Origin of the sequence: Micromonospora sp. CPCC 205739 (assembly GCF_036906795.1) — a bacterium.
Lineage (GTDB): Bacteria > Actinomycetota > Actinomycetes > Mycobacteriales > Micromonosporaceae > Micromonospora.
This window is the reverse complement of the sequence record NZ_JBAKHS010000001.1, coordinates 225960-452950: the sequence shown is the minus strand read 5'-3', so window position 1 is coordinate 452950 and position 226991 is coordinate 225960. Positions and strand designations below refer to the sequence as shown.

At 73.3% G+C, this 226991-nt stretch carries 210 protein-coding genes, 2 tRNA genes and 3 pseudogenes (2 of these 215 cut by a window edge); 116 read left to right on the top strand and 99 right to left on the bottom strand.

All coding sequences use genetic code 11. The features are described 5' to 3' along the window. The 6 genes from V6U88_RS02115 to V6U88_RS02090 all read left to right on the top strand — a co-directional run. Positions 1 to 1147, top strand: the 3' portion of a protein-coding gene (locus tag V6U88_RS02115) for an NAD(P)H-hydrate dehydratase (RefSeq protein WP_334449377.1). 326 nt of this gene lie to the left of the window's left edge; only the last 1147 of its 1473 coding nucleotides appear in the window; its start codon lies off the left edge, out of view; the stop codon is at positions 1145 to 1147. Between the two features lie 84 nt (positions 1148 to 1231). Beyond that, entirely contained in the window at positions 1232 to 1585 is a 354-nt protein-coding gene (locus V6U88_RS02110) for a PepSY domain-containing protein (protein ID WP_334449376.1), read from the top strand. A 45-nt stretch (positions 1586 to 1630) separates the two neighbouring features. Further along, complete coding sequence (alr, locus tag V6U88_RS02105; RefSeq protein ID WP_334449373.1) at positions 1631 to 2749, top strand: alanine racemase; 1119 nt, start codon at positions 1631 to 1633, stop codon at positions 2747 to 2749. Beyond that, complete coding sequence (locus tag V6U88_RS02100) at positions 2746 to 3837, top strand: alpha/beta fold hydrolase (protein ID WP_334449371.1); 1092 nt, start codon at positions 2746 to 2748, stop codon at positions 3835 to 3837. The genes alr and V6U88_RS02100 overlap by 4 nt, the downstream gene beginning before the upstream one ends. Before the next feature lie 11 nt (positions 3838 to 3848). Beyond that, entirely contained in the window at positions 3849 to 4316 is a 468-nt protein-coding gene (gene tsaE, locus V6U88_RS02095) for a tRNA (adenosine(37)-N6)-threonylcarbamoyltransferase complex ATPase subunit type 1 TsaE (protein ID WP_334449884.1), read from the top strand. Between the two features lie 54 nt (positions 4317 to 4370). Then, positions 4371 to 5072, top strand: coding sequence for a uracil-DNA glycosylase (locus V6U88_RS02090; RefSeq protein WP_334449368.1), 702 nt, complete (start codon positions 4371 to 4373; stop codon positions 5070 to 5072). Here V6U88_RS02090 and V6U88_RS02085 read toward each other — a convergent pair. Further along, entirely contained in the window at positions 5061 to 5789 is a 729-nt protein-coding gene (locus V6U88_RS02085; protein WP_334449367.1) for a helix-turn-helix domain-containing protein, read from the bottom strand. The two genes, V6U88_RS02090 and V6U88_RS02085, sit on opposite strands and share 12 nt — an antisense overlap. A gap of 277 nt (positions 5790 to 6066) precedes the next feature. Here V6U88_RS02085 and tsaB point away from each other — a divergent pair, with 277 nt between their 5' ends. Genes tsaB through V6U88_RS02065 form a run of 4 tightly spaced genes read left to right on the top strand, consistent with a single transcriptional unit; the run spans position 6067 to position 8540 of the window. Next, the gene (gene tsaB, locus V6U88_RS02080) at positions 6067 to 6744 is read left to right on the top strand and encodes a tRNA (adenosine(37)-N6)-threonylcarbamoyltransferase complex dimerization subunit type 1 TsaB (RefSeq protein ID WP_334449365.1); all 678 of its coding nucleotides are present in this window, start codon (positions 6067 to 6069) and stop codon (positions 6742 to 6744) included. Further along, positions 6741 to 7217 carry a ribosomal protein S18-alanine N-acetyltransferase gene (gene rimI, locus V6U88_RS02075; RefSeq protein WP_334449363.1) on the top strand — a complete coding sequence of 159 codons (477 nt, stop codon included), beginning with the start codon at positions 6741 to 6743 and terminating at the stop codon, positions 7215 to 7217. The genes tsaB and rimI overlap by 4 nt, the downstream gene beginning before the upstream one ends. Then, entirely contained in the window at positions 7217 to 8263 is a 1047-nt protein-coding gene (gene tsaD / locus V6U88_RS02070; protein ID WP_334449361.1) for a tRNA (adenosine(37)-N6)-threonylcarbamoyltransferase complex transferase subunit TsaD, read from the top strand. The genes rimI and tsaD overlap by 1 nt, the downstream gene beginning before the upstream one ends. Before the next feature lie 22 nt (positions 8264 to 8285). Beyond that, a complete protein-coding gene (locus V6U88_RS02065) occupies positions 8286 to 8540 on the top strand; it encodes a hypothetical protein (protein ID WP_088964398.1) in 255 nt (84 codons plus the stop codon). A gap of 57 nt (positions 8541 to 8597) precedes the next feature. Here V6U88_RS02065 and V6U88_RS02060 read toward each other — a convergent pair whose 3' ends face one another. From V6U88_RS02060 to V6U88_RS02025, 8 genes are all read right to left on the bottom strand, one after another. Next, positions 8598 to 9335: a DUF4142 domain-containing protein gene (locus V6U88_RS02060; protein ID WP_334449359.1), complete on the bottom strand. Its 738-nt coding sequence runs from the start codon at positions 9333 to 9335 to the stop codon at positions 8598 to 8600. A 137-nt stretch (positions 9336 to 9472) separates the two neighbouring features. Then, entirely contained in the window at positions 9473 to 9769 is a 297-nt protein-coding gene (locus V6U88_RS02055; protein ID WP_334449358.1) for a DUF1707 SHOCT-like domain-containing protein, read from the bottom strand. A 44-nt stretch (positions 9770 to 9813) separates the two neighbouring features. Beyond that, complete coding sequence (locus V6U88_RS02050; protein WP_334449356.1) at positions 9814 to 10995, bottom strand: ROK family protein; 1182 nt, start codon at positions 10993 to 10995, stop codon at positions 9814 to 9816. Positions 10996 to 11014: 19 nt separating this feature from the next. Further along, positions 11015 to 12274, bottom strand: a complete 1260-nt coding sequence (locus V6U88_RS02045; protein ID WP_334449355.1) for a sugar ABC transporter permease — start codon at positions 12272 to 12274, stop codon at positions 11015 to 11017. After that, on the bottom strand, positions 12271 to 13095 hold the full coding sequence (locus V6U88_RS02040) for an ATP-binding cassette domain-containing protein (RefSeq protein WP_334449353.1): 825 nt from the start codon (positions 13093 to 13095) through the stop codon (positions 12271 to 12273). The genes V6U88_RS02045 and V6U88_RS02040 overlap by 4 nt, the downstream gene beginning before the upstream one ends. A 32-nt stretch (positions 13096 to 13127) precedes the next feature. Further along, positions 13128 to 14225, bottom strand: a complete 1098-nt coding sequence (locus V6U88_RS02035) for a sugar ABC transporter substrate-binding protein (RefSeq protein WP_334449351.1) — start codon at positions 14223 to 14225, stop codon at positions 13128 to 13130. A 235-nt stretch (positions 14226 to 14460) separates the two neighbouring features. Next, the gene (ybaK, locus tag V6U88_RS02030) at positions 14461 to 14940 is read right to left on the bottom strand and encodes a Cys-tRNA(Pro) deacylase (protein WP_334449350.1); all 480 of its coding nucleotides are present in this window, start codon (positions 14938 to 14940) and stop codon (positions 14461 to 14463) included. 28 nt (positions 14941 to 14968) lie between these two features. Beyond that, entirely contained in the window at positions 14969 to 16156 is a 1188-nt protein-coding gene (locus tag V6U88_RS02025) for a THUMP-like domain-containing protein (RefSeq protein ID WP_334449349.1), read from the bottom strand. Between the two features lie 286 nt (positions 16157 to 16442). Here V6U88_RS02025 and groES point away from each other — a divergent pair, with 286 nt between their 5' ends. From groES to V6U88_RS02010, 3 genes are all read left to right on the top strand, one after another. Next, positions 16443 to 16757 carry a co-chaperone GroES gene (groES, locus tag V6U88_RS02020; RefSeq protein ID WP_018222648.1) on the top strand — a complete coding sequence of 105 codons (315 nt, stop codon included), beginning with the start codon at positions 16443 to 16445 and terminating at the stop codon, positions 16755 to 16757. A gap of 70 nt (positions 16758 to 16827) precedes the next feature. Further along, entirely contained in the window at positions 16828 to 18474 is a 1647-nt protein-coding gene (gene groL / locus V6U88_RS02015) for a chaperonin GroEL (protein WP_334449348.1), read from the top strand. Positions 18475 to 18602: 128 nt separating this feature from the next. Beyond that, the gene (locus tag V6U88_RS02010; protein WP_334449347.1) at positions 18603 to 20243 is read left to right on the top strand and encodes a molybdopterin-dependent oxidoreductase; all 1641 of its coding nucleotides are present in this window, start codon (positions 18603 to 18605) and stop codon (positions 20241 to 20243) included. A gap of 95 nt (positions 20244 to 20338) precedes the next feature. On the opposite strand, the gene V6U88_RS02005 is transcribed toward V6U88_RS02010, so the two are convergent. Next, on the bottom strand, positions 20339 to 20722 hold the full coding sequence (locus V6U88_RS02005) for a WhiB family transcriptional regulator (RefSeq protein ID WP_091290851.1): 384 nt from the start codon (positions 20720 to 20722) through the stop codon (positions 20339 to 20341). 254 nt (positions 20723 to 20976) lie between these two features. Between V6U88_RS02005 and V6U88_RS02000 the strand changes: the two genes are divergently transcribed. Further along, positions 20977 to 21801 carry a helix-turn-helix transcriptional regulator gene (locus V6U88_RS02000; RefSeq protein WP_334449345.1) on the top strand — a complete coding sequence of 275 codons (825 nt, stop codon included), beginning with the start codon at positions 20977 to 20979 and terminating at the stop codon, positions 21799 to 21801. A 21-nt stretch (positions 21802 to 21822) separates the two neighbouring features. Here the strand turns inward: V6U88_RS02000 and V6U88_RS01995 are convergent, their stop codons facing one another. Further along, positions 21823 to 22233: a DUF5319 domain-containing protein gene (locus V6U88_RS01995; RefSeq protein ID WP_334449344.1), complete on the bottom strand. Its 411-nt coding sequence runs from the start codon at positions 22231 to 22233 to the stop codon at positions 21823 to 21825. A 198-nt stretch (positions 22234 to 22431) separates the two neighbouring features. Here V6U88_RS01995 and guaB point away from each other — a divergent pair, with 198 nt between their 5' ends. Genes guaB through V6U88_RS01975 form a run of 4 tightly spaced genes read left to right on the top strand, consistent with a single transcriptional unit; the run spans position 22432 to position 28116 of the window. Then, positions 22432 to 23994 (top strand): IMP dehydrogenase, encoded by a 1563-nt coding sequence (gene guaB / locus V6U88_RS01990; protein ID WP_334449342.1) that lies wholly within the window; start codon positions 22432 to 22434, stop codon positions 23992 to 23994. 29 nt (positions 23995 to 24023) lie between these two features. Next, positions 24024 to 25142, top strand: coding sequence for a GuaB3 family IMP dehydrogenase-related protein (locus V6U88_RS01985; protein ID WP_334449340.1), 1119 nt, complete (start codon positions 24024 to 24026; stop codon positions 25140 to 25142). 49 nt (positions 25143 to 25191) lie between these two features. Continuing rightward, entirely contained in the window at positions 25192 to 26601 is a 1410-nt protein-coding gene (locus tag V6U88_RS01980; RefSeq protein ID WP_334449339.1) for a M1 family metallopeptidase, read from the top strand. A 60-nt stretch (positions 26602 to 26661) separates the two neighbouring features. After that, entirely contained in the window at positions 26662 to 28116 is a 1455-nt protein-coding gene (locus V6U88_RS01975; protein ID WP_334449338.1) for a M1 family metallopeptidase, read from the top strand. Here the strand turns inward: V6U88_RS01975 and V6U88_RS01970 are convergent. Continuing rightward, on the bottom strand, positions 28113 to 29237 hold the full coding sequence (locus V6U88_RS01970) for an LCP family protein (protein ID WP_334449336.1): 1125 nt from the start codon (positions 29235 to 29237) through the stop codon (positions 28113 to 28115). The genes V6U88_RS01975 and V6U88_RS01970 overlap by 4 nt on opposite strands. A gap of 137 nt (positions 29238 to 29374) precedes the next feature. Between V6U88_RS01970 and V6U88_RS01965 the strand changes: the two genes are divergently transcribed. Together V6U88_RS01965 and guaA are read left to right on the top strand one after the other, a co-directional pair. Further along, positions 29375 to 31072 (top strand): GMC family oxidoreductase, encoded by a 1698-nt coding sequence (locus tag V6U88_RS01965; RefSeq protein WP_334449335.1) that lies wholly within the window; start codon positions 29375 to 29377, stop codon positions 31070 to 31072. A gap of 121 nt (positions 31073 to 31193) precedes the next feature. Then, a complete protein-coding gene (gene guaA / locus V6U88_RS01960) occupies positions 31194 to 32750 on the top strand; it encodes a glutamine-hydrolyzing GMP synthase (protein ID WP_334449332.1) in 1557 nt (518 codons plus the stop codon). Between the two features lie 10 nt (positions 32751 to 32760). Here guaA and V6U88_RS01955 read toward each other — a convergent pair whose 3' ends face one another. Beyond that, on the bottom strand, positions 32761 to 33129 hold the full coding sequence (locus V6U88_RS01955) for a PspC domain-containing protein (RefSeq protein WP_334449331.1): 369 nt from the start codon (positions 33127 to 33129) through the stop codon (positions 32761 to 32763). Positions 33130 to 33273: 144 nt separating this feature from the next. Between V6U88_RS01955 and V6U88_RS01950 the strand changes: the two genes are divergently transcribed. From V6U88_RS01950 to V6U88_RS01940, 3 genes are all read left to right on the top strand, one after another. Further along, on the top strand, positions 33274 to 34221 hold the full coding sequence (locus V6U88_RS01950; protein WP_334449330.1) for an NUDIX hydrolase: 948 nt from the start codon (positions 33274 to 33276) through the stop codon (positions 34219 to 34221). A 134-nt stretch (positions 34222 to 34355) separates the two neighbouring features. After that, positions 34356 to 35267 (top strand): NUDIX hydrolase, encoded by a 912-nt coding sequence (locus tag V6U88_RS01945; protein WP_334449882.1) that lies wholly within the window; start codon positions 34356 to 34358, stop codon positions 35265 to 35267. A gap of 346 nt (positions 35268 to 35613) precedes the next feature. Continuing rightward, positions 35614 to 36531 carry a CDP-alcohol phosphatidyltransferase family protein gene (locus V6U88_RS01940; protein ID WP_334449329.1) on the top strand — a complete coding sequence of 306 codons (918 nt, stop codon included), beginning with the start codon at positions 35614 to 35616 and terminating at the stop codon, positions 36529 to 36531. A 57-nt stretch (positions 36532 to 36588) separates the two neighbouring features. Here the strand turns inward: V6U88_RS01940 and V6U88_RS01935 are convergent, their stop codons facing one another. From V6U88_RS01935 to V6U88_RS01925, 3 genes and pseudogenes are all read right to left on the bottom strand, one after another. Continuing rightward, entirely contained in the window at positions 36589 to 37836 is a 1248-nt protein-coding gene (locus V6U88_RS01935) for a phosphatidylserine decarboxylase (RefSeq protein ID WP_334449328.1), read from the bottom strand. Between the two features lie 859 nt (positions 37837 to 38695). Next, positions 38696 to 38956, bottom strand: a pseudogene (locus V6U88_RS30215) (hypothetical protein); the annotation flags it as partial. Beyond that, a complete protein-coding gene (locus V6U88_RS01925) occupies positions 38953 to 40566 on the bottom strand; it encodes a PspC domain-containing protein (protein ID WP_334449327.1) in 1614 nt (537 codons plus the stop codon). The gene V6U88_RS01925 and the pseudogene V6U88_RS30215, both read right to left, overlap by 4 nt. A 197-nt stretch (positions 40567 to 40763) precedes the next feature. Here V6U88_RS01925 and V6U88_RS01920 point away from each other — a divergent pair, with 197 nt between their 5' ends. The 8 genes from V6U88_RS01920 (at position 40764) to V6U88_RS01880 (ending at position 50559) form a co-directional block, all read left to right on the top strand. Next, a complete protein-coding gene (locus tag V6U88_RS01920; protein WP_334449325.1) occupies positions 40764 to 42005 on the top strand; it encodes a PspC domain-containing protein in 1242 nt (413 codons plus the stop codon). A 2-nt stretch (positions 42006 to 42007) separates the two neighbouring features. Beyond that, a complete protein-coding gene (locus tag V6U88_RS01915; RefSeq protein ID WP_334449880.1) occupies positions 42008 to 42694 on the top strand; it encodes a response regulator transcription factor in 687 nt (228 codons plus the stop codon). Positions 42695 to 42875: 181 nt separating this feature from the next. Next, complete coding sequence (locus V6U88_RS01910) at positions 42876 to 44048, top strand: thioester domain-containing protein (RefSeq protein WP_334449324.1); 1173 nt, start codon at positions 42876 to 42878, stop codon at positions 44046 to 44048. Between the two features lie 688 nt (positions 44049 to 44736). Beyond that, a complete protein-coding gene (locus V6U88_RS01900; RefSeq protein ID WP_334449322.1) occupies positions 44737 to 46377 on the top strand; it encodes a peptide ABC transporter substrate-binding protein in 1641 nt (546 codons plus the stop codon). 144 nt (positions 46378 to 46521) lie between these two features. Then, positions 46522 to 47448, top strand: coding sequence for an ABC transporter permease (locus tag V6U88_RS01895; protein WP_334449321.1), 927 nt, complete (start codon positions 46522 to 46524; stop codon positions 47446 to 47448). A gap of 72 nt (positions 47449 to 47520) precedes the next feature. Beyond that, on the top strand, positions 47521 to 48498 hold the full coding sequence (locus V6U88_RS01890) for an ABC transporter permease (RefSeq protein WP_334449320.1): 978 nt from the start codon (positions 47521 to 47523) through the stop codon (positions 48496 to 48498). A gap of 26 nt (positions 48499 to 48524) precedes the next feature. Continuing rightward, a complete protein-coding gene (locus V6U88_RS01885) occupies positions 48525 to 49553 on the top strand; it encodes an ABC transporter ATP-binding protein (RefSeq protein ID WP_334449878.1) in 1029 nt (342 codons plus the stop codon). Next, positions 49546 to 50559: an ABC transporter ATP-binding protein gene (locus tag V6U88_RS01880; RefSeq protein WP_334449319.1), complete on the top strand. Its 1014-nt coding sequence runs from the start codon at positions 49546 to 49548 to the stop codon at positions 50557 to 50559. The genes V6U88_RS01885 and V6U88_RS01880 overlap by 8 nt, the downstream gene beginning before the upstream one ends. A gap of 147 nt (positions 50560 to 50706) precedes the next feature. Here the strand turns inward: V6U88_RS01880 and V6U88_RS01875 are convergent, their stop codons facing one another. Continuing rightward, positions 50707 to 51048 (bottom strand): chorismate mutase, encoded by a 342-nt coding sequence (locus V6U88_RS01875; RefSeq protein WP_334449318.1) that lies wholly within the window; start codon positions 51046 to 51048, stop codon positions 50707 to 50709. A gap of 262 nt (positions 51049 to 51310) precedes the next feature. Then, complete coding sequence (locus V6U88_RS01870) at positions 51311 to 53164, bottom strand: bifunctional metallophosphatase/5'-nucleotidase (RefSeq protein ID WP_334449317.1); 1854 nt, start codon at positions 53162 to 53164, stop codon at positions 51311 to 51313. Positions 53165 to 53365: 201 nt separating this feature from the next. Here V6U88_RS01870 and pcrA point away from each other — a divergent pair, with 201 nt between their 5' ends. Next, the gene (gene pcrA, locus V6U88_RS01865) at positions 53366 to 55771 is read left to right on the top strand and encodes a DNA helicase PcrA (RefSeq protein ID WP_334449315.1); all 2406 of its coding nucleotides are present in this window, start codon (positions 53366 to 53368) and stop codon (positions 55769 to 55771) included. Positions 55772 to 55826: 55 nt separating this feature from the next. Here pcrA and V6U88_RS01860 read toward each other — a convergent pair whose 3' ends face one another. Together V6U88_RS01860 and V6U88_RS01855 are read right to left on the bottom strand one after the other, a co-directional pair. Then, positions 55827 to 56606: a M23 family metallopeptidase gene (locus tag V6U88_RS01860; RefSeq protein ID WP_442934551.1), complete on the bottom strand. Its 780-nt coding sequence runs from the start codon at positions 56604 to 56606 to the stop codon at positions 55827 to 55829. 262 nt (positions 56607 to 56868) lie between these two features. Beyond that, entirely contained in the window at positions 56869 to 57585 is a 717-nt protein-coding gene (locus V6U88_RS01855; RefSeq protein WP_334449314.1) for a M23 family metallopeptidase, read from the bottom strand. A 387-nt stretch (positions 57586 to 57972) separates the two neighbouring features. Here V6U88_RS01855 and V6U88_RS01850 point away from each other — a divergent pair, with 387 nt between their 5' ends. The 3 genes from V6U88_RS01850 to sucD all read left to right on the top strand — a co-directional run bounded on the left by V6U88_RS01850 (position 57973) and on the right by sucD (position 60952). Continuing rightward, positions 57973 to 58377, top strand: coding sequence for a cobalamin B12-binding domain-containing protein (locus tag V6U88_RS01850; RefSeq protein WP_154941907.1), 405 nt, complete (start codon positions 57973 to 57975; stop codon positions 58375 to 58377). A 506-nt stretch (positions 58378 to 58883) separates the two neighbouring features. Beyond that, positions 58884 to 60062 carry an ADP-forming succinate--CoA ligase subunit beta gene (gene sucC, locus V6U88_RS01845; protein ID WP_334449310.1) on the top strand — a complete coding sequence of 393 codons (1179 nt, stop codon included), beginning with the start codon at positions 58884 to 58886 and terminating at the stop codon, positions 60060 to 60062. A gap of 2 nt (positions 60063 to 60064) precedes the next feature. After that, positions 60065 to 60952, top strand: a complete 888-nt coding sequence (gene sucD, locus V6U88_RS01840) for a succinate--CoA ligase subunit alpha (protein WP_334449308.1) — start codon at positions 60065 to 60067, stop codon at positions 60950 to 60952. A gap of 78 nt (positions 60953 to 61030) precedes the next feature. Here the strand turns inward: sucD and V6U88_RS01835 are convergent, their stop codons facing one another. Further along, complete coding sequence (locus tag V6U88_RS01835) at positions 61031 to 61297, bottom strand: DUF4190 domain-containing protein (protein WP_334449307.1); 267 nt, start codon at positions 61295 to 61297, stop codon at positions 61031 to 61033. A gap of 156 nt (positions 61298 to 61453) precedes the next feature. Between V6U88_RS01835 and V6U88_RS01830 the strand changes: the two genes are divergently transcribed. Continuing rightward, complete coding sequence (locus V6U88_RS01830) at positions 61454 to 62851, top strand: cell division protein PerM (protein ID WP_334449305.1); 1398 nt, start codon at positions 61454 to 61456, stop codon at positions 62849 to 62851. A 183-nt stretch (positions 62852 to 63034) separates the two neighbouring features. Here V6U88_RS01830 and V6U88_RS01825 read toward each other — a convergent pair whose 3' ends face one another. Together V6U88_RS01825 and V6U88_RS01820 are read right to left on the bottom strand one after the other, a co-directional pair. Next, a complete protein-coding gene (locus tag V6U88_RS01825) occupies positions 63035 to 63661 on the bottom strand; it encodes a DUF4190 domain-containing protein (protein ID WP_334449303.1) in 627 nt (208 codons plus the stop codon). Between the two features lie 26 nt (positions 63662 to 63687). Further along, entirely contained in the window at positions 63688 to 63993 is a 306-nt protein-coding gene (locus V6U88_RS01820; protein WP_334449301.1) for a CD225/dispanin family protein, read from the bottom strand. A 176-nt stretch (positions 63994 to 64169) separates the two neighbouring features. On the opposite strand from V6U88_RS01820, the gene purN reads away from it, so the two are divergent. After that, the gene (gene purN, locus V6U88_RS01815) at positions 64170 to 64790 is read left to right on the top strand and encodes a phosphoribosylglycinamide formyltransferase (protein WP_334449299.1); all 621 of its coding nucleotides are present in this window, start codon (positions 64170 to 64172) and stop codon (positions 64788 to 64790) included. After that, entirely contained in the window at positions 64787 to 66358 is a 1572-nt protein-coding gene (gene purH / locus V6U88_RS01810; protein WP_334449297.1) for a bifunctional phosphoribosylaminoimidazolecarboxamide formyltransferase/IMP cyclohydrolase, read from the top strand. The genes purN and purH overlap by 4 nt, the downstream gene beginning before the upstream one ends. A 138-nt stretch (positions 66359 to 66496) precedes the next feature. On the opposite strand, the gene V6U88_RS01805 is transcribed toward purH, so the two are convergent. The 7 genes from V6U88_RS01805 to V6U88_RS01775 all read right to left on the bottom strand — a co-directional run bounded on the left by V6U88_RS01805 (position 66497) and on the right by V6U88_RS01775 (position 75742). Next, the gene (locus tag V6U88_RS01805) at positions 66497 to 69229 is read right to left on the bottom strand and encodes an FtsX-like permease family protein (protein ID WP_334449294.1); all 2733 of its coding nucleotides are present in this window, start codon (positions 69227 to 69229) and stop codon (positions 66497 to 66499) included. Continuing rightward, on the bottom strand, positions 69226 to 69945 hold the full coding sequence (locus V6U88_RS01800; protein WP_334449292.1) for an ABC transporter ATP-binding protein: 720 nt from the start codon (positions 69943 to 69945) through the stop codon (positions 69226 to 69228). The genes V6U88_RS01805 and V6U88_RS01800 overlap by 4 nt, the downstream gene beginning before the upstream one ends. Positions 69946 to 70160: 215 nt before the next feature. After that, positions 70161 to 71192, bottom strand: a complete 1032-nt coding sequence (locus tag V6U88_RS01795; RefSeq protein WP_334449290.1) for an ABC transporter ATP-binding protein — start codon at positions 71190 to 71192, stop codon at positions 70161 to 70163. Continuing rightward, positions 71176 to 72213: an ABC transporter ATP-binding protein gene (locus V6U88_RS01790; RefSeq protein WP_334449287.1), complete on the bottom strand. Its 1038-nt coding sequence runs from the start codon at positions 72211 to 72213 to the stop codon at positions 71176 to 71178. Before V6U88_RS01790 ends, V6U88_RS01795 begins: the two co-directional genes overlap by 17 nt. 5 nt (positions 72214 to 72218) lie before the next feature. Then, positions 72219 to 73127: an ABC transporter permease gene (locus V6U88_RS01785; RefSeq protein WP_334449286.1), complete on the bottom strand. Its 909-nt coding sequence runs from the start codon at positions 73125 to 73127 to the stop codon at positions 72219 to 72221. Then, on the bottom strand, positions 73120 to 74058 hold the full coding sequence (locus V6U88_RS01780; RefSeq protein ID WP_334449285.1) for an ABC transporter permease: 939 nt from the start codon (positions 74056 to 74058) through the stop codon (positions 73120 to 73122). The genes V6U88_RS01785 and V6U88_RS01780 overlap by 8 nt, the downstream gene beginning before the upstream one ends. 79 nt (positions 74059 to 74137) lie before the next feature. After that, entirely contained in the window at positions 74138 to 75742 is a 1605-nt protein-coding gene (locus V6U88_RS01775; protein WP_334449284.1) for a peptide ABC transporter substrate-binding protein, read from the bottom strand. A gap of 413 nt (positions 75743 to 76155) precedes the next feature. Between V6U88_RS01775 and V6U88_RS01770 the strand changes: the two genes are divergently transcribed. Together V6U88_RS01770 and mdh are read left to right on the top strand one after the other, a co-directional pair. Continuing rightward, positions 76156 to 77016: a bifunctional methylenetetrahydrofolate dehydrogenase/methenyltetrahydrofolate cyclohydrolase gene (locus tag V6U88_RS01770; RefSeq protein WP_334449282.1), complete on the top strand. Its 861-nt coding sequence runs from the start codon at positions 76156 to 76158 to the stop codon at positions 77014 to 77016. A 101-nt stretch (positions 77017 to 77117) separates the two neighbouring features. Next, on the top strand, positions 77118 to 78068 hold the full coding sequence (gene mdh, locus V6U88_RS01765) for a malate dehydrogenase (protein ID WP_334449281.1): 951 nt from the start codon (positions 77118 to 77120) through the stop codon (positions 78066 to 78068). Between the two features lie 186 nt (positions 78069 to 78254). Here mdh and V6U88_RS01760 read toward each other — a convergent pair whose 3' ends face one another. Further along, on the bottom strand, positions 78255 to 79061 hold the full coding sequence (locus tag V6U88_RS01760) for an MBL fold metallo-hydrolase (RefSeq protein WP_334449280.1): 807 nt from the start codon (positions 79059 to 79061) through the stop codon (positions 78255 to 78257). Positions 79062 to 79195: 134 nt separating this feature from the next. Here V6U88_RS01760 and V6U88_RS01755 point away from each other — a divergent pair, with 134 nt between their 5' ends. After that, positions 79196 to 80413: an NADP-dependent isocitrate dehydrogenase gene (locus V6U88_RS01755; protein WP_334449279.1), complete on the top strand. Its 1218-nt coding sequence runs from the start codon at positions 79196 to 79198 to the stop codon at positions 80411 to 80413. 303 nt (positions 80414 to 80716) lie between these two features. Here the strand turns inward: V6U88_RS01755 and galT are convergent, their stop codons facing one another. The 4 genes from galT to V6U88_RS01735 all read right to left on the bottom strand — a co-directional run bounded on the left by galT (position 80717) and on the right by V6U88_RS01735 (position 84908). Next, positions 80717 to 81793, bottom strand: coding sequence for a galactose-1-phosphate uridylyltransferase (galT, locus tag V6U88_RS01750; RefSeq protein ID WP_334449278.1), 1077 nt, complete (start codon positions 81791 to 81793; stop codon positions 80717 to 80719). Further along, positions 81790 to 82596: a DeoR/GlpR family DNA-binding transcription regulator gene (locus tag V6U88_RS01745; RefSeq protein ID WP_334449277.1), complete on the bottom strand. Its 807-nt coding sequence runs from the start codon at positions 82594 to 82596 to the stop codon at positions 81790 to 81792. The genes galT and V6U88_RS01745 overlap by 4 nt, the downstream gene beginning before the upstream one ends. 106 nt (positions 82597 to 82702) lie before the next feature. Further along, complete coding sequence (gene cysC / locus V6U88_RS01740) at positions 82703 to 84232, bottom strand: adenylyl-sulfate kinase (RefSeq protein WP_334449276.1); 1530 nt, start codon at positions 84230 to 84232, stop codon at positions 82703 to 82705. A gap of 97 nt (positions 84233 to 84329) precedes the next feature. Beyond that, positions 84330 to 84908, bottom strand: a complete 579-nt coding sequence (locus tag V6U88_RS01735; protein ID WP_334449275.1) for a DM13 domain-containing protein — start codon at positions 84906 to 84908, stop codon at positions 84330 to 84332. A 180-nt stretch (positions 84909 to 85088) separates the two neighbouring features. Here V6U88_RS01735 and V6U88_RS01730 point away from each other — a divergent pair, with 180 nt between their 5' ends. The 4 genes from V6U88_RS01730 to V6U88_RS01715 are packed head-to-tail and all read left to right on the top strand — an operon-like array spanning position 85089 to position 88543. Further along, positions 85089 to 86003, top strand: a complete 915-nt coding sequence (locus tag V6U88_RS01730; RefSeq protein ID WP_334449274.1) for an ABC transporter ATP-binding protein — start codon at positions 85089 to 85091, stop codon at positions 86001 to 86003. Further along, positions 85996 to 86877 carry an ABC transporter permease gene (locus V6U88_RS01725; protein WP_334449272.1) on the top strand — a complete coding sequence of 294 codons (882 nt, stop codon included), beginning with the start codon at positions 85996 to 85998 and terminating at the stop codon, positions 86875 to 86877. Before V6U88_RS01730 ends, V6U88_RS01725 begins: the two co-directional genes overlap by 8 nt. After that, positions 86874 to 87833, top strand: coding sequence for an ABC transporter ATP-binding protein (locus V6U88_RS01720; RefSeq protein WP_334449269.1), 960 nt, complete (start codon positions 86874 to 86876; stop codon positions 87831 to 87833). Before V6U88_RS01725 ends, V6U88_RS01720 begins: the two co-directional genes overlap by 4 nt. Further along, positions 87833 to 88543 carry an ABC transporter permease gene (locus V6U88_RS01715; RefSeq protein ID WP_334449267.1) on the top strand — a complete coding sequence of 237 codons (711 nt, stop codon included), beginning with the start codon at positions 87833 to 87835 and terminating at the stop codon, positions 88541 to 88543. The genes V6U88_RS01720 and V6U88_RS01715 overlap by 1 nt, the downstream gene beginning before the upstream one ends. Positions 88544 to 88591: 48 nt before the next feature. Here V6U88_RS01715 and valS read toward each other — a convergent pair whose 3' ends face one another. The 8 genes and pseudogenes from valS to V6U88_RS01675 form a co-directional block, all read right to left on the bottom strand. Continuing rightward, positions 88592 to 91156 carry a valine--tRNA ligase gene (gene valS, locus V6U88_RS01710; RefSeq protein ID WP_334449266.1) on the bottom strand — a complete coding sequence of 855 codons (2565 nt, stop codon included), beginning with the start codon at positions 91154 to 91156 and terminating at the stop codon, positions 88592 to 88594. 56 nt (positions 91157 to 91212) lie between these two features. Continuing rightward, the gene (locus V6U88_RS01705; RefSeq protein ID WP_334449265.1) at positions 91213 to 92781 is read right to left on the bottom strand and encodes a trypsin-like serine protease; all 1569 of its coding nucleotides are present in this window, start codon (positions 92779 to 92781) and stop codon (positions 91213 to 91215) included. A gap of 210 nt (positions 92782 to 92991) precedes the next feature. Beyond that, positions 92992 to 94866, bottom strand: coding sequence for an ABC transporter ATP-binding protein (locus V6U88_RS01700; protein WP_334449264.1), 1875 nt, complete (start codon positions 94864 to 94866; stop codon positions 92992 to 92994). Continuing rightward, a pseudogene (locus V6U88_RS01695) lies at positions 94863 to 96667 on the bottom strand (ABC transporter ATP-binding protein). The gene V6U88_RS01700 and the pseudogene V6U88_RS01695 overlap by 4 nt, the downstream one beginning before the upstream one ends. 37 nt (positions 96668 to 96704) lie before the next feature. Then, positions 96705 to 97214: a methylated-DNA--[protein]-cysteine S-methyltransferase gene (locus tag V6U88_RS01690; protein WP_334449263.1), complete on the bottom strand. Its 510-nt coding sequence runs from the start codon at positions 97212 to 97214 to the stop codon at positions 96705 to 96707. Next, positions 97211 to 98707, bottom strand: a complete 1497-nt coding sequence (locus V6U88_RS01685) for a DNA-3-methyladenine glycosylase 2 family protein (protein WP_334449261.1) — start codon at positions 98705 to 98707, stop codon at positions 97211 to 97213. Before V6U88_RS01685 ends, V6U88_RS01690 begins: the two co-directional genes overlap by 4 nt. A gap of 113 nt (positions 98708 to 98820) precedes the next feature. After that, on the bottom strand, positions 98821 to 99294 hold the full coding sequence (locus V6U88_RS01680) for a hypothetical protein (protein ID WP_334449260.1): 474 nt from the start codon (positions 99292 to 99294) through the stop codon (positions 98821 to 98823). Next, positions 99291 to 99800, bottom strand: coding sequence for a SigE family RNA polymerase sigma factor (locus V6U88_RS01675; protein ID WP_334449257.1), 510 nt, complete (start codon positions 99798 to 99800; stop codon positions 99291 to 99293). Before V6U88_RS01675 ends, V6U88_RS01680 begins: the two co-directional genes overlap by 4 nt. 174 nt (positions 99801 to 99974) lie before the next feature. Between V6U88_RS01675 and V6U88_RS01670 the strand changes: the two genes are divergently transcribed. After that, positions 99975 to 100424 (top strand): hypothetical protein, encoded by a 450-nt coding sequence (locus tag V6U88_RS01670; protein WP_334449255.1) that lies wholly within the window; start codon positions 99975 to 99977, stop codon positions 100422 to 100424. 44 nt (positions 100425 to 100468) lie between these two features. On the opposite strand, the pseudogene V6U88_RS01665 reads toward V6U88_RS01670, so the two are convergent. Next, positions 100469 to 101287, bottom strand: a pseudogene (locus tag V6U88_RS01665) (EamA family transporter); the annotation flags it as partial. 94 nt (positions 101288 to 101381) lie between these two features. Here V6U88_RS01665 and V6U88_RS01660 point away from each other — a divergent pair. The 3 genes from V6U88_RS01660 to ychF all read left to right on the top strand — a co-directional run bounded on the left by V6U88_RS01660 (position 101382) and on the right by ychF (position 103933). Beyond that, entirely contained in the window at positions 101382 to 101879 is a 498-nt protein-coding gene (locus V6U88_RS01660; RefSeq protein WP_334449254.1) for a MarR family winged helix-turn-helix transcriptional regulator, read from the top strand. 70 nt (positions 101880 to 101949) lie between these two features. Then, positions 101950 to 102684: a peptidase E gene (locus tag V6U88_RS01655; RefSeq protein WP_334449252.1), complete on the top strand. Its 735-nt coding sequence runs from the start codon at positions 101950 to 101952 to the stop codon at positions 102682 to 102684. 163 nt (positions 102685 to 102847) lie between these two features. Beyond that, positions 102848 to 103933 (top strand): redox-regulated ATPase YchF, encoded by a 1086-nt coding sequence (gene ychF, locus V6U88_RS01650; protein ID WP_334449251.1) that lies wholly within the window; start codon positions 102848 to 102850, stop codon positions 103931 to 103933. Between the two features lie 20 nt (positions 103934 to 103953). Here the strand turns inward: ychF and V6U88_RS01645 are convergent, their stop codons facing one another. Then, complete coding sequence (locus tag V6U88_RS01645; RefSeq protein ID WP_334449249.1) at positions 103954 to 104568, bottom strand: tyrosine-type recombinase/integrase; 615 nt, start codon at positions 104566 to 104568, stop codon at positions 103954 to 103956. 246 nt (positions 104569 to 104814) lie between these two features. Here V6U88_RS01645 and V6U88_RS01640 point away from each other — a divergent pair, with 246 nt between their 5' ends. Both V6U88_RS01640 and V6U88_RS01635 read left to right on the top strand, forming a co-directional pair. After that, the gene (locus V6U88_RS01640; protein WP_334449248.1) at positions 104815 to 106191 is read left to right on the top strand and encodes a CoA transferase; all 1377 of its coding nucleotides are present in this window, start codon (positions 104815 to 104817) and stop codon (positions 106189 to 106191) included. Positions 106192 to 106533: 342 nt separating this feature from the next. Next, a complete protein-coding gene (locus tag V6U88_RS01635; protein WP_334449247.1) occupies positions 106534 to 107040 on the top strand; it encodes a hypothetical protein in 507 nt (168 codons plus the stop codon). 277 nt (positions 107041 to 107317) lie between these two features. On the opposite strand, the gene V6U88_RS01630 is transcribed toward V6U88_RS01635, so the two are convergent. Next, a complete protein-coding gene (locus tag V6U88_RS01630) occupies positions 107318 to 107911 on the bottom strand; it encodes a hypothetical protein (protein WP_334449246.1) in 594 nt (197 codons plus the stop codon). 277 nt (positions 107912 to 108188) lie between these two features. Here V6U88_RS01630 and V6U88_RS01625 point away from each other — a divergent pair, with 277 nt between their 5' ends. Then, positions 108189 to 108314: a hypothetical protein gene (locus tag V6U88_RS01625; RefSeq protein WP_334449245.1), complete on the top strand. Its 126-nt coding sequence runs from the start codon at positions 108189 to 108191 to the stop codon at positions 108312 to 108314. A gap of 78 nt (positions 108315 to 108392) precedes the next feature. On the opposite strand, the gene V6U88_RS01620 is transcribed toward V6U88_RS01625, so the two are convergent. From V6U88_RS01620 to V6U88_RS01600, 5 genes are all read right to left on the bottom strand, one after another. After that, a complete protein-coding gene (locus V6U88_RS01620; RefSeq protein ID WP_334449244.1) occupies positions 108393 to 108917 on the bottom strand; it encodes an SMI1/KNR4 family protein in 525 nt (174 codons plus the stop codon). Beyond that, complete coding sequence (locus V6U88_RS01615) at positions 108914 to 109633, bottom strand: class I SAM-dependent methyltransferase (RefSeq protein ID WP_334449243.1); 720 nt, start codon at positions 109631 to 109633, stop codon at positions 108914 to 108916. The genes V6U88_RS01620 and V6U88_RS01615 overlap by 4 nt, the downstream gene beginning before the upstream one ends. Before the next feature lie 44 nt (positions 109634 to 109677). Further along, positions 109678 to 110202 (bottom strand): hypothetical protein, encoded by a 525-nt coding sequence (locus V6U88_RS01610; protein ID WP_334449241.1) that lies wholly within the window; start codon positions 110200 to 110202, stop codon positions 109678 to 109680. A gap of 219 nt (positions 110203 to 110421) precedes the next feature. Next, on the bottom strand, positions 110422 to 111093 hold the full coding sequence (locus V6U88_RS01605; protein WP_334449240.1) for a hypothetical protein: 672 nt from the start codon (positions 111091 to 111093) through the stop codon (positions 110422 to 110424). 163 nt (positions 111094 to 111256) lie between these two features. After that, complete coding sequence (locus V6U88_RS01600; RefSeq protein ID WP_334449238.1) at positions 111257 to 111619, bottom strand: PH domain-containing protein; 363 nt, start codon at positions 111617 to 111619, stop codon at positions 111257 to 111259. A gap of 84 nt (positions 111620 to 111703) precedes the next feature. Between V6U88_RS01600 and V6U88_RS01595 the strand changes: the two genes are divergently transcribed. Then, positions 111704 to 112768: a DUF4190 domain-containing protein gene (locus tag V6U88_RS01595; protein ID WP_334449237.1), complete on the top strand. Its 1065-nt coding sequence runs from the start codon at positions 111704 to 111706 to the stop codon at positions 112766 to 112768. Positions 112769 to 112824: 56 nt separating this feature from the next. Here V6U88_RS01595 and V6U88_RS01590 read toward each other — a convergent pair whose 3' ends face one another. Together V6U88_RS01590 and V6U88_RS01585 are read right to left on the bottom strand one after the other, a co-directional pair. Then, a complete protein-coding gene (locus V6U88_RS01590; RefSeq protein ID WP_334449235.1) occupies positions 112825 to 113163 on the bottom strand; it encodes a hypothetical protein in 339 nt (112 codons plus the stop codon). A gap of 285 nt (positions 113164 to 113448) precedes the next feature. Continuing rightward, positions 113449 to 113757, bottom strand: coding sequence for a 4a-hydroxytetrahydrobiopterin dehydratase (locus tag V6U88_RS01585; RefSeq protein WP_334449234.1), 309 nt, complete (start codon positions 113755 to 113757; stop codon positions 113449 to 113451). Positions 113758 to 113994: 237 nt separating this feature from the next. On the opposite strand from V6U88_RS01585, the gene V6U88_RS01580 reads away from it, so the two are divergent. Then, a complete protein-coding gene (locus tag V6U88_RS01580; RefSeq protein ID WP_442934557.1) occupies positions 113995 to 114384 on the top strand; it encodes a (deoxy)nucleoside triphosphate pyrophosphohydrolase in 390 nt (129 codons plus the stop codon). Between the two features lie 145 nt (positions 114385 to 114529). Here the strand turns inward: V6U88_RS01580 and V6U88_RS01575 are convergent, their stop codons facing one another. From V6U88_RS01575 to V6U88_RS01550, 6 genes are all read right to left on the bottom strand, one after another. Then, positions 114530 to 115600 carry a succinate dehydrogenase/fumarate reductase iron-sulfur subunit gene (locus tag V6U88_RS01575; RefSeq protein WP_334449230.1) on the bottom strand — a complete coding sequence of 357 codons (1071 nt, stop codon included), beginning with the start codon at positions 115598 to 115600 and terminating at the stop codon, positions 114530 to 114532. Further along, the gene (locus V6U88_RS01570; protein WP_334449228.1) at positions 115600 to 117513 is read right to left on the bottom strand and encodes a fumarate reductase/succinate dehydrogenase flavoprotein subunit; all 1914 of its coding nucleotides are present in this window, start codon (positions 117511 to 117513) and stop codon (positions 115600 to 115602) included. The genes V6U88_RS01575 and V6U88_RS01570 overlap by 1 nt, the downstream gene beginning before the upstream one ends. Positions 117514 to 117525: 12 nt before the next feature. Beyond that, the gene (locus V6U88_RS01565) at positions 117526 to 118329 is read right to left on the bottom strand and encodes a hypothetical protein (protein WP_334449226.1); all 804 of its coding nucleotides are present in this window, start codon (positions 118327 to 118329) and stop codon (positions 117526 to 117528) included. Positions 118330 to 118595: 266 nt separating this feature from the next. Beyond that, complete coding sequence (locus tag V6U88_RS01560) at positions 118596 to 119987, bottom strand: TldD/PmbA family protein (RefSeq protein WP_334449224.1); 1392 nt, start codon at positions 119985 to 119987, stop codon at positions 118596 to 118598. Further along, entirely contained in the window at positions 119984 to 121420 is a 1437-nt protein-coding gene (locus tag V6U88_RS01555) for a TldD/PmbA family protein (RefSeq protein ID WP_334449222.1), read from the bottom strand. The genes V6U88_RS01560 and V6U88_RS01555 overlap by 4 nt, the downstream gene beginning before the upstream one ends. Positions 121421 to 121453: 33 nt before the next feature. Continuing rightward, complete coding sequence (locus V6U88_RS01550; RefSeq protein ID WP_334449220.1) at positions 121454 to 122002, bottom strand: Uma2 family endonuclease; 549 nt, start codon at positions 122000 to 122002, stop codon at positions 121454 to 121456. Between the two features lie 287 nt (positions 122003 to 122289). On the opposite strand from V6U88_RS01550, the gene V6U88_RS01545 reads away from it, so the two are divergent. From V6U88_RS01545 to V6U88_RS01525, 5 genes are all read left to right on the top strand, one after another. Further along, on the top strand, positions 122290 to 123345 hold the full coding sequence (locus V6U88_RS01545; RefSeq protein ID WP_334449875.1) for an ABC transporter ATP-binding protein: 1056 nt from the start codon (positions 122290 to 122292) through the stop codon (positions 123343 to 123345). Next, positions 123342 to 124451: an ABC transporter ATP-binding protein gene (locus tag V6U88_RS01540; protein ID WP_334449217.1), complete on the top strand. Its 1110-nt coding sequence runs from the start codon at positions 123342 to 123344 to the stop codon at positions 124449 to 124451. Before V6U88_RS01545 ends, V6U88_RS01540 begins: the two co-directional genes overlap by 4 nt. Continuing rightward, a complete protein-coding gene (locus V6U88_RS01535; protein WP_334449215.1) occupies positions 124448 to 125458 on the top strand; it encodes an ABC transporter permease in 1011 nt (336 codons plus the stop codon). The genes V6U88_RS01540 and V6U88_RS01535 overlap by 4 nt, the downstream gene beginning before the upstream one ends. A 10-nt stretch (positions 125459 to 125468) precedes the next feature. Then, complete coding sequence (locus V6U88_RS01530) at positions 125469 to 126455, top strand: ABC transporter permease (RefSeq protein WP_334449214.1); 987 nt, start codon at positions 125469 to 125471, stop codon at positions 126453 to 126455. 150 nt (positions 126456 to 126605) lie between these two features. Beyond that, positions 126606 to 128348 (top strand): ABC transporter substrate-binding protein, encoded by a 1743-nt coding sequence (locus V6U88_RS01525; RefSeq protein ID WP_334449212.1) that lies wholly within the window; start codon positions 126606 to 126608, stop codon positions 128346 to 128348. A gap of 56 nt (positions 128349 to 128404) precedes the next feature. On the opposite strand, the gene V6U88_RS01520 is transcribed toward V6U88_RS01525, so the two are convergent. After that, positions 128405 to 130546, bottom strand: coding sequence for a S9 family peptidase (locus V6U88_RS01520; RefSeq protein ID WP_334449210.1), 2142 nt, complete (start codon positions 130544 to 130546; stop codon positions 128405 to 128407). Positions 130547 to 130632: 86 nt separating this feature from the next. Between V6U88_RS01520 and mshB the strand changes: the two genes are divergently transcribed. The 3 genes from mshB to V6U88_RS01505 all read left to right on the top strand — a co-directional run bounded on the left by mshB (position 130633) and on the right by V6U88_RS01505 (position 132560). Further along, entirely contained in the window at positions 130633 to 131556 is a 924-nt protein-coding gene (gene mshB, locus V6U88_RS01515) for an N-acetyl-1-D-myo-inositol-2-amino-2-deoxy-alpha-D-glucopyranoside deacetylase (protein WP_334449208.1), read from the top strand. Positions 131557 to 131573: 17 nt separating this feature from the next. Beyond that, on the top strand, positions 131574 to 132014 hold the full coding sequence (locus tag V6U88_RS01510; protein ID WP_334449873.1) for a hypothetical protein: 441 nt from the start codon (positions 131574 to 131576) through the stop codon (positions 132012 to 132014). Between the two features lie 81 nt (positions 132015 to 132095). After that, positions 132096 to 132560, top strand: a complete 465-nt coding sequence (locus V6U88_RS01505) for a hypothetical protein (RefSeq protein ID WP_334449206.1) — start codon at positions 132096 to 132098, stop codon at positions 132558 to 132560. Positions 132561 to 132837: 277 nt separating this feature from the next. Here the strand turns inward: V6U88_RS01505 and V6U88_RS01500 are convergent, their stop codons facing one another. Next, positions 132838 to 133947: a hypothetical protein gene (locus V6U88_RS01500; RefSeq protein ID WP_334449204.1), complete on the bottom strand. Its 1110-nt coding sequence runs from the start codon at positions 133945 to 133947 to the stop codon at positions 132838 to 132840. A gap of 104 nt (positions 133948 to 134051) precedes the next feature. Continuing rightward, on the bottom strand, positions 134052 to 135011 hold the full coding sequence (locus V6U88_RS01495) for a GNAT family N-acetyltransferase (RefSeq protein WP_334449202.1): 960 nt from the start codon (positions 135009 to 135011) through the stop codon (positions 134052 to 134054). Between the two features lie 78 nt (positions 135012 to 135089). Here V6U88_RS01495 and fdxA point away from each other — a divergent pair, with 78 nt between their 5' ends. The 5 genes from fdxA to V6U88_RS01470 are packed head-to-tail and all read left to right on the top strand — an operon-like array spanning position 135090 to position 138875. Beyond that, complete coding sequence (fdxA, locus tag V6U88_RS01490; RefSeq protein WP_007464872.1) at positions 135090 to 135416, top strand: ferredoxin; 327 nt, start codon at positions 135090 to 135092, stop codon at positions 135414 to 135416. Continuing rightward, the gene (gene dapC, locus V6U88_RS01485; RefSeq protein WP_334449872.1) at positions 135413 to 136528 is read left to right on the top strand and encodes a succinyldiaminopimelate transaminase; all 1116 of its coding nucleotides are present in this window, start codon (positions 135413 to 135415) and stop codon (positions 136526 to 136528) included. The genes fdxA and dapC overlap by 4 nt, the downstream gene beginning before the upstream one ends. Before the next feature lie 7 nt (positions 136529 to 136535). Next, positions 136536 to 137582, top strand: a complete 1047-nt coding sequence (locus tag V6U88_RS01480) for a prephenate dehydrogenase (RefSeq protein ID WP_334449185.1) — start codon at positions 136536 to 136538, stop codon at positions 137580 to 137582. Between the two features lie 4 nt (positions 137583 to 137586). Then, a complete protein-coding gene (locus tag V6U88_RS01475; protein WP_334449184.1) occupies positions 137587 to 138228 on the top strand; it encodes an SIMPL domain-containing protein in 642 nt (213 codons plus the stop codon). After that, a complete protein-coding gene (locus tag V6U88_RS01470) occupies positions 138228 to 138875 on the top strand; it encodes a nucleoside/nucleotide kinase family protein (RefSeq protein ID WP_334449183.1) in 648 nt (215 codons plus the stop codon). Before V6U88_RS01475 ends, V6U88_RS01470 begins: the two co-directional genes overlap by 1 nt. 89 nt (positions 138876 to 138964) lie before the next feature. On the opposite strand, the gene V6U88_RS01465 is transcribed toward V6U88_RS01470, so the two are convergent. Next, complete coding sequence (locus V6U88_RS01465) at positions 138965 to 139522, bottom strand: sugar O-acetyltransferase (RefSeq protein WP_334449181.1); 558 nt, start codon at positions 139520 to 139522, stop codon at positions 138965 to 138967. Between the two features lie 111 nt (positions 139523 to 139633). On the opposite strand from V6U88_RS01465, the gene V6U88_RS01460 reads away from it, so the two are divergent. Continuing rightward, on the top strand, positions 139634 to 143020 hold the full coding sequence (locus V6U88_RS01460) for a S8 family serine peptidase (RefSeq protein WP_442934550.1): 3387 nt from the start codon (positions 139634 to 139636) through the stop codon (positions 143018 to 143020). 81 nt (positions 143021 to 143101) lie between these two features. On the opposite strand, the gene dapD is transcribed toward V6U88_RS01460, so the two are convergent. Beyond that, a complete protein-coding gene (dapD, locus tag V6U88_RS01455; RefSeq protein ID WP_334449177.1) occupies positions 143102 to 144061 on the bottom strand; it encodes a 2,3,4,5-tetrahydropyridine-2,6-dicarboxylate N-succinyltransferase in 960 nt (319 codons plus the stop codon). 80 nt (positions 144062 to 144141) lie between these two features. Here dapD and dapE point away from each other — a divergent pair, with 80 nt between their 5' ends. Next, positions 144142 to 145212: a succinyl-diaminopimelate desuccinylase gene (gene dapE, locus V6U88_RS01450; protein ID WP_334449176.1), complete on the top strand. Its 1071-nt coding sequence runs from the start codon at positions 144142 to 144144 to the stop codon at positions 145210 to 145212. Positions 145213 to 145384: 172 nt separating this feature from the next. Here the strand turns inward: dapE and V6U88_RS01445 are convergent, their stop codons facing one another. Continuing rightward, positions 145385 to 145543, bottom strand: coding sequence for a hypothetical protein (locus V6U88_RS01445; protein WP_334449175.1), 159 nt, complete (start codon positions 145541 to 145543; stop codon positions 145385 to 145387). A gap of 155 nt (positions 145544 to 145698) precedes the next feature. On the opposite strand from V6U88_RS01445, the gene V6U88_RS01440 reads away from it, so the two are divergent. The 7 genes from V6U88_RS01440 to V6U88_RS01410 all read left to right on the top strand — a co-directional run bounded on the left by V6U88_RS01440 (position 145699) and on the right by V6U88_RS01410 (position 156799). Then, positions 145699 to 146586, top strand: a complete 888-nt coding sequence (locus tag V6U88_RS01440; protein WP_334449174.1) for a TIGR00730 family Rossman fold protein — start codon at positions 145699 to 145701, stop codon at positions 146584 to 146586. Positions 146587 to 146589: 3 nt separating this feature from the next. Then, positions 146590 to 147135 carry a TIGR00730 family Rossman fold protein gene (locus V6U88_RS01435; RefSeq protein WP_334449173.1) on the top strand — a complete coding sequence of 182 codons (546 nt, stop codon included), beginning with the start codon at positions 146590 to 146592 and terminating at the stop codon, positions 147133 to 147135. 111 nt (positions 147136 to 147246) lie between these two features. Beyond that, on the top strand, positions 147247 to 150897 hold the full coding sequence (locus V6U88_RS01430) for an ATP-dependent helicase (RefSeq protein WP_334449171.1): 3651 nt from the start codon (positions 147247 to 147249) through the stop codon (positions 150895 to 150897). 31 nt (positions 150898 to 150928) lie between these two features. Next, entirely contained in the window at positions 150929 to 154384 is a 3456-nt protein-coding gene (locus V6U88_RS01425) for an ATP-dependent helicase (protein WP_334449170.1), read from the top strand. 205 nt (positions 154385 to 154589) lie between these two features. Continuing rightward, a complete protein-coding gene (gene cspE / locus V6U88_RS01420; RefSeq protein WP_007464836.1) occupies positions 154590 to 154793 on the top strand; it encodes a transcription antiterminator/RNA stability regulator CspE in 204 nt (67 codons plus the stop codon). A 224-nt stretch (positions 154794 to 155017) separates the two neighbouring features. Next, positions 155018 to 156322, top strand: coding sequence for a DEAD/DEAH box helicase (locus V6U88_RS01415; RefSeq protein WP_334449169.1), 1305 nt, complete (start codon positions 155018 to 155020; stop codon positions 156320 to 156322). A 276-nt stretch (positions 156323 to 156598) separates the two neighbouring features. Then, entirely contained in the window at positions 156599 to 156799 is a 201-nt protein-coding gene (locus V6U88_RS01410; RefSeq protein WP_334449168.1) for a hypothetical protein, read from the top strand. 91 nt (positions 156800 to 156890) lie between these two features. Here the strand turns inward: V6U88_RS01410 and V6U88_RS01405 are convergent, their stop codons facing one another. From V6U88_RS01405 to V6U88_RS01390, 4 genes are read right to left on the bottom strand one after another with little or no spacing between them, the layout of a single operon-like run. Beyond that, entirely contained in the window at positions 156891 to 157421 is a 531-nt protein-coding gene (locus V6U88_RS01405) for an RrF2 family transcriptional regulator (protein ID WP_334449166.1), read from the bottom strand. 1 nt (position 157422) lies between these two features. After that, positions 157423 to 158307, bottom strand: a complete 885-nt coding sequence (locus tag V6U88_RS01400; RefSeq protein ID WP_334449165.1) for an ABC transporter permease — start codon at positions 158305 to 158307, stop codon at positions 157423 to 157425. Next, positions 158297 to 159076, bottom strand: coding sequence for an ABC transporter ATP-binding protein (locus V6U88_RS01395; protein WP_334449164.1), 780 nt, complete (start codon positions 159074 to 159076; stop codon positions 158297 to 158299). The genes V6U88_RS01400 and V6U88_RS01395 overlap by 11 nt, the downstream gene beginning before the upstream one ends. Continuing rightward, on the bottom strand, positions 159073 to 160131 hold the full coding sequence (locus V6U88_RS01390; protein ID WP_334449162.1) for an ABC transporter substrate-binding protein: 1059 nt from the start codon (positions 160129 to 160131) through the stop codon (positions 159073 to 159075). The genes V6U88_RS01395 and V6U88_RS01390 overlap by 4 nt, the downstream gene beginning before the upstream one ends. A 285-nt stretch (positions 160132 to 160416) precedes the next feature. On the opposite strand from V6U88_RS01390, the gene V6U88_RS01385 reads away from it, so the two are divergent. Genes V6U88_RS01385 through nudC form a run of 3 tightly spaced genes read left to right on the top strand, consistent with a single transcriptional unit; the run spans position 160417 to position 164005 of the window. Next, entirely contained in the window at positions 160417 to 161727 is a 1311-nt protein-coding gene (locus V6U88_RS01385; protein ID WP_334449160.1) for a M16 family metallopeptidase, read from the top strand. Positions 161728 to 161729: 2 nt separating this feature from the next. Beyond that, entirely contained in the window at positions 161730 to 163061 is a 1332-nt protein-coding gene (locus V6U88_RS01380) for a M16 family metallopeptidase (RefSeq protein WP_334449870.1), read from the top strand. Beyond that, positions 163058 to 164005, top strand: coding sequence for an NAD(+) diphosphatase (nudC, locus tag V6U88_RS01375; RefSeq protein WP_334449159.1), 948 nt, complete (start codon positions 163058 to 163060; stop codon positions 164003 to 164005). Before V6U88_RS01380 ends, nudC begins: the two co-directional genes overlap by 4 nt. A 141-nt stretch (positions 164006 to 164146) precedes the next feature. Here the strand turns inward: nudC and V6U88_RS01370 are convergent, their stop codons facing one another. The 3 genes from V6U88_RS01370 to V6U88_RS01360 all read right to left on the bottom strand — a co-directional run bounded on the left by V6U88_RS01370 (position 164147) and on the right by V6U88_RS01360 (position 165922). Beyond that, on the bottom strand, positions 164147 to 164422 hold the full coding sequence (locus V6U88_RS01370; protein ID WP_334449157.1) for a hypothetical protein: 276 nt from the start codon (positions 164420 to 164422) through the stop codon (positions 164147 to 164149). A gap of 215 nt (positions 164423 to 164637) precedes the next feature. Further along, complete coding sequence (locus V6U88_RS01365; RefSeq protein ID WP_334449155.1) at positions 164638 to 164871, bottom strand: DUF397 domain-containing protein; 234 nt, start codon at positions 164869 to 164871, stop codon at positions 164638 to 164640. A gap of 73 nt (positions 164872 to 164944) precedes the next feature. Next, positions 164945 to 165922, bottom strand: coding sequence for a helix-turn-helix domain-containing protein (locus tag V6U88_RS01360; RefSeq protein ID WP_334449153.1), 978 nt, complete (start codon positions 165920 to 165922; stop codon positions 164945 to 164947). 231 nt (positions 165923 to 166153) lie between these two features. Between V6U88_RS01360 and V6U88_RS01355 the strand changes: the two genes are divergently transcribed. Beyond that, entirely contained in the window at positions 166154 to 167413 is a 1260-nt protein-coding gene (locus tag V6U88_RS01355; RefSeq protein WP_334449152.1) for an MFS transporter, read from the top strand. 87 nt (positions 167414 to 167500) lie between these two features. Here V6U88_RS01355 and V6U88_RS01350 read toward each other — a convergent pair whose 3' ends face one another. After that, entirely contained in the window at positions 167501 to 167743 is a 243-nt protein-coding gene (locus V6U88_RS01350) for a mycoredoxin (RefSeq protein ID WP_334449150.1), read from the bottom strand. Between the two features lie 94 nt (positions 167744 to 167837). Between V6U88_RS01350 and V6U88_RS01345 the strand changes: the two genes are divergently transcribed. The 3 genes from V6U88_RS01345 to V6U88_RS01335 all read left to right on the top strand — a co-directional run bounded on the left by V6U88_RS01345 (position 167838) and on the right by V6U88_RS01335 (position 170874). Then, positions 167838 to 170003, top strand: coding sequence for an ATP-dependent DNA helicase UvrD2 (locus V6U88_RS01345; protein WP_334449149.1), 2166 nt, complete (start codon positions 167838 to 167840; stop codon positions 170001 to 170003). Between the two features lie 123 nt (positions 170004 to 170126). Beyond that, positions 170127 to 170381, top strand: a complete 255-nt coding sequence (locus V6U88_RS01340; RefSeq protein ID WP_334449148.1) for a hypothetical protein — start codon at positions 170127 to 170129, stop codon at positions 170379 to 170381. Positions 170382 to 170508: 127 nt separating this feature from the next. After that, complete coding sequence (locus tag V6U88_RS01335) at positions 170509 to 170874, top strand: WhiB family transcriptional regulator (RefSeq protein WP_334449147.1); 366 nt, start codon at positions 170509 to 170511, stop codon at positions 170872 to 170874. A 310-nt stretch (positions 170875 to 171184) separates the two neighbouring features. Here V6U88_RS01335 and V6U88_RS01330 read toward each other — a convergent pair whose 3' ends face one another. The 3 genes from V6U88_RS01330 to V6U88_RS01320 all read right to left on the bottom strand — a co-directional run bounded on the left by V6U88_RS01330 (position 171185) and on the right by V6U88_RS01320 (position 174170). Beyond that, entirely contained in the window at positions 171185 to 172516 is a 1332-nt protein-coding gene (locus tag V6U88_RS01330; RefSeq protein WP_334449145.1) for an ABC1 kinase family protein, read from the bottom strand. Between the two features lie 200 nt (positions 172517 to 172716). Continuing rightward, positions 172717 to 173796, bottom strand: coding sequence for a hypothetical protein (locus V6U88_RS01325; RefSeq protein ID WP_334449144.1), 1080 nt, complete (start codon positions 173794 to 173796; stop codon positions 172717 to 172719). A 206-nt stretch (positions 173797 to 174002) separates the two neighbouring features. Further along, on the bottom strand, positions 174003 to 174170 hold the full coding sequence (locus tag V6U88_RS01320) for a DUF5679 domain-containing protein (RefSeq protein ID WP_165945332.1): 168 nt from the start codon (positions 174168 to 174170) through the stop codon (positions 174003 to 174005). Positions 174171 to 174672: 502 nt separating this feature from the next. Here V6U88_RS01320 and V6U88_RS01315 point away from each other — a divergent pair. After that, positions 174673 to 175203 carry a M48 metallopeptidase family protein gene (locus V6U88_RS01315; protein ID WP_334449143.1) on the top strand — a complete coding sequence of 177 codons (531 nt, stop codon included), beginning with the start codon at positions 174673 to 174675 and terminating at the stop codon, positions 175201 to 175203. A gap of 19 nt (positions 175204 to 175222) precedes the next feature. Beyond that, a complete protein-coding gene (locus tag V6U88_RS01310; RefSeq protein WP_334449142.1) occupies positions 175223 to 175825 on the top strand; it encodes a hypothetical protein in 603 nt (200 codons plus the stop codon). A 54-nt stretch (positions 175826 to 175879) separates the two neighbouring features. Here the strand turns inward: V6U88_RS01310 and V6U88_RS01305 are convergent, their stop codons facing one another. Next, positions 175880 to 177115, bottom strand: coding sequence for a zinc-dependent metalloprotease (locus V6U88_RS01305; protein WP_334449868.1), 1236 nt, complete (start codon positions 177113 to 177115; stop codon positions 175880 to 175882). A gap of 182 nt (positions 177116 to 177297) precedes the next feature. Here V6U88_RS01305 and V6U88_RS01300 point away from each other — a divergent pair, with 182 nt between their 5' ends. The 7 genes from V6U88_RS01300 to V6U88_RS01270 all read left to right on the top strand — a co-directional run bounded on the left by V6U88_RS01300 (position 177298) and on the right by V6U88_RS01270 (position 183674). After that, positions 177298 to 178311 carry a YlbL family protein gene (locus tag V6U88_RS01300; protein WP_334449141.1) on the top strand — a complete coding sequence of 338 codons (1014 nt, stop codon included), beginning with the start codon at positions 177298 to 177300 and terminating at the stop codon, positions 178309 to 178311. 115 nt (positions 178312 to 178426) lie between these two features. Next, positions 178427 to 181393, top strand: coding sequence for a UPF0182 family membrane protein (locus V6U88_RS01295; protein ID WP_334449140.1), 2967 nt, complete (start codon positions 178427 to 178429; stop codon positions 181391 to 181393). 157 nt (positions 181394 to 181550) lie between these two features. After that, positions 181551 to 182060, top strand: coding sequence for a SigE family RNA polymerase sigma factor (locus tag V6U88_RS01290; RefSeq protein WP_334449139.1), 510 nt, complete (start codon positions 181551 to 181553; stop codon positions 182058 to 182060). After that, positions 182050 to 182973, top strand: coding sequence for a hypothetical protein (locus tag V6U88_RS01285; protein WP_334449138.1), 924 nt, complete (start codon positions 182050 to 182052; stop codon positions 182971 to 182973). The genes V6U88_RS01290 and V6U88_RS01285 overlap by 11 nt, the downstream gene beginning before the upstream one ends. 59 nt (positions 182974 to 183032) lie before the next feature. Then, positions 183033 to 183109 (top strand) — tRNA-Met (locus V6U88_RS01280). A 128-nt stretch (positions 183110 to 183237) separates the two neighbouring features. Beyond that, a tRNA-Met gene (locus V6U88_RS01275) sits at positions 183238 to 183314 on the top strand. Between the two features lie 111 nt (positions 183315 to 183425). After that, positions 183426 to 183674, top strand: a complete 249-nt coding sequence (locus V6U88_RS01270) for a hypothetical protein (protein ID WP_334449136.1) — start codon at positions 183426 to 183428, stop codon at positions 183672 to 183674. Between the two features lie 43 nt (positions 183675 to 183717). On the opposite strand, the gene V6U88_RS01265 is transcribed toward V6U88_RS01270, so the two are convergent. Then, a complete protein-coding gene (locus V6U88_RS01265; protein WP_334449135.1) occupies positions 183718 to 185049 on the bottom strand; it encodes an ABC transporter substrate-binding protein in 1332 nt (443 codons plus the stop codon). 187 nt (positions 185050 to 185236) lie between these two features. Here V6U88_RS01265 and V6U88_RS01260 point away from each other — a divergent pair, with 187 nt between their 5' ends. Next, on the top strand, positions 185237 to 186070 hold the full coding sequence (locus V6U88_RS01260; RefSeq protein ID WP_334449134.1) for a phosphoribosylaminoimidazolesuccinocarboxamide synthase: 834 nt from the start codon (positions 185237 to 185239) through the stop codon (positions 186068 to 186070). Here the strand turns inward: V6U88_RS01260 and glpK are convergent, their stop codons facing one another. Continuing rightward, a complete protein-coding gene (gene glpK, locus V6U88_RS01255) occupies positions 186071 to 187555 on the bottom strand; it encodes a glycerol kinase GlpK (protein WP_334449133.1) in 1485 nt (494 codons plus the stop codon). A 78-nt stretch (positions 187556 to 187633) separates the two neighbouring features. Here glpK and V6U88_RS01250 point away from each other — a divergent pair, with 78 nt between their 5' ends. After that, the gene (locus V6U88_RS01250) at positions 187634 to 188572 is read left to right on the top strand and encodes a ribose-phosphate diphosphokinase (RefSeq protein WP_334449131.1); all 939 of its coding nucleotides are present in this window, start codon (positions 187634 to 187636) and stop codon (positions 188570 to 188572) included. An 11-nt stretch (positions 188573 to 188583) separates the two neighbouring features. On the opposite strand, the gene V6U88_RS01245 is transcribed toward V6U88_RS01250, so the two are convergent. Further along, positions 188584 to 189051, bottom strand: coding sequence for an ATP-binding protein (locus V6U88_RS01245; protein WP_334449130.1), 468 nt, complete (start codon positions 189049 to 189051; stop codon positions 188584 to 188586). 120 nt (positions 189052 to 189171) lie between these two features. On the opposite strand from V6U88_RS01245, the gene macS reads away from it, so the two are divergent. Continuing rightward, on the top strand, positions 189172 to 190302 hold the full coding sequence (gene macS / locus V6U88_RS01240; RefSeq protein WP_334449129.1) for a MacS family sensor histidine kinase: 1131 nt from the start codon (positions 189172 to 189174) through the stop codon (positions 190300 to 190302). A 14-nt stretch (positions 190303 to 190316) separates the two neighbouring features. Further along, positions 190317 to 190964: a response regulator transcription factor gene (locus V6U88_RS01235; RefSeq protein ID WP_334449866.1), complete on the top strand. Its 648-nt coding sequence runs from the start codon at positions 190317 to 190319 to the stop codon at positions 190962 to 190964. A 13-nt stretch (positions 190965 to 190977) separates the two neighbouring features. Here V6U88_RS01235 and V6U88_RS01230 read toward each other — a convergent pair whose 3' ends face one another. From V6U88_RS01230 to V6U88_RS01220, 3 genes are all read right to left on the bottom strand, one after another. Continuing rightward, positions 190978 to 191550 (bottom strand): DUF5709 domain-containing protein, encoded by a 573-nt coding sequence (locus tag V6U88_RS01230; RefSeq protein WP_334449127.1) that lies wholly within the window; start codon positions 191548 to 191550, stop codon positions 190978 to 190980. Positions 191551 to 191623: 73 nt separating this feature from the next. Continuing rightward, on the bottom strand, positions 191624 to 192364 hold the full coding sequence (locus tag V6U88_RS01225; RefSeq protein ID WP_334449126.1) for an ATP-binding protein: 741 nt from the start codon (positions 192362 to 192364) through the stop codon (positions 191624 to 191626). Positions 192365 to 192420: 56 nt separating this feature from the next. Beyond that, positions 192421 to 193422, bottom strand: coding sequence for an SDR family oxidoreductase (locus tag V6U88_RS01220; protein ID WP_334449124.1), 1002 nt, complete (start codon positions 193420 to 193422; stop codon positions 192421 to 192423). Between the two features lie 383 nt (positions 193423 to 193805). Between V6U88_RS01220 and V6U88_RS01215 the strand changes: the two genes are divergently transcribed. Beyond that, positions 193806 to 195005 carry a glycosyltransferase gene (locus V6U88_RS01215; protein ID WP_334449122.1) on the top strand — a complete coding sequence of 400 codons (1200 nt, stop codon included), beginning with the start codon at positions 193806 to 193808 and terminating at the stop codon, positions 195003 to 195005. Positions 195006 to 195014: 9 nt separating this feature from the next. On the opposite strand, the gene V6U88_RS01210 is transcribed toward V6U88_RS01215, so the two are convergent. Genes V6U88_RS01210 through aroA form a run of 4 tightly spaced genes read right to left on the bottom strand, consistent with a single transcriptional unit; the run spans position 195015 to position 199188 of the window. Beyond that, positions 195015 to 195911, bottom strand: coding sequence for a hypothetical protein (locus V6U88_RS01210; protein WP_334449121.1), 897 nt, complete (start codon positions 195909 to 195911; stop codon positions 195015 to 195017). A gap of 27 nt (positions 195912 to 195938) precedes the next feature. Continuing rightward, complete coding sequence (gene hisN, locus V6U88_RS01205) at positions 195939 to 196757, bottom strand: histidinol-phosphatase (protein ID WP_334449119.1); 819 nt, start codon at positions 196755 to 196757, stop codon at positions 195939 to 195941. 25 nt (positions 196758 to 196782) lie between these two features. Beyond that, complete coding sequence (gene rsgA / locus V6U88_RS01200; RefSeq protein ID WP_334449864.1) at positions 196783 to 197868, bottom strand: ribosome small subunit-dependent GTPase A; 1086 nt, start codon at positions 197866 to 197868, stop codon at positions 196783 to 196785. A gap of 18 nt (positions 197869 to 197886) precedes the next feature. Then, positions 197887 to 199188, bottom strand: coding sequence for a 3-phosphoshikimate 1-carboxyvinyltransferase (gene aroA, locus V6U88_RS01195; RefSeq protein WP_334449116.1), 1302 nt, complete (start codon positions 199186 to 199188; stop codon positions 197887 to 197889). 102 nt (positions 199189 to 199290) lie between these two features. On the opposite strand from aroA, the gene V6U88_RS01190 reads away from it, so the two are divergent. The 5 genes from V6U88_RS01190 to rsrA all read left to right on the top strand — a co-directional run bounded on the left by V6U88_RS01190 (position 199291) and on the right by rsrA (position 202781). Beyond that, entirely contained in the window at positions 199291 to 199992 is a 702-nt protein-coding gene (locus V6U88_RS01190; protein ID WP_334449115.1) for an SOS response-associated peptidase, read from the top strand. Between the two features lie 200 nt (positions 199993 to 200192). Beyond that, positions 200193 to 200585 (top strand): WhiB family transcriptional regulator, encoded by a 393-nt coding sequence (locus tag V6U88_RS01185; RefSeq protein WP_088979381.1) that lies wholly within the window; start codon positions 200193 to 200195, stop codon positions 200583 to 200585. A 74-nt stretch (positions 200586 to 200659) separates the two neighbouring features. Continuing rightward, positions 200660 to 201274: an alpha/beta hydrolase family protein gene (locus V6U88_RS01180; RefSeq protein WP_334449113.1), complete on the top strand. Its 615-nt coding sequence runs from the start codon at positions 200660 to 200662 to the stop codon at positions 201272 to 201274. Positions 201275 to 201673: 399 nt separating this feature from the next. Then, positions 201674 to 202492, top strand: coding sequence for a sigma-70 family RNA polymerase sigma factor (locus V6U88_RS01175; protein ID WP_334449111.1), 819 nt, complete (start codon positions 201674 to 201676; stop codon positions 202490 to 202492). Position 202493: 1 nt separating this feature from the next. Beyond that, positions 202494 to 202781, top strand: a complete 288-nt coding sequence (gene rsrA / locus V6U88_RS01170) for a mycothiol system anti-sigma-R factor (protein WP_334449109.1) — start codon at positions 202494 to 202496, stop codon at positions 202779 to 202781. A 112-nt stretch (positions 202782 to 202893) separates the two neighbouring features. Here rsrA and V6U88_RS30210 read toward each other — a convergent pair whose 3' ends face one another. Then, a complete protein-coding gene (locus tag V6U88_RS30210) occupies positions 202894 to 202968 on the bottom strand; it encodes a 50S ribosomal protein bL37 (protein ID WP_369700219.1) in 75 nt (24 codons plus the stop codon). Positions 202969 to 203215: 247 nt separating this feature from the next. On the opposite strand from V6U88_RS30210, the gene V6U88_RS01160 reads away from it, so the two are divergent. Then, positions 203216 to 203431, top strand: a complete 216-nt coding sequence (locus tag V6U88_RS01160; RefSeq protein ID WP_088973021.1) for a biotin/lipoyl-binding carrier protein — start codon at positions 203216 to 203218, stop codon at positions 203429 to 203431. Continuing rightward, positions 203428 to 203940 carry a GNAT family N-acetyltransferase gene (locus tag V6U88_RS01155; RefSeq protein WP_334449104.1) on the top strand — a complete coding sequence of 171 codons (513 nt, stop codon included), beginning with the start codon at positions 203428 to 203430 and terminating at the stop codon, positions 203938 to 203940. The genes V6U88_RS01160 and V6U88_RS01155 overlap by 4 nt, the downstream gene beginning before the upstream one ends. Here the strand turns inward: V6U88_RS01155 and V6U88_RS01150 are convergent. Then, positions 203931 to 204518, bottom strand: a complete 588-nt coding sequence (locus tag V6U88_RS01150) for a TetR/AcrR family transcriptional regulator (RefSeq protein ID WP_334449103.1) — start codon at positions 204516 to 204518, stop codon at positions 203931 to 203933. The genes V6U88_RS01155 and V6U88_RS01150 overlap by 10 nt on opposite strands. Before the next feature lie 112 nt (positions 204519 to 204630). Between V6U88_RS01150 and V6U88_RS01145 the strand changes: the two genes are divergently transcribed. Further along, positions 204631 to 206220: an MDR family MFS transporter gene (locus V6U88_RS01145; protein ID WP_334449101.1), complete on the top strand. Its 1590-nt coding sequence runs from the start codon at positions 204631 to 204633 to the stop codon at positions 206218 to 206220. A gap of 234 nt (positions 206221 to 206454) precedes the next feature. Here the strand turns inward: V6U88_RS01145 and V6U88_RS01140 are convergent, their stop codons facing one another. Next, positions 206455 to 208287 carry a tetratricopeptide repeat protein gene (locus tag V6U88_RS01140; protein WP_334449100.1) on the bottom strand — a complete coding sequence of 611 codons (1833 nt, stop codon included), beginning with the start codon at positions 208285 to 208287 and terminating at the stop codon, positions 206455 to 206457. A gap of 184 nt (positions 208288 to 208471) precedes the next feature. On the opposite strand from V6U88_RS01140, the gene V6U88_RS01135 reads away from it, so the two are divergent. Beyond that, on the top strand, positions 208472 to 209503 hold the full coding sequence (locus V6U88_RS01135) for an SIS domain-containing protein (protein ID WP_334449863.1): 1032 nt from the start codon (positions 208472 to 208474) through the stop codon (positions 209501 to 209503). A 25-nt stretch (positions 209504 to 209528) separates the two neighbouring features. After that, a complete protein-coding gene (locus tag V6U88_RS01130; RefSeq protein WP_334449099.1) occupies positions 209529 to 211064 on the top strand; it encodes a sensor histidine kinase in 1536 nt (511 codons plus the stop codon). A 57-nt stretch (positions 211065 to 211121) separates the two neighbouring features. On the opposite strand, the gene V6U88_RS01125 is transcribed toward V6U88_RS01130, so the two are convergent. Further along, complete coding sequence (locus V6U88_RS01125) at positions 211122 to 212906, bottom strand: glycosyltransferase family 39 protein (RefSeq protein ID WP_334449862.1); 1785 nt, start codon at positions 212904 to 212906, stop codon at positions 211122 to 211124. Positions 212907 to 214076: 1170 nt separating this feature from the next. On the opposite strand from V6U88_RS01125, the gene V6U88_RS01120 reads away from it, so the two are divergent. The 4 genes from V6U88_RS01120 to V6U88_RS01105 all read left to right on the top strand — a co-directional run bounded on the left by V6U88_RS01120 (position 214077) and on the right by V6U88_RS01105 (position 217547). Continuing rightward, on the top strand, positions 214077 to 215786 hold the full coding sequence (locus V6U88_RS01120) for a nitrite/sulfite reductase (protein ID WP_334449098.1): 1710 nt from the start codon (positions 214077 to 214079) through the stop codon (positions 215784 to 215786). Beyond that, entirely contained in the window at positions 215783 to 215944 is a 162-nt protein-coding gene (locus V6U88_RS01115; protein ID WP_280835909.1) for a hypothetical protein, read from the top strand. The genes V6U88_RS01120 and V6U88_RS01115 overlap by 4 nt, the downstream gene beginning before the upstream one ends. After that, complete coding sequence (locus V6U88_RS01110) at positions 215941 to 216702, top strand: phosphoadenylyl-sulfate reductase (RefSeq protein WP_334449096.1); 762 nt, start codon at positions 215941 to 215943, stop codon at positions 216700 to 216702. The genes V6U88_RS01115 and V6U88_RS01110 overlap by 4 nt, the downstream gene beginning before the upstream one ends. A 104-nt stretch (positions 216703 to 216806) precedes the next feature. Then, on the top strand, positions 216807 to 217547 hold the full coding sequence (locus tag V6U88_RS01105; RefSeq protein ID WP_334449860.1) for a sirohydrochlorin chelatase: 741 nt from the start codon (positions 216807 to 216809) through the stop codon (positions 217545 to 217547). Positions 217548 to 217673: 126 nt separating this feature from the next. Here the strand turns inward: V6U88_RS01105 and V6U88_RS01100 are convergent, their stop codons facing one another. Further along, the gene (locus V6U88_RS01100; protein ID WP_088960482.1) at positions 217674 to 217931 is read right to left on the bottom strand and encodes a WhiB family transcriptional regulator; all 258 of its coding nucleotides are present in this window, start codon (positions 217929 to 217931) and stop codon (positions 217674 to 217676) included. 445 nt (positions 217932 to 218376) lie between these two features. Then, positions 218377 to 219327, bottom strand: a complete 951-nt coding sequence (locus tag V6U88_RS01095) for a diacylglycerol/lipid kinase family protein (protein ID WP_334449094.1) — start codon at positions 219325 to 219327, stop codon at positions 218377 to 218379. A gap of 43 nt (positions 219328 to 219370) precedes the next feature. On the opposite strand from V6U88_RS01095, the gene V6U88_RS01090 reads away from it, so the two are divergent. Continuing rightward, positions 219371 to 219760: a hypothetical protein gene (locus V6U88_RS01090; protein WP_334449093.1), complete on the top strand. Its 390-nt coding sequence runs from the start codon at positions 219371 to 219373 to the stop codon at positions 219758 to 219760. A gap of 22 nt (positions 219761 to 219782) precedes the next feature. On the opposite strand, the gene V6U88_RS01085 is transcribed toward V6U88_RS01090, so the two are convergent. The 3 genes from V6U88_RS01085 to sodN form a co-directional block, all read right to left on the bottom strand. Beyond that, entirely contained in the window at positions 219783 to 220190 is a 408-nt protein-coding gene (locus V6U88_RS01085; RefSeq protein ID WP_334449091.1) for an ATP-binding protein, read from the bottom strand. A gap of 32 nt (positions 220191 to 220222) precedes the next feature. After that, positions 220223 to 220678 (bottom strand): GNAT family N-acetyltransferase, encoded by a 456-nt coding sequence (locus tag V6U88_RS01080; protein ID WP_334449859.1) that lies wholly within the window; start codon positions 220676 to 220678, stop codon positions 220223 to 220225. A gap of 65 nt (positions 220679 to 220743) precedes the next feature. Further along, the gene (sodN, locus tag V6U88_RS01075) at positions 220744 to 221148 is read right to left on the bottom strand and encodes a superoxide dismutase, Ni (protein WP_334449090.1); all 405 of its coding nucleotides are present in this window, start codon (positions 221146 to 221148) and stop codon (positions 220744 to 220746) included. 81 nt (positions 221149 to 221229) lie between these two features. Here sodN and V6U88_RS01070 point away from each other — a divergent pair, with 81 nt between their 5' ends. The 3 genes from V6U88_RS01070 to V6U88_RS01060 all read left to right on the top strand — a co-directional run bounded on the left by V6U88_RS01070 (position 221230) and on the right by V6U88_RS01060 (position 223982). Next, positions 221230 to 221583: a S24/S26 family peptidase gene (locus V6U88_RS01070; protein WP_442934549.1), complete on the top strand. Its 354-nt coding sequence runs from the start codon at positions 221230 to 221232 to the stop codon at positions 221581 to 221583. A gap of 141 nt (positions 221584 to 221724) precedes the next feature. Then, on the top strand, positions 221725 to 222903 hold the full coding sequence (locus V6U88_RS01065) for an NAD(P)-dependent malic enzyme (protein WP_334449088.1): 1179 nt from the start codon (positions 221725 to 221727) through the stop codon (positions 222901 to 222903). Between the two features lie 116 nt (positions 222904 to 223019). Continuing rightward, the gene (locus V6U88_RS01060; protein ID WP_334449087.1) at positions 223020 to 223982 is read left to right on the top strand and encodes a zinc-binding dehydrogenase; all 963 of its coding nucleotides are present in this window, start codon (positions 223020 to 223022) and stop codon (positions 223980 to 223982) included. A 90-nt stretch (positions 223983 to 224072) separates the two neighbouring features. Here V6U88_RS01060 and V6U88_RS01055 read toward each other — a convergent pair whose 3' ends face one another. Together V6U88_RS01055 and V6U88_RS01050 are read right to left on the bottom strand one after the other, a co-directional pair. Then, positions 224073 to 225041 carry an alpha/beta hydrolase family protein gene (locus tag V6U88_RS01055; protein ID WP_334449085.1) on the bottom strand — a complete coding sequence of 323 codons (969 nt, stop codon included), beginning with the start codon at positions 225039 to 225041 and terminating at the stop codon, positions 224073 to 224075. Positions 225042 to 225100: 59 nt separating this feature from the next. Continuing rightward, positions 225101 to 226000 (bottom strand): alpha/beta hydrolase family protein, encoded by a 900-nt coding sequence (locus V6U88_RS01050; RefSeq protein WP_334449083.1) that lies wholly within the window; start codon positions 225998 to 226000, stop codon positions 225101 to 225103. Between the two features lie 158 nt (positions 226001 to 226158). On the opposite strand from V6U88_RS01050, the gene V6U88_RS01045 reads away from it, so the two are divergent. Beyond that, positions 226159 to 226329 (top strand): hypothetical protein, encoded by a 171-nt coding sequence (locus tag V6U88_RS01045; protein WP_334449081.1) that lies wholly within the window; start codon positions 226159 to 226161, stop codon positions 226327 to 226329. A 144-nt stretch (positions 226330 to 226473) separates the two neighbouring features. Here V6U88_RS01045 and V6U88_RS01040 read toward each other — a convergent pair whose 3' ends face one another. Continuing rightward, positions 226474 to 226991, bottom strand: partial view of an acetate/propionate family kinase gene (locus V6U88_RS01040; protein ID WP_334449080.1) — the final stretch only. Its footprint extends 607 nt past the window's final position; the window shows 518 of its 1125 coding nt (coding positions 608-1125); its start codon lies beyond the right edge, outside the window; it ends in the stop codon at positions 226474 to 226476.

Below are 226991 nucleotides of genomic sequence, written 5' to 3'. Positions count from 1 at the left end.
CCCGGCCATGGTCGACCTGGTGCTCGACGGGATCGTCGGGATCGGCGGCACCGGCGGGCTGCGGGAGACCGCCGAGCAGCTTGCGGCCAGCCTGGTCCAGTACTGCGGGCGGGACGGCACGCGGGCCACCGTGGTGGCGGTGGACGTGCCGAGCGGGGTGGCGGTGGACACCGGGCACGTGCCGCTGACCGCCTCCGGCCGGCACAGCGCGGTGCGCGCCGACGTGACGGTCGCCTTCGGGGCGCTCAAGCCGGCCCTGGTGGTCGGGCCGGCCGCCGCCCTCGCCGGGCAGGTGGAGCTGGTCGACATCGGGCTGGAACCGTGGCTGCGCGGGTCACCGGCACTGCGGATGACCGAGTGGTCGGACGTCGTCGACTGGTGGCCGCGGCTCGGCCCGGCGTCGGAGAAGTACGCCCGGGGCGTGGTCGGGGTGGCGACCGGGTCGGCGACGTACCCGGGGGCGGCGGTGCTCTCGGTGGGCGGCGCCCTGGCCGGCCCGACCGGCATGGTCCGGTACGCCGGCGGGGCCCGCGCGGAGGTGCTGCACCAGCACCCGTCGGTGATCGCCACCGGACGGGTCGCCGACGCCGGCCGGGTGCAGGCCTGGGTCTGCGGTTCCGGGCTGGGCACCGGCGAGGACGCCGCCGCCGAGCTGCGCGCGGTGCTCTCCGCGCCGGTGCCGGCGGTGCTCGACGCCGACGCGCTCACCCTGCTGGTGGACGGCTCGCTCGCCGATCGGCTGCGCCACCGGGACGCGCCGATCGTGGTCACCCCGCACGACCGCGAGTTCACCCGGCTCTGCGGGGAGGAGCCCGGCGCGGACCGGGTCTCCGCCGCCCTGCGGCTGGCCGCCTGGATGAACGCGACGGTCCTGCTCAAGGGGGACCGCACGATCATCGGCACGCCGGACGGCCGGGCGTACGTCAACCCGACCGGCACCTCCGCGCTGGCCACCGGAGGCACCGGGGACGTGCTGGCCGGGCTGCTGGGCTCGCTGCTCGCCGCCGGCCTGGCCCCGGAGCGGGCGGCGGCGACGGCCGCGTACCTGCACGGGCTGGCCGGACGGGAGGCGGCCCGGGGCGGGCCGGTGACCGCGTCCGACGTGGCGGCCGCCCTGCGCCCGGTGCTGGCCCCGCTGCTGGGTTGAACCGGGACCGGGTCTCCGGCCGTGCCTCCGGGCGTGTGGGGCGTCGCCGACGCTGCCGGCCGCACGCGTCTTCGAGGAGGAACCATGCGCAGAGCGCTGCTGCTGACCGTCGCCGCCGGCGGCATGCTGCTGGCCGGCACCGCCGTCGCCGCGGCCAAGGACGGCCGGGACCGGGTGGCCACCCCGCCCGGCGGGCCCGCCTTCGAGCTGCGGATCGACCCGGAGCTGGACGCCCGGTTCGGGCCCCGGCCGGTGAACGCGGTGCAGGCGGCGGAGATCGTCACCGCCCGGTTCGGCGGGCAGGTGACCCGGGCCGAGCTGGACGAGGCGAACGGCCGCCCGATCTGGGAGATCGACCTGAGCGGGGCGCGGGTCGGTGAGGTCGACGTCGACGCGATCGACGGCACGGTGCTCGGTGGTGAGGCGGGCGACGACTGAGACCGGCGCGCCGCCGGAGATCACCGGCGCAAGTAGGCTGGGCGTATGTGGCAGGCCGAGGTGCGCGTCGATCTCGATGCGATCCGTGACAACGTGGCCCGGCTCCGGTCGGGCACGAGCGCCGAGCTGATGGCGGTGGTGAAGGGCGACGGGTACGGCCACGGCATGGTCCCGTCCGCCCGGGCCGCGCTCGACGCCGGGGCGGACTGGCTCGGGGTCTGCACGCTCGACGAGGCGCTGACCCTGCGCCGGGCCGGGATCACCGCGCCGGTGCTGGCCTGGCTGCTCGCCCCCGGGCTGCCGCTGCACGAGGGGGTCGCGGCCGGGGTCGACCTGGGCGCCGCCAGCCTGCCGCAGCTGGACGAGATGATCGAGGCGAGCCGCCGGGCGGACCGCCCGGCCCGCCTGCACCTCAAGATCGACACCGGGTTGTCCCGGGGCGGGGCGACCGTCGCCGACTGGCCGACCCTGCTGGAGGCCGCCGCGAAGGCCCAGGCCGACGGCCTGGTCGAGGTGGTCGGCGTGTGGAGCCACTTCGTGTACGCGGACCTGCCCGGCCACCCCACCACGGACCGCCAGCTCGCGGTCTTCCACGAGGGGCTGGCCATGGTCGAGCGTGCCGGGCTGCGCCCGCGCTACCGGCACCTGGCCAACTCCGCCGCCACGCTGACCCGTCCGGACACCCACTTCGACCTGGTCCGCCCCGGGATCGCCGTTTACGGGCTGTCGCCGGTGGCGGGGGAGCGCTTCGGGCTGCGTCCGGCGATGACCGGCCGGGCCCGGGTGATGTTGACCAAGCGGGTGCCCGAGGGCACCGGCGTCTCGTACGGCCACACCTACACCACCGAGCGGGAGGCGAACCTGGCCGTGGTGCCGCTCGGCTACGCCGACGGGGTGCCCCGGCACGCTTCCAGCGTCGGGCCGGTGCAGCTCGGCGGGAAGCGACGCACCATCTCCGGCCGGGTCTGCATGGACCAGTTCGTGCTCGACTGCGGCGAGGACACGGTGACCGCCGGGGACGTGGCCACCCTCTTCGGCAGCGGCGCGGACGGCGAGCCCACCGCCGACGACTGGGCCGAGGCGGTCGGCACCATCAACTACGAGATCGTCACCCGGTTCGGCAGCAGCCGGGTGCCCCGGGTCTACGACGGCGAGCGGCCGTGAGTCAGCGCTTCCGCATCCCCCGGCCGCGGACCGCCGCCGGCAAGGTCGCCGGCGTGGTCGGGGCCGCGGTCGGTGTCGCCGCCGCGGGGCTCGCCGCGGGCGTGGTGAGCGAGCGGGCCCTGGTCCGCCGCCTCAAGGCCGACCCCACCGACCGGTACGCGGACGAGGTCTTCGGCGAGCAGCGGTACGACGACGCGTTCCGGCTGGAACTGCCGGACGGCACCGACATCCACGTCGAGGTGGTGGAGCCGACCCGCCCGGCGCCGGGCCGGCCGACCGTGGTGCTGGTGCACGGCTTCTGCCTGGACATGGGGACGTTCCACTTCCAGCGCAAGATGCTCGCCGAGCGGGGTGAGCACCGGATCGTCGCGTACGACCAGCCCGGCCACGGCCGCTCCGGGCGGCTGGAGAGCGGCGAGTACGACCTGGCCGCGCTGGGCCGCACCCTGCGCCGGGTGATCGACCGGACCACCCCGGAGGGGCCGCTGGTGCTGGTCGGCCACTCGATGGGCGGGATGACCATCATGGCCTTCGCCGAGCTGTATCCGGAGCTGTTCGGCGACCGGGTGGTCGGCACCGTGCTGATGGCCACCTCGGGCGGCCTGCTCGCGGAGACCAAGCTGGTCGCCCCGGCGCTGATCGGCCGGGTCGGCGCGCCGGTGCTCTACATGATGAGCAACGCCGCCCGGTACGGCGGCACGGTGATCGACCGGGCCCGGAAGTCCACCTCCAACGTCGCCTGGCTGCTGACCCGCAAGTACGGCTTCGGCACCCGCAAGCCCAGCCCGGCCCTGGTCTCGTACGTGGAGGAGATGAACTCCCGGACCTCCGCCGACACGGTCACCCGCTACCTGCGGACCCTCGCCACGCACTCGCGCTTCCCGGCGCTGGCCGCGCTCAGCGGCACGCCCGTGCTGGTCGTGGTCGGGGACAAGGACATGATCACGCCGGTGACCCACTCGGAGGAGATCGTGCGCCGGCTGCCGCACGCCGAGTACATGAAGATCAACGACAGCGGGCACGTGGTGATGCTGGAACACGCCGACGAGGTCAACAAGGCGCTCTGGGACTTCCTGGAGGGGCTGTGACGCTGACCGTCATGCTGCCGACGGTCGAGGACACCCACGCGTTCGGCCGCCGGCTGGCCGGGGTGCTGCGCGCCGGCGACCTGCTGCTGCTCACCGGGCCGCTGGGCGCCGGCAAGACCGCGCTGACCCAGGGCATCGGTGCCGGGCTCGGGGTGCTCGGCGACATCACCTCGCCGACCTTCGTGATTGCCCGGGTGCACCGGCCGGACCCGGCCCGGGGCGGCACGGTGGCGCTGGTGCACGCCGACGCGTACCGGCTGGGAGACGCGGGCGACCCCCGGGCCGAGATCGACGACCTGGACCTGGACGCCTCGGTGGACGACTCGGTGACCGTGGTCGAGTGGGGCGAGGGGCTGGTCGAGCAGCTGGTCGACGCCCACCTGCGGGTACGCCTGGACCGCCGGGAGGACGACACCCGGCTGGTCGAGCTGGAGCCGGTCGGGGGCGACTGGGCGCGGCGCCTGGACGGCCTGCGCTGAGCGCTGTCGTACCAGCTGCCTAGAGTGCCCGGGACCGACTGCGAAAGGTTGCCGATGCCCGACGAGACCCCCACCCTCGACCTGCTGGCGCTGCTGCCCGAGGAGTGGCGTGCCGTGCTCACCCCGCACCTCGACCCGGCCCGCACCGCGGCGCTGGCCGAGTTCGTCGCCCGGGAGTACGCCACCCAGACCGTCTTCCCGCCGGTGGAGGACCTTTTCTCGGCGTACCGGCTGTGCGCGCCGGACCGGACGCGGGTGCTGATCCTCGGGCAGGACCCGTACCACCGGGCCGGGCAGGCGCACGGGCTCAGCTTCAGCGTGCGCGACGGGGTGGCGGTGCCGCCCTCGCTGCGCAACGTCTTCAAGGAGCTGGGCGAGGACCTGGGCGTGCCGAAGCCGCGCAGCGGCAATCTCGACGGCTGGGCGGCGCAGGGCGTGCTGCTGCTCAACGCGGTGCTGACCGTCCGCCAGGCCACCCCCGGCTCGCACGGCAACAAGGGCTGGGAGGAGTTCACCGACGCCACCATTCGGGCGCTCGACGCGATGGAGCAGCGGGTGGTCTTCCTGCTCTGGGGCGGCTACGCCCGCAAGAAGGCGGCCCTGGTGACCAACCCGCAGCACGTGGTGCTGGAGGCCGGCCACCCCAGCCCGATGAACCCGCGCGGCTTCCTCGGCAGCCGCCCGTTCAGTGCCGCCAACAAGGCGCTCGCCGACGCCGGCCTGCCCACCGTCGACTGGGAGCGCTCAGCGGGCTGACCCCGCGCTGGCCGGCCCGTCGGCGGCGTGCCGTCGGCGGTGGCGGCGCAGCAGTTCGGCGGCGCGGGGGTCGGTGAGTTCCACCGCGACCAGCGGTACCACCTGGTAGCTCCGGTCCCCGTGCCGCACCTCGATCGCCTCCGGCAACTCGTCGCACATCTGCGCGCGGAGCTGGCCGTACCGGGTCTGCCAGCGGTGCTCGCCGGGCTCCTCGGGTTCCAGGCGGAGCCCGCCGAACTCGCTCCACCGGGCGTTCCACCGTTGTCCGTAGGCCGCGTCCAGCCAGGCGGTGAAGCGGGCCGAGTCGCGCCAGCGAACGGCGATTTCCACCGCGTCGGTGGGCACCGGGGCACCTTGCAGCAGCGCGGCGGTACTGCCGGTCAGCAGGTGGGGCAGGTCGCCGAGCCGGTCCAGGACCCGGTCCAGACCCAGATCGTCGACTCGCTCGGCCAGTGACCGCGCGGCCAGGGCGTCCATCCGGGCGTCGAGGTGGCAGTCCAGTGGCTCCACGGCGACGGCGAGTTGGAGGTCCAGCGCGGCGAGGAGTCGCTCGATCAGCGCGATGGTGGGCACCCGGTCGCCGCGTTCGACGCGCGCCACCGCGCCCTGGCTCACCCCGGCCAGGTCGGCCAGTTCCTGCTGCGTCAGCGACCGTGCTCCCCGCTCCCGACGCAGGATGGCGGCGATCTGGGTGGCGAGGCGACTACTCTCAGGCATCCCCGGATGATGGCCTAACGGGAGTGAGCGACATGCCTGTCAGTCATATTTATGCCTCACAGACATGTCGCTCATCGGGGTGTGGGGAGGTCCGGCGTTACGGTCGGTAACCGCAGCCAGCTTCGCGGCTCGTCCGGTTGACCCAACCGGGCCCCAGTGGGTGCCACCGGGGCGGCTGCCGGTCGCGCCCGGCCCGGCCCGCCCGCACCGCCCCGCGCCGCACGTGCCGACGGGGTGTGACCGGGGGTGACCGGGGAGGCGACTAGGCTGGCATACCGTGCTCGTACTGGTGGTGGACTCCTCGACCCCCGCGGTGACCGCGGCGCTGGTGGAGGTCTCGGCGGACGGGGTCGTGCCGCGCGCGCACCGGTGCACGGTCGACGCCAGGGCCCACGGCGAACTGCTCGCTCCGCAGGTCGACGCGGTGCTCGCCGACGCCGGCGCCCGGCCGCGCGACCTGGCGGCGATCGTCGCCGGTCTCGGGCCCGGCCCGTTCACCGGGCTACGCGTCGGTTTGGTCACCGCCGCCACCATGGGCCAGGTGCTCGGCGTCCCCACGTACGGCGTCTGCTCGCTGGACGCCATCGGGTACCCGGCGGCGCTCGGTGAACCGGTCCTGGCGGCCAGCGACGCCCGCCGCCGGGAGGTCTACTGGGCCGTCTACGACGGCGCCGGCCAGCGGATCGCCGGGCCGAACGTCGACGCGCCCGCGGTCGCCGCCCAGCGGGCCCGCGACCTGGCCGTCACCGCCGCCGTGGGCGACGGCGCCCACCGGTACGCCGACGTGCTCGGCCTGCCGCTGCGGGTCGAGCCGCGCTACCCGGACGCCACCGCGCTGGCCACCCTGGCCGCCGAGCGGATCCGGGCCGGTGCGCCGACGGAGGCGCTCACCCCGCTCTACCTGCGCCGGCCGGACGCCGTGGCGGCGACCGCCCGCAAGTCGGTCCTGCCGTGAGCCACCTCGTACAGCTCAGCCGGTTCCGCTGGTGGCACATCGACGAGGTGCTGCCGATCGAGGCGGATCTCTTCGGCGCCGAGCAGTGGTCGCCGGCGATGTTCTGGAACGAACTGGCCAACGGACACTGGTACCGGGTCGCCACCGAACCCGACGGCGCGGTGCTCGGCTACGCGGGGCTGACCGTCCAGCCGGACGAGGCCTGGGTGCAGAACATCGCCGTCCGGCGGGACGCCCAGCGGCGCGGCGTCGGCCGGATGCTGCTGGAGGATCTGCTCGCCGAGGCGGCCCGGTGGGGCGCCCGCACCGTCCTGCTGGAGGTCGCGGCGGACAACGCCCCCGCCCAGAAGCTCTACGCCACGTACGGCTTCGAGCCGATCGGCGTCCGCCGTGGCTACTACCAACCGAGCAACACCGATGCGCTGGTCATGCGGCGCGTCGCGGCCCCGACCGAGGACGGGACGGACGACTGATGGCTGACGAGCCCCTGGTGCTGGGAATCGAGACCTCCTGCGACGAGACCGGCGTCGGCATCGTGCGCGGGCACACCCTGCTCGCCGACGCGCTCGCCTCCAGCGTCGAGCAGCACGCCCGGTTCGGCGGCGTGGTGCCCGAGGTGGCCAGCCGCGCCCACCTGGAGGCGATCGTGCCCACCATGGACCGGGCCCTGAAGGAGGCGGGCGTGACGCTCGCCGACATCGACGCGATCGCGGTCACCTCCGGTCCGGGCCTGGCCGGCGCGTTGCTGGTCGGCGTGGCCGCCGCCAAGGGCTACGCGCTGGCCGCCGAGAAGCCGGTGTACGGGGTGAACCACCTCGCCGCGCACGTCGCCGTGGACACCCTGGAACACGGCCCGCTGCCCGAGCCGGCGGTCGCCATGCTGGTCTCCGGCGGGCACTCCTCGCTGCTGCTCGTCGACGACCTCGCCCGGGGGGTCACCCCGCTCGGTGCGACCATCGACGACGCCGCGGGGGAGGCCTTCGACAAGGTGGCCCGCCTGCTCGGACTGCCCTTCCCCGGCGGCCCGTACATCGACCGGGAGGCCCGGGCCGGCGATCCGGCGGCGATCGGCTTCCCGCGCGGTCTCACCGCGGCCAAGGATCTCGCCGCCCACCGGTACGACTTCTCCTTCTCCGGCCTGAAGACCGCGGTCGCCCGCTGGGTGGAGGCCCGCCAGCGGGCCGGGGAGTCGGTGCCGGTCGCCGACGTGGCGGCCTCCTTCCAGGAGGCGGTCTGCGACGTGCTGACCGCCAAGGCGCTCGACGCCTGCCGGGCCAACGGCATCGACACGCTGGTGATCGGCGGGGGAGTGGCCGCCAACTCGCGGCTGCGGGCGATGGCCGAGCACCGCGCCGCGAAGCACGGCATCCGGGTCCGCGTACCCCGGCCGAAGCTCTGCACCGACAACGGCGCGATGGTCGCGGCGCTCGGCTCGCACCTGGTCGCGGCGGGGGTGACGCCGAGCCGGCTCGACCTGCCGGCGGACTCGGCCCTGCCGCTGACCACGGTCAGCGTGTGACGGCACGAAGGGGAGGGCCGACATGATCGTGCGGATGTGGGAGGCGCGGGCGGAGCCGTACGGCTTCGCCGACCTGATCACCTGGGTGTGCGACACCGCCCTGCCCGAGCTGGAACACGACCCGCTGCACCTGTCCAGTGAGGTCTTCTCCTCCACCGACCACCGGGTGGTGGTCATCTCCAAGTGGCGGAGCAACCCCCAACCGCTGCCCGAGCCGCCGGCCATGCTGGTCGCCCGGCCCCCGCACTCCTGGGACTTCACCCAGGTCGACCGCTGACCAACGCCGACGGCGGCCGGGTCCCGACGGAACCCGGCCGCCGTCGGCGGTCCGCTGTCAGCTGCGGCGCAGGATGCGCCAGGTGGAGACGCCGCCGACGCCGAGGGCGAGCAGGAAGACCGCCCAGACGATGGTGGTGCTGACCCCGACCGACGGGGCGGGGGCGCCGGCCTTGGCGGCGGCGATCAGCGAGTCGCTCTGGGCGGGCGGCAGCGCGGCCGGCGGCATCTGCTGCCAGCGGACCAGCCCGGTGCTCTCCAGCATCGACATGTGGTCGGTGACGAACTTGTTGGCCTCGTCGGCGAGCTTGCGGACGGTGGCGTCCCGGGTGCTGGCCCGGACCGCGCCGATCACCGGGAAGATCTTGCCGTGCGCCACCCGCAGCCGGGTGACGAAGATCTGGTCGAACTGGTTGCCGTTCGCCTCCTGCATCTCGGTCAGCCACCCCTTCTGCTCGGAGGTGGGATCCGTCGGCAGGGTGGTGCCCAGCCTGTTGGCGGCGTCGACCACCAGCTGGTCGAGCACCCCGTGCTGGCGGGCGATCTCGGCGCCGATCTCGCGGACCCGGGGGGACACGCCCTTCTCGGCGGCCATCTGCCCGGCCGGCATCTCCCAGAGACCGGCCAGCCGTACCCCGTTGAGCAGTGTCATGTCGGCGGCGTTGATCTGGTTGCCCGGTGCGGCCACGGCCGCACCGGGCAGCAGGCCGAGCCCCGCCACCAGCGCGATGAGCAGCACCGCCACCCGGTGGGTCCGGTGCCCTGGCCGACGACGTGCGGATTCCAGCGGTGCCATCCTGCGGTGCCTCCTCGGTCCGGGCCGTACGTGTCACGCCGGGCAGCGCACCCACCGGCTGCCCGTGCGTCCACTGGTACGGATCACCGACCCGATAAGTTCATCGCTGCTGAGCGACAACTCAGCGCCGGTGCCCGTCAGCGGGACAGTGCCATGAAGACCCCGAGCAGCAGCAGGGTGGCCGCGGCGACCGCGAAGAGCACCAGCAGCTCCCGCCGTCCGTGCCCCGGGGTGTCGTCCGCCGGAGCCGGCGCGGGCGACGCGGGCAGGTCACGGGTCAGGCCCGCCAGCTCACCCAGCGTGCGCGCCGTCCACACAGCGGCGACCCGGTCGGAGAACTCGTCCAGGGTGAGCCGCCCCGCGGCGGTGTGCCGTTGCAGGTCGGCGACCACCCGGTGCCGGTCGTCGTCGGAGGCGCGCAGCTGGACGTCCACGTGCGACAGGGTACGCAGGGCGGGGCGCCGGCGGGAGCCGCCGGTCAGCCGGCGTCGAGCGGGTCGGCGAGGAGCCGTTCGAAGGCCAGCTCCGCCGCGCCGATCAGCGCCGCGTCCTCGCCGAGCTTGGGGGTGCGCAGCCGGACGTGCTCCAGGCAGGCGGGCAGCCCCATCGAGTTGAGCCGGCTGCGGACCTGGGCGGCGGCGGCCAGGTAGAGGTCGCGCATGGTGCCGCCGAAGATGACCATCTCCGGGTTGAAGATGTTGACCAGGTTCGCCACCCCGAAGCCGAGCCAGTCACCGGCCCGGCGGACCGCCGTCTGGGCCCGGGCGTCACCGCGGGCGGCGGCGTCGAAGACGGCCAGCAGCGCGTCCCGGCCCCGGGCGTCGGAGCGGCCGGCCGCCCGGAGCAGCCCGTGCTCGCCGATCTCGGTCTCCCAGCAGCCCCGGGATCCGCACTCGCAGGGGGCGCCGTCGCGGACCACCACCATGTGTCCGACCTCGCCGCCGTACCCGCCGTGGCCGGTGAGCCGCCGACCGCCGGCGATGATGCCGGCACCGACGCCGACGTCTCCGTACAGGTAGATGACGTTGTCGCAGTTGGCGGCGACACCCCGGGCATGCTCGGCGAAGGCGGCCATGTCCGCCACGTTGCCCACCGTGACGGGTACGTCGATGCCCAGGTCGGCGGCGAGCGCCGCGCCGATCGGTTCGTCCACCCAGCCGGTGGCGGGGCCGAGCCGGACCAGCCCGTCGTCCCGGCGGACCATGCCGCAGACCGCCACCCCGGCGCCGACGCAGTGCGAGCCGGGCGGCACGTGCTGGTGCATCTCCTTGAGCGCACCGGCCAGCAGCGGCGCGGTCTCCCCGGCGTCCAGGCCGCGCGGCCGGTCCAGGTCCCGGCGGTCGAGCACCGCACCGCCGAGACCGACCCGCGCGGCCCGCAGCCGGTCCACCTCGATGCTGTACGCGTACGCGTAGACCCGGGCCGACTCGGGCCGGACGACCAGGGAGGGGCGGCCGGCGCGGCCGGTCTCCTTCGGCGTGCCCTCGCTGACCAGCCCGGCGCCGGCCAGGTCGGCGGTGAGCGCGCCGATGGTGCTGCGGTTGAGCCCGAGGGTGGTGGTGAGTTCCGCGCGGGAGGTCGCACCGTGGACGTGCACGTGCCGCAGCAGCGCCCCGAGGTTCTGCCGCCGGATCTCGTCCTGGCTCGGTCCTACCCGCATCGTTCCTGGTACTCCGTGGTCAGCGCGTACCGGTGGTGACGGAACGGCGACGCGACAGTGCGTCGACGCCCGCGGCCAGCAGCAGCACCAGTCCGGTCGAGGTGTACTTCAGGCCGGAGCTGAGGTCCAGCAGGCCCATGCCATTGATGATGACAGCCACCACCGCGCCGCCGAGTACCGCGTGGATCATCCGCCCCTTGCCGCCGAAGAGGCTGGTGCCGCCGATGACCGCCGCGCCGACGGCGTAGAGCAGGACGTTGCTGCCGCCGGTGTTCGGGTCGACCGACCGGTCCTTGCTGGCGGCGATGATGCCGCCGATGGCCGCCATGCTGGAGCAGATGACGAAGGCGGAGATCTTCAGCCGGTCCACGTTGATGCCCGCCCGCCGGGCGGCCTCCGCGTTGCCGCCCACCGCGTAGAGGTGCCGGCCGTACGCGGTGCGGTTGAGCACGAACGTCCAGAAGACCAGCAGGGCCCCGATCAGCGGCACGACGATGGGCATCCCCCGGGTGGAGCTGATCGCCGTGTTGATGCTGCGTTCCTGGTTGAGGACGTGGACGGCGGAGCCGAGCAGCAGGGCCAGCCCGGCGACGCGGGCGGCCACCACGGCGACCGGTTCGGTGACCAGCCCCCGGCTGGCCCGGTTGCGGTGCCGGAGGAACTGCACCACGCCGTACCCGGTGACGGCGACGGCGGCCAGCAGCCACCCGATCGCGGGCGGCACGAAGTTGTTCTCGATCGCGATGATCACCTTGTCGTCGATCGAGATGTTGGTGCCCTCCTTCATCAGGAGCAGCACGATGCCCTGGAAGGCGAGGAAGCCGGCCAGGCTGACCAGGAAGGACGGGATGCCGACCTTGGCCACCAGGACGCCTATGGTCAGACCGATGAGGACCCCGGTGGCGATCGCGGCGAGGACCGCCACGTACCAGGGGTAGCCGAGCACGCTGACCACGTTGGCCAGCACGGTGGCGCAGACGCCGCTGGCGAAACCGGCGGAGAGGTCGATCTCGCCGAGCAGCAGGACGAAGATCAGGCCCATCGCGATCACGGTGACCGCGGCGCCCTGGGTGAACAGGTTGGCGAAGTTCGCTGCCGAGAAGAAGACCGGCCGGACGGTCGCGAAGGCCAGGCAGAGCACGGTGAGGCCGAGGACGGCCGGCAGGGAACCGAGGTCGCCCCCGCGTACCCGGGCGAGGTAGTCGCGGACGTGGTCGCCGACGGTCGGCGTCCGAGTGCCGGTGGTGAGCCCGTCCCGCGGCAGGAGGGTGGTGGTCATCGGACTGCTCCCGGGGTCAGGTGGGCCGATTCGCTGCCGTCGCGCGTGCCGGCCGCGTCCGGCTCGGCGCCCAGGCCGAGGTGGCGGGAGCGGCCGGTGGTGATCAGCTCGACGACCTGCGAGTGGGTGATGTCGGTGGTCTTCACCTGGGCGACCATCTGGCCGAGGTAGAGCGCGGCGATCCGGTCGGAGATGGCGAAGACGTCGTTCATGTTGTGCGAGATGAGCACCACGGCCAGGCCGTTGTCCGCCAGCCGGCGGACTATCTCGAGGACCTGGGCGGTCTGCGCGAGGCCGAGCGCGGCGGTCGGCTCGTCGAGGATGACCAGCCGGCTGTTCCAGAGCACCGCCTTGGCGATGGCGACGGTCTGCCGCTGGCCGCCGGAGAGGCTGGAGATGTGCTGGCGCAGCGACTTGAGGTTGCGTACGCCCAGCCCGGCGAGCGTCTCGGCGGCCATCTGCTCCATGGTGGGTTCGTCGAGCGCGATCCCGCGGCGCTTCTCGCGCCCCAGGAACATGTTCTGCACGATGTCGAGGTTGTCGCAGAGCGCGAGGTCCTGGTAGACGACGTCGATGCCGAGCGCGGCGGCGTCCCGGGGACTGCTGATGGTGACCGGGCGGCCCTCGAAGAGGAACTCGCCGGCGTCCGTCGGGTGGATGCCGCTGATGCACTTGACCAGGGTGGACTTTCCGGCGCCGTTGTCGCCGACCAGTGCGGTCACCTCGCCCGGGTACACGGAGAGGGCGACGTCGCGCAGGACCTGCACGGGACCGAAGCTCTTGTCGATCCCGCTCACTTCCAGCAGGGGGGTCGTGGACACGGGGTTCTCCTTTGCGCGTCGGCAGGGTGCCGTCAGTTGACGCCGGCGGCGGCGCAGAGCTTGGCGTATCCCCCGGAGCAGACCTCGTCCTTGGTAACGAAGCCGTCGGCGATCACATCCTTGACGTCGTCGGCGTAGATGGCCTTGGGGGTGAGCAGGATGGCGTCCACGGCCCGGCCGCTCTCCGGGTCCCGGACCGTCTGGCCGGTCTCCTTGCGTTCCCCGTTGGCGAGCGCGATGGCCAGGTCGGAGGCGGCCTTCGCCTCCTCCTTGATCGCCTTGTAGACCGTCATGCACTGGTCGCCGGCGAGGATGTTCCGCAGTCCCTGGGCGGTGGCGTCCTGGCCGGTCACCGGGATCCTGCCGTTGAGCTTGTTCTTCTTGAGCACCGAGATGGCCGCGTTGCCGAGGCCGTCGTTGGCCGCGAGGACGCCGTCGATCCGGCCCTCGGTCTGGGTGAGCATCTGTTCGAAGATGACTCCGGCCTGGGCGTTGTTCCAGTCCGGCACCCACTGGTCCGGGCCCTTGGTGAACTCCCCGGCGTCGAACCGGGGCTTGAGGACCGAGTCTGCGCCGCTCTTGAACAGGGTGGCGTTGTTGTCGGTCGGTGAACCGTTGAGGAAGGCGACGACCGGCTTCCTGCGGCCCTGCTCGGCCAGGCACTTGGCCAGGCCCTGGCCCTGGAGCTTGCCCACCGCCTCGTTGTCGAAGCTGACGTAGTACTCCGCGGAGCCGCCGAGGGTGAGCCGGTCGTAGTCGATGGTGGCGATGCCCTGGGACCGCGCCTTCTCCAGCACCGCCTTGCCGGTGCCGGAATCGAGATTGACGATCATCAGAACCGTTGCGCCATTGGTGATCATCTGTTCCGCGATGTTGGAGAACTGGGACTTGTCCCCCTGCGCGTTCTGGATGTCGGAGTCGATTCCCGCGGCATCGAACGCCTCCTCCAGGAACCTGCGGTCCGCGCCCTCCCAGCGGGCGGAGGTCCTGCTGTCGGGCAGGATCACGCCGATCTTCGGCTTCCTGGCACCACCGGACGCGCTGTCGCTGGTGAGCTGGTCGCCGCAGCCGGTCACGCCGCTGCCGGCCAGCAGGCCGACGACGGTGAGTGCGAGGAGGCCCTTGCGCATCTGCACGGGTCCTTTCGGGGGTGGGGGATGACCGCTGGTTTGTTGTGAGCGGCAACGTATTGCCACCCTGGCGGCGGCGCAAGACTGCCGAGCTCACGAGTGTGTCGGACGGCCGTAACGATCCCGTAACGCGGGAAAATGGGGAAATCGCCCCCGGTCGGATCCGCTCCGCGGACCGCTCGGTCCGGCGGCGGGAAACTGTTTCCTGCGGTCGCGCTGTGTCGGCTGAAACTGATCAGTGCGCGGCGAGGGGAGCGGTGGTGGCGTCGGTCAGCGCGACCAGATCGGCCGGGGCCAGCTGGAGCTGGAGGCCACGACGGCCGGCCGAGACGTAGACGGTGTCGTACGCCAGCGCCGAGGAGTCCAGCACCGTCGGCAGCCGCTTGCGCTGGCCGAGCGGGCTGATGCCACCCCGGACGTAACCGGTGGCCCGCTCGGCGGCCGCCCGATCGGCCATCGTCGCGCGCTTGCCGCCGACGGCCGCGGCGAGCGCCTTGAGGTCCAGTTCGCCGGTGACCGGGACGACGGCCACCGTCAGCGCCCCGTCCACCTCGGTGACCAGCGACTTGAACACCCGCTGCGGCGGCACCCCGAGCGCCTCGGCGACCAGGGCACCGTAGTTCGGCGCGTCGGGGGAGACCTCGTACGGATGGGTGCTGTGCCGGATCTTCCGCTTGGTCAGCAGCGCCGTCGCCGGAGTGCCCTGTCCCGCCATGCCGGTCACGCTAACCCGGCGGACGGCGTCAGTTCGCGACGGGCCGGCAGAGGAGCACCGTCGGCGCCGCCGCGACCCGGGTGAGCACCAGGCTCGCCGCCGCGTCGCCGGCCAGCCTCAGGTCGCGGCGTAGCTTCTCCGGCTCCAGCGCCGAGCCGCGCTTGAGGATCTCGACCCGGCCGACCCGGCGCTCCCGCAGCAGCGCGCGCAGCCGCTTGAGCGAGAACGGCAGCACGTCGGTGACCTCCAGGCAGCGGGCGAACGGGGTGGCGGTCGGGGTGTCCGCGTACAGGTAGGCGATGCTCGGGTCGGCGATCGTGGCGCCGAGCGCGTCGGCCAGTTCGGCGACCAGGTGCGCGCGGACCACGGCCGGGTCCGGGTCGTACAGGAAGCGGCGGGTCGGGCCGACCACCGCCTCGGCCGCGCCCGACCCGGTGAGCCGGTGCGCGACGTCGCCGCGCAGCACGGTGGCCCGGCGGGGCACCTCGGCGAGCCGGCCGCACCAGAGCGCCGCCTCGACCAGGTCCCCGTCCGCGCTCACCCACTCCGCCTCGGCCCCGGCCGGGATCAGCGCGTGGTCGATGCCGGGGGCCACCTTCACCACCGTGTACGGCACCCGCTCGGCCAGCCGGGTGACGAAGTCCCAGGGCGGGGAGTAGGAGTTCGGGTCGAAGATCCGCCGGCCGGTGCCCGCCCGGCGTCGCGCCGGGTCGCAGAACACCCCGTCGACCCGGGTCACGTCGAACGCCGTCGCGTCGCCGCACTCCACCGTGAACTGCCCGGCCAGCCCGGCCGCCTCGGCGTTCGCGGCGGCCATCGCGGCGGTCACCGGGTCGGCCTCCACCCCGTACACCCGGATGCCGGCCCGGGCGGCGGCCAGCGCGTCGGCGCCGAGGCCGCACCCGAGGTCGGCGAGGGTGCGCACGCCGGCGGCGCGCAGCCGCGCGGCGCGCCGGTCCGCGACGGGCCGGCGGGTGGCCTGCTCCAGCCCGGCCCGGGTGAAGAACATCCCGGCGGCCTCCGGCCCGAACTTGCCCACCGCCCGGCGGCGCAGCTCGGCCTGGGTCAGCGCGGCGGCGGCCAGCCCGGCCGGCACCCCGGCGGCGCGCAGCGCGGCGGCCGAGGCCAGCGGGTCGCCGCCGGCCAGCTCGGCCGCCGCGGCGAGCGCGGCCGACCCCTCGGGGGTACGCAGCGCGGCGAGCTGGTCGATGTCCACGCGCCCATTCTCCCGACCCGCCCCGCGCCGTCCGCCCTGCCCCTCCCGTGTCGATCGGGGCCGTCCGGACGCGCCGCGCTGGCACTCTCCTTGACGGAGTGCTAGCCGAGGAATAACCTGCGATTAGCACTCTCACCCCGAGGGTGCCAGCTCCCGGGCCACCCGGCGTGGGCGCTGAACGCCAGGCGGACCGGCACCCGCGACGACGGCCCCGCCCGGTGGCATGTGGCAGATTGACGCTGGTCGGCTCGACCGACCGGCAACGAAACCAGTACCCCAGGAGGGTATGCCCGTGACTACCGCGACCAAGGTTGCGATCAAGCCGCTCGAGGACCGCATCGTGGTCCAGGCGAACGAGGCTGAGACCACCACGGCGTCGGGCATCGTGATTCCCGACACCGCCAAGGAGAAGCCGCAGGAGGGCACCGTCCTCGCTGTCGGCCCGGGCCGGATCGACGACAAGGGCAACCGCGTGCCGATCGACGTCAAGGTCGGCGACACCGTCCTCTACTCGAAGTACGGCGGCACCGAGGTCAAGTACGCCGGCGAGGAGTACCTGGTGCTCTCCGCCCGCGACGTCCTCGCGGTCATCGAGAAGTAAGCAACCGATCAGTGTCGTTGCCCCGGTCCGGCTCGCCGGGCCGGGGCAGCGGCGCTTCGAAGGGACATTCATGGCGAAGATCCTGAGCTTCTCGGACGACGCCCGGCACCTGCTGGAGCACGGTGTCAACGCCCTCGCGGACGCGGTCAAGGTCACCCTCGGCCCGCGCGGGCGCAACGTCGTCCTGGACAAGAAATTCGGTGCGCCCACGATCACCAACGACGGCGTGACCATCGCCAAGGAGATCGAGCTCACCAACCCCTACGAGAACCTCGGCGCGCAGCTGGTCAAGGAGGTGGCGACCAAGACCAACGACGTCGCCGGCGACGGGACCACCACCGCGACCGTGCTGGCCCAGGCCATGGTCCGCGAGGGCCTGCGCAACGTGACCGCCGGGGCCAACCCGTCCGGTCTCAAGCGGGGCATCGACGCGGCGGCCGCCAAGGTCTCCGAGGCGCTGCTCGACCGGGCCGTCGAGGTCTCCAGCAAGGAGTCGGTCGCGAACGTCGCGACGATCTCCGCGCAGGACGCCACCATCGGCGAGCTGATCGCCGAGGCGATGGAGAGGGTCGGCCGCGACGGTGTCATCACCGTCGAGGAGGGCTCCGCGCTCACCACCGAGCTGGAGGTGACCGAGGGCCTGCAGTTCGACAAGGGCTTCATCTCGCCGAACTTCGTCACCGACGTGGAGTCGCAGGAGTCGGTCCTGGAGGACCCGTACATCCTCATCACCACGCAGAAGATCTCGGCGATCGAGGAGCTGCTGCCGCTGCTGGAGAAGGTCCTCCAGAACAGCAAGCCGCTGCTGATCATCGCCGAGGACGTCGAGGGCCAGGCGCTGTCGACCCTGGTGGTCAACTCGATCCGCAAGACCCTCAAGGTCTGCGCGGTGAAGGCCCCCGGCTTCGGCGACCGTCGCAAGGCGATGCTCCAGGACATGGCGATCCTGACCGGCGCCGAGCTGGTCGCCCCGGAGCTGGGCTACAAGCTCGACCAGGTCGGCCTGGAGGTGCTCGGCACCGCCCGGCGCGTCGTGGTCGACAAGGAGAACACCACCGTCGTCGACGGTGGCGGGCAGTCCTCCGAGGTCGCCGACCGGGTCGCGCAGATCCGCAAGGAGATCGAGGCCTCGGACTCCGAGTGGGACCGGGAGAAGCTGGCCGAGCGGCTGGCGAAGCTCTCCGGTGGCATCGCGGTCATCAAGGTGGGCGCGGCGACCGAGGTCGAGATGAAGGAGCGCAAGCACCGCATCGAGGACGCCATCGCCGCGACCAAGGCCGCCGTCGAGGAGGGCACGGTGCCCGGCGGTGGCGCCGCGCTGGCGCAGATCCTGCCGGTGCTCGCCGACGACCTGGGCCTGACCGGCGACGAGAAGACCGGTGTCTCGATCGTCCGCAAGGCGCTGGTCGAGCCGCTGCGCTGGATCGCCCAGAACGCGGGCCACGACGGCTACGTCGTGGTGCAGAAGGTCGCCGGCAAGGAGTGGGGCAACGGCCTCGACGCCGCCACCGGCCAGTACGTCGACCTGGTGAAGTCCGGCATCATCGACCCGGTGAAGGTGACCCGCAACGCGGTCACCAACGCCGCGTCGATCGCCGGCCTGCTGCTCACCACCGAGAGCCTCGTGGTGGAGAAGCCGGAGAAGGCCGAGCCGGCCGCCGCCGGTGGGCACGGCCACGGCCACGGTCACGGCCACCAGCACGGCCCGGGTTTCTGACCCACGGCATACGCCGAATCAGGGCGCACCGTCTCCGGAGACGGTGCGCCCTGACGCGTTCTGCGGCGGGCATTACGGAACGCTGACGTGGTTGGCGGTCGGTCCGGTCGGTCGACAACACTGGGCCGATGAGCAGCACGCCCCGCGGCCTCGCCGCGCTCGCCGGGATCACGGCCGCCGCCGTGGCCATCGGCGCCGCCGAGCCGGTCGCGGTCCTCACCGGCTCCCGGTCCGCCCCGCTGATCGCGGTCGGTGGGCTGGTCGTGGACGTCGCACCCGAGCCGTTGACGCAGTTCGCGATCGACCTGTTCGGCACGTACGACAAGATCGCCCTGCTGATCGGGACGGCGCTGCTGCTCGCCGCGTTCGCCGCGCTGCTCGGGCTGTGGTCGATCCGCCGGCTGTGGATCGGCCTGACCGGCATCGCGGCCTTCGCCGCCCTCGGCGTGGCCGCCGCCCTGACCCGGGCCGGCGCGGACGCCGCCGACGCGCTGCCCTCGCTGGTCGGCGCGGGGCTGGGCGGGCTGGTGCTCTGGGCCTTCCTGGCCGGCCCGTTGCAGGTCGAGCCGTGGCCCTGGACCCCGCCGACGCCCCTGCCCGGCCCGACACCGCCGGCCGCGCCCGCGCCCGGCCCGGAGAGCGCCGGCCCGGCGTCGGTGACCGGTCCGCCGGCCGGATGGGAGCCGTTGGAGAGCAGCGACCCGGAGTCGCGGCGTCGGTTCCTGCGCGGGGTGGGTGCGCTGGCCGGTGCGGCCGCCGTGGCCGGGCTGGGCGGGCACTGGCTCGCCGGCCGCCGGGGCGTTTCGGCGGCCCGGGAGGCGGTCACGCTGCCCGCCCCGTCGGCGGCGGCGCCCGCGGTACCGGCCGGTGCCGATCTGTCGCTGGCGCAGCTCGCCCCCTACGTCACCCCGACCAGCGGGTTCTACCGGATCGACACCGCGCTGGTGGTGCCGCAGGTGGACCCGGAGACGTGGCGGCTGCGCATCCACGGGCGGGTGCGCAACCCGATCGAGCTGAGCCACGCCGACCTGCTCGCCCGGCCGATGGTGGAGCGGTACGTGACCCTGGCCTGCGTCTCCAACGAGGTGGGCGGGGACCTGATCGGCAACGCCCGGTGGCTCGGCGTACCCATCCGGGAGCTGCTGGACGAGGCGGACCCGGAGGAGGGTGCCGACCAGGTGGTGGGCCGCTCGGTCGACGGCTGGACCTGCGGCACCCCGACGGCCGTGCTGCGGGACGGGCGGGACGCGCTGCTGGCGGTCGGGATGAACGGCGAGCCGCTGCCGGTGGAGCACGGCTTCCCGGCCCGGATGGTGGTGCCGGGCCTCTACGGCTACGTCTCCGCCTGCAAGTGGGTGACCGAGCTGGAGCTGACCAGCTTCGCCGACTTCGACGCGTACTGGGTGCCGCGGGGCTGGTCGGCGCAGGGACCGGTGAAGACGCAGTCCCGCATCGACACGCCCCGCCCGCGTAACCGGCTCACCGCCGGACCGGTGATGGTGGCCGGGGTCGCCTGGGCCCAGCACCGGGGGATCAGCCGGGTGGAGGTACGCGTCGACGGTGGCCCGTGGCGGGAGGCGACGCTCGCCCCGACGGTGTCGGTGGACACCTGGGTGCAGTGGTCCTGGCGCTGGGACGCCACCCCGGGCGAGCACACCCTCCAGGTACGGGCGACCGACGCCACGGGCGAGCCGCAGACCGGGCGGGAGCAGCCGGTCGAGCCCGACGGCGCGACCGGCTGGCACACGGTGCGCGTCACCGTCCGCTGACCGCGAGGCCGCGCGGCCAGGCCCGCAGGCCGGAACGCGCCGACGCCGCGCTCCAGGTCGCGGAGCGCGGCGTCGGTCGGGGTCTCTCGGCCGGGTCAGGCGATCTTGCGCTGGTCCGGTACGGCGGACTTGTGGGGGCGGCCCAGGCGGGCCTCCAGCCGGGCGATGTCCACCCGGGTCTGCCTGCGGTCGGCCAGGTCCTCCCAGCCGAGGGCCAGCAGGCGCAGTCGCTCGGACTCGCTGAAGCCGCCCCAGACGCCGTACGGCTCCCGGACGGACAGGGCGTGCGCGGCGCACTCGGCCCGGACCGGGCAGGCCCGGCAGACGGCCTTGGCGCCGGACTCCCGGCGCAGCCGGGAGGAGCCGCGCTCGCCGTCCGGGTGGAAGAACTGTGCACTGTCCCGCCCTCGGCAGGCACCGAGCCGCTGCCAGTCCCACAGGTCGACGATGGGTCCGGGCAGTCTACGTACGTTCGACATCAGCACCCCTCCTCCCGCGCGGCACCGCGGAGGTCTCGTTCGCATCCGGCGTCCGGGCGGCGGTCCGCGCAGGCGCACCGTTTCCGGCCTGGCGTCTCGGTACCCGACCTTTCCCCGACTCACACTTCTGTGATCGAAAACCTCGGACAACTGGCGGCATATGCCCTAGATGTCGGAAAAGTTAGGAGGATTGCGGGGAACCCCCACCCCGGCCCAGCCCGCCATGGTCTGCTCTCTGCGGAGAGGAGACCACCGTGCGTACCGTTCTCGTCTGCGTCCGGACACCACTCGCCGCGCAGCAGTTGACCTCGGCGGCCGCCCGGCTCGGCCTGGCCGCGGTCGTGCGGACCGCCGTCTCCGATCCCGAGGTGATGCTGCGGCTCGCCGAGCGCCCGGTCGACGTCGTGCTGGCCGACACCGCGCTCACCCGGCCGGACAGCGCCGGCTTCGTCCGCCGGGTGCTGGCCCGCGCGCCGCAGGCCGCCGTGCTGCTGCTCGGCGCCGAGGAGTCCGAGGCCGCCGCGGCGACGATCAACGCCGGCGCCCGGGGGCTGATCCAGGGCACCGACCACGACCTGACCAGCGCGGTGGCCAAGGCGCTGCTGCTGCTCTCCGCCCCCGGCCGGACGACCCGGCACCGGGTCACCGACCCGGCCCGGGACACCGCCGCGGTCGGCGCGCCGCCCCGGCCCTCGGCCGGACGTACCCCGGGCAAGTCGGGCCCGGCCTGGTCCGCCGGACCGGCCGAGGGGCCCGGCGGCCCGCCGTCGGTGGTGCCGGTGCAGCGCGGCGACGACGAGGCCGAGGCGGACGCCGCGGAGCCGGAGGCACCCGCGCAGCCGGGCCGACGCGGCGCGGCCGGCGCCCGGGGCGGGCGCGGCGCCGTCGGGCTGACCGAGCGGGAGCTGCAGGTGCTGCTCGGGATGGCCGAGGGGAAGAGCAACGCCGAGATCGGGCGGGAGCTGTTCGTCTCGGAGGACACCGTCAAGACGCACGCCCGCCGGCTGTTCCGCAAGCTCGGCGCCCGGGACCGGGCGCACGCGGTGGCCGCCGGCTTCCGCGCCGGCCTGGTCGCCTGAGCCGGCCGCTCCCGGTCGGGCTCAGTCGTCGGAGGGGGACTCCTCCTCGGCGGCCTCGGTCAGGGTGTCGTGCACCCCGTCGGCGTAGCCGCGCGCGTAGTCCCAGGTGACGTAGTGGTCCGGGTCGGGGTCGTAGGCCGGCTCGTGCACCCGCGGGCGGCCGGAGCTGAGCAGGTGGCGCAGGTTGCCCCGGAGCAGGTCCCAGTCGAAGTAGTGCGGCTCCCGGCAGTCCTCGCACTCGATCACCAGCCCGCGCACCCCGATCGGCGCCAGCAGGGCCTGGTAGATCTCCAGGTCGGCCAGGTCCTCCAGCACGTCCTGGCGCTCGACCTCGGTCAGCGGGTCGAGCGGATCGTCCTCACGCGGATCGTGCAGGCCAGCAGCCGGATCGGCCGGGTCGCCGTTGAACGGGTCGATGGGCTCGTCGTGCACCCCCTCACCGTAGTCCCAACGCCCGCCGGACGCGTCCCCCCGGGGAGCCCCTGTGGCGCCGCCGACCCGCGGCGGCACCACCGGGGGCGGCCCAGCTCAATGGGTACGATGAAACGACGCGCCGTCACTCCGGCGTGCGCCGGTGCCCGCGCGCGCCACCCTCGCTGAAGCCCGTCCGAGCAGCTCAGGAGAGCAATCGTGGAGAATTCGCCCAGCACTGATCTTCCTGGCGGCGCCGACAGCGGCGAGCGGGGTGGTCACCTGCCGGAGCTGCCGGCCGGCTCGGCGCGGGTCGTGCCGCTCGGCCTGACCTTCGACGACGTGCTGCTCCAGCCGGGCGAGTCGGACGTGGTGCCCAGCCGGGTCAACACCCGCACCCGGCTCACCCGCAACGTCGAGCTGACCGTGCCGCTGCTCTCCAGCGCGATGGACACGGTCACCGAGGCGCGGATGGCGATCGCGATGGCCCGCCAGGGCGGCATCGGCGTGCTGCACCGCAACCTCTCCCTGGAGGACCAGGCGCTCCAGGTCGACCTGGTGAAGCGCTCCGAGTCCGGCATGATCACCAACCCCGTCACGGCCAGCCCCGACGACACCCTCCGCGAGGTCGACGAGCTCTGCGGCCGTTACCGCATCTCCGGCGTGCCGGTGGTCGACGGCGACGGGCAGCTGGTCGGCATCGTCACCAACCGGGACATGCGGTTCGTCTCCGCCCCGGAGACCCCGGTCCACGAGATCATGACCCGCACCCCGCTGATCACCGCGCCGGTCGGGGTGAGCAAGGACGAGGCCCTCGACCTGCTCCGCCGGCACAAGGTGGAGAAGCTGCCGATCGTCGACGGGTCCGGCCGGCTGCGCGGGCTGATCACGGTCAAGGACTTCACCAAGAGCGAGCAGTACCCGAACGCCACCAAGGACGACGCCGGCCGGCTCCGGGTCGCCGCGGCCGTTGGCGTGGGCGACGACGCGTACAAGCGGGCCCGCACGCTGGTGGACGCCGGCGTCGACGTGATCATCGTGGACACCGCGCACGGCCACCAGCGGGCCGTGCTGGACATGGTGCGTCAGCTCAAGAAGGACGTCACCATCGACATCGTCGGCGGCAACGTCGCCACGTACGCCGGGGCGAAGGCGCTGGTCGACGCGGGCGCCGACGGCGTCAAGGTGGGGGTCGGCCCGGGCGCGATCTGCACCACCCGGATCGTCGCCGGAGTGGGCGTACCGCAGATCACCGCGATCATGGAGGCCGCGCGGGCCGCGCGGCCGGCGGGCGTCCCGGTGATCGGCGACGGCGGCATCCAGTACTCCGGCGACATCGCCAAGGCCCTGGTCGCCGGCGCCGACACGGTGATGCTCGGCAGCCTGCTGGCCGGCTGCGAGGAGAGCCCCGGCGAGCTGATCTTCATCAACGGCAAGCAGTACAAGGCGTACCGGGGGATGGGCTCGCTCGGCGCGATGCAGTCCCGCGGCCAGGGCAAGTCCTACTCCAAGGACCGCTACTTCCAGCAGGACGTGCTTGCCGAGGACAAGCTCGTCCCCGAGGGCGTCGAGGGCCAGGTGCCCTACCGGGGGCCGCTCTCCGCGGTCGCCCACCAGCTCATCGGTGGGCTGCGCGCCGCGATGGGGTACGTCGGCGCGGAGAGCATCCCCGAGCTGCACCGCCGCGGCCAGCTCATCCGGATCACGGCGGCGGGGCTCAAGGAGAGCCACCCGCACGACATCCAGATGACCGTCGAGGCGCCCAACTACCACTCCCGCTGACCATCACCCCCAACCACCTGGAGTCCCCCATGCGTGACGTGGTCGAGATCGGGCTGGGCAAGACCGCGCAGCGCGGCTACCACCTGGACGACATCGCCATCGTGCCGAGCCGCCGGACCCGGGACGTCGACGACGTCTCCACCGGCTGGCAGCTCGACGCGTACCAGTTCGGCATCCCCTGCGTCGGGCACCCGTCGGACGCCACGATGAGCCCGGCCACCGCGGTGCGGCTCGGCCAGCTCGGCGGGCTCGGCGTACTCAACGTCGAGGGCCTCTGGACCCGGTACGAGAACCCGACCAAGGTCCTGGAGGAGCTGGCCGGTCTCGGCGAGGACGCCCGGGCGACCAAGCGGCTCCAGGAGGTCTACGCCGAGCCGATCCGCCCCGACCTGATCGCCGAGCGGGTGCGCGAGCTGCGCGCCGGCGGCGGCACGGTGGCCGTCCGGGTCTCCCCGCAGCACACCCTGGCGCTGGCCCCGGTGATCCTCGACGCCGGCGTCGACATCCTGGTCATCCAGGGCACCATCGTCTCGGCCGAGCACGTCTCGACCACCGACGAGCCGCTGAACCTCAAGGAGTTCATCGCCGACCTCGACCTGCCGGTCGTGGTGGGCGGCTGCACCGACTACAAGACGGCGCTGCACCTGATGCGCACCGGCGCGGCCGGCGTGATCGTCGGCATCGGCGGCGACGACTGGTCCACCACCGAGTCGGTGCTGGGCATCCGGGTGCCGATGGCCACCGCGATCGCCGACGCCGCCGCGGCCCGCCGCGACTACCTGGACGAGACCGGTGGCCGGTACGTGCACCTGATCGCCGACGGCGACATCCAGACCTCCGGCGACATCGCCAAGGCGCTGGGGTGCGGTGCGGACGCGGTGATGCTGGGCGAGGCGCTGTCGCTCTGCGAGGAGGCGCCGGCCGGTGGCGCCTGGTGGCACTCGGCCGCCAGCCACCCGTCGCTGCCGCGCGGCGCGTTCGAGGTCGCCGGGGAGCCGCTGGGCTCGATGGAGCAGCTGCTCTTCGGCCCGGCCGACGAGCCGGACGGCCAGCTCAACCTCTTCGGCGGGCTGCGCCGCGCCATGGCCAAGTGCGGCTACCGCGACCTCAAGGAGTTCCAGAAGGTCGGCCTGGTCCTGGACCGCTGACCCGGACAAATCGCCCCGACGCACCGGTCGCGCCGTTTAGGCTCGGCCGGTGCGTCGTATCCGGCTCAGGTCCGCTCTCGCCGTCGTCCTGGCGGCGACGACCCTCGCGACCTCCGGCTGCCCGTCCCAGCGCGACGACCGCAGCCCCTTCCGGCCCGGTGCCGCCGACGCCGGCGACCCGTACGTCCCCGGTCGCGGCAACGGCGGGTACGACGTCTCCGGCTACCGGCTGCGGGTGCGCTACGACCCGGCGGCCGACCGGTTGACCGGCCGGGCCACCGTCACCGCCACCGCCACCGCCGCGCTGTCCCGGTTCAACCTGGACCTGGTCGGGTTGGACGTCTCCCAGGTGACCGTCTCCGGGGCGGCGGCCAGGTACCGCCGCGACGGTGCCGAGCTGATGGTCACGCCGCCGCGCGGGCTGCCGCGCGGCACCGGGTTCACGGTCGAGGTCGAGTACGCCGGCGTGCCGACCGCCCTGCCCGACGGCGAGCTGGGCAGCGGCGGCTTCCTGCACACCGCCGACGGCGCGATCGCGCTGGGCCAGCCGGAGTCGGCGGCCACCTGGTTCCCGGTCAACGACCACCCGTCCGACAAGGCCACCTACGACATCGAGGTGACGGTTCCCGACGGGCTGGCCGCGCTGAGCAACGGGGTGCCGGGGGAACGGACCAGCGCCGACGGCTGGACCACCTGGCGGTGGGCCGAGCGCGCGCCGATGGCCAGCTACCTGACCACGCTGGTGATCGGCGACTACCGGGTCGAGACCGGCACCCACGCCGGCAAGCCGATGGTCACGGCGGTGCCGGCCGGCCTGCCGCGGACCGGGCCGGAGGCGTCCTCGCTGGCCCGCACCGGTGAGCTGGCGGACTTCCTGGCCAGCCGGTTCGGGCCGTACCCGTTCGACTCCTACGGCGGCATCGTGGTCACCGACAGCCGGATCGGGTACGCGCTGGAGACCCAGTCCCGCCCGGTCTACGGTCCGGGCTTCTTCCGGGGCGGCCGGCCGAACCTGTCGGTGGTGGTCCACGAGCTGGCCCACCAGTGGTTCGGCAACAGCGTCTCGCTGGCGAGGTGGCAGGACATCTGGCTCAACGAGGGCTTCGCCACGTACGCCGAATGGCTCTGGGCGGAGCACGACGGCGGCCCGACCGCGCAGCGGGCCTTCGAGCGGCGGTACGCCGCCACCGACTGGTCCCACCCGGCGGTCGACCCCGGCCGGGCCGCGATGTTCGGCGACGGGGTCTACCAGCGGGGCGCCCTGGCGGTGCACGCGCTGCGCCGGACCGTCGGCGACGAGACGTTCTTCGGCCTGCTGCGCGGCTGGACCGGGCAGCGGCGCGACGCCGTCGCCACCACCGCCGACTTCGTCACGTACGCCGAGCAGGTCGCCGGCCGCCCGCTGCGCCCGCTCCTGGACGCCTGGCTGGCCGGCGGCGTCGCCCCCGCCCTGCCGTGACCCGCAGGTGACCGCCGGTCGGTAGGCTGCCGCCGACGGCACGGGGAGGTGGCGGAGGCCATGGCGTGGATGCGGCGGGGCGTCGGTCTGGTGACGGTGGCGGCCCTCGGGCTCGCCGGCTGCGGCGCCGACCCGGAGCCGGAGCCGCAGCGGACGCCGGCCGGGGCGCCGTCCCCGACGGCCGGGCGGCAGTTCACCCCGGGCGCCGCCGGCGTCGGCGACGCCTACTTCCCCAGCTACGGCAACGGCGGGTACGACGTCGGGCGGTACGCGGTCAAGGTCCGCTACGACCCGGCGACCGACCGGCTCACCGGCACCGCCACCGTGCAGGCCACGGCCACCGCCGACCTGTCCGCGTTCCACCTGGACCTGGCCGGGCTGACCGTGCGGAAGGTGACGGTGGACGGTGCGCCGGCCCGCCACGCGCGCGAGGCCGACGAGCTGGTGGTCACCCCGGCCGCCGGGCTCACCGCCGGCAACGGCTTCACCGCCGAGATCAGCTACGAGGGCAAGCCGGAGCCGCTGCGCACCGAGGTGCTCGGCGAGGGCGGCTGGCTGCACACCACGGACGGCGCGATCGCCCTGGGCCAGCCGGAGTCGGCGAGCACCTGGTTCCCGGTCAATGACCACCCCTTGGACAAGGCGACCTACGACATCGAGATCACCGTCCCGAAGGGGCTGACCGCGGTCAGCAACGGGGTGCCGAAGGGGCGCTCGGACGCCGACGGCTGGACCACCTGGAAGTGGTCCGAGGCCGCCCCGATGGCCAGTTACCTGAGCACCGTCGTGATCGGTGACTACCGGGTGACGACCGGCGAGCACAAGGGACGGCCGGTGTTCAGCGCGGTCAGCAGCGCGCTGGGCAAGGGGGCCGCCGACGCGTCGATGGCCCGCACCACCGAGGTCGCCGACTACCTGGAGAGCGTCTTCGGGCCGTACCCGTTCGCCGCGTACGGCGGGGTGGTGGTCGCCGACGACCGGATCCGGTACGCGCTGGAGACGCAGAGCCGCCCGGTCTACGGGGCGGGCTTCTTCCGGGGCGGCGAGAACACCGGCGTGGTCGCCCACGAGCTGGCCCACCAGTGGTTCGGCAACAGCGTCTCGCTGGCGAAGTGGCAGGACATCTGGCTCAACGAGGGCCTCGCCACGTACGCCGAGTGGCTCTGGGCCGAGCACCGGGGCACCGGCACCGCCCAGGCGGCCTTCGACCGGCGGTACGCCGGTTCGTCCAGCCGTCTCTGGCAGACGCCGCCGGCCGACCCGGGCCGGGCGAACCTGTTCAGCGAGTCGGTCTACCAGCGGGGCGGGATGACCGTGCACGCGCTGCGGGTGGCCGTCGGCGACCCGGCGTTCTTCCGGATCCTGAAGACCTGGGCGGCGGAGAAGCGCAACGGCAACGCCACCACCGCCGAGTTCGTCGCGCTCGCCGAGCGGGTCTCCGGCAAGCAGCTGGACAGGCTCTTCGACGCCTGGCTGCGCGGCACCGACCGACCGCCGACCCCCAAGCGTCTCTAGTTCTTCACCCGCAGCTCGGGGTGGGCGGCGAGGAACTTCTCGGCGTCGCCGGCCTTGAGCGCGGTGAGGAACTGCCGGCCGACCGGCTTGAGCTCCTCACCCCGGTACGCGCGGCCCTTGCCTACCCCACTGCCGGGGAGCGCGACCAGGGTGAACCGGTCGACGGTCAGCCCGCCGAGGGCGTACGCGAGGTCGACGATGCGCGGACCGCCGGCGTAGATCAGGGTGTCGCCGAGCGCGCCGACCACCTGCTCGACCCGGTCCGGCTGGCGGGCCAGGTTATCGCCCAGGATCTTGGCGGTGAGCGCGCGGAGCAGCTGCTGGTGGTGGCGCTGCCGGGCGTAGTCGCCGCCGGGGATGTAGCGCTGGCGGGCGTAGTCCAGCGCCTGCCAGCCGTTGAGGTGCCGCTCGCCCTTCTCGTAGACCATCTGCGGCCCGACGTAGCCGCCCCCGCGGGGCGCCGGGTCGCGGTGCTTGCCGTCCGGCCGGCGGTGCAGCGACACCACCCGCTCGTCGACGTAGAGGTCCACCCCGCCCAGGGTGTCCACCAGCTTGTCGAAGCCGCCGAAGGTGATCACCGCGCCGGCGTCGAAGCGCAGCCCGGTGTAGCCGCTGACGGTGCTGCGCATCAGCTCGTACCCTTGGGCGGCGCTGGGCTCCTTGGGCTTGCCCGGCACCCGGCTGCCGTAGCTCATCGCGTGGGTGAGCTTGGTCTTCCCGCCCCGGTAGCCCGCCTTGGGGAAGGCCGGGATGTCCACCAGCAGGTCGCGGGGGAGGGAGAAGAGGTACGCCCGGTCCAGCCCCGCCGGCACGTGCAGCACCAGTACCGAGTCGCCGTGCGGCTCCCACCCGGGGACGCTGACCCGGGTGTCCACTCCGACCAGCAGCAGGTTGAGCGGGCCGGTGATGCCGGCCCCGAGCGGGGCGGTCGGGCCGGGTTGGGCGGTGCCGCTCGGTGCGGCGGTGGCGGTGGTGCCGACCGGCCCCGGCCGGCGCTGCGGCCCGTCGTCGGCGACCAGCCGGGTGACCACCACGGCCCCGGCGGCGACCAGGACGACGGCGGCGAGGGCGGCCAGCAGCAGCACCCGGCGCGGTCGTCGCGCCCCTGTCTCGTGAGCCATGCGCGGCACCCCCTGAAGGACAACGTTCCGACGGGGGTCCCGAGTTGCGGGCGCGGCCTGACGGATCGGCTGACGCGATCATGATCGCCTGAAAACTGGCGCTGGCGCGATGGCTACTCAGCGGTAATGATGCGTTCATGCGGTACGACGTGGTCGTCATCGGGTCCGGCTTCGGCGGCAGCGTCGCCGCGCTCCGGCTGGCCGAGAAGGGTTACACCGTCGGCGTGCTGGAGGCCGGCCGGCGGTTCGCCGACGACGAGTTCCCGCAGACCTCCTGGCGGGCCCGGCGCTTCCTCTGGGCGCCGAAGCTCGGCTGCTACGGCCTGCAACGGATCACGCTGCTCCGTCCGGCCGACCGGAAGGCCGGCGGCGGGGTCATGGTGCTCTCCGGGGCGGGGGTGGGCGGCGGCTCGCTGGTCTACGCCAACACGCTCTACGAGCCGCTGGACGCCTTCTACGAGGATCCGCAGTGGCGGGGCATCACCGACTGGCGCGACGAGCTGGCCCGCCACTACGACCAGGCGAAGCGGATGCTCGGCGTCACCACGTACCCGGTCGAGACCGGCGCGGACCGGGCGATGCGCGCCGTCGCCGAGCGGATGGGGGTGGGGCACACCTTCCACGCCACCCCGGTGGGCGTGCACATCGGCCGCCCCGGGCAGCGGGTGTCCGACCCGTACTTCGGCGGCGTCGGCCCGGAGCGCACCGGCTGCACGCACTGCGGCTCCTGCATGACCGGGTGCCGCCACGGCGCGAAGAACACCCTGGTCAAGAACTACCTCTGGCTGGCCGAGCGGCTCGGCGTCGACGTCCACCCGCTGACCACGGTGACCGCCGTGCGCCCCGCGCCCGGCGGCGGGTACGAGGTGCACACCGAGCGCACGGGCGCCTGGCTGCGGCGGCGTCGGCGGGTGATCCACGCCGACCAGGTGGTGCTCGCCGCCGGGGCGTTGGGCACCCAGCGGCTGCTGCACGAGATGAAGGCGACCGGGGCGCTGCCCGGCCTCTCCGAGCGTCTCGGCGAGCTGACCCGGACCAACTCCGAGGCCATCCTCGGCGCCTCGGTGCCCCGCCAGCGGGCCCGCGCCGAGCGGCTGGACTTCACCGAGGGGGTGGCGATCACCAGCTCGTTCCATCCCGATCCGCAGACCCACATCGAGCCGGTCCGCTACGGCCGGGGCTCGAACGCGATGGGGCTGCTCCAGTCGCTGCTGGTCGACGGCGGGCCCCGCCGGGTCCGGCGCTGGCTGGGCAGCATCGTCCGGCACCCCGCGCTGGCGGCCCGGATGCTGTCGGTACGCGGCTGGTCGGAGCGCACGGTGATCGCCCTGGTCATGCAGTCGGTGGACAACTCGCTGACCACCCGCTTCCGGCGCGGCCCGTTCGGCCGGCGGCTGGTCACCGGCCCGGGGCACGGCGCGCCCAACCCGACCTGGATCCCGGCCGGCAACCGAGCGGTCCGGCTGCTCGCCGAGCAGATCGGCGGTACGCCGGGCGGCGCGCTGACCGAGCCGTTCAACATCCCGATGACCGCGCACATCCTCGGCGGGGCGGTGATCGGGGCGTCCCCGGCCGACGGGGTGGTCGACCCGTGGCACCGGGTCTACGGCCACCCGGGGCTGCACGTGGTGGACGGCGCAGCGGTCTCGGCCAACCTCGGCGTGAACCCCTCGCTGACGATCACCGCCCAGGCCGAGCGGGCGATGTCCTTCTGGCCGAACAGGGGCCAGGACGACCCCCGCCCGCCGCTCGGCTCGGCGTACACCCGGGTCCAGCCGGTGGCCCCGTACCGCCCGGCGGTGCCGGCGGACGCTCCCGGCGCGCTACGCGGCTAGCCGGCCGCGGGCGTCGTGACGGCGGACCGGAGCGGCGGGTGCGGCGACCGGGGGTGACACGGCGCGCGGGGAGTGTGGCCCGTGCCGGGCGTCGGCGTGACGGTCGGTAGGCTTTCTGCACATGAGCACGCCTCGCCCCGTCCTCGTGGTGGACTTCGGAGCCCAGTACGCCCAGCTCATCGCGCGCCGGGTGCGCGAGGCGAAGGTCTACTCGGAGATCGTCCCGCATTCGATGCCGGTCGCCGAGATGCTGGCGAAGGACCCGGCCGCGATCATCCTGTCCGGCGGTCCGTCCAGCGTCTACGCGCCCGACGCCCCGCAGATCGACGCCGGGATGTTCGACTCCGGTGTCCCGGTCTTCGGCATCTGCTACGGCTTCCAGGCGATGGCCCAGGCGCTCGGCGGCACGGTCGCGAGGACCGGCAACCGGGAGTACGGCGGCACCCCGCTGCGCCCCCGCCTCCTCGAGCCCGGTGTGCTGCTCCGCGACCTGCCGGCCGACCTGCCGGTCTGGATGAGCCACGGCGACTGCGTCACGGAGGCCCCGGAGGGCTTCACGGTGACCGCCGAGTCGGCCGGCGCCCCGGTCGCCGCCTTCGAGGACCTGGCCGGCCGCCGGGCCGGCGTGCAGTTCCACCCGGAGGTCGGGCACACCGCGCACGGCCAGGAGATGCTGACCCGCTTCCTGTACGACATCGCCGGTATCGAGCCCACCTGGACCCCCGAGAACATCATCGACGAGCAGGTCGCCCGGATCCGCGAGCAGGTCGGCGACAAGGAGGTCATCTGCGGCCTGAGCGGCGGCGTGGACTCCGCGGTCGCCGCGGCGCTGGTGCACAAGGCCGTCGGTGACCAGCTCACCTGCGTCTTCGTCGACCACGGCCTGCTGCGGGCCGGCGAGGCCGAGCAGGTGGAGAAGGACTACGTCGCGGCCACCGGCATCAAGCTCAAGGTGGTCGACGCGCAGGAGCGGTTCCTCGGCGCGCTGGCCGGGGTCACCGACCCGGAGCAGAAGCGCAAGATCATCGGCCGGGAGTTCATCCGGGTCTTCGAGGCCGCCGCCCGCGAGATCGCCTCCCACGGCGACGTCGAATTCCTGGTCCAGGGCACCCTCTACCCCGACGTGGTGGAGTCCGGCGGCGGCACCGGCACCGCCAACATCAAGAGCCACCACAACGTCGGCGGCCTGCCGGAGGACCTGAAGTTCGCCCTGGTCGAGCCGCTGCGCACGCTGTTCAAGGACGAGGTGCGGGCGCTCGGCCTGCAGCTCGGCCTGCCCGAGGCGATGGTCTGGCGGCACCCGTTCCCGGGCCCGGGCCTGGCCATCCGGATCATCGGCGCGGTCGACCGGGAGCGGCTGGACCTGCTCCGCCAGGCGGACCTGATCGCCCGCGAGGAGCTCACCGCCGCCGGGCTGGACCGGGGCGTCTGGCAATTCCCGGTGGTCCTCCTGGCCGACGTGCGCAGCGTCGGCGTACAGGGTGACGGGCGCAGCTACGGGCATCCCGTGGTGCTGCGCCCGGTCTCCAGCGAGGACGCGATGACCGCCGACTGGTCCCGGCTGCCCTACGAGGTGGTCGCCCGGATCTCCACCCGGATCACCAACGAGGTCGCCGAGGTCAACCGGGTGGTCCTGGACGTGACCAGCAAGCCGCCGGGCACCATCGAGTGGGAGTGAGCCGGCCGGCTCACGCCGCCGGCGGCTGCTGCGGCGGGTAGGTCGGCTGCACGACCGTCGGCGGCTCGGGCCGGGTGGTCGGGGCCGGCTGCGGGACGTACCCCGGGGTGGGCGGCGTGCCGTGCGGCGCGGCGCCCGTCGGGTGCGGCCAGGCGGGCGCGCCCGCCGGCTCCTCGGGCATCAGGAACCACATGATCGGGTACGCCAGCGCGGCCACCCCGCCGGTGAGCAGGGTCGCGACGGCGAAGATCACCCGGACCAGGGTGGGGTCGACGGCGAAGTAGCGGCCGAGGCCGCTGGCGACGCCGGCCACCATCCGGTCGGTGGTGGGTCGGCGGAGTTGCTTGTACGGGGCCTGGGGGGTGCTTGTCGAGGTCATGTCTCCACGGTCCGCGCCGGGCGGCCGGGCGACCTCGGTGACCGCCCGGATCCTTACCCTGACCGATCCCTGACCTGCCAGTCATGAGTCAGGAATCTGACTCTTTTCGATCCAGGTGACCACGGGCGGGGAGAATTTGGCTCCGTGACCACCTTGCTGGAGCCGCTCCGCAGGATCGCGGCATACGCAGTCTGTGCTGATTCAGTCGGCCGAGTGTTGCTGGTCCGCGCATCGGAGCGCTCCGGCACTCCCGGCGTGTGGTCCCTGCCCGGTGGGGCGGTCGACCACGGCGAGGACCCGATGCACACCGTCGTCCGGGAGACCGCCGCCGAGACCGGCCTCTCGGTCGCCGTCTCCGGCCTGGCGGACGTCCTCGCCGACATGCGGGCGCTGCCCGAGCGGGGCATCACCATCCACACCGATCGCCTGCTCTACCGGGTCGCGGTACGCGGCGGCACCCTGGCCGACCGGGTCGAGCGCCCCACCGACCTGGCCCGCTGGTACACCCTCGCCGAGGCCCGCGAGCTGCCGCTGCGCTCGTTCACCGCGCGCGCCCTCGGCCTGCCCGCCTCCTCCGCCGACATCGTCCCGGACGAGCCGCCGGAGTTCCCCTCCTTCTACGCCGTCCCCGGCCCGGACGGCCTGCACCGGGCGCAGCGCTTCGCCGCGTACGCGGTGGTGACCGACCCCGACGACCGGGTGCTGCTGACCCGGGTCTCCGACGGGTACCCGGGGGCCGGCTGCTGGCACCTGCCCGGCGGTGGCACCGACTACGGCGAGCAGCCCGGCGCCGCGCTGATCCGGGAGCTGGTGGAGGAGACCGGCCAGACCGGCCGCCTGGTCGAGCTGCTCGGCGTGGCCAGCCACCGGGACGCCGCCTCGCTCGGCCCCGAGGGCTACCCGATCGACTGGCACGGGGTGCGTGCCTTCTACCGGGTGGTGGTCGACCAGCCCGCCCCGCCCACCGTCGCCGACGTCGGCGGCTCCACCTGCGAGGCCCGCTGGTTCGCCCGCGAGGAACTGGGCGCCCTTCCCACCGACCACCTCACCGAGGTCACCGCCGAAGCCGTCCAAGCCGCCCGCCTCACCTGACCCCCCCACACCCCCACCCACCCCCCGGCATCGCAGCGTCGATCATGAAGTTGACCGCCTGATTCCGGCCCCCGACTGCCGTTAACCTCATGATCGACGGGGTTGACGGTCGGGACGGTGGGGGAGTGGTGGGGTTGGAGCGGCGGCGACGGGTGGCGGCGTACGGGGTGTTGCGGGAGGCCTCGGGGCGGGTGTTGCTGGCTCGGGGGGCGGCGTCCTGTCCCTTTCCGGGGGTGTGGCAGCTGCCGGGGGGTGGCATCGAGCACGCGGAGCATCCGGCGCGGGCGGTGGTCCGCGAGTTCGCCGAGGAGACCGGGCTGCCCGTCGAGGTGACCGGGGTGCGGGCGGCCCTGGCCGACGTCACCACCTTCCGTGCCGAGGGCGTCGCCGTTCACACCGACCGGCTGGTCTTCGACGTCGCGCGCCGCGGCGGCGAACTCCGCCCCGAGCCGGCTGGCGGCAGCGACGAGCTGGCCTGGTGCACGCCGGACGAGGCGGCGGCGCTGCCGCTGATGCCGTTCACCGCCGAGCTGCTCGGCGTTCCCGTCTCGCCCCTGCCGGCCGACCTGCCCGGCGCACTGCCGGCCGGGCCGGCCGCGCCGCCCCCCGACCGGCGGCAGCGCTTCGCCGCGTACGGGTTGGTCACCGACCCGGCGGGGCGGATCCTGCTGACCCGGATCGCCCCCGGCTACCCGGGCGCCGGTCGGTGGCACCTGCCCGGGGGTGGCACGGATCACGGCGAGCAGCCGGCGGCCGGGCTGCTGCGCGAGCTGGTGGAGGAGTCCGGGCAGCTCGGGACGGTTGTCGACCTGTTGACCGTCGACAATCTGCACAACCCGGCGGCGCTCGGCCCGGAGGGTCGCCCGCTGGACTGGCACGCCGTCCGGGTGGTCTACCGGGTACTGGTCGCCGCGCCCACCGAGCCGGTGGTGACCGAGCTGGCCGGCGGGTCCACCGCGGAGGCGGGCTGGTTCACGTCCGCGCAGGTCGAGAAGCTGTCGCTGACCGAGGTCGCCGCCCTGGCAACCGGACGGCGGGGGAGGTAGCACCCGCTCACCGGGCCGATGGTGGGGTGCTCCGGTACAGTCGTAAGCGAGGTTGGCGGAGAAAAAGGGCGATGGAGCCCGAGATGGGAATGATAGAGCGGTTCGCGCGGTTATCGGAGATATAAGTACCGCCGGCAGCTATCGCCAACCGCCACTTCCTGTGCAATGGTGTACTCCGCTTGAACGGGCTGCCGGGCCAAGAGCGGTCCGGCACGAGACAGCCGGACACCCGCCCCCGTGGGCGGTCAGCCGATCCGGTGATGGAGGAAACGTGCCGAGAGCCCTATGGCGCCGGCGTCGTACGACTGACAGTCCGCGCCCCGCAGGGCGTCGCTGGGCGGGCCGGTTGCGCCGCAGCAGCACGTTCGCCCGCCAGGTGCTGCTGGTCCGGGTGGGCCGTCGCGACGGCGACGCCCGTACCGGCACCGATCTGATGGCCCCCGAGCACCTCCTCGACCGGCCCCGCCGGTACGGCTTCGACCGCACCCGGCGTGCCGAGATCGAGGCGGTCATGCCGGTCAGCCCGGCGCTCGCCCCCGCCTCGTCGGTGGACGACGACTCGTCGGCGATGTCGATCCCGCTGCTCCCCGGCGAGCGCACCGCGTCGCGCCGGATGAAGTTCGCGCTGGTCAACGCCTGCACCCTGGCGAGCCTGATGCTCGGCATCAACGCCATCTTCGTGGCCATGGCCGGCGAGGCCCGGGTCGCGGCGCTCCTGCTCATCGCCTGCGTCGTCTTCGACGGCCTCGACGGTGCGCTCGCCCGCAAGCTCGGCGTGGCCAGCCCGTTCGGCGCCCAGATGGACTCGCTGGCCGACATGTGCTCGTTCGGCCTGGCCGCCCCCGTGGTGGTCTACGCCTCGCTGGCCGGGTCGGCTCCCACCGCGGCCGCCGCGGTGGCCGCGGCCCTCGTCGCGGCCTGCGCCGCGATCCGGCTCGCCCGGTTCAACGTCTCGCCGAAGGACGGCCGGTTCTTCTGCGGGGTGCCGACGACCATGGCGGCGGCGGTGCTCGCCCTCACGGTCGCCATCGGCCTGCCGTTGCCCGCCGTGGTGCAGATCGCCGGGGTGGCGCTGCTGGCCTTCGCGATGGTCTCCAGCTTCCCGTACGCCAAGCTCGCCCGGCTGCTCAAGCTGCCGCCGTGGCTCTGGCTGGCCCCGGTGATCGGCGCGCTGGTCGACGTCCGGCTCACCTTCGCCCTGGTGGTGGTGGGTTACCTGGTCAGCGGTCCGCTGCTCTGGCTGCACCAGCGCCGCACCGCCTGATCCACCCGCACGTACGCAGAAGGGGCGCCGCGACCGCGGCGCCCCTTCTGGCGTTCGTCAGCGCCAGCGGGCGATGACCGTGGACCCGCCGACCACCTTGTCGCCCGGCCCGACCAGCGGCTCCGCCGCGTCCGCCGGCAGGTAGACGTCGGTGCGCGAGCCGAACCGGATCAGGCCGAAGCGCTCGCCCCGCGCCAGCAGCGCGCCGATCGGCGCCCGCTGCACGATCCGCCGGGCGATCAGGCCGGTGCGCTGCGCCACCACCACCGTGCCGTGGTCGGTGTCCAGCACCGTGTACGCGGCCACGTTGTGCTCGGCGTCCGGCTTCATCGCGTTGACGAAGCCGCCGTCGGCGACGAAGTAGTCGACCACCTTGCCGGGCACCGGCGCGCGGTTGACGTGCACGTCCAGCACCGACAGGAAGACCGCGACGCGCAGCCACTCGCCGTCGCCGAAGCGCTCGTCGTGCAGCCGCTGCACCGACAGGACCCGGCCGTCGGCGGCCGCGACCACGGCCGACGGGTCCTCCGGCACGTCCCGCTCCGGGTCCCGGAAGAACGCGGCCACCGGGCCGGCCGCCAGCGCCGGCAGCAGCCACAGCTTGGACTTGGGGCGCACCACGCGGGCCACCGCGGCCAGCCCGAGGGCGATACCCGCCGCCGCGACGCCGTTGGAGTCGATGTGCATGCCACGGGTCAGCGGCACGCTGGAGGGCCGGTGGGCCGGGGCCAGCCGGGCGGCGAGCGCGGGGCTGGCCGGGGTGAACCGCAGGTGGTGCACTCGTACCGGCGGCGAGTTGCGCAGCACCAGGTCGGTGCCGACGCCGTGCAGCACGCCCTGCCGGTCCAGCTCGGCGGCGGCGCCCTCGGTGCGGAACACCGGCGCGGCCACGCTCAGCACCGAACCCTCGCTGAGGTACTTGGCCAGGCCGTCGATGGTCGTCCGGGCCTGCTCGGCGGTGCCGGCCAACGGCTCGGCGGCGATGACCACCTCGGCGGCGTCCGCCTCGGCGAGGGAGTCGACGACGCGTACCCGGTCGGCGACCCAGCGACCCTGGGCCGTCACGTGCTCGCGCAGCGCGCCGGCGCGGGCCGTCTCGGCCGGGACGACGGTGAGCGTGTCGCCGGGCAGCAGCGCGTCGACCGCCGCGGCGAGCACCGCGGAATCCGGGGAGGCGCCGACCAGGAGGGCGGCCTTCGGGTCGTTACGCCGGGCCAGCTCGGTGACGAGGGTACGGGCGGCGCGCTCGCCGATGCGGACCGGACCGGACCGGCCGGGGGTGCGCTCGGCGGGGGACTGGGTCATGTCGGACGGGCTCCTGACGAGGTAGAGACGGGCTGTCGCGGCGGGACCGCCACGGGCGACCTGGACCGCTCGGCCCCCGGACGGGACCGGTGACCGGGTCGGCTCGGCCGCGGACGAGGCCCGGCGGCGCGGGCCGGCCGGCGGAGGCGGGATCTCCACCGGCCAGCATACGAGCCCGTCGACGGCGAGCGCACCGCCGCGGTCAGTCGCGTGACCGGCGTTCCCCGGCGGGCGGGCCGCTGACCGGTGCGACGGGCGACCAGTGGGGCGAGTCGTCCGGCGCGTCGGCGGGCCGGTCCTCGACCGCCTCGGCGGGCCGGTCGCTGACCGCCGTCGTGGGCCATTCGTCCGCGTCCCCGGCCGGGCCGATGGCCCGGGTCCGTGCCTCGGCGGTCCGGTCGGCGGTGCCGTCCGGCCCCCACACCGGCGCCGTGGACTGGTCCGGGCCGGCGAGCCGGATGTCCGCGGTGTCCGGTCCGGCCGGCCAGGTCGGGTCCGCTCCGGCGGGCAGCTCGGGCGTACCGGACGCGGCGCCGACGGCCGACCGGTCGTCGGCGGGGTCCGGACCGGCGAACCGGACCTCGGCCGTCTGCTCCGCGGCGAACCGCTCCTGCGTGGTCGCCGGCGGGCGGGTGAGTGCGTCCTCGTCCGCACCGGCGGCGGGGTAGGGGGCCTCGGCCGTCTCCCGCTCGGCGTCCGGGGCGTCGGCCGGGCGGACGAGCGTCGCCTCGTCGTCCCGCCGGTACCCGCCTCCGATCGCCTCCGGCCCGGCGAACACCTTCGTCGTCTCCCGGTCGGCGGACCTGGGGTCACCCGGGCCGGGGAAGGCGTCGTCGGCGGTGTCCCGGGGGCCGGCCGGCGGGTCCGGCCAGCCGGTGGCGGACGCCTCGGGCCCGGCCGGCGTCGCCCCGGAGGCCGGCATGGGCTCGTGCTCGTGCCGGCCCGACCGCAGCGCCCCGACCAGGCCGAGCAGCCCGATCACCACCAGCGCGCCGGCCAGGAACCAGCCCACCGGGGGCAGGGCGAGGCCGAGGATCTGGGCGAGCAGCCACCAGACGGAGAGTCCGAGGAAGAGCAGCCCGAAGGCGAGCGAGACGAGATCCGTGCGGTGCACCCTCACCGGGTCACCTCCAGGTTGCCGGCGTTGACGTGGACGTTGAGGCGCAGCGTGCCGCCGCCGGCCCCGTCCGGGCCGAGGTCGGTGACCTCCCGGGAGCTGCCGTCCAGCCCGCCCGAGCGCCGGCCGAAGACCTTAGCGTCGCCCGCGTTGACGTCGGCCACGGTGGTCACGTCGACGTTCGGCGGCACCACGATGGTCGCCTCGCCGAAGTTCACCACGACGGTGATCTCCGTGGTCCGCTTGTCGAAGTTGATCCCCCGCAGGTCCAGGGTGGCGTCGCCGAAGCTGTTCTCGTAGCGGGTGGCCAGGTCGCGTACGTCCGTGGGAGCCCAGGTGACGTTCCCGTCCACGCCCCGGATCCGATCGTAGGACTCGGCCACCGTGGCCACCCCCAGCGCCGCCGCAGTCACCAGCCCCAGCGCGATCAGCCAGCGGGCCCGCCCGAACCAGGTGCCGACCAGCAGGCCGAGGCCGATGGTGGCGAGCGCCGCCGCGAAGTAGGCCGCGGCGCCGACCGGGAAGACGCCCAGCAGGTCCAGGATGGCCACCACGCCCAGGGCGAGGAAGATCAGCGAGAAGGTCACCGCGCCGAGCGCCGACCGTTCGCGCGGCCGCTTCGGCGGCTTCACCCGGGGCGGCGGGGGTGGCGGCGGCTGCGGCGGCCCGGCGTACGGCCCGCGCGGCGCGAACGGCGGGCGGTAGCCGCCGGCGGGTGCGGCCGGCCCCACCGGGGGTACCGGGACCGGGATGGTCGGCTCGGCGGCCGGTGACCCCGACGGCCAGGGGGCCGGCGTGGGCGCGGCGGTCGTCGGCGCGGCCGGCCAGGCGGCGGTCGGGGCGTCCGGCCGCGCGCCGGGCAGCGCGGGCGACCAGGCGGGCAGTTCGGCGGTCCGCTCCGTCGGCACGGTCACCGGCAGCGGCACGGTCGGTGCGGCCGGCGTGACCGGGCCGGTCGGGGCCGCCGGTGCCGGGGTGAAGAGGCCGGGCGCGGGGTAGCTGACCGGGGGCACCGGACCGGGTGGCGCGCTGGCCGGGGCCGGCGGGCCGACGGGTGGGCCGACGGGCGGGGTGCGACCGTCCCGGTTGAGCAGCAGCGCCCCGCCGATGAGGATCGCCGCGCCGAGCAGCACCGCCCGGAACGCGTCGGTGACGATGTAGCCGAAGCTCACCGCGACCAGGATGCTCAGCACGATCACCGTGACCGGCGACATGCTGGACCGGCCCCGGCCGAGCATCGACTCCACCGGGGAACCGCTATCGCCCTCGTTGGGGATGACCAGCAGGGCCGCGATGTAGAGCAGGATGCCGACGCCACCGAAGAAGCCGAGCACCGCGAGGATCACCCGCCAGAGCACCGGGTCGGTGTTGGTGGCCCGGCCGATCGCCGCGCAGACCCCGGCCAGGTAGCGGCCCTCACGCGGCCGGACCAGGCCGTACCGGGAGGTGAAGCCGGCACCGCCGAACGGCGGCGGGGCGTACCCTCCGGGCGGTGGCGGCTGGTCGCCGCCGTGGGTCGACGCCCACGGGCCCGGCGCGCCGGCGGTGGTGGGCGGCGGACTCTCCGGCCCGGTCGCCCACGGGCGGGGCGGCGGGGCAGCTTCCTCGGTCATGCTCCGATCCTGCTGCGCCGGACGCCCGAGCGTCCTCCGGACCCGACCCTGACCCCACCCTGAGATCCGGGGAGCGGGAATGTCCGGGGCGTCCCCGTGGTCGGCGGAGGTCGCACCGTGTGACGATCGGACCGGAGCCGGACGATCCGGCCCCCGCGCCGCGCCGGCCCTGACCAGGGGAGCCTCCGATCAGCACCGTGACGACCCCACCGCCCCGCCTCTACCGGGCGCCCGAGCACCGGCTGGCCGCCGGCGTGGCGGCCGGCATCGCCGACCACCTCGGCATCCCGGTGCTGCGGGTACGGGTCGCCTTCATGGTCCTGCTCGGCCTCAGCGGCCTGGGGCTGCTGCTCTACGCCGCCTTCTGGGCGGTGGTCCCGCTGCGCCCCGGTGACACCGCCGCGCCGCCCCGGCGGGACCTCTCCCAGCTGCTGCCGTTCGTGCTGATCGGGCTCGGCGTGCTGCTGGTGCAGGTGCTGGTCTTCGACTCGGTGGGCGCGACGGGCACCGCCGGTTGGCTGGTTGCGATCATCGCGGTGGGTGCCGGGGTGATCTGGCACCAGTCCGCGCCGGAGCGCCGCCGGCAGTGGGGCGACTCGATGCCGGTGCCCTGGCTCGGCGCGGTGGTGGAGGAGAGCGACCGGCGGGCCTTCGTGCTCCGCTTCGTCGGCGGCGGGGTGCTGGTCGCGGTCGGCATCATCGGGGTGGCGGCGGTCTACTCGCCGGTGCAGAACTTCGACGCGGTGGTCAACGGCGTGATTTTCGCGCTGGTCGGCCTGGCCGGCGTCGGTGTGGTGGCCGCCCCGGTGCTGTGGCGGACGTACAACCAGCTCCGCTCGGAGCGGGAGGGGCGCATCCGCGAGCAGGAGCGTGCCGAGCTGGCCGCCATGGTGCACGACCAGGTGCTGCACACCCTCGCCCTGATCCAGCGCAACGCCACCGACGTCAAGACGGTGCAGCGGCTGGCCCGGGGCCAGGAGCGCTCGCTGCGCAACTGGCTCTACAAGCCGACCGGCTCGCCCACCGAACGGTTCGCCGCGGCGCTGGAACAGGCCGCCGCCGAGGTGGAGGACACCTTCGCGATCACCGTCGAGGCGGTGGTGGTGGGCGACCGGGAGACCGACGAGCGGGTCGGCGCGCTGGTGGCCGCGGCCCGCGAGGCGCTGGTCAACGCGGCCCGGCACGCCGGGGTGCAGACCGTGTCGCTCTACGCCGAGGTCGAGCCGGAGCAGGTGAGCGTCTTCGTCCGGGACCGGGGCAAGGGCTTCGACCCGGATACGGTGGAGGACCACCGGCACGGCGTACGGGGGTCGATCGTCGGGCGGATGAAGCGGCACGGCGGCCGGGCGGAGATCCGGTCCGGGCCGGGAGAGGGAACCGAGGTCCGGCTGATCCTGCCGATCACCGGCAACGGCTCCACGGCGGAGAGGGACAAGTGACCATGGCGGAGCAGTCGATGGAACCGGTCGAGGGCGCGGACGCCCGGGTGGAGCGGCTGCGGGTCTTCCTCGTCGACGACCACGCCATGTTCCGGGCGGGCGTACGGGCCGAGCTGGGCGGGCACGTCGAGGTGGTCGGGGAGGCCAGCACGGTGGCCGAGGCGGTCACCCGGATCGCCGCCACCCAGCCCGACGTGGTGCTGCTCGACGTGCACATGCCCGACGGGGGCGGCCGGGCGGTGCTGGATGCGATGCGGCGTACCCATCCGCAGGTGAAGTTCCTGGCGCTGAGCGTGTCCGACGCCGCCGAGGACGTGATCGGGCTGATCCGGGCCGGCGCCCGGGGCTACGTCACCAAGACCATCTCGTCGGACGAGCTGACCGCCGCGATCCGCCGGGTGGCCGACGGCGACGCCGTGTTCAGCCCGCGGCTGGCCGGGTTCGTGCTGGACGCCTTCGCGGCCCGCCCGGACGCGCCGGTCGCCGACCCGGAGCTGGACCAGCTCACCAACCGGGAGCGGGAGGTGCTGCGCCTGCTGGCCCGGGGGTACGCGTACAAGGAGATCGCGAAGGAGCTGTTCATCTCGATCAAGACGGTCGAGACGCACGTGTCCAACGTGCTGCGCAAGCTCCAGATGTCCAACCGGTACGAGCTCTCCCGGTGGGCGGCGGACCGCCGACTGGTGTGACGTCCGGCCAAATCGGAACTACCGGACCGAACGACCCCAGGGGCTGACAAGAGATCAACTCGTGTCGCATAATTCCCCGTCGCGTTTCTCGCGTGCGGGTGGTGCGAAACCCCGCGAGAACGGCGACCTGTGCAGGCCCGCCGGATGCGGGCCCACCCCTGGGGAGAGGTGTACGAGTTTGATGTTCGGACAACTGGGACGACGCTGGGCCGGGATCGCCGCGGCGCTCGTCGCCGGCAGCGCGATGGTGCTCGGCTCGGCCGCTCCGGCCGCCGCCGAGGCACCGACGACCGGCGTGGCGCGCGCGGTGAAGGGCACCGGCGTCGTGTTGAAGCTCGACAAGCAGAAGCTGTCGACCTCGGCGCTCGCGCTGGAGCTCAAGGACGGCACGGTGCCGGTCTTCTGCATCGACTTCCACACCCCGGTGGCCCGCGACGGTGAGTACACCGAGGGCACCTGGGGCGAGTCGGAGGTCAAGAACCTTGGCAAGGTGCAGTGGGTGCTCACCCACGGCTACCCGAACGCCGACGTGCCGGCGCTGCTCAAGGCGGCCGAGGCGGAGCTGCCGGCCGGGCTGGCCGACAAGCGGCGCGACACCCTGCTCTACTTCGGCACCCAGACCGCCGTCTGGCACTTCAGTGACGGCGTCAAGCTGGGCGGCTGGGAGCAGGGCCTGGGCGACCCCGCCGAGTACGGCGTGATCAAGAAGATCCACGACTACCTGGTGGCGAACGCGACCGACCAGCCGGAGCCGAAGGCCGAGCTGACCCTCGACCCGGCGAAGGCCACCGCCACCGTCGGCGGCAAGGCGGGCCCGTTCACCGTCAAGGGCCCGGCGGGTGACATCGCGCTGAAGGTCTCCGGCGGCACCGCCGTCGACGCCGAGGGCAAGCCGGTCACCACGACCACCAACGGCGGGACGTTCTGGCTGACCGCGACCGACCCCGGCTCGGTCACCGTGACCGTTTCCGCCCAGGACTCGGTCTCCTTCGGCCGGGTCTTCCTCTTCTCCGGCGGCAAGGACGAGAAGCAGAAGCTGATCCTCGGCGGCAGCGCCGGCGCCACGGTGACCGCGGACGCCGCGGCGAGCTTCGCCGCCGCCCCCGCCAGCCCGTCGGCGTCGCCGTCCACCCCGTCGGCGTCGCCCTCGCCGTCCACCCCGGCCGAGTCGCCGTCGCCGTCGACCCCGGGGGAGAGCCCGGCGCCGTCCACCTCGCCGGCCGGCAACGGCGGCGACCTGCCGCTGACCGGTTCGCCGATCGCGGCCGCGGCCGCCGCCGGCGTGCTGCTGCTCGCTGTGGGCGCGGTCGCCGTCCTGATGGTCCGCCGCCGCAAGGTGCGCTTCACCGCCTGACGAACCGCCTGCTCCGGCCCCGGCACCCACGTGGTGCCGGGGCCGGAGTCGTTTTCGGGGCCGCCCGGACCGGCGTGCCCGCAGCATCGGGTGGCCTCGCATCCCCGGGTGACGAGCAGGTACGCCACCTCTGCGGCGTCCTCCACCCAGCCTGCTATCGTGCCCGCACAGCCGAAGCGGGCATCAGCCGGATGGGCAAAAACGGCCAGCGCTCGGTGGACGTCGGAAAGTGCCGGAGCAGCGGCTGGGAAGCTCGCAAGCCTTCAGCCCAGGGGCGGCGCGGCGGTGCGGTGCCTTGATGTCTTACCTGCTCAGAGCGGTACGACCAGGGCCCTTCATGATCGTTTCTCAAGTATCGGCAACGTGGCGGGCAACTAACGGCTTGATAACGGCACCTTCACGTAATGGGCCAGCGAGTGTCACAGTGGCAGCACCTCACCCCTGGCGCGAGGCACCCCGTACGTCCCGCCGGCCACGGCGCCGCCCACCATCGCGGTTTCGTGGCCGTCGAGCCTGCGCGGCGTCGCAATCCAGAGGTGTGGTGGCCCGGCGGATCGGTCCCCCTGGGGTGTCCCGATTTCTCTGCGGTAGTACCGGTGACCTGCGACTCGGGTCGCCGGCGGCGTCACCCCCCATGCGTGCGTGAAACCCACGACGGAACCAGGTCAGAAAGAGGAGGCCCCTCGGAATGAGAGTCTCGAAGCGGGCGAGCGGCGCCATCGCCGTGGGCGCGGCATTCGCGCTCATCGCGTCCGGCTGCTCTAGCGGCAGTGACGAGGGCGGCACCGCCGCCAAGAGCTCGGACGGCAGCATCGTCGTCGACGGCCACGAGCCGGAGAACCCCCTGGTTCCGGCCAACACCACCGAGACCGGTGGCGGCAAGGTCATCGACTGGCTCTTCACCGGCCTGGTCGAGTACCCGAACAACGGTGGCGCGCCGCAGAACGCGCTGGCCGAGTCGATCGAGACGACCGACTCCAAGGTCTACAAGATCAAGATCAAGCAGAACACGAAGTTCCACGACGGCACCGTCGTCAAGGCCAAGAACTTCGTGGACGCTTGGAACTGGGGCGCGTACTCGCCGAACGGCGCGCAGAACGCCAGCTTCTTCGCCGACATCGCGGGCTTCTCGGACGTCAACACCACCGACCCGGACGAGGACGGCCCGAAGAAGGCCCCCGAGCCCAAGTCGAAGACCATGTCCGGCCTGAAGGTCGTCGACGACTGGAACTTCGAGGTCACGCTCGCCGCGCCGACCGCCGTGTTCCCGACCAAGCTCGGCTACAGCACCTTCATGCCGCTGCCGGACGCCTTCTTCGCCGGCAAGGCGGAGGACTTCGGCAAGAAGCCGATCGGTAACGGCCCGGTCTCGTTCGTGTCCTGGGAGCCCAACGTCGCGATCAAGCTGACGCGGTTCGACGACTACTCCCTGCGCGACAAGATGAAGATCAAGGACGTCACCGTCAAGATGTTCCAGGACGACACGGCCGCCTACAGCGAGCTGGTCTCCGGCACCCTTGACTTCATGCAGCAGGTCCCGGTCTCCTCGCTCGCGGGTGACAACTGGAAGAACGACCTGGGCGACCGGGCCATCTCCTCCACCACCCCGGTGACCGGCATCATCGCCTTCCCGATCTACGACGCCCGGTTCAAGAACGCGGACCTGCGTAAGGCGATCTCGCTGTCGATCAACCGCCAGGAGATCAGCGACAAGATCTTCTTCGGCAACCGCAAGCCGGCCGACAGCTGGGCCAACCCGCTGACCCCGGGCGCCAAGCCGGGCAACTGCACGGCGTGCAAGTACGACCCGGAGCAGGCCAAGGCGCTGTACGCCAAGTCCGGTGGCTTCAAGGGCCAGATGAAGCTGTACTACAACGCCGACGCCAGCCACAAGGAGTGGATGGAGGCCGTCGCGCAGCAGATCAAGACCACGCTGGGCATCGACGCCGTCGCCACCGGTGTGCCGACCTTCGCGGTCTTCCGCCAGAACATCAACGCCCACAAGATGGACGGCATGTACCGCGCCGGCTGGCAGCAGGACTACCCGGACGTCGAGAACTGGGTCAACCCGCTCTACGTGACCGGTGGTTCCTCGAACGACGGTCTGTACAGCAACCCGGAGGTCGACGCCCTGGCCAAGCAGGCCAGCGGTGCCCCGAGCCTGGAGGAGTCGCACAAGCTCTTCGCTCAGGCCGTTGAGAAGATCGACGCCGACGTCCCGACTGTTCCGGTCTACTTCGGTGGCCAGCAGTCCGGCCACTCGGAGAAGATCAAGAAGATGGAGCTGACCAACGTCGGCGAGCTCGACATCACCTCGGTCGAGCTCTGATCCGAACGGTTTGACCCCGGGTCGGGCTCGCCTACAAGGTGAGCCCGACCCGGGGCCGTTCCACGAGGGGTGTTACAACATTCCCTCGCAACGTTGTCACCCGTGTCGGCCGTCCGACGCGCCCCCTGTCTGGAGGACCACCCCATGGGCCGTTATCTGTTGAGACGGCTGCTCCAACTCGTCCCGGTCTTCATCGGGACGACGTTAATGATCTACTCGCTCGTCTGGGCGGTTCCCGGAGACCCGTTCGCCGGCAAGTGCGGTGACCGGCCCTGCCCGGAGAACTACATCGCCGTGATGACCGAGAAGTATCACCTGGACGAGCCGTTCTTCGTGCAGTACGCCATCTATATGAAGAACCTCTTCATGGGGGACTTCGGCTCGACCTGGTCCGGCCGCTCCGTGAACGACATCATTGCGACGTCGTACCCCAACACGTTGAAGCTGGCCGCGGTCGCCCTGCTCATCGAGGCCGTCATCGGCCTCACCGCCGGTGTGCTCTCCGGTCTCCGGCGTAACGGCTTCCTGGACAACCTGGTCCTCGTCAGCACCCTGTTCCTCATCGCGCTGCCGGTCTTCGTCGTCGGCTTCGTGCTCCAGTGGCTGTTCGGCGTGCAGTGGGAGATCGTGAAGCCGACGGTCTCCAGTGAGATGCGCTTCAGCGAGTTGATCCTCCCAGGCTTCGTGCTCGGCAGCGCGTCGATGGCGTACGTCGCCCGGGTGGCGCGCACCAGCATCGCGGAAAACCGCCGCGCCGACTACGTACGCACCGCGATCGCCAAGGGCCTGCCCATGCGCCGGGTGGTCGGCATCCACCTGCTGCGCAACTCCCTGATCCCCGTGGTGACCCTGCTCGGCACCGACCTCGGCGCCCTGATGGGCGGCGCGATCATCACCGAGGGCATCTTCAGCATCAACGGCATCGGCCGCCAGGTCCTCCGGGCGATCGTCACCAAGGAAAGCGCTACGGTTGTCTCCATCGTGGTCGTCCTGGTGCTCGTCTATCTCCTGATGAACCTCGTGGTGGACCTGCTCTACGCCGCCTTGGACCCGAGGATCCGCTATGAGTGAGCGCCGCGAACGAATCGTCACCGCCACGCGCGTGGGCAACCAGGCTCGCGCCGAGCAGAGGGAGGTGCGGGCATGAGTGACCCGAGTGCCGCTTCCATCGTCAGCACCCCCCGACCGGAGCAGCCGGCCGAGGTCGGCGCGCCGATCAGCGCCGGTCAGCCGGAGGGCGCCCGCAAGGAGAAGCCCCGCGGCCTGCTCGGCGACGCCTGGCGGGACCTGCGGCGCAAGCCGCTGTTCTGGATCTCCGCCACGTTCATCGTGATCTTCGTACTGATGGCGGTCTTTCCATCGCTGTTCACCAGCGGTGACCCGTACAACGGCGCGCTGTCCCGCAGCCGGGTGGAGCCCTCGGGCGACGCCTGGTTCGGCTACGACGTGCAGGGTCGTGACGTCTACGCCCGGGTCATCCACGGCGCCAACGCCTCGATCGTGGTGTCGCTGCTCTCGGTGATCGGCGTCATGCTGATCGGCGGGACGATGGGCATCATCGCCGGCTACCGCGGGGGCTGGGTCGACGCCGTCCTCTCCCGGATCGCCGACATCTTCTTCGGTCTGCCCTTCGTGCTCGGCGCCATCGTCATCCTGACCACCTTCAACGGCGCCGGCACCGACAACAGCGAGTGGGAGATCAAGGGGCTGGTCATCGCGTCCCTGGTCCTGCTGGGCTGGCCGGTGGTCATGCGGCTGATGCGCTCCTCGGTGCTGGCCACCAAGGAGGCCGACTACATCGTCGCGGCGCGGGCCATGGGTGCCAGCACCGGCCGGATCATCCTCAAGCACCTGCTGCCGAACTGCCTGGCGCCGCTGCTGGTGTACGGCACGATCATGGTCGGCTCGTTCATCGGCGCCGAGGCCACGCTCTCCTTCCTGGGCATCGGTTTGAAGAGCCCGGTGGTCTCGTGGGGCATCATGATCAACGAAGCGCAGCAGTACCTGCGGCCGTCGCCGTTCCTGCTCTTCTTCCCCTCCGCGTTCCTCGTCACCGCCGTGCTGAGCTTCGTCATGCTCGGTGAGGCTGTCCGCGAGGCCCTCGACCCGAAGCTCCGATAGGGGAGACTGAGTTGTCCGACATTCTCGTGTCCGAGCAGTCCGCGCCGGGCGCCGACGGATCCGGCCGCCCCTCCGGCCGGCTGCTCGAGGTCGACGACCTGCGGGTGGAGTTCCGCACCCGGGACGGCGTCGCCAAGGTCATCAACGGAGTCACCTACCACGTCGACGCGGGGGAGACCCTCGCCGTGCTCGGTGAGTCCGGCTCCGGCAAGAGCGTCACCGCGCAGACCATCATGGGCATCCTCGACATGCCGCCCGGCCTCGTCACCGGCGGTCAGGTCCGCTTCCACGGCAAGGACATGCTCAAGATGTCCGCCGAGGAGCGCCGCCGCATCCGTGGCGAGGGCATCGCGATGATCTTCCAGGACTCGCTCTCCGCGCTGAACCCTGTCTTCACCGTCGGGTTCCAGATCGCCGAGCAGTTCCGCATCCGTCGCGGCATGAGCCGCGCGGACGCGAAGAAGCGCGCGATCGAGATGCTCGACCAGGTCAAGATCCCGAACGCCAAGGGCCGGTTCAGCAACTTCCCGCACCAGTTCTCCGGCGGTATGCGGCAGCGCGCGATGATCGCGATGTCGCTGGCGCTCGACCCGGAGGTGCTGATCGCCGACGAGCCGACCACCGCGCTGGACGTGACCGTGCAGGCCCAGATCATGGACCTGCTGGGCGAGCTCCAGCGGGAGCGGCGGATGGGCATGATCCTGATCACCCACGACCTCGGCGTGGTCGCCGACGTCGCGGACCGGATCGCGGTCATGTACGCCGGCCGGATCGTCGAGGAAGCCGACGTCTACGACCTGTACGCGAAGCCGGGGCACCCGTACACCCTCGGTCTGCTCGACTCGATCCCGCGCCTGGACGAGAAGGGGCAGCAGCTCCGCACCATCAAGGGCCTCCCGCCGAACCTGATGAACATCCCGCCGGGCTGCCCGTTCAACCCGCGCTGCCCCATGGCGCAGCCGGTGTGCCGCGAGAAGCTCCCCCCGTTGCTGCAGATCGGCGCCGGTCGGGCCAGCGCCTGCCACTTCGCCGAGGAGCTGGTGAACCGTGTCTGAGAACATCCTCGAGGTACGCGACCTGGTCAAGCACTACCCCGTCACCCGCGGTGTGGTGTTCAAGAAGACCGTCGGTCACGTCAAGGCCGTCGACGGCGTCTCGTTCGACCTGCGGGCCGGTGAGACGCTGGGCGTCGTCGGCGAGTCCGGCTGCGGCAAGTCGACGCTGAGCCGGGTGCTGATGAACCTGGAGAAGCCGACCGCCGGCCACGTGCTCTACAAGGGCCAGGACATCGCCAAGCTGTCCGGCGGCGCGCTGCGTCGGCTGCGCCGGCAGATCCAGCTGGTCATGCAGGACCCGTACACCTCGCTGAACCCGCGGATGACGGTCGGTGACCTGATCGGCGAGCCGTTCGAGATCCACTCGGAGGTGGCGCCGAAGGGCAGCCGCCGGGACAAGGTCAAGGAACTGCTCGACCTGGTGGGCCTCAACCCGGAGCACATCAACCGGTACCCGCACCAGTTCTCCGGCGGTCAGCGTCAGCGCATCGGCATCGCCCGCGCGCTCGCCCTGCGGCCCGAGATCATCATCTGCGACGAGCCCGTCTCGGCCCTGGACGTCTCGATCCAGGCGCAGGTGATGAACCTGCTGGAGAAGCTCCAGAACGAGCTCGGCCTGTCGTACGTCTTCATCGCCCACGACCTGTCGGTCGTGCGTCACCTCTCCGACCGGGTCGCGGTGATGTACCTCGGCAAGATCGTGGAGATCGGCACCGAGGACGAGATCTACGAGGCGCCGACCCACCCGTACACCCAGGCGCTGCTCTCGGCGGTGCCGGTGCCGGACCCGACGCTGCGGGACAACAAGGCGATCATCCGGCTCACCGGTGACGTCCCCTCGCCGGTGTCGCCCCCCTCGGGCTGCCGGTTCCGTACCCGGTGCTGGAAGGCGCAGGACATCTGCGCCGAGCAGCCGCCGCTGCTGGAGATCCGGCCGGGCTCGGACCACCCGAGCGCCTGCCACTTCGCGGAGAAGCGGGAGATCGTCGCCACCCACGAGGCGTGAGCCGATCCGAACCGCCTGTCGGCGTCCGCGTGACGCCGGCAGGCGGTTCGTCGTATCCGGGCCCGCGCGCCGGTCAGGGCTTCGAGGGGGTACGCCGCACGACGGCGGACCGGGCGTCCCGCCCGGCTCCCGCGCCCGCCGCACCCGTCACAGCGGTCCGCGGCCGGCGCGGAGCAGGAGCAGGGCGAGCTGGGTGCCGTCGGCGCCGAGCGCCTGCCGGAACCGCTCCAGGATCTCCCGCTCCCGGGACAGCACCAGCCGGGTGCCACCGGAGGCCATCCGGGTGGCGCCGACCTGCTGGGAGAGCTCGGCCCGCTCCTGCCAGAGCCCGATCAGCGTCCGGTCGATCTCGTCGATGCGCTCGCGGATGCTCGCGATCCGGGCCGCCGCCGCAGGCTCGTCGGTGCCGAACCCGGGTGCCGCGTTCCGGCCGTCGCCCGCCCGGGAGCGTGCCGTGTTGCCGCTCTGTTCCGCCACGTCTGTCATCATCGGTCGTACCTCTCTGACGTCGTGCCCGGTGTCGGGAACCCGGACCGCGAAAAGCCCCGGGCTCCAGGAGCCCGGGGCTTTCGTAGGTCTGGTGTGATCAGGCGCGACCCACGGCTGCCGGACTCCCGGTGCCGTAGTAAAAGTAGAGGCGCTGACCGAACACGGAATCGAGTATGCCGACCGCGAGGGTGGCCGCGCAAGGATTCCGCCAACAGTTGGGAAGGTCGCCCGGCCCCGACGCCGGGGCCGGGCGACCTCCCGCTCAGCCCAGCCGGGTGATCCGGTCGGCCGGGCCCGGAGCGACCGGAGCGCCGGCCCCCAGGTACGCCACCAGCGCGTCCACGTCGAAGCCGGGGGCGGTGGTCCGGCCGGTGCCCGCCGTCAGTTCGGTGAACCCGTCCCCGCCGTTGGCGAGGAAGTCGTTGGTGGTGACCCGGTAGCTCGCCGCCGGGTCGACCGGCACACCGCCGAGCGCCAGCGCGCTGACCCGCGAGCCGGCCGGCGCGGTGCTGTCGTAGGTGTAGGTCAGCCCGGCGGAGACCTGCAGGATCCGCTGGGTGCTCTGCCCCTTGTAGCCGACGAACTGCTGCTCCAGCACGCTCTTGAGCTGCGCGCCGGTCAGCGTCTGGGTGACCACCAGGTTGTTGAACGGCTGGACGGTGAACGCCTCGCCGTACGTCACCTCGCCCGGCGCCTCGCCGCCGGCCGACGCCGCGTACGACAGCGAGGCCCGGATGCCGCCCGGGTTCATCAGCGCCAGCTGCGCCCCGTCACCCCTGGTGTACGCCAGTTGCGCGTCGGCGATCACGTCGCCGAGCGGGCTCTCGCCGTTGGGGCGTGCGTCCCGGACGATGTCGGCCGTGATCCGCCCGACCACCCGGTTGGCGATCGGGGCGACCGCCGCGCGGTACTTGTCGGCCAGCGCCTTGGCACCCGCGTCAACCAGCTCGGGGTTGCGGACGTAGACGCCGGGGGCGCTCTGCCGCCAGCTGCCGTCCGGGTTGCGCACGCCGTTCTCCACCACCACGTTGCGCGCCGAGATGTCGGTGAACCGGCCGGTGCCCCGGTCCAGCGAGTAGTCGATGTCGGTGATCAGCTGTCCGTTGCTGCCGGCGCTGGTGACCACGCTCTGCGCGCCCGAGGAGTTCGGCAGCGAGCAGGAGTAGAAGCGGTGGGTGTGCCCGGAGACCACCAGGCCGAACTCCGGCCGCAGGCCGCGGACGATGTCGACGACCGGGCCGGAGAAGTTGGCGCAGTCCGAGACGCCCGGGGTGGCCGGCGGTGGGGACTGGGTGCCGCCCTCGTGCACCAGCAGCACCATCGCCCGGACGCCGAAGAGCTTGAGCAGCCCGCCCCACTTGTTGGCGGTCTCCACTTCGTCGGCGAACCGCACCGAGGTGATGCCGGCCGGGTTGACGATGCCCGGGGTGCCCTCCAGGGTCACGCCGACGAAGCCGACCGGCACGCCGCCGACGAACTTCACGTCGACCGGGGGCAGGATCGGCAGGCCGGTCTTCCGGTTGATCGTGTTGGCGGCGAGGTAGGTGAACTTCGCGCCGGCGAAGCCGTCCCCGTCCTGGCAGCCGTCGACCGGGTGGCAGCCGCCCTTGTTGATCCGGATCAGCTCGGCGACGCCCTCGTCGAACTCGTGGTTGCCGACGGAGCTGATCTCCAGCCCGACCTCGTCCATCAGCTCGATGGTCGGCTCGTCGTGGAACGCGGCGCTGACCAGCGGCGTGCCGCCGATCAGGTCGCCGGCGCCGACGGTGGTGGTCCGGCGGCCCTCGGCCGCGGCGTCGGCGCGCAGCTTCTTCAGCCAGGTGGCCAGGTATTCCACGCCGCCGGCGGGGGTGCCGTTGACCGCGGCCCCGCTGCCGCCGGGCGGGTCGATGGCGCCGTGGAAGTCGTTGTAGCTCAGGAAGTTGCCCTTGACCTCGCCGCCGGTGGGCGTGGCGTAGGAGACGGCGACCGGGGCCAGGCCGGCCGTCGGGTCGGTGGCGGCCGGTTGCGGTCCGGGCCGTCCGGTGGCGGGCAGGCTGGCCACGACGGCCAGCGCGAGGGCCGGTGCGGCGAGGTGACGCAGCAGGGCCCGACCGCGCGAGCGCGGTGCAGTCATGGTTGTTCTCCCAAGTCGTGTACGGGGGAGTAGTCGGGGGTTTCACCGTCATCGTTGCGTCTCGGGGACGAAGGCGCCAGAGGGGACCGCGTGACAGGTTCGTCTCACCACGCCGGTCCGCCGGATCGCGCTGACCGCGGCGTCGCGCCGGGGCGTGCGCGGGCGGGAAGTGTCCGGCCGGCGGCATAGACTCGGCCTGCGATGCATCCTCTCTTCGACATCCCCGCGTCCCCGCCCGCGCCCGAGCCTGCCCGCACCCCGCCGCGCCGGCCCGGGTCCTCCGCCGTGCACCTCGATCCGCAGGCCCTGGTCGAGGGGCTCAACGGTCCCCAGCGGGACGCGGTGACCCACGCCGGCGCGCCGCTGCTGATCGTGGCCGGCGCCGGCTCCGGCAAGACCCGGGTGCTCACGCACCGGATCGCGTACCTGCTCGCCGCGCGGGACGTGCACCCCGGCGAGATCATCGCGATCACCTTCACCAACAAGGCCGCCGGCGAGATGAAGGAGCGGGTGGCCCACCTGGTCGGCCCGCGCGCCCGGCTGATGTGGGTGTCGACGTTCCACTCCGCCTGCGTGCGGATCCTGCGCGCCGAGCACGAGCACGCCGGGCTGAAGTCCACCTTCTCGATCTACGACGCCGACGACTCCCGCCGGCTGATGCAGCTGGTCACCCGGGAGCTCGACCTCGACCCGAAGCGCTACCCGGCGCGCGGGCTGGCCGCCCAGGTCTCCAACCTCAAGAACGAGCTGGTCGACCCGGAGGCGTTCGCCGCCCGGGCCAAGGGCCCGAACGAGCGGGCGCTCGCCGAGGCGTACACGCTCTACCAGCGCCGGCTGCGCGAGGCGCACGCGCTGGACTTCGACGACCTGATCATGACGACGGTGCACCTGCTCCAGTCGCACCCGCACGTCGCCGAGAGCTACCGCCGCCGGTTCCGGCACGTGCTGGTCGACGAGTACCAGGACACCAACCACGCGCAGTACACGCTGATCAAGGAGCTGGTCTCCGGCACCGAGGGGATCGAGCCGGCCGAGCTCTGCGTGGTGGGCGACGCCGACCAGTCGATCTACGCGTTCCGCGGCGCGACCATCCGCAACATCCTGGAGTTCGAGCGGGACTTCACCGACGCCCGGACGATCCTGCTGGAGCAGAACTACCGCTCGACCCAGACCATCCTCAACGCCGCCAACGCCGTGATCGACCGGAACACCTCGCGCAAGCCGAAGCGGCTGTGGAGCGACGCCGGGGCCGGCGAGCAGATCGTCGGCTACGTCGCCGACACCGAGCACGCCGAGGCGGACTGGGTGGGCCGGGAGATCGACCGGCTGGTCGACGCCGGCGACACCCGCCCCGGCGACGTCGCCGTCTTCTACCGCACCAACGCCCAGTCCCGGGTCTTCGAAGAGGTGTTCATCCGGGCCGGACTGCCCTACAAGGTGGTCGGCGGGGTGCGCTTCTACGAGCGCAAGGAGGTCCGCGACGCGCTGGCCTACCTGCGCGCGGTGGTCAACGACGACGACACGGTCAGCCTGCGGCGGGTCCTCAACACCCCCCGCCGGGGCATCGGCGACCGCGCCGAGGCGTGCGTGGAGGCGCTCTCCAGCCGCGACCGGATCTCGTTCGGCGCCGCGCTGCGCCGGGCCCGGGAGGCGCCGGGCATCTCCACCCGGGCGGCCAACGGCATCGCCGACTTCGTCGCGCTGCTCGACGGCGCGCGGGAGCTGGCCGAGACGGGCACCCCGGAGGAGGTGCTGGAGGCGCTGCTGACCCGCTCGGGCTACCTCACCGAGCTGGAGGAGAGCCTCGACCCGCAGGACGCCGGCCGGGTCGACAACCTCCAGGAACTGGTCAGCGTCGCCCGGGAGTACACCGAGCGGATCGAGGCGCTGGGCGCCGAGGGCGAGCGGGCCACGGTGGCCGGTTTCCTGGAGCAGGTGGCGCTGGTCGCGGACGCCGACCAGATCCCCTCCGACGACCCGGACCACCAGGGCGTGGTCACCCTGATGACGCTGCACACGGCGAAGGGCCTGGAGTTCCCGGTGGTCTTCCTGACCGGCCTGGAGGACGGCGTCTTCCCGCACCTGCGCTCGCTGGGCGACAGCCGCGAGCTGGAGGAGGAGCGCCGGCTGGCGTACGTGGGCATCACCCGCGCCCGGCAGCGGCTCTACCTGTCCCGGGCGGTCACCCGCTCGGCCTGGGGGCAGCCGGCCTACAACCCGCCGTCGCGGTTCCTGGAGGAGCTGCCGCCGGAGCTGGTCCGGTGGGAGCGCACCGAGGGGTCGTACACCTCGTGGGCCGGCGGGGGAGGCGGCGTCGGCGGCCGCGCGGACCGCGCGCCCGGCGCGCGGGGCGGCTTCACCGGGGGTACGCCGAAGGCGGCGCAGCTGGCGAAGCGACTCGGGGTGGACGGCAGCCGGCTGGCCACCGCCAGCGAGCTGCCGCAGGGGCCGAAGGTGTCGGCCGGGGACCGGGTCAACCACCAGCGCTACGGTCTCGGCCGGGTGCTCGCCGTGGAGGGGCACGGTCCGGGCGCCCGGGCGCAGATCGACTTCGGGGAGCAGACGATGTGGCTGGTGCTCCGGCACGCGCCGATCGACAAGCTCTGAACGACATCGGCCCGGCCCGGCGGAGCGCCGGACCGGGCCGATGTCGCCGACGGGCTCAGCAGGCCACGGTGATGCCCCGGGCGCGCAGGAACGGCGCCGGGTCGATCTGGTTCCACATCTGACCCTGGTGCACCTCGAAGTGCAGGTGGGGGCCGGTCGAGTCGCCGGTGGAGCCCTCGTAGCCGATCACCTCGCCGGCGCTGACCCGGTCCCCGACGCCGACCTTGAGGCTGCTCTGGTGGGCGTAGTGGGTCAGGTAGCCGTTGCCGTGGTCGATGAAGACCGAGATGCCGTACCCGTCGCCGGCGTCGCCGGCCTTGACCACGGTGCCGGCGGCGACCGCGCGGATGGGGGTGCCGGCGGGCATCGCGAAGTCGATGCCGGCGTGCAGGGTGCCCCAGCGCGGCCCGTAGCAGGAGGTGATCCCCGCGCCGGCCATCGGGGCGACCCAGGACGGCTTCGGCTTGGTCGTCTTCCTGGCCGTCGGCTTCGGCTGCGGGGTGGCCTTGCGCGTCGGCGTGGCCGACGGGCTGGCGGTCGGGCTGGCCGTGGTCGCGCTCGGGCTCGCCGACGGGCTGGTCGGGGTGGCGGACTCGCGGGTGGAGCGGTCGGCGCGGGCGGCGGCCTCGGCGCGCGACCGGGCGTCCAGCGAGACGGCGGTGGTGGCGGGGGCGTCGTCGCGGTCGAACGCGACGGCGGAGGCGCCGGCGAGGCCGAGGCCGGCCAGCGCGACGGCGCCGACGACGAGCGCCCGTCCGCCGCGAGGCTTCCGCAGCCGGTGCCGGGCCGGGGCGGCCACGGTCTTCTCGTTCTGGGTGGGGGTGTCTTCCTGCACGGCTGACCTTCACACTCAGGGGGCTGGGACCTGCCCATCCTGGGTGTCACGCGGGTCGGCGGTGGGTACCGGTACCACGGTGCCGCCAGTGGCGGGCGGGGCAACTGTCCGCAGTTGTGCGGGCATGACCGCTTCTGCCCCGATAGCTGATCTTGCGCCCCGGTGGCGTCGGTCACAGTCTCGGGTGTGACCCAGCAGACTTCCGCCCACGAAAAACCGCCCGGATCGCGTGATCCGGGCGGTCAACGGGCGATACGGAGCGTCAGGAACCCGCTACCTCGCTGTAATATGCCTCGACTTGCAGCTTGATGTCCACTCCGCGCTCCTGGAGCCACGGCACCGGGTCCTTCGGCTCGCCCTTGACATGGATCTCCAGGTGCAGGTGCGAGCCGTACGAGTGACCGGTGTTGCCGACCAGGCCGAGCTGGTCGCCCGCCTTGACCTGCTGCCCCTCCTTGACGCTGACGGAGGAGGAATGGCCGTAGATGGCCTCGCTGCCGTCGGCGTGCTGGACGATCACCGCGTAGCCGTACCCGCCGAACCAGCCGGCCTTGGTGACGGTGCCCGAGTGGATGGCGACGTAGGGGGTGCCCTCGGCGGCGACCAGGTCGATGCCGGTGTGCAGCTTGCCCCAGCGCATCCCGTAGGGGGAGTTGAAGTCGTAGCCCTGCAGGGGCAGCAGCCACGGGTCCTGCTCGCTGGCGCTGACCTCGGTGTCGCGGGCGGTGTCCCGGGAGGCGCGGTCCGCGGCGTCGGCGCGCGCCGCCGCGTCCTGGCTGGTGATCGACGCCTGCTTGAGCTCGTCGAGGACCGACGGGCTGACGCTCTTGGCGTCCGGCAGCGCGTTCGCGCCCAGGGCGACGATGCCGGCGCCGACGAACGCGGTCGTGACGACTGCCGCGTAGCGGCTGCGTGGGGGGGTGGGTACGCGGCGGCGGCCGCGATATCTATCGGGCTCAGACGACAGGCGCTGGCGCACGCACACCCTCCGTTGTCGGGGATCCGATGCGACCGCCGGCCGTTCGATGAAGCTCGCTCGAACGTCCGTTGGCCGCGTCGTCACCCGTCCGTGGACCTGATGACAACCGTGGACACGTTAGCCCTCCGCCGCGCCGGTCACAAGCGGAACCACCGAATCGGCGAGTCTTTCTGTCCCTTTCCGTCCGTCATTGTCATATCTCGGGACGCCAGACGGACGTCCCCGTTACTGCCCGTTCGTCGCGCAGAGTGACCGATCGGCGGAGGCGTCCGGCTTCCCGAGGGGGTCGCCGGACGGTAGGGGTGTGGCCCGGATTTCCCGCCCCCGCCCGGGCGGGTTACCGTTCGTTCAGGTGATAGCCGCGGAGCCCGTGAAAGGTGTGCGCTGATGAGCTCTCGTATCCGGGTCGTCGTCGCGAAGCCGGGCCTCGACGGCCACGACCGCGGCGCCAAGGTCGTTGCGCGCGCCCTGCGGGACGCCGGCATGGAGGTCATCTACACCGGCCTGCACCAGACGCCGGAGCAGATCGTGGAGACCGCGATCCAGGAGGACGCCGACGCGGTCGGCCTCTCCGTGCTCTCCGGGGCGCACATGACGCTCTTCCGCCGGGTGCTGGAGCTGCTCGCCGAGCGGGACGCCCGCGACATCGTCGTCTTCGGCGGCGGCATCATCCCGGACGCCGACATCCCCGAGCTGCAGCAGCTCGGCGTGGCGAAGATCTTCACCCCGGGCGCGACCACCCAGTCGATCGTCGAATGGGTCCGGGGGAACGTGGCCCAGTCCGTCGCCTGACGGCAGCGCGACGGTCGGGCTCCGCCCACTCCATCTCCTGCATACGGCGGTATCCGGGTCACCGGATGCCGCCGTGCGGCGTACCTGGAGTGGATCAGTCGGCCGGATCTGGGCACGGGGGAAGGGCCGGACGCACCCCTCACACGCCCGGCCCTTCTATGCACGATGCCCCGCCGCCACCCCTCGACCGACAGGGCATCGGCCGCTCCCGTCCTCGCGCTGAATCAGCGCTCCGACATCAGACTCAACGACGCCCCCACCAGGGGGTTACGCGTCCTCGACGACATCATTCGGGGCGGCCGCCGGCCCGGCCCGCGCACCGGCGAGTCGCGGACGGCGCGCTGTGCATTACCGCACACCGCGCACCCGCTCGGTTGCCGCTGGTGCCCATCTCGCTAGGCTGCGGCCGATGGCCCGTTTCAACTGATGACGGGCGTCAACGGAGTTTCCACAACGCTGGTGGCGGCGCGACGGCGCGCCGCGGAGACGGGACGGGACGCGCAATCGTGGACCTGTACGAGTACCAGGGGCGGGACCTGTTCGAGCGGCACGGTTTGCCCGTGCTCGCCGGCGGCGTCGCCACTACCCCGGAGGAGGCCCGCGCGATCGCCGAACGCCTCGGCGGTCGGGTGGTCGTCAAGGCGCAGGTGAAGGTCGGCGGCCGAGGCAAGGCCGGCGGCGTCAAGCTGGCCGAGGGCGCGGAGGAGACGGTGGCCCGCGCCACCGACATCCTCGGCATGGACATCAAGGGTCACACCGTCCACAAGGTCATGATCACTGTGACCGCGGACGTGGCCGAGGAGTACTACTTCTCGTACCTGCTCGACCGGGCGAACCGCACCTTCCTCTGCATCGCCAGCGTCGCCGGCGGCATGGACATCGAGCAGGTCGCCGCGGACACCCCCGACAAGGTGGTCAAGGCCCCGATCGACGCCGTCAAGGGCGTGGACGAGGCCAAGGCCCGCGAGATCGTCGCCGCCGCCGGCTTCCCGGCCGAGGTCGCCGACCAGGTCGTCGAGGTCGCGGTGGGCCTGTGGAAGGCCTTCGTGGCCGAGGACGCCACGCTGGTCGAGGTGAACCCGCTGGCCAAGACGGGCGAGGGCAAGCTGCTGCTGCTCGACGCCAAGATCACCCTCGACGAGAACGCCGGCTTCCGGCACCCGGACCACGAGGCGCTGGTCGACCAGGCCGCGGTGGACCCGCTGGAGCAGGCCGCCAAGGAGAAGGACCTCAACTACGTCAAGCTCGACGGCGAGGTCGGCATCATCGGCAACGGCGCGGGCCTGGTCATGTCCACGCTCGACGTGGTCGCCTACGCGGGCGAGCGGCACGGCAACGTCAAGCCGGCGAACTTCCTCGACATCGGCGGTGGCGCGAGCGCCGCGGTGATGGCCAACGGCCTGGAGATCGTGCTCTCCGACCCGTCGGTGAAGAGCGTCTTCGTCAACGTCTTCGGCGGCATCACCGCCTGCGACGAGGTCGCCAACGGCATCGTGCAGGCGCTGGCCCTGCTGGAGCAGCGCGGCGAGAAGGTCACCAAGCCGCTCGTCGTCCGTCTCGACGGCAACAACGCGGAGGCCGGTCGGGCGATCCTCGACGCGGCCGACAACCCGCTGGTGCAGCGGGTCGACACCATGGACGGCGCGGCCGAGCGGGCCGCCGAGCTGGCAGCTGCGGGGGTCTGAGCATGGCTATCTGGCTGACCAAGGACTCGAAGGTCATCGTCCAGGGGATGACCGGTTCCGAGGGTTCCAAGCACACCCGGCGGATGCTCGCCGCGGGCACCAACGTGGTCGGTGGCGTCAACCCGCGCAAGGCGGGCCAGACGGTCGACTTCGACGGCACCGAGCTGCCGGTCTTCGCCTCCGTCGCGGACGCGATGAAGGAGACCGGGGCGGACGTCACGGTCATCTTCGTGCCGCCGCAGTTCACCAAGGGCGCCGTGGTCGAGGCGATCGACGCCGAGATCCCGCTGGCCGTGGTGATCACCGAGGGCGTCCCGGTGCACGACACCGCCGCCTTCTGGGCGTACAACGTCAGCAAGGGCGAGCGGACCCGGATCATCGGGCCGAACTGCCCCGGCATCGCCTCGCCGGGCGCCTCCAACGCCGGCATCATCCCGGCCGACATCACCGGCTCCGGCCGGATCGGCCTGGTCAGCAAGAGCGGCACGCTGACCTACCAGATGATGTACGAGCTGCGCGACATCGGCTTCTCGACCTGCGTCGGCATCGGCGGTGACCCGATCATCGGGACCACGCACATCGACGCCCTCGCCGCGTTCGAGGCCGACCCGGAGACCGACGCCATCGTGATGATCGGTGAGATCGGCGGCGACGCCGAGGAGCGGGCCGCCGAGTTCATCAAGGCCAACGTCACCAAGCCGGTGGTCGGCTACATCGCCGGCTTCACCGCGCCCCCCGGCAAGACCATGGGGCACGCCGGCGCGATCATCTCCGGCTCGGCGGGCACCGCCGAGGCGAAGCAGGCGGCCCTGGAGGCCGTCGGCGTGAAGGTCGGCAAGACGCCGACCGAGACCGCCAAGCTGATGCGGGAGATCATGTCCGGCCGCTGAGCGGGCGGAAGCGTCACCGTCGGCCGCTGAGCGGACGGGTGGGACACCGAGGGGGTCGACCGGGGACGGTCGGCCCCCTCAGTCGTTGTCCCAGAGCGGATACGTCCCGCTGGCCCGCCAGATCGCGGTACCGATGATGTTGAGCACGCCGAAGGCGATCGCCAGGTAGCCGAGCACGGGGGACTGGCCGTACCGCTTCGCGTCGCGGATCGACAGGTAGCCGAAGATGATGCCCAGGATGCCGCAGCAGACCAGGCCCAGGATGATGCCGAGAACACCCCAGAGCGTGGTGCGGTCCTTACCGGCCGCGGGCGGTGGCGGGGGCGGCGGGTACGGAGCGTTCACGGCTTCCTCCCAGCGCATCGTGCCGCGACTGCAGTCGCGTCCTGGGCCGAGGCTAGACCGGTTCGGAGCCCGGAAACAGGTGGATCACGGAACTCGCCGGGATCAGGTGGGGCCGCCGGGCAGCCGCCGACCGCGCGGCGTGCCAGAGTAGAGCCGATGTCCTCGGTCACCCCTGATCAGCCCCGCCGTCCCGCCGCCGGCGTCCGCGCCGACGCCCGCCGGGACGATGCCCGTCCGGCCGACGCCCCTCGGGACGACGTCCGGCGGGCGGAGCCCCACCGCGAGGACGCCCGCCGGGAGGACCCGCGCCGGGAGGACGCCCGGCCGAAGGGCCGGCCGGCGTCGGGTGCCCGCGTGCCCGCGCCCCGCCGGTCCGAGCCGACCCGGGGGCGGGCGCCGCTCGTCGTCGCCGCCGGGGTCGCCGCGGGCTGGGCGGCGCTCACCTCGTACCTGCCGGTCGCCCTGGTGCTGGGGCTGGCCCAGTTCAGTGAGGACGCCGGTTCCCTCGTTGGTGCGCTGCGCGCCGGGCTGGCCGGCTGGCTGCTCGGCCACGGCGTGCCGTTGCAGACCGCCGCCGGCCCGCTCGGCCTCGTCCCGCTGCTCCTCTCCGGGCTGGCGCTCTGGCGGCTCACCCGGGCCGGCGTGCACACCAGCCGGGCCATGGGCGCGCGGGGCGGGCGCTCGCCCCGGCAGGCACTCACCGCCGCGGCCGCGGTCGGCCTCGGGTACGGGCTGCTCGGCGCCCTCGCCGCGGTGCTGGTGAGCACCGGCGACCTGCGGGTCTCCCCGGTCCGCGCCGGAATCACCCTCGCGATCTTCGGCGCGTTCGCCGCGCTGGTCGGGGCGCTGCGCACCACCGGGGTGGCCGGTGTGCTCGCCGACCGCGCGCCGGCGGTGCTCCGGGACGGGGTGCGCACCGGGCTGGTCGCCGGGCTGCTGCTGCTCGGGGCGGGGGCCGGCGCGGCCGGGCTGGCGGTGGCCACCGGCGGGGGCGACGCCGCCGACATGATCGGCGCGTACCGGACCGGGGTGGCCGGACAGGCCGGCATCACCCTGGTCAGCTTCGCGTACGCGCCGAACGCCACGGTCTGGTCGACCGCCTACCTGCTCGGGCCCGGCTTCGCCGTCGGCACCGGCACGGCGGTACGCACCAGCGAGGTCTCCGTGGGCGCGCTGCCGGCCGTACCCCTGCTCGCCGGCCTGCCCAGCGGCCCGGTCGACGGATTCGGCGCGGCGCTGCTCGCGGTGCCGGTGCTGGCCGGGATGGCCGCGGGCTGGCTGCTCGCCCGGCGGCTGCTGCGCGACACCGAGGAGCGCGCGGCACCGGACCGGGTCGCGCTGCTCGGCTCGGCGGCGCTCGCCGGCCCGGTGGTCGGCCTGCTCGCCGGTCTGGCCGCCGCGGCCTCCGGCGGGCCGCTGGGTGGCGGCCGGCTGGCCGAGATCGGCCCGGTGCCCTGGCAGGTGGCCGCCGTCTCCACCGCGGTGGTCACCATCGGCGCGCTGCTGGGAGCCGCCGCCGCCAAGGTGCTCGCCCGCACCGGCTCCCGCGCCTGACCCGACGCCGGGTCGCCCGGTCGCACGAACACCGCGCCTGACCGTCGCCGCCTGAGCGCTCGGCCGTCCGAACCTCCGTGCCCGACCCGCCGTCCCCTGGGTGCGGCGACCGGAGAAGCACCCGGCCCGACACGACGGAAGGGGCGCCCCGGAGATCCGGGGCGCCCCTTCCGTCGGTTGGACTCAGGAGTTCGGCATCGCGATGCCGGCGGCGATCGCCACGATCTGCAGGATCCCCAGCGCCAGACCGATCCCGCCGCAGATCAGACCCGCGAGGGCCTGGCCGCCGTTGCTCGCCAGCCCCTGGCCGGCCTTCTGCCGGCCCAGCCACCCGGTGATCACGGCCGCGATCCCCAGCGGAATGCCGAGGTAGCAGCAGACGATCGGAATGGAGACGATGCCCAGGATCATCGACACCAGGCCGAGGGTGTTCTGCTGGCCCTGCGGCTGCGGGTAGCCCGCGTGGGGGTAGGCCGGCATGCCGTACGGCTGCTGGCCGTACGGATCCTGGTAGGGCTGCTGCCCGTACGGCTGACCCGGCGCCCCGTAGGGCTGGCCCGAGGTGGGCTGGCCGTAGGGGTCACCGGAGACCGGCTGCCCGTACGGCTGGCCCGAGGTGGGCTGCTGGCCGTACGGGGCCTGCGGCGGCGGGGCGTACGGGTCGTGCGGCTGCTGCCCGTACGGCGCCTGCGGAGGCTGGGCGTACGGGTCCTGCGGCTGCCCGTACGGCTGCCCGGAGGCGGGCTGGCCGTACGGGTCGTGCGGTGGCTGCTGGCCGTACGGGTCCTGACCGGGGTGTCCGGGCTGCATGGCGGATGCTCCTCAGTCGAGGGTCGTCAGTAGCTGCTGCTGCTGGTGTCGGAGCCCATGATCCCGGCCAGACCGCCCGCGAGGCAGCACAGCAGAACGATCACGAGCCAGACGGCGCCGATGATGATCGCCCACTTCGACCACTTCTTCGACTCGTTCGCCGCGGCCTGCGCGCCCGCGTAGTCGCCCTGCTGGAGCAGCGGGTTGACCTTCGAGGCGTTGATGATCGCCGGGATGGCCAGCGGCCAGAAGAAGAAGATGGCGACGATGGACATCGTCATGTTGTTGTTGATCGGCTGCTGCTGCGCAGGGTTGGGGTAACCGGGCTGCATGGTGCTCCTCGCTCCGTCGGCACTGTCCGTGCCTGATCATTTGAAGGGTGCGGCGGCGAGCATGAGGCCGGCCACCGAGCGACCGGCAGCGTATCGCGTGCGTGCCACCCGCGTGATCACCCGAATCGCCGCTGCCCGATCGCTGGGAGTCCTGACCTGCCCGATAGGGTGGCCGCGTGACCGAGCCCGCGTCCGTCGCCCGCCTCGTCGTCCTCGTCTCCGGTTCCGGCAGCAACCTCCAGGCGCTGCTCGACGCCACCGCCGACCCCGCGTACGGGGCCCGGGTGGTGGCCGTCGGCGCGGACCGCGACGGGATCGCCGGCCTGGACCGGGCCGCCGCCGCCGGGGTGCCGACCTTCGTCGACCGCGTCAAGGACCACCCGACCCGGGAGGACTGGGACGCCGCGCTCACCGCGCACGTCGCCGAGCACCGACCCGACCTGGTGATCTCGGCGGGCTTTCTGAAGCTGGTCGGGCCGCACTTCCTGGCCGCCTTCGGTGACCGCTACCTGAACACGCACAACACCCTGCTGCCGGCGTTCCCCGGCATCCACGGTCCCCGCGACGCGCTGGCCTACGGCGTCAAGGTCACCGGGGCCACTCTCTTCTTCGTCGACGCCGGGATGGACACCGGCCCGATCGTCGCGCAGGTCGCCGTGCCGGTGCGCGACGACGACGACGAGGAGACGCTCACCGAGCGCATCAAGGAAGCCGAGCGGCGTCAGCTCGTCGAGCAGGTCGGGCGGCTGGTCCGTGAAGGTTGGACGATCACCGGAAGAAAGGTCACGGTTCCGTGAGTTCCACTGAGGACGGGCGTCGCCCGATCAGGCGGGCACTGGTCAGCGTCTACGACAAGAGCGGCCTGGTCGAGCTGGCCCGGACCCTGCACGGCGCCGGGGTGGAGATCGTCTCGACCGGCAGCACCGCGTCGACGATCTCGGGCGCGGGCGTGCCGGTGACCCCGGTCGAGCAGGTGACCGGCTTCCCGGAGATCCTCGACGGCCGGGTGAAGACCCTGCACCCGAAGATCCACGGTGGTCTCCTCGCCGACCTGCGCAAGGGCTCCCACGCCGCCCAGCTCGACGAGCACGGCATTGCCGGGATCGACCTGTTGGTCTCCAACCTCTATCCGTTCCAGGCCACGGTCGCCTCCGGCGCGAGCCAGGACGAGTGTGTGGAGCAGATCGACATCGGCGGGCCGGCGATGGTCCGGGCCGCGGCCAAGAACCACGCCTCGGTCGCGGTGGTGACCGACCCGGCGGCGTACCCGGCCCTGGTGGCCGCACTCGCCGAGGGCGGCTTCACGCTCGCCCAGCGCCGGGCTCTCGCCGCCCGCGCCTTCGCCGACATCGCCGAGTACGACGTCGCCGTCGCCGAGTGGTTCGCCACCACCCTGGCCCCGGCCGCCGACGGGTGGCCGCAGTTCGCCGGGCTGAGCCTGCGCCGCGAGGCGGTGCTGCGCTACGGGGAGAACCCGCACCAGGCGGCGGCCGTCTACGCCGACCCGTCCAGCCCGGCCGGCCTGGCGCAGGCCGAGCAGCTGCACGGCAAGGAGATGTCCTACAACAACTACGTCGACGCGGACGCGGCCTGGCGGGCCGCGAACGACTTCGCCGACCAGCCGGCGGTGGCGATCATCAAGCACGCCAACCCGTGCGGCATCGCGGTCGGGGCGGACGTGGCCGAGGCGCACCGCAAGGCGCACGCCTGCGACCCGGTCTCCGCGTTCGGCGGGGTGATCGCGGTGAACCGGCCGGTGAGCGTCGAGCTGGCCCGGCAGGTCGCGGAGATCTTCACCGAGGTGCTGGTCGCGCCGGAGTTCGAGGCCGGCGCCCGGGAGATCCTCCAGGCCAAGAAGAACATCCGGCTGCTGCGGGCCCCGGAGTTCCGGCCGCTGCCGGCGGAGTGGCGGCAGGTCACCGGTGGGATACTGGTGCAACTGCGCGACGGGATCGACGCCGAGGGCGACGATCCGGCCAACTGGCGGCTGGCGACCGGCGAGGCGGCCGACGAGGCGACCCTGCGGGATCTCGTCCTGGCCTGGCGGGCGGTCCGCGCGGTGAAGAGCAACGCGATCCTGCTGGCCAAGGACGGTGCCTCCGTCGGCGTCGGCATGGGCCAGGTCAACCGGGTCGACTCGGCGCGGCTGGCGGTCAGCCGGGCCGGCGCGGACCGGGCCCGCGGCTCGGTGGCGGCCTCGGACGCGTTCTTCCCGTTCGCCGACGGCCCGCAGATCCTCATCGACGCGGGCGTGAAGGCGATCGTGCAGCCCGGTGGCTCCATCCGCGACGAGGAGACCATCGCCGCCTGCAAGGAGGCCGGCGTGACCATGTACCTCACCGGCACCCGCCACTTCTTCCACTGACCGCGCCGGCCGAGGGGGCGGCCCGGCCGCCCCCTCGGCCGAACACCCTGCCCAGGGCAGGGCAGCTCGGATCGGCGCCGGCGTCCGGCCGCCGCTGCTCGCCTCCCCGGGTGGCGCAGGGAGGGTCAGCCGGCCCGGTCAGTCGAGCCGCCGTTCGATCGGTAGGCGGGACCGGGTCAGCAGTCCGGCGCCGAGCATGGCGACCAGCGGCACCACGGCCAGCGCACCGAGGACGGACCACGGGACGACGATCGGGTACGGGTCCCCGCCGGGCCAGGTCCCCAGGTATGTCTGGTTGACCGCGGTGAGGATGGCGACGCCCGCCACGAGGCCGACGGTCATGCCGAGCAGCGACCCGAGGCCGGCGATCACGCCGGACTGGCTCAGCGACAGCTTCCGGCGCACCAGGGGGCTGGCGCCGACGGCAGCCAGGATCGACAGGTCCGGTCGGCTGTCGGCGGCGGTGAGCCCGGTCGCGATCCCGACCGCGCCGAGGGTGATCAGCCCGGCCGCCACCGCCAGGACGAGCAGGACCGGATCGCCCGACGTCGCGGGGCCCCGCTCCACGCTGACGCGCAGGCCGGCGGAGAGGGCGCTGACCTCGGCGCGGAAGCGGTCCTCCGCCGCCGTGTCGGGAGCCCGCGTGGCGATCACGAAGCCCCACTGGTGTGCGACGAGTCCGGCGCGGGCCAGCGCCGCCGGCGAGATGATCGTCCGATCCGACCGGATCCCGGTGGCGAGGGCGTACCCCGGCAGCGTGAGGGTGGCCGGCTCCTTGGCCCCTTTCAGCGGTCCTCCCCGCGTCGGCACCGCAGGTGGCTGCACCGTCACCGTTCCATCCACCACGTACCGGGAATCGGTGACGACCACGCCGCCGGCCCGCAGCGTGTCGACGGCCCGGGCGAGGTCGTCGCCGTGGGCCCCGGTGAGGGGCGCCACCGCGCTGCCGTCGTCGACGACGAGCCAGGCGTAGTCGCGCGAGTACGTCTCCTGAGGCGAGTGGCAGCGGGCGTCGGCGCGGGCCTGGCGCTGCTCCTGGGGAGTGAGGGGCCGTTGCAGTTCGAAGAAGGGGCACTGCTGCTGCGGCGGAAGCACCAGGTCGACGGAGGTGTTGGGGCAGTCACCGGGGTCCCAGCCACGGCAGCCCGGGACGCGTATCTCGGCCACCCCGGCGGCGGGCAGGGTACGGTCGGCGATCGCCGCGAGCCGGTCGACCGGGATCGGACGCTGATCCGGCCTGAGGGGATTCACCACGGTCACGTGACCGGTCGGCGTGCTCGGGCGGTAGGCCGCGTCCGACCGGGCGTCGCTGCTGTTCTGGTAGACGCCCAGGCAGATGGTGCCGGCGACGGCGGCCATCACGGCGGAGATCGCCGGGGCGGTCGCCGCCCGGTTGCGGCCGGCGTCGCGGAGCGCGATCCGCGGCGTCAGCGGCAGGTGCCGGCCGAGCCGGGCGAGCAGGCCGACCAGGGCCGGGGTGCAGAGCACCAGGCCGAGCTGGGTCAGCATCAGCCCGGCCAGCAGCAGATTCGTCGACGCCCGGACGGCGGCGTACGCCGCCAGACCGGTACCGCCGGCGGCGAGCACCAGGCCGACGGCCACCCACCGCCGCCGGGACCGCGTCACGCCCCGACGCCCGGTCAGCGCGACGACCACGTTCTGCCGCGCCGCCACGAACGCGGGCACCAGCGCCGCCACCACCCCGGTGAGTACGGCCAGCCCGGCGACCGCGAGCAGGGCGAGCGGGAAGAAGCGGTACCCGCCGGCCCGCGCCTGGGCCAGGTGCTCCTCGACGAGCGGGCGCCCGGCGACCGCCAGGATCGCGCCCAGCAGGATCCCGGTGACGGCCCCGGCCAGGCCCAGCACCACGCCGTCTGCGAGCACGATCCGGCGGAGGTGGGCGGGGCTGCCACCGTTGGCAGCCACCAGAGCGAGGTCGCGCTGGCGACGCCGCGCACCGATGGCGAACGCCGGCCCGGCCAGCAGCACGATCTGCATGGCGCCGAGCCCGCCGAGCAGCACGCCGATGCCGACCGACCGGGCGTCCACCTTCGACGGGGGAGTCTGCTGCACCGGCGGCGGGTCGCGCAGCACCGCCCGGGAGATCACCAGGAGGCCCTCGGCGTTCAGCCGTCTGACCTGGTCCCAGGCGACCGGGGCCGGGGCGTCGACCAGCCACGCGTTCGGCGGGTCGGTGCGGGCGGCCGGGGGCAGCACGACGACCTCGCCGAGATCGTCCGGGAGTTCGACGATCCCGACCACCGTGAACCGCCGCGATCCCTCGGCCAGTTCGACGGTCCCGCCGAGGGCCACGCCGAGCCGGCGCAGGGCGGCCTCGCTGGCGGTCACCTCGGTCGCGCCGGTCGGCGCCCGACCTTCCCGCAGGCGCGCCATCCCCTCGGTGACCGGGTCCGCCAGGTCCAGTCCGTACGACGGGACTCCGCCGACGCCGTCGGCGGTCCGCCAGTCCCACCGCTGCTCGTCCCAGACCGGGACGACCCGGCTGCCGGACGGCAGGGCGGTGGCCACCTCGGCGGTGGTCGCCGGCTCGTGGTCGGCGGCGGCGCTCCTCCGATGGATGCCGGTCGCGGTGAGGAGGTCACCGTCGGGACTCTGCTCGACGGCGCCGACGTAGTCCCAGGTCACCCTGGCGTCGGCGGCGCCGAGCGTGCGTTGCAGCCGTTCGTCGTCGGTGAGCTGGAGCATGTCGTAGGACGCGGCGGCGAAGCTGAGTGCCAGGACGGGCGTGGCGATCATCGCCACCACCAGCGCGCTGCGCCCCTTGGCCCGGCGGGTCTCGCGCCACGAGATGCGCAGCGCGGTACGCCACGAGACCAGGGCGTCCGACAGGCGGTTCGGTCGCCGGGTCATCGGGTCGTCCCGTCCAGCAGTCGCTCGGGCCGGTTCAGCGGCCCGGAGGTGCCGGTGACCACCCCGTCCTGCATGAACACCACCCGATCGGCCCAGGCCGCGTGTCGCGCCTCGTGGGTGACCAGTATCGCGGCGGCCCCGGCGTTCACCCGGGAGCGCAGCACCCGCAGCACCGCCTCGCCGGTCTGCGAGTCGAGCGCCCCGGTCGGTTCGTCGGCGAGGACCAGCCGGCGCCGGCCGATCAGGGCCCGCGCGATCGCCACCCGCTGCTGCTGGCCGCCGGAGAGTTCGTCGGGGAAGCGCTGGGCGAGGTCGGCCATGCCCACCTCGTCGAGCGCGGCGGCGGCGCGGCGGCGGGCCTGCCGTACGGAGGTGCCGTCCAACTCGAGCGGCAGCGCGACGTTCTCCACCGTGGTGAGGCCGGGCAGCAGGTTGAGGTGTTGGAACACGTAGCCGATCGAGCGTCGGCGCAGCGCGGAGAGCCGCGCGCGGTTGAGCGTGTCCAGCCGTTCGCCCTCGACCCACACCTCGCCCCGGGTCGGCCGGTCCAGCCCTCCGGCCAGGTTGAGCAGGGTCGACTTGCCGGAACCCGAGGGCCCCATGACGCCGACGAGTTCGCCGGGGCGTACGACGAGGCTGACACCGCCCAGCGCGGTCACCGCCGCGTCGCCGTTGCCGTGCCTCCGGTACGCGTCGCGGATCTCCAGCACGTTCACCGGGCCGATTCCCACCGGTCCGTGGCGGGCGCGGTACGCGGCGCCGTGGTCGGCGGTGGAGCGGATTCGCGAGGTCGCGTGGCGTTCCGCCGGCGGGCGAACGGAGCGTGAGGATCATGACAGACGGACATGGATACTGAGTATGCATACCAGGTATGCAGCGCGCAATGGTGACCCGCCCCGTACCTGTCCGTACGGGGCGGGACCGGGCCGGGTCAGGCCGCCGTGGGGCGGACTTCGGCGAAGTGGCAGGCCGAGGGGTGCGGATCGGCGGCGCGCGCGATGGTCAGCGGCTCCTCGCGGGCGCAGACCTCCTGCGCCTTCCAGCAGCGGGTGCGGAAGCGGCAGCCGGACGGCGGGTCGGCCGGGCTCGGCACGTCGCCGGTGAGCCGGATGATGGTCCGGTCGTTGCGGACGTCCGGGTCCGGCACCGGCACCGCCGAGAGCAGCGCCTGGGTGTACGGGTGGGTGGCCCGCTCGTAGATCTCCTCCTCGGTGCCGATCTCCACGATCTTGCCGAGGTACATCACCGCGACCCGGTCCGAGATGTGCCGGACCACCGACAGGTCGTGCGCGATGAAGATGTACGAGAGCCCGAACTCGTCTTGGAGCTGCTCCAGCAGGTTGATCACCTGCGCCTGGATGGAGACGTCCAGCGCGGAGACCGGCTCGTCGCAGACGATGATCTCGGGGCGCAGGGCGAGCGCCCGGGCGATGCCGATGCGCTGCCGCTGGCCGCCGGAGAACTGGTGCGGGTAGCGGTTGACGTGCTCCGGGTTGAGCCCGACCACGTCGAGCAGCTCCTGCACCCGCCGCTGCTTGCTGCCCTTCGGGGCCGCCTCCGGGTGGATGTCGAACGGCTCGCCGATGATGTCGCCGACCGTCATCCGCGGGTTGAGCGAGGTGTACGGGTCCTGCATCACCATCTGCATGTTGCGCCGCAGCCGGCGCAGCTCGCCCCCGGACGCGGAGAAGAGGTCATTCCCCTCCAGGGTGGCCCGGCCGGAGGTCGGCGTCTCCAGCCGCATCAGCAGTCGGGCCAGCGTCGACTTGCCGCAGCCGGACTCGCCCACGATGCCCAGGGTCTCGCCCCGGCGCAGCTCGAAGCTCACCCCGTCGACGGCCCGGACCGCGCCGGTCTGCTTCTGGAACAGCACGCCCTGGGTGATCGGGAAGTGCTTGACCAGGTTGTCGACGGAGAGGATGGTCTCGCCCCGGACCTTGGCGGGGCTAGCGGGCGCTGTCATCTCGGACCTCCTGCGCGAAGTGGCACGCGCTGGTCCGGCCGTCGCCGAGGACCAGGTCGTGCGGCACCACGTCCACGCAGACCTGCTGCGCGTACGGGCACCGGGGGTGGAACGGGCAGCCGGAGGGGATCCGCATCAGGTTCGGCGGCAGCCCCTTGATCGTCGACAGCTCCTGGCCGCGCACGTCCATGCGCGGGATCGACTCCAGCAACCCCTTCGTGTACGGGTGGGCGGGCGTCCGGTACAGCGAGCGCACGTCGGCGTGCTCGACGATCCGGCCGGCGTACATGACCGCGATCCGGTCCGCGACGCCGGCGACCACGCCGAGGTCGTGGGTGATCAGGATCATCGCCATGTTGAGGTCCCGGCGCAGGTCGGCCAGCAGGTCCATGATCTGGGCCTGCACGGTGACGTCCAGCGCGGTGGTGGGCTCGTCGGCGATCAGCACCTTCGGGTTCATGGCCAGCGCCATCGCGATCATGACGCGCTGCCGCATGCCGCCGGAGAACTGGTGCGGGTAGTCGCCGAGGCGCTTCGCCGCGGCCGGGATGCGGACCAGGTCCATCAGCTCGACGGCGCGCCGGCGGGCGTCCGCCTTGGACATCCCCTCGCGCTGGCGCAGCGTCTCGCCGATCTGCCAGCCGACCGGGAAGACCGGGTTCAGCGCGGAGAGGGCGTCCTGGAAGATCATCGCGATCTCCTTGCCCCGCACCTGACGGCGCTGCTCCTCCGACTGCTTCAGCAGGTCCCGACCCTGGTAGAGGATCTGACCGGAACGGATCACCGCCGGCGGCGTGTCCAGGATGCCCATGATCGCCTGGGCGGTGACCGACTTGCCGGAGCCGGACTCGCCGAGCACCGCGAGGGTCTCGCCGGCGTCCAGGTGGTACGAGACCCCGTTGATCACCTTGGCGACGCCCTCGTTGGTACGGAACTCGACGTGCAGGTCCCGGACGTCGAGCAGGTGGCCGCCCTCGGGCGTGGGGGAGGCCGGCGTCGGGCGGACAGCGGACTGGGTCATCAGGTTCACCGCAGCTTCGGGTCGAAGGCGTCGCGGATGGCGTCGCCCAGCATGATGAAGGCGAGGACGGTCAGCGCGAGGAAGGCGGACGGCACGACCAGCGGCGTCGCCGACTCGCGCATGTGCACCCGGCCGGCGTCGATGTCGATGCCCCAGGAGATGGTCGGGGCCTTGAGACCGATGCCGAGGAAGCTCAGGGTCGCCTCGGCGGCGATGAACGAGCCGAGCGCGATGGTGAGCACCACGATCGCCGGGGCGAGCGCGTTCGGCAGGATGTGCCGCCACATGATCCGGCCGTTGCCGGCGCCGAGCATCCGGGCCGCCGCCACGTAGTCCTGCTCCTTGGCGGTGATCACCGAGGAGCGGACCACCCGGGCGGCGGTGGTCCAGCCGAGCACCGCCAGCACGAAGATCACCGCGAACAGCCGGACGTTGTCGCTGCTGGTGCTGACCCGCTTGAGCAGCACGATGGCGGCGAGCAGCAGCGGGATGCCGAGCACGATGTCGATCACGCGGGAGAGCACCGCGTCGACCCAGCGGCCGAAGTAGCCGGCCAGCATCCCGACCACCAGCGCGATGATGCCGGTGAGCAGCGCCGAGAGCGCGCCGACCAGCAGCGAGGCGCGGGCACCGTAGACCGCCCGGGCGTACGTGTCGCAGCCCTGGAAGTCGTACCCGAAGACGGCCCCGCCGGACGCCCCGGCGTGCTGCCGGGAGAGCAGGCAGTCGCGCGGGTCGTTGGCGGTGAAGAGCGAGGGCACGGCGGCCATCGCGGCGACCACCACGACCAGCGTGAGGCTGATCCAGAAGATCGGGTTGCGGCGCAGGTCGCGCCAGGCGTCGCCGGCCAGGCTGCGGGCCTTCTGCGGCGCGCCGACCTGCTCCGTCGCCGCCACGGTTGCAATGTCACTCATAGCGGATCCTCGGGTCGAGTACGGCGTACAGGACGTCCACCACCAGGTTGGAGAGGAGGTAGACCACGACGAGCACGCTGACGATGCCGACCACCAGCGGGCCGTCCTCGGTGCGGATGCCCCGGAAGAGGTTGAAGCCGACGCCGGGGATGTTGAACACGCCCTCGGTGATGATCGCGCCGCTCATCAGGTTGCCCAGCTCGACGCCGAGGAAGGTGACCACCGGGATGAGCGAGTTGCGCAGCACGTGCACGCTGACGATCCGCCGCTTGACCAGGCCCTTGGAGCGGGCCGTCCGGACGTAGTCGGCGCGCAGGTTCTCCGCCACCGAGGTGCGGGTCAGCCGCAGCGCGGTGGCCAGCGAGAGCGAGCCGAGCACGATGCCGGGGAGCAGCAGCGCGTACAGGTTGGGCTCGGCGCCGGCGGTGGGCGGGAAGAGCTGCCACTTGACGCCGAGGAAGTACTGCGCCAGCGGGGCCAGCACGATGGTCGGGATGCCGAGCACCAGCAGGGTCAGCACCAGGGTGGAGTTGTCGAAGATGCTGGCCCGGCGGATGCCGGCGAGCACCCCCGCGGTGACGCCGAACAGGATCGTCACGGCCATCGCGATGAGCGCCAGCTTGACCGTCACCGGCCAGGCGGCGGCGAGGATGTCGCTGATCTGCCGGCCGGTCAGCGACTGCCCCAGGTCTCCCCGGAGCAGGTTGGAGATGTAGTCGAAGTAGCGGTAGAAGAAGCCGCCGACCCCGGTCTGGTCGAGGTGGAACTTCTGCGTCAGGTATGCCCGCTGGGCGGCGGTGACCGGACGCTCGCCCGCGAGCGCCTGGATCGGGTCGCCCTGACCGGCGAACATCAGTGCGTAGACGATCAGCGTGGTCCCGAAGAAGGCCAGGACCATCTGGAGCAGTCGCCGCAGAATGAAGCGGAACATACTTGAAATCTCTCTGAAAAGGGGCAAAGGGCGCGGGCGGGTCGGGCCACCGCACGGTGGCCCGACCCGTTGAGCGCTGTTACTTGACGGCCTCGAGCTTCAGCAGGTCGATCCGGTCGAAGAGATCCATCTCCACGTTCTTGACCTTGGTCGAGTGGCCGAAGTTGTTCTGGCCGTACCGGAGCGGGATCACCGGCAGGTCCTCGGCCAGGAGGTCCTCCGCTGCCTGGTACTTCTTGATCGCCTCGTCCTCGCTCGGCGCCTTGGCGCCCTCGGCCAGCAGCTTGTCGAACTCCGGGTTGCTGTAGCCGTAGTAGTTCGAGGAGCCGTTGCTGCTGTACAGCGGGCCCAGGTAGTTCTCCATGGACGGGTAGTCCATGACCCAGCCCATCCGGAACAGGCCGACCGGCTGCTTGGCCTTGAGCTTGGTCAGCAGGTCCGCGAACTTGGGCTCGGCGGTGCCGACGCACTCCACGCCCAGGTTGGCCTTGAGCTGGTTGCAGGTCGCGTCGACCCAGTCCTTGTGGCCGCCGTCGCCGTTGTACGACAGCTCGATCGTGGACGGGCCGCCCGCGGCCTGGTACATCGCCTTGGCCTTGGCCGGGTCGAACTCGCCCGCCGCGCCGATGGTGTTCTCCCGGTAACCCGCCACGACGGGCGAGACGAAGGAACGGGCCGGCTGCTGCGAGTCCTTGAAGATCGACTTGGTGATCTCGTCCCGGTCGATCGCCATCGAGATCGCCTTGCGGACCTCAGGGTTGCTGAATTCCTTCTGGAACGTCGGGAAGGCCAGCACCTGCAGCGACGACGCCGGGCTCTGCTGGAACCGGTCACCGAGGTCGGTGGCGGCCGTCGACAGGTTCTCCGTCGGGATGGTCTTGATGACGTCCAGGTTGTCCGAGAGCACGTCCGCGTACGCCGCGGTCGGCTGCTGGTAGATCCGGAACTCGACGCCGGCCACCTTCGGCTTCTCGCCGGGGAAGGCGTCGTACTTCTCGACCTCGACCTTGGCGTCGTGCTGCCAGGTGCCCTTGATCTTGAACGGGCCCTGCCCGATCGGCGCCTGCTCGTAGCCCTCGGCCAGCACGCCCGGGGCGGAGAAGGCTGCCTTCGGCAGCGGGTAGAAGGCCGTGTAGCCGAGCATCGTCTTGAACTCGCTGTACGGCTCGGTCAGCGTCACGGTGAAGGTCAGGTCGTCGACCTTCTTCAGCCCGGAGAGCGTCTTCGCCGCCGGCTTCTCGCCCTGGAGGTCCTCGTAGCCGGCCACCTTCTCGAAGAAGTAGCTCGAGTTCTGGCCGTTGGGGGCGTACGCGCCGTAGTTCCAGGCGTCGAGGTAGTTGTCGGCCGTGACCTTCTCACCGTTGTGGAAGGTGTAGCCGTCCTTCAGCTTGACCGTCCAGACCTTGTTGTCCGACGACGTCACCGACTCGGCCGCCACCTCGTACGGCTTGTTGGCCTCGTCGTAGTCGACCAGCGGGCTGAACAGGGCGGCGAGCACCTGCGAACCACTGGTCTCGTTGGTGTTGGTGGGCACCAGGTGCTGCGGCTCGGCGATCTCGATCCGCACGGCCGCGTTGGGGTCGCTCTGCCCTGATCCGCTGTCGCCGCCCGAGCCGCAGGCCACCAGGCCAAGCGTCACCGCGAGCGGGAGAGCGGTCCAGGCGGCAAGCCTACGAACTCGCATTGAGTCTCCTCGTCTCCTCACGCTGCGCGGTCAGGCCCGGTGCTGGGTGACGCTGCGCAACGTTGGGCAACGGTAGGTCGGTACGGCCGCTTCGGCAACGAGAGCGTTGCGAACCAGTAACGGATGGCCCGCTCCCGTCTTGTCGCCTCCCGCCGCCTCTGCTACGTGTGAAGCAGCGTATGTGCTGCTCAATGTCGCTTTCTGGTGCGGCTTCCCGGGCCTGCCGCCGACTCCGGACCAGCCTGCGCGGTTGCCATCCGGCTGTCCGCTCTGTGCCGGCTGATGATCCGGTGTCCGCCTCGGCTTGTGGTCGGATCCACATGGGGTGACGCTGGGTGATGAAGCCCACCTAACGGAACGTCACGGTTTGCCGTCGTCCCAACCATGGCCGGTCGCCGTGAGACGATCTGGACGTGACGGCGACGATCCTGGACGGCAAGGCGACCGCGGCGGAGATCAAGGACGAGTTGCGGACGCGGGTCAAGGCCCTGGCCGAGCGGGGCATCACCCCCGGTCTCGGCACCGTCCTGGTCGGGGCCGACCCCGGCTCCCAGGCGTACGTCAACGGCAAGCACCGGGACTGCGCCGAGGTCGGGATCGCCTCCATCCGCCGCGAGCTGCCCGCCGACGCCACCCAGGAGCAGGTCGACGCGGTCCTCGCCGAGCTGAACGCCGACCCGGCCTGTCACGGGTACATCGTCCAGTTGCCGCTGCCGGCCCACCTGGACACCCAGCGCGCGCTGGAGATGATCGACCCCGACAAGGACGCCGACGGCCTGCACCCGGTCAACCTCGGCCGGCTGGTGCTCGGCTACGACGGCCCGCTGCCCTGCACCCCGCGCGGGATCGTCGAGCTGCTCCGCCGGTACGACGTGCCGCTGCGCGGCGCGACCGTGGCCGTGGTCGGCCGGGGCAACACCGTCGGCCGCCCGCTGGGCCTGCTGCTCACCCGGCGCAGCGAGAACGCCACCGTGACGCTCTGCCACACCGGCACCCTCGACCTCGCCTCGCATACCCGCGCCGCCGACATCGTGATCGTCGCGGCGGGCGTACCCGGGCTGCTCACCGCCGACATGATCACTCCGGGCGCGACCGTGGTGGACGTCGGCATCACCCGGGTGATCGGCGCGGACGGCAAGGGCCGCTACACCGGGGACGTGGACCCGGAGGTGGCCGAGGCGGCCGGCAAGGTGGTCCCGATGCCCGGCGGCGTCGGCCCGATGACCCGGGCCATGCTCCTGACGAACGTGGTGGAACGGGCGGAGCGGGGCTGAGCGCGCCCATCGGTGTCATAACCGTCCGCCCCTACCCGGTTCGGTGCCAGGATGGCTGATACGGTCCGGAAAACCGACTGGTATCAGGGAGTGGGACGACCATGGGTAAGAAGGTCACTGTCGTCGGGGCCGGCTTCTACGGCTCCACCACCGCACAGCGCCTGGCCGAGTACGACGTCTTCGACACCGTCGTGATCACCGACATCGTGGAGGGCAAGCCGGCGGGTCTCGCGCTCGACCTCAACCAGTCCCGCGCGGTCGAGGGCTTCGAGACCAAGGTCGTCGGCGTCACCACCGGCCCGGCCGGCGAGGGCTACGAGGCCATCGAGGGCTCCGACGTCGTCGTCATCACCGCCGGCCTGCCGCGCAAGCCGGGCATGAGCCGGATGGACCTGCTGGAGACGAACGCCAAGATCGTCCGCCAGGTCTCCGAGAACGTCGCCAAGTACGCCCCGAACGCCGTCGTCATCGTCGTCTCCAACCCGCTGGACGAGATGACCGCGCTGGCCCAGCTCGCCACCCAGTTCCCGAAGAACCGGGTGCTCGGCCAGGCCGGCATGCTCGACACCGCCCGGTTCACCAACTTCGTCGCCGAGGCGCTGAACGTACCGGTGAAGTCCGTGAAGACGCTGACCCTCGGCTCGCACGGCGACACCATGGTCCCGGTACCGTCGAAGAGCACGGTGAACGGCAAGCCGCTGCGCGAGGCCATGCCGGCCGAGCAGATCGAGGAGCTGGTCGTCAAGACCCGCAACGGTGGCGCCGAGGTCGTGGCGCTGCTGAAGACCGGCTCGGCGTACTACGCCCCGTCGGCCGCCGCGGCCCGGATGGCCAAGGCCGTCGCGGAGGACTCCGGCGAGGTCATGCCGGTCTGCGCCTGGGTCGACGGCGAGTACGGCATCTCCGGCGTCTACCTGGGCGTCGAGGCCGAGATCGGCGCCGAGGGCGTCAAGCGCGTGGTCGAGACCGACCTGGACGCCGACGAGCTGGCCAGCCTGAAGGAGGCCGCCGAGGCCGTCCGCGCCAAGCAGGCCGACGTCGCCAACATGTGATCCACCTCCACCTGCACCACCCGAAGGGGGCACGCCGGCACACCGGCGTGCCCCCTTCCGCATCCCACCCCGCACCCCACCGGCCGCCCCTCCCGGCGTTGATCAAGAAGTTTGCGTCGGAAACGGCACCCGGGGTGACGCAAACTTCTTGATCAACCAGGCGACGCGCGGGGGTGCGGGTGGGGGTCAGAGGGGGGTGAAGGGGGTGCCGAGGTGGGGGGTGGCCAGGAGGGTCGGGGGGCCCTCGGCCAGGGTGTGCAGCAGGGTGGTGCGGGAGGTGCGGGCGGTGGCCGGGTCCTCCTCGTGGGCGTACGCCAGCTCGGGGTCGACCAGTTGCACGGTGTGCACCAGGAGGTCGCCGGTGAGCAGGAGCCGCTCGTCGCCGGCGTCGATGAGCACCGACTGGTGACCGGGGGTGTGCCCGGGCGTGCTCAGCAGGCGTACCCCCGGGGTGAGCGGGGTGTCGCCGTCGACCACCCGGAGCTGGCCGGCGGCGCGCAACGGGGCGGCCAGGCCGGCCGGCAGCCCCGGGTTGATCGTCTCCATCGCGTCCAGCTCGGCCCGCTGCACCAGGTAGTCGGCGTTCGGGAAGTACGGGCGGCCGGGCGTGCCGGTGACCGCCCACCCGATGTGGTCGCTGTGCAGGTGGGTGAGGACCACGGTGCCGACGTCGGCGGGGTCGATGCCGGCGGCGGCCAGTTCGGCGGGGAGCCGCCCCGGCACCGGCGCCCAGCTCGCGGCGGGGGAGCCGGCCGGTCCGATGCCGGCGTCGACCAGCGTGACCGGTCCGTCGCCGTCGCGTAGCGCGAAACTGCGGAACGGCAGCCACCAGCGGCCGTCGGCGGTGACCGAGGTGGGGTCGCACCGGTCCGCCTCGCGCCAGTGCGTCGCGGTGGCGTCGGGGAAGGCCTCGGTGCGGGGCTGGAAGAACGGCCCCTCGCCGTCGGTGAGCGCGGTGACCGTGATAGACCCGAGGTTACGGCTCAGTGGCATCGGGAGATGGTGCCAGTGATCTCCCCGCCGGGCACCCGGTTATCCGGCCGACCGAGGCCGGCTGGGGGGTGCCGGTCAGTTTCCAGTACGCTCGTACTGCTTGAGCACGTGTCCCCCGAGAGGAGCGCCGGTCGATGGCGAAGATCAAGGTAAACAACCCGGTCGTGGAACTCGACGGCGACGAGATGACCCGGATCATCTGGAAGCAGATCCGTGAGCAGCTGATCCTGCCCTACCTCGACGTCGACCTGCACTACTACGACCTCTCGATCCAGCACCGCGACGAGACCGACGACCAGGTGACCGTCGACGCCGCCAACGCCATCAAGGAGCACGGCGTCGGCGTCAAGTGCGCGACCATCACCCCGGACGAGGCCCGGGTCGAGGAGTTCGGCCTGAAGAAGATGTGGCGGTCGCCGAACGGCACCATCCGCAACATCCTCGGCGGCGTCGTCTTCCGCGAGCCGATCATCATGTCCAACGTGCCGCGGCTCGTCCCCGGCTGGACCAAGCCGATCATCATCGGCCGGCACGCCCACGGTGACCAGTACAAGGCCACCGACTTCGTCGTCCCCGGCCCGGGCACGGTGACCATCACCTACACCCCGGCCGACGGCGGCGCCCCGATGGAGATGGAGGTCGCCAACTTCCCCGGCGGCGGCATCGCCATGGGCATGTACAACTTCGACGAGTCGATCCGGGACTTCGCCCGGGCCTCGTTCCGGTACGGCCTGGACCGCAACTACCCGGTCTACCTGTCCACCAAGAACACCATCCTCAAGGCGTACGACGGCCGGTTCAAGGACATCTTCGCCGAGGTGTTCGAGACCGAGTTCAAGGCCGAGTTCGACGCCGCCGGCATCACCTACGAGCACCGGCTGATCGACGACATGGTCGCCGCCGCGCTCAAGTGGGAGGGCGGCTACGTCTGGGCCTGCAAGAACTACGACGGTGACGTGCAGTCCGACACCGTCGCGCAGGGCTTCGGCTCGCTCGGCCTGATGACCTCGGTCCTGCTCTCCCCGGACGGCCGCACCGTCGAGGCCGAGGCCGCCCACGGCACGGTCACCCGGCACTACCGGCAGTGGCAGAAGGGCGAGAAGACCTCGACCAACCCGATCGCCTCGATCTACGCCTGGACCCGGGGCCTGGCCCACCGGGGCAAGCTGGACGGCACCCCGGCGGTCACCGAGTTCGCCAACACCCTGGAGCAGGTCATCGTCGACACCGTCGAGGGTGGCCAGATGACCAAGGACCTCGCGCTGCTCATCTCGCGGGACGCCCCGTGGCTGACCACCGACGAGTTCATGACCGCCCTGGACGAGAACCTGGCGCGTCGGCTCGGCGCCTGATCGGCGTACCGGCCCACCGATCGAGCCCGCCGGCATCGCGCCGGCGGGCTCCGTCGTACCCGGGGCCGCCCACCCTCGGCGTCACCGGGGTGGGCGTGGGTCGTTGAAGTGGGTGGACGTGATGCCAGTCGCGTCTGAGGAAGGTTGACCGCGGTCGCCTCGCGGCACGAGTGCCGACCAGCCAGCCTTCCCGGCTGTCGCGCACAGCCAGCCGTCCCTTCCCTGCGGGGGGCCCTGTCCCGGGCCCCCCGCGCCCTGTTCCCCGACGTGCGGCCCCGGCCCGGTCCTCGGACGCCGAAGCGGTCAGACGGCGCGCAGCAGCTCCGCGGCCCGCTCGGGCGCGATGTCGTTGATGAAGACGCCCATGCCGGACTCCGAGCCCGCCAGGTACTTCAGCTTGTCCTTCGCCCGCCGGATGGTGAACAGCTGAAGGTGCAGGTGACCCAGCTCCCGGTCGATCCGCACCGGCGCCTGGTGCCACGCCGAGATGTACGGCATGGGCAGGTCGAAGAGCCCGTCGAAGCGGCGCAGCACGTCCAGGTAGAGCGGGCCGAACGCGTCCCGCTCGGCGTCGGTCAGGGCCGGGATGTCGGGCACCGGCCGGTGCGGGGCCACGTGCACCTCGAACGGCCAACGGGCCGCCGCCGGGACGTACGCCGTCCAGTGCTCGTTGCTGGTGACCACCCGGTCGCCGGCGGCCCGCTCGGCGGCGAGCACGTCGGCGTAGAGGTTGCCGCCGCCGGTGCGCTCGGCGTGCCGGCGGGCGGCGGCCAGCAGCGACCGGGTCCGCGGCGTCACGAACGGGTACGCGTAGATCTGCCCGTGCGGGTGGTGCAGGGTCACCCCGATCTCCACGCCCCGGTTCTCGAAGCAGAACACCTGCTCGACGCCGGGCAGCTCGGCGAGGGCCACGGTCCGGTCGGCGAGCGCGTCCAGCACGGTGCGCACCCGGCGCGGCGGCAGGCTCGCGAACGAGGCGTTGTGGTCGTCGGTGAAGCAGACCACCTCGCAGCGGCCCAGGCCCGGGCGTACCGCGGTGAACGGGGTGATCTCGGCCGGCTCCTCGGCGACCCGCTGGCTCAGCGAGGGAAACCGGTTCTCGAACACGGCCACGTCGTAGTCCGGGGCCGGGATCTCGCTGAGCCGGTCGCCCCGGGTGGGGCAGAGCGGGCACTGGTCGGCCGGGGGCAGGAAGATGCGGGTCTGCCGGTGCACCGCCACCGCCACCCACTCGTCGGTCAGCGGGTCGTAGCGCAGCTGCGAGGCCTGCGGGGGAGCGGGCAGGTCGCGCCGGTCCGGCTGGTCGCGGACCGCGTCGTCCCGCTCGTCGAAGTAGATCAGCTCGCGGCCGTCCGCCAGTTCGATCGCCGTACGCTTCACCGCGCCGTCCCCTCCGTCGTCTCCCGGCCCGTGCTCGCCACGACCACCAGCTCTCCCACGTTCTCGTCGAGTACCCGGCGCGCCTCGGGGGCCAGCCGGTCGTCGGTGACCAGCACGTCGGCGGCGCCGAGGCCGACGATCGAGGAGATGCCCACGGTGCCCCACTTGGTGTGGTCGGCCAGCACCACCAGCCGGTCGGCGGCGGCCACCAGGGCCCGGTCGGTCTCCGCCTCCATCAGGTTCGGCGTGGTGAAACCGGCCCGTTCGGTGATCCCGTGCACGCCGAGGAAGAGCAGGTCCAGGTGCAGCGAGCGGATCGCCGCCACGGCCAGCGGGCCGACCAGCGCGTCGGACGGGGTGCGTACGCCGCCGGTGAGCACCACGGTCTGGTCGGGGCGGCCCTGCGCGTGCATGATCTCGGCCACCGGCAGCGAGTTGGTCACCACGGTCAGCCCGGGCACGTCGACCAGCCGGCGGGCCAGCTCAGCGGTGGTGGTGCCGGCCGACAGCGCGACCGCCGCGCCGGGGCGGACCAGTTCGGCGGCGCGGGCGGCGATGGCCGCCTTCTCCGCGAGCTGCCGCACCGACTTGGCGTGGAAGCCCGGCTCGTCGGTGGAGCCGGAGCCGGGGATCGTGGCGCCGCCGTGCACCTTGGCCAGCAGGCCCTGCTCGTGCAGCGTCTCCAGGTCACGCCGGATGGTCATGTCGGAGACGCCGAACTCCGCCGCCAGGTCGGTGACGCGTACGCCACCGGCGGTCCGGACCCGGTCGAGGATGGCCGCCTGCCGCTGCCGCGCCAGCATCCGCCCGCACCTCCGGCTCCCACGCACTCTCACGCGCTCGAACGTGTTCCAACAAAGATGAACACTAGCGCGCAGCGGGCAGCGACGGAAGGCGGCCCGGCGGGAATCAGGCGGACTGGAGGCGGGGCTCCACCCAGCCGGTCTCGGTGAGGTGGTTCATCACCGACAGCACGGCCTCGTCGACGCTCAGGTCGGTGGTGTCGACCACGATGTCGGCGTCGATCGGCTCCTCGTACGGGTCGTCGACGCCGGTCATCCCGGTCAGCAGGCCGGCGCGGGCCCGGGCGTACAGGCCCTTGCGGTCGCGCTGCTCGCAGACCTCCAGCGGGGTGGCCACGTGGACCAGCACGAAACCGGCCCCGGTCGCCAGCGCCATCTCCCGGGCGACCGCCCGCGCCTGGGCGTACGGGGCGATCGGGCAGCAGATGCCCACCCCCCGGTGCCGGGCGATCTCGGCGGCCACCCAGCCGATCCGGCGGACGTTGGCGTCCCGGTCGGCCCTGCTGAAGCCCAGCCCCGCCGACAACTCCCGGCGCACCACGTCGCCGTCGAGCAGGGTCACCGTCCGGTCGCCCTGCTCGCGCAGCACGTCGGCCAGCCCCCGCGCGATGGTCGACTTGCCGGAGCCGGAGAGGCCGGTCAGGAAGACCACCAGGCCCCGGTGCCGCCGTGGCGGGCGGGCCCGGCTCAGCTCCTTGGCCACGGCCGGCGGGGTGTGCCACTCGGGCAGCGGGAAGCCCCGGTCCAGCAGGTCGTCGATCTCCTCCTGGCTCAGCGCCAGCCGCCGGTTGCGCGGCGGGATGTCCTCCCGCCAGCGCCACTGCCCGTCCCGGTTGTCGTAGGCCAGCTCGCGGGGGACCAGCACCCGCAGGCCGGCGCCGGAGAGCATGTCGCCGGTGGAGAGCAGGTGGGTCACCCCGTACGCGGCGGAGATCCGGGCCCGCAGCAGGGCGTCGCTGATCTCGTCGCGGCGGCGCGGGATCGGCACGGCGATCAGGGTCGCCGGGGGCATCCGGTCGCGGGCGGCGAAGACGCTGCGCACCAGGGCCTCCGGCGGCAGGCCGCCGTTGCCGTCCTCACCCACCGGGATCATCACCAGCAGGTGCGCGCCCAGGGTACGGGCGGCGTGCGCGATCTGGGCCAGCTGCGGCCGGTGCAGCGGCCGGTCGGCGATCACGCCCAGTACCCGGCCCGGGGGCAGCAGCGCGCGGACCTCCTCCGGGGTGCGGCGCAGCCGCTGGAACGGGCCGTGCCCGCCGTCGCCGAGCCGGCGGACCGTGCCGCCCACCCCGGCCACACCCTCGCGGGCCGCCCAGACGTCGGCGACCTCCAGCGCCGCCACCGGCGCGCCCTCGCCGTCGCTGAGCACCAGCGTGCGGCGCCCCGGGTCGGCCGGGTTCAACCCGTCCGCCAGCGCCGCCGGCACCTGGAGGGCCACCGGTACCGGCCACGGCGTGCCGTCGGCGAGCCGACCCCGACGGTGCAGCGAGGCCAGGTCGGCGCGGGTCATGAAGCCGGTCAGCGGCGCGTACGCCCCGGTCAGCAACAGCTCCAGATCGGCCAGCTCATTCGGGCGCGGCGTGTACGCCGGCGCGTCCCGAAGCACCTCGTCGGGCAGCACCCACCCGTTGCTCATCCGCACCCCTCACTCGCTGACCGGCACACAGTTTCGCAGCCGACCGGCGATCGGTCGAGAGCGCCACTCCACTGCGGCCCGGGAGGGTGGTCACGCCTCAGCCGGTCGGGGCCAGCGGGGCGGCTCCGAACGACACCGAGAACCGCTTGCACCAGATCGACACGCTGGTCAGTCCGGCCAGGTCGGTGCCCTTCGGGATGTCGTACGCCTGGTCGCCCCGGTTGCCCTTGAGCCGGCCCAGCTCCACCCACCTGCCGTCGTCGAAGACGCCCCAGCCGGCGCGACCGGCGCGTACCGGCTGGTCGGTCAGCCAGACCCGCAGGTCGGGGCCGTTGGAGGTGGCCAGGCCCACCAGTTCCAGCCGGTGGCGCCCGTCGGCGGCGCGGATGATCCGGGCGGTGCCCGAGGTGTCGTGCTCGTGGGTGACGAACTCGCCCCGGCTGACCAGCGTCGGCCCCGCCGGGGTCGCCGTCGGCCCGGCCGGGGTCGCACCCTCAGTCGGCGGGGGACCGGCCGACGGCGGGGTGGCCACGTCCACCTCGGACAGCCGCTCGTCGACCCGGTTGTCGGTGACCGCCTTCCAGGGTTGGAACCACCAGAGCCCGACGGCCGCCCCGGCGGCGAGGACGACGACGGCGGCCCAGGTCAACGGCGTACGCAACAGGCGGGTGAGCACGGGTCCAGTCTGTCCGGTCCGGGCCGACCGGTCACCCCGCCGCCGGGTTACGAAACCCTTACCGGCACCCCGCGCGCTGCGGGGGAGGGGAACCCGGCGGGTCACCCGGACGGGTTCTCAGGGGCGACCCCGGGCGATTCCTGATACCCGCACGGGCATCCCCTTCCTACGCTGACGGGCGTGACACTGATAGCGACCGAGTCGCTGACCAAGACGTACGGAGGTCGGGTCACCGCGTTGGCCGACCTGACCGTCGCGGTGGAGCCCGGGATCGTCGGCCTGGTGGGCGCGAACGGCGCCGGCAAGTCGACCCTGATCAAGATCCTGCTGGGCCTGCTCGCCCCGACCAGCGGTCGAGTCTGCGTGCTCGGCCTCGACCCGACCACCGACCCCGCGGCGGTGCGCGCCCGGGTGGGATACATGCCCGAGCACGACGCGCTGCCGCCCGACCTCTCCGCCGCCGAGCTGGTCACCCACCTCGGCCGGATCAGCGGCCTGCCCCGGACGACGGCCCGCGAACGGGCGTCCGAGGCGCTGCGGCACGTCGGCCTCTACGAGGAGCGCTACCGCCCGGTCGGCGGCTACTCCACCGGCATGAAGCAGCGCGTCAAGCTGGCCCAGGCCCTGGTGCACGACCCGGACCTGCTCCTGCTCGACGAACCGACCAACGGCCTCGACCCGGCCGGCCGGGACGACATGCTCGCCCTGGTGCACCGCATCGGCACCGAGTTCGGCATCTCCGTGCTGGTCTGCTCGCACCTGCTCGGCGAGGTGGAGCGGATCTGCGACACCCTGGTCGCCATCGACGGCGGCCGGCTGCTGCGCGCCGGCCCGATCGCCGCCATGACCTCGGCCACCGACGTGCTCGCCGTCGAGGTCAGCGAGGGTACGGACGAGTTGGCCACCCGGCTCACCGCGCTCGACCTGCCGGTCACCCGCGACGGCCGGATGCTGCTCGTCCCGCTCGCCGACGAGGCCACCTACGACCTGATCCTCGGCGCGGTCGCCGAGCTGGACCTGCCGCTGCACCGGCTCGACCAGCGCCGGCACCGGGTGGCCGAACTCTTCGCCACGAGGGAGCCCAGCCATGTCTGAGCCGACCGGCGTCATCCACGACATCGGCTACCAGCGCTACACCGGCCCCCGGCTCGGCCGCCGGCACGTCTTCGGCGCGCTCTACCTGCACGGCGTGCGGACCGCCTTCGGGCTGGGCCGCAGCGCCAAGGCCAAGATCTTCCCCTGGCTGGTGGTCGGCATTGTCACCCTGGTGGCGGCCGGCGCCACCGCGGTCCGCAGCCAGATCGGCGAGGTGGTGATGACGTACGCCCAGTTCGCCGACTCGATGAGCTGGCTGGTCATCTTCTTCGCCGCGGTGGCCGCGCCGGAGCTGGTCTCCCGCGACCTGCGCAGCGGCGTGCTGCCGCTGTACTTCTCCCGGCCGCTGCCCCGCGGCGACTACGCCCTGGCCAAGCTGCTGGCCCTGATCAGCGCGCTCTGGCTGCTGCTCGGCGCGCCCCAGCTGGTGATGTTCCTCGGCGCGGCGTTCACCACCGGCGACGGGATGCGCGGCGTCTGGAACGAACTGCTCGACCTGCTGCCGGGGCTGCTCTACGCGGGCCTCTGGGCGGTCGTCTTCGCCTCGGTCGGTCTGCTGGTCGCCTCGCTCACCGGCAAGCGGGCGTTCGCGGCCGGCGGGATCGTGGCGGTCTTCCTGATGACCACCCCGATCGTCGGCACCCTGTCCATCCTGCCGTCCCGCACGGTCAACGAGCTGGCCGGACTCGGCTCGCCGTCCACCATCGTGCAGGGGGTCGGCATCTGGTCGCTGGGCGACCTGCTGATCACCGAGGAGCAGGGCGGGCCGGGCATCGGCGACTTCGGCCCGGTCTACGCCCTCGCCGCCGTGCTGCTCGTCGCCGCCTGCGTCGCCCTGCTGCTGCTGCGATACCGGAAGGTGGCCGCCCGATGACCACGATCAGCGCCGATACCCGGGCGAGCGCCCCGACCGCGCCCACCAGCACCCTCGACCTCGCCGGCGTGTCCCGCTGGTACGGCAACGTGGTGGCGGTCAACGACGTCACCATGCGGCTGGGCCCCGGGGTGACCGGCCTGCTCGGCCCGAACGGGGCCGGCAAGACCACGCTGCTGCACATGATGGCCGGCTTCCTCGCCCCGTCCCGGGGCCGGGTCACCCTCGACGGGGAGCCGACCTGGCGCCACCCGGAGGTCTACCGCCGGCTCGGGCTGGTCAGCGAGCGGGAGGCGGTGCACACCTTCCTCACCGCGTACGAGTTCGTGCTGGCCAGCGCGAAGCTGCACCGGCTGCCCGACCCGGCGGCGGCGGCCCGACGGGCGATCGCCCTGGTCGAGCTGGAGGGGGCGCAGGACCGGCGGATCGGGACGTACTCCAAGGGCATGCGGCAGCGGGCCCGGGTCGCCGCGGCCCTGGTGCACGACCCGCAGGTGCTGCTGCTCGACGAGCCGTTCAACGGCATGGACCCGCGCCAGCGGCTGCACATGATGGGGCTGCTGCACTCCCTGGGTGACGCCGGCCGGACCATCCTGTTCAGCTCCCACATCCTGGAGGAGGTCGAGCAGGTCTCCGGCACCGTGCAGGTGATGGTGGCCGGCCGGCTCGCCGCCTCCGGGGACTTCCGGACCATCCGCCGGCTGATGACCAACCGGCCGCACGTGTTCACCGTCCGCTCCACGGACGACCGGGCGTTGGCCGTCGCGCTGATGGCCGAGCCCTCGGTCACCGGCGTCGAGCTGGACCGCACCGGCCTGACCGTCAAGGCCGGCGACTACGGCGCCTTCACCCGGGCGCTGCCGAAGATCGCGCTGGCCCACGGCGTCCGGGTCCGGCAGCTGCTGCCCGAGGACGAGTCCCTGGAGAGCGTCTTCTCCTACCTGGTGGAGGCCTGATGTCGACCGTTTCCTGGATCACCGCGCGCGGGCTGTTCGGCCGGCGCCGGTTCCTGATCCTGCTGCCGTTGCCGCTCCTGCTGCTGGGGCTGGCGATGCTCTGCCGGTCGCTGGGGGTCCAGCCGAGTGACTGGGGTCCGCCGGTGCTGGTCGGCCTCGGCCTGGCCGTGGTGCTGCCGGTGGTCGCCCTGATCGTGGGCACCGGTGTGCTGGGGGCCGAGATCGACGACGGCACGGTGGTGCACATCCTCACCAAGCCGCTGCCGCGCTGGCAGATCGTGCTGCCGAAGCTCGCGGTGGCCACCGTGGTCAGTGCGGCCACCATCGCCGTGCCGATCTTCGTCGCGGGCGTGCTCGCCGATTCGGTACGCCTCGGGCTGGCCCTCGCCGCGGCGTCGGCGCTCGGCGCGCTGGCGTACTCGGCGCTGTTCCTGGCGCTGAGCCTGCTCACCCGGCGGCCGGTCCTGCTCGGACTGGTCTACGTGCTGATCTGGGAGGGGCTGCTGGGCAACTTCGTCAGCGGCACCAAGGTGCTCTCGGTCCAGCAGTGGGTGGTGGCGATGGCCGACCGGATGGCCCCCACCGACCTGCTCTCCACCACCGTCTCCGTGCCGGTCGCGGCGGTGCTGACCGCCGTCGTCGCGGTCGGCTTCACGGTGCTGGCGATCGACCGCCTCCGCTCCTTCAGCATGGCTGGCGAAACGAGCTGACCGCAGCGCACCCGCCCCGCCCCGCCGAAGCGGGGCGGGGCGGGCGGGTCAGAAGGCGCAGGCGATGACGAGTTCCGGGGTGCGGTCCGGGAGCAGGTCGAGCTTGGCGATGCGGCCCGCCGCCCGGACGTCGTCGGCGATGACGGTGAGCTGCTCCAGCAGGGCGGCCGGGCCGAGCGCCTCGGCCAGCGGCACCTCCGCCTTCATGGACAGCTTCCGCTCCGACTTGGCCCGGCGCACCTGGCCGAGCGCGTCCCCGGCCAGCCGCAGCAGCTGCGGCTCGGCCGGACCCTGGACCGCCCGCCCCACCTCGTACGTGGTCGGCCAGGTGGCCCGGTGCACCGAGCCGTACCGCCACCAGGACCAGACCTCCTCGGTCACGTACGGCAGGACCGGGGCGAAGAGCCGCAGCTGCACCGAGAGCGCGGTGGCCAGGGCCGCCCGCGCCGACTCGGCCCCCGGCCCGGAGCCGTAGGCGCGCTCCTTCACCAGCTCGATGTAGTCGTCGCAGAACCGCCAGAAGAAGGCCTCGGTGGCCTGCAACGCCGCCGTGTGGTCGTAGGAGTCGAAGGCGGTGGTCGCGGTGGCGACCACGCCGGAGAGCTCGGCGAGCATGGCGGTGTCCAGCGGCGCGGTCGCCGGGGCGCGCAACGCGTCCGCGGCGCCCAGCCCCAGGGCGAAGCGGGAGGCGTTGAGCAGCTTGGTGGCGAGCCGCCTGCCCACCTTGATCTGCGCCGGGTCGAAGGCCAGGTCCATGCCCGGCTTGCCGTTGGCCGCCCAGTACCGCACCGCGTCGGAGCCGTGCTGCTCCAGCAGCCCCATCGGGGTGACCACGTTCCCCTTGGACTTGGACATCTTCTTGCGGTCCGGGTCGAGGATCCAGCCGGAGAGCACCGCGTCGCGCCAGGGCAGCACGCCCTGCTCCAGGTGGGCGCGGACCACCGTGGCGAAGAGCCAGGTCCGGATGATCTCCTGCCCCTGCGGGCGCAGGTCCATCGGGAAGACCCGGCCGAACAGGTCCGGGTCGGTCTCCCATCCGCCGACGATCTGCGGGGTCAGCGAGGAGGTGGCCCAGGTGTCCAGCACGTCCGGGTCGCCGACGAAGCCACCCGGCAGGCCGCGCTGCGACTCGTCGAACCCGGGTGCCGGATCGCTGGACGGATCGACCGGCAACATCGCCTCGTCCGGTGTGAGAGGGTGGGACCAGTCCGGCTCGCCAGCGTCGTCGAGCCGGTACCACACCGGCACCGGCACGCCGAAGAAGCGCTGCCGACTGACCAGCCAGTCACCGGTCAGCCCGCCCACCCAGTGGTCGTACCGGTGCTTCATGTGCTCCGGCACCCAGCGCAGCTCACCGCCCCGGGCCAGCAGCGCCTCCCGCAGGTCGGCGTCCCGGCCGCCGTTGCGCAGGTACCACTGCCGGGTCGAGACGATCTCCAGTGGCCGGTCGCCGCGTTCGTAGAACTTCACCGGGTGGGTGATCTCGCGCGGCTCGCCGACCAGGTCGCCGGCGTCGGCGAGCATGCCGACCAGCGTCCGCCGGGCGCCGTTGACGGTCTGCCAGGCCAGGGCCGCGTACGGCTCGGCCGGCACCCCGGCCGGCGGCTCGGGCAGCAGCCGGCCCTCCCGGCCGATCACCACCCGGGTGTCCAGTTGCAGCTCCCGCCACCAGGTCACGTCCGTCAGGTCGCCGAAGGTGCAGACCATCGCGATGCCGGTGCCCTTGGCCGGGTCCGCCAGCGGGTGCGCGCGCACCGGCACCTCGACTGCGAAGACCGGGGTACGCACGAGCGTGCCCACCAGGTCCGCGTACCGCTCGTCGTCGGGGTGGCAGACCAGCGCCACGCAGGCCGGCAGCAGCTCCGGCCGGGTGGTGTCGATCAGCACCTCGCGCCCGCCCGGCCCGGTGAACCGCAGCCGGTGGTACGCCCCCGGCCGCTCCCGGTCCTCCAGCTCCGCCTGGGCCACGGCGGTGGCGAAGCCGACGTCCCAGAGCGTCGGCGCCTCCGCCTGGTACGCCTCGCCCCGAGCGAGGTTGCGCAGGAACGCCCGCTGGCTCGTCGCCCGCGCCACCCGCCCGATCGTCGTGTACGTCAGGGACCAGTCCACCGACAGCCCGAGCCGCCGCCACAGCGCCTCGAAGACCTGCTCGTCGGCGGCGGTCAGCCGCTCGCACAGCGCCACGAAGTTGCGCCGGTCGATCGGCGTCGGGTCCTTGCGCCGCTCCTCGCTCACCGGGGTCGCCGGCGGTTGCCAGTGCGGGTCGTACGGCAGCGACGGGTCGCAGCGCACCCCGTACACGTTCTGCACCCGGCGCTCGGTGGGCAGGCCGTTGTCGTCCCAGCCCATCGGGTAGAAGACCGTCCGGCCGCGCATCCGCTGGAACCGGGCCACCATGTCGGTGTGGGTGTACGAGAAGACGTGCCCCATGTGCAGCTCGCCCGATACGGTCGGCGGCGGGGTGTCGATCGCGTACACGTCCGACCGCTCCTTCGAGCGGTCGAACGCGTACGTGCCCTCCTCCTGCCAGTGGCGCGCCCAGGTCTCCTCGAGCCCGTCCAGGGTCGGACGCTCGGGGACGCCGGCGCGGGCCGTCCTCGCCGTATCAGTCATCCGTCGATGGTAGGCAGCCCGCGTCGACCTGCCCACGGCTTATCCGCCGGTGTCGCCTAACGGTTCGTGGAGCCGATCGGGTCGAGCAGCGGGCCGCGGGTGGCGAGCTGGATGCCGAGGCCGGTGTTGGCGTTCACCCGGTCCAGGATGGTGGAGACCGGCATGTAGAAGTTCTGCTCGTTCGGGTTGGTGCAGGCGCCGCTGCCCGGGTCGCCGTCGTTCAGGATGCCGAGCGCCCGGCCGTCGGACTCGGTGAAGAGCGGGCCGCCGCTGTCACCGGGGCGGGCGCAGACCCGCACGTTGATGCGGCCGTTGGTCTTGCTGGTGACGGTGCCGCAGCGGGTGCCGGGAACGTAACCGGCGCCCGCCCCGGAGTCGACGTACACCTCGCCCGCCTTGGGGGTGTAGGCCGAGCCGGTCGCGCAGACGACCCAACCGACCTGCACCGCGCTGTAGGGGGTGTATCCGGTGATCTTCACGTCGCGGCTGGTGGCGCAGGCCGGGTTGTCGGTCACGCACCAGTAGTTGACCAGGCTGGCCTGGTCACCGCCGCTCCGCCGCGGGTAGGCCCACCGGTCGATCGCGCGGTCCTGGTACGGGATCACCGCGTAGTCGTGGGTGGTGGTGTTCTCGGCGACCACCGGGCTGGTGGACTCCACGCCGACCGGCACCTTCGGTCCGAGGAACTGGTGCCAGGTCCGGTCGACGAGCTGGTGCCGGCCGCCGACCACGCAGTGCCCGGCGGTGAGCACGTAGTACCGCCCGGACTTTGCCCGCAGGTTGAAGCCGCTGGTGCAGCCGCCGACCGTGTTGTCGTCCCGGGGCACGTCCAGCCGGATGCCGCCGCGCATCGGCGCCTGGGCGCAGTAGCGCGGGTCGCACGCCTTCTCGATCGAGGGCGGGAGCTGCCGGGTCCGGGCCGGCACCCCGGCGGCCTCGATCGCGCCGGCCAGCCGGGCGTCGTCCGCCGCGACCGCGTTCCCGGTGAGGACCAGGACCTCGTTGGCCTGCTCGTCGACCACCACGTCGGTGCCGGCGGTCACGCCGAGCGCGCCGGCCACGCGGGTCGCCGCCTCGGTGAGTTCGCGCAGCGAGTGGCGCACCGGGACGACCTTGACGTGGGCGGCGTCCGGCACCCCGGCGACCGCCTTCGCGACCGGGGCCGGGTCGGTGGCCGCGATGGTGAGGACCCCGCCGCCGGCCTGGTCCAGCCACATGCCGGCGTATTCGGCGGGGTACGTCGCGGCGAGGGTGGTCGCGAGCGGCGCGGAGAGCTCCTGGAGGGCGACCCGACGGGCCGCCTCGTCCGAGGTGATCCGGTAGCGGTCGCTCAGGTAGCTCACCGAGGCCGGGGCGTCCTTCGCCACCTCCTTGACGGGCCGCGCGACGGCCGTGACCGGGCGTGCCTGCACGGTGGAGCGCGGGGCGCCGGCGCGGCTGCCGATGCCGCTGTCCGCGCTGGGCGGCGCGTCCGCCGGGGCGGCCACGGCGGCGCGCTCCGTGCCCACCGTCGCGGCGGCCGGCGCCGGACCGGCGTCGCCCTCCCGGGCCAGCGCGACCGTCCCCGCGCCCACCGTGCTGACCACCAACGCTGCCGCGACAACCATCCGTCGTCGAATTCTCACGCCGCAACCTCCCCGTGTGTTCGGCGGTGCCCGACCGGTCTCCACCGCACGTCGCCCACGGGCGATCGCCGGGCCGATCGACGAGCGGCAGTCTAGCGGGGCGGCCGGCCCACGGGTCGCCCCCTTCGCGAGGGCGGCGCCCGGGGCGACCGGCGGGCCGGCGTCCGCCACGGCACGTCGGCGGGAGCCGGCACGCGACGACCGCACCGGTCAGACCAGCGAGTCGCGCCACTGCCGGTGCAGGGCGGCGTACCGGCCGCCGTCGGCGGCGAGCCGGGCCGGCGTGCCGTCCTCCACCACCCGGCCGCCGTCGAGGACCAGCACCCGGTCGGCGGTCTCCACGGTGGAGAGCCGGTGCGCGATCACCAGCGCGGTGCGGTCCCGCAGCACGGTGGCGAGCGCCCGCTGCACCAGCCGCTCGGTAGGCACGTCCAGCGACGAGGTCGCCTCGTCCAGGATCAGCACCCGCGGGTCGGCCAGAAACGCCCGGGCGAACGCGACGAGCTGCCGCTGCCCGGCCGAGAGCCGACCACCGCGCCGGTGCACCTCGGTGGCGTACCCGTCGGGGAGCGCGGCGATGAAGTCGTGCGCGCCGATCGCGCGCGCGGCGGCCTCCACCGCCGCGTCGTCGGCGTCCGGGCGGCCGAACCGGACGTTCTCCGCCACCGTGCCGTTGAACAGGTGGTTCTCCTGGGTCACCAGCACCACCGCGCGGCGCAGCTCCGGGTCGGCCAGGTCGCGCAGGTCGACCCCGTCCAGCTCGACGGTGCCGCTGTCCGGGTCGTGGAAGCGGGCCAGCAGCTTGGCGACGGTGGACTTGCCCGCGCCGGTCGGTCCGATCAACGCGACCGTCTGCCCGGCCGGCACGTGCAGGTCCAGCCCGACCAGGATCGGGGTGCCCGGCCGGTAGCCGAAGGAGACCGAGCGGAACGCCACCGCCCCGCGCCCCGGCCCGGCCGGCAGCGGCACCGGCCGCGCCGGTTCCGGCACGTCGGGCCGCTCGTCGAGGACCCCGGCCAGCTTCTCCAGCGCCGCCGTCGCCGACTGCAACGAGTTGTAGAACTGGCTCAGCTCCTGCATCGGCTCGAAGAAGCGGCGCAGGTAGAGCAGGAAGGCGGCGAGCACCCCCACCTCCGTCGCGCCGCCGAGCACCCGCCAGCCGCCGTAGCCGAGCACCACCGCCACGGTGACGTTGCCGATCACCTTGATCCCCGGCGAGTACGTGGCGATCAGCCGGAACGCCCGGAGGTTCGCCCGCCGGTACCCGTCGTTGACCGCCCCGAAGATCTGCTGGTTGCGCGGCTCGCGGCGGTACGCCTGCACCGCGCGGATGCCGCGCAGCGACTCGACGAAGTGGACGATGACCAGTGCCACCGCCTCCCGGCTACGCCGGTACGCGTCGGCCGAGGCGCGGGCGAACCAGCGGGACAGCAGATAGAGGAAGGGGAAGGCGAGCAGGGTCACCGCGGCCAGCGGCAGGTCCAGCCAGAGCAGGATGGCGGCCACGGAGAGCACCGACAGCGCGGCGGTCACCAGGCTGTCGGCGCCCCCGTCCACCAGCTCGGCGATGGATTCCAGGTCGCTGGTGAGCCGGGAGACCACCCGACCGGAGGTGTAGCGCTCGTGGAAGCCCACCGACAGGCGCAGGAAGTGCCCGTACACCCGGCGGCGCAGCTCCAGCAGGACGGCCTGGCCGATCCGCGCGGAGAGGGTGAGGAAGCCGCGCCGGGCGGCGTACTCGGTCACGGCCGCGACGACGAAGGCGGCGGCGACGGCGGCCAGCGGGCGGGCGTCGCCGGCCCGCAGCGGCGCGATGGCCCGGTCGATGCCGAGCATGACCAGGTACGGCCCGGACATGGCGGCGGCGTTCTGCGCGAGCAGCAGGGTCACGGCCAGGCCCAGCCGACCCCGGTGCGGGCGCAGCAGCTCGCGCAGCAGCACCCGGCTGCGGGCGCGCAGCCGGGCCACCGCCTCGGGTGCGGTGTCCTCGGCGCGACTGCGGTCGGCGTCCGGGTCGGTGGCCAGCCCCCGCCAGCGGGACTCCTCGGGTGGCTCCGCCCGCTGCCGAGGCAGCCGGGGCGTCACGAGCGCACCAGGCCCTGGGCGGAGGACGGCTCGGCGGAGAGCACCGCCCGGTACGCCGGCACGGTGGCGAGCAGTTCGGAGTGCCGCCCCACGGCGGCGATCCGGCCCCCGTCCAGCAACGCCACCCGGTCGGCCAGCGCGACGGTCGACGGGCGGTGCACCACCAGCAGCGCGGTGCTGTCCCGCAGCACCCGCTTCAGCGCCCCCTCGACCAGCGCCTCGGTGTGCACGTCGAGCGCGGAGAGCGGGTCGTCGAGCACGAGCAGCGCGGGGCGGCCGAGCACCGCCCGGGCCAGCGCCAGCCGCTGCCGCTGCCCGCCGGAGAGCGACAGCCCCTGCTCGCCGACCCGGGTGGCCAGCCCCCACGGCAGGTCGTACGCGAAGTCGGCCTGGGCCAGCGCCAGCGCGGCCCGGACCTCCTCCTCGTCGGCGTCGGGGCGGCCCAGGGTGAGGTTCTCCCAGACCGACATGGAGAAGAGCGTCGGCTCCTCGAAGGCCACCCCGACCAGCCGGCGCAGCGAGGCCAGCCGCAGGTCGCGCAGGTCGTGCCCGTCCAAAGTGATCCGCCCGCCGGTCACCTCGTGCAGCCGGGGGCCAGGGAGAGCAGGGTGCTCTTGCCGCTGCCGGTCGCGCCGACCAGCGCCAGCGTCTCGCCCGGCTCGATGGTCAGCTCGATCTCGCGCAGCACCGGCTCCGGGGCGCCGGGGTAGCGGAACGAGACCCCCTCGAAGCGCAGCCGGCCGTGGACCGCCGCCGGGGCGAGCGTGATCGCGTGCGGGGCGTCCACGATCGACGGCGGGGTGTCCAGCACCTCCTGGATCCGGTCGGCCGCGGTCGCCGCCTCCTGGGCGTTGGCGATGATCCAGCCCAGCGACTGCACCGGCCAGATCAGCATCAGTTGCAAACTGACGAAGGCGACCAGCTCCCCGATGGTGAGCACGCCCCGGGCGGCGAGCGCCGCCCCGCAGACCAGCACCACCCCGAGGGTCAGGTTGGGCACCAGGTCGAACAGCGCGGAGGTGCGGGCCAGCAGCCGGGCCTTGTCCACGCCGGTGTCGTGCAGTGCCCGGGCCCGCGCGCCGAACCGGGCGGCCAGCTCCGGCCCCCGCCCGTACGCCTTCATGGTGCGCAGGCCCTGGGCGGTCTCCTCGACCAGGGTGGCCACGTCACCCTGCTGGTCCTGCATCCGGCGGGACGCGGCGTGGTAGTGCCGGGCGAACCGCCGGCTGATCAGGAACAGCGGCACCGCGCTGGCCGCCACCAGCAGGCCCAGCGGGCCGTGCAACCGGACCAGCAGCACCACCACCGCCAGGTAGGTGACCAGGTTGAGCACCAGGAAGAGCAGGCCGAAGGAGAGGAACCGGCGGATCACCGACAGGTCGCTGGTGACCCGGGACAGCAGTTGGCCGGACTGCCACCGGTCGTGGAAGCCGGCCGGCAGCCGTTGCAGGTGGGCGTAGATGTCGGCGCGGATGGCCGCCTCCATGCCCACCGACGAGGAGGACTGGGTCCACCGGCGGATGAAGATGAGCACCGCCTCGGCGAGCCCGAGCAGCAGGGCCAGGCCGCCGAGGCGGAGCAGTCCGTCCACGTCGTGCCGGGCGATCGGGCCGTCGACGACCCGCTGCACCACCAGCGGCACCGCCAGGCCGGCCGCGGTGGCGGCCAGCGCCGCGAGCAGCAGCCAGCAGTACTCGCCCGCGTAGGGACGCAGGTAGCGGCGCAGCCGGCGGAGATTGTGCAGCGGGCGCGGCCGGGCGTGCACCCGGTGGGTCGGGTCGCCGTCGCGCTGCGCGGGCACTACCCGACGGTAGCGTCAGATTGCGGCCGCGCCGCTGTCAGCTTGCCGTCAACCGCCGCTCGTGACCGAGAAGCCAGTTCTTCACATCGAGCCCCCAGCGGTAGCCGCCGAGGGACCCGTCGGTGCGCAGCACCCGGTGGCAGGGGACGAAGAGGGCGGCGGCGTTGCGGGCGCAGGCGGCGGCGGCCGCCCGTACGGCGGCGGGCCGCCCGGCCAGCCCGGCGAACCCGGTGTACGTCACCGGATCGCCCGGCTTCACCTCGCGCAGCACCTCCCAGGCGTGGGTCATGAACGCACCCCCGCTGTGCTGCCGCACCGGCACCCCGTCGATGGCGGTCAGGTCACCGTCCAGGTAGGAGCGGACGGCGACGGTGACCGGGCCGAGGTCGGCGCGCTGCCGCAGCGTTCCGCGCAAGCTCGGGTGCACCAGCGGGAGCAGGTCCTCCGGCGCCGGGGTGAAGCCGGCCGCCCGGACGGCCCCGTCCGAATCGACGAGGACGCTCAGCGGGCCGACGGGGGTGTCGATGACGGTGCTGTCGATGCTCATGCTGCTCTCCAGAGTCGGATCACCGCGTACGAGCGCCAGGGGCGCCAGCGCTCGGCGTGGGTTTCGAGGGTCTTCGGGTCGGTGGGCAGGCCGAGGGCGGCGGCGCCCCGGCGTACCGCGAGGTCGGTGGGGAGCAGGACGTCCGGGTCGCCGAGGGCGCGCATGGCCACGTAGCCGGCCGTCCACGCCCCGATGCCCGGCAACGCGGTCAGCCGCCGTACGACCTCCTCCCGATCCCCACCCGCCTCAAGATCGATTTCCCCCGCCGCCACGGCCCGCGCCAACGCCCGCACCGTCTCCCGCCGCCCCACCGGCATCCCGAACGCCCCGTCCCCCAGCTCCGCAACCTCCTCCGCCCGCGGAAACCCCCGCAGCTCCGCCTGTCGATCATGAAGTTGACGGCAGTCGTGGAGATCGGCATCGCCGTCAACTTCATGATCGACGGGGGTCTGCGGGGTGGGGGAGGGGGTGAGGAGGCGGGTGAGGGTGGTGCGGGCGGAGCGGACGGAGATCTGCTGGCCGACTATGGCGCGTACGGCCGCCTCGAAGCCGTCGGCGGCGCGGGGGACGCGGATGCCGGGTTCGGCGGCGATCACCGGGGCCAGGGCGGGGTCGGCGGCGAGGGTCTCGTCGACGGCCTGCGGGTCCGCGTCCAGGTCGAGCAGGCGGCGGCAACGGGCCACCGCGGGGGCCAGGTCCCGCATGTCGGCCAGGCGCAGGGTGGCCGAGACGTGCCCGGCCGCCGGGGTCAGCGCCACCTCCGCGGCGCCGTGCGGCAGTCGCAACCCCCGGCGGTACGTCCCGTCGCGTACCTCCTCCACGCCCGGCAGCGCGCGGACGGCGAGGAAGTCCAGCAGCGCGGCGGCGTGCAGCGGCGGACGGTACGCCAGCCGCAGCGTGATCGTCCCCGCGCCGCCCGGCACCGGACGACCGCCCCGCGCCACCCGCAGCTCCGACGGGGCGGTGCCGTACACCTCGCGGACCGTGTCGTTGAACTGCCGGACGCTGCCGAAGCCGGCCGCGAAGGCGATCTCGGCCATGCCCAGCCCGGTGGTCTCGATCAGCGTGCGGGCGGTCTGCGCCCGCTGGGCCCGGGCCAGCGCCAGCGGGCCGGCGCCCAGCTCGGCGCGGAGCATCCGGTGCAGGTGCCGCTCGGTGTAGCCGAGGCGGGTGGCCAGCCCCGGTACGCCGTCCCGGTCGACCACCCCGTCGGCGATCAGCCGGACGGCCCGCCCCACCACGTCGGCCCGGACGTCCCACTGCGGCGAGCCGGGCGCGGCGTCCGGGCGGCAGCGGCGGCAGGCGCGCAGCCCGGCGCCCTGCGCGGCGGCGGCCGACGGGAAGAACCGGACGTTCTGCCGCTTCGGCGTCATCGCCGGGCAGGACGGCCGGCAGTAGATCCCGGTCGAGGTCACGCCGGTGTAGAACCAGCCGTCGAAGCGCTGGTCACGGCTGTCCACGGCCCGGTAGCACCGTTCGAAGTCCAACTCCACGCCACCGATGATGCCCGCTGGTCAGTGCCGGTGGCTCGCGGGAATCGGACGTGAGCGTGGTGACGCCCGCCGCCCCGGGCCGAGGTGCGACCCGGGGCGGCGGGCGCCCGCAGTCAGCGCGGCGACGGGCTGCCGGGTGGTACCGGCATCGGCCTGCCGGGCGGTACGTCGGTGCCGACCGGGCTGGGCACCGCCGTCGGTGCGGCCGGGACGGGCCGTGCCGGGCGCGACGGCCTGCCCGGCGCGGGCGCGACGGGGCTGGGGGTCGCCGCCGGGGGAGTGGACGGGGCGGGCAGCGGTGGCCGCGGCGCCGGTGTCGCGTCGGAGCGGGGGGTCGGCTCGGCCGGGCGGGGCGGCGGGGCGGTGGGGGCGGCCGGCCGCGGCGTGTCCGAGCTGGTCTGGGCGACGGCGAGCGGGGCGGCGATCAGGACGGCGGCGAGCGTGCCCACCGCGCCCATGGTCACCGTGGCGCGGCGTCGGGTCCGGGCCCGTCGTTCCGCCGGTTGCAACTGGTCCTGCACTGTCGGTGCCTCCTCGGCAAGGTCGGTCAGGGTGGTGCGGATCAGGTCTTCGAGGGGGGACGTCATCGCCGTACCTCCAGGAGTTCGACGTCCGGCAGGAGTTCGCGCAGCCGGGAGACCGCGCGATGGGTACGGCTGCGGACGGTGCCGACCGAGCAGCCCAGCGCCTGGGCGACCTGGGTCTCGGTGAGGTCCTCGTAGTAGCGCAGGACCACCACGGTCCGCTGCGCCGGTGGCAGGTGCCGCAGCGCCGCCCGCATGGCCAGCCGCAGGTCGGTGCCGCCGCTGGTGTCGGCGGCGGGCACCTCGTGCGCGCCGGTGAGCAGCGACTCCCGGTACCGGCGCAGCCGCCGCCACCAGCTCACCTGCTCCCGGTACATGACCGTGCGCAGGTAGCCCTCCGGGTCGGCGTTGCGCAGCGTGCGCCAGCGCGGGATCGTCCGCGCCAGCGCCGACTGGAACAGGTCCTCCGCCGCGTGCCGGTCGCCGGTGAGCAGGTACGCGACCCGCATCAGCGCCGGAGTGCGGCTGGCCACGAACTCGGCCAGCCGGGCCCGTTCGTCCTCGTCCACGCGTCCTCCCCGCTTCGCTCCTACCGATACAGACGCCGCAGCTCGGGCCAGCTATCCGTTGCCGGGCACGGAATCGGACGCGAGAAAGTGTCGGTAGTGGTCGGTACGGTCCCGCCACCAACTCAAGAAGGGTGCGGGGGCGATGGCGAGCGTGGCCGGGCGAGGTGCCCGCTGATGCGGTCGGGGCGGGCACGGCTCGACCGCGCGGTGGTGCAGGGCTTCTACGACCGGATGCGGGCGGTGGCGCCGGCGGCGTACGGGGCGATCGAGCGGGACCGGGTGGGCGAGCCGGGGCGTCCGTTCGGGGAGACGGCGTGCGGCCGGCTCGCCGCGTCGCTGGATCCGGCCGGCGTGCGGGCGCTGGGCATGTGGGCGCACCACTGGTGCATGCGCTTCTACGACGACGACACCCGGCCGGGGCTGCGGCTGGTCCGGGAGATCGCCGGTCGGCGGGGGCTGGGCTGGACGGTCGACGAGGTGCGCTGGATGCTCGGCGAGTCGTACGCGGCAGGCCCGTCCGCCGCGCACCGGTTCACCCTGCCGGTGGCCGCGGCGGCCGAGCTGCCCGCCGGGGCGCTACCGGAGGCCGACGCGCTCGGCGCGGACTGGCGCCTGGCCGGCTGACCCTCCCCGCCCGGCCGGGCGGGCAGCTGCGCCACCACCATCGCCGCCACCGCCAGGCCGAAGCCGGCGAGCTGGGTCGGGGTCAGCGCCTGGCCCAGCACCATCCAGCCCAGCGCGGCGGCGGTCAGCGGGCTCAGCGCGCCGAGCACCGAGACCTGGGTCAACGGCAACCGGCCCGCGCCCCGGAACCACAGCACGTACGCCAGCGCGGTGCCGACCAGCCCCAGCCAGGCGTACCCGAGCAGGGCCGGGCCGTCCGGGGCCGGCGGTGCGCCCTCGACCGCGACCGCGACCGGCATGACCAGCAGGCCGCCGGCGGTGAGCTGCCAGCTCGTCGCGGCGAGGGTGCTGATCCCGGCCGGGCGGCCCCAGCGGCGGGTGAGCACCAGGCCGGTGGCCATCGCGGCGGTGCCGGCGAGCCCGGCGGCCACCCCGAGCGGATCGGTGCCGGCGTCCGGCCGGAGCACGACCAGGGCGACGCCGAGCGGGGCGGTCACGGCGGCCAGCAGGGCGAGGCGGTGCGGCCGGTCCCGCAGCACCAGCGCGGTGAGGCCGGCGACGAGCAGCGGCTGCGCGGCGCCGAGCACGGCGGCGGTGCCGCCCGGCAGCCGGTACGCCGCGAGGAAGAGCAGCGGGAAGAACGCGCCGATGTTGAGCGCGCCGAGCAGGGCGGCCCGCCACCACCAGGAGCCGTGCGGACGGCGGCGGGTCAGCGCGAGCAGCAGCAGCCCGGCGGGCAGCGCCCGCAGCGTGCCGGACCAGAGCGGCCGGTCCGGCGGGAGCAGTTCGGAGGTGACCAGGTAGGTGGTGCCCCAGACGGTGGGCGCGAGGGCGGTCAACGCGATGTCGGTGCGACGACTCATCGGACCCTCGATTCTCTTTGCGGTAAGTAGCTTAGCGCTAAGCTAATCACCGGCGAGAGGAAAGGGGAAGGGCGACGTGGGGCACAATCCGGGGGTGACCGAACGGGACGACGTCGACCGCATCGTCGAGCAGTGGCGGCGCGAGCGCGCCGGGATGCGGCCCGAGCCGATGGCCGTCTTCGGCCGGATCTACCGGCTGGCCCGGATCGTGGGCGACGCGCAGGAGAAGGTCTACGCGGACTGGGGCATCGGGCGTGGCGAGTTCGACGTGCTGGCCGCGCTGCGGCGCAGCGGCGAGCCGTACACGCTGGCGCCGAAGGAGCTGACCGCCGCGCTGATGCTCACCTCCGGCGGGATGACCGGCCGGCTCGACCGGCTGGAGCGGGCGGGGCTGGTCCGCCGCGGGCCCGACCCCGCCGACCGGCGCGGGCTGCGGGTCACCCTGACCGACGCCGGCCGCCGGGCGGTCGAGGAGGCCGCCGACGCGGGGCTGGCCGTGCAGCGGAGGATCCTCGACGCCCTGCCCCCGGCCGACCAGACCCGCCTGGGCGACCTGCTGCGCGCCCTGCTCGCCGCCGCCGAGGCGGGCTGACCGGGTACGAGGCCGGGCCGGCGATGACGCAGGATGAGGGCGTCACCAAGCCCCGACGGAAGGATCATCCGTGCCCGCCAGCGAACCCACCATCGTCGCGACCAGCATGGGCTTCAGCAGCCGGGACCGGGGGCCCTGGGACGCGAAGCCCGGCCCGGTCTTCGACCTGATGGCCGAGCTGGCCGGGGCCGACGAGCCGCGGATCTGCTACCTCAACCAGGCGGTCGGCGACCAGCCCACCTCGTTCACCGTCTTCTACGGCGCCTTCGCCGGCACCCGGTTCCGCCCGTCCCACCTGGCGCTGTTCCCGATGCCGACGGTCGACGACATCCGCGCCCACCTGCTCGCCCAGGACATCATCTGGGTGGGCGGCGGCAGCGTGGCCAACCTCTGCGCCGTCTGGCGGGTGCACGGCCTGCCGGAGATCCTGCGCGAGTGCTGGGAGGCCGGGGTGGTGCTCGGCGGTGTCTCCGCCGGCTCGATCTGCTGGCACGTCGGCGGCGCCACCGACAGCTTCGGCCGCACGCTGCGCGCCTTCAGCGACGGTCTGGGCTGGCTGCCGTACGGCAACGGGGTCCACTACGACAGCGAGAAGCAGCGCCGGCCGCTGATGCACCGGCTGGTCGGCGACGGCACCCTCCCGGTCAGCCACTGCACCGACGACGGGGTGGGGCTGGTCTACCGGGGCACCCGGCTGGTCGAGGCGGTCGCCGACCGCGAGGGCGTCGCCGCGTACGAGCTGACCCCCGACGGCGCGGGCGGCGCCCGGGAGACCCGGATCGAACCCCGGCTGCTCACCGCCTGAGCGCCGGGCCGTCCGCCTCGACGTCTGCCGTCACGTACCGCTCCGGCGGCGGCCCGCCCGGCCCGCTCGTCATCGGCGCGAGGCGTACCCCGGGACGTCTTTTCCCCCGGCGGACGGGCCTGCCTGCCGGGTGCCGGCAGGTGGCGGCGTAAGCTGGCTCGTCGTGAGTCTCACCATCGGCATCGTCGGCCTGCCCAACGTCGGCAAGAGCACCCTCTTCAACGCGCTCACCAAGAACGACGTGCTCGCCGCGAACTACCCGTTCGCCACGATCGAGCCCAACGTCGGCGTGGTCGGGCTGCCGGACGAGCGGCTGGGCAAGCTCGCCGAGATCTTCTCCTCGCAGAAGGTGCTGCCCGCGCCGGTGTCGTTCGTCGACATCGCCGGCCTGGTGCGCGGCGCCTCCAAGGGACAGGGCCGGGGCAACGCCTTCCTGGCCAACATCCGCGACGCCTCGGCGATCTGCCAGGTGGTGCGCGCGTTCTCCGACCCGAACGTGGTGCACGTCGACGGCAAGGTCTCCCCGGCCGACGACATCGAGACGATCAACACCGAGCTGATCCTCGCCGACCTGCAGACCCTGGAGAAGGCGCTGCCGCGGTTGGAGAAGGAGGCCAAGCTCCGCAAGGACCGCGCCGCCGCCGTCGCCGCCGCCAAGGCCGCCGTCGACGTGCTCGACGGTGGCACCACGCTCTACGCCGGCGCCGCCGCCGCGAAGATCGAGCTGGAGCACCTGCGCGAGCTGCACCTGCTCACCACCAAGCCCTTCCTGTACGTCTTCAACGTCGACGAGGCCGAGCTGGCCAACGCCGAGTTCCTCGACGAGCTGCGTGCGCTGGTCGCGCCCGCCGAGGCCGTCTTCATGGACGCGAAGATCGAGTCCGAGCTGGTGGACCTGCCCGAGGAGGAGGCCCGCGAACTGCTGGAGTCGATCGGGCAGCACGAGCCCGGCCTCGACCAGCTCGTCCGGGTCGGCTTCCGCACGCTCGGGCTCCAGACGTACCTGACGGCGGGTCCCAAGGAGGCGCGCGCCTGGACCGTCCCGGTCGGCGCGACCGCGCCGGAGGCCGCGGGCGTCATCCACAGCGACTTCCAGCGCGGCTTCATCAAGGCCGAGGTCGTCTCCTACGCCGACCTGGTCGAGGCCGGATCGATGGCGGCGGCCAAGGCCGCCGGCAAGGTCCGGATCGAGGGCAAGGAGTACGTCATGCAGGACGGCGACGTGGTGGAGTTCCGCTTCAACGTCTGAACCCGGCCCGTTCCCGCAGGTCAGGCGGTTGGGCCGGCGCTCTGGGGCACACCGGGGGCACAGCCCCATGCGTCATCGACGGCGCGACGGGTGCGTTCCTCGGGGTCCGGCATCAGGTGGCCGTAGGTCGACAGGACCAGGGTCGCGTTCTCGTGCCCCAGCCGGTCGGCGACCACGATGACCGACTCGCCCTGCATCAGCAGGACCGAGGCGTAGTGATGCCGCAGATCGTGACTCGTGGTGCTCTTCGGCAGTCCGGCCCGCTCGACCGCTGATGAAAAGATCAGCGAGCCGTAGTAGTCGTGCCGGTACGGCCCGGCGAAGCGGGTGGTGAAGATGGTGCCGTCAGTCGTCGGCGGAAACTGTGCCGAGTGCTCACGGATGGCGGTCGCCACCACCTGGGGAAGCGGGGCGGTCCGGGACCGGCGGGTCTTCGGTTCGATGCGCACCTTGGATTGCGGCGCGAACTGCCATTCGATCCGAACCGTCCGAGTGGCGTAGTCGACTTCCTGGACGCGCAGCGCGAGCAGCTCGCCGAGGCGCAGCCCGAGGCCGGCTTGCACGATCACCATGGCGCGGTTGCGGGCGGGCATCGCGTCGGCCAGGGCGCGGACCTGGTCGACGGTGAGCGGCACGATCCGCTCTCGATGGGCTGACGGCAGGCTGACCCGGACCACGGGGGAGCGGCCGACGAGCCGATCCAGCACCGAAGCCTGGCCGGGCCACGGTCGCAGGTCAATGAAACAAGTAGCCGAGATGAGGACGTTCGTCGCGACGCTCCCGACGACTCTGGAGGGCGTTCCTCCGACCCCGCCCGGCGGTGAGCAACGGCACCCTCAGTGGGTCAATCCGGGCCAGCAAGAGTCGGAAAGGATGTCTCCATGGTGACTCTGTTGGACGGCGTACTGGCAGACCTGGGGCTGAGGGACCTCGCCGGGCCCCGGCTGGCCGGAGATCCACAGCCTGCGGTGCTGGCTTCACCGCTCGCAGTCGCCGAATGCGCAATCGTGTCCGTGGCCGCCAGTCTCACGGCTGCCGCTGATCTGGCTTCTGCGCGCACCGGTCGGCGGCCTGACATCGCGCTCGACACGGAACATGTGGCGGCGGCGATGCGCAGCGAGGTTTGGCTTCGCGACGCAAACGGGCGGGGGATCGACGGCTTCGCTCCACTGTCCCGATTGTGGCGGGCTGCGGACGGTTGGGTGCGCACCCATGCCAACTACCCGTGGCATCGGAAGGCTCTGCTGGCGTCCCTCGGTGTGAACGACGGTCGAGACGCCGAGGTTCAGGCGCAGTTGGCTGACGTCATTGCCGCGCGCCCGGCGTTGGAGGTCGAGCGTGTCGTGTACGCCGCGGGAGGGCTGGCCGTGGCGGCTCGTACGCAGGCCCAGTGGCAAGTAGACAGCCAAGGCAGCACGGCGGGGACGTCGCCGCTCGTGAGCATGGTGCCGCTCAGCAGTGGCTCGCTGCCGCTGGCCGAGCCGGGCCAGCTTCCGGCGTCGGGGTTGAAGGTGCTTGATCTGACGCGAGTCATCGCAGGCCCCGTTGGTACCCGGATGCTGGGCGCGCTCGGTGCCGACGTGCTACGAGTCGATGATCCGCATCGCCCGGAGTTGGCGCTGCATGCCGTCGATGGAGTGGTCGGTAAGGCAAGCGCAAGCCTGGATGCCAGCACGGCGGACGGCCGTCAAGCTCTGCATCGCCTTCTCGACCAAGCCGACGTTCTCGTGACCGGCTACCGGCCCGGAGCGCTGCGCCGTCTCGGTCTGGACCCTGACCAGGTTGCGGACCAGCACCCCGGCACCATCGTCGTCACGCTTTCGGCTTGGGGCACGGCCGGAACCTGGGGCGCACGGCGCGGTTTCGACAGCCTGGTGCAAATCGCCACCGGCATCGGCTGGGCTACAAGCACGGATGGCATCCAACCCGGCGCGCTGCCCTGCCAGCTGCTCGACCACGCCACCGGCTACCTCATCGCTGCTGGTGCACTGGCCGCACTGGGTCGACGCGCCCGCACCGGCGACGCCACCCACGTCTCTGTATCCCTCGCCAGGACGGCACGATGGCTGCTCGACCAAGGCATCATGCCAGCCAGGCAGAGCGCGGGCGATGACCCGAAGCGCCAAGCCGACACCTACCGAACAGCACTCGGGAACGGGTGGAGCACGATCAGCCCACCAGGTCAACTCGACGGCCGCCCGCTGAGCTGGCCCCACCTACCACCCGCCTACGCTCAAGCGCCGCCCGATTGGAGCTGAACGCCTGCGGCCATCCTGCGAGGGGGCTCGAGCTACGCCATAGGTCCGGCGGCGACCATGAACAGTGGACCTGAAGAAACGGCGTCACACCATCCGCTATTGCCGCGATGCGCGCCCCTGTCGCGGACCGTGAGGCCTCCGCGACTCCTCTTGAGGATCATGTCGGGCATCAGGTGGGACGCGAGCGTCAAGCATGTCCCGTGACAGGACACCGACCGGCTGCCGGATGTCGGGTCTCAGGACCTGCGTGACAGATCAGTCTCGGAACGTGCGCGACACGTCTGGCTAGACGATCTTCACGCCGAGTTCCTGCGCCGACGAGAGGGCTGCGATCATCAGCAGATGGAGTTCGTGCTGGATCCGCCGCACGGGGTCGGCCCGCTGCGGCTCGGGATGACGATCGACGAGGCCCGTGCCGCGCTCGAGACGCTCGGTCCGCTGAGTTCGACCGCCTACGGCGAGGTTGCCCTGCACCTGCCGAGCGGGCTTGGGTTCAGCCTGGGCTTCGGTGTCGGTCCGACAAGGGATCGGGTCAACGGGATCGAGGTGTGGCGCCCGACCGAACGGGACGTCGTGCGGTACCGGGACGTAGACCTATTTGGGCTGCCAGCACTAGAAGTCGTGGAGCGCCTACGTCGCCATGTGGACCTCAGACCGAACGAGGACGACGACGGCTTCACCGCGCGGGAGCTGTACCTCGCCCTGTGGCGACCGTCCGCCGCAGACGACGACCCGGACGAGGAACAGGGTTACTTCTTCCAATCGGTACTCCTGGCTCGGCCCGGCTACGACGACACACCAGCCGAGGCGGCAGCACGCCTCGCCGCTGGCGGCCAAACGGGCTACTGATCTACCTGAACCCCTAACCGACGTGGGTCAAGGAGTCTGCCGGGGCACACACGGGGCACAAGACAGCGTGAAACGTCGGCAAGGACTGGCGAATGACGTAAGTCGAAGACGGGCCGTGACCAGCGCGCCGGCCAGGCTGCCGCAGGTCACGCGACCGCCCGTCTAAGTTCCGCTTCAACGTCTGGGCCCGGCCTGTTGTCGCAGGTCACGGCCGGGTGGCGCCCCTTCCTGGAAGGGCGGGCCGGCGGCATACGGGATGGCATCGCGCCTCATGGGGTCATTCGACCAGCGGAGCACCGCGCCAGCGCCATTCCTTCAGCTGGGATCGTCCGGGCAGCTCGATCCGGCCCGTGGACCACCGCAGCGCCGCCCACGGGTCCACCCGGGCCAGCTCCTGCGCCGCTTCGGGGAACAGCCGAGCGAGTACCCGGGTGCAGACGTCACGTGGTGGATCGACGGCGAGACCGAGGCCCTGCGCGATGTCGTCGCCGTGCAGCAACGTCTCCACGCACCCCATCGCGGCGAAGCCTTCCGGATCGGCTCGACCGGTGGGGTGGTAGGCCCGAACCTCCGGTCCGGACGCGCGTACCGTGGCTGCCAAAATACGGCCACCCGCCTCAGCGAACTCCAGTACCTCTTCCGCGGAAGCGTCCTTGTCAGCGTTCGCCATGAAGCGCACGTACCGCTTCTCAGGCCGGGCCACGAGCTGGCCCGCGAACGACATCAGGCAATCACCGATGTGCTCGGCGGTGTGCCAGCAGTCCCACTCCAGGCTGCCTGCCCGCGCGGACCAGTCCAGGCCCGTCGCTGGTCGTAGGGTGGCGACAACGCTGGACATTGCTGCGTCGAGATCATCGGCGGTGACCGCCACGATTTCCTCCAGGTTTGCGAGGCCGATGCCGCACCGGCCGTGGTCAGTGCAGCCAACCTGCCTGATGGGTGTGACGAACTGTGCGACAACCGTCCGATTTCGGCCTGTTCCTCCCCGGTCAGGACGGCAGCGGGGACGGCGTCGGCGAGGCGGCCTGCCCCGACGCTGACGAATGGCCGGTGTCCCATCGGGTACGCGGGCTGCGGAACGCGAAGGACCGATTGTCCGGTGCGGAGACGCACGGCTGAACCGACGTACGCGAGAAGGGATGCCTGCGATGAAGGACAGAATCCTGAAGGGGTTGCGCAGGAGGGTGAACGCGGTCGTGGTGCGCCGTCGGGGCAAGGACGCCGTGATCAACAAGCCGACCGGCGCCAAGCGGCCCGGCAGGCGTTTTCAGTGAGAGCGCGACCGGCCGGGGGCTGATGGCCTCCCGGCCGGCGGCGAGCCCGGGATCAGGTAGCGGACCGACCAGCGGGCGTCAGTGGCAGAGGGACTCGATGAACGGCTCGAAGTCGGGGAACTCGGCCTGCGCCGCCTCGATCACCTCGGACGCGGTCTGTCGCGCCTGCGGCGCGTACCGCTCGGCGATCGCGGCGCGGCGCACGTCCGGGCGGGGCCGGTGCTCGTGCCGCGGCCACATCGTCGCCTCCAGCGGGCCGAAGCCGCCCGCGAGCAGCCAGAGGTAGGCCGCCAGATCGCGGGCGACCACGGACATCTCACCCTCGGAGCCGAGGAACACCACCGGCTGCCGTTCGATCGGCTCGCCGGGGCGGACCAGCCAGCAGGCCGCCAGCCCGCCCGTGCCGTCCTGGCCGAAGATCCGGAACTCGACCCCGTCCATCGAGGGGTTGCCGCTCCACGCCTGCCACCACTCGGCGGTCTCGGCGAGGGTGAGGAAGGCGTCGTACGGCTCGAAATCGATGCCGTCGCCGCCGTCGTAGTCGAAGCCGCCGTCGTGGGCCTCCCGCAGCGCGGCGGGGAGCGTGAGTTGTCCTCCGGTCACCGCCGCACCCTAGCGGCGGCCCCCGACACGTCCGCTCGGCTCGACGCCTGCGACTCGGTCTCCTGCCTCGGTTGCTGGTCCGGGCGGCGGACCAGCAGGTAGCAGCGCTGCGTCTCGGCCTCCTGCGGGTGGTGCGCCCGCTCCAGCCGCGCCTCCTCAATGAAGCCGGCCTCGCGCAGCGCCCCGGCGACGGTCTCCACCTCGAAGAAGTGGAAGTCCACGTCGACCTCGTGGCCCCACCAGTCGGTCAGGCGCCGGACCTCGGCTCCGACGTGGAAGGCCACCAGCAGCACGCCGCCGGGTCGCAGCACCCGCCGCATCTCGACGAAGGCCGGCCGCAGCTCCGTGCGCCGCAAGTGGATGACCGAGTAGAGCGCGACCGCCGCGCCGAACTCACCGTCCGCCGCCGGCAGGCTCAGCAGGTCGCCCTCGCGGAACTCCACCCCGGGGTACGCGCACCGGCCGGCGGCGACCATCGCGGGGGAGAGGTCGACGCCGACGGTCGGGAGGCCGCGCTCCGCGAGCCAGGCAGCGACATGCCCCGGCCCGCAGCCCAGATCGGCCACCGGCCCGTCGCCTACCCCCTCGACCAGCGCCGCGAGCAGCGCCCGGTCCAGTGGCTTGGCGGCCAGTTCGACGCCGATGCGTTCCCGGTACGTCTCGGCCACCGTGTCGTAGCTGCGCCGTACCCGGTCGTGGTCTGCGGCGCGGGACATGGCACCAGCCTGCCAGGGGCGGGCCGGTGGCCCAGGAGGCGGGTTCAGCCCGCGGGCGACGGCGGGTCGACCCACTGGGTCATGTCGACGAGCACGTCGCAGTAGTCGTCGGGTACGTCGATCCGCGGCTGGATCGCCAGGTCACCGACCCGGATGAGGGACTCGAGTTCCTGAGGCAGGCTCGCGGCGATCCCCCGGATGGCGTGGCCGTTGGCGTGCCTGAGTGGAAAGTCGGTGCCGTAGGTCGTGCCGTCTTCGGCGGCCCTGAGGTACGCCCGGCACCGCTGGCCGGCCTGGAGCATGAATCCGGTGAACGTGAAGACCTCGGCGAACCACGGTGGATCACCGCCGTAGGCGAGCATGGCGAACAGCCGGGCAAGGCCGTGCTCGGGACCGACCCGACCGGCCAGCGCGGCGATCTCCGCCGGCGATACCGCCACGATCGCGTTCTGGTGATTGTCCCGGGTGAGCGACGGGTCGCTGCGATGCCGCTCAAAGTCGGCCGTCAGGACGGTGCGGACATGGTCGACTGCCGCCTCCGCGCGCAGTACCTCGCCGTTGTCGGCCAACCTCTCCAGCGCGAACTCGGCGGCGACCCCGGGCCCGGCGTCGCCGGTCCACAGCGCGATTCTCGTGTGCCCGTCGTCCGCGCGGACGATGCCCCTGACCGTGGGACGACCTGGGGACGCCGTCACCAGAAGCGGCAGCGTGCTCCGCAGCATGAACTGGTGGACGGCGTCCCTCAGGCTGTGCGCCATTCTCCGGCAACTCCTCGATTCAGTTCCGAGCTACGACGGGACCTTGTTGACCCAGTCAGGGCACTTGTTCTCGCCCTGGCAGTAGGCGGTGATCACGCCGACCGGTTTGCCGTCGGGAGTCACGTAGGCGTAATCGCTGCTGTGGCTGGCGTTCTGCGTGATGACCCGGACAATTTTGTGGATCGCGCCGCTGCCCGTGTTCACCACGTAGGCGATGTACTCGATCCGGTTGCCGTTTATCTTGTCCGGCTTGGTCGTCTTGAAGGCGGCTTCCAGGGGAGCGAAACTCCGGAGATTGTGCCGAACGGCGTAGTGATTGTATCCAAGTGCGCCGTTGCCCAGTCGGACCGGCACGGTCCGCTTGGACCGGTCCCGGTACTCCTTCAAGATGATCCACCACTCGGCCGGCTTGCCGCCGCCCGGATCCATCCCGATCCCAGGAGCGGCGCCGGACGCCTGCCTGTCGCTCGTGGCGACCGTGACCCTGGCCTCGTCCGCCAGCTCGGACACCTTCGGCGGGACCGTGGCCGGCACGCCCCACTGCTGCTCGTACTGCTCGGGTGAGAGGAAGGTGACGGTCGCTGTGGCCGGCTGGTCGGTGCCTTCCGGCGCCGCGTGGACGGCGGTCGCGCCGGTTGTCAGGACGCCGACGATGGTGGCAGCCGCTACGACTCCCCGCACCGTGGCCAACGACTTCTTCATTTCTTTCCTGCGCAAGGCGCCTCCCCGTGATAGCCAGTCCGATCTGGTAGGAGGCTAGTCGAATGTGGATTGCGATGTATGTCGATGCATCTGTGACAAGGTCCACAGGATTCTCGGACTCGTCGATATTTACGACTGCAAATATTGGCGCGAAGTCTCCGGATCAGCTGATGTAGTGCAGGATCACGTTGTGCACGTGGTGGCTCTTCTGCGCGCCCCGGAACTCCACCTCGTAGGTGTGCGTTCCGACGTGGATGGCGATCGCCCCGGTGGAGAAGAAGGACCCGCCCCACGACTTGTTGCTCACCACGCTCACGCTGGTGATCTTCGAGTACGGGATGCTGGTGATGGCGTACCGCTTGCCGACGAAGGACCGGTCCTGGATGATCACGCGCCGGTCGGTGAGTCCGATGAAGCCGGTGCCGGTGCCGACGGCGTCGTAGACGGCGATGATCTGCTCTCCGTCGAGCAGTCCACTCTGGATCTGCTGGAACTGCTCCTTGCGGTCGTACGTCGCATTGGCCATGGGTCCCACGGTAGGAAGCGGACGCCAGCGGCCCGGTCGACTAGTCTGCACGCCGCACGGGGGATGCGGGGGAAGGAACCTGACATGACCACGGATGAGACCAGGGCGAGGCGACCGGCAGGCCCCACCGAGCCGGCCGCGGGCGAGTGGGAGCCGTGGGCGGGAGCCCCGCCGCGCGGCCGGACGAGCCGCCTGGCCGTCGCCGCCTTCGTCCTCGGGCTGCTGGGCGGCGTGCTGGGGGCCGTCCTCGGGGTGGTCGCGCTGCGCCGGATCGGACGGACCGGAAAGCGGGGGCGGGGCCTCGCCGTCGCCGGGGTGGTGCTCTGCGGCGTCTGGGCGCTGGTGCTGGTGCTGGTCCTGACCGGGGTGCTGTCCCGGCCCGACCCGGCGGGCGGCGGCGTCCGGGGCCTGCGGGCGGGTGACTGCTTCCGCGTCGACGACACCCCCACCGGTACGCGCACCGCGCCGGAGGAGGTCAGCACGGTGCTCTGCACCGCACCGCACGACGCGGAGCTGGTCGACCGCGTCCCCGGATACGAGCGGCACGCCGACGAGGCGTACCCGGGCACGGCCGCGCTGTCGGCACGGGCCGAGACGGCCTGCCGGCAGCGGCAGCGCGGCTACGTCCTCGACCCGCTCTCGCTCCCGACGGACGTGCGGCTGCGCTGGTACGTCCCGTCGCGGGTCGAGTGGCAGACCTATCCGCAGATCACCTGCTACCTCGCCGGGTCGACGCCGCTGACCCGGCCACTGCGGCAGGACGCGACGGTGGTCCGCCCCGAACAGCTCGCCTACCTGACGGCGACCCGGGAGCTCGACGAGGCCCGGGCCGTCCTGGCCGCCCAGGGCGCGACCGCCGCGCCGGCCGAGCTGCGCGCCATGGTGGAGCGTGCGGCGACCGCCAACGGCAGGTTCTGGCTCGCGCTCAGCGCCTACGCGTGGCCGGCGGAGGCCAAGGAGCCGATGGTGAAGCTGATCGCTGAGGCGCAGGAGGCCGCGGCGTCCTGGCGGGATGCCGAGAAGGCCCCCGACCGCGACCGGATGCTCCGGCTGGTGGCGCAGGCCGAGCAGCGCCGCGAGCCGCAGACCGAGCTGGCCGTACGCCGGGCCCTGGGGCTGTCCACCGTGCAGGGCGAACCGGCCCGCTGACACACCCAGCCCCGCCGGTCGCGTCGGAAGGACGCGGCGCGGCGGGGCTGCGGGGGTCAGTGGTTGGTGCGCGGGTCGTCGTCGCGGGTGCGGCTGCCCGACTTCGCCAGGCCGCGGCTGACCAGGTAACCGATGGTCAGCAGGGTGATGTACCACCAGGCCTTGTCGGCGGCGAAGTAGTCTCCGCCGTTGTCGGCGGCCCCGTCGCCGACGGCGTTCGAGGCGATCAGCACGCCGATCACGGAGAGCAGGTAGACGGCCAGCTCGGTGGTCTTCCACGAGGGCTTGGTCTCCTCGCCGTGCCGACGCGCGACGCGCACGTCGTGGTGGCCGAGGTGGTCGCCGTGGTGGTCGACGCCGTGGGTGGTGAGGTTGGTGCCGGTGGGCGTGGTCATCGTCAGCTCCTGAGGGGCGTGGCTTCGGGGTAGTTCGTCCTCTATCGGGCGGTATCGACCCGCCCGTACCGAAGCTTGTACCCTGGGCCTGTTTGCCCAAACGACGGATTCTCAGGGAAGTCTCAGGAGAGGCCGCTCGGCCGGTCCGGTCCGCACGTTCCGGCGAGGCCGGGTGGCAGCGGTGGGAACTAGCCTGGCAGTGACGCCGCCGGTCGCCCGGGGGCGCGGCGGACGGGGGCCGACGATGGACACCTGCCACAGGGCTGCGGCGGTGCGCCGTGCCGCTCAGGGGCCGGTGACCGCCCGGTACGCGTCCTCGATGCGGGCGGCCAGCAGGACCTCACCCTCGGTCAGCGGCTCGCCGTCGCCGTGCCCGACCCGGATCTGGGTCTCGTCGTCCCGGCGGCTGATCTCCGGACGCAGCCGGAGTGCGTCCGCGACCACCTTGACCCGCTCGGTCAGTGCGGCGTGCTGGGTGTCGTCCATGACGAGGATCCGCCGGATCTGCTCACCTTCCCGGGTCCACCCGGTGAGGAGCGTCAGCGCGTCGCTGAGGTAGTCGTGCTTCGCCCGGCTGTTGAACAGCCCGCGCATCACCGCACCTCCCAGGCGTCGTTGCCGGCTTGTGGCCAAATCGTCGCCGTCCCGTGTCCTCGCGATGTTTACCAGTCTGTCGTCGGCGGGACGGTGTGTCCACGCCCACACTTCCGTGTTCTGCTGACCTACCGGTCGGGCACGGTACCCAAACCGACGATTGATCTGGCACGCTGGACGCCCGTGCGGACCGAACGGGTAGGCGGAAGCGGGCAGGCCGAGCGGCGTGAGCCGAAGGTGGTCGTCGGAGCGGCGATCATCCGCGACGGGCAGGTGCTGGCCTGTGCGCGGTCGGCCCCGCCGGAGGTGGCCGGGATGTACGAGTTCCCCGGCGGCAAGGTCGAGCCGGGTGAGAGCGAGACCGACGCGCTGGTCCGCGAGTGCGCCGAGGAGCTGGCCGTACGCGTCGAGATCGGCGACCGCGTCGGCCGCGACGTCCGGATGGCCCATGGCCGCTCGGTGCTGAAGGTGTACGTCGCCCGGCTCCTGCACGACGACCAGCCCAAGGCGCTGGAGCACCAGGGCATGCGCTGGCTCTCCGCCGCCGAGCTGGACTCCGTCACCTGGCTCCCCGCCGACGTTCCCATCGTGGCCGCCCTCCGCCCTCTCCTGCGTCCCGCCCCCTGATCCCGCCGGCGCTGCCGTCGGGCATGAGGGTGGTGCCGCGACCCGTCGACTCGACAGGCGTACCTCGCGCGGGAAACCGACAGGGAGGCGGAAAGGGGACGGGGGCCGACGGCTGTCGCCGCGGCCCCCGTCGTTGCTGTCGTGCTCAGTGCTTCTTCTCGTCCTGGCTCGGGTGGGCGAAGTTGAGGTGCTCCGGCGGCAGCGGGAAGGTGACGTCGTCGCCGAACGGCGACGGCGCGGCCGCCCGGTCGAAGGTCAGCTCCGTCAGCGGCAGCTTGCCGGTGGCGTCGACCGCCGGGGCGGTCGGGTGCGGGACCTCGCGGTGCCAGTTCACACCCTGCTGGGCCTGGATCTCGGCGCTGGGGTCGTGCGACCTACCGGCGTGCGAGTGGACTCCAGCCTGACGAGCGCTGCTGTGCACCACGGACTCCTTCCCCGCGCTGCTCGCGGTGCTCTGGGGCGTGTCACCCCGACGGAAGATCTTGCTACCAAGCCACACGAGGGGATCGTACCTGCGGTCGACGACCCGCTCCTTCATGGGGATGATCCCGTTGTCAGTGATCTTGATGTGCTCGGGGCAGACCTCGGTGCAGCACTTGGTGATGTTGCAGAATCCGAGCCCCTGCTCGGCCTGCGCGTACTCCCTGCGGTCGGTCTTCGCGTCCAGCGGGTGCATGTCCAGCTCGGCGGCCCGGATGAAGTACCGCGGGCCGGCGAAGGCCTGCTTGTTCTCCTCGTGGTCGCGGATCACGTGGCAGACGTTCTGGCACAGGAAGCACTCGATGCACTTGCGGAACTCCTGCGAGCGCTCCACGTCGACCTGCTGCATCCGGTAGTCACCGGGGGCCACGCCGGCCGGCGGCGCGAAGGCCGGCGTCTCCCGCGCCTTCTCGTAGTTGAACGAGACGTCGGTGACCAGGTCCCGGATGACCGGGAAGGTGCGCAGCGGGGTGACGGTGACCGTCTCGCCCTCCTCGAAGGTCGACATCCGGGTCATGCAGCTCAGCCGCGGCTTGCCGTTGATCTCCATCGAGCAGGAGCCGCACTTGCCCGCCTTGCAGTTCCACCGGCAGGCCAGGTCGGGTGCGTCGGTGGCCTGGAGCCGGTGGATGACGTCGAGGACCACCTCGCCCTCGTTGACCTCGACCATGTAGTCCTGCAGGTCGCCGCCGCTCTCGTCGCCCCGCCAGATCCGGAACTGTCGCTTGTTGCCCATTACTTGCCCGCCTCCTCAGCGAGGGCGTCGAACGCCGCAAGCTCCTCGTCGGTCAGGTACTTGGCCAGCTCGGCACGGTCGAAGAGGCCGATCAGCTCCGGCCGCATCGTCGGCAGCGGCTTGTGGTCCAGGCGTACGGTGTCGCCGTCCAGGGAGCAGACCAGGTTCACCCGCCGCCACTTCGGCTCCATCGCCGGGAAGTCCTCCCGGGTGTGCCCGCCTCGGGACTCCTGCCGCTCCAGCGCGGCCTTCGCGGTGCACTCGGACACCACCAGCATGTTGCGCAGGTCCAGGGCCAGGTGCCAGCCCGGGTTGTAGCGCCGCCCGCCGCTGGCGCTGACCTTGGCGACCCGCTCGCGCAGCTCGGCCAGCCGGCGCAGCGCGTCCACCAGCTCGCCCTCCCGGCGGATGATGCCGACCAGGTCCCCCATCACTGCCTGGAGGTCCTGCTGGAGGGTGTACGGGCTCTCGCCGGTGTCCCGTTGCAGGGGCGCCAGGGCCGTCTCCACGGCCGCCTCGACGGCGGCGATCGACACCTTCGGCCGCCCGCCGAGCTGCTCGGTGTACGACGCCGCGTGCCCGCCGGCCCGCTTGCCGAAGACCAGCAGGTCGGACAGGGAGTTGCCGCCGAGCCGGTTGGAGCCGTGCATGCCGCCGGAGACCTCGCCCGCGGCGAAGAGCCCCTGCACGGTGCCGTACGCGGCGCCCGAGTCCGGGTCTACCTCGACGCCGCCCATCACGTAGTGGCAGGTCGGGCCGACCTCCATCGGCTCCTTCGTGATGTCGACGTCGGCCAGCTCCTTGAACTGGTGGTACATCGACGGCAGCCGGCGGCGGATCTCCTCGGCCGGCAGCCGGGAGGCGATGTCCAGGTAGACGCCGCCGGCGGGGGTGCCCCGGCCGGCCTTGACCTCACTGTTGATCGCCCGGGCCACCTCGTCGCGGGGAAGCAGCTCCGGCGGACGCCGGTTGTTGTCCGGGTCGTCGTACCAGCGGTCGGCCTCCTCCTCGGTCTCCGCGTACTGCTTGCGGAAGACGTCGGGGACGTAGTCGAACATGAACCGCTTGCCGTCGGAGTTCTTCAGCACGCCGCCGTCGCCGCGGACCGACTCGGTGACCAGGATGCCCTTCACCGAGGGCGGCCAGACCATGCCGGTGGGGTGGAACTGGAGGAACTCCATGTTGATCAGCGTCGCCCCGGCGCGCAGCGCCAGCGCGTGGCCGTCCCCGGTGTACTCCCACGAGTTCGAGGTGACCTTGTAGGAGCGGCCGACCCCGCCGGTGGCCAGCACCACGGCCGGGGCCTCGAAGAGGATGAACTCGCCGGACTCCCGGTAGTAGCCGAACGCGCCGGCGACCCGGTCGCCGTCGAGCAGCAGCTCGGTGATGGTGGTCTCGGAGAAGACCTTGATCCGGGCCTCGTAGTCGCCGAGGTCGCGCTTGTCCTCCTGCTGGAGCGAGACGATCTTCTGCTGGAGGGTGCGGATCAGCTCCAGGCCGGTGCGGTCGCCGACGTGCGCCAGCCGCGGGTACTCGTGGCCGCCGAAGTTGCGCTGGGAGATCTTCCCGTCCTTGGTGCGGTCGAAGAGCGCCCCGTACGTCTCCAGCTCCCAGATCCGCTGCGGCGACTCCTTCGCGTGCAGCTCGGCCATCCGGAAGTTGTTGAGGAACTTGCCGCCGCGCATGGTGTCGCGGAAGTGGACCTGCCAGTTGTCCCGGTTGTTCACGTTGCCCATGGCGGCCGCCGCGCCGCCCTCGGCCATCACGGTGTGCGCCTTGCCGAAGAGCGACTTGGAGATGATCGCGGTCTTCTTGCCGGCCAGCCGGGCCTCGATCGCCGCGCGCAGGCCGGCGCCGCCGGCCCCGATCACGACGACGTCGTAGTGGTGTCGTTCGATTCGCGTCTCAGTCATGTCCAGGGGCCCTTAGTTGATGAACCGCAGGTCGTTGATCCACTCCGCGGCGACCGCCATGACGTAGAAGTCCGTCAGGGCGAGCGTGCCGAGGGTGATCCAGGCGAGCTGCATGTGCCGGACGTTGAGGGCGGAGATGAAGGTCCAGGCCTTGTAGCGCATCGGAGCCTTCGAGAAGTGCTTGAGCCGCCCGCCGATGATGTGCCGGCAGGAGTGGCAGGAGATGGTGTACGCCCAGAGCATCACCACGTTGCCGAGCAGGATGATGTTGCCCAGCCCGAAGCCGAAGCCCTTGGGGGAGTGGAAGGCCAGGATCGCGTCCCAGGTGTTGATCAGCGAGATGATCGCGGCGGCGTAGAAGAAGTAGCGGTGCAGGTTCTGCCCGAGCAGCGGGAACCGCGTCTCGCCGCTGTACGCCTTGTGCCCGTCCGGCACCGCGCAGGCCGGCGGCGACAGCCAGAACGAGCGGTAGTACGCCTTGCGGTAGTAGTAGCAGGTCAACCGGAACAGCAGCAGGAACGGCAGGGTCAGCGCGGCGTCCGGGATGATCCACCAGCCGGGCAGGAACCGGCCGAAGTGCGAGGCGCCCTCGATGCACCGGTCGGTCACGCACGGGGAGTAGAACGGGGTCAGGTAGTGGTAGGTGTCGACCCAGTACCACTTGTGCATGAAGACCCGGACCGTCGCGTACGCGACCCAGGCGCTGAGCCCGAGGAAGGTGAGCAGTGGGGCGAGCCACCATCGGTCGGTCCGCAACGTCTTCGCCGCGATGGCGGCGCGCGCCCGCGCCAGCGGCCTCGTTGCCGTTGATGTCATTCGAGTCGTCTCCCTGACGGGGCCCTCGCGGGCGGCGGATCACGTTCCGAACGGTCAGCGGACCGGCGAGACCGCGTCCACTGTCACGTCTTGCGCACACCAACGACCGCACCGGCATGTCGGCGCAGCTAAGTGACACACGTTACGCCGATCTCCACGGCCCGGCCGCGCAACGCAGTGTCCCGTGTGTCCCGCAGGTTGGAAAGACCCGGAGCATGATCAATGTCCGGTGACGAGAAAAGATCGTCTCTCGTCGACCCGGCCGGTCAGCCGGAGGCCCCGCCGGTGAAGTTCCACGCGGCCAGGCGCAGCGGGGGCGCCTCCCACCAGACCCCGTCCAGCCGGTCCGGCTGGCGGACCGGCCGGCGGCCGAGGCCGAGCACCGCGCCCGGCGCCAGGGCCCGCGGGTACGACTCGGTGAACCGGAGGTCGCGTACGGCCCGGGTCGGCACGCCGTCCTCGACCAGCCACACCCCGTTGCGGGTCAGGCCGGTGATCACCAGGCTCTTCGGGTCGAGCACCCGGGTGTACCAGAAGTCGCTGACCAGCAGCCCCCGCTGCATCCCGGCGACCAGCGCGGCGGTGTCCCGGTCCACCAGCGCCCCGGGTGCGGGGTCGGCGTCACCGTCGAGCTGCCCACCGTCGCCGGCCGGGGCGAGCAGGCGCAGGTTGCGGGGGATCGGGCCGAAGGTGGACGCGCCGACCATCCCGTGGCCGGTGGACCCGGTGCCCACCTCGGCGCCGCTGCGCCGGTCGTGGGCCACCGCCCGGGTCACCCCGGCCTCGACCAGCGGCAGCGCCCGCCGGGCGGTGCCCTCCAGGTCGTACGGGAGGGCGGAGGCGTGCAGCGGGTCGTCGACCAGGGTCACCGACGGGTCGAACTGGTCGGCGCCCGGCTCGGCGAAGGACTGCCGCTCGGCGTACCGCTTGCCGTTGAAGCCGTACCAGGAGAAGTTCTGCAACAGGTCGGCCACCGCGGCCGGCTCCAGCACCACCTCGTACCGCCCCGGGGGCAGCTCCACCGGGTCGGCGGCGGCGCGCGCCTTGCCGGCGGCCCGGGTGCCCAGCGCCGCCCCGTCGAGGTCGGCGAGGCGGTCGGTGCAGAGCCGGGCCACCCCGTCGGCGCCACCGGCCCGGGCGATGCCGTCCATCGCCGCCTCGGTGGTACGCCCCTGCGCGGTGTGGCCGGCGGAGTTGGCGAACGCCCCGGACCGGTACGACGTCCGGCAGTAGCCGGCCGCCTCCAGGCCGCCCACCGCGTCGACGAAGGCGCGGACCCGATCCGCCCGGGCGTCCGGCTCTGCGTAGGCGGTGTCCTCGTCGAGCAGGCCGCTGGAGCGCACCGCCGTGGGTGGGGTCACCCCCGGCCAGGCCGGGTCCGGCGGGCAGAGCCGGGCCGCCGTCACCGTCCGCTCGACCAGCGCGCGCAGCCCGTCGGCGTCGACCAGGCTGCCACCGCCGGCGGCGGTCCGGCCGTCGACGTGCAGGCGCAGGCGCACCGAGACGCCGGATTCGGCGACGTTCTGGTGGATGAACGAGTTGGCGAACCGGGTCAGCGCCAGGTCGTGCCGGGTCACCGCCACCTCGGCCTGCGCGTCGGGGCCGGCGATCCGGCGGACCAGCTCGACCACCTGACCGGCGACGTCCAGCTCGGTCATGCGCGTACCCCCACTCGGACGCCGCGGAAGCGGGCAGGCGCGGCCGGGTGGCCGGTGTGGCCGACCTGGCCGGGCTGGCCCTTTCCACAGTTGGGCGTGCCCCAGGCGACGGTCTCGGAGGAGAGCATGTCCATCGAGCGCCAGAAGAGCGGACCGATGCCGGTGTAGGTGGGGTTGCGCAGCATCCGCCCGCGCCGGCCCTTCTTCACCTCCCAGCCGATCTCGCAGCCGAACTGGAAGTTGAGCCGCTTGTCGTCAATCGACCAGGAGCGGTTGACGTCCATCAGCACCCCGTCGTCGGTGGCGGCGATGATCTCGTCGAGCGTGTGCGGGCCGGGCTCCAGGCCCACGTTGGTCATCCGCACCATCGGCAGCCGGGCCCAGCCGTCGGCCCGTACGCTGCCGCCGTGGTCGAGACCGGCGACGGCGGCCGAGTCCCGACCGGCGAGCACGCCCACCCAGCGCCCCTCGCGGACCGCGTCCCGGCGCACCGCCGGGGAGCCCTCGTCGTCGAAGCCGAAGCTGCCCAGCGCGCCCGGGATGGTCGGGTCGATGGTGACGTTCATCAGCTCGGAGCCGTAGCGCAGCGAGCCGAGCTGGGCCAGGTCCAACCAGGACGTGCCGGCGAAGGCGGCCTCCCAGCCGAGGATGCGGTCCAGCTCGATGGCGTGGCCGACCGACTCGTGGATCTGCAACGCGAGTTGCTCGCCGCCGAGGATGAGGTCGGTCTCGCCGGTCGGGCACTCGGGCGCGGTGAGCAGCGCCCGGGACTCCTCGGCGATCCGGGCGGCGTGCGCGGTGAGGTCCAGCGACTCGACCAGCTCCCAGCCGGTGGTGCCGTACTGGCCCCGGTAGCTGGGGTAGGAGCGGCGCTGGGTCTCGCCGTCGCCGATGGAGGTGGCCGAGATGCCGCCGCCGCACTCGCGGATGCGCTGGTCGATCCGGTGCCCCTCGCTGGAGACGAACCACTTGGCGGTGTCCCAGATCTGGTAGAGCCCCTCGGCCAGGTCGGCGCCGTGCTCCCGCATGGTGGCGGTGGCGCCGACCAGCAGGTCGCCCTTGTCGGAGAGGGCGACCCCGAGCGGGTCGACCCGGCAATCAGAGGCCCAGCTCGCCACGGCCGCCTCGGTCCGCACCAGGTCGATCGGCGGGCCGGGCACCCGCGCGCTCGCGGCGGCGACCGCCGCGGCGCGCCGACCGGCATCGCGGGCGGCGGCGTCGGACAGCTCGGGTACGGCGTGGAAGCCCCAGCTCGACCCGACCAGCGCCCGCACCCCCAGGCCGATGCTCTCGTCCTGGGTCAGCTCCTCGATCGCGCCGTTGCGGGCCGACATCGACTCGTAGCGGCGGTGCATCACCCGGGCGTCCGCGTACCGGGCGCCCGCGTCGAGAGCGGCCTGGACGGCGGCCGACGCCGCGTCGAACTCGGTCATGCGCCCGACCCTAGGCGAGCCGGCCGACATCCGTCAGCCGACGAGATCCTCGGGCCGGATGGTGGCGTGCACGGGCTCGGTCAGCGTCAGGGTCTCGCCGCGCTTGACCGTGAGATGTTCGACGTAGTTGCGGCCCCGGCGGCGGAAGAGGCGCAGGCCCCCTGTCTCCTGCTCGACCAGGAGGTACCACTCGATGCCGGCGGCGGCGTAGTAGTGCATCTTCAGCACCTTGTCGGTGGCCGCGTTGCTCGGCGAGATGATCTCGCAGATGAGCCGGACGTCGGTCGCCTCGATCATGAGTTCGTCCAGGTCAACCGGCCCAGTGATGACAAGATCGGGAATGGGGATCCGGCCCGGTCGGAGCCGGACGTTCACCGACTCCAGGAGTTCCAGCCCGGCGGTCTCCGCCGCGGCTTCGAGGATGTTGCCGAACTTGCGCGAGATGCGCTGGTGGCGGGGAGTGGGGGCTGGGGTCACGTGGAGGCTCCCGTCGAAGAGTTCGACGCGTTGCTGCGTCTCGCCGAGGGCGAGGTACTCCTCTTCGGTCCACGGTCCCTCGTGGCCGAACACCGCCGCGGTCATGGTCACCTCCACCTCGTGCCGGCGGGAATCCTCCCGTGGGTGCCGTCACCATGGTCGCACCCGAGGTGCGGCCGTGGTGGCACGACATCGAGTTGCCGAGGTGGATGTCCTGGTGAGGACTGTTCACGCCCGTTGTCGACTCGTTACGCTGTGGGACGCTGACAGCTCCGCCCTTGTAGCTTATTTTCGCCCTCAGAACTTTGTTGTAGGTTCTCTACAACCTGAGGGAGGCGGTCGTGGACAGTCCGGAACCCGTGCCGTCCGCGCAGTCGGACGACCGCCCCGGCGTGTCGGAGCAGCGCGCCGACGAGGCGCCCCACCTGCGCGTCGAGGACCTGCGGGTGCGGTTCGACACCACCGACGGCGTGGTGCGCGCGGTCGACGGGGTGTCCTTCTCGGTGGCGCGCGGGCGCACGCTCGGCATCGTCGGCGAGTCCGGCTCGGGCAAGAGCGTCACCTCGCTGGCCATCCTGGGCCTGCACGACGCCAAGCGGACCACCATCACCGGCCAGATCACCCTCGGCGGGCGGCAACTCGTCGGCCTCCCCGACGAGGAGGTGCGCCGGCTGCGCGGCCGGGACATGGCGATGATCTTCCAGGACCCGCTGTCCGCGCTGCACCCGTACTACACGGTCGGCCGGCAGATCGCCGAGGCGTACCGGGTGCACCACCCGGGGGCGAGCCGGCGGGAGGCCCGTACCCGGGCGGTCGACATGCTCGGCCGGGTGGGCATCCCACAGCCGGCCCGCCGCTTCGACCAGTACCCGCACGAGTTCTCCGGCGGCATGCGGCAGCGGGCGATGATTGCGATGGCGCTGGTCAACGACCCGGACCTGCTGATCGCCGACGAGCCGACCACCGCACTCGACGTGACCGTGCAGGCGCAGATCCTGGACCTGCTGACCGACCTGCAGGCCGAGTTCCACTCGGCGATCATCCTGATCACCCACGATCTCGGCGTGGTCTCCCAGGTCGCCGACGACGTGCTGGTGATGTACGGCGGCCGGGCGGTCGAGCGGGGCACCGTCGAGCAGGTGCTGCGGCGCCCGCAGCACCCGTACACCTGGGGGTTGCTGTCGAGCGTGCCCTCGCTGCACGGCGACGCCGAGGCGGACCTGCTGCCGATCCCCGGCACGCCGCCCTCGCTGATCAACCTGCCGCCGGGCTGCGCCTTCCACCCGCGCTGCCGGTACGCCGGCCGCAACGGCGACCGCTCCCGCACGGAGGTTCCCGAGCTGGGCCCGGCGGGCGAGGCCGGGCACCTGGTCGCCTGCCACCTGCCGGCGGCCGACCGCAGCCGGCTCTACCAGGAGGACGTGGCACACGTGGGGGTGGCCCGATGAGTGAGACCGAGCCGCTGCTGCGGGTACGCGGGCTGAGCAAGCACTTCCCGGTGCGTACCGGACTGCGCAGCCGGGGACTGGTGCGCGCGGTCGACGGGCTGGACTTCGACGTGCGGGCGGGGGAGACCCTGGGCCTGGTCGGGGAGTCGGGCTGCGGCAAGACCACCACCGGTCGGATGCTGGTGCGGCTGCTGGAGCCCAGCGCCGGGACCATCGAGTTCGACGGCCGGGACATCACCCACGCCCGGCGGCGGGAGCTGCGGCCGCTGCGGCAGGACCTCCAGATCATCTTCCAGGACCCGTACGCCTCGCTGAACCCCCGGCACACCGTCGGCCGGATCGTGGCGATGCCGTTGCAGGTCAACGGCATCGACCCGCCGGGCGGGGTGCGCAAGCGGGTGCAGGAGCTGCTGGAGCTGGTCGGGCTCAACCCGGAGCACTACAACCGCTACCCGCACGAGTTCTCCGGCGGGCAGCGGCAGCGCATCGGCATCGCCCGGGCGCTGGCGCTGCGGCCGAAGCTGATCGTCGCCGACGAGCCGGTCTCCGCGCTGGACGTCTCCATCCAGGCGCAGGTGATCAACCTGCTCCGGGACCTGCAACGCGACCTCGACCTGGCGTTCGTGTTCATCGCCCACGACCTGGCTGTGGTGCGGCACTTCTGCCAGCGGGTCGCCGTCATGTACCTCGGGCGGATCGTCGAGATCGGCGACCGGGCGGACATCTACGAGCGGCCCCAGCACCCGTACACCCGGGCTCTGCTGTCGGCGATCCCGGACGTGACGGCGCTCGGCCCGGCCGGGCGGATCCGGCTGGCCGGCGACGTGCCGACGCCGCTGGACCCGCCCTCGGGCTGCCGGTTCCGGACCCGGTGCTGGAAGGCGCAGGACATCTGCGCCACCGAGGAGCCGGCCCTGGTGCCTCGCGACGGCGGCCGGCAGTCCACCGCCTGCCACTTCCCCGAAGGGGAATCGGCCGGCACGAGCCCGGAGTCGGGCCCGGTGGCCGCCGCCGGCCCGGCGGTCCCGGTGCAGGCGACGGCCACGGCGGAGTCGACGGCTCCGGCCGGATCGGTGGGCGCGAGCGGCGAGGAGGTGGCGAAGTGAGTCTGTCCCCGATCGAGGGCGTGGCGCTGGCGGAGATCGAGTCCGGCGGCGACGGCGACGCGCCGCGGAGCAGAGGCGTCGTCGGCCGGTCACCCGGCCAGCTCGCGCTGGCCCGGCTGCGCCGGGACCGGACCGCCCGGGTCAGTGCCGCCCTGCTGGTCTTCTTCGTGGTGGTCGCGCTGGTCGCCCCGCTGTTGTCCATCGTGTACGGCGTCGGTCCCGGCGAGGACTTCAAGGACAAGCTGGACCGGTGCTGCGGAATGCCGCTGGGCTACCTGGGCGGCATCTCCGGCGAGCACTGGTTCGGGCTGGAGCCCGGCACCGGCCGGGACATCTTCATCCGGATGGTGTACGGCCTGCGGACCTCCCTGCTGATCGCCTTCTCGGCGGCGGTGCTCAGCACCGCGCTCGGCGTGACGCTCGGCGTCGTCGCCGGCTACCTGGGCGGCTGGGTGGACGCGGTGATCACCTGGATCACCGACCTGGTCCTCGCCATGCCGTTCCTGATCATCGCGCTGGCCCTGGCGCCGACCCTGGTGCTGCGCTTCTACGGCGAGCGCGACGCGGTGCCCGAGGCGTTTGGGGTGGGGATGCTGATCGTGATCTTCGCGGTCTTCGGCTGGACCAGCACCGCCCGGCTGGTTCGCGGGCAGGTGATCGCGCTGCGCGAGCGGGAGTTCGTCGAGGCGGCCCGGGCCAGCGGTGCCGGCCTGGGGCACATGCTCTTCCGGCAGCTGCTGCCGAACATCTGGGCGCCGATCCTGGTGGCCTTCTCGCTGGCGGTGCCGCAGTTCATCACCAGCGAGGCGGCGCTGGCCTTCATCGGCGTCGGGCTGACCGACGAGACGCCGAGCTTCGGCCGGATGATCTACCGGAGCCTGGACTACCTCCAGACCGACCCGGCGTACGTCTTCTTCCCCGGCGTCACCATCTTCGCGCTGGTGCTGGCCTTCAACCTCTTCGGGGACGCGCTGCGCGACGCGCTCGACCCGAAGTCGTCGCGGTAGGGGTGCCGACATGGCCCGTTTCCTGATCAAGCGGATCTTCTCCGCCACCCTCACCCTCTTCGTGGTGAGCGTGCTGACCTTCCTGATGTTCTTCGCGCTGCCCCGCGACCCGGTCAGCGGCATGTGCCCGAAGAACTGCAACCCGGAGCGGCTGGAGCGGGTCCGCGAGGAGCTGGGGCTGCGCGACCCGCTCGTCACCCAGTACGCCGGCTACATGAAGGGCATCGTCACCGGCCGGGACCTGGGCAGCGCCCAGGGTGGCCGGTGCGACGCGCCCTGCCTGGGCTGGTCGTACGTGGCCAACGAGGCGGTCTCCGACACCATCGCCCGGGTGCTGCCGGTGACCCTGAGCATCGTGATCCCGGCGGCGATCCTCTGGCTGCTGCTCGGGGTCGGCCTCGGCATGGTCTCCGCGCTGCGCCGGGGCACCTGGGTGGACCGGGCGGCGATCGGCTTCTCGCTGACCGGCGCGTCGTTGCAGCTCTACTTCGTCGGCGCGGTGCTGATGCTGGTCTTCGTCTACACGACGCGCCTGCTGCCGGTGCCCGGCTACACGTCGATCCTCGACAACCCGTTGAAGTGGGCGAGCGGGCTGGTACTCGCCTGGGTCGCGCTGGCCTTCCTCTTCTCCGCGATCTACGCCCGGTTGTCCCGGGCCCAGATGCTGGAGACGCTCTCGGAGGACTTCGTCCGGACCGCGCGGGCCAAGGGCCTGGCCAAACCCCAGGTGTACGGGCGGCACGCGCTGCGCGCGGCGATCACCCCGGTGGTGACCATCGCCGGCCTGGACGTCGGCGGAGCGCTGGGCGGCACGGTGATCACCGAGCTGACCTTCGGCCTGACCGGGCTGGGGCGTACCGCCGTGGACGCGGTCAAGGCCGGTGACCTGCCCACCATCATGGCCACCGTGCTGATCTCGGCCTTCTTCGTGGTGGTGGCCAACCTGGTGGTGGACCTGCTCTACGCCGCGATCGACCCCCGGGTTCGGCTCGGCTGACGCCGTCGCGCGTTCGGACACCCGCCCCGGGTGGCGTCAAAATTTATCGACAACTGTTACACAACTCGAAGGTTTTCTTCTTTACGATCCTCGGGACGTCGGCGGTTTCCCGCCCGGCGCCCGCAGAGCACACGGTGGAGGAGGTACGACATGCGACCACGGGTGGCGGCAGCCGCATCCGGCGCCATCGCACTGGTTGTGGCGTTGGGCGCGTGCACGAAGAACACGGACGACGGTCCGGTGGTGGACAACAACCGGAAGCAGACCGGGGTGATCGCGACCGACCCCAAGGACTCCCAGGGGCCTGCGGCCGAGGTGGACGGCGCCCAGAAGGGCGGCACCTTCACCATCATCCGGGAGACCCCCATCTCCCACCTGGACCCGCAGCGGACTTACTCGTTCGCCGGCCTGATGGCCAACCCGCTCTTCGCCCGCTACCTGACCACCTGGAAGGACGACGGCAAGGGCGGCCTGGTGCTCGTCGGTGACCTGGCCGAGACGCCCGGCACCAACGTCAACAACGACTGCAAGGTCTGGGAATTCAAGATCAAGGACGGGGTGAAGTTCGAGGACGGCAGCCCGATCACCGCCAAGGAGATCGCGTACGGCATCGCCCGTTCCTTCGACCCCGACCTGCCCGGCGGCCCGACCTACATCCAGGAGTGGCTGGCCGACACCGCGCAGTTCGACACCAAGTGGGACTTCAAGAAGAACAAGACCGGGCTGCCCCCGGGGCTGACCGCGCCGGACGCGAAGACGCTGCGCTTCGAGTTCGCCAAGCCCCGCTGCGACCTGCCGTTCGCCGTCTCGCTGCCGACCACCGCGCCGCTCAAGCCGGAGATGGACACCGGCGTCAACCTGGACCAGAAGCCCTTCTCGTCCGGGCCGTACAAGGTCGCCAAGCACCAGGTCGGCGTGCAGCTGACCCTGGACCGCAACCCGCACTGGGACCCGAAGACCGACCCGGTGCGCCACCAGTACCCGGACCAGTTCGTCTGGACCTTCGGCCCGACCGCGGACGCCGCCAACAACCGGGTGATCGCCGACAACGGCGCCGACCAGAGCGCGCTGGCCTGGAACTTCGTGCCCGCCTCGCTGGTCGCCAAGGTCGCCGGTGACGCCAACCTGAAGTCGCGGAGCATCCTCTCCCCGACGCCGAGCGCCAACCAGCTGGTCATCAACACCCAGCGGGTCACCGACCTCAAGGTCCGGCAGGCGCTCAACTACGCCATCGACCGGGACGGCCTGATCAAGACCATCGGTGGCTCCACCGTGGCGGCCCCGCTGACCACGCTGATGCCGCCGGCGACGATCGGCTACAAGGCGTACGACGCGTACCCGGCGGGCGCCAGCGGCGACATCGACAAGGCCAAGGAACTGCTCGGCGGTCAGACCCCGCAGCTCGTCCTCGGTGCCTCCGACGACTCGGAGGAGCAGGAGATGGCCACCCAGATCAAGAGCAACCTGGAGAAGGCCGGCTTCAAGATCACGATCCGGAACATCCCGGACGACGCCAAGCTCGACGAGATCAAGAAGAAGAACAACCCCTGGGACCTGTACATCGGCAACTGGGCGGCGGACTGGCCGAGCGGCGCGTCCATCCTGCCGGTGCTCTACGACGGCCGGTCGATCAAGGCCGAGGGCAACAGCAACCAGTCCTACTTCAACGACCCGGCGATCAACGCCGAGTTCGACCGGATCCTGGCCATGCCCCCGGCCGACCAGGGCGCGGAGTGGGGCAAGCTCGATGAGCGGATCATGAAGGAGCACGCCCCGGTGGTGCCGCTCTACGTCGACGTGGCCTACGTCGTGCACGGCTCCAAGGCTGGCGGTGTCTTCATCTCCAGCGTCTTCGGCTACCCGGCCTTCGTCAACGCGCACGTCAAGCAGTAACCCGCGGTAGGGACGGGCCCCGGTCGACAACGGTGTCGGCCGGGGCCTTCCGCGTGTCAGAGGTGCGTGCGCAGGAAGTCCAGTTCCAGCCGCAGCAGCCGCTCGGAGAGCCCGTCCGCGGCCAGGTGGCTGGCCCCGGTCAGCGGCAGCACCGCGTGCGGGCGCCCGGCGGCCAGCAGCGCCGCCGACAGCCGCAGCGTGTGCGCGGCCACCACGTTGTCGTCGACCAGGCCGTGCACCAGCAGCAGCGGCCGGGCCTGCTCCGCCTCCCCGAGCGGCTCGGCGGCCAGCTCCACCAGCGAGTGGTGGCCGTACACGTCGATGCCGTCGTCCGGCAGGCCCAGGTAGCGCTCCGTGTAGGCGGTGTCGTACAGGTGCCAGTCGGTGACCGGGGCCCCGGCGATGCCGCAGCGGAACAGCTCCGGATGGCGCAGCACCGCCAGCCCGGCCAGCCAGCCGCCGAACGACCAGCCCCGGATCGCCACCCGGTCGAGGTCCAGGTCTGGGTGCTTGCCCGCCAGCGCGGTCAGCGCGTCCACCTGATCGGCGAGGATCACGTCGGCCAGCCGGCGGTGCACCGCCTTCTCGAACGACGGCGCCACCCCGGGGGTGCCCCGGTTGTCGACGGTCACCACCGCGAAGCCGCAGTCGGCCCACCACTGCCGCTCCAGCCAGACCGCCCGCGCCGCCACCACCTCCTGGTGCCCGGGGCCGCCGTAGACGTCGAGCAGCACCGGCAGCCGGGTGCCCTTGACGTGGTCGCTCGGGTAGAGCACCCCGGACGGCAGCCGCCGGTCGGTCACCCGGACCAGCATCGGGCGCGGGGCGTACGGCGGGGTGGCGGCCAGCGACCGCAACTGGGCCACCTCGCGGTCGCCCCGCCAGACCGACCAGCTCGTCCCGGCGTCGTCCAGCGAGGCGCTGCCCACCACCAGCACGTCGCCGCCGACCGCGGCGGTGTGCCAGCCGGGGGTGCCGCTCATCCGGCGGGCGTCCACGCCGCCGCCGATCACCGTGCGGACCCGGTACAGGTGGCGCTGGCTCGGCTCGCCCTCGCTCGCCTCGACCAGCAGGTCCGCCGGGCCGTTGCCCGTCGGCAGCCGTCCCACCACCCGGCGTACGTAGAGCGACGGCGGGGTGAGCAGGGTGCCGTCGGCGAAGAGGCAGCGCGCGTCGTACCCGTCGTGGGCCAGCTCCCCGCCGACCAGCACCCGGCCGTCGGGCAGGTGCGCCGGGGTGCCGGGGATCGGCTCCACCCAGCGCGGGTCGGCCAGCTCGGCGTGCACCTGCGTCTCCCCGGTACGCGGGTCGACGGCCAGCACCAGGCCGTGCTGCTGCGAGCGGCGCAGCACCGTGATCAGCGGCCCGCCGTCGGCCCAGCCCACCGAGGCCAGGTAGGGGTAGGTCTCGCGGTCCCAGTGCACGTCGACCCAGCCACCGTCGAGGTCCAGCAGATGCAGGCTGACCTCGGCGTTCGGGCCGCCCGCCCGGGGGTACGCGACGGTGGTCGGCGGGCTCGTCGGGTCGGCCGGGTCGTGCAGGTGCCAGACCGGCAGCCGGGACTCGTCCACCCGGGCGGCGAGCACCGCCCGGCCGTCCGGCGCCCACCAGTAGCCCCGGAACCGGTCGAACTCCTCGGCCGCGACGTGCTCCGCCAGCCCCCAGGTCACGCCGGAGTCCTCGCCGGCCAGCAGGTTGTCGGTGCCGTCGGACTCGACCACCCGCAGCTGGCCCCGCCGGACCCCCTCGGCGGCGTCGGTGACGTACGCCAGTCGCTCGCCCGTCGGGTCCGGCCGTGGGTCGATCACCGGCCCGACGGTGTTCACCTCGACCACGTCGCCGTGCACCAGGTCGGCCCGGAACAGCCGCCCGGCCAGCGCGAAGACCGCCACCCGACCGGCCGCGTCGAGGGCGTACGAGCCGATGCCGGCGCTGCTGAGCCGCAGCCGCTCGCGCAGCGCCCGCTCGCCGGGGGCGAGCGTCCCCGACGCGGCCTCGCTCCCGAGTAGGACGGCCGGGTCGGCGATCAGGCGTTCCTCGCCGCCGGCGACGTCGAGCGACCAGAGCGCCTCGGCCGGATCCTCGGGACCGCCCGAGCGGAGGAAGACCACCCGGGAGCCGTCGTCCGCCACGGAAACGGCGCGCGGCGCCCCGTTGCTGAACCGACGGGTGCGGGCGGCCAGCTCGGGAAAGTCCACAGCTCGGATCGTAGAGCGGGCTCGGGCGTGATGTGGCCGACCTGGGCGGACGCGTCCGCCTCGGCCGACGCAGACCGCCGGTTAGAGTGACGGTCGTGACGACGCTGCCCGACCGACGCCTGTTGCTGGTCCACGCGCACCCCGACGACGAGTCCATCGGCACCGGCTCGACGATGGCGTGGTACGCCGCCGACGGCGCCCACGTCACGCTGGTGACCTGCACGCTCGGCGAGGAGGGCGAGATCCACGTGCCGGAGCTGGCGCAGCTCTGCGCGGCCGAGGCCGACCAGCTCGGCGGCTACCGGATCGGCGAGCTGGCGGCGGCCTGCGCCGCGCTCGGCGTCACCGACCACCGCTTCCTCGGTGGCGCCGGTCGCTACCGCGACTCCGGCATGATGGGCCTCGCCACCAACGAGCACCCCCGGGCCTTCTGGCAGGCCGACCTCGACGAGGCCGCCGGGCACCTGGTGGAAATTATGCGCGAGGTCCGCCCACAGGTCATGATCACGTACGACCCGAACGGCTTCTACGGCCACCCCGACCACATCCAGGCCCACCGGGTGGCGATGCGGGCGCACGAGCTGGCCGCCGCCGAGGGCTGCGCCCCGGCCAAGGTCTACTGGACGGCCATGCCGCGCAGCGTGCTGGAGGCCGGCCTGACCCAGTTCACCGAGGCGGCGGACAACCCGTTCGACGGCATCGGCAGCATCGACGAGCTGCCCTTCGGCACGCCGGACCCGGAGATCGCCGCCCGGATCGACGCCACCGACCAGCACGCCGCCAAGGAGGCGGCGATGCGCGCGCACGCCACCCAGATCCCGGCCAACTCGTGGCTGTACTCGATCGCCGGCAACTTCGGCGCCGAGTTCATGGGCGTGGAGTACTTCACCCTCGCGGTGGGCGAGAAGGGCCCCGGCAAGGGCCCGTACGGCTGGGAGGACGACCTCTTCGCCGGGCTGCTCACGGACGGCCCGGACCGCTCCCCGGTCGCGGTGGCCGGGCTCCGGTGACCCTGCCCGCCGCGCCGATGCCGGTCATCGAGGAGCAGGTCGCGCCGACGCCGCCGCCGGGCCGGTCCACGCGGCTGGTCGACGTCGCCCTGCGGATCGCCGGTGGGCTGGTGTCGGTGGTCGGCGGGGTGCTGGTGGCCCTGCTCGGGCTGCTGCTCTCCACCGTCCGGGTGGGCGGCCACCTGATCGGGGTCTCGGTGCTGGTCACCATCGGTGCGGCGATCGCGGTGAGCTGGTTCGCGTACACCACGGTGGGCCGGAAATGGGCGGTCGCGCTGCCCGCGCTGCCGTGGTTCGTGCTGATGGCCGTGGCGGCGGTCCGCACCACCGAGGGCGACCTGCTCGTCGCCGGGGACAACTGGGTGGGGCTGGGCATGATCACCGCCGGGGCGATGACCTTCGCGGTGATGGCGTTCCGGCAGATCCTCGGCCCGCCGCAGCGACGTCACGACGGGTGATGACGCCACACCGGCTGTGGTGGTAGACATTCCTGCCAGAAGGCCCGCCACTGGGGCGGGCGGTACGGCGGGAGGCGTGCGATGGGGAATCGGTGGCGCGCGGTCGGCGTGCTCGCGGGGGCGCTGTTCGCGGTCAACGTGGTGGCTCGGGTGATCATCAAACTCGGCTTCGACGGGAACGACACCGCCGCCGACCGGGTATCGCTGGGCATGTTCGTGGTGATCGGGCTGATCCTCGCCGGGGTGGTCTTCGTCCAGGGTCGTACCCGTCCGCTCGGGCGCTGGGGCGCCGACGTGGGTGCGGCGGTGAGCGCGGCGCTGCTGCTGACCGTGCTGGTCGGGCCGCTGCTGGTCGGCGACAACCCGTTCGGCGGGGGCGCCGGGCTCTTCTTCGCCCAGATCTGGCTCTACCTGCTGGCCACCGGGGCCGGCGTGGCGATCGGCTACCTGGTGCTCACCGCACTCGGCCTCGACCACCGCTCGCAGCAGCTCAAGCGGTACGCCGAGGTCAAGCTGGCCAAGCCCCGCCGAGTCGTCCGCCGCTGACCCGTCGGGCCGTCCGGTCCCGTCCCGATCGCCGGGTCCACTCGTCGCTCCGGCGGGTCGGGGCGTGGGTGGCGACGTTGGTGTGAGCGACATTCCTGAGAGGCATATTTATGCCTCTCAGGAATGTCGCTCGTTGTGGTGTGTTCGTTCTCCCGCCGGGCCGGGCCGGGCCTGAGCCGGGGCCGGGGCCGAACCGGAGCCGAGCCAGAAGGGGAGCCGGGGCTCGACCCGGCCGGGTGTCTCGTTGACGCTCCCCCGACCCGGTGCCGCCGCCCGTCTAGCGGGCGGGGGAGGAAGCCGGGTCCCGAGCGTCCGTTCCCGGCAGCGGTGGGGTGTCCACCGCCGCGTCGGCCGCGCCGTTCCCGGCGGTGAGCACGGTGCCCTCCGGGGTGACCACCTCGTCGACCGGCTCCATCTCCGCCGGCACCATCGAGGTGAGCACCCGGTCGGCGGTCTCCAGGGTCAGCGTCGATCCGGTCCGCTCGTCCGGGGTCCGGACCGGCTGCCGGTCGGTGACGTCCCCGGCCGCGTCGTCGCGGCCGGACCGGGGCTGCGGGACACGGGCGCCGGGGCGCGTGGCCTCCGGCGTCGTCGACTCGGACACCGCCTCCTCCAGCTCCGCCGCGCGCCGCTCGACCTCCTCGACCTCTGTGGCCAGTGGCGTCACGTCCGCCAGCTCCGCCGCGCGCCGCTCCACCTCCGCCAGCTCCACCTCCGGGGCTGCCAGCTCCGGCGCGCCCGGCCGGGGACGACGCGAGCGTTCCGCGGTGGCCGACTTGCCGCCGGAGCCCGAGCCGCCGGAGTTGGACCGGCCGGGCTTCGAGGAGCCGGAGTTCGACCGGCCGTTGTTCGAGCTGCTGGAGTCGGAGCGGCCGGAGTTTGAGCGGGACGTGCGGCCGGTGCCGGAGCGGGTGGTCTTGCGGCCCTCGCGCAGCGCCGTGATCAGGGCGTCGACGAGTTCGTCCTTGCGCATGTCGGCGGTGCCGGTGATGCCGCGTCGGCGGAGTCGGTCGCGGAGCTGGTCGACCTTGAGCCGGGCGATCTCGCTCTCGTTGACGTCGGGGGTGTTCGGGGTCTGGTTGCCCGGCTGCTCGCCGGTTCCGCCGCCACGGGAACCGGAGTTCGAGCCGGACGTGCGGCCGGTACCGGAGCGGGTGGTCTTGCGGCCCTCGCGCAGCGCCGTGATCAGGGCGTCGACGAGTTCGTCCTTGCGCATGTCGGCGGTGCCGGTGATGCCGCGTCGGCGGAGTCGGTCGCGGAGCTGGTCGACCTTGAGCCGGGCGATCTCGCTCTCGTTGATGTCCGGGGTGTTCGGAGTCTGGTTGCCGGGGACGTTCTTCGTCGCGGCCGAGCCGCTGGCGCGCCCCGATGCGTTGCGCGTGGCCATCGAGCAGGTCCTTCCTGGTCCGGGGTCCTGACGGGTCGCGACGTGCGTCGTGCCGCGTCCGGTCCTTCCCGTACCCCGAACGACCTGCGGGAACCTCCCGGTCCTCAGTCCGGGGCGACGCGGGTCAGGTAGGTGTGGTGGGTGGTGAAGCCCAGCCGCCGGTAGAGCGTCACCGCGGCGGTGTTGCGCTGTTCCACCTGGAGGAAGGCGTGCGTCGCCCCCTCCGCCAGGCCCCAGTCGACCAGGGCCCGCATCACCCGGACGGCCAGTCCGCGCCGCCGGGCCTCGGGCACCACCTCGATCAGGCTGAGCCCGAGCCAGCGTCCCTGCCCGGTGACGGTGCCCCGGCCGATCGCGACCAGCGTGCCGTCGGCGTACACGTGGGCGAAGCGGACCCGGTCCACGGCGGTGAGCACGTGCCGCGCGGCGTCCGGGAGGCCGCCCTTGCGGCCGGCGGCGATCGCGAGCCAGTCCTGCGACGGCGCGGCGGCCAGCTCGACCGGCGGCGAGCCGGCCCGGTCCGGTTCGGCCGGCGGCACCGCGGCGAGGGCGACGGTCTGCACCAGCACCGGCGGCCGGCTGCCCCAGCCCCGGGCGTCCAGCTCCGCGCCGACCGGCGCGGCCAGCGGCAGCGGAGTGTTCACCATGGCCGGTTGGCCGTGCTCGGCGTACCAGCGTTCCACCGCGTCCACGGCGGCGGGCAACGGCCGGTCCGGGTCGCCCACCGGCAGCGCCGAGTTGGCCCGGCCGCTCCAGCCGGCGGCGGCGCGCAGCAGCCAGTCGCCCAGCCGGCCCCGGACAGCGGCCGGCCAGGCCTCGTCGGAGGCCAGCTCCAGCTCCACCACCGCGGCGGCGGTCGGCCGGCGGGTCGGGGGGACCCGCTTGGCCCGGTGCACCTCGGTCACCGGCACCCGCAACCGGCCCTGCGTGGTGGCGAGAGTGAGATGGGTCTCGGTCAGCTCGACCAGCTCGCCGAGAGCGTCCGAGAAGAGGGGCCGGCCCTCACGAATCCCCACAATGCGGCGCACCACGATCCGGTGGCCCACGTCCTGCTGTCGGAGCACGATCGACCTCCTCCCCGGCGAGATACTAGGCTCTTACCGTCGCGGGTGATCGCGGCGAGTCTGCGGAGGAGAAGACCGGTGACCTACATCATCGCCGAGCCGTGCGTGGATGTGCTCGACAAGGCATGCATCGAGGAGTGCCCGGTCGACTGCATTTACGAGGGCAATCGGATGCTCTACATCCACCCCGACGAGTGCGTCGACTGTGGTGCCTGTGAGCCGGTCTGCCCGGTCGAAGCCATCTTCTACGAGGACGACGTCCCGGAGCAGTGGAAGGACTACACCGGGGCCAACTACGAGTTCTTCGAGGACCTGGGCTCCCCGGGTGGCGCGTCGAAGATCGGCAAGGTGGAGAAGGACGCCACCTTCGTCGCCGCCCAGCCGCCGCGCGGAGAGGGCCACTGAACCGGCCCGCGCCGGTCTCGTCGCGGCTGCCCGAGTTCACCTGGGACACGCTGGACGCCGCGGCCACCCTGGCCGCGGCGCACCCGGACGGTCTGATCAACCTCTCGATGGGCACGCCGGTCGACCCGGTGCCCCCGGTGATCCGGCAGGCGCTGGCGGACGCGTCCGACGCGCCGGGCTACCCCCTGACCGCCGGCACCCCCGCGCTGCGGGACGCCATCGCGGCCTGGGTGGCGCGGTCCTGCGGGGCGGGCGTGGACGGGCTCGGGGTGCTCCCCACGATCGGCTCCAAGGAACTGGTCGCCTGGCTGCCCACGCTGCTCGGCATCGGCCCCGGTGACGTGGTCGTGGTGCCGTCGATCGCCTACCCGACGTACGAGGACGGGGTCCGGCTGGCCGGTGCCACGACCGTACGCGCCGACTCGCTGACCGCCGTCGGCCCGACCTCCCGGGTACGCCTGGTCTGGGTCAACTCGCCCGGCAACCCGACCGGTCGGGTGCTGCCCGCCGCCCACCTGCGCAAGGTGGTCGACTGGGCCCGCGAGCGGGGCGCCGTGGTGGCCAGCGACGAGTGCTACCTGCCGCTGGGCTGGACGGCCGACGCCGAGCCGGTCTCGGTGCTCTCGCCCGAGGTCTGCGGCGGCTCGTACGACTCGGTGCTGGCGGTGCACTCGCTCTCCAAGCGCTCCAACCTGGCCGGCTACCGGGCCGGCTTCGTCGCCGGTGACCCGGCGCTGGTCGCCGAGCTGCTCAAGATCCGTAAGCACGCCGGCATGATCGTGCCCGCGCCGGTGCAGGCCGCCATGGTGGCCGCGCTCTCCGACCAGGCGCACGCCGACGAGCAGCGGGAACGCTACCGGGCCCGGCGGGAGACGCTGTTCGCCGCGTTCACCGGCGCCGGCTTCACGGTGGAGCATTCCGAGGCCGGGCTCTACCTGTGGATGACCCGGGGCGAGGACTGCTGGGACACGGTCGACTGGCTGGCCCGCCGGGGCATCCTGGTCGCCGCCGGCGTCTTCTACGGCCCCGGCGGCGCCCAGCACGTCCGGGCCGCGCTGACCGAGTCCGACGCGCACGTCGCCGCGGTCGCCGCCCGGCTCGCGCAGGCCTGAGGCGCCGATGGGCGGGGCCGGCGGGGTGCTCCGGGCGGCGGTGGTCGGCACCGGGCTGATCGGCGGTTCGGTGCTGCTCCGGCTGCACGCCGCCGGGCTGGACGTGGCCGGCTGGGACCCGGACGAGGCGACCCGGCGGCAGGCCCGGCGGGTCGGCGTACCCATGCCGGAGCGGCTGGTCGACGCGGTGGCCGACCGGGACGTGGTCTTCCTCTGCGGGCCGCTGCCCACCCTGCCGCAGACCCTGGTGGAGGTGGCCGCGGTGACTGGCGAGGACTGCCTGCTGACCGACGTCGGCAGCACCAAGGCGGAGCTGGCCGCGTTCGCCGCCGCGCGGGGGCTGACCCACCGGTTCGTCCCCGGTCACCCGATGGCCGGCACCGACCGGGCCGGCCTCACCGCCGCGGTGCCGGGGCTCTTCGACGACGCCGCGTGGGTGCTCTGCCCCGCCCCGGGGCGCGGCCTGGCCGCCTTCCGCCGGCTCACCGTGCTGGTCATGGAGGTGTTCGCCGCCCGGGTGGTGCCGATGGCGGCCGACCGGCACGACGCGGTCGTCGCGCTCGCCTCGCACGTGCCGCACCTGCTCGCCGGCGCCCTCGCCGGCGCGGCCGAGCGCTCCCCGCTGCGCGACGCGGTCCTCGGCCTCGCCGCGGGCAGCTTCCGCGACGGCACCCGGGTCGCCGGTACGCCGCCGGAGCGGACGGCGAACATGCTGCTCTCCAACCGGGCGGAGGTGCTGGTCGCGCTGAGTTCGGTCACCTCCTTCCTGGACGAGTTGGCCGCCGCGCTGCGCGCCGACGACCGGGCCGCGCTCACCGCCCGGCACGCCGAGGGCACCAACGCGCGGTCCGCGCTGGCCGGCCGGGCCACGGTCGAGCTGCGGCAGGTCTTCCCGCTGGCCGGCGACGGGGACGCGGAGCTGCGCTTCCTGCACGAGCTGGGCGCGGCCGGCGGCCACCTCGACGGGTGCCGGACGACCGGCGACGAGGTCGAGTACTCGGCCCGCCGGTTGGTCGTGGAATCGGGCGGCCCACCGACCCCGCCGCTAGGGTGAGGGCGTGACGGACGGACCGGTCGTGGCGGTGCGAGGCGAGGCGTACCGGGAGGTCGCGCCCGAGCTGGCCCGCTTCCAGGTGACCGCGACGGCCCGCGAGCGGGACCGCGAGGTCACCCTGACCCGGCTCGCCGAGCGGGCCGCCGCCGTACGGGTGCTGCTCGACGAGCACGCCGCCGCTCTCGACCGCCGAGAGGCCGGTGACCTTCGGGTACGCCCCGAGACGAACCGCTCCGGCGAGCGGGTGGTCGGCTACCACGGCAGCGTCACCACCGCCGTCACCGTCACCGACTTCACCGTCCTCGCCGAGCTGATGCTGCGCCTGGCCGACCAGGAGCAGGTCGAGGTGGCCGGTCCCTGGTGGTCGCTGCGGCCGGACAGCCCGGCCCACCGGGAGGCCCGGCACGCCGCCATCGCCGACGCGCTGCACCGTGCCCGGGAGTACGCCGACGCGCTGGGCTCCCGGCTGACCGCCCTGCTGGAGCTGGCCGACGCCGACGACGGGTTCGCCCCGATGGCGACCGGCGCCGCGTTCTCCCGTATGGAGAAGGGCGCGCCGCCCGAGCTGGAGTTGGACCCGCAGCCGCAGACCGTGCACGCCGTGGTGCGGGCCCGGTTCCGGATCAGCGACCCGGTCCTGCCCTGATGACCGAGGCCACCGCGCTTCCGCTCGACGACCTGCTGGCCCGGGCCCGGGCCCTGGCCGAGGCCGGTCCCCGGCAGCTGCTCGGCATCGCCGGCGCGCCCGGGGCGGGCAAGTCCACCCTCGCCGAGCGGATCGTCGCGGCCGTCGGCCCGAGCGCCCGGCTGGTGCCGATGGACGGCTTCCACCTGGCCCAGGCGGAGCTGGAGCGGTTGGGCCGGGCCGCGCGCAAGGGGGCGATGGACACCTTCGACGCCAACGGGTACGTCTCGCTGCTGCGCCGCCTGCGCCGGCTGGAACCGACCGCGGTCTACGCGCCGCTGTTCCGCCGGGACCTGGAGGAGCCGGTGGCCGGGGCGATCGAGGTGCCGCCCTCGGTGCGGCTGGTGGTGACCGAGGGCAACTACCTGCTGCTCACCGACCCGCCGTGGGACGAGGTGCGGCAGCTGCTGCACGAGACGTGGTTCCTCGACCTGGACGCCGAGTCGCGGCTGCGCCGGCTGGTCGCCCGGCACGAGGCGTACGGGCGGACGCCGGAGCAGGCGGCGGCCTGGGCGCACGGCAGCGACGAGGCCAACGCCGCCCTGGTCCGCGGCACCGCACACCACGCCGACCTGGTGGTACGCCTGACCGACCCGCTGCCGGGGTGACGGGACCCTCCGCAGCAGCAGCCGGGCGAGTGCACCCCTGACGCCCGGTTCCGCCCACCCTCCGAACCGCGGTTTCAGCAGCTCGGCGGCTACTCCAGGGTGCGTACCGGTCGGGCGGGGTTACCGACGGCGACCACGTTGGGTGGCAGGTCCTTCGTCACCACGGCACCGGCGCCGACCACGGTGTTCGCGCCGACGGTGACCCCGGCGAGCACGATGGCCCCGCCGCCGAGCCAGACGTTGTCGCCGATGGTGATCGGTGCCGCGGCCTCCCACTTGTCCCGGCGGGGCCCCGGCTCGACCGGGTGGGTGGGGGTGAGCAGCTGCACGTTCGGTCCGATCTGGACGTCGGCACCGATGGTGATCCGGGCGACGTCGAGGAAGACCGCGTTGAAGTTCACGAAGCAGCGCGGCCCGAGGTGGATCTGCCAGCCGTAGTCGCAGTAGAACGGCGGGCGCACCCAGGTGTCCTCGCCGAGCGAGCCGAGCAGCTCACGCAGCGCGGCCAAGCGCCCCTGCGGGTCGGTGGCGGCGCTGGTGTTGAAACGCTCCATCAGCTGGGCCGCGCGGTCGAGGTCGGCGATGATCTCGGGCTCGTTGGCGATGTACGGCTCGCCGGCGAGCATCCGTTCCCTCATGGACGTCACCGGCCGATCATCCCTGGCCGGGCCCGCCCCGAGTGCCGGGACCGTCATATTCCGGACTTCATTTTACATACCCGGTATGTATTCTGTTCCCTGTCAATGTGACTCCCGTCTATGAGGACGCTTCACGAGGAGGATCCGTTGCACCGATCCCGAAGAAAAACCGTCGCGCTCGGTCTCGTGCTCGGCCTGGCGCTCGGCACCCCGGCCACCGCATCGGCCGCCGCGCCGGCCCCGGCCGATCCGGCCCGGGCAGCCCGCCCCGCCGGGACACCGCCGACGGCGACCGGAGCGTCGACCAGCGTCACCCTGCTCACCGGGGACCGGGTCACCGTCACCGCCTCCGGCGACGCCGCCGTCCGGCCCGCCGCCGGCCGGGGTGACGTGCGATTCGTGGTACGCCGGGAGCGCGGCCACCTCACCGTGGTGCCACAGGACGCCCTGCCGCTCGTCCGCTCCGGCAAGGTGGACCGTCGGCTCTTCGACGTCACCGAGCTGATCTCCGCCGGCTACGACGACGCCCGCCGCGACGACCTGCCGCTGCTGGTGTCGTACGCCTCGGGCGAGGCCCGGCGCGGCGTGGCCGCGCTGCCCGGCACCCGGGTGACCCGGGACCTGCCGGCGATCCGCGGCGCGGCCCTGACCGCCGGCAAGTCCACCGCCAACGACGTGTGGGCGGCGGTCACCACCGGCTCCACCGGCACCCGGCTCGGCGCGGCGGGGGGCGTCGAGCGGATCTGGCTCGACGGCCGGCGTCGGGTCACCCTGGACCACAGCGTTCCCCAGATCGGGGCGCCCACCGCGTGGTCGGCCGGCTTCACCGGCAAGGGCGTCACCGTCGCGGTGCTGGACACCGGCGTCGACGCGGCCCACCCGGACCTGACCGGCAAGGTGGCCGAGTCGCGCAACTTCACCGAGGTCACCGACGACCGGGACACCGTCGGCCACGGCACCCACGTCGCCTCGACCATCGCCGGCAGCGGCGCCGCGTCGGGCGGGAAGTACAAGGGCGTGGCCCCGGACGCCACGCTGCTCAGCGGCAAGGTCTGCGAGGACATCGGCTGCAGCGACTCGGCCATCCTGGCCGGCATGCAGTGGGCCGCCGTCGACAAGCGGGCCGCCGTGGTCAACATGAGCCTCAGCGGCTGGGACTCCCCGGAGGTCGACCCGCTGGAGGAGGCGGTGCAGACGCTGACCGCCGAGACCGGCACCCTCTTCGTCACCGCCGCCGGCAACGCCGGTGCCGACGGCTCCGTCGGCTCGCCGGCCAGCGCCGACGCCGCGCTCGCCGTCGGCGCGGTGGACCGCGACGACCAGCTCGCCGACTTCTCCAGCCGCGGGCCCCGGGTCGGCGACGACGCGATCAAGCCCGACATCACCGCGCCCGGCGTCGACATCGTCGCCGCCCGCGCCGCCGACGGCGTCATCGGCGACCCGGTGGGGGAGAAGTACGTCGCGCTCTCCGGCACCTCGATGGCCACCCCGCACGTGGCCGGCTCGGTGGCGCTGCTGGCCCAGCAGCACCCGGACTGGAAGGCCGGCCAGTTCAAGTCGGCCCTGATGGCCGCGGCGAAGCCGCACCCGGCGCAGAGCGCGTACGAGCAGGGAGCCGGCCGGGTCGACCTGACCCGCGCGATCGGCCAGCAGGTGACCAGCGACCCGGTGAGCGTCTCCTTCGGCCGCGCGCTCTGGCCGCACGGCGACGACGCGCCGATCACCCGCACGGTGGCCTGGCGCAACGCCGGCCCGAACCCGGTCACCCTGGACCTCACCGTCGAGGTCACCGGTCCGGGTAACCGGCCGGCGCCGGCCGGCATGTTCCGCCTCGGCGCGACGCGGGTGACCGTGCCGGCAGGCGGCCGGGCGGAGACCACCGTCACCGCCGACACCCGGCTCGGTGAGGTCGACGGCTACTGGACCGGCCGGGTCGTGGCCCGCTCCGGCGCCACCGTCGCGGTGACCCCGGTGGCGGTGAACCGGGAGGTGGAGAGCTACACCCTGACGCTGACCCACCTGGACCGGTCCGGCAAGACGACGGGCGACTACTACACCAGCCTGGCCGGGCTGGACCGCTTCGACATCCGGGACGCCTACGACCCGGACGGCGTGGCCCAGGTGCGGCTGCCCAAGGGGCGCTACGGCCTGAGCGCGCTCATCTTCGAGCCCGCCCCCGAGGGCGAAGCCGGCGGGCTCACCATGTTGGCTCAGCCCGAGCTGACCGTCGACCGCGACCTGACGCTCACGGTGGACGCTCGGCGGGGCAAGCCGGTCCTGACCACGGTCCCGAAGCCGGACGCGGCGCCGCTGCTGATCGACGTCAGCGCGGTCTTCTTCGGCGACGAGGGCATCTACAACTTCGGGCTCTGGGCCGACAGCTTCGCCGGCCTGACCACCGCCCAGCTCGGCAGCCCGGTCTCCGCCGACCGGTTCGTCTCGACGGTCAGCAGCCAGTGGGCCGACCGGGAGGCGGCGAACAGCCCCTACCTGTACGCGCTGAGCGAGGCCATCCCCGGTCGGATGCCCACCGGCTTCGTCCGGCACTACCGCAAGGGTGACCTGGCCACCGTGGTGCACCGGTTCCGGGGCGGCTACCCGGGGATGACCGCCGAGCGGATCGTCATCCCGGTGCTGGAGTACAACACCGGCGCCTCGGCGATCATCCTGCCGACCGAGGTGCCCGGGGAGCGGGTGGAGCACTACAACACCAGGGGCGTGCGGTGGGAGTCCGAGATCGACTTCGGGGTGGTCGGCGAGGACGGCTGGCTGGAACCGAAGGCGGCGCTCTTCTCCGTGCCAACCGCCTACAAGGCGGGGCGGACGGTCCGCGAGACCTGGAACCAGGCCCCGTACGGGCCGTCCTTCCCGGCCCCGCGCTGGCCGGAGGAGAGCGTCACCCGCACCGGTGACCTCATCTTCGTCGGCCTGCCGGTGCACAGTGACGCCGCCGGGCACCCCGGCGGGTCGATCACCGACACCGCCCGGACCGCCCTGTGGCGCAACGGGAAGCTGGTCGGCGAGACCGAGTACGCCGGCTACGGCGAGTTCACGGTGCCGCGCGCGGCGGCCGACTACAAGCTGACCGTCTCGGCCACCCGCAGCTTCACCGACCTGAGCACCGAGGTGGAGTCGACGTGGACCTTCCGGTCCGGTCACGTCGCCGGTGAGACCCCGGCCCGGCTGCCGCTGATGGCGGTGCGTTTCGCCCCGCCGCTGCGGGTCGACAACAGCGCGCCGGCCGACCGCCTCTTCGCCGTGCCGGTGCAGGTGCAGCGGCAGCCCGGGGCACCGGCAGCCGGGGTGGAGAAGCTGACCGTCGACGCCTCGTACGACGGCGGGAAGACCTGGCACAAGGCCGCCGTGCTCAAGGTGCCCGGCAAGGGCTGGGCCGCGCTGCTGCGGCACCCGGCCGGCCCCGGTCACGTGTCCCTGCGGGCGACCGCCCGGGACACCGCCGGCAACACGGTGACCCAGCGGATCGTCCAGGCTTACCGCCTGCGGTGATCAGGGCCGGGCCCGCGGTCTCACCGCCGCGGGCCCGGACGCCGGTCGGGGTCGGGGCGGTTCGCCCCGGCCCCGACTCCGTCAGTCGTTGGCGTGCAGCGCGGCGTTCAGCTCGATGCCCTTGCCGGCGCGCTGCTTCGCCTCCAGCGCCCCGGTGACCGAGTTGCGCCAGAAGAGCAGCCCGTCCACGCCGGAGAGCTCGCGGGCCTTCACCACCCGCCCGTCGGGCAGGCTGATCTTCGAGGCGGCGGTGATGTAGCAGCCCGCCTCGACCACGCAGTCGTCGCCGAGCGAGATGCCGACGCCGGCGTTGGCGCCGATCAGGCTCCGCTCGCCGATGCTGACCTTCTCGGTGCCGCCGCCGGAGAGGGTGCCCATGATCGACGCGCCGCCGCCGATGTCGGAGCCGTCACCGACCAGCACGCCCTGCACGATGCGCCCCTCGACCATGGAGGTGCCCAGCGTGCCGGCGTTGAAGTTGACGAAGCCCTCGTGCATCACGGTGGTGCCGGCGGCCAGGTGCGCGCCGAGCCGGACCCGGTCCGCGTCGGCGATCCGCACGCCGGAGGGGACCACGTAGTCGGTCATCCGGGGGAACTTGTCCAGCCCGTACACCGCGAGGTGGCGGCCGGCGGCCCGCTCGATCACCCGCAACTCGTCGACCCGCTCCGGCGGGCACGGCCCGGCCGAGGTCCAGGCCACGTTCGCCAGCTTGCCGAAGATGCCGTCGAGGTTGAGCTCGTTGGGCCGCACCAGGCGGTGGGAGAGCAGGTGCAACCGGAGGTACGCGTCGGCGGCGTCCTTGATCGGGTCGTCCAGCGAGCCGATCACCGTGGTCACCTCGACCGTACGCAGACCCGGCAGCGCCCGCTCGCCAATCGCGCCCGGCGGCAGGTCGAGCACGTCGGCCTGGTCCTCGCCGGGGACCAGCGGCAGCTCGCCGAGTCCGAGCTTGCCGGTCGGGTACCAGGTGTCGAGCACCTGGTCGTCAGCGGTGACGGTGGCCAGGCCGATGCCCCAGGCGGGTACTGCGGACGTCACTGTTACACCTCTCGTTAGCGGCTGCGGGGCACGCGGGCGCACTCTCCGCGCACACCGAATTTGACGGTACCGTGCCCAGCATGGAGAACCCGCTGACCCCCGAGGTCTTGGCTGATCCGGTGGCGCTGACCCGTGCCCTGGTCGACATAGAGTCCGTCTCCCTCAACGAGAAGGCCATCGCCGACTGCGTCGAGGAGGTGCTGCGGGGCGTGCCGCACCTGGCCACGTTCCGGCACAACAACACGGTGATGGCCCGTACCGACCTGGGCCGGGCGTCCCGGGTGGTGCTCGCCGGCCACCTGGACACGGTGCCGCTGAACGACAACTTCCCGTCCACGATGCGCGGCGACCTGATGTACGGCTGCGGCACCTCGGACATGAAGTCCGGCGTGGCGTTCGCGCTGCACCTGGCGGTGACGCTGCCCGACCCCCGCTACGACGTGACGTACTTCTTCTACGAGGCCGAGGAGATCGAGTCGCGGTACAACGGGCTCACCCTGGTCGCCCAGGCGCACCCGGAGTGGCTGGAGGCCGACTTCGCGGTGCTGCTGGAGCCGACGTACGGGATCGTCGAGGCCGGCTGCCAGGGCACCATGCGGGCGGTCGTCACCACCCGCGGCGAGCGCGCCCACGCCGCCCGCTCCTGGCACGGCGTGAACGCCATCCACGGTGCGGGCGAGGTGCTGCGTCGGCTGGGGGCGTACGAGGGCCGGCGGGTCACCATCGAGGGCTGCGACTACCGGGAGGGGCTGAACGCCGTCCGGATCACCGGCGGGGTGGCCGGCAACGTCATCCCGGACCACTGCGAGATCGAAATCAACTACCGGTACGCCCCGGACCGTGACCCGGCGGGCGCCGAGGCGCACCTGCGGGAGGTCTTCGCCGGCTTCGACCTGACGGTGACCGACGCGGCGGCGGGCGCGGCGCCCGGGCTGGAGTCGCCGGCGGCGCAGGAGTTCCTCGCCGCCGTCGGGGCCGCGCCGATCGGCAAGCTGGGCTGGACGGACGTGGCCCGGTTCGCGGCGATGGGCATCCCGGCGCTGAACTTCGGCCCCGGCGATCCCAACCTGGCCCACCACAAGGACGAGCACGTCGAGATCACCAAGATCCGCGACGGCGCCGCGACCCTGCACCGCTGGCTCGCCGCCTGACCCCCGCACCCGGCCCCGGCTCGGCTCGGCCGGTCCGGCGCGCTCGGTGATCAAGAGGTTTGCGTCTCGAAGGACGCTTCAGGGAGACACAAACCTCTTGATCACCACGGGTCGGCCGGCGGGGCCGGCGGGTGCGCCCGGGGCTCGGGGCCGTGGGCGCGGCGGTGGGTCGTCAGGCCGTGGTCAGGGCGGGAGTGTCGGTGGTGCCGGCGTCGGCGGACGGTGCCGCCGGGGACTCCAGCTGTCGGGCGCGGCGGCGCTCGGCCACCACGTCCCGGATGCGCCGCTGCATCTGCCGGCGGATCCGCATCCGCTCGTTGTTGTTGATCACGCTTGCTCCTCCCCCGAAGGCGCGCGCCGGGGCATACCCGGTATGTGAATAGTAAGACGTGCGAGCGACAGAATTAGTTGCCCAAGATCGCGAACTTTTTCTCCGGCTCGCCTGGCACCGCACCCGGCCGGTGCCGCTCCACTACGGTTGCTCCCATGAGCCAGAGCAACGGGCGGCAGCCGGGCCGCGATCCGGAGCGGCACCGGGGCGCGGTCACGCTGCGCCGCGGCGCGATCCCGACCAGCACCGCCGACCAGCGGCTGCTCGACTCCCGGGGCCGGGGCGACTGGAAGACCAAGGACGCCTGGCGCGCACTGCGGATCCTCTCCGAGTTCGTGGAGGGCTTCGACACCCTGGCCGACCTGCCGCCCGCCGTCAGCGTCTTCGGCTCCGCCCGCAGCACCCCGGACAGCCCCGAGTACGCGCTGGCCCGGGAGCTCGGGGCCGCCCTGGCCCGCGCCGGCTACGCCGTGATCACCGGAGGCGGGCCGGGCGTGATGGAGGCGGCCAACCGGGGAGCCAGCGACGCCGGTGGGCTCTCCGTCGGGCTCGGCATCGAACTCCCCTTCGAGCAGGGGATCAACGACTGGGTCGACCTGGCCATCGACTTCCGGTACTTCTTCGCCCGCAAGACCATGTTCGTCAAGTACGCCCAGGCGTTCGTGGTGCTGCCCGGCGGCTTCGGCACCATGGACGAGCTCTTCGAGGCGCTCACCCTGGTGCAGACCGGCAAGGTCACCCGGTTCCCGGTGGTGCTGATGGGCAGCGCGTACTGGCGGGGGCTGCTGGACTGGCTGCGGGACAGCATGGCCGCCGAGGGCAAGATCGGGCCGGTCGACCTGGAGCTGATCTGCCTCACCGACGACGTGGACGCCGCCGTCCAGCACATCGTCGAGGCGGAGGCCGCCCTCTCCGCCGAGCAGGAGGCCGTACGCGAGGAGGCCGTCGCGCGGGGCGCCGCCGACCGGCAGGCCGCCACGGACAGCACGGGCAGCGGCGGACCGGCCGGCCCGAGCGGGTCGGGCGCGGGCCGGAAGGGCTGAGTCGTGGCGGCGATCTGCGTCTTCTGCGCCTCCTCCCGTACCCTCGACCGGCGCTGGCTGGAGTTGGCGGCCGAGACGGGCGCGGAGCTGGCCCGGCGCGGACACACGCTGGTCAGCGGCGGCGGCTGCGTCGGGATGATGGGCGCCCTGGCCGACGGTGCGCGGGCGGCCGGCGGCCGCACCATCGGGGTGATCCCGCAGGCGCTGGTCGACCTGGAGGTGGCCGACCTGGCCTCCGACGAACTGCTGGTCACCGACGGCATGGCCAGCCGCAAGACGCTGATGGTCGACAAGTCGGACGCCTTCCTCACCCTGCCGGGCGGGCTGGGCACCCTGGACGAGCTCTTCGAGGTCTGGACCACCGCCACGCTGGCCCTGCACGCCAAGCCGATGGTGCTGGTCGACACCGACGGCTTCTACCGCCCGATGCTGGACTGGCTGGCCACCCTCGCCGACCAGACTTTTCTCAAGCCGGCCGGCCTCGACCTCCTGCTGGTCGCCGACACCGTTCCCGCCGCCCTCGACGCCATCGAGTCCCGCCTGAGCTGACCTCATCGATCATGGCCTGATCACCGCCCGGGCCCGACGACGTCATGATCGACGAGGTCGGGCCGGGGGTGGGGGCGGGCTGGTGTCGTACCGGCGTGGTGGGATGTGGGGGTGCAGGGGTACCGGCTGGTGCGTCGGCCTGCCGGACCGGGCCCGGGGGAGGAGCGGTCCGCCGCGGCGGTTCGGGGGGACCGTCCAGCCGGCGGATCGATCCAGGGGCACGGCCGGGCGGGCGCGGGCGTCGAGGGGGAGCCGCGGTCCGAGGGGTCGGCGGGCGATGGCGCGCATCCCGGCACCCGGCTGACCGACCCGCTCCAGGCGGAGATCGTCGGCCACACCGACGGGCCGATGCTGGTCGTCGGCGGCCCCGGCACCGGTAAGACCAGCACCCTGGTCGAGGCGGTCACCGCCCGGGTGGCCGAGGGGGTCGACCCCGAGCGGATCCTGGTGCTCACCTTCGCCCGGCGGCAGGCCACCGACCTGCGTCACCGGATCGAGGCGCGGATCGCCGGGGCCGGCCACCGCGTGGTCCGCGAGCCGCTGGTGCGCACCTTCCCCGCGTACGCCTTCGGGCTGCTCCGCCGGGCCGCCGCCGAGCGGGGCGAACCGTCCCCCCGGCTGCTCACCGGCCCCGAGCAGGATCTGATCATCCGCGAACTGCTCGACGTGGTGGGTGAGGAGCCCGGCGACGACCCGGTCGGCTGGCCGGAGGACCTGCGCCCCGCCCTGCGTACCCGGGCCTTCGCCGGGCAGCTGCGCGACCTGCTGATGCGGGCCGCCGAGCGCGGCGTCGGGCCGGTCGAGCTGGCCCGGCTCGGCGAGAAGCTGGGCCGCGCCGACTGGCCGGCCGCCGCCCGCTTCCTGCGCGAGTACGTCGCCGTCCTCGCCCTGCGCGACGTCGGCAACCGCGGCTCGATCGCGTACGACCCGGCGGAGCTGGTCCGGGCCGCCACCGGGATGCTGCTCGACGACCCGGAGCTGCTGGCGGCCGAGCGACGCCGGCTGGCCCACGTCTACGTCGACGAGCTGGCCGACACCGACCCCGCCCAGCACGACCTGCTCGCCGTCATCGCCGGCGGCGGCAAGTCCCTGGTCGCCTTCGCCGACCCGGACTCCTCCACGTACGCCTTCCGGGGCGCCGACCCGGCCGTGGTGCACAGCTTCCCGCACCGGTTCCGCACGGCCTCCGGGGCGCCGGCCGCGCAGGTCGTGCTGACCACGTCGTACCGCGCTGGGGCGGGGCTGCTGGCCGCCACCGGGCGGCTGGCCCGGCGGCTGCGCGGCCCGGCCGCGCACCGGGCGCTGCACCCGCTGCCCGACGCGCCCGCCGGCACCGTGCAGGTGCGCACGTTCCGCTCCGGCACCAGCGAGTCGGCCTGGCTCGCCCACGCGCTGCGCTCGGCGCACCTGCTCGACGGGGTGCCCTGGTCGCGGATGGCGGTGCTGGTCCGCTCGACCCACCTGCACCTGCCGTCGCTGCGCCGCGCCCTGCACACCGCCGGGGTGCCGACCGTGGTGCACGGCGAGGATCTGCCCCTGCACCTGCAACCCGCGGTGGCGCCGCTGCTGCTCCTGCTGCGCTGCGCGCTGGAGCCGGACCGGCTGGACGAGGAGACCGCCGTCGCCCTGCTCCACTCGCCGCTGGGCGGCGCCGACCCGCTCGCCGAGCGGCGGCTGCGCCAGGGGCTGCGCGCGCTCGCGCTGGCCGCCGGCGACCGCCGCCCCTCCGGCGAGCTGATCGTCGAGGCGCTGCGCGACCCGGCGGAGCTGGCCGGGATCGACCGGCGCTGGGTCGAGCCGGCCCGTACGGTGGCCGAACTGCTCGCCACCGCGCGGGCCGCGGCGGCCACCCCCGGCGCCACCGCCGAGGACGTGCTCTGGGCGGTGTGGCGGGCCAGCGGGCTCGCCGAACGCTGGGCCGGGGCGATCAACCGGGGCCGGGCAGCGACCGGCGAGCACGAGACCGCGCAACGCTGGCGGGCCGAAGCCGCCGACCGCGACCTGGACGCGGTGATGGTGCTCTTCGACGCCGCCGCCCGCTTCACCGACCGGCTGCCCGGCGCGCGTACCGAGGTCTTCCTCGACCACGTCCTCGGCCAGGACCTGCCGGCCGACACCCTGGCCGCCAGCGCGGACCGGGGCGAGGCGGTCCGGCTGCTCACCGCCCACGCGGCGAAGGGCCTGGAGTGGGACCTGGTCGCCGTCGCCGGGGTCCAGGAGGGGATCTGGCCCGACCTGCGGCTGCGCGGCAGCCTGCTCGGCTCCGAGCGGCTGGTCGACGTGCTCGCCGGCCGGGCCGACGGCGCCGGCACCCGGGCCAGCCTGGTCGGCCAGACCTCGGCCCTGCTCGACGAGGAGCGCCGGCTCTTCCACGTCGCGGTGACCCGGGCCCGGCGCCGGCTGCTGGTCACCGCGGTCGCCTCGGCGGCGGTCGGCGGCGACGACCACGAGGAACAGCCCAGCCGCTTCCTGCACGAGCTGGGCGTCACCGAGTCACCCGCGACCGGGGCGGGCGGCCCCGCCCCCGGCCCGACGCCGCCCGGCCCGCCACCGGACCGACGGGGCGACGAAGACCCAGCGACCGCCGGGGCGCCGGAGCAGTCCGGCGACCGGGCGGCAGTGACCGGCCCGACCGACCGGCTGGAGGACGGCGCCGCCCCGGCCGGCTTGGTGGCAGCGGAGCGGTCCGGTGGCACCGTGTCGGCGGCGGTGGACGGCGACGAGCCCTACCGGCCGGGGGAGCTGCCGGTCGGGCGTCCGCCCCGGGCGCTCACCCTCTCCGCGCTGGTCGCGGAGCTGCGTACCGCGGTCACCGACCCGGCGGCGCCGCTCGCCCGGCGGCGCGCGGCGGCGGCCGAGCTGGCCCGCCTCGCCGCCGCCGGCATCCCCGGTGCCCACCCGGACGACTGGTGGGGGCTGCGCGGCCTCTCCGACGACCGGCCGCTGGTCGACGAGGGCGAGCCGGTCCGGGTCACCCCGTCGGCGATGGAGAGCGCGCTGCGGTGCAGCCTGCGCTGGCTGCTCGAACGGCACGGTGGCAGCGGCCCGGCCAGCGCCGCGCAGGGCGTCGGCAACCTGGTGCACGCCGCCGCGATGCTCGCCGAGGACGCCAGCGCCGACCGCACCGCCCTGCTGGAGTACGTGGCCGCGCGGTTCGACGCGATCGAGCTGGCCGCCCGGTGGATGGTCGGCCCGGAACGGTCCCGCGCCGAGGCCATGGTGGACAAGCTGCTGCGCTGGCTCGCCGGCAACCCGCGCCGGCTGCTCGCCATCGAGCACGAGTTCGCGGTCCGCCTCGACGACCCGGCCCGCCCGGTCGAGCTGACCGGCCGGGTGGACCGGCTGGAGGTCGACGCCGACGGCCGGCTGGTGGTGATCGACCTGAAGACCGGCAAGTCGACGGCGGTCACCGAGCGGGAGGTCGCCGAGCACCCGCAGCTCGGGGCGTACCAGGCGGCGGTGGAGGCGGGGGCGTTCGCCGAGTTCGGCGAGGAGTCCGGCGGCGCCGCGCTGGTGCAGCTCGGCACCGGGGCGAAGGACGCCAAGGAGCAGGCCCAGGCCGCCGCCGGGGAGGGCCCGGAGGCCGGCTGGGCCACCGCCCTGGTCCGGCGCACCGCCGATACGATGGCCGCCGCCACCTTCGCCGCCGTCGCCAACTCGAAGTGCCGGGTCTGCCCGGTGCGGACCAGCTGCCCGGTCTCCGGGCAGGGGCGTCAGGTCGTCGAGCCGCCGACGACCCGCACTCCGGAGGACCACCCGTGAGCGTGCGAGCCCCGCGAATCAAGGCGGAACAGTGACCCAGCCGACCCTGTTCAGCACCGCCGCCCCGGCACCCCGGGCCGCCGACGCCGGGCCCCGCTACACCCCGGTCGAGCTGGCGAAGCTGCTCCGGCTGCCGGCCCCGACCCGGGAGCAGGCGGCGATCATCGCCGCGCCGGTGACACCGCTGCTGGTGGTCGCGGGCGCCGGATCGGGCAAGACCGAGACGATGGCCGCCCGGGTGGTCTGGCTGGTCGCCAACTCCTACGTCCGGCCGGAGCAGATCCTCGGCCTCACCTTCACCCGCAAGGCCGCCGGTGAGCTGGCGCACCGGGTGCGTACCCGGCTCGACCAGCTGGTCCGGCGGCTGGGGCGGCGCGGGCGCGACCCGCTGGACGACCCGCTCGCCGGCGAGCCGACCGTCTCCACCTACCACTCGTACGCCGGCCGGATCGTCACCGAGCACGGGCTGCGCGCCGGGTACGAGCCGACCACCCGGCTGCTCACCGAGGCGTCCCGCTGGCAACTGGTCGACCTGCTGGTGCGCAACTACGACGGCGACATGTCCGAGGTCGACCGGATGCCCAGCACCATCACCGACGCGGTGCTGGCGCTGGCCGGGGAGCTGGACGAGCACCTGGTCGACCCGGACGAGCTGGCCGCCTGGACCGGCCGTTTCTTCGCCGACGTGCAGTCCCGCCCCGGCCGGGTCTACGCCGACGTGCGCAAGGCGTTGCAGCTCCAGCAGACTCGGCTCAAGCTGCTCCCGCTGGCGCGGGCGTACGCCCGGCGCAAGGACGACTTCGAGGCGATGGACTTCGCCGACCAGCTCGCCCGCGCCGCGCGGGTGGCCCGCGACCACCCGGCGGTGGGCGCGGTCGAGCGGGACCGCTTCCGGGTGGTGCTGCTCGACGAGTACCAGGACACCAGCCACGCCCAGGTGGTGCTCCTCAACGCCCTCTTCGGCGGCGGCCACCCGGTCACCGCGGTCGGCGACCCCTGCCAGTCCATCTACGGCTGGCGCGGGGCCAGCGCCGGCACCCTGGAGCGCTTCCCGACGGAGTTCGCCCGCGCCGACGGCACCCCGGCCGAGGTGCTGAGCCTCACCACGAGCTGGCGCAACCGGCCGGAGATCCTCGGGGTGGCCAACGCGCTCTCCCTGCCGCTGCGCGCCGCCGGCGCCCGGGTGCCCGAGCTGCGCGCGGCGCTGAGCGTCAAGGACCCGATCCCGCACCGCAGTCCCGGCGGCCACGCCGCCGGCACCGTGCACTGCGCGCTGCTGGAGACGTACGCCGACGAGGCGGACTGGATCGCCGACAGCGTGCTCGCCGCCTGGCGGGGCGCCGCCGGGATGCCCGGGGCGCTGCCCGAGCACATCCCGGTGCCGCAGCGCCCCACCACCGCCGTGCTGGTCCGGCTGCGCAGCCAGATCCCGGCGATCGAGGCGGCCCTGCGCGCCCGCGGCCTGCCGGTCGAGGTGGTCGGTCTGGGCGGCCTGCTGGACACCCCCGAGGTCCGCGACGTGGTCTGCACCCTGCGGGTGCTCGCCGACCCGACCGACGGGGCGGCGCTGCTGCGCCTGCTCACCGGCGCGCGCTGGCGGATCGGGCCGCGTGACCTGGTGGCGCTGCACCGGCGGGCGCGGGCGATCGCGCGGGCCCGGCACCGGCTCACCGGCGACGACGGGCCGGAGATCGCGGTGGACGTGCTGGACGAGGCGACGCTGGTCGAGGCGCTGGCCGACCTCGGGCCGGCGCAGGCGTACTCGGCCGAGGGGTACGCGCGGCTGCGCGCGTACGGGATGGAGCTGGCGCTGCTGCGCTACCGGCTCGACCAAACCCTGCCGGAGCTGATCGCGGACATCGAGCGGACCATCGGCCTGGACGTGGAGGTGGCGGTCCGGGCCGGCCGGGACGGCGCGGGCGACGCCGGACTGGCCCGCGGCCACCTGGACGCCCTGGGCGACGTCGCCGCCCGGTTCAGCGGCGAGACCCCGGGGGCCACCCTCGCCGGGTTCCTGGCCTACCTCACCGCCGCCGAGGACGAGGAGCGCGGGCTGAGCCCCGGCGAGGTCGAGGTGGTCGAGGGCGCCGTGCAGGTGCTCACCGCGCACGCCGCCAAGGGTCTGGAGTGGGACGTGGTGGCGGTGGCCGGGCTGACCCGGGGAGTCTGGCCGGGGCCGGTGCGCAACTCCGACCACTGGCTGGGCGGGCTCGGGGTGCTGCCGTTCCCGCTGCGCGGCGACGCCGACGGGCTGCCCGAGCTGGAGCTGGCCGGGGCTGAGGACCAGCGTGGGGTGGCCCGGGCGGTGGAGGACTTCACCGACGCCTGGCGGGCGCACGACGAGCGGGAGGAACGCCGGCTGGCGTACGTGGCGGTGACCCGCCCGCGCCGGCTGCTGCTCTGCTCCGGCTACTGGTGGGGGGAGGGGACCAAACGCTTCCGTGGCCCCTCGGTCTTCCTCCGCGAGGTGTACGACGCGTGCCTCGACGACACGTCCGGCCATCTGGTCGACGCCTGGGCGCCCGAGCCGGCTGGGGACGCGGTCAACCCGACCACCGAGATGGTGCTGCGGGCGGAGTGGCCGGCGGACCCGCTGGGCGCCCGCCGGCCCGCGCTGGCCGAAGCCGCCGCCCTGGTCCGCCGGTACCTCGCCGACCCCGACGCCGCCCGCCGCGATTCGGCCCCGGCCGAGGATCAGGCTGAGCCGGCCCCGGGTGAGGATCGGCCTGAGTCGGCCCCGGGTGACGTGCGGCCGACCGAGGTGGACGATCCGGAGGTGACGCGCTGGCGGCGGGAGGCCGACCTGCTCCTCGCCGAGCGGGCCGAGCTGCTCCGGCAGGCCGAGGCGGTGGAGGTCGCCCTGCCCGGGCACCTGTCCGTCACCCAGCTGGTGGCGCTGCGCCGCGACCCGGAGGCGTTGGCCCGGACGCTGCGCCGGCCGATGCCCACCGAGCCCAACCCGTACGCCCGGCGGGGCACCGCCTTCCACACCTGGCTGGAGCAGCGCTTCGGCGCCGACCGGCTGCTCGACGTGGACGAACTGCCCGGCGCGGCCGACGCGGACGCCGCGCCGGACGAGGCGTTGGCCGAGTTGCAGGAGCGCTTCCTGGCCAGCGAGTGGGCCGAGCGGGTGCCGGTGGAGGTGGAGGTGCCGTTCGCCACGGTGCTGGCGGGGGTGGTGGTGCGGGGCCGGATGGACGCCGTCTTCGCCCGCCCCGGCGGCCGGTACGACGTGGTCGACTGGAAGACCGGCCGGCAGCCCTCGGGCCGGGAGGCCGAGGCGGCCGCGGTGCAGCTGGCCGTCTACCGGCTGGCCTGGGCGGAGCTGGCCGGGGTGCCGGTCGACCGGGTCGGGGCCGCCTTCCACTACGTGCGGGACCAGGTCACGGTGCGGCCGGCCGACCTGCTCGACGCCGACGGGCTCACCGCGCTCATCGCCGGCGTACCGGAAATTCCGGCGGGGGGTGGCGCGCCCGGCAATCCGTGATAGGTTGGTCTTGTTGCAGTTTTGGTTACCAGAGACTCTGTGTGCGCCTGGCGGGATTGTGGCCCCAGGCGCTCTTTGTTGTGTCCGGAGTTCTCCGGGCGGGGCGACCAGAAGCGACAGGCGATTCGCGCATTCCCGCGCGGGGCGCTCCTCTTCGAATCCGCAACAAGTGCGGGTTCGACGTTCCGTCAAGGAGACGAAACACATGGCTATTGGCACCGTGAAGTGGTTCAACGCTGACAAGGGCTTCGGCTTCATCACCCCGGACGGCGGCGGCGCCGACGTCTTCGCCCACTTCTCGGCGATCCAGTCCTCCGGCTACCGGAGCCTGGACGAGAACCAGCGGGTCGAGTTCGAGGTGACCCAGGGCCAGAAGGGCCCGCAGGCGGAGAACATCCGTCCGCTCTGATCCTCGGATCAACCCGTAACACCCTCCGCGCCCTCCGGGCGTGGTGACGGGACCGGTCCGCCGCGCCGCCCCCCGCTCCGGCGGGGGTGGCGTGCTGCGGCGGACCGGCCTGTACCCCTTCGGTTCGTGCTTGTGAGTCGTGGCGGATCTACTCCGCCGGCGACAGCGCCGATTCACCGGTGCCCTCCCTCGACACGTGCCGCGTCGAGGAAGGCATTCTCCGCATGACCATGACCGTTCCCACCTTCGCCGCGACCGGCCTGGCGCCGGCGCTGCTCACCGAGCTGACCGCGCAGGGCATCACCGAGCCGTTCCCGATCCAGACGGCCACCCTGCCGGACTCGCTCGCCGGCCGGGACGTGCTCGGCCGGGGCCGTACCGGCTCCGGCAAGACCCTCGCCTTCGGGCTCCCGCTGCTGTCGCGTACCGCCGGTCGGCGGGCCCGCCCCGGCCGCCCGTTGGCGCTGGTGCTGGTGCCGACCCGTGAGCTGGCCCAGCAGGTCACCACCGCGCTCGCCCCGTACGCCCGCGCGGTCGGGCTGCGCTGCGCCACCGTGGTCGGCGGCCTGTCGTTGCAGCGGCAGGCGGACGCGCTGCGCTCCGGCGCCGAGGTGGTGGTGGCCACCCCGGGCCGGCTGCACGACCTGATCAACCGGGGCGACGCCCGCCTCGACCAGGTCGCCATCACCGTGCTCGACGAGGCCGACCAGATGGCCGACATGGGCTTCCTGCCGCAGGTCACCAAGCTGCTGGAGCAGGTCGCCCCCAACGGCCAGCGGATGCTCTTCTCCGCCACCCTCGACGGTGGCGTGGACAAGCTGGTCCGTCGCTTCCTGAGCAACCCCGTCTCGCACTCGGTCGACCCGGGCACCGCCACGGTGACCGCGATGACGCACCACGTGCTGCACGTCGACGCGGCCGACAAGCCGGCCGCGCTCACCCAGATCGCCGCCCGCGAGGGCCGCACCATCCTGTTCATGGCCACCAAGCACCGCGCCGACCGGATGGCCCGCCAGCTGCTGTCCAAGGGCGTCCGCGCCGCGGCCCTGCACGGCGGCAAGTCCCAGCCGCAGCGCACCCGGATCCTGGAGCAGTTCCGCACCGGCCAGGTGACCGCCCTGGTCGCCACCGACGTGGCGGCCCGGGGCATCCACGTCGACGGGCTGGACATGGTGGTCAACGTGGACCCGCCGACCGAGGCGAAGGACTACCTGCACCGCGGCGGTCGTACCGCCCGGGCGGGCGAGTCCGGCACCGTGGTCACGCTGGTCCTGCCGGAGCAGCGCCGGGACGTCTCCCGGCTGATGAGCGTGGCCGGCATCAAGCCGCAGTCCACCCAGGTACGACTCGGCGACGAGGCGCTGGCCCGGGTGACCGGTGCGCGGGAGCCGTCCGGTGTGCCGGTGACCATCGTCGCCCCGCAGCCGACGCCGGCCGCCCATACCGCCAACGGTGGCGCGGAGGGCGGGCGGTCCCCGCACCGCACCTCCGGTCGTTCCCGGCGCCCGCGCCGTCCGCGTACCGCCTGATCGTTTCGGCCCGCAGCGGCCGCGCACCGCCCGTCGGCGGCGCGCGGCCGTTGCGCCGTTTCCGGGGTACGCGCGGAGTCGGTCGAGGGAGCCGGGTAGCCAGGATCGTTGACATGGCGGGGCGGGGTGGACACGCTGGGTGAGCGTCCGGCCGGCTGAGTCGGCAAACAGCGGCGGTTGGGTCCGATCGACGACTGTCCCGAGGCCCGTGCCTGGTCGAAGCTTGTCCCCGGGGGGAAGACCCGGCCGGGGGCGGCCGGGCAGGGAGGGGTGACCATGGCGGGCGACGCCGATTCGGGGGCGGTGCGCGAGCTGCTGGTGGTGTTGGCGGTGGCGGGTGCTGGGCTGGTGCTCGCCATGGTCGCGGCGTTCGCGCCGTGGCACCCGAGGTCGGGCCGGCCCGCCCCGGCCGGCCTGGTGGAACTGCGCAGCCCGGCCGGCTCGACCGGTCCGGCCGTGGAGTTGACCGCCGGCTAGGCGGGGCGGTGGGTGGTACCGCGGCCGGTGAGGGGCCGGCACGCGGGGACCGGGTGGCCGGTCGGGCTCCGGGGGGAGGACCGACCGGCCGTCACCCGACGGCGGAGGGTTCCCGACGGACCAGCAGGTCGGCCAGCGTGGTCCGGTCGACCACCACGGCGATCGCGCCGTGCACGGCGAGCCAGACGTCCCGCAACCCGGTGGCCACCCCGTGATAGCCGGCGTCCTCCGCCGGGAGGCCGCGCACCGTGGTCAGCGAGCCGCCGACCGCGCGCAGCACGTCCCCGACGCTGATCTCCCCGGCGGGACGGGGCAGCGCGTACCCGCCCTCGGTCCCGCGGTGACTGTGCAGCAGCCCGGCCCGGCGCAGGTCGAGCAGGATGCCCTGCAGGAAGTTGAGCGGGATGCCCTGGCTCTCGGCCAGGGCCGCCGCCTTGACCAACTCGCCGGCCGACCCGCCCGCCGGACCGGACCCGTCCGTCGGCCCCGATCCGTCCGGCGACGCCGACCCGGGGCCGGTCGAGGACCCGGCACCGGCCGGGCCGTCGCCGCCGCCGGTGGAGGCGGCGGCGACGGCGAGCATCGCCCGGAGCGCGTAGTCGCTGCGCGCGGAGACGTACACGTCACTGACCGGCCTGGTCCAGTACGCCCCAGCGGCGCCGGATCGCCTTGTCCGCCGCGCCGAAGGCCGCGTCGACCAGCAGGCCGACGATCAGGATCACGATCATCGTGGCGAGCAGCCAGGGTGAGTCCGCCAGCTCCCGGGCGTAGGTGAGCTGGGCGCCGAGCGAGGTCTGCGAGATGCCGACCACCAGCAGCTCACCGGCCATCAGGCTGCGCCAGGAGAAGGCCCAGCCCTGCTTCAGGCCGGCGACGATGGCCGGCAGCGCGGCGGGTGCGATGACGTACCGGTAGAGGTTCAGTCCCCGGGCGCCGAGGTTGCGGCCGGCGCGCAGCAGCAGCGGCGGCACGTAGTCGACGCCGCTGATCACGCCGTTGGCGATGGACGGCGCGGCCCCGAGCACCACCACGAAGAAGATCGCCTTCTCGCTCAGCTCGAACAGCAGGATCGCCAGGGGGAACCAGGCGATGGAAGGCATGGTCTGCAGGGCGGTGATCATCGAGCCGATCGCCGCCCGGAGCACCCGGGACCGGGCCACCGCGAGGCCGACCAGCAGGCCCACCGCGACCGAGAAGACGTACCCGACGGCCGCCCGGCGCAGCGTGATCGCGATGCCCTCCCACAGTTGGGCGCCGCTGGCCTGCCGGATCAGCTCCTCGCCCACCACCACCGGCCCGGGCAGCGACCACGGTGGCTTCCAGCCGCTCCAGACCACCACCTGCCAGATGGCGATGGCCAGGGCCAGCGCGGCGAGCTTGGGCCAGGTGGCCGCCCAGAGCCGGGCGCCCCGGGAGACCTCCTTGTCCCGTCCGGCGATCTCCAGCGCGTCCAGTCCGGAGATCTCCGCGTCGGTCCGCGGTGCCTCGGTGAGGGTGTCACCGGCCATGGCGGCCCACCTCCGTACGAAGTCGGTCGGTGACCTCGGCGGCGATCGACGCGACCTCGGGGGAGTCGATGCGCCGGGGTCGGGGCACGTCCACCTCGGTCGACCAGATGATCCGGCCGGGTCGGCTGCTGAGCAGGATGATCCGGTCGGCGAGCCGGGCCGCCTCCCGGACGTTGTGGGTCACGAACAGCACGGAGAGCTTCCGCTCGGACCAGATCCGTTCCAGCTCGTCGTGCAGGATGTCCCGGGTCATCGCGTCCAGCGCGCCGAACGGCTCGTCCATCAGCAGGACTGGGGTGTCCAGGGCGAGGGTGCGGGCCAGCGCGACCCGCTGGCGCATCCCGCCGGAGAGCTCGTGCGGCCGCTTGCGGCCGAACTCGGCCAGGTGGACGGTGCGCAGCAGCTCGGCCACTCGCTCGCGCCGCTCGGCCCGGGGCAGCCCGCGCAGCTTCAGCGGCACCTCGACGTTGGCCTCGACGGTCAGCCACGGGAAGAGCGCCGCCTCCTGGAACATCAACCCCGGGCTCGCGTCGCCGGCCAGCGCGATCCGCCCGCCGCTGGCCCGGTCCAGCCCGGCCACCAGGTTGAGCAGGGTGCTCTTGCCGCAGCCGGAGGCGCCGACCAGGCAGACGAACTCGCCGGGCGCGACGTCGAGGCTCACCCCGTCGAGGGCGAGGACGGCGTTCGCCCCGCGCCCGTACACCTTGGTCACCCCGGAGAGCGCGACCGCGGTGGTCGCGCTCCCCGGCGCCGTCGTGGTCGACGTCATGGCTGGGCGACCTCGGTCTTGCCCTGCGTCTTGAGCACCTCGTTCAGGTGCCTCAGGTCGTAGAGGCCGTCCAGGCTGGTCGGCTTGGTCAGCTCCACCGCGACCGCGTGGTCGAGCCCGGTCTTCAGGGAGGAGGCGATGGGGTCGTTGGTGAACTCCAACGTCGGCCAGGCCTGCTTGATCAGCTTGACGTCCAGCGGCTTGCCGGTGATCTTGCCGATGTGGTCGGAGATGGCCTGCTGGGACTCGTCCGGCCTGCTGTTGACGAACTCGTTCGCGGCCACCTGCCCCTCGACCAGCTTCTTCACCACGTCGGGGTGGGCCTTGAGGAACCTGGTGCTGACGACCAGGTTGGTGATGACGAACTTCCGGTCCGGCCAGAGGTCGCGCTCGTCGACGAGCACCTTGCCGCCGGCGTTGACCAGTCGGGAGACGAACGGCTCGGGCACCCAGGCGCCGTCGATCGCGCCGCTGCCGAAGGTCTCCACCGTCTGGGCGTTCTCCTGGGGGACCACCGTGACGTCGCCGCCACCCTCCTTGGTGGTCTTCAGGCCCTTCTCCTTGAGCCAGTAGCGCAGCGCGACGTCCTGGGTGTTGCCGAGCTGCGGGGTGGCGACCTTCTTGCCGCGCAGCTGCTCCACCGAGGTGATCTCCGGCTTCACCACCAGGGCCACGCCGCCGGAGGCGGCACCGGAGATCACCCGGACCGCCTCGCCCTTGGACTTGGAGAAGGCGTTCACGGTCGGGTTCGGACCGATGTACGTCGCGTCGAGCGCGCCGGAGAAGACCGCCTCGATGGCGGCCGGTCCGGCGTTGAAGGTCTTGGTCTCCAGCTTGACGTCGGTGCCGAGCTGCTGGGCGAAGATGCCCTTCTCGACGCCGACCACCGCCGGTGCGTGGGTGATGTTGGGGAAGTAGCCCAGTCGCAGGCTGACCGGGCCGGAGCCGCCGGCCTCGCTGTCGTCGCCGCACGCCGCCGTGGTCCCCGCCGTCGCCACGCCGATCACGGCGAGGGTGGCGAGGGAGACCAATCGACGGAAGGGGAGCCGTCTCATCGTCCATCCAATCCGGAGTATTCCTATTTAGTTGGTAGGAAGAGTGGGGCAGTGGTCGGCCAGCGTCAAGACCGATCCACGATCCGGGACGGATGGATCGCGGAATCTCGGTAATTCCCACCTGTTCGGCGGGGTTGTCGGTGCCGGTCGGTCCACCGGCGGACCACCCGTCCGGCTTCACCCCCACCCCGCCCGCGGGTCGCCGTCGACCGCCGCCCGCGAGGGCGCCGACCGCTGCGCGAAGGTCGCCGGTGCCGGGGGTGCCGACGCGCTAGGGTCGATCTCGTGCCGACGCGCAGAGTCAAAATCCCCGCGACGAAATATCCGGTCGAGCGGTACACCCTCGACAACGGCCTGCGGGTGGTCCTCACCCCGGACCGCAGCGCCCCGGTCATCGGGGTCGCGGTCGTCTACGACGTGGGCATCCGCTCCGAGCCCGAGGGGCGTACCGGCTTCGCCCACCTCTTCGAGCACCTGATGTTCCAGGGCTCGGAGAACCTGGAGAAGCTGGCCCACTTCCGGCACGTGCAGGGCGCCGGCGGCACCTTCAACGGCTCCACCCACCTGGACTACACCGACTACTTCGAGACGTTGCCGAGCAACGCCCTGGAACGGGCGCTCTTCCTGGAGGCCGACCGGATGCGCGGCCCCCGGCTGACCGAGGAGAACCTGCGCAACCAGGTCGACGTGGTCAAGGAGGAGATCCGGGTCAACGTGCTCAACCGGCCGTACGGCGGGTTCCCCTGGCTGACCCTGCCACCGGTCATGTTCGACACCTTCCCCAACGCGCACGACGGCTACGGCTCCTTCGTCGACCTGGAGTCGGCCACCGTCGCCGACGCCGCCGACTTCTTCCGCCGCTACTACGCCAGCGGCAACGCGGTGCTGGCGGTCAGCGGGGACATCGACGTCGCCGAGGCCACCGCCCTGATCGAGCGGCACTTCTCCGACGTGCCGGCCCGGCCCGCGCCGCGGCGGCCCGACTTCACCGAGCCGGACCTGACCGCGGAGCGGCGCGAGTCGTACACCGACCAGCTGGCGCCGCTGCCGGCGGTCGCCGGGGCCTGGCGGGTGCCCGACCCGATCGACGACTTCGCCGGCTACCTGCCCTACGTGGTGCTGGCCGAGGTGCTCACCGACGGCGACGCCTCCCGGCTGGTGGAGCGGCTGGTCCAGCGGGACCGGTCGGTCACCGGCCTCGGCGGCTACCTCGGCTTCATGGGCGACCCGTTCGATGTGCGGGACCCGACCGCGCTGCTGCTCCAGGCGCACCTGCCGCCCGGCGGGGACGTGGACAAGGTGCTGCGCACCATCGACGAGGAGGTGGACCGGCTGGCCACCGACGGGCTGACCGAGGGCGAGCTGGCGCGGACCCAGGCCCGGATGGCCACCCACCTGCTCCGGGACACCGACGCGGTGCTCGGCCGGGCGCTGCAGATGGCGGTGCTGGAACAGCAGCGCGGCGAGCCGGGCCTGCTCAACGAGCTGCCCCGGCTGGTCGGCGAGGTCACCGAGGAGCAGGTCCGGGCCGCCGCCGCCACCCTGCGGCCGGAGCGCCGCGCCGCCGTCGAGGTCATCCCCGGAGGTGCCCGGTGACGATTACCGCCCCCGCCACGCCGCGCGCGCTGCCGCTGCTCGGCCCCACCCGCAAGCTCAAGGTGCCGAAGCAGGCCGAGCGGCGGCTGTCCAACGGCCTCACCGTGATCGCGGTACGCCGTCCCGCCGTCCCCCTGGTCGAGTTGCGGCTCTGGCTGCCGTTCGGCCGTACCCACCTGGCCCGTGGCGCGATGCTCTCGCAGACCATGCTCGCCGGCACGCAGACCCACACCGCGACCCAGATCGCCGCGGAGCTGCAGAAGGTCGGCGGCGGGCTGTCGGCCGGCATCGACCCGGACCGGCTGATGGTCTCCGGGGCCGGGCTGGTCACCGGCCTGAACCGGATGCTGGAGCTGCTGGCCGACGTGCTGACCGGGGCGACGTACCCGGCCGACTGGGTGGGCACCGAACGGGACCGGCTGATCGACCGGATCCAGGTGGCGCAGAGCCAGCCGGCGCACCTGGCCCGCACGGCCCTGCTCAAGCGGATCTACGGCGGGCACCCGTACGCGGTGCAGACCCCGGAGCCCGACCAGATCCGCGCGGTGAAGCCGCCGGCGCTGCGCAAGCTGCACGCCGAGCGGGTGCATCCGGCCGAGGCGGTGCTGGTGCTGGTCGGCGACGTGCGGCCGGAGCGGGCACTGGACGCCGCCGAGCAGGCGCTGGCGGGATGGCGCGGCGACACCCGCGGCGTGGACCTGCCGCCCACCCCGCCGCTGGAGCCGGGCCCGCTGCTGCTGGTGGACCGGCCGGGCTCGGTGCAGTCCTCGCTGCGCATCGCGCTGCCCGCGGTGCCGCGCACCCACCCGGACCATGCCGCGCTGCAACTGGCCAACCTGGTCTTCGGCGGCTACTTCTCCTCCCGCTGGGTGGAGAACATCCGCGAGGACAAGGGCTACACGTACGGGCCGCACTCGGCGGTGGAGCACTCGGTCGCCGGCTCGGTGCTGGTCGCCGCCGCCGAGGTGGCCACCGAGGTGACCGGCCCGGCGCTGCTCGAGACGACGTACGAGCTGGGCCGGCTCGCCTCGTTGCCGCCCAAGCCGGACGAGCTGGAGCAGGCCCGCCAGTACGCCCTCGGCACCCTGCAGCTCGGCATGTCCACGCAGGCCGGGCTCGCCTCGCTGACCAGCGCGTACGCCGGCAACGGGCTGCGGCTGGACTTTCTGGCCGAGCACGCCGCCCGGCTGGCCAAGGCGACCGCGGAGGACGTCGCGGAGGTGGCGTCCCGCTACCTCGCGCCGGCGAAGGCGGTCACCGTGGTGCTGGGCGACGCCGACCGGATCGAGGGACAGTTGGCCGCGCTGACCCCGGTGCGCCGGGAGTCGGAGTGAGCGGCGAGGCGGCCCCGCCGCTTGCCCGCACCACCCTGGACCGGGCGGCGCACCGGCGTACCGACCGGGACTGGCTGGCGCAGGCCTGGCGGCGGGCCCGGGTGCTGGTGCTCGACTCGACCCGGGAGGGGATGGCGCTGGTGCGTACCGACGCCAACCCGCCGGTGCTGGTGCTGCGGGATCCGGCCGAGCTGGACGGGATCGCCGACGCCGCGCCGCTCTTCCTCGGCGTGGAGCCGGACGGGGTGCCAGTCTTCGCGGTGGACGCGCCGCTGCCCGACCTGCCGGGCACCCGGCCGGTCAGCCTGCGGGAGATCGGGCACCTGCTCGGCGACCGGGACGCGGGCATCTTCACCACCGCGCTGGCACTGGTCAACTGGCACCTCGGGCACGGCTGGTCGCCGCGCACCGGGCACCGCATGGAGGTCGACGAGGGCGGCTGGTCCCGGGTGGACGCGCAGGGTCACCGGGCCTGGCCGCGGACCGACCCGGCGATGATCGTGCTGGTGCACGACGGGGTGGACGGCCCGGACGGGCGCTGCCTGCTGGGCAACAACGCGACCTGGCCGCGCACCGCCGGGGAGCGCCGCTTCTCCTGCCTGGCCGGTTACGTCGAGCCGGGGGAGTCGGCCGAGGCGGCCGTGCTGCGCGAGGTCCGCGAGGAGGTCGGGGTCGCAGTCGAGCGGATCGAGTACGCGGGCAGCCAGTCCTGGCCGTTCCCCGGCTCGCTGATGCTCGGTTTCCTGGCCGAGGCGGACCCCGGCGAGCCGATCCGGGTCGACCCGACCGAGATCGCGTACGCCCGCTGGTTCTCCCGCCGGGAGGTCGGCGCGGTGCTGGCCGGGCGGGCGGTGGACGCGGGCGACGGCGACCGGGTGATCCTGCCGCCGCCCTCCTCGATCGCCCTCTTCCTCATCCACCGCTGGCTGGACGGCCACTGCTGACCCGTCGGCGGCCCGACGCGGTCCCGGCCCGGGACCGTCGTTGCCGCGACGATCCCGAGCCGGGAACACGGACCGTCGTGGCGGATGGGGCGAGGAACGCGGCGGGGGAGCCGGTCCGACCACGGCGGACGTCGATGGTTTTCAGGTGCCGGTGCTCTCCCACCACGGCTGGTGGACACCGGGGGGCTCGTCGAGCGGGAGCACCTTGACCCGTTGCCGGCCGGAGCGGACCGCGCCGACGGTGGCCAGCGCCCGGGCGAGCAGCAGCGCGGCGTCGCGGTCCTCGGCGTGCACGATCTGGCGGCGGGGTTCGGGCGCGGTCGTCTCGTCGCGCAGCAGGCCACCATCGGCCCAGGCGGCGGCGATGTCGTTGTCGGCGGCGGTGCGGATGTCGGTACGAACGATCAGGAAACGCATGGCTGTCTCCGGATGGACCGCGACGGACGAGTACGCAGTGGAAGTTCCACGTCACTCTGTCGTCATGTTACGCCCGGACGCCGTCCCAGCAAGTGAAACGCGGCTATCGGTCCGGTCTCGTCCGATCATCTGATGCCTGGTCAGGACGTTCGCGCCGGCGCAGACGACGAGAGGCCGCCGGCGTCGTGCCGACGGCCCCTCGCTGCGTCACCGGATCAGTTCAACGCGAACTGTCCGTTCTTTGCGCCGCCGATGAAGCCGAGCCAGCCGGCCCGGTTGAACAACAGCACCGGCCCGCCCGGGTCCTTGCTGTCGCGCAGCGCGACCACGGCCGGGCCGGTGCCCAGCGGCGCCACCTCCACGCAGTTCGAGGTCTGGCTGCGGGTGCTCTTGCGCCACGAGGCGTCGGCGAGCTGCCGGGCGGAGACGGTCTTGCGGATCTCGTTCATGGTTCTGCTCCTGCTCCTGGAACTCCGATGGGGACGAGTGACCCGCCCGGCCCCGACGGAGGTCCGGTGTGGATCACCGGTCCGTCAGGCGCCCGGAGTGTCGTCGGCGCTGGACCGGCGCCGCTGCCGGCCCAAGGGCCGGCGTGGACGGGGCTGCCGATTCGGTCAGCCGCCCCGTCGCCTCGAAGAGCCAGGAGAGGGTGTCCGATGCGGAGAGCGCCGCCGAGCATAGCCACTCGAAGGTCACTTTATAGCGATTTACCGGGTTTGCCTCGTGTGACATGACGTCGATGAAGCCCCCTTCGATCGCCAACGTCTCCGGATCCTGCGGATCGGCGAAGCGGTAGAGCGAGAAGGCGGTGGGCGGCAGGTAGAAATCGCCGATGACCGTGTCGCGTTGCAGCAGGAGCAGCGTGACGTTCGGCAGGATGGCCAGCTCACAGAGCTTCACCAGCTGCTCGTGCAGCACCTCCGGCGGCCCGGCCCGGCGGCCCAGCGCGGCCTCCTCCAGCACCGCCGTGTAACGCGGACCGTCGGCCCGGTCCAGCAGTGACTGGCGGGCGAGCCGGGCGCGTACCTCGGTCTCCGGGTCCTGGCCGGCCTCGGGGTCGCCGGTCGCGGTGGCCGCCCCGTCGGCGGAGACGATCCGCAGCCGGGCGTAGCCGGGGGTCTGGAGCAGCCCGGGAACCAGCACCGGGTTGTACTCGCGGATCTCCGCGCAGCCGGCCTCGATCTCCGCCCAGCCGAGCTGCTGCTGCGTCATCACCGGGTACGACTTGCGCCAGCCGCGCATGTCGCCCGCCTCGTGGGTGATCCCGATCAGGTCGTCGCGCTGCTCCGGCTCGGCGCCGTAGAGGTCCAGCAGGAGGCGGACGTCGTCCGGGTCCGGGCGGCTGCGCCCGTTCTCCAGGCGGGACAGCTTGGACGCCGACGCCCAACCGATCCGCTCGATGACCTGGTCGCCGGTGAGCCCCGCCGCCTCGCGCAGGCGGCGCAGTTCGGTGCCGAGCCTGCGTCGGCGCAGGATCGGACTGGGTACGGCAGGAGGCACGGGTGTCCTCGTTTCGCCTCGACCGCCGCGGACGCGACGGTAACTGTATGAATTTCGCCCCCCACGGTCAGTATGGACGGCGCGACCGGTGCCGGAGGTTCCGGTGAGGGCGTGTCACGAGACAAAAAGAGGACTGTGGAAGGTGTCAGCCGTCCGGGCGACGATGACCGGGCCGGCCCGCACCTCCCCCTTGACGCGCCCGACCGGCGCCATCCCCGCGGAGGGACCCCCATGCGCACCGTCCTGCGCCGCCCCGACTTCCGACTGCTCTTCGGCGCGCTGCTGGCCAGCATGGCCGCCGAGTCGATCCTGCTGCTCGCGCTCGCCATCTGGGTCAAGGACCTGACCGGGTCCGACGGGCTGGCCGGCGCGACCATCTTCGCGATCATCGCCCCGATGACGCTGGCGCCGCTGGTCGGCTGGGTGGTCGACCGGTACCGCCGCCGGCCGTTCTTCGTCGCCGCGAACCTGGGCACCGCGATGCTGCTCACCCCGCTCTTCACGGTCCGCGACCGGGCCGACGTCTGGATCATCTACGTGGTCGCCGCGCTGTACGGCTTGTCGTATCTCACGCTCAGTGCGACGCTCAGCGGCCTGATCCGGCAGCTGGTGCCGAGCGAGCTGCTCGCCGACGCGAACGGGGCCCTGCAGACCGTGCGGCAGGGGCTGCGGCTCGGCGGCCCGCTCGCCGGGGCGGCCGTGTACGCGGCCGTCGGCGGCTGGCTGCTCACCACCCTGGCGATGGTCGGGTTCGTCACCGCCGCCGCCGTGGTGGGGCTGCTCCGGGTGGCCGAGACCGAGCCGGCGGCGGCCGCCCTGCGCTGGCCGGCCGAGCTGGGTGCCGGGCTGCGGCACCTGGCCGGCGAGCCGGCGCTGCGGCGGGCCCTGCTCGGCTACGGGCTGGGCTCGCTGGTGATGGGCTTCAGCGAGTCGCTGATCTTCGCGTACGTCGACCAGGGGCTGGGGCGCGACGCCGCGTTCGTCGGGGTGCTGGTGACCGTGCAGGGGGTGGGTGGGCTGGTGGGCGGCCTGCTCTCACCCGCCGTGGTCCGCCGCACCGGCGAGGTCGGTGCGCTCGCCGCCGGGGTGACCTTCTTCGGCCCGGCCGCGCTGGCGCTGGCCTGGCCGGACCTGCGGCTCGGGGTGCTGGCGCTGCTGCTGGCCGGGGTCTCGCTCCCGCTGACCATGGTGGGGCTCGCCACCCTGATCCAGCGGCGCACCCCGCCCCGGCTGCTGGGCCGGGTCACCGCCGCGTCCGAGGCGCTGATCAGCGGGCCGCAGGCGTGCTCCATCGGGGCGGGCGCGCTGCTCGTCGGGGTGTTCGACTACCGACTGCTCTTCGTCCTGGTCGGGCTGGTCACGACCGCCGCCGGCGTGTGGCTCTGGCGGGGTCGGCGGCTCTCCCCGCCTCCCGGGATCGCCGCCCGCCTGCCGTCGCCCCGCCGCCCGCACCCGGCGGAACACCTCGCCCCCGACGCCACCCGTCTCTGACCCGCACCGCGCCCCGGACACAGGCCCGGACACGGAGAAAGTGGCCGTTCCGGGCGGAACGGCCACTTTCTGCCGGGCGGGGTCCGGTCAGCCGGCGAGGCTGGCCAGGTGCTGCTTGACCTGGACGATGGAGGGGTTGGTCAGCGCGCTGCCGTCGGCGAAGCGCAGCGTCGGGACCGTCTGGTTGCCGCCGTTGACGCTCATCACGAAGTCGGCCGCCTTCGGGTCCTGCTCGATGTCGACCACCTCGTACCCGATGCCCTCCCGGTCCAGCTGCGACTTGAGCCGGTGGCAGTAGCCGCACCACGAGGTGGAATACATCGTCAACATGGTCGGATCCTCCAAGGGGTTCTTCGCTGCACCCGGTCCGGTCAGGCCAGGCTAACGGGTGCAACATCAGCCGGAGCTGAGATGATTCCTCGCTGTGGTGGTTCACTCAGCGTCGGAACTCGTGCTCGCCGGGCTCGACCCGGAGCAGCGCTCGGCGGTGACCGCCCCGGCCGGCCCGGTCTGCATCCTGGCCGGCGCGGGCACCGGCAAGACCCGCGCGGTGACGTCCCGGATCGCCCACCGCACGCTCTCCGGGGAGATCTCGCCCCGGCACGTGCTGGCGGTCACCTTCACCGCCCGGGCCGCCGCCGAGATGCGAAGCCGGCTCACCGCACTCGGGGTGCCGGGCGTGCAGGCGCGGACCTTCCACGCCGCCGCGCTGCGCCAGGTGCGCTACTTCGCGCCCCGGCTGCTGGCGGGCCGGGCCATGCCGGAGCTGCTGGACAGCAAGGTGCGGGTGGTCACCCTGGCCGCCGCCAAGGTCGGCCTGCGCGCCGACCGGGCCGCCGCGCGCGACCTCGCCGGTGAGATCGAGTGGGCCAAGTCGTCGCTGGTCGAGCCGGGGGAGTACGTGGTCGCCGCAGCCAAGGCGCTGCGCGAGACGCCGTACGAACCGGCGAAGGTGGCCGAGGTCTTCGACGCGTACGAGCGGCTCAAGCGATCGAACGGCGTGATCGACTTCGAGGACATGCTGCGCGCCGCGGTCTGGGGGATCGAGGAGCACCGGGACGTCGCCGAGCAGGTACGCGGCCAGTACCGGCACTTCGTCGTCGACGAGTACCAGGACGTCAACCCGTTGCAGCAGCGACTGCTGGACGCCTGGCTCGGCGGCCGGGACGACCTGACCGTGGTGGGCGACGCCAGCCAGACGATCTACACGTTCACCGGGGCCACCTCGTCGTACCTGGTCGACTTCCCGCGCCGGCACCGGGGCGCGACGGTGGTCCGGCTGGTCCGCGACTACCGCTCCACGCCGCAGGTGGTCGGGCTGGCCAACGCGGTGATCTCGCAGGCCCGGGGCGCCGAGGCCCGGCTGCGGTTGGAGCTGCACGGGCAGCGCCCACCCGGCCCGGAGCCGGAGCTGAGGATCTTCACCGACGAGCCGGCCGAGGCCAACGCCGTGGCCGCCCGCTGCCGGACCCTGGTCGACGGGGGCACCCCGGCCAAGGAGATCGCGGTGCTGTTCCGCACCAACGCCCAGTCCGAGGCGTACGAGAAGGCGCTGACCGAGGCCGGCGTGCCGTACGTGGTGCAGGGCGCGGAGCGGTTCTTCGAGCGGGTCGAGGTGCGCCAGGCGATGGTCGCGCTGCGGGCGGCCACTCGCTCGATCCCGGGCCAGACCCCGCTGCCGACCGCCGTGGTGGAGGCGCTCGCCGCGGTGGGCTGGGCCCCCGACGCGCCTCCGCCCGGTGGCGCCGCCCGGGAACGCTGGGAGGCGCTGGCCGCGCTGGTCCAGCTCGCCGAGGAGTACGCGGCGACGCCGGAGGTGCTGCCGATCGGCGAGGCGGGCGCGGTGGAGCGCCCGGTGACCCTGAGCGACTTCAACGAGGAGCTGGCCCGCCGGGCCGCCCAGCAGCACGTGCCGACCGTCGACGGGGTGACCCTGGCGTCCCTGCACTCGGCGAAGGGGCTGGAGTGGGACGCGGTCTTCCTGGTCGGGCTCTCCGAGGGCACCCTGCCCACCACGTACGCCCGCACCCCGGAGCAGGTCGAGGAGGAGCGCCGGCTGCTCTACGTCGGGATCACCCGCGCCCGGCAGTGGCTCTGGTTGTCGTACGCCTCGGCGCGCTCGCCGGGTGGGCGGGCCCGGCGCCCGTCGCGGTTCCTGCCGCAGCTGGACCGCTCCGGCGGCGGTGAGCGGGCCGGCGGCAGCGTGGCCAAGCGGACCGCCGCCCGCCGGCCGGCGACCCAGGTGGTCTCCTGCCGGATCTGCGGCGCGACGCTGCTCGCCGGCCCGGACCGGAAGCTGGGCCGCTGCCCGACCTGCCCGTCAGACATCGACGAGGAGCTGTACGAGCGGCTGCGTGACTGGCGGGCCCGGGTGGCCGGCGCGCAGAAGGTCCCGGCGTACGTGGTCTTCACCGACGCCACCCTGACCGCGCTGGCCGAGCGGCGGCCGGGGCGGCCCGAGGAGCTGATCGCCATCGCCGGGATCGGTCCCCGCAAGCTGGGCCTGTACGGGGAGGCGGTGCTGGCCCTGGTGGACGGCGCGGCGGTGGACGACATCGCGCCGGAGAAAACTTTCGAAATCTCGTCGTAAATTCGTTTGCCCTCGCCCCCGGGCGAGGAATAGCCTCATGACACACCTCGGGAGCGGCGCATTCCGGCTGCTCACGGGGTGGGAGACCAAGTCGGCACGAGGAACGTGAGGGAGGTGGCACCCGTGGAGATCTTCACCTATGAGCGTCCGGCGGCGATGCCAGCTGCCTGCGCTCCGCTGTCGGCTGTCCGGGTGGCCCTTGCCGCCACGCGACCGTCGGTTCCGCAGGTGCACCAGGTCCAGGCTCAGGCCGAGCTGACCCTGACCGTCGCGCCGATCGGAGTCGAGGGGACCAGTGGCTTCACGGGCATGGGCATCAATGTCGCCAAGAAGCGCATGGATGTCCGCGGCGTTCCACCTCGAGGTAGACCGGTCTGAATACAGACCACCGGCTCACCTCGAGGCCGCGGAACCCGCTCACCGGGATCCGCGGCCTCAGTTTTTTGCCCGTCGTACGTCGGAAATGCGATCCACGAGATCGAAGTGAGAGAGAGGTGACCGGGCGATGAGTCTGGCGTTGGCCCCCCTCGACGTGAGCGTCGAGATGGAGGCGAACCTGCCCTGCCGGAAGTTCGACCCCGACCTGTGGTTCTCCGACCAGCCCGCCGAGCTGGAGTTGGCCAAGTCGCTCTGCGGGGACTGCCCGCTGCGCGTCGAGTGCCTCGCCGGTGCGGCGGAGCGGGCCGAGCCGTGGGGCGTCTGGGGCGGCGAGATCTTCGAGCGTGGCGCGGTCGTCCCGCGCAAGCGGCCCCGTGGCCGTCCGCGCAAGGAGGACCTCGCCCGCGACGCGGCGCTCCGGGTCGAGGCCGAGGCGCGACTGGCGGCCAGTGGTGTGGCCGCGTCGCGCAGTGCGGTCCGGCTGGCGGCCTGACAACTTCCCGATCCAACCAACCGCCGGTGTCCCGCACCGGCTGCGAGAAAGCCGAAAACCGATGCTGAACTACCCGAACGGAACCGAGATGCAACTACTTCACGAAGCGTTGTCCCGTGCCCGAATGCGCCGGCCTCAGGCCGGTCGTACCACCACGAGCACTGAGGCAACCCGTTCCGCCCGTACCGTCGCGATGAAGAGCCGGAGCCAGTCGGCTCGCGACCTGGGCGCCCTCTAGATCCGCACCGATACGCCAGGGGCGGTGACCGGACCTCCGGTCACCGCCCCTGGCTGCGTTCCACGCCCCGCCTCAGGGCACCGGCGCGAAGCCGGGCAGCCAGCGTTCCAGGATCCCGCGGTACGGCGCCTTCGCCTCCAGCTGACACAGCACCCCGATCGAACCCAGCGTCACCCGGTGGATCATCAGGTACGACGGGGGCAGGTTGAGCTGGCGGCTGAGCTGGTAGGTCGGCGACTTCGGGCTGGCCAGGCGGGCCGCCTCGGACCGCAGCCAGGCCCGGGTGAAGCGGAACTCCTCGGCGGCGATCGGTGCCAGCATCGGGCGGAGGAAGTCGAGCACCCCCTGGGCGTCGATCGGCTCGGTCGAGCTGACGAAGCCCTCCTTCCGCAGGCCGTTCACCACCCCGTCCGCGTCGCCGCGCAGCGCCAGCCCGGCGATCCGGCCGATCGGCTCCGGAGTGCCCTCCGGCATTCGCGCCACCGCGCCGAAGTCGATCACGCCGAGCCGGCCGTCGGGCAGCAGCCGGAAGTTGCCGGGGTGCGGGTCGGCGTGCAGCAGGCCGGCCCGGGGCGGCGCGGACAGGTGCAGGGTCGCCATCAGCCGGCCCGCCTCGTCCCGCTGCTCCTCGGTGCCCTCGCGGATGATGTCCGCCAGCGGCGTCCCCTCGATCCACTCGGTGACCAGCACCCGGGGCGAGCTGGAGAGCACGGCCGGGATGAAGATCTCCGGGTCGTCGGCGTACGCGGCGGCGAAGGCGCGCTGCGACTCGGCCTCCAGCTCGTAGTCCAGTTCCTCGGTGACCCGCTCCCGGAGCTCGACCAGCAGCGGTTTGACGTCCAGACCCGGCTGGAGGGCGCGGAACATCCCGCCCAGCCGGGAGAGCTGCTTGAGGTCGGCGAGCAGGGCGTCACCGGCGCCCGGGTACTGGATCTTGACGGCCGCGGTCCGCGCCTCGCCGGTCTCCGGGTCCCGCCAGATCGCCTTGTGCACCTGGCCGATGCTCGCCGCGGCGGCGGGAGTGTCGTCGAACTCGACGAACCGGTCCCGCCAGTCCGGCCCGAGCTGCTCGGTGAGCACCTTGTGCACGCTGGCGGCCGGCAGCGGCGGCGCGGACTCCTGGAGCTTGGTCAACGCCTGCCGGTAGGGGGCGGCGATCTCGTCCGGCAGTGCCGCCTCGAAGACCGACAGCGCCTGGCCGAACTTCATCGCCCCGCCCTTGAGCTGCCCGAGGACGCTGAAGAGCTGCTCGGCGGTGCGCTGCTGGATCTCGGCGGAGATCACGTCGGAGGCGAGCCCGGTGACGCGCTTTCCCATGCCGAGGACGGTCCGCCCGGCGAAGCCGAGCGGCAGAGCGGCGAGCTTGGCGGTCCGGGACACGGCCCGGCGCGGGATGTCGGTCACCCGGCCATTGTTACCGACCGGGCGGGCCCGCTGCTGCTGGAGAAGCCGGGCCCGCCCCGGCTTTCCGCCGCCGTGTTCCCTCTGTGCCCGTCCGCCCCGCCGCTCGGCGCCCGCGCGTCCCGCCCGCCGTGGCCCGTCGGGACCGGTCCGAGCCGGCCGCATCGGCCCGTCACCAGCGTCGACGTCGCCGCCGTCGGCGGTCAGCGGCGGCGGCCGGCGCAGCCGCAGGACGGGTGCGGCGGCCAGACCCGACGCCGGAACCGGCCGGCCGCGCCGATCTCCACCGCGCAGCCGAGCGTCTCCGGGACGCCGCCGTCGAGCTGGGCCAGCACCTCGGCGACCGCGTACCCGACGGCGGCCAGCAGGGTGGCGGCGGCGCACGCCTGGTCGGCCGGATCCGCCGCGAGCTGGGCGGCGAGCCCGGGCCAGCCCGGGTCGCGGTCGGCCCGGTGCAGGTCCAGGCAGTGCAGGCAGGGTCCGACCGGCGGCCGGACCAGCGGCCCGACCACGGGTACGCCCTCACGCAGGCCGAGCAGCAGGTGTGGCTGGCGGCGCTGCGCGTACCCGGCCGCGAGCAGGGCGGCCGGCCGGTCCGTGCCGAGGTGGACCACCAGTTCCACCCGGCTGCGGTGCAGCGGGCGGGTCTGCGTACCGGGGGCGGTCCGGTCGATCGCCGAGCGGAGCGCGGCGGCCAGCGGGCGACCGGTGTCGGACGCGGCCAGCCCGGTGCCGACCAGGTCGGCGGGGCCGACCGTGCCGCTGAGCTCGGGCACCACGTGACCCACGCCGGCGTGCGCCAGCGCGACGGCGACCGGGGCGCCGAGCCGGCCGGCGCCGGTCACCACCACCCGGGCGGCCCGCCGGCGGCGCAGCAGCTGCGCCGGGGTGCCGGGCAGCGCGGGAGCGACCAGCGCGAGCGCGCCGGCCTCCGCCGCGAGGCGGCTGCGCGCCGGACCGGCCAGGTCCCGGGGAAGCAGCGTGTGGGCGGGTACGACCAGACCGGCGGCGTACAGCGCGTCGAGCAGTTCGCGGGCCTGGTCCGGGGCGACCCGGGCGGCCGCGGCGTGCGCCAGGACGCCCCGCTCGCTGCGGCTGCCGTCGAGGAGGTCGAGCAGCCGCGCGGCGCGCGGGTCGGCGACCTCGACCAGGACGGCACGGCCCGGGTCGAGCCCGAGTTGCAGGGTGTGCCGGTCGCGCCAGAGCCGGGTCAGGCCGGGCAGCAGCGTCGGGCGGGGCAGGGGCGGGCGGATTCGCGGGGCCGGGCGCGTCGACGGGCTCATGACGACGGATCGTGACCGAGTCCGTGCTGTCCGTCGATCGTTGTCCACAGGTGCGCGGCGCTCTGTCCAGCGCTGTCCACAGGATTCAGCGGGATATCCACAACCGCCGGGTAACTCTGTCGCCCACCCGACAGCCTCGATTCACGGTACGGACGAGACGGGGGAGGGGCGGCCACCGGCCGCCCCTCCCCCGGAACCCGTACGGGTCAGACCTTGGCCTTGCCCAGGATGCGGTTCACTGTTGTGCCGCACACCGGACACTTGCCCTTGGCCATGTTCATCCCGGTCTTCGAGACCTCGATGCGCCCCTCGAAGTCCCGCTTCTCCTTGCACTTGACGCAGTAACCGTTGTAGGTCTGGGCCTGGTCGGCCACGGTAGCCCTCCTCGTCTCGTCCGCCGGGCGAGCCGGCCCGGCGGGTCTCCCGGCGGCGGGCCCCGCGGGGCCCCGGCGCTGGGTCTTGCTCAGCGGACACCCACGTGACCGCTGGATGGCGGACCCTACCCAGATCTGGGCGGATCCATGTCAGCTGTGCATCGACACTGTGAGGAAGTCGACGTCGAGAGTGTGCATGCCGAAATAGGCCGGATTAGTGAGTTTGCCGGGGACACGCCGGGGCAACGCCCGCAAATACGCCCTGGCGGGGCCCGAGCGGCGCTGCGGACGGTGATCACCTACGGTGGGGGGAGATGCGGGCCCGGCCGCCACGAAGGGTGATCGGGGCGGCCCGACATGGTCATCCACAGATTTTTTCGGGACTCCCCACAACCAACCACCATTTTCCGGGCGCGTGTCGCGGTGTTGACTCTTGCGGACCCCTGGTCAGTACGCATTAGCTTTCCCTCGTGGCAGGAATGCACGGCTGCGCGGCCCGCTGATGGCGGGGGCGCGGAAGCCGGTCGTCGAGGTACGGCGCAGTCAGCGCCGGCGACGCACGGTGTCCGCCTACCGCGACGGGGAACGGGTCGTGGTGTTGATTCCCGACCAGTTCTCCCGCGCGGAGGAGAGCGAGTGGGTCGACCGGATGCTCGCCCGGCTCGCCGCCCGGGAGGGCCGGCTCGCCCGCTCCGACACCGAGCTGCTCGACCGGGCGCTGCGCCTGATCAACCTCTACCTCCCCGAGCACGGCAGCGACGCCCTGCCCGCCAGCGTCCGCTGGGTCACCAACCAGAACGGCCGGTGGGGATCCTGCACCCCGGCCGACCGGACCATCCGGATCTCGCACCGCCTCCAGGACATGCCGGACTGGGTGCTCGACTACGTGCTGCTGCACGAGCTGGCGCACCTCATCGTGCCCAGCCACAACGCCCGGTTCTGGGAGCTCGTCGCCCGGTATCCGAAGACCGAACGGGCCCGCGGCTACCTGGAGGGCGTCGCCGCCGCCTCCGGCGTCCCGCTTCCCGGCTGACCCCGGCTAGGGTCGGGGCGTGGCCCGACGTGTGGTGGTGGCGTTGCTCGCCCCGGTGGCCTGGTCGCCGCCGGGGATCGATCCGGTGGACTGGCGGACCGCGCTGGCCGAGGACGTGGTGGACCTGCTCGCCACGCTGAGCGAGGTCGAGACGGCGGTGGCGGTGACCCCGGCGGACCGCTGGCTGGCCGAGGCGGTGGTCTGGCCCGGGACCACCATCCACGAGGTGTCCGCGCCCACCGTCGACGCCGCGCTGGCCGCACCGACCGGGTACGACCAGGCGGCCGTGGTCGCCGCCGACGCTCCCGACCTGCCCGGCCTGACGCTGGGCAAGCTGCTCCGGCCGCTGACCAGCCGGCCCGTGGCGGTCGCCCCGGTCGAGGGGGACGGACCCGGGCTGCTCGGGGTGGCGACCCGGCTTCCCGTACCCGGCTGGTTGCCGGCGCTGGACCTCGACGTGGCCGGACCGGCGGACGTGCGCCGCGCGGCGCCGGCCCCGCAGGACGTGGCCGTCACCCCCGCCTGGCGGCGGCTGCGCGGCCCGGCCGATCTGGCCGCGCTGGACCCCGCGGTGGAGGGCTGGGAGGCCACCCGGGCCCTGCTCTCCGGCCGCCCGATCTGACCGACCCGCCGGCCGGGCGCGCGCGGAGGCGCGGCCCGGTCGGCGCGGAGCGGATCAGGACCGGTCGGTGTCGTCCCCGGAGTCGTCGGAGCGCGGCGCGGTGCCGCCGCCCGGTGCCTGCTCCTCCGGGCCGCCCGGCGCGCTGAAGTCGAAGTTCGCCAGCTCGTCGTCGAGGTCGAGCTGGGCGGTGGCGAACGCCACCGGGTCGGCGAAGTCGTCGTCGGAGGGGAGCAGGTCGGGGTGGCCCCAGACCGCGTCCCGGCCCGAGATGCCCCGGTGCGTGGTGAGCGCGGCCCAGAGCGCCGACGCCTCGCGCAGCCGGCGCGGCCGCAGCTCCAACCCGACCAGCGCGGCGAAGGTCTGCTCGGCCGGACCGCCGGCGGCCCGGCGGCGGCGGAACGCCTCGCCGAGGCGGACCACGTTGGGCAGGCGCTCGCCCGCGGCGTTGTCCACCACGTGGCAGACCCAGCCCTCGACCAGCGCGAGCACCGTCTCCAGCCGGGCCAGGGACGCCTTCTGCGCCGGGGTGTCCTCCGGGGTGAAGATGCCCTCCAGGGCGATGGCCTGCATCGACTCCGGGTCGGTCGGGTCGACCCGACCCATCGCCTCTTCGATCGCCTCCCGGTTGACCCGGATGCCGGAGGCGTAGTTCTCCACCGCGGTCAGCACGTGCCCGCGCAGCCACGGGACGTGCTCGAAGAGCCGCTGGTGGGCGGCCTCGCGCAGGGCCACGTAGAGGCGGACCTCGTCCTCGGGCAGCTCCAGGCCCGCGCCGTACGCCCGGATGTTGGCCGGGATGAGCGCGGCGGTGCCGGCCGGGCCCAGCGGCAGCCCGATGTCGCCGGCGGAGAGCACCTCGGCGGCGAGCGAGCCGAGCGCCTGACCGAGCTGCCCGCCGAAGAGCGCCCCGCCCAGGGTCGCCACCATCGACTGCATCGGGCCGAGCTGGGCCCGCGCCTCCGGCGGCACCAGGTCGCCCATCGCGCCGACCATGCGGCTGGCCACCGGGTCGCAGAGCTTGCGCCAGACGTCGAGGGTCTTGTAGATCCACTCGTTGCGGTTCCACGCCACCGAGGTACGGATGCCGGACGGCAGGGCGGACGACGGCTCCAGCCAGAGGTCGGCGATGCGCAGCGCCTCCTCCACCGCGTGCCGCTCGTACGGCGACACCGCCGGGTCGCCCGCGGCGGCGAGCTGGCTGGCGGCCACCTGCCGGGCCAGGTCCCAGTTGACCGGCCCGCTGCCCGACGCGGAGAGCAGGTGCTGCAACTGCGACATGAACTGCTGCATCTGCGCGGGGTCGTTGGGGTCTGGTGGTTGCCCACCCGGGAGCGCGAAACCGAACGGAATATCAGGCACGACGTCTACGGTACGCGCGCCGCGCCCCAGGTCGCCGCCGCTGGCGTTGCGCTGAGGGCGAAGTCGGCCTCGGCCGACCGGCCGGCACCACCCGAATCGGTACGCTCTGCCGCATGAGACGTCGCGGCGTGACCGTTCTCCTCGGTGCTCTGCTCACCACTCTGCTCAGCATCGGCGTGTTCGGCGCGCCCATCCCGTACGTGGTGCTGGGCCCGGGGCCGACGGTGAACACCCTCGGCACCTCCGACGGCAAGGAGGTCATCCAGGTCAGCGGCCGGTCGACCTCCACCTCCGCCGGTCAGCTGCGGATGACCACGGTGGGGGTGCAGCCCACGGTCAAGCTGCGCGCCGCGATCGCCGGCTGGCTCTCCGACGACGAGGCGGTGGTGCCGCGCGAGCTGGTCTACCCGCCGGGCGAGAGCCAGGAGGAGGTGGAGAAGCGCAACGCCGAGGACTTCCAGAACTCGCAGACCAGCGCCGAGACCGCCGCGCTGGTGGAGCTCGGCTACCCGGTGCAGGTGGTGGCCAAGGAGGTCGCCGCGGACGGCCCGTCGGCGGGGGCGCTGAAGGCCGGCGACGTCATCACCACCGTCGACGGCGTCCCGGTGACCACGGCGGCGAAGCTGGTGGAGCTGGTCCGGGCGAAGCCGGCCGGCACCGCGCTGCGGATCGGCTACTCCCGCGACGGCGTGGCCGGCACGGCCACCGTGACCAGCCGGGAGCAGGACGGCCGGCCGCGCGTCGGCCTGGTGCCGGAGCAGCGGCAGCCGCACCCCTTCACCCTGAAGATCGACCTGGGCAACATCGGCGGGCCGAGCGCCGGGCTGATGTTCGCCCTCGGCATCGTGGACAAGCTCGAACCGGCCGACCTGACCGGCGGGAAGATCATCGCCGGCACCGGCACCATCGACGACGAGGGCCGGGTCGGCCCGATCGGCGGCATCGCGCAGAAACTCGTCGGGGCGAAGAAGGCCGGGGCGAAGGTCTTCCTGGTGCCGGCGGACAACTGCGCCGAGGCGGTCCGCAATCCGCAGCCCGACCTGCCCCTGATCAAGGTCGGCTCGCTCGACGAGGCATTGACGGCGCTGGAGGCGTTGCGGTCGGGTGGGCAGCCCACGCGCTGCTGACCCGACGCGCTCCGGCAGTGCGGCGTGACCTTGACCCGACACGTTCAGGAACACCCCGTACTCTGGGTGCCTGTCCGGAGCCGATCACATCGAGCGTGCGGAGCCAACAGTGGTCATGCGTAGCAGTCCCCTGCCGAGAATGAGCCGGCGCGGACGCGTCACCATCGGCGTCCTGGTCGGGGTCTTCGTGCTCTTCACCCTGCTCGGCTGGGGTGTCCAGGCGTGGACGGACTGGCTCTGGTTCGAGGAGGTCCGCTACACCAAGGTCTTCACCGGAGTGCTGATCACCCGGCTGCTGCTCTTCCTCACCATCGGGGTGGGGCTGGCGCTCTTCGTCGGCGGCAACCTCTGGCTGGCGTACCGGCTGCGGCCGACGCTGCGGCCGCATTCGTTGGAGCAGGCCACCCTGGAGCGTTACCGGACGCTGCTCGCCCCCCGGATGGGCACCTGGATCAGCCTGACCGCGGTGGTGCTCGGGCTCTTCGCCGGCCTCTCCGCGCAGAGCCGGTGGAACCAGTGGCTGCTCTTCCGCAACGGCGGCGACTTCGGCGTCAAGGACCCGGAGTTCGGCGTCGACGTCGGCTTCTACGTCTTCCAGTTGCCCTTCTGGCGGTACCTGCTCGGCGTCGGATTCACCGCGGTGGTGCTGGCGCTGCTCGGCGCGCTGGCCGTGCACTACATCTTCGGCGGGGTGCGGCTGCAGGGCGTCGGCGACCGGATGACCAACGCCGCCCGCGCCCACCTCACCACCCTGGTCGCCGTCTTCGTGCTGCTCAAGGCCGTCGCGTACGTGCTGGACCGGCGCGCGATGCTGCTGGAGTACAACGAGGGCGCCAAGCTCTACGGTGCCGGCTACGCCGACGTCAACGCGTTGCTGCCGGCCAAGGAGATCCTGGCGTACATCTCGGTGGTGGTGGCGATCGCCATCATCGTCTTCTCCAACGCGGTGATGCGGAACCTGGTCTGGCCGGGCATCTCGCTGGCCCTGCTCGGCGTCTCCGCCGTGGCGATCGGCGGCATCTACCCGTGGGCGGTGCAGACCTTCGAGGTCAAGCCGAGCGCCCGGGACAAGGAGGCGCCGTACATCGAACGCAGCATCGGGGCGACCCGGGCCGCGTTCGGCCTGACCGACACGAAGACCACCGGGTACGCGGCGAGCAACCTCACCCCGCCGGCGAGCCTGGTGACCGACACCTCGGTGGTGCCCAACGTCCGGCTGCTCGACCCGCAGCTGGTCTCCGAGACGTACACGCAGCTGCAGCAGGTCCGGGGCTTCTACGACTTCGGGCCGAAGCTCGACATCGACCGGTACTCGGTGGCGAACAAGACCTCCGACTACGTGGTCGGCGTCCGCGAGATCAACTACAACGAGCTGACCGACCAGCAGAACAACTGGATCAACCGGCACACCGTCTACACCCACGGGTACGGCCTGGTCGCGGCCCCGGCCAACCAGGTCGTCTGCGGCGGCCAGCCGTACTTCGTCTCCGGCTTCCTCGGCGAGAAGGCGCAGGAGGCGTGCTCCTCGCAGGCCGAGCAGATCCCCGCCACCCAGCCGCGCATCTACTACGGCGAGCGGATGGGGGAGAGCGACTACGCGATCGTCGGGCAGGCCGACGACAACCGCAACGCCGAGTTCGACCGGCCCACCCCGACCACCGGCGGCGAGCAGTACTACACCTACACCGGTGAGGGTGGCGTCGAGATCGGCTCGTTCACCCGCCGGCTGCTCTACGCGATCAAGGAGCAGGAGTCGAACTTCCTGCTCTCCGAGGCGGTCAACGACAACTCCCGCCTGCTGTACGTGCGCAACCCGCGGGACCGGGTGGAGAAGGTCGCCCCCTTCCTGACCCTCGACGGCGACCCGTACCCGGCGGTGGTGGGCGGCCGGATCCAGTGGATCGTCGACGGCTACACCACGGCGGCGACCTACCCGTACGCCGAGCGGGTCAACCTGCAGACGGAGACCGCCGACGAGCTGACCAACCGGGGCACGTTCCAGCTGGCCCGGGAGAACGTCAACTACATGCGCAACTCGGTGAAGGCCACCGTCGACGCGTACGACGGCACGGTGCGGCTCTACGAGTTCGACGAGGCCGACCCGGTGCTCAAGGCCTGGAACAAGGCGTTCGGCGGGGACCTGGTGCTGCCGAAGACCGCCATCCCGGCGGAGCTGGCCGAGCACTTCCGCTACCCGGCCGACATGTTCAAGGTGCAACGGAACCTGCTCACCAAGTTCCACGTGACCGACCCCGGCGACTTCTACTCCGGCCAGGACTACTGGCAGGTGCCGAACGTGCCGGACGCCCCGGACAGCGGGCAGAAGCAGCCGCCGTACTACCTGTTCACCCAGTTCCCCGGGCAGCAGGCACCGCGCTTCCAGCTCACCGCCGCGGTCACCCCGAACGGGCGGCAGAACCTCGCCGCGCTGATCTCCGGGTCGTACGTCGACGGTCAGCCCAAGCTGGAGGTGCTGGAGCTGCCGGATCAGACCCGGATCTCCGGGCCGGTGCAGGTGCACCAGCAGATGACCAACAACGCGAACATCCGGCAGCAGCTCAACCTGCTCTCCTCCAACCAGGCGCAGGTGCATTACGGGAACCTGCTGTCGCTGCCGTTCGGCGACGGGATGCTCTACGTCGAGCCGGTCTACGTGAAGAGCAACCAGCAGGACGCGTACCCGCTGCTGCAGAAGGTGCTGCTCTCCTACGGCGACGGCGGCTCCTACGTGGTGCTGGCCGACAACCTCGCCGACGGCATCAAGCAGCTCGTCGACCAGGGCAAGCGGGCCGGTCAGGGCGCCCCGCCGCCGCCCGGCGGCACCCCGCCGCCGCCCCCGGGCGGCGCCGACCCGCCGCCGCTCACCGGTGAGCTGGCCGCCGCGGCGGAGCGGGTGCAGACGGCGATCGCCGAGGTCAAGGCCGCGCAGACGTCCGGCGACTTCGAGCGGTACGGCCGGGCGCTGAAGGCGCTGGACGAGGCGATGACCGCCTTCCAGCAGGCGCAGCAGGCCGGCCCCCGGCCGACCCCCACGCCGAGCGGCAGCCCGCCCGGTTCGCCGGCGCCGACGCCGAGCGGCTGAGCCGCCGCGCGGGACTCTCCGACGAGCCCGCGACCCGGGGACCGACGGTCCTCCAGGGTCGCGGGCTTGTCGCTTTTCCGACCCGACGCCTGCAACCGACCGGCCCCGTGGACCGTCTTGTCAGCAGGTGGGGGAAACGGGGAGGCGTGATGTGGGCATGAGGGACGCGCAGAGCTTCGACGAGTTCTACCGGAGCACGTCCGCGCGGACGCTCCGGTACGGCCACGCGGTGGCGGGTGACCACGGCGAGGCGCAGGACCTCGTGCAGGAGGCGTACGCCCGGGCGTGGCGGCAGTGGGGCAAGCTCGCCACCCATCCGGCGCCGGAGGCGTGGCTGCGGCTGGTGGTCAGCCGCCTGGCCACCGACCGGTTCCGCCGGCTGCGCGGCTGGCGGACGGCGGTGAGCCGCACCGGCCCACCCGACGTGGTACGGCCACCCGGCGAGGACACCGTCCTGCTGGTCGCTGCCCTGCGGCAGCTGCCGGCGAACCAACGGCAGGCGCTGGCCCTGCACTACCTGTTCGACATGCCGGTGGAGGAGATCGCCCGCGAGACGCGGGTGCCTACCGGCACCGTGAAGTCCTGGCTGTCCCGGGGCAGGGCGAGGCTTGCCGAGCTGCTGCCCGGAGTCTCGTCGAAGGAGCTGGAGGTCAACGATGTCGCGTGAACTGCCCGGTCTCTACCGCTCGCTCGCCGAAGACACCGATCCACGCGGCCTGGCGGCGCCCGACGTGGTGCGCCGGTACGCCGACCGTCGGGCGCGGACCCGCGCCGCGCTGGGGGCGCTGACCGCGGCGGCGCTGGTCGGCGGGACGGCCGTCGGTGCCCAGTTCGTCTTCGCCGCCGCTCCCGACACCCGGGTCGGGCCGCCCGCGGACAGCCCGGGCCCGCCCTCGCCCAACCCCGTGCCGTCGGAGCCCACGCCCACCCCGTCGGCGTCCTCGCCCGGCCCGAGCGGGTCGGCGTCGCGGCAACCGCCGTCGACGTCACCGACGCGCACCTCACCGACCGCCCGGACGCCGACCTCGATCCCCGATTCGGCCTTCTTCAAGCTGGCGGCGGCGAACGACACCGGGGCGGGGTCCCGGTTCGGCGGGGGTCAGGTGCTGCCCGCGCTCTGCGGGGCGGAGCCGGGCGCGTCGGGGACGGTGCGGCAGCGCGTCCGCTCGGTGCCGTTCAAGCTGGCCGGCACGCCGGAGGGGAACATCCCGGACGGTCTCTACCGGCACAGCATCACCATCTACCGCGACGGTAAGGCCGCCGCCGCGCTCGACGAACTGCGCGACGCGGTACGCGACTGCCCGGCGCAGCCGGTCGGCAACGTGACCTCCCGGCAGAAGCTGCTGGCCAGCGCCGGCTACGGCGACGAGTCGGTGCTGTTCGAGATGCGCGTGCCGTACCGGGACGTCAACGGCGAGCCGACCGGCGACGAGGAGCTGCGACTGATCCGGGCCATCCGGATCGGGAACGTGGTGACGGTGCTGTGGGACCAGGGCTGGGAGGGCAGCTCCAGCCCGAAGCCGCAGGTCGACGCGGACAGCCGCCGGGCGGTGACGGCGATCCGGGACTGGTTGCGCTGACTGCGTTCCGGGCCCGTTTTGCGGGTCCGGTGCCCCGTAGGCTACGGTTAACGAGCCGACGCGGGGTGGAGCAGCTCGGTAGCTCGCTGGGCTCATAACCCAGAGGTCGCAGGTTCAAATCCTGTCCCCGCTACCACGACGAACGGCCCGAGGATCAGATCCTCGGGCCGTTCGCCATTTCCGCCGCCGGCCGAACGGCTCCGGTGGCAGATCGGGGACCCGGGTGATCTCGGTCCGGGGGATGCGCTAGGCTTATGGAGTCGACGCGGGGTGGAGCAGCTCGGTAGCTCGCTGGGCTCATAACCCAGAGGTCGCAGGTTCAAATCCTGTCCCCGCTACCACGACGAACGGCCCGAGGATCTGATCCTCGGGCCGTTCGCCATTTCCGCCGACCGAGCGGCCTTCCGGCCGTCCGGCGTGCCCCGGTTGCCCGTCTCGGTCAGGATGGGGTCATGTCATCTTGGAACAGGTGGTGGGGCCGGCTGAGCGCGGTCCTCGGTGCGGTCGTGCTCTCGGTCTTCGTACCGGTCGCGGCCTGGGCGTCCACGAGCCAGGGCGAGCTGGTGGTGGAAGCCGCACGACGTAGGGGTCGGGGCGGTGGCGGCATCCTCGGCCTGCTGTGCTGCCTCGTCGTGGTGGGGCTGATCGTGTTCTTGGTACTGCGGCTGATGCGCAACCGCCGCAACCGTCCGCCGAGCTGATCCGTTCGACCCCGGCCGGCGCCCTTCGCGACGCCGGCCGGGGTCACTCGGCCAGCGCCCCCTGCGCCTGCGCCATGAACTTCGAGGTCGTGGCCCGCGCACCCGCCCGGCCCGACCGGACGTCCTGAGCCGCCGCCGTGAGCAGCGCACGCACCCGCGCGTGCCCCCGCGGCGGTGGTGCCGGGGCGGGCCCGACCAGGTCGTTCAGGGTGGTGCCGAGGGCGGCGACCCGCGAGACGACGGGATCGTCGAGCGCCTGGGTGACGGCCTGTCGCACGGCGAGGTCGGCCGGCAGCCCGCGCTCGGTGCCGAGGATGCGGCCCACCTCGACGTTGGTGGTCAGGAAGCTGACCACGTCGGCCACCACCCCGGGATGCCGGGTGCCTCGGAAACCGGCCCAGTACATGGAGGCCCGGTCCCACTGGGCGGCCGGCGGCCCGGGAAAGGCGGCCAGCGCCAACTCGTCGCTGGTGTAGCGCTGGAGTTCGGGAAGCTGGTGCGACCAGGCGAACGAGGCGGCGGTGTGGCCGGTGACCACCAGCTGACGCGCCGGTTCGCCGCCGTCGGCCCGGTCGACCAGGGCCGCGGCCGGCGTCGCCCGGTCGTTGCGGGCCCGCTGCCAGAGTTCGAACCAGTCGACCAGGGCCGCCGAGCTGAAGCCGAGTTGCCGCCCCTGGTAGAACTTGCCGCCCTGGCCGCGCAGCCAGAGCCAGAGCGCCCGGTGGTCGCCGGACGGGTCCATGGTGCCGGCCACCCGGCCACCGCTGGCCCGGGTGACCCGCGCCGCCCAGGAGAGGTAGTCGGCCCACGGCATGATCGTCGGTTCGGGCACTTCGAGCCGGCGCAGCAGGTCCTTGTTGTAGACCACGGCGACGTGGGTCTGCCCGGCCGCGACCCCGTGCAGCCGCCCGTCCACCCGGCCGTAGTCGGCCAGCCCGGGCGGCAGGCCGCCCAGGTCGAGCCGGCCGTCCGCGGCGTACGGGCTGAGGTCCAGGGCGATGCCCCGCTGCGCGTACTCGGTCAGCACGGCGTCGTCGACCTGGAACAGGTCCGGCACGTTGCCGCCGCCGGCCTGGGTGGCCAGCCGGTCGTAGTAGCCGCCGGCGGCCTGCCAGGTGACCCGGAAGGTGACCCGGGGGTTGCGCGAGGAGTAGAGCCGCAGCGCCCGCTCGGTGGCCTGCGCGCGTCGGGTGTTGCCCCACCAGAAGACCGACAGCTCGATCGGCCCGTCGTCGTCGACCCCGGCGCTCGGGTCGTCGCTGCACCCGGCGAGCCCGCCGGTGGCGAGGGCCGGCACCGCCAGCAGCGCGCCGAGCAGCCGCCGTCGGGCCGGGTCGGCGCCGGGCCGGGGGTGCGGGGGGCGGGCAGCGGGCACGGGGCGCTCCTGGTGCGCGGTGGTGAGGGCCGGACCATTCACGCAGGGACCGAGCCCGGGTGTCAACGCCCGCCGCCCACCCGGTCGGGACCGTTTTCGGCGCCGGGGTCCGATCCCGGTACCGGTGGCGGTGGGACGTCCGGTGGCCGCACCGGGCGTCCGCACGCCGTCTGGTGTACTAGGGTGCGTGGAACTTCTGCACTCGGGCAAGGTCAGGGACGTCTACGCCGACGGCGACGACCTGATCCTGGTCGCCTCCGACCGCATCTCGATCTACGACGTGGTGCTGCCGACGCCGATCCCGGACAAGGGCCGACTGCTCACCGCTCTCTCCGTCTGGTGGTTCGAGCAGCTCGCCGACCTGGTGCCGAACCACGTCATCTCGACCACCGACGTGCCCGCCGAGTTCGCCGGCCGGGCGATCCGCTGCCGGCGGCTGGAGATGGTCCCGGTGGAATGCGTCGCCCGCGGCTACCTGACCGGCGGCGGCCTGACCGAGTACCAGCGCACCGGCGCCGTCTCCGGCGTGGTGCTGCCGCGCGGCCTGGTCGAGGCGTCGATCCTGCCCGAGCCGATCTTCACCCCGTCGACCAAGGCGCCGGTGGGGGAGCACGACGAGCCGATCACCTTCGCCGAGGTGGTGGACAAGGTCGGCGCGGAGACCGCCGAACGGCTGCGGCAGATCACCATCGACGTCTACTGCCGGGGCGCGGAGCTCGCCGCCGACCGGGGCATCCTGGTCGCCGACACCAAGATCGAGCTGGGCTGGGCGCCGGACGGCACCCTGATGCTCGGCGACGAGCTGCTCACCTCCGACTCGTCCCGGTTCTGGCCGGCCGAGTCGTACCAGCCCGGCCGGACGCAGTTCTCCTACGACAAGCAGTACGTCCGGGACTGGGCGACCAGCAGCGGCTGGGACAAGCAGGGCCCGGCCCCCGAGGTGCCCGCCGAGGTGGTCGAGGCGACCCGGACCCGCTACGTCGACGTCTACGAGAAGCTCACCGGCAACCGCTGGGCGTAGTCACTCGACCCAGTCGAGGGTGCGGGCCACCGCCTTGCGCCACTGCCGCAGCTCGCGCTCCCGGTGCTCGGGCGTCATCGTCGACTCCCACTGCGCGTCCGAGCTCCACTGGGCGCGCAGGGTCGCCAGGTCCGGCCAGAACCCGACCGCCAGGCCGGCCGCGTACGCCGCGCCGAGGCAGGTGGTCTCGGTGATCCGGGAGCGGACCACCGGCACGTCCAGCACGTCGGCGAGGAACTGCATCAGCAGGCCGTTGGCGGTCATGCCGCCGTCCACGCGCAGCCGGCGCAGCGCCACGTCGGAGTCGGCGTCCATCGCGTCGACCACCTCGCGGGTCTGCCAGGCCGACGCCTCCAGCACCGCCCGGGCCAGGTGGCCCTTGGTGATGTAGCCGGTCAGACCGGCGATCACACCCCGGGCGTCACTGCGCCAGTGCGGCGCGAAGAGCCCCGAGAAGGCCGGCACCACGTAGCAGCCGCCGTTGTCGTCGACCGTGCGGGCCAGCTCCTCCACCTGCGGCGCGGTGGAGATCAGCCCGAGGTTGTCCCGCAGCCACTGCACCAGCGAGCCGGTGACCGCGATCGCGCCCTCCAGCGCGTACGCGGCCGGGTGCCCGTCGATCCGGTAGGCCACCGTGGTCAGCAGGCCGTGCCGGGAGACGACCGGGCTCGCCCCGGTGTTGAGCAGCAGGAAGCTGCCGGTGCCGTAGGTGCACTTCGCCTCGCCCGGCTGGAAGCAGGTCTGCCCGAACAGGGCCGCCTGCTGGTCGCCGAGGGCGCTGGCCACCGGCACCCCCGCCAGGAGCCCCTCGGCGGTGCCGTACACCTCCGCCGAGGAGCGGATCTCCGGCAGCATCGCCGCCGGCACCCGCATCGCGTCGAGCAGTTCCGGATCCCAGTCCAGGGTCTCCAGGTCCATCAGCATGGTCCGGCTGGCGTTGGTCACGTCGGTGACGTGCCGGCCGGTCAGCTTCCAGATCAGCCAGCTGTCCATCGTGCCGAAGAGCACCTCGCCCCGCTCGGCCCGCTCCCGCAGCCCCTCGACGTTGTCCAGCAGCCAGCGCAGCTTCGGACCGGCGAAGTAGGTGGCCAGGGTCAGCCCGGTGCGCTCCCGGAAGCGCTGCTCGCCGTACGCCTCGTGCAGCTCGCGCAGCAGCGGGCCGGTGCGGGTGTCCTGCCAGACGATCGCGTTGGCCACCGGGCGGCCGGTGGCCCGGTCCCAGACGACGGTGGTCTCCCGCTGGTTGGTGATGCCGACGGCGGCCAGCCCCTCCGGCCCGGTACCGGCGGCGGCGAGGGCCTCCCGGACGACCTGTTGGACGTTGTCCCAGATCTCCTCGGCGTCGTGCTCCACCCAACCGGGCTGCGGGAACAACTGCCGGTGCTCCCGCTGCGCCGCGGAGACGATCTCCCCGGCCCGGTCGAAGACGATGCACCGTGACGACGTGGTGCCCTGATCGATGGCGGCGACGTACTCTCCGGTCATTGCGGCACCGTACCCGGAAGGTCAACGCGCCGTCGCCCACGCGTCCGCCCGCCCGGTGACGTCCGTACGATCTGGACCGTGCGTGACATCGCCGTGTTCAGCGGAACCGCCCATCCCGAGCTCGCCGCCGAGATCTGTGCCCACCTCGACGTCCCGTTGCATCCCGTGCGGGTCTCCCGGTTCGCCAACGACTGCCTGGAGGTGCAGTTGCAGGCGAACTGCCGGGAGCGCGACGTCTTCCTCATCCAGCCGCTGGTGCCGCCCGTCCAGGAGCACCTGGTCGAGCTGCTGCTCATGATCGACGCGGCCCGGGGCGCGTCCGCCGGCCGGATCACCGTGGTGCTGCCGCACTACGCGTACGCGCGGTCGGACAAGAAGGACGCCCCGCGGATCTCCATCGGCGGGCGGCTCGTCGCCGACCTGCTCACCTCGGCCGGGGCGCACCGGGTGCTGGCGCTGACCCTGCACTCGCCGCAGGTGCACGGCTTCTTCAGCGTCCCCGTCGACCACCTGCACGCGCTGCGCGAGCTGGCCACCCACTTCCGCCGCTACGACCTGACGAACACCGTGGTGGTCTCGCCGGACCTGGGCAACGCCAAGGAGGCCGCGGCCTTCGCCCGGATGCTCGGCACCCCGGTGGCGGCCGGGGCGAAGCAGCGGTTCAGCGACGACCGGGTCGAGATCAGCACGGTGATCGGCGACGTGGACGACCGGGACGTGATCGTCCTCGACGACGAGATCGCCAAGGGCAGCACGGTGATCGAGCTGATGGCGCACCTGCGCGACCGGAAGGTGCGCTCGATCCGGCTCGCCTGCACCCACGGGCTCTTCTCCAGCGGCGCGCTGGAGCGGCTCAGCGGGCAGGAGGGGGTGCTGGAGATCGTCTGCACCAACACGGTGCCGATCCCGGTTCAAAAGCGGGTGCCGAAGCTGGAGATCCTCTCGGTGGCGCCCGCGCTGGCCGAGGCGATGCGGCGGATCCACAACGGCGAGTCGGTCAGCGCGCTCTTCGGCTGAGACCGGCCGGGTCAGTCGACGCTCGGGCCGCCCGCGGGGCGCAGCGCCTGGGTCAGCGCGCTGATCCGTACCGTGGTGCCGGCCGGGCTGGTCTCGACCTCCATGGCGTCGCTCAGCTCCCGGGCCAGCCAGAGGCCCCACCCGCCGGCGGTGTCCGGGGCCGGGCGGCTGCGGTCGTCGAGCCGCTGTGCGCTGATGCCCCGGCCGTGGTCGGAGACCTCGCAGACCAGCTCGTCGGCCCCCCGCCACAGCCGCAGCCAGCCCTGGCCGCCGCCGTGCCGCACCGCGTTGGTGATCAGCTCGTTGACGGCCAGCACGAAGTCGTCCAGGCGCTGGCCGTCCAGCCCGGCGGCGTGTGCGCAGGAGGTGACCGAGTGTCGCAGCTGGGTCACCTGGGCCTGGCCGAAGGCTTCGGCGATGAGGAGGGAGGGTTCGATGGGCACAACCGTACGCGGCGTGGGCGGTTCTGCGTTCGTCATGGCCCTGTCCCGACAGCGGGTCTTGCAGTTTTCGCGACATTTCCACCGTACGTCAGGGTTCTCCGTCCCGCGACCGGCGGCCCTGCCGGGCAGGCCGGTCGCTGTGGCATCGTGACGGCCATGTCGTCGCCACCGGCCGGTCTCGAGGGGCCGCTCTGGCGCTCCATCGCCGTCTTCCGCTTCGCCTCCCTGGGGTACGTCTGCCTGCTGGTGCTCCGCGACGCCGACCGGTACGCCCACCCGCTCGCCGCCGGCGCCGTCCTGCTGGGGATGCTGGCCTGGTCCGGGGTGACCGCCGCCGGCTACGCCCGGCCGGCGAACCGGCGCTGGCCGCTGCTCCTGGCCGACCTCGGCGTCGTGCTCGTCGTGCTCGCCGTCTCCCCGTGGGTGGTCGGCCGGGCGGCGCTGGCGGCCGGCGTGCCGACCCTGGCCGTGGTCTGGCTGGCCGGCCCGGTGCTGGCCTGGGCGGTCTCCGGCGGGCGGCGGCGCGGTGCGGTCGCGGCGCTGGCGCTGGGCGCGGCGGACCTGGCCAGCCGGGGGCGGATCGGCCCCTCCTCGCTCACCGGGGTGATCCTGCTGCTGCTGGCCGGGGTGATCGTCGGGCACGTGGCGCGGTTGGCGGTGACCGCCGAGGAGCGGTTGCACCGGGCGGTGCAACTGGAGGCGGCCACCCGCGAGCGGGAGCGGCTGGCCCGGGGCATCCACGACTCGGTGCTCCAGGTGCTGGCCCTGGTGCAGCGGCGCGGCGCCCACCTCGACGGGGAGGCCGGTGAGCTGGCCCGGCTCGCCGGCGAGCAGGAGGCGGCGCTGCGCGCGTTGATCTCCGGGGTCGACCCGGTGCCCGCCGCCGACGCGGCGGGCGGCACCCTGGACCTGCGCGCCCTGCTCGGCCGGTACGCCTCGGCGGCGGTCTCCGTCTCCGCCCCGGCGACCCCGGTCCCGCTGCCCGCCCGGGTCGCCCGGGAGTTGGCCGCGGCCACCGGGGCGGCGCTGGACAACGTGCGGCGGCACGCCGACGGCCGTGCCTGGGTGCTGGTCGAGGACGAGGGGAAGACGGTGACCGTGTCGGTGCGCGACGCCGGCCCGGGCATCGGAGAGGGCCGGCTGGCCGAGGCGGCGCGGCAGGGGCGGCTGGGCATGAGCCAGTCGATCCGGGGCCGGATCGCCGACCTCGGCGGCGAGGTGCGGATCGTCTCCGCGCCCGGGGAGGGCACCGAGGTGGAGCTGGTGGTACCGAGGGAGGACGGGTGAGCGGGGTACGGGTGATGGTGGTCGACGACCACCCCATGTGGCGGGAGGGGGTGGCCCGGGACCTCACCGAGGCGGGCCACACGGTGGTGGCGACCAGCGGCGAGGGGCGGCAGGCGGTCCGGGTGGCCGCCGCGGCCCGGCCCGACGTCGTGGTGCTCGACCTCCAGCTGCCCGACATCTCGGGGGTGGAGGTGATCCGGGGGCTGCGTGCCGTGCTGCCCGAGGTGCGGGTGCTGATGCTCTCGGCCAGCGGCGAGCAGCAGGGCGTGCTGGACGCGGTGAAGGCCGGCGCCACCGGCTACCTGATGAAGTCCGCCGCCCCGGCCGAGTTCCTGGACGCGGTCCGCCGCACCGCCGCCGGGGAGCCGGTCTTCACGCCCGGCCTGGCGGGACTTGTGCTCGGGGAGTACCGCCGGCTGGCCGTCGCCGGGGAGGGCGGGGCGCGGCCGGGCCGGGACGACGCGGCACCCCGGCTCACCGAGCGGGAGACCGAGGTGCTGCGGCTGGTCGCCAAGGGGCTGTCGTACCGGCAGATCGCCGAGCGACTGGGGCTCTCGCACCGCACCGTGCAGAACCACGTCCAGAACACGCTGGGCAAGCTCCAGCTGCACAACCGGGTCGAGCTGACCCGCTACGCGATCGAGCGCGGGCTCGACGACTGAGTGGCTGTCGGGGTCAGTGCGACTCCGGCGGCCGGGTCTCGTGCATCGCCAGCTCCTCGGCGGTGGCCCCGCCGCCGGCGGAGCCCGCGTCGTAGGCGACCGAGTCGGTCTCCTGGTCGGTGTGCGCCCCCTCGTCCGGTTCGACCAGCCGGCCCACCTGGGAGTCGGCGATCGTGCCCAGCTGACCGTGGTCGTAGATGGAGACCGGCGAGCGCGGGTCCGAGGTGGGACCGGGGTTCATCACGTCGGCGTCCAGCTGCGCCTCGGCGGCGGCCTCGTCGCTGTCCGCCTCGGCGGCGATGTCCGGGTCGACCGGGCCGGCCAGCGGGTCGTCGGCGGGGCGCTCGTACTGCTCCCGCTGGAGCTTGTAGTCCAGCGACTCCCCGTCGAGCTGCTCCTCGGCCGTGGTGCCGAACTTGTCCACCGCGACGGGCGTCCGGTCGCCGGGCAACTGGGCCGGCTCCGGGCCGTCCGCCTCGCGGCCGGTGTTGAGGTCGTCGTTGGCGGTGGAGTCGTCGTCGGCGGTCTGCGGCAGGCCCTCCGCCTCAGGGTCGGAGAGGGGGGTCGGGTACTCGTCGTCGCGCATGACTGATCACTACCCACTGCCATGCCCCGGGTAACCGGGAACGGACTCCGCGATCGGGATGAAACGGGAGAAGTCAGCCCTGGCGCGCGGCTTCGTCCTCGGCGTGCAGCACGCACCAGACCACCTTGCCGCCCGGGACCGGCGTGCTGCCCCACCGCCGGGCCACCGTGTCGATCAGCAGCAGGCCACGGCCCCCGGTCGAGGTGAGCGGGGCCAGGCCGGCGTACGCGGGCTGCCGCGGGGAGTGGTCGCGGACCGCCACGTGCAGCGAACTGTCGCGCGGCGCGATCCGGACCGTCATCGGGGTCCGCGCGTGGGCCACCACGTTGTTGACCATCTCGGTCACCGCGATGGACGCCGGCTCGGCCAGCTGCGGCACGCCCCAGCGGGCGCAACCGTCGGCGACCATCTCCCGGGCGTGGCGGGCCGCGCCCACCACGGGCGCGAGGTCGGCCGCGAGCAGCGCCGCCATCGGGGTACGGGCCAGCGCGGCGGTCGCCTCGTCGGCGGTCGGGTACACCGGCAGCCCGGTCGCGTCGGTGTCGGTGACCGTACCGGCCGGGTCGAGCACCAGCAGGTCGGCGGCGGGCCAGTCGGCGACCGTGCGGCGGACCTCGGCCAGCAGTCGTGCGGCGGTGTCGCCGGTGGAGCGCAGCAGGGCCACGTCGACCACGATCGGGCCGGGCCGGTCGGTGAGCCGGGCCAGCAGGGCGTCGCGTACCCGGTCGGCGGCGATCGGCTCCAGCACGCCGCTCAGCCGTACGGTCGCGGACGTCTCGTCCGCCTCCACCAGGCATCGCGCGTCGGTCGGCATGATCGTCCCATTGTGCATGCCGGGGGCGGTGCGCGCACCCGGCCGCTCCGGGCCGCTCATCGCCGTTCGGCCCGCGACCGACGGGTCATCGCGGCCACCGTACCGACCGCGGTGCCGGCGGCGGCCAGCCCGAAGGCGGCGCTCACCCGGACCAGTTGCCGGCGCCGGCCGTGCCAGCCACCCTCGCGCTCCGCCGCGGCGTCGGCGCGGAAGACGTTGCCGGTGCTGTCCGCCGCTCCGGACGGCCCGAACTGCGTCCGGTGCGCGTACCAGCCCAGGACCCGCTCGGCCAGCGCCGGCGCGAGCCGCCACTGCAGGCCGAGCAGCCGGGCCGCGCCGCCGGCGTACGCCTCCCGGCGGGGCCGGCGCAGCAGCCGGACGATGGTCTCGGCCACCATCTCGGGCGCGTACACCGGTGGCGGTGGGACGAGCTCGCGGCCGGTGTGGTTGCCGGCGTGCCGGAAGAACGGGGTGTCGATGGTGGCCGGCAGCACCGTGCAGATCGAGATGTTGCCCCGGCCGGTGACCCGCAGCTCCTGCCGGACCGTGTCGGCCAGTCCCCGGATGCCGTGCTTGGTGGCGTTGTACGCCGACTGGTAGGGCATCGCCACCTCGGCCAGCACCGAGGCGTTGTTGACCAGCACCCCGCCACCGGAGAGGCTCAGCCAGGGCAGTGCGGCCCGGATGCCGTACGCCGCGCCCAGCAGGTTGACCTCCAGTACCCGGCGGAACTCCGTCACCGGGATCTCGTCGAAGAGCCCGACCGCGCTGACCGCCGCGTTGTTCACCCAGCCGTCGATCCGGCCGTACTCGGCCGCCGCGCGGGCGGCCAGCTCCTCGACCGCCACCGGATCGGTGACGTCGGTGGGCACCACCAGCGCCCGTCCGCCCAGTTCCCGGGAGCGCCGGGCGACCTCCTCGAGGGCGGACTCGCTGCGGGCGGCGAGGACGACGTCGGCGCCCCGGCGGGCCAGCGCGTACGCCGTGGCGGTACCGATGCCGCTGGAGGCGCCGGTGACCACCACGACGGCGTCCGAGAGACTGCGGGTGAGCGGCATTCTTCGTCGGTACCCCGCCCAGGGTGGGTCATGCAGCCGGACCGGGACGGATCGCGGCCGCCGCGTGGGTCCGCCGTCCGGCGCTGCGGGCCACCGCCGGACGCCCGCTCCGGAGGCTGTGGAACCGATGACGTAAACGGATCACCCGGGCCGGCCGCCGGCAGGGCCTCGCCCGCCCGGCCCGGCACCCCGTCAGGGCGCATCGGACCTGCGGAAATCCGGGCGGCGGCGGCCGGCGGTCCGCCGCGTGCCACGGTGTCCGGACCTGGGCTGCGAAGCCCTTCCGACTGCTCCCGATCTGCCAGGTTTGGGCTCGTCGGGGCTCGGTTAATGGGACCCTCTGACCGGAGGACCATCCCTCACGAATCGCATGGAGGTGCACCATGCGCGTCGGCCTCGTCTGCGCGCACGCCGGCACGGCCCGGCATGCGGACGCCCCCGCCGTCGGCACCCACGAACACATCGCCCGGGTCGCCGCCGAGCTGGCCGGGCGCGGCCACGACGTACGGGTCTACGAGCGCCGGGAGGACTCCGCCCTGCCCGAGGTCGTCGAGGTGGACGGCTACCGCCTCGAGCGGGTGCCGGTCGGCCCGCCCGCCCCGCTGCCCACCGCCGAGCTGGTGCCCTACGTGTCGGAGTTCGGCCGCTGGCTGGCCGACCGCTGGTCCGGCGAGTGGACCCCGGAGGTGGTGCACGGGCACTACTGGATCGGTGGCCTGGCCGCCGCCCACGCGGTACGCGAGACGGACATCCCGGTCGTGCAGACCTTCCACTCCCTCGGCGTCGAGCAGCTGCGCCACCTCGGCCAGGAGTACGGCGGCCCGGGGGAGCGGATCCCGCTGGAGCGGGCGCTGACCCGGGCGGTGGACATCGCGGTCGCCCAGTGCAACGACGAGGTGGACGAGCTGACCCGGATGGGGCTGCAACGCACCTCGGTGGCGATGGTCCCCGCCGGGGTGGACATCGAGCAGTTCCACCCCGACGGCGAGGCGGCCCCCCGGGACCGGCGAGCCCGCATCCTCTCCGTCGGCGGGCTCTCGCCCGGCCACGGCCAGGAGGACCTGATCCGGGCGATGCGCCTGGTCGGCGACGCCGAACTGGTCATCGCCGGTGGCCCGCCGCCGGAGCAGCTGGCCACCCATGCCGAGGCCCGCCGCCTGCGCGAGCTGGCCGAGCGGACCGGGGTCGCCGACCAGGTGAAGCTGGTCGGAGCCGTGCCGCACGACCAGATGGCCACCTGGTACCGCTCGGCCGACGTGGTGGCCTGCACCCCGCACTACTCCTCCGCCGGCCGGGTGTCGCTGGAGGCGATGGCCTGCGGCGTCCCGGTCGTCGGGTACGCGATGGGCGGCATCGCCGACGCGGTGGTCGACGAGGTCACCGGGCGGCTGGTGCCCCCGGGTGACGTCCGCACGCTGGGCGTGACGCTGCGCCGGCTGCTGGCCGACAACGCCGGGCGGTTCGCGTACGGGCACGCGGCGGTGGACCGGGTGCGGTGCAGCTACACGTGGGAGCGCACCGCCAGCGCCCTGGAACGGCTCTACGAGCGGGTGGTGCTCCGGCGCAAGCCGGTCGAGGCCTGACCCCGACGGTCAAACTGGGGGCCGGCCGGAGCCGGCGCCGACCGCGACCCGGGCCCGGGGCCGGGCGACGGCGTGGTGGTGCTGCGGCTCGGCGTACCGGGTGAGCCCGATGACCGCGGCGAGGGTGACCAGGAAGCCGACCGCGGCCAGCCACTCCCGGCCCGGCCAGATCCGGTCGTTGAGCAGCACCAGGCCGACGATCGCCGCGGGCACCGCCCCGGCGGCGTCCATCGCGGCGACGGCGGCCGTGGTGGAGCCGCGCTGCATCGCCAGCCCGAGCAGCAACTGCCCGACCAGCGAGTGCGCGATCAGCAGGTAGAGCAGCGGGTCCTGGAGGAACGCCTCGGCCGACGACGCGGACGCCAGCGGCCGGGCCGCGACCGCGGCGGCGGAGAACGCCATCCCGGCCAGCGAGCCGAGCGCCACCGACCCGGGCGGCCCGTGCAGGCGTACGGCGAAGAAGCCGAGCACCCCGATGCCGCCCAGCGCCACGGCCAGGGCGACCAGACCGGCGGTGCCGAGGGACTTCGACGGGGCCGGCTGGGCGGAGAGCACCAACGCGGTGATCCCGCCGAAGAGCAGCACCAGCAGGGCCACCTCCGCCTTCGGCAGCCGCCACTTGAGCACCACCACGCCCAGCACGGCGGTGACGCCCAGACCGGCGGCCACGCTGGCCTGCACCAGGAACAGCGGCAGGTCCCGGCGGGCCAGGAAGGCCAGCACGAACCCGGCCACCTGGCAGAGCAGGCCGACCAGGTAGGTGCGGTGCACGGCCAGCCGCAGCAGCAGCCCCGGATCGAAGGTGTGGTGCACCGTCGTCCGCGCGGCGGCGACCGACTGCAACATGTTGGCGAAGCCGTACGCGACGATCATGGCCGCGAGGAAGCACCAACCGGAGGACACCACCTGGCGAGGATAGAGGGTGCCCGGGGGTCAGCGCTCGGTTGGCCGAGCCAGCCGGTCGAGGATGTCGGTGTGCAGCAGGCCGTTGCTGGCCACCGCGCTGTTCTCCCCGGAACCATTCCCGGCAGGGGCGGGACGCCCCGACAGGTCGGTGAAGGAGCCCCCGGCCTCGGTGACGACCGGCACCAGCGCGGCGATGTCCCACAGCGACAACTCGGGCTCCACCATGACGTCCAGTGCACCCTCGGCCAGCAGCATGTAACCGTAGAAGTCGCCGTACGCGCGGCTGCGCCAGGTGTCCCGCATCAGCTGGAGCATCGCGCCCAGCCGGCCCGCCTCCTCCCAGCCGGTGAGCGACGAGTAGCAGAAGCTCGCGTCGGCCAGGTCGCCGACGGCGGAGACCCGGATCGGTGTCCCGGAGGCGGCGTCCGGCCCGGCGTACGCGCCCTCGCCGAGCGCGCCCCACCACCGGCGGCCCAGCGCCGGGGCGGAGACCAGCCCGACCACCGGACGATCACCGTCCAGCAGCGCGATCAGCGTGGCCCAGACCGGCACCCCGCGGACGAAGTTCTTCGTGCCGTCGATCGGGTCCACCACCCAGCGCCGACCACCCGGCCCGGCGGCGGGCTGCTCGCCGTACTCCTCGCCGAGCAGGCCGTCGCCGGGGCGCCGGTCGGCCAGCAGCGCGCGGATCTCCCGCTCCACGGCGGTGTCCGCGTCGGAGACGGGGGTGAGGTCCGGCTTGGCCTCCACCCGCAGGTCGAGGGCGCGGAAGCGGGCCGTGGAGATGGCGTCGGCGGCGTCCGCGAGCTGATGGGCGAGGGCGATGTCGTCGGCGTACCCGGTCATGGCAGGAACGGTAGTCACGGCCGGTTCAGGACCCGGCGAGCGGGTCGCCCGGATTGCGCTGGTCGGCCTCGCCGCGCGGGTCACCCTCCCCGGACCGGGAGGCCAGCAGGCGACGGTACGACGCCAGCCGGCGCGGGTCGGCCTTGCCGGCGGCCACCCAGGCGTCCAGCGCGCAGTCCGTGGCGTCGGCGGTGTGCGGGCAGTTCGGCGGGCAGTCCACCGTCGCCTCGACCAGGTCGGAGAAGCCGTGCAGCAGGCTCTCCGCCGAGACGTGCGCGAGCCCGAAGCTGCGGACTCCGGGGGTGTCGACGATCCATCCCAGGTCGCCACCGGCACCCGGCGAGGGCGGCAACGGCAGCGCCACGGCGCTGGTCGAGGTGTGCCGGCCCCGGCCGATCGCGCTGACCACGCCGACCGCCCGCGCGGCGTCCGGCACCAGGCGGTTGACCAGCGTCGACTTGCCCACCCCGGAGTGCCCGACCATGACCGACACCCGGCCGGCGAGCAGCGCCCGCAGCGCGTCGAGGTCGGAGTCCGGGCGGATGAGCACGTACGGCAGTTCCAGCTCGGCGTAGTAGCCGAGCACCTGCTCCGGCCCGGCCAGGTCGGCCTTGGTCAGGCAGAGCAGCGGCTCGATGCCGGCGTCGTACGCGGCCACCAGGCAGCGGTCGATGAACCCGGTACGCGGCGGCGGGTCGGCCAGCGCGCTGACGATCACCAGCTGGTCGGCGTTGGCGACCACCACCCGTTCCAGCCGCCCCTCGGCGGTGGTCGCGTCGTCCTCGGCGGTCCGCCGCAGCACCGAGCGCCGCTCGGCGATCCGGACGATCCGGGCCAGCGCGCCGGCCGCCCCGGAGGTGTCCCCGACCAGCGCCACCCGGTCGCCGACCACCACCGACTTGCGCCCCAGCTCCCGGGCCCGCATCGCGGTCACGGTCTCCTCCACGGCGCCGCCGGGCAGCACGCAGGTGTAGCGGCCCCGGTCGACGGCGATCACGAAGCCGTCGACCGCGTCCTCGTGCCGGGGGCGGGTGCGGGTGCGTGGACGCGAGGACTTCCCGGGCCGGACCCGTACGTCGTCCTCGTCGTACTCCCGCCGTCTGGTCGCCAGGACCGCCCCCTTCTCGCCTCAGTTCTTGCCGGTCACCATTGCCGACCATAGTGCCGGGAACTCGGGCATGGTCTTGGAGGTACACGCGACGTCGTCCACCTCGATGCCGGGGACGGCCAGCCCGGCCACCGCGGCGGCGTGCGCCATCCGGTGGTCGGCGTACGTGCGGAAGGTGCCGCCGCGCAGCGGGCGGGGCCGGATCTCCAGCCCGTCGGCGGACTCGGTGAGGTCCGCGCCGAGCGCGGTGAACTCGTGGGCCAGGGCGGCGATCCGGTCGGTCTCGTGACCGCGGATGTGCTCGATGCCGGTGAACCGGGACGGGGAGTCGGCCAGCATGGCCAGCGCCGTCAGCGCCGGGGTCAGCTCGCTGACGTCGGAGAGGTCGGCCTCCAGGCCGTGCACGGTGCCGGTGCCGCGCACGGTCAGGCCGGAGGTGCCGAGGGTCACTTCGCCGCCCATCCGGTGCAGCAGCGACCGGAGCTGCTCGACCGGCTGCGCGCTGCTGCGCGGCCAGCCCTGCAACGTCACCTCGCCGCCGGTGACCAGCGCGGCGGCGAAGAACGGGACCGCCCCGGAGAGGTCCGGCTCGATCTCCCAGCCGCGCCCGGCCAGCGGACCGGGCTCGACCACCCAGACGTCCGGGACGCTGTCGTCGACCGCCGCGCCGGCCGCCCGGAGCATCTGCACGGTCATCCGCAGGTGCGGGGCGGAGGGGACGGGCGGGCCCTCGTGGCGGACCACCACGCCCCGGTCGAAGCGGGCACCGGCGAGCAGCAGGCCGGAGACGAGCTGACTGGAGGCGGAGGCGTCGATCACCACCTCGCCGCCGGTGACCCGGCCGGCGCCCTGCACGGTCAGCGGCAGGCTGCCTTCGGCCGGGGCCTCGACGCGGACGCCGAGCGACCGCAGCGCGCCGATCAGCGGGCCGAGCGGACGGACCCGGGCCTGCGGGTCGCCGTCGAAGGTGACCCGCCCCTCGGCGAGTCCGGCGACCGGCGGTGCGAAACGCATCACCGTGCCGGCCAGCCCGACGTCGACGTGGGCCGGCCCGACCAGCCGGTGCGGCCGGACCAGCCAGCGTTCGTCGTCGGAGATCGACATGTGCGCGCCCATCGCCCGCAGCCCGCCGGCCATCAGCTCGGTGTCCCGCGCGCGCAGCGGTCCGTGCAGCGTCGATGGACCGTTGGCCAGGGCGCTGAGCACCAGCGCCCTGGCGGTCATCGACTTCGAGCCGGGCAGGCGCAGCGTCGAGGCGACCGGGTCGCTGGCGGTCGGTGCGGTCCACGGCTGCGGCGGCCGGGTCGCGGTCGGATTCCCCACGGTTACATTCTGCCAAGGTCGCCGGCCCTGGGGAGCCGGCCGTCGGCCTGCTCCCGGTTGGCGGGACAGCCGGGAAGCCGGCGGGGCGTTAGCGTGTGCGCCATGTGCGGGAGGTACGCCACGACCCGGAGCGCCGGTGACCTGAGCGCGCTGTTCGAGTCGTACGACGACACCGACGGCCGGCTCGGGCCGGACCACAACGTCGCGCCGACCGACCCGGTGCCCCTGGTCCGGGTCGACGCCGAGGGTGGCCGGGTGCTGTCGGCCGGGCGCTGGGGCCTGGTGCCGCACTGGTCCCGCTCGGCGGCCGGCGCCGCCCGCATGATCAACGCGCGGGCCGAGACGGTCGCCACCAGCCGGGCGTACGCCGACCCGTTCGCCCGTCGGCGCTGCCTGGTCCCCGCCGACGGCTGGTACGAGTGGGTGCGGCGCCCCGCCGGCGGCAAGCAGCCCTACTACATGACCCCGCGCGACGGCTCGGTGCTGGCCTTCGCGGGCATCTGGTCGCGCTGGGAGTCGCTGCTCACCTTCAGCGTGCTCACCACCGCCGCGGTGGGGAAGCTGGCCGAGGTGCACGACCGGATGCCGCTGCTGCTGCCCGCCGACCGCTGGGCGACCTGGCTCGGGCCGGTCGACGAGCCGGCCACGCTGCTCGCCCCGCCGCCGCTCGACTGGCTCGCCAATCTGGAGATCCGGCCGGTGGGTCCGGCGGTGGGCGACGTCCGCAACGATGGTCCGGGGCTGATCGAGCGGGTACGGCTGCCCGAGGAGCGGGTCGAAGAGGAGGAAATGACGCTGTTCTGAGTGCGATTCGCGACATTGTCGCGTACGAATTGCCAGAGTTCCGGGCGAAATTTCGCTCGGATCTTCAGTCATCTTTGTGCACACCCCCTTGTCTGCGTGTCCGCGGGTGCGATAGAACACAGCGCCGGCACTGGGAGCGTCTTCGCGCGGTGCGTACGACGCCCGTCGATCTTGCCGGTCCCACGGGGGAGGTGGGTGTGATGACCCGGGCGCGTATGCCCCGACCGCACGAGGTGGCCGCCGCACGACGAGATCCGCGACTGTTGCGGGCGTTGCGCGAACGCCGCCAGGACGAGGCCTGGCGGACCAGAGGGACCTGTCAGAGCGTCGATCCGGAGACATTCTTTCCGGCGCCGAACGAGCCGGCCGACGCCGCCGTCGCGCTCTGCCGCAGCTGCGACGTGCAGGGGTCGTGCCTGGCCTGGGCGCTGGAGGTGGGCGACTGCCACGGCGTCTGGGGTGGCACCACGCCGCGCGAACGCCGGGCGATGCTGGTCGCCTGGCGCAGCGAGGTGCAACCGGATCCGGACGCCGCCGACGACGCGGGTCCACCGGTGCGCGACCGCCTGCTGACGCTGGTGCCGCTCAGCTAGCGCGCCGTGGCCCGGCCGCTCGGCTTGTCGGCCGGCTCGCCGTGCCGGGGCGCCCGGCGGCGCAGAATGGGTCGGTGCCGCACCACGACGAGATCGACACGCCACGGGGACCGGCCCGGGTCGAGACCGACCTGCCGACCGGCCCGCCGGCCGCCCTGCTCGTGCTCGGGCACGGCGCGGGCGGTGACGTGGACGCCCCCGACCTGCTCGCGGTCCGGGACGCGGCCGTCGGCGCGGGGGTGGCGGTGGCGCGGGTGACCCAGCCGTACCGGGTGGCCGGGCGGCGGGCGCCGGCACCGGCCGGGCACCTCGACGAGGCGTGGACGACGGTGGTCGCCGCGCTGCGCACCCGGCACCCGGACGTGTCGCTGCTGGTCGGCGGGCGGTCCAGCGGTGCCCGGGTGGCCTGCCGTACTGCGGCGGCGGTCGGCGCGGTCGGCGTGGTCGCGCTGGCCTTCCCGCTGCACCCGCCGGGCCGGCCGGAGCGGTCACGCGCGGCCGAGCTGCTGACCGGACTGCCGACCCTGGTGGTCAACGGCGACCGGGACCCCTTCGGCGTGCCCGACGCCGACGCCTCGGTACGCGTGGTCGTCCGCCCCGGTGAGCGTCACGACCTGCGCAAGGACCCGGCCGCCGTGGCCACGGCCGTGCTCGCCTGGCTCCGCGAGCGGGGCTGGGCGTCGCCCTGAGCCACGGCGGGTGGCCGGCCGCCGTCCATCACTGTCAGTGATCTGCTGGGAGTGGGATGCGGCCGCGAGCGTGATACCTCAGAGGCATCTTGATACCTCCGAGGTATCACGCTGACAACGGTTTCCCCGAGGGCCACGACCGGCGGCGAGGGCGGAACGGCCGCAGTCGTCGCCGCCCCGTACCCCGGGCGAGCGTGACCGGCGCGGCGCAGGGTCGTTGCATCGGATGGTGCCGGCCGCCCGGTTCGGGCGACGGCACCGTCCCTCCCAGGCCCTTCCTGGTCCCAGCGTCGGTATCCGCCGAGGCCGGGACCAGGAACGGGGACGACCGGCGGAATGTCCGGACCCCGACCGGGCGTTACCACCACCGGACGACACATCTGGCGAGGGGGGTGACCGGTGCCGACCGAGACACGGAGCCGGGAACGGGACGTACGGGAGACGCGGCAGCTCCGGCAGCTGCTGGGCGGACCCGACTGGCCCGCGACGGCGGGCGGCACGGCGGTGGTGAGAGCGGGCACACCCGGTGGAACCGAATCTGCGGGCAGGTCCGTGCGCGTATCCTCGGCGAGGAAGCATCCGACGCGAGGGGATGTGCGGTTGACCACCGAGAAGACGGACGAGCGCAGGGCCCGCTTCGAGCGGGACGCGATGCCCTTCGTCGACCAGCTCTACGCTGCCGGGTTGCGGATGACACGCAACCCCGCGGATGCCGAGGACCTGGTCCAGGAGACGTACCTGAAGGCGTACGCCGCCTTTCACCAGTTCGAGCAGGGCACGAACCTGAAGGCCTGGCTCTACCGGATCCTGACCAACACCTACATCAACTCCTACCGCAAGCGGCAGCGCCAGCCCATCCAGGCGCCCACCGACGAGATCACCGACTGGCAGCTCGCCGAGGCCGAGTCGCACACCTCCAGCGGTCTGCGCTCGGCCGAGACCGAGGCGCTGGACCGGCTGCCGGACAGCGACGTCAAGGAGGCCCTCCAGCAGCTGCCGGAGGAGTTCCGCCTGGCGGTCTACCTGACCGACGTCGAGGGGTTCTCCTACAAGGAGGTCGCGGACATCATGGGCACGCCGATCGGCACCGTGATGTCCCGCCTGCACCGGGGCCGCCGTAATCTGCGCAAGCTGCTCGAGCGCTACGCCGCGGAGCGCGGTTTCAGCTCCGCGCAGTCCTCGAAGGGCTCGACCGCCGCTGCCGGCCGGGAGGTGTGACGTGAGCTGTGGGAAGCCGCACGAGACGGACTGCCGAGAGGTGCTCGCGGAGGTCTACCTCTACCTGGACCTGGAGTGCGCGGAGGAACGGCGCACCCTGATCCGGCACCACCTCGAGGAGTGCGGGCCGTGCCTGCACGAGTACGGCATCGAGCAGGAGGTGAAGGCGCTCGTGGCCCGCTGCTGCGGCAACGAGATCGCCCCCGACCAGCTGCGCGAGCGGCTGCGGATCCGCCTCACCGAGCTGGTGGTCTTCGAGACCACCGAGTCGCGCGAACTGGCCGACTGAACGCACGCACGACACGACGGTGGCCCGGGTCGATCCGACCCGGGCCACCGGTCTGTCCGGCCCCGATGGGCCGGCGGTGCTGACTGCGACGGCGGAAACCCGCCGTGCGAGATCAGGAGTTGGGGCGCTTGCCGTGGTTCGCGCCGCTCTTCTTACGGGCCTTCTTCTTCCGGGCCTTCTTCGCCATGGTGACCTCCTCGTGATGGTCGGATCCCTGTTCGGCGCCCCTCGGCGCCGGTGCACGCACCGGTCCTCCCGACGCCCGGGTCCGACCCGCTGATGCTAGTGCGCTCGGTACCCGCCATCTTCCGCCGGGGCGGCCGGAGCGCCCGGCGTTTCCGGCCGCGGGCGTGGCCCCGCCCGCTCCCCGCCCATCCGATGCCGCCGCATGATTGGATACGTCGGCAGGCAATCGGGAGAGGGAGGGCCGGGAAATGGCCGAGGAGATCCGCGCCGAGATGGTGGCCAACGTCTGGAAGGTCGTCGCGTCGGCCGGGGACACCGTGTCCGAAGGGGACACGCTCGTGATCCTCGAGTCGATGAAGATGGAGATCCCCGTCGTCGCCGAGTCCGACGGCGTGGTCAAGCAGCTCGCGGTCAACGAGGGCGACGTCGTGCAGGACGGTGACCTGATCGCGGTGATCGATTGACCGGCCTGCTGGTCCGGCCGGCGACCCCGGCCGACTTCGCCGCGGTCGCCCGGCTGACGGTGGCCGCGTACGAGGCGGACGGGCAGCTCAAGGGCGAGCACGGGTACACCGCGGTGCTCGCCGACGTGACGCACCGGGCGACCCACGGCGAGGTGCTGGTGGCCGTCGACGAGGCGACCGGCGAGGTGCTCGGCTCGGTGACCTTCGTGCTGCCCGGCAGCCCGTACGCGGAGCTCTCCGGTCCCGGCGAGGCCGAGTTCCGCATGCTCGCCGTGGACCCGGCGGCCCAGGGCCGGGGGGCCGGCGCCGCGCTGGCCCGCGCCTGCGTCGACCGGGCCGCCGCGCTGGGCTGCTCGGCCGTGGTGATCTGCGTACGCGGCGGGTTCGCCGGGTCGGCGCATCGGCTCTACGGGCGGATGGGCTTCGTCCGGCTGCCGGAGAAGGACTGGTCGCCCGTGCCCGGGGTGGACCTGCTGGGTCTGCGACTGGACCTGACCGGTCAGTCCTGACCCGTGTCGGGCTCCTGCTCGCTGATCCCGGCGAGCAGTTCGTCGGCGACCTCCAGCGCGATCCTCTTGCGCTCCTCGTCGGTGATGTGCGGGGTACGCACGGCGAACCAGCTGCTGTGCACCGCGAAGAGGGTCAGCGCCGCGCGCAGCTGGGCGGCGGGTGAGTCGTCGCCCCGGCACAGCTCGTCGGCGAGGCCCAGCATCCGCTCGCGCATCTGCTGCCCGGCGGGGAGGCTCTTCAGCACGGTCTGGTTCTGCTCGAAGAACCGCATCACCGAGGGCTGCTCGCTGGCGAACATGGCGTCGGCGTACCGGTTGAGCAGCTTCCGTCGGGTGGCCCGGGTGCCCGGCTGCGACCGTGCCCAGGCGATCAGCTCGTCCATCCGCCGCAGGCGGTCCTCGACGAAGCTGTTGACGATCTCGTCCTTGCTCTTGAAGTGGTAGTACAGCGCCGCCTTCGTGACGTTGAGCCGCTCGGCGATCTCGCGCAGCGAGGTCCGCTCGTACCCCTGCTCGGTGAAGAGCTCCAACGCGACGGCCTGGATACGCGCACGCGTGCCGCCTGTGCTCTCCCTCACCCGTACCACCCAACTCGCATGACGGTTTCTCGCTGTCCGACTTACCGTGCGGCTAGTAAGGTAACTGGCCGGGCGGCAAGTAAGTGCGACAGATCTCCGGGGGAGCTTACCCATGAGCCAGGAAAGCCAGACGGCGGCGAGACCCAACATCCGGGTCGTGCTGTTCGGTCTGATGATCGCGATGATGCTCGCGATGCTCGACAACATGATCGTCAGCACCGCGCTGCCGCGGATCGTCGGCGAGTTCGGCGGCCTCGACCACTTCACCTGGGTGGTCACCGCGTACGTGCTGGGCACCACCGTCTCCACCCCCATCTGGGGCAAGCTCGGGGACCTGTACGGGCGCAAGGCGGTCTTCCTGACCTCGGTGGTCGTCTTCCTGATCGGCTCGGCGCTCTGCGGCATGGCCGGCTCGGAGATGCTCGGCGGTCCCGACGACGGCATGGTCGAGCTGATCGCGTTCCGCGCGGTGCAGGGCCTCGGCGCCGGTGGCCTGATGGTCGGCGTGATGGCGATCATCGGTGACCTGGTGCCGCCCCGCGAGCGGGGCCGCTACCAGGGCATGATCGCCGGCATCATGGCCATCGCCATGGTGGCCGGCCCGCTGGTCGGTGGCTTCATCACCGACAACCTCTCCTGGCGCTGGGCGTTCTACGTCAACCTGCCGCTGGGCGGTGTCGCGCTGCTGCTGCTGGCCACCACCATGCACCTGCCGAAGTACCGGACCGAGCACCGGATCGACTGGCTGGGCGCCGCGCTGCTCTCCGTCGGCATCACCGCGATCGTGCTGATCACCACCTGGGGCGGCAACTCCTACGACTGGGTCTCGCCGCAGATCCTCGGCCTGGCGGCGCTCGCCGTGCTGACCCTGGTCGCCTTCGGCCTGGTCGAGCGCCGGGTCCCCGAGCCCATCCTGCCGCTGGGGCTCTTCGCCAACCGCAACTTCGCCCTGATCTCGGTGCTCGGCTTCCTGCTCGGCTTCGCGATGTTCGGCGCGATGAACTTCCTGCCGCTCTACCAGCAGACCGTGCAGGGCGCCTCGGCCACCAACAGCGGCCTGCTGCTGCTGCCGCTGATGTTCGGCATGCTGGTGGTCTCCCTGGTCGTCGGCCGGGCGATCACCAAGACCGGCCGGTACCGGATGTTCCCGATCGTCGGCGGCGTGGTGATGGCCGCCGGCATGGCCCTGCTCAGCCGCCTCGACGTGGACACCGGCAAGATCGAGTCCTCGCTCTACATGATCGTGCTCGGGGTCGGCATGGGCTTCCTGATGCAGACCTCGATGCTGATCGCGCAGAACAGCGTCGAGCAGAAGGACCTCGGCGCGGCCAGCGGCGCGGCCACCTTCTTCCGCTCCATCGGCGGCTCGTTCGGCATCTCGCTCTTCGGCGCCATCTTCGCCAACCGGCTCGCCGACTCCGCCGCGGGCAGCGCGTTCAGCGGCGGCACCGGCGAGGGGCAGGGGATGGACCTGGCGAAGCTCAAGGAACTGCCGGCGCAGACGCGCGAGCTGGTGCTGGGCGGCCTCTCCGACGCGATCTCCCACGTGTTCCTGTGGGCGGTCCTCTTCACCGTCGTGGTGCCGGTGCTCGCCTGGTTCATCAAGGAGGTCCCGCTGCGGACGTCCAACGACGCTCCGCCGGCCGACGCGACCCCCGAGGAGCAGGCCGAGGCCGCCCTCGGCAAGGCCCCGGTCGCCTGAGGCGCCCCGTCGCGGCCGCGTCGTCCCTTCCCCGGGTACGACGCGGCCGCGCCCGCTTTCCGGGCCTCGTCCCGGTTCCGGCCGCGTCCCGCCTTCCGTGACCGACGCGGCGATCGCGGCGCATGATCGACGCGCTTTGCGGCGTGTCGGGGTCTCCGGTGCCCCCGACACCCCCACACGCCGCAAACCGGGAGCCGGCCCGGCCAGGCCGCCGGGTCGGGCGGCGGCGGCGGGTCAGGGGCGGTGGAAGGCGCGGGCCAGGCGGGCCAGGAGGCGGGACAGCAGTCCCGGGCGGCGGGACGGTTGCGCCGCCCCGGCGGCGACGATCCGCTCGGCGAGCGCGGTGGTCTCCTCGTCCAGGTCCGGGGTGGCCAGGGCCAGGTGGGCCAGCGAGGTGGCGATCGGCACCGGCCGGTCGCGGGTCACCTCGGCCACGTCGGCGAGCCGCTCGGCGACCACGCCGGCCACGTCGGGGCGTACCGAGGGGTCGACCCAGGCGGCGGTGACCAGGGCGAACAGTGCCGCCTCGGTGATCCAGTCCTCGACACCCCAGACCAGTTCGACCAGCACCCGGCGCCGGATCGAGTCCGCCCAGGGCTCGTCGGTGCGGTGGTGCAGCAGGCCGAGGCAGGCCCAGACCTGCACGCAGCGCACCCACAGCGACGGGTCCTGCCCGGTCAGCACCCGCCCCAGCGCGGTGGCCGGCGCCTCCGGCGGGTGCACCAGCAGCCCCAGCAGGTCGCCGAGTTCCAGAGTGGCCAGTCCCACCGCGGCGTCGTAGGCGGCCGGCGGGTGCGGCCAGGCGGGGTGCGCCAGGTGGCGTACCCGGTCCGCCGCGTCTTCGGAGGGGACCGGCAGGGTGGGGGCGGCCGTGCTGCCGTCGTAGCGCCAGAGCTGGCAGGTGGTGGCGCGGCGGGGCTCCCGCGGGTCCGGGTCGGCCACGCCGGTGACCTCGACGTCCAGCCCCGGCACGGCCGCGGTCACGGTACGCATCGCGCTCGGCGGTTCGACGGCCGCCAGCCGTACCGCGGTGGGCGCGCCGTCGGCGGCCAGCGCGCGGCGGAGCGCGTCGACCATCGCGCCGGCCGCCGGGGTGACCTGCCCGAGCCAGGGCCGGCCCCGGCAGCACTCGGCCAGGTCGCCGTGCTCGTGACTGTCGTCGGGGTGCTCCCGGGCGAAGTCGGCGAGGGCGACCAGGTGCGCCACGTTCCCGTCGCGCAGGTAGCGCAGCCGGTGCGCGGTGTGCACGGCGCAGTCGAAGGTCGGGTCCCGGGCCAGCGCCCGGTCGATCCACTCCAGCGCCGCGTCCAGCCGGCCGGTGTCGGCCAGGGTGCCGGCGATGTCGGCGTACACGGCGAGGTCGTCGGGGTCGTGGTCGACGGCGCGTTCCAGGGCGGCCAGGGCGTCGCGGGTGCGGCCCGCGCTGCGGTACGCGTACCCGAGCCAGACCTCGCCGAGTTTGGACGGCTCGACGCGTACCCCCCGGTTGGCCCAGCTGACGGCGAGGGTGACCTCGCCGAGGCGCCGGGCCAGCGCGGACGCCGCCCCCAGCAGCAGCGGGTGGCGCGGATGCGCGGCCACCGCGTGCCGGGCGAGGGTGAGGTACGGCAGCAGCGGCGGCCGGGCGGCCCGGGGCACCGGGTCGGGCACGGCGGCGCAGACCTGCATCAGGATGCGGGCGGTGCGTTCGGGGTCGAGTCGTTGCGCCAGCTCGGGGGCGGTCACCCAGGGCACGCCGGCCCAGTCGACGCCGGGCGCGTGCCCGGTGGCCGCGACCAGCAGGTCGAGCCCCTCGGCCGGGCGCCCGGCGGCGGCGAGCAGGTGGGCACGGGCCACCACGGCGCCGACGAATACGCGCTGGCCGAGCGGGAAGAGCTCCAGGTCGCCGCCGGAGGCCGCCGCGATGCGGGCCAGCGTCTCGTGCACCTCGGGCAGGGTCGGGGCCTGGACCAGGGCCGCGGCGAGGTGGCCGGCGGCGTGCGGCAGGTCGCCCTCGTCGAGCGCCAGCCGGGCGAGCGCGAGTTCCTCCGCGGCGGACAGCACGGGTTCGTCAGGTCCCTCCGTCACGTCGGCCTCTCACTCGCAGTTCCCGGGGCTGGGCAAGCCTAGGGGATGGTGCGTCGATTTGGTGATCCACTGCGCATTACTGCTCGTACGATTGATCAGATGCGAGCAATAGTGCAAGACTGAGCACGAAACGCGCGGCAACCGCGCAGTGGGAGGAGCTTCCGTGATGCGTCCAGGGGCCGGGATGGCCGCCGACATCGACGAGCAGCCAGCCGGTTACGCCCGGTTGCTCACCGCCGAGTACGCCGGGGCGATCGCCCGCGTCGCGGCGGTGATCGCGCAGCGGCGGCCCCGGCACGTGGTCTTCACCGCCCGGGGCACCTCCGACCACGCCGCGCTCTACGGGGCGTACCTGACCGAGATCCGGCTCGGCCTGCCGGCCGGGCTCGCCTCGCCGAGCGTGGTCACCCTCTACGGCGCCCGCCCCGACCTCTCCGACGCCCTGGTCGTCGGGGTCAGCCAGAGCGGCGGATCGCCCGACCTGACCGAGGTGCTGCGGGCCGCCCGCGCCGCCGGGGCGCTCACCCTCGCGGTCACCAACGCCCCCGGCTCACCGCTGGCCGAGACCGCCGAGCTCTCCGTCGACATCGCCGCCGGGCACGAGCGGGCCGTCGCCGCCACCAAGACGTACACCGCGGAGCTACTGGCCCTGCTGATGCTCGTCGAGGGCGTCCGCGCCGGCGACGGGGTGCTCCCGGCCGAGGAGCGGGCCGTGCTGGACGCCCTGCCCGAGCTGGCCGAGCGCACCCTGGCCGACCCCACCCCGGCCCAGCTCGCCCCGCGTTACCGCTTCGCCGCCCAGCTGGTCACCACCGGCCGGGGGTACGCGTACCCGACCGCGCGGGAGGCCGCCCTGAAGCTGATGGAGACCTCCTACCTGCCCGCGCTCGCCTTCTCCGGCGCCGACCTGCTGCACGGCCCGCTGGCGATGACCGACCCGGACGTGCCGGTGCTGGCCGTGGTCGGCTCCGGTCCCGGTGGCCGGTCGATGGGCGAGGTGCTGCCCCGGCTCGGCGAGCGCCGCGCCGACGTGGTGGTGGTCGGCTCCGCCGAGGTCGAGGGGGCCACCCGGATGGCCGTGCCCGAGGTCGACGAGCGGTACGCCCCGCTGCTGGACATCCTGCCCCTGCAACGACTCGCGCTGTCGCTGGCGCTGGCCCGGGGTGAGGACCCGGACGCGCCGCGCGGGCTGAAGAAGGTCACCGCGACGCGGTGAGGCTAGGCGTGGCACGCTGTGTCCCGTGTCCACGCTGCGCGACCTCGCCGAGGAGCACACCCAGCTCCGGCCGGCCGACATCGACCACCTGCACCGGATCGCGGGGGACTGGCAGCTGCTGTCCGACCTCTCCTTCGCCGATCTGCTGCTGTGGGTGCCGGTCGACGGCGACGGGACGTTCCTCTGCGTCGCCCAGGTCCGCCCGACGACCGCCCCCACCGCGTACCTCGACGACCAGGTGGGGCGGATCGTCGGCGGGCCGGAGGTGGCGCACCTGGAGGTCGCCCACCGGCAGGGCCGGATCTGGCGGGAGGGCGACCCGGTCTGGTACGGCGACGTGCCGGCCCGGCACGAGGCGATCCCGGTCCGGCTGCGCACCGCCGACGGGGAGGCCGGTGAGGTGGTCGCCGTGGTGGGGCGGGACACCAACCTCTCCACCGCCCGGACGCCCAGCCAGCTGGAGCTGAACTACCTCACCACCGCCGACGACCTGGCCCAGATGATCGCCGACGGCACCTTCCCGCCGCCCCGGCACCCGGGGGAGACCACCTCGGCACCCCGGGTCGGTGACGGCCTGGTCCGGCTGGACGCCAACGGCAAGGTCACCTATGCCAGCCCGAACGCGCAGTCGGCGTACCGGCGGCTGGGATTCGCCTCCCACCTGGTGGGGGAGGACCTGGCCAAGCTGCACCGGCGGCTGGCCAGCGACCCGCTGGAGGGCACCGACGCGGCCAACGGCGTGCTCGCGGCGCTGCGCGGCGAGGCCCCACCCCGCCGCGAGATCGACGCCCGGGGCGCCACCATGCTGACCCGGTCGCTGCCGCTGATGCCGGCCGGTGTGCCGATCGGCGCGCTGGTGCTGGTCCGCGACATCACCGAGGTCCGCCGCCGGGACCGCGCGCTGATCACCAAGGACGCCACCATCCGGGAGATCCACCACCGGGTGAAGAACAACCTGCAGACCGTCGCCGCGCTGCTGCGCCTCCAGGCCCGCCGGGTCTCCATGCCGGAGGCCCGGGTCGCGCTGGAGGAGTCGGTACGCCGGGTCGCCTCGATCGCCCTGGTGCACGAGACGCTCTCCATGTCCAGCGACGAGGCGGTCGAGTTCGACGGGATCGTCGACCGGGTGGCCAGCGCGGCCACCGAGGTCGCGGCGACCGAGGTGAGCGTCGGCATGCGCCGCAAGGGCAGCTTCGGCGTACTGCCCGCCGAGATCGCCACCTCGCTGGTGATGGTCCTCAACGAGCTGCTGCTCAACGCGGTCGAGCACGGCTTCCCGCCGGCCGGTGAGGACGGCGCCGCCAGCCCGGACGGCGCTGCCACGCCGCAGGTGGTGGTCACCGCGCACCGGTTCCGCAAGCAGCTGCACGTCTCGGTGGCCGACAACGGGCGCGGCCTGCCGGCCGAGTTCGACGCCGAGCGCGGCGGCCGGCTGGGCCTGCAGATCGTCCGGGCGCTCGTCACCGGGGAGCTGCGCGGCAGTATCGAGCTGCGCCCGGGCGCGACCGGCGGCACCGAGGCGGTGCTGGTGGTCCCGCTGGCCCGAGGGGAGCGCGGCTAGCGTCGCGCGGCGAGCAGCGCGGGCCCGGCGGGCTCCGGGCTGGTCGAGACAGCGCGGCTAGCCGCGGGCGGTGAGCAGGGCGACGGTGACGCCGGGACGCTGCCAGACCTGGCCGACGGTGAAGCCCGCCCGCAGCGCGTCGCCCTTGCCGTCGGGCACCGCCGCCAGCGGATCGGGCCGCCGCCCGGCGACCACCAGCCACACCCGCCGCACCCCGGCCAGGCACTCGGCCGGGCGGGCGCACTCGGTGGCCCAGAGGTCCGCGCGCCGTCGCTGGTCGCGGACCACCAGCACGTCGCGCGGCCGCGCTTCCCCCAGGTGGTACGCCAGCCCGAGGTCGAGGAAGAGCCAGCCCTCCCGCGGGTGCAGGACGACGGCGTCGCCGGGCTGCTGTCCGCCCGCGACGATCCGCGCCGCGCCCCGGTAGTCGACCGTCGCGCTGCGCGGCCAGCCGTGGGTCTGCCGCAGTGCCGCCTGGTCGGGCAGACCGAGCAGACCGGCGAGCACCATGACCGCCAGCGCCCCCGGCAACCCCGCCAGTGCCGCCCCGCTAGCGACTCGCGCCGTCGCCCTCGGCCCGGACGGCTGCGGTGCCGGCGGCCCGGGAGCCGGTGCCGGTGTCCCGGCCAGCGCCGCGCCGGCGAGCACACTGGCGAAGGGCACCGTGAAGACCAGGTAGCGGGGCACCCACAGCGCCACCGCCAGCCCGGCGACGAAGACCAGCAGCACGGGCAGGAGCACGCAGAGCCCCGGCAGCAGCGCCCGGCGGCGACCCGCCCGCGCCGCGCCGAGGGCGGCCAGCCCGACCAGCAGGCCGCCCACCACCGCGCTCTGCGCCACCCCGCCGGGCAGCGCCGCCAGGTCCGCCAGCCGGGCCGGTTCGACCCAGTCGAGCTGGCGGGAGCGCTGGGCCCGAGCGGTGAGCAGCAACGGGGTGAGCAGCGCGAGCGCCGGCAGCAGGGCCAGCACCCAGCGCACCGCCAACCGCCCGTCCCGGTCGTGCCCCGTCTCGTTCCGGTCGTGCCCCGTCTCGTCTAGGCCGCCTGCCTTGCCATCCCGGTCGTGAGTCGTCCCGTCCCGGCCGCGTACCGTCCCGTCCCGGCCGCGTACCGTCCCGTCCCGGCCGCGTGCCGTGCTGTTCCGGTCGTGCGCTGTGCTGTTCCGGCCGTGCGCGAGAGCGGGCGGGCCGTCGGGCGGCTCCCGGTCCGCCAGGCGCTCGGGCGGCGGGTCGAGGCCGGCCGCCGCCGGGCCGCGCCACCAGGCGACCAGCACCACCACCGCGTGCGCGGCCAGCACGGTGAAGGCCAGCAGATGGGTCAGTCCGAGCGCGGTGACGGCGGCCGAGTAGCCCGCCCAGCGGGCCCACGAGGGCCGACGCAGCGCCGCGACCAGCAGCACGCCGGCCAGCACCGCGAAGAGGCTGGCCAGCGCGTACGGGCGGGCCTCCTGGGCGTACCGGGACGTGCCGGGGAGGACCGCGAAGAGCAGGCCGGCGAGCAGGCCGGCCCGCGTCCCCAGCAGCCACCTGGCGAGTACGGCGGTGAGGCCGGCCGCCCCGGCCATGGCCAGCGCCGAGGGCAGCCGCAGCGCCGTCGCCGAGTCCCCGAAGAGCCGGACCCAGCCGTGCATGAGCACGTAGTACGGGCCGGTGGCGGCGTCCACGGTGCCGGCGAGCCGGAGCAGGTCGCCGAGCGGGCGGGTGGCGGCGCTCCAGGTGGCCAGCTCGTCCCGCCAGGGCTGGGCGTGACCGATGCCGTACAGCCCGGCGGCCAGGGTGGCCAGCAGCGGCGGCACCCAGACGAGTCGCGCCCAGCCCTCCACCGCATGCCACTTTCCGGACATACTGCCCACGCGCCCGAGCGTCCCACACCGCGCCGAGCCGCGCTGCCACAGCCGCCCCGGCAGCCGTGCTGCTCATCCGGCCGAAGGTGGCCGCCCACTTGGGTGCCGGCCCTGCGCAGCTGGCCGCGCGCCCCGTGGTGGCCCCGCAAGCTCGGCCACCCGCCCCGTGCTGGCCCGGCGCGGCCTCGGCCAGCCCCAGTGTTGGTCCCGCAGGCTCGGCCACCCGCCCCGTTTTGGCCCTGCACAGCTCGGCCACCCGCCCCGTTTTGGCCCCGCACAGCTCGGCCACCCGCTCAGCGCTGGCTTCAGGCAGCTCAATCTGGGCCTCCGGTTGGCTCTGCCTAGCTCGTCTGCACGCGTGGTGCTGGCCCTGGCCCTGCCAAGCTCGACCGGACACCTCCGATGCGGGCCCTTTCGAGCTGATGTCGTAGACGATTCACCCGTGCGTAACCAGCCTGCGCCGATCTCCCTCCGCCTCCGCCCCGGCTCGACAGGCGCGACGAACTGTTTCGCAGACCAGCCGGTGCGCGGTCTTGATTCATTCACGACATCAGCTCCAAAGGGCCCGCACCGGGTGGGTGGTGGCTGGGTCCGAGCCGGCAACGGGGTGGTCGAGGAGTGCGGGACGCGCCGTCTCGAGCGATGGGGGCGTTAAGACACCACCGGGGCGTGAAGAACCGCGGGGCGGTGAAGACCGCAGGGCCGCGAAGAACGGCGGGGCCGTGAAGAACCGCGGGTGCGTGAAGAAGCCCAGGCGCGTGAGGAACGACCGGAGCGTGGAGACCGACCGGGCACGTGCCGCCCCGCCGGGGCGGCCATTTGCGGTAATCGACGGATCACGGAGGCGGCGGCAGCGCGGTGGACGGTGACGGCGGGGGTGCGGCCCGTGATGTGGGATGCCGCACGCGCTCGTTGGCCGGCCCCCCGGGGGTGTGGCAGCATGACCGCATGACCGCCGCTGTCGTCCGCCGCTTCGTGGCCCGTCGCCACGTCGACTACGGCCGCGTGCGCAGCGCGATCTGTCCGGCCAACTGACGACGCCCGACCCATCCGTCTCGGGCGCGTAGTGCGCGCCGGCCGTTCCGACACCGTTGTCCTCGGCCCGTCCCACGGGTCGGCCGCCGCGCCCGCGCATCCACTGAGGCACAGCAGACAACGGAGGACGCCGCGATGGCGGTCAGCAGCACCCCGGCCCGCCCGGGGACCCCGACGCCCGCCGCCCGGGCACCCCGCCGTCCGCGCGGCGAGGGGCAGTGGGCGCTCGGCCACCGCGAGCCGCTCAACGCCAACGAGCGGATCAAGAAGGACGACGACCCGCTGAACGTCCGGGCCCGGATCGAGAACATCTACGCCCACCGCGGCTTCGCCTCCATCGACCCGCAGGACCTGCGGGGCCGGTTCCGCTGGTGGGGCCTCTACACCCAGCGCAAGGCGGGCATCGACGGCGGCCGTACGGCCGTGCTGGAGCCGCACGAGCTGGAGGACGAGTTCTTCATGCTCCGGGTGCGGGTCGACGGCGGGCAGCTCAACCTGGCCCAGCTCCGCGTGATCGCCGACATCTCCCGCGAGTTCGCCCGGGACACCGCCGACATCACCGACCGGCAGAACATCCAGTACCACTGGATCCGGGTCGAGGACATGCCGGAGATCTGGCGTCGGCTGGAGTCGGTCGGCCTGCAGACCACCGAGGCGTGCGGCGACTGCCCGCGCATCGTGCTCGGCAGCCCGGTCGCCGGGGTGGCCCGCGACGAACTGCTCGACCCGACCCCGGCGATCGACGAGATCGTCCGCCGGTACGTCGGCGACAAGGCGTACTCGAACCTGCCGCGCAAGTTCAAGACGACGATCTCCTGGCTGGTCGACACCCCGTACGAGGCGAACGACGTCGCCTTCCTCGGCGTCGACCACCCGGAGCACGGCCCCGGCTTCGACGTCTGGGTCGGCGGCGGCCTCTCCACCAACCCGATGCTGGCCAAGCGGCTCGGCGTCTGGGTGCCGCTGAACGAGGTGCCGGACGTGTGGGCCGGTGTGGTCGGCATCTTCCGCGACTACGGGTACCGCCGGCTGCGCAACCGGGCCCGGCTGAAGTTCCTCGTCGCGGACTGGGGCGTGGAGAAGTTCCGCGAGGTGCTGGAGAAGGAGTACCTCGGCCGCACCCTGCTCGACGGTCCGGCCCCGGAGCTGCCCGACCGGCCGGTCGACCACATCGGCGTGCACCGGCAGCGCGACGGCCGCAACTACGTCGGGGCCGCCCCGGTGGTCGGGCGGGTCTCCGGCGGGCAGCTCGCGAAGCTGGCCGACGCGGTCGAGGCGCACGGCAGCGACCGGGTACGGCTCACCCCGTACCAGAAGCTGCTGGTGCTCGACGTGCCGCCGGAGCGGACGGAGTCCCTGGTCGACGCGCTGCGCGGGATCGGCCTGGAGGCCCGCCCGTCGGCCTGGCGGCGCGGCACCATGGCCTGCACCGGCATCGAGTTCTGCAAGCTGGCCATCGTCGAGACCAAGGCGCGCGGCGAGGAGCTGGTGGCCCGGCTGGAGGAGCGGCTGCGCGACTTCGACGCCGACATCTCCATCCACCTCAACGGCTGCCCGAACGCCTGCGCCCGTACCCAGGTCGCCGACATCGGCCTCAAGGGGCAGCTGGTGGTCGGCCCGGACGGCCGGCAGGTGGAGGGCTTCCAGGTGCACCTCGGCGGCGGGCTGGGCATGGCTCAGGGGCAGACCGCCGGCTTCGGGCGCAAGCTGCGCGGCCTGAAGACCACCGCCGAGGAGCTTCCCGAGTACGTGGAACGACTGGCCCGCCGCTACCTGGCCGGCCGGACCGAGGGCGAGACGTTCGCCAACTGGGTGATCAGGGTCGACGAGGAGGAGCTTCGATGAGTAGCGAAACCCGTTCCGCGCCGCTGTACTGCCCGTACTGCGGCGAGGAGGACCTGCGGCCGAACGAGGCCGGGCACGGCGCCTGGGAGTGCCACGCCTGCGCTCGAGTCTTCACGGTGAAGTTCGCCGGCCTGCTCGCCAAGGCGGTGGCCCGATGAACCTGATGTCCGCCGCGAACCTGGGCCTGGTCGGCATCGGCGGCCCGAAGCCGGCCGAACCGGCCGGGCGCGACCCCGAGGAGCTGCGCGCGCTGGCCGAGCGGGCCGGCCGGGAGCTGGAGGGCGCCCCGGCGCTGGAGATCGCCCGCTGGGCGGCCGAGACCTTCGGCGACCGGTTCTGCGTGACCAGCTCGATGGCCGACGGAGTGCTGGCCCACCTGGTGTCCCGGGTCGCCCCCGGCGTCGACGTGGTCTTCCTCGACACCGGGCTGCACTTCCCGGAGACGCTGAAGGTGCGCGACGAGGTGGCCCGCCGGCTGCCGGTCAACGTCCGCTCGATCCGCCCCCGGCTCACCGTGGGCCAGCAGGACGGCGAGTACGGCCCCCGGCTGTTCAACCGCTCGCCCGACGACTGCTGCCAGCTGCGCAAGGTGGAGCCGCTGGAGCGGGCCCTGTCCGGGTACGACGCCTGGGCCGCGGGGCTGCGCCGGGACGAGTCGCCCACCCGGGCGAACACGCCGGTGGTGACCTTCGACGCCCGGCGCGGCAAGGTGAAGGTCAACCCGATCGCGGCCTGGACACAGGCCGACGTGGACTCCTACATCTCCCGCTACGACATCCCGGTCAACGAGCTGTTCAGCCGGGGCTACGGCTCGATCGGCTGCTGGCCGTGCACCCGGCGTACCAAGGCGGGCGAGGACCCACGGGCCGGTCGCTGGGCCATGTTCGAGAAGACCGAGTGCGGTCTGCACGTCTGACCGGGCCGGCTCCCGGCGCGGGGGAGACCGCGCCGGGGGCCGCCGGACCGGCCGCGCCGGTCGACGGCCGCCCCGGGTGGGCGGCGGCGAGTCGGCCCGGGCCGGTGCCGGGTGGCGTGCCGCCGGTGGTGCTGGTGGCGCACGGCAGCCGTGATCCCCGGGCGGCCGAGGCGACCCGGGCCCTGGCCCGGGCGGTCGAGGCGGCCCGGCCCGGGACGGCGGTCCTGCCGAGCTGGCTGGATCACACCGCACCGGACCCGACGGCGGTGCTGCGCACGTTGGCGGCGGCGGGGCACACCCGGGCGGTGCTGGTGCCGCTGCTGCTCACCGCCGCCTACCACCGGCGGGTGGACGTCCCGACGGCGGTGGCGGCGGCCCGCGAGACGGCGACGGAGCTGGGGGTACGCGTCACCGACGTGCTCGGCCCCGCCGACGGCACGGTCGACGCCCGGCTGCTGGCCGGGCTGCGGCGCCGGCTGGCGGACGCGACGCCGGGTGGCTTCGACGCCCTGGTGCTGGCGGCGGCCGGCACCAGGGACGCCCGGGCGCGCGGTTCGGTGGGCCGGGTCGCCGCGGCGCTCGCCGCCGACCTGCGGGTGCCCTGCACCGTCTCGTACGCCTCGGCGGCGCCGCCGACGGTGGACGTCGCGGTGGCCCGGCTGCGCGCGGCCGGTGCCCGACGGGTGGCCGTGGCGGCGTACTTCCTGGCGCCGGGGCTCTTCCACGACGCGGTGGTGCGGGCCGCCGGCGAGGCCGGCGCGGTGGCGGTCAGCGCGCCGCTGACCGATGCGCCCGAACTGGCCGAGCTGGTGCTGCGGCGGGTCGACGCGGTGCGGCGGTGGTGACCGGGCTCACGGTGCCGGTGATGATCGAATCGGTGCCCCGGCGGGTACCGGAGCAGCCGTGCGGCGTCCGGACAGCAGAACGCCCCGGCCGGTGGACCCGGCCGGGGCGTACGACTATGTGGTGGGTCAGGCAGAGTGAGCGCGCAGCACCCGGATGCCGCCGCGGCGCTTCACCGCGCGGCGCTCCTCCTCGCTCATCCCGCCCCAGACGCCGGCGTCCTGACCGGACTCCAGCGCCCACTGCAGGCAGTGGTCGGTCACCGGGCAGCGCCGGCAGACGGCCTTGGCCTGCTCCACCTGCAGGAGGGCCGGACCGGACGTCCCGATCGGGAAGAACAGCTCCGGGTCCTCGTCGCGGCAGACGGCATCGTGGCGCCAGTCCATGGCGGCAACACTCCTCATTCTGGATGGGTGGCAGATAACGCTGGTGCTTTTTCTATATGCGTCCGCAGTGCCGGTCGTGACGGTTCGCGTCCGACTATTCGGCAGTGCGTGAGCAGGTTTGTTCAGCCCCTGGACCTGCTGGAACAGCTCAACCTGACGAGCATATCCAGGCAATGTCCCGGTAACTCAAGTTCGCTTGTGAATACTTTCACGAACGCCGTCGATGTCAAGGGTGACGCGAGGAAAAACTCCGTACGGTGAGCAAGCTCACGACACTTTTGTCCGGATTTCAGGCGTCCCTGGTTACCCGGCGTACCACAGTCGAGGATCAATATAGTACACTGCGCGTGACATTGCTGACATTTCCGGCACCACCCCTTCTCGTGGCGGCGGCCACCGCGTCGTGCGGTGTAACGACCCGCCGACCTAGGGCGTTACCCGAGACCTAGCAGATTACTCTCAGTGCGTCGGGAACGGATGTGAATCTGACTTTCTCCCGTTCGCCAAGGTAGTCGCCATCGAGCTGGAACGCCTGCGGGCGGGCGCTGATCAGCGTGAACTCGGCCACGTCGTGCAGCCGGAGCACCTGCTTGCCCCGCGGATCGGGGTGTCGGGACAGGAACTGCGTCACTGTGCGTGTGGTGCTGGCGACCCGGAGTTGGCGCAGGGCCAGCACGTCCAGCCCCAGGTCGAACGACGCCTCCGGGTTCGGGTTGATCTCCCGGTCGCCCAGGTACGTCCACGGGGAGCAGTTCTGGATGATGACCGTGGCCAGCTCTCCCTCGGCCACCTCACCGGGGCGCTCCAGGCTGATCGCCGGGTGCCGCCGGTCCGAGCCGAGGAAGTACTGGCTGAGCGTGGAGCGGAAGTAGAGCGCCGGTGTGGAGACCCGGCCGCGCCGGCGGGCCTGCTCCACCCGGTGGATCACCGCGGCGTCCACCCCGAAGCCGGCGCAGAAGGTGAAGTAGCGGTCGTCGGCCCGGCCCAGCCCGATCGTCCGCGAGCGGCCCAGCCGCAGCCCCTCCAGGATCATGCTGGTGCCCTCGGGCCACTCCCGGGGGAGCCCCAGGGCGCGGGCGAAGACGTTCGTCGAACCGCCCGGCACGGTGGCCAGCGCGGGCAGTCGCTCGGCGGACGTACGGCCGGGACGGGTGGCCGCCGGCGCGGCAGCCATCAGGCCGTTCACCACCTCGTTGACCGTCCCGTCGCCACCCAGGGTGACGACGACGTCGACCCCCTCGGCGGCCGCCTCCTTGGCGATGTCCATGGCGTGACCCCGTCGCCGGGTGTACCGCACCGACAGGTCTACTTCGCTGCGCAGCGCCCGGACCAGCACGTCCCGGCTGCGCTCGCTGGTGGTGGTGGCCTTCGGATTGACCACCAGGACGGCCCGCATGGGCGGCACTGTACCGCGATCCGCCACGAGTATCGTGGCGCGCGTGACCATCGACTCCGACCCGGTACCCGACACCCTCCGCTGGGCGGTACGGCTGCTGCGCGGCGAGGCGGTCGCGCTGGCGCTGCTCGCCGCCTGGCTGATCTGGGCCGACCTGACCGCCGCCAAGACGGATCTGGTGTCGGCACTCTTCGTGACCGGGTTCGCGGTCGCCGGTGCCGCCGCCCTCTGGGCCCTCGGCGCGGCGCTGGCCCGTCGGCGGGCGGGTGCCCGGGCGCCCGCGATGGTGCTTCAGCTGATGCTGCTGCCGGTCGGCTGGTTCATGATCTCCGGCGGCATGGGGTGGCTCGGCGTACCGCTGATGGCGCTCGGTGTCGGTGTCTGCGCGCTGCTGGTCAGCCCGCCCACCACGCGGGCCCTCGGGTTCCGGTGACCGCCGGAGGCGGCCCCGCGGCTCAGTAGCCGGAGGAGCGGCGGGTCAGCAGCGAGATGGTGGCCCGGCCGTCGGCCGCCTCGGCCGAGGCGGCCGTGGTCAGCGCGGTGAGCACCTTCCAGGCGAACGAGGACTCCGACGGCAGCGTGGCGCCCCGCACGGTCGGCACGGTCACCTCGACGGTGAGCGCGTCCTCGGTGACCGAGAATCGGCACTCCAGTTCGGCGTCGCGGGTCGCGATGGCGAGGAGCATGGCGCAGGCCTCGTCGACGGCGATGCGCAGGTCCTCGATCTCGTCGAGGGCGAACTGGAGGCGGGCCGCGAGCCCCGCCGTGGCGGTGCGCAGCACACCGAGGTAACCGCCGTCGGCGGGCACGGTGAGGTGCACGACGTCGTCGTCGGTCGTCGGCTGGCCGGTCAGTTGAGTCACGCCTCATCCCCCCGGTCGGGGACTCTACCCCCTCAGGCGTCCGGCCGGGTGGGGGCCGTGGTCGACTGCGCGGCCAGCCCGTGCAGCGCCGGCCCGCTGAGCCGGTACGGCACCCACTCGTCCAGCTGCACCGCCCCGATGGAGGCGTAGAAGCGGGCCGCCGGATTCCAGTTGATCATCCACCACTCCAGCCGCTCGTAGCCGCGCTCCACGCAGATCGCGGCGAGCGCGGCGAGCAGCAGGCGGCCGGCGCCGGTGCCCCGGTGGTCGGGGCGGACGTACAGGTCCTCCAGGTAGACGCCGTGCACGCCGGCCCAGGTGGAGAAGTTGAGGAACCAGAGCGCGAACCCCACCGGCTCGTCCCGGTCGTCCACCGCGACGTGCCCGAACAACGCCGGCGCGGTCGCGAACAGGGCGGCGTCGAGCTGCTCCGGGGTGAGCCGGCACTGGTCGGCGGCGCGCTCGTAGTCGGCGAGTTCGTGCACCATCGCGACGACGGCCGGCACGTCCTCGGGACGCGCCGGCCGGATCGTCGGTGCCGGGGAGGCCAGGGTCACGCCTTCTTGGTCTCCCAGAAGATCTTCGAGATCTCGTCGATCTTCTGCAGCAGCTCGTCGGCCTTGCTCGGGTCGGTCGCGCCCTTGGCGCCGGCCGCACCCGCCATCTTGGTGGCCTCGTTGAAGAGCTGGTGCAGGTGCGGGTACTTCTCGAAGTGGGCCGGCTTGAAGTAGTCGGTCCAGAGCACCCACAGGTGGTGCTTCACGAGGTCGGCCCGCTGCTCCTTGATGAGGATGGCCCGGGTGCGGAACTCCGGGTCGGTGTTCGACTGGTACTTCTCGCAGATCATTTTGACCGACTCGGCCTCGATCCGGGCCTGGGCCGGGTCGTAGACGCCGCACGGCAGGTCGCAGTGGGCGCTGGCGGTCAGACGGGGCGAAAGGATGCGGGGAAGTCGCATCAGAGTCCTCCACGGGATGTTTGCGATGATCCAAGCCGACATTACTCCTGGGGAGGTCCCCGACAGGGGCGGAGGGGAAACGTGGTGACGGTCGAGGGGGCGGGCCCGCCGGCACGGCTGCCCCGTCGGCTCACGGCCGTCGGGGTGACCGGCCCGTCCATGGCGCCGACGCTGCGGCACGGGGACGCCGTACTGGTGCGTCGCGGTGGCCGGCCGGTCCGGCCGGGCGACGTCGTGGTCGCGGTCTTCCGGACCCGGCCGGAGCTGCTGGTGGTCAAGCGCGCGGTCCGCCCGCAGGACGGCGGCTGGTGGGTACGCGGCGACAACGGACTCGTCACCGACGACTCCCGGGCGCACGGCGTGGCCGACGTGCTCGGCCGGGTGGTGTACCGCTACTGGCCCCGCCCCGGGCGACTGCCCCGCGCGCCGTTATGACCCTGCTCACATCGGCGCACCCGTCCCGTGACTATGCTCGGAAAGTGCCCGGGTGACCCCCCGCACCGCGTGCCGCCGCCAGGCGCCTCACCTCGCGCCCGCGCCGGCCGCTCCGTCTGCTCGACAGATCCTGGAGTCACCATGTCTGCGTCCACCGTGGATCCCGCTGATCCCGTCTTCCGGTTGCACGTCGGCGGCAAGATGGCCGTCACCTCGACGGTCCCGCTGACCAGCCGGGAGGACCTCTCCCTCGCCTACACCCCCGGCGTCGCCCGGGTGTGCGAGGCGATCGCCGCCGACCCGGCCCTGGCCGACGACTACACGTGGGTGTCGCACACCGTCGCCGTGGTCACCGACGGCTCCGCCGTACTCGGCCTCGGCAACATCGGCCCGCGCGCCGCGCTGCCGGTGATGGAGGGCAAGGCGGTGCTGTTCAAGCAGTTCGCCGGCGTGGACGCGGTACCGATCTGCCTGGACACCCAGGACGTGGACGAGATCGTGGCGACGGTGACCGCCCTCGCCCCCTCGTTCGGCGGGATCAACCTGGAGGACATCAGCGCCCCCCGCTGCTTCGAGGTGGAACGCCGGCTGGACGAGGCGCTGGCGATCCCGGTCTTCCACGACGACCAGCACGGCACCGCCATCGTGGTGCTGGCCGCGCTGCGCAACGCGGCGACGCTGCTCAACCGCAAGCTCGGCGACCTTCGGGTGGCCGTCAGTGGCGCCGGCGCGGCCGGGGTGGCGGTGACGAAGATGCTGGTCGCCGGGGGAGTGAACGCCGACCAGGTGGTGGTCTGCGACTCCAAGGGCATCATCGGCCGGCACCGCGACGGGCTGACCGGCACCAAGGCCGAGCTGGCCGAGTCCACCAACGCCGAGGGCCGCCACGGCGACATCACCGAGGCGCTGCGCGGCGCGGACGTCCTGGTCGGCGTCTCCGGCGGGCAGATCCCCGAGGCGGCCATCGCCGGGATGGCGCCCGGCGGCATCGTCTTCGCGCTGGCCAACCCCAACCCCGAGGTGCACCCCGAGGTGGCCGCCCGGCACGTCGCGGTGGTGGCGACCGGGCGCAGCGACTACCCCAACCAGATCAACAACGTGCTGGCCTTCCCCGGCGTGTTCCGGGGCGCGCTGGACGCCCGGGCCACCCGGATCACCGACGGGATGAAGGTGGCCGCGGCGGACGCGATCGCGGGGGTGGTGGCCGGGTCGCTCACCGCCGACGCGATCGTGCCCTCCCCGCTCGACCCCCGGGTGGCTCCGGCGGTGGCGGCGGCGGTCGCCGAGGCGGCCCGGCGCGACGGCGTCGCCCGCGCCTGACCCCCGCAGTTCCTCGGAAAGGGTGGCCGCCCGGCGTCGGGCGGCCACCCTTTCGCCGCCGTGCGGCGCAGGTTACGGCTGTGGGCGCTGTGTCGAGGGCGGCTCTGCTTGTTACGGTGCCGACCATGCGTGCCGCCTATGCCTCGAGCTTCGACACCGACAACCCGCTCGCCGCGCTGACCGTCGGCGACCGTCCCGAGCCGGTCCACCCGTACGACGACTGGGTGACCGTGCAGGTGCGGGCCAGCTCGCTCAACCATCACGACCTGTGGTCCCTGCGCGGGGTGGGACTGACTCGCGACCAGCTGCCGATGATCCTGGGCTGCGACGCGGTCGGCACCGACCCGGACGGCAACGAGGTGGTCATCTACCCGGTGGTGCCCACCGCCGGTGACCCGCGCGGCGTCTCCATCCTCTCCGAGCACTTCCCCGGCACTTTCGCCGAGCGGGTGGCCGTACCCCGGGTGAACCTGATCCCGCTGCCGGCGGGCCTGTCGGCGACGGACGCGGCCTGCCTGCCCACGGCCTGGCTGACCGCGTGGCGGATGCTGACCACCAAGGGCCGGATCGACGACGGCGATTCGGTGCTGGTCCAGGGCGCGGGTGGCGGCGTGGCGACCGCCGCCGTCGCGCTCGCCGTGGCGCTCGGCAAGCGGGTGTACGCGACCAGCCGCGACGCCGGCAAGCGGGAGCGGATCGCCGCCCTCGGGGCGACCGCGCTGGAACCCGGCGCGCGCCTGCCCGAGCGGGTCGACGTGGTGATCGAGACGGTCGGCGCGGCCACCTTCGACCACTCGTTGAAGTCCGCCGCCCCGCTGGCCCGGATCGTGGTCTCCGGGGCCACCGCCGGGCACGAGCCGAAGATCAACCTGCGTCGCGTCTTCGCCATGCAGTTGGAGATCCTCGGCACCTCCATGGGCACCCCGGACGAGCTGACCGACCTGCTGGCCTTCTGCGCCGAGCACGAGGTGCGCCCGGTGGTGGACAGCGTGGTGCCGTTCAGCAAGGTGGAGGACGCCTTCGCCCGCCTGCACTCCGGCGAGGTCTTCGGCAAGGTCGTCCTCGACCACACCGCCTGACCCCCACCCCTCACCCCAAGGTCCCGGCACTTTCCGGAAAGAGTGGCCATTCCGCGTCGGATGGCCACTCTTTCTCCGTGCGTGCGCCCGTCAGAGGCGGTTGTCGAGGGTGGCGAGGTTGCCGCGGGCGGCGTCGGTGGGGAGACGGTCCCGGGCGGTCGGGTCGCCGTAGAGGGTCCAGCGGAGGAACTCCGACGTGGTGTCGGCGACCACCCGCAGCGCCGCGCCGTCGGTGAGCAGGGCGCGGCCGTGGTCCCCCTTCGGCAGGCTCAGCATCGCCTTCGGCCAGGGGACCGCGTCGTACACCGCCTTGCCGGCGGCGTAGTCGATCACCTCGTCGGCCTCGCCGTGCACGAAGAGCTGCGGCGCGGCGGCCCCGGCGAAGGCGGTGCCGACCCCGAGCGCGGTGCCGGCGAAGACCACCCCGGCGTCCAGCCGCTCGTCCCGGCCCGCGGTGAACAGGCCGATGGTGGTCACCCCGCCGGCCGAGTGCCCGGCCGCGGCCACCCGGTCGGCGGCCAGCCGGCCGCGCAGCGGGTCGCCGGCCGTCCCGTCCAGCGCGAGCACCTTGTCCAGCGCGTACGAGACGTCGGCGGGCTGGTTGAGCACGTCGAGCACGTTGCCGTCGGCGCCCCGGCTGGTGTGCGGGAAGGTGGGCGCGGCCACCACGAACCCGGCCGTCGCCCAGCGGGTGAGCAGCTCCGCGTAGTCGTTCGGCCGGCCGTTGAGGCCGTGGCTGAACATCACCACCGGGAACCGTCCGTCCGCCACGCTCGCCCCCCGCTGCGCCGGGCCGCCGGCCTCGCCCCGGGCCGGGTACCAGAGGGTCACGGGCAGCGGGCGGGCGCCGTCGCGGTTCAGCTTCAGCTGCCGTACGCCGACGGCGAAGGTCTCCGTCGGCGCGGTGCCGGCGGGCACCCGCGGGCTCGGGGTGGCGGCCTTCGGCGGCTCCGCCGGGGCGACCGGCCGGGCGGTCGGGGCGGGAGCCGCCGAGCAGCCGGCCAGACCGACGGAGAGCAGCGCGGCGGCGAGCAGGGCGGGGGTGGGGCGACGGGACATGAACCCGATTGTGCCTGGGTCACCGGGGTGACCGACCACTGTTGGACGCAGTGTGACCGTCACGGGTGCAGGCGGTCGTGGAGGGCGGTGACGCCGGGGCCGACGGCGTCGGCCGGCAGCCGCCGGGCGGCCTCCCGGTCGTCGTAGAGGGTCCAGCGGAGGAAGTCCGTGGTGGTGGCGAGGACCTGGTCGAAGCCCGGGCGGCCCGGGGTCAGGTACTCGCCGTGCCCCTGCCCGAGCACGCTCAGGAAGGCCGCCGGCGGGCCGGCTCGGTCGTACGCGGCCCGAGCGACGCCCAGCGGCACGACCGGGTCGGCGGTGCCGTGCACGAAGAGCAGGGGAGCGGGCGGCCCGGCGAAGCTCCCGGCCAGCCCGCCGCCGGCGATCACGATCCCGGAGCGGAGCCGGGCCGAGCGTCCCGAGGTGAACATGCCGGCGGTGGTGAAGCCGCCCGCCGAGTGGCCGGCGGCGGCGACCCGGGCGACGTCCAGGTGCCCGGCCAGCGGGTCCCCCCGCCGGGTGTCGAGGCGGACGAGGTGCCGCACCAGCCGCCAGCCGTCCGCCGGCTGGTGCCGGACGTCGGCCCGGGTGAACTGCCGCGCCCGCAGGTTGGTGTGCGGGTACGTCGGCGCGGCCACCACGAAACCCGCCGCCGCCCAGCGGGTGGTCAGCCCGGTGTGCAGCTCGGGCAGGCTGTGCAGGCCGTGGCTGTAGACCACCACCGGGAACCGTCCCGGGGCGACCCGCCCGCCCTCGCTCGGGTACCAGAGCGTCACCGGCAGGGGGCGGGGCCCGGTCGGGTCGATGGTGAGGGTGCGTACCGCCACCGGGTGCAGCCGGTCCGGGGCGTGCCCGGCCGGCGGCGGCCCACCGACGGCGGCGATGGCCGGGCCGCAACCGGCCAGCAGCGCCGTCAGCAGCGCCGTCAGCAGCGCGGCGACCGGCCGCTGCACCCCCATCCCTCCACCGTAGGTGCCCGGCGGCCCATCCCGGCCCCGCCGTCCGGACCGGGTGCCGCCCGCCGCCCGGCCGGTTCCGGTCCACCGCTCGGATCGGAGGCCTCACCCTGGGTTCGGCGGGGCCGTGCGGGGTGCCGGGTTTCGCTAGGGTCTCCGGCATGTCTGACGAGTACCTGGACCCCAGCGGCAACACCGAGCAGTTCCGCGCCTTCGCCCACGCGGAGCCCGCCGCGTCCGTAGAGGCGGCGTCCCGGCTGCCGCTGATCGTCGCCACGGCGGTCGTCGCGGTGCTGCTGGTCACCGTCGCCGCCTGGCTGGCCCTGGGCTGATCGCCTCGGCGCGTCGGGTCGGGACCCGATCTGACCGCGACCCGCTACAAACCTGATGACGCAGACGACTCACCCGGCGGGGCAACCCGGTGAGTCGTTCCCGTCATCAGCTTCGTAGTGGGTCGCGGACCGGTCCGGTTCCCCTCAGCCGGCGGCCGCGGCCACCGCCCGGGTCTCCCGGGCGATCTCCCGCTCCTCGTCGGTGCCGACCACGCAGACGCTGACCTCGGCCCCGTCGGGTGAGATCACCCGGTCGCCGCCGCCGCCCGCATTGCGCGCCGGGTCCACGGCGATGCCGAGCCGGTCCAGCCCGGCCAGCGCCGCGGCCCGGACCTCGGCGGCGTGCTCGCCCACCCCGGCGGTGAAGGTGACCGCGTCCACCCGGCCGAGCAGCGCGTAGTACGCCCCGACGTACCCGGTGATCCGCCGGCAGTAGACGTCGAAGGCCAGCGCGGCGGCCGGATCCCCGGCGGCCCGCCGGGCCAGTACCTCGCGCATGTCGTTGACACCGGTGAGACCGAGCAGCCCGCTGCGGTGGTTGAGCAGGTCGTCGATCTCGTCCACCCCCATCCCGCCCTCGCGGCGCAGGTGGAAGATGACCGCCGGGTCCAGATCGCCGCTGCGGGTGCCCATCACCAGGCCCTCCAGCGGGGACATGCCCA

Excerpts from the sequence above, each read along its gene's own strand:
- V6U88_RS02110 (WP_334449376.1), top strand. The coding sequence starts at position 1,232 with ATGCGCAGAGCGCTGCTGCTGACCGTCGCCGCCGGCGGCATGCTGCTG.
- alr (WP_334449373.1), top strand. The coding sequence starts at position 1,631 with ATGTGGCAGGCCGAGGTGCGCGTCGATCTCGATGCGATCCGTGACAAC.
- tsaE (WP_334449884.1), top strand. The coding sequence starts at position 3,849 with ATGCTGCCGACGGTCGAGGACACCCACGCGTTCGGCCGCCGGCTGGCC.
- V6U88_RS02090 (WP_334449368.1), top strand. The coding sequence starts at position 4,371 with ATGCCCGACGAGACCCCCACCCTCGACCTGCTGGCGCTGCTGCCCGAG.
- V6U88_RS02085 (WP_334449367.1), bottom strand. The coding sequence starts at position 5,789 with ATGCCTGAGAGTAGTCGCCTCGCCACCCAGATCGCCGCCATCCTGCGT.
- tsaD (WP_334449361.1), top strand. The coding sequence starts at position 7,217 with ATGGCTGACGAGCCCCTGGTGCTGGGAATCGAGACCTCCTGCGACGAG.
- V6U88_RS02065 (WP_088964398.1), top strand. The coding sequence starts at position 8,286 with ATGATCGTGCGGATGTGGGAGGCGCGGGCGGAGCCGTACGGCTTCGCC.
- V6U88_RS02060 (WP_334449359.1), bottom strand. The coding sequence starts at position 9,335 with ATGGCACCGCTGGAATCCGCACGTCGTCGGCCAGGGCACCGGACCCAC.
- V6U88_RS02050 (WP_334449356.1), bottom strand. The coding sequence starts at position 10,995 with ATGCGGGTAGGACCGAGCCAGGACGAGATCCGGCGGCAGAACCTCGGG.
- V6U88_RS02045 (WP_334449355.1), bottom strand. The coding sequence starts at position 12,274 with ATGACCACCACCCTCCTGCCGCGGGACGGGCTCACCACCGGCACTCGG.
- V6U88_RS02035 (WP_334449351.1), bottom strand. The coding sequence starts at position 14,225 with ATGCGCAAGGGCCTCCTCGCACTCACCGTCGTCGGCCTGCTGGCCGGC.
- ybaK (WP_334449350.1), bottom strand. The coding sequence starts at position 14,940 with ATGGCGGGACAGGGCACTCCGGCGACGGCGCTGCTGACCAAGCGGAAG.
- groES (WP_018222648.1), top strand. The coding sequence starts at position 16,443 with ATGCCCGTGACTACCGCGACCAAGGTTGCGATCAAGCCGCTCGAGGAC.
- groL (WP_334449348.1), top strand. The coding sequence starts at position 16,828 with ATGGCGAAGATCCTGAGCTTCTCGGACGACGCCCGGCACCTGCTGGAG.
- V6U88_RS02010 (WP_334449347.1), top strand. The coding sequence starts at position 18,603 with ATGAGCAGCACGCCCCGCGGCCTCGCCGCGCTCGCCGGGATCACGGCC.
- V6U88_RS02005 (WP_091290851.1), bottom strand. The coding sequence starts at position 20,722 with ATGTCGAACGTACGTAGACTGCCCGGACCCATCGTCGACCTGTGGGAC.
- V6U88_RS01985 (WP_334449340.1), top strand. The coding sequence starts at position 24,024 with ATGCGTGACGTGGTCGAGATCGGGCTGGGCAAGACCGCGCAGCGCGGC.
- V6U88_RS01975 (WP_334449338.1), top strand. The coding sequence starts at position 26,662 with ATGGCGTGGATGCGGCGGGGCGTCGGTCTGGTGACGGTGGCGGCCCTC.
- V6U88_RS01970 (WP_334449336.1), bottom strand. The coding sequence starts at position 29,237 with ATGGCTCACGAGACAGGGGCGCGACGACCGCGCCGGGTGCTGCTGCTG.
- V6U88_RS01965 (WP_334449335.1), top strand. The coding sequence starts at position 29,375 with ATGCGGTACGACGTGGTCGTCATCGGGTCCGGCTTCGGCGGCAGCGTC.
- guaA (WP_334449332.1), top strand. The coding sequence starts at position 31,194 with ATGAGCACGCCTCGCCCCGTCCTCGTGGTGGACTTCGGAGCCCAGTAC.
- V6U88_RS01955 (WP_334449331.1), bottom strand. The coding sequence starts at position 33,129 with ATGACCTCGACAAGCACCCCCCAGGCCCCGTACAAGCAACTCCGCCGA.
- V6U88_RS01935 (WP_334449328.1), bottom strand. The coding sequence starts at position 37,836 with ATGACCCAGTCCCCCGCCGAGCGCACCCCCGGCCGGTCCGGTCCGGTC.
- V6U88_RS01925 (WP_334449327.1), bottom strand. The coding sequence starts at position 40,566 with ATGACCGAGGAAGCTGCCCCGCCGCCCCGCCCGTGGGCGACCGGGCCG.
- V6U88_RS01915 (WP_334449880.1), top strand. The coding sequence starts at position 42,008 with ATGGCGGAGCAGTCGATGGAACCGGTCGAGGGCGCGGACGCCCGGGTG.
- V6U88_RS01910 (WP_334449324.1), top strand. The coding sequence starts at position 42,876 with ATGTTCGGACAACTGGGACGACGCTGGGCCGGGATCGCCGCGGCGCTC.
- V6U88_RS01900 (WP_334449322.1), top strand. The coding sequence starts at position 44,737 with ATGAGAGTCTCGAAGCGGGCGAGCGGCGCCATCGCCGTGGGCGCGGCA.
- V6U88_RS01895 (WP_334449321.1), top strand. The coding sequence starts at position 46,522 with ATGGGCCGTTATCTGTTGAGACGGCTGCTCCAACTCGTCCCGGTCTTC.
- V6U88_RS01890 (WP_334449320.1), top strand. The coding sequence starts at position 47,521 with ATGAGTGACCCGAGTGCCGCTTCCATCGTCAGCACCCCCCGACCGGAG.
- V6U88_RS01875 (WP_334449318.1), bottom strand. The coding sequence starts at position 51,048 with ATGATGACAGACGTGGCGGAACAGAGCGGCAACACGGCACGCTCCCGG.
- V6U88_RS01870 (WP_334449317.1), bottom strand. The coding sequence starts at position 53,164 with ATGACTGCACCGCGCTCGCGCGGTCGGGCCCTGCTGCGTCACCTCGCC.
- pcrA (WP_334449315.1), top strand. The coding sequence starts at position 53,366 with ATGCATCCTCTCTTCGACATCCCCGCGTCCCCGCCCGCGCCCGAGCCT.
- V6U88_RS01850 (WP_154941907.1), top strand. The coding sequence starts at position 57,973 with ATGAGCTCTCGTATCCGGGTCGTCGTCGCGAAGCCGGGCCTCGACGGC.
- sucD (WP_334449308.1), top strand. The coding sequence starts at position 60,065 with ATGGCTATCTGGCTGACCAAGGACTCGAAGGTCATCGTCCAGGGGATG.
- V6U88_RS01830 (WP_334449305.1), top strand. The coding sequence starts at position 61,454 with ATGTCCTCGGTCACCCCTGATCAGCCCCGCCGTCCCGCCGCCGGCGTC.
- V6U88_RS01825 (WP_334449303.1), bottom strand. The coding sequence starts at position 63,661 with ATGCAGCCCGGACACCCCGGTCAGGACCCGTACGGCCAGCAGCCACCG.
- V6U88_RS01820 (WP_334449301.1), bottom strand. The coding sequence starts at position 63,993 with ATGCAGCCCGGTTACCCCAACCCTGCGCAGCAGCAGCCGATCAACAAC.
- V6U88_RS01805 (WP_334449294.1), bottom strand. The coding sequence starts at position 69,229 with ATGACCCGGCGACCGAACCGCCTGTCGGACGCCCTGGTCTCGTGGCGT.
- V6U88_RS01795 (WP_334449290.1), bottom strand. The coding sequence starts at position 71,192 with ATGACAGCGCCCGCTAGCCCCGCCAAGGTCCGGGGCGAGACCATCCTC.
- V6U88_RS01790 (WP_334449287.1), bottom strand. The coding sequence starts at position 72,213 with ATGACCCAGTCCGCTGTCCGCCCGACGCCGGCCTCCCCCACGCCCGAG.
- V6U88_RS01785 (WP_334449286.1), bottom strand. The coding sequence starts at position 73,127 with ATGAGTGACATTGCAACCGTGGCGGCGACGGAGCAGGTCGGCGCGCCG.
- V6U88_RS01780 (WP_334449285.1), bottom strand. The coding sequence starts at position 74,058 with ATGTTCCGCTTCATTCTGCGGCGACTGCTCCAGATGGTCCTGGCCTTC.
- V6U88_RS01775 (WP_334449284.1), bottom strand. The coding sequence starts at position 75,742 with ATGCGAGTTCGTAGGCTTGCCGCCTGGACCGCTCTCCCGCTCGCGGTG.
- mdh (WP_334449281.1), top strand. The coding sequence starts at position 77,118 with ATGGGTAAGAAGGTCACTGTCGTCGGGGCCGGCTTCTACGGCTCCACC.
- V6U88_RS01760 (WP_334449280.1), bottom strand. The coding sequence starts at position 79,061 with ATGCCACTGAGCCGTAACCTCGGGTCTATCACGGTCACCGCGCTCACC.
- V6U88_RS01755 (WP_334449279.1), top strand. The coding sequence starts at position 79,196 with ATGGCGAAGATCAAGGTAAACAACCCGGTCGTGGAACTCGACGGCGAC.
- V6U88_RS01745 (WP_334449277.1), bottom strand. The coding sequence starts at position 82,596 with ATGCTGGCGCGGCAGCGGCAGGCGGCCATCCTCGACCGGGTCCGGACC.
- cysC (WP_334449276.1), bottom strand. The coding sequence starts at position 84,232 with ATGAGCAACGGGTGGGTGCTGCCCGACGAGGTGCTTCGGGACGCGCCG.
- V6U88_RS01725 (WP_334449272.1), top strand. The coding sequence starts at position 85,996 with ATGTCTGAGCCGACCGGCGTCATCCACGACATCGGCTACCAGCGCTAC.
- V6U88_RS01720 (WP_334449269.1), top strand. The coding sequence starts at position 86,874 with ATGACCACGATCAGCGCCGATACCCGGGCGAGCGCCCCGACCGCGCCC.
- V6U88_RS01715 (WP_334449267.1), top strand. The coding sequence starts at position 87,833 with ATGTCGACCGTTTCCTGGATCACCGCGCGCGGGCTGTTCGGCCGGCGC.
- valS (WP_334449266.1), bottom strand. The coding sequence starts at position 91,156 with ATGACTGATACGGCGAGGACGGCCCGCGCCGGCGTCCCCGAGCGTCCG.
- V6U88_RS01690 (WP_334449263.1), bottom strand. The coding sequence starts at position 97,214 with ATGAGCATCGACAGCACCGTCATCGACACCCCCGTCGGCCCGCTGAGC.
- V6U88_RS01680 (WP_334449260.1), bottom strand. The coding sequence starts at position 99,294 with ATGACGTCCCCCCTCGAAGACCTGATCCGCACCACCCTGACCGACCTT.
- V6U88_RS01670 (WP_334449255.1), top strand. The coding sequence starts at position 99,975 with ATGCGGTCGGGGCGGGCACGGCTCGACCGCGCGGTGGTGCAGGGCTTC.
- V6U88_RS01640 (WP_334449248.1), top strand. The coding sequence starts at position 104,815 with ATGGTGACTCTGTTGGACGGCGTACTGGCAGACCTGGGGCTGAGGGAC.
- V6U88_RS01635 (WP_334449247.1), top strand. The coding sequence starts at position 106,534 with ATGGAGTTCGTGCTGGATCCGCCGCACGGGGTCGGCCCGCTGCGGCTC.
- V6U88_RS01625 (WP_334449245.1), top strand. The coding sequence starts at position 108,189 with ATGAAGGACAGAATCCTGAAGGGGTTGCGCAGGAGGGTGAACGCGGTC.
- V6U88_RS01615 (WP_334449243.1), bottom strand. The coding sequence starts at position 109,633 with ATGTCCCGCGCCGCAGACCACGACCGGGTACGGCGCAGCTACGACACG.
- V6U88_RS01605 (WP_334449240.1), bottom strand. The coding sequence starts at position 111,093 with ATGAAGAAGTCGTTGGCCACGGTGCGGGGAGTCGTAGCGGCTGCCACC.
- V6U88_RS01600 (WP_334449238.1), bottom strand. The coding sequence starts at position 111,619 with ATGGCCAATGCGACGTACGACCGCAAGGAGCAGTTCCAGCAGATCCAG.
- V6U88_RS01595 (WP_334449237.1), top strand. The coding sequence starts at position 111,704 with ATGACCACGGATGAGACCAGGGCGAGGCGACCGGCAGGCCCCACCGAG.
- V6U88_RS01590 (WP_334449235.1), bottom strand. The coding sequence starts at position 113,163 with ATGACCACGCCCACCGGCACCAACCTCACCACCCACGGCGTCGACCAC.
- V6U88_RS01585 (WP_334449234.1), bottom strand. The coding sequence starts at position 113,757 with ATGCGCGGGCTGTTCAACAGCCGGGCGAAGCACGACTACCTCAGCGAC.
- V6U88_RS01575 (WP_334449230.1), bottom strand. The coding sequence starts at position 115,600 with ATGGGCAACAAGCGACAGTTCCGGATCTGGCGGGGCGACGAGAGCGGC.
- V6U88_RS01570 (WP_334449228.1), bottom strand. The coding sequence starts at position 117,513 with ATGACTGAGACGCGAATCGAACGACACCACTACGACGTCGTCGTGATC.
- V6U88_RS01565 (WP_334449226.1), bottom strand. The coding sequence starts at position 118,329 with ATGACATCAACGGCAACGAGGCCGCTGGCGCGGGCGCGCGCCGCCATC.
- V6U88_RS01560 (WP_334449224.1), bottom strand. The coding sequence starts at position 119,987 with ATGACCGAGCTGGACGTCGCCGGTCAGGTGGTCGAGCTGGTCCGCCGG.
- V6U88_RS01555 (WP_334449222.1), bottom strand. The coding sequence starts at position 121,420 with ATGACCGAGTTCGACGCGGCGTCGGCCGCCGTCCAGGCCGCTCTCGAC.
- V6U88_RS01550 (WP_334449220.1), bottom strand. The coding sequence starts at position 122,002 with ATGACCGCGGCGGTGTTCGGCCACGAGGGACCGTGGACCGAAGAGGAG.
- V6U88_RS01540 (WP_334449217.1), top strand. The coding sequence starts at position 123,342 with ATGAGTGAGACCGAGCCGCTGCTGCGGGTACGCGGGCTGAGCAAGCAC.
- V6U88_RS01530 (WP_334449214.1), top strand. The coding sequence starts at position 125,469 with ATGGCCCGTTTCCTGATCAAGCGGATCTTCTCCGCCACCCTCACCCTC.
- V6U88_RS01525 (WP_334449212.1), top strand. The coding sequence starts at position 126,606 with ATGCGACCACGGGTGGCGGCAGCCGCATCCGGCGCCATCGCACTGGTT.
- V6U88_RS01510 (WP_334449873.1), top strand. The coding sequence starts at position 131,574 with ATGCCGGTCATCGAGGAGCAGGTCGCGCCGACGCCGCCGCCGGGCCGG.
- V6U88_RS01505 (WP_334449206.1), top strand. The coding sequence starts at position 132,096 with ATGGGGAATCGGTGGCGCGCGGTCGGCGTGCTCGCGGGGGCGCTGTTC.
- V6U88_RS01500 (WP_334449204.1), bottom strand. The coding sequence starts at position 133,947 with ATGGCCACGCGCAACGCATCGGGGCGCGCCAGCGGCTCGGCCGCGACG.
- V6U88_RS01480 (WP_334449185.1), top strand. The coding sequence starts at position 136,536 with ATGGGCGGGGCCGGCGGGGTGCTCCGGGCGGCGGTGGTCGGCACCGGG.
- V6U88_RS01470 (WP_334449183.1), top strand. The coding sequence starts at position 138,228 with ATGACCGAGGCCACCGCGCTTCCGCTCGACGACCTGCTGGCCCGGGCC.
- V6U88_RS01460 (WP_442934550.1), top strand. The coding sequence starts at position 139,634 with ATGAGGACGCTTCACGAGGAGGATCCGTTGCACCGATCCCGAAGAAAA.
- dapE (WP_334449176.1), top strand. The coding sequence starts at position 144,142 with ATGGAGAACCCGCTGACCCCCGAGGTCTTGGCTGATCCGGTGGCGCTG.
- V6U88_RS01440 (WP_334449174.1), top strand. The coding sequence starts at position 145,699 with ATGAGCCAGAGCAACGGGCGGCAGCCGGGCCGCGATCCGGAGCGGCAC.
- cspE (WP_007464836.1), top strand. The coding sequence starts at position 154,590 with ATGGCTATTGGCACCGTGAAGTGGTTCAACGCTGACAAGGGCTTCGGC.
- V6U88_RS01415 (WP_334449169.1), top strand. The coding sequence starts at position 155,018 with ATGACCATGACCGTTCCCACCTTCGCCGCGACCGGCCTGGCGCCGGCG.
- V6U88_RS01410 (WP_334449168.1), top strand. The coding sequence starts at position 156,599 with ATGGCGGGCGACGCCGATTCGGGGGCGGTGCGCGAGCTGCTGGTGGTG.
- V6U88_RS01400 (WP_334449165.1), bottom strand. The coding sequence starts at position 158,307 with ATGGCCGGTGACACCCTCACCGAGGCACCGCGGACCGACGCGGAGATC.
- V6U88_RS01395 (WP_334449164.1), bottom strand. The coding sequence starts at position 159,076 with ATGACGTCGACCACGACGGCGCCGGGGAGCGCGACCACCGCGGTCGCG.
- V6U88_RS01390 (WP_334449162.1), bottom strand. The coding sequence starts at position 160,131 with ATGAGACGGCTCCCCTTCCGTCGATTGGTCTCCCTCGCCACCCTCGCC.
- V6U88_RS01370 (WP_334449157.1), bottom strand. The coding sequence starts at position 164,422 with ATGCGTTTCCTGATCGTTCGTACCGACATCCGCACCGCCGCCGACAAC.
- V6U88_RS01365 (WP_334449155.1), bottom strand. The coding sequence starts at position 164,871 with ATGAACGAGATCCGCAAGACCGTCTCCGCCCGGCAGCTCGCCGACGCC.
- V6U88_RS01355 (WP_334449152.1), top strand. The coding sequence starts at position 166,154 with ATGCGCACCGTCCTGCGCCGCCCCGACTTCCGACTGCTCTTCGGCGCG.
- V6U88_RS01350 (WP_334449150.1), bottom strand. The coding sequence starts at position 167,743 with ATGTTGACGATGTATTCCACCTCGTGGTGCGGCTACTGCCACCGGCTC.
- V6U88_RS01335 (WP_334449147.1), top strand. The coding sequence starts at position 170,509 with ATGAGTCTGGCGTTGGCCCCCCTCGACGTGAGCGTCGAGATGGAGGCG.
- V6U88_RS01325 (WP_334449144.1), bottom strand. The coding sequence starts at position 173,796 with ATGAGCCCGTCGACGCGCCCGGCCCCGCGAATCCGCCCGCCCCTGCCC.
- V6U88_RS01315 (WP_334449143.1), top strand. The coding sequence starts at position 174,673 with ATGGCGGGGGCGCGGAAGCCGGTCGTCGAGGTACGGCGCAGTCAGCGC.
- V6U88_RS01305 (WP_334449868.1), bottom strand. The coding sequence starts at position 177,115 with ATGCAGCAGTTCATGTCGCAGTTGCAGCACCTGCTCTCCGCGTCGGGC.
- V6U88_RS01300 (WP_334449141.1), top strand. The coding sequence starts at position 177,298 with ATGAGACGTCGCGGCGTGACCGTTCTCCTCGGTGCTCTGCTCACCACT.
- V6U88_RS01295 (WP_334449140.1), top strand. The coding sequence starts at position 178,427 with ATGCGTAGCAGTCCCCTGCCGAGAATGAGCCGGCGCGGACGCGTCACC.
- V6U88_RS01290 (WP_334449139.1), top strand. The coding sequence starts at position 181,551 with ATGAGGGACGCGCAGAGCTTCGACGAGTTCTACCGGAGCACGTCCGCG.
- V6U88_RS01285 (WP_334449138.1), top strand. The coding sequence starts at position 182,050 with ATGTCGCGTGAACTGCCCGGTCTCTACCGCTCGCTCGCCGAAGACACC.
- V6U88_RS01270 (WP_334449136.1), top strand. The coding sequence starts at position 183,426 with ATGTCATCTTGGAACAGGTGGTGGGGCCGGCTGAGCGCGGTCCTCGGT.
- glpK (WP_334449133.1), bottom strand. The coding sequence starts at position 187,555 with ATGACCGGAGAGTACGTCGCCGCCATCGATCAGGGCACCACGTCGTCA.
- V6U88_RS01245 (WP_334449130.1), bottom strand. The coding sequence starts at position 189,051 with ATGACGAACGCAGAACCGCCCACGCCGCGTACGGTTGTGCCCATCGAA.
- macS (WP_334449129.1), top strand. The coding sequence starts at position 189,172 with ATGTCGTCGCCACCGGCCGGTCTCGAGGGGCCGCTCTGGCGCTCCATC.
- V6U88_RS01235 (WP_334449866.1), top strand. The coding sequence starts at position 190,317 with ATGGTGGTCGACGACCACCCCATGTGGCGGGAGGGGGTGGCCCGGGAC.
- V6U88_RS01230 (WP_334449127.1), bottom strand. The coding sequence starts at position 191,550 with ATGCGCGACGACGAGTACCCGACCCCCCTCTCCGACCCTGAGGCGGAG.
- V6U88_RS01225 (WP_334449126.1), bottom strand. The coding sequence starts at position 192,364 with ATGCCGACCGACGCGCGATGCCTGGTGGAGGCGGACGAGACGTCCGCG.
- V6U88_RS01220 (WP_334449124.1), bottom strand. The coding sequence starts at position 193,422 with ATGCCGCTCACCCGCAGTCTCTCGGACGCCGTCGTGGTGGTCACCGGC.
- V6U88_RS01215 (WP_334449122.1), top strand. The coding sequence starts at position 193,806 with ATGCGCGTCGGCCTCGTCTGCGCGCACGCCGGCACGGCCCGGCATGCG.
- hisN (WP_334449119.1), bottom strand. The coding sequence starts at position 196,757 with ATGACCGGGTACGCCGACGACATCGCCCTCGCCCATCAGCTCGCGGAC.
- V6U88_RS01190 (WP_334449115.1), top strand. The coding sequence starts at position 199,291 with ATGTGCGGGAGGTACGCCACGACCCGGAGCGCCGGTGACCTGAGCGCG.
- V6U88_RS01185 (WP_088979381.1), top strand. The coding sequence starts at position 200,193 with ATGACCCGGGCGCGTATGCCCCGACCGCACGAGGTGGCCGCCGCACGA.
- V6U88_RS01160 (WP_088973021.1), top strand. The coding sequence starts at position 203,216 with ATGGCCGAGGAGATCCGCGCCGAGATGGTGGCCAACGTCTGGAAGGTC.
- V6U88_RS01145 (WP_334449101.1), top strand. The coding sequence starts at position 204,631 with ATGAGCCAGGAAAGCCAGACGGCGGCGAGACCCAACATCCGGGTCGTG.
- V6U88_RS01135 (WP_334449863.1), top strand. The coding sequence starts at position 208,472 with ATGGCCGCCGACATCGACGAGCAGCCAGCCGGTTACGCCCGGTTGCTC.
- V6U88_RS01125 (WP_334449862.1), bottom strand. The coding sequence starts at position 212,906 with ATGTCCGGAAAGTGGCATGCGGTGGAGGGCTGGGCGCGACTCGTCTGG.
- V6U88_RS01120 (WP_334449098.1), top strand. The coding sequence starts at position 214,077 with ATGGCGGTCAGCAGCACCCCGGCCCGCCCGGGGACCCCGACGCCCGCC.
- V6U88_RS01115 (WP_280835909.1), top strand. The coding sequence starts at position 215,783 with ATGAGTAGCGAAACCCGTTCCGCGCCGCTGTACTGCCCGTACTGCGGC.
- V6U88_RS01110 (WP_334449096.1), top strand. The coding sequence starts at position 215,941 with ATGAACCTGATGTCCGCCGCGAACCTGGGCCTGGTCGGCATCGGCGGC.
- V6U88_RS01100 (WP_088960482.1), bottom strand. The coding sequence starts at position 217,931 with ATGGACTGGCGCCACGATGCCGTCTGCCGCGACGAGGACCCGGAGCTG.
- V6U88_RS01095 (WP_334449094.1), bottom strand. The coding sequence starts at position 219,327 with ATGCGGGCCGTCCTGGTGGTCAATCCGAAGGCCACCACCACCAGCGAG.
- V6U88_RS01080 (WP_334449859.1), bottom strand. The coding sequence starts at position 220,678 with ATGGTGCACGAACTCGCCGACTACGAGCGCGCCGCCGACCAGTGCCGG.
- sodN (WP_334449090.1), bottom strand. The coding sequence starts at position 221,148 with ATGCGACTTCCCCGCATCCTTTCGCCCCGTCTGACCGCCAGCGCCCAC.
- V6U88_RS01065 (WP_334449088.1), top strand. The coding sequence starts at position 221,725 with ATGTCTGCGTCCACCGTGGATCCCGCTGATCCCGTCTTCCGGTTGCAC.
- V6U88_RS01055 (WP_334449085.1), bottom strand. The coding sequence starts at position 225,041 with ATGTCCCGTCGCCCCACCCCCGCCCTGCTCGCCGCCGCGCTGCTCTCC.
- V6U88_RS01050 (WP_334449083.1), bottom strand. The coding sequence starts at position 226,000 with ATGGGGGTGCAGCGGCCGGTCGCCGCGCTGCTGACGGCGCTGCTGACG.
- V6U88_RS01045 (WP_334449081.1), top strand. The coding sequence starts at position 226,159 with ATGTCTGACGAGTACCTGGACCCCAGCGGCAACACCGAGCAGTTCCGC.